Source organism: Roseateles amylovorans (assembly GCF_025398155.2).
GTDB classification, from domain to species: Bacteria; Pseudomonadota; Gammaproteobacteria; order Burkholderiales; family Burkholderiaceae_C; genus Roseateles; species Roseateles amylovorans.
In genome coordinates this window covers 3,849,896-4,080,581 of sequence record NZ_CP104562.2, presented here as the reverse complement: position 1 = coordinate 4,080,581, position 230,686 = coordinate 3,849,896, and the positions used below count along the sequence as shown (strand labels likewise).

Annotated in this window: 184 protein-coding genes, 1 tRNA gene, 1 other RNA gene, 3 pseudogenes and 1 riboswitch (2 of these 190 cut by a window edge); of the genes and pseudogenes, 92 read left to right on the top strand and 97 right to left on the bottom strand. The window is 67.0% G+C overall.

What is annotated here, in order from left to right; genetic code table 11:
* From N4261_RS16885 to N4261_RS16875, 3 genes are all read left to right on the top strand, one after another.
* Positions 1-1,106: the 3' portion of a S9 family peptidase gene (locus N4261_RS16885; RefSeq protein WP_261756445.1), read on the top strand. It extends 1,186 nt beyond the left edge of the window; only the last 1,106 of its 2,292 coding nucleotides appear in the window; the start codon falls outside the window, past its left edge; it ends in the stop codon at positions 1,104-1,106.
* A 290-nt stretch (positions 1,107-1,396) separates the two neighbouring features.
* Positions 1,397-2,299, top strand: coding sequence for a PEP-CTERM sorting domain-containing protein (locus N4261_RS16880; protein WP_261756444.1), 903 nt, complete (start codon positions 1,397-1,399; stop codon positions 2,297-2,299).
* 786 nt (positions 2,300-3,085) lie between these two features.
* Positions 3,086-4,345, top strand: a complete 1,260-nt coding sequence (locus N4261_RS16875) for a glycosyltransferase (RefSeq protein WP_261756443.1) — start codon at positions 3,086-3,088, stop codon at positions 4,343-4,345.
* An 81-nt stretch (positions 4,346-4,426) separates the two neighbouring features.
* On the opposite strand, the gene N4261_RS16870 is transcribed toward N4261_RS16875, so the two are convergent.
* The 4 genes from N4261_RS16870 to N4261_RS16855 all read right to left on the bottom strand — a co-directional run bounded on the left by N4261_RS16870 (position 4,427) and on the right by N4261_RS16855 (position 8,298).
* Positions 4,427-4,900 (bottom strand): DUF6714 family protein, encoded by a 474-nt coding sequence (locus tag N4261_RS16870; RefSeq protein ID WP_261756442.1) that lies wholly within the window; start codon positions 4,898-4,900, stop codon positions 4,427-4,429.
* 131 nt (positions 4,901-5,031) lie between these two features.
* Positions 5,032-6,207, bottom strand: coding sequence for a glycerophosphodiester phosphodiesterase (locus tag N4261_RS16865; protein WP_261756441.1), 1,176 nt, complete (start codon positions 6,205-6,207; stop codon positions 5,032-5,034).
* Positions 6,208-6,294: 87 nt separating this feature from the next.
* Positions 6,295-7,986, bottom strand: a complete 1,692-nt coding sequence (locus N4261_RS16860; protein WP_261756440.1) for an SH3 domain-containing protein — start codon at positions 7,984-7,986, stop codon at positions 6,295-6,297.
* Positions 7,987-8,148: 162 nt separating this feature from the next.
* Positions 8,149-8,298 (bottom strand): hypothetical protein, encoded by a 150-nt coding sequence (locus N4261_RS16855; protein ID WP_261756439.1) that lies wholly within the window; start codon positions 8,296-8,298, stop codon positions 8,149-8,151.
* Between the two features lie 187 nt (positions 8,299-8,485).
* On the opposite strand from N4261_RS16855, the gene N4261_RS16850 reads away from it, so the two are divergent.
* A complete protein-coding gene (locus N4261_RS16850; protein WP_261756438.1) occupies positions 8,486-8,881 on the top strand; it encodes a DUF3224 domain-containing protein in 396 nt (131 codons plus the stop codon).
* A 113-nt stretch (positions 8,882-8,994) separates the two neighbouring features.
* Here N4261_RS16850 and N4261_RS16845 read toward each other — a convergent pair whose 3' ends face one another.
* The 7 genes from N4261_RS16845 to acnA all read right to left on the bottom strand — a co-directional run bounded on the left by N4261_RS16845 (position 8,995) and on the right by acnA (position 15,822).
* Entirely contained in the window at positions 8,995-9,393 is a 399-nt protein-coding gene (locus tag N4261_RS16845; protein WP_261756437.1) for a YfeK family protein, read from the bottom strand.
* A 72-nt stretch (positions 9,394-9,465) separates the two neighbouring features.
* Positions 9,466-10,188, bottom strand: a complete 723-nt coding sequence (arsH, locus tag N4261_RS16840; RefSeq protein WP_435531942.1) for an arsenical resistance protein ArsH — start codon at positions 10,186-10,188, stop codon at positions 9,466-9,468.
* A complete protein-coding gene (arsB, locus tag N4261_RS16835; protein ID WP_435531941.1) occupies positions 10,181-11,278 on the bottom strand; it encodes an ACR3 family arsenite efflux transporter in 1,098 nt (365 codons plus the stop codon). Before arsB ends, arsH begins: the two co-directional genes overlap by 8 nt.
* 3 nt (positions 11,279-11,281) lie before the next feature.
* A complete protein-coding gene (locus N4261_RS16830) occupies positions 11,282-11,770 on the bottom strand; it encodes an arsenate reductase ArsC (protein ID WP_261756435.1) in 489 nt (162 codons plus the stop codon).
* Between the two features lie 17 nt (positions 11,771-11,787).
* Complete coding sequence (locus tag N4261_RS16825) at positions 11,788-12,111, bottom strand: ArsR/SmtB family transcription factor (protein ID WP_261756434.1); 324 nt, start codon at positions 12,109-12,111, stop codon at positions 11,788-11,790.
* A gap of 229 nt (positions 12,112-12,340) precedes the next feature.
* Positions 12,341-12,763, bottom strand: coding sequence for a YciI family protein (locus N4261_RS16820; RefSeq protein WP_261756433.1), 423 nt, complete (start codon positions 12,761-12,763; stop codon positions 12,341-12,343).
* Between the two features lie 305 nt (positions 12,764-13,068).
* Entirely contained in the window at positions 13,069-15,822 is a 2,754-nt protein-coding gene (gene acnA, locus N4261_RS16815; RefSeq protein WP_261756432.1) for an aconitate hydratase AcnA, read from the bottom strand.
* A gap of 677 nt (positions 15,823-16,499) precedes the next feature.
* Here acnA and N4261_RS16810 point away from each other — a divergent pair.
* Positions 16,500-17,879, top strand: coding sequence for a class I SAM-dependent methyltransferase (locus N4261_RS16810; protein ID WP_261756431.1), 1,380 nt, complete (start codon positions 16,500-16,502; stop codon positions 17,877-17,879).
* Between the two features lie 191 nt (positions 17,880-18,070).
* On the opposite strand, the gene N4261_RS16805 is transcribed toward N4261_RS16810, so the two are convergent.
* Together N4261_RS16805 and N4261_RS16800 are read right to left on the bottom strand one after the other, a co-directional pair.
* Positions 18,071-19,627 (bottom strand): hypothetical protein, encoded by a 1,557-nt coding sequence (locus tag N4261_RS16805; RefSeq protein WP_261756430.1) that lies wholly within the window; start codon positions 19,625-19,627, stop codon positions 18,071-18,073.
* Positions 19,624-21,369, bottom strand: a complete 1,746-nt coding sequence (locus N4261_RS16800; protein ID WP_261756429.1) for a hypothetical protein — start codon at positions 21,367-21,369, stop codon at positions 19,624-19,626. The genes N4261_RS16805 and N4261_RS16800 overlap by 4 nt, the downstream gene beginning before the upstream one ends.
* Positions 21,370-21,502: 133 nt before the next feature.
* On the opposite strand from N4261_RS16800, the gene N4261_RS16795 reads away from it, so the two are divergent.
* Together N4261_RS16795 and N4261_RS16790 are read left to right on the top strand one after the other, a co-directional pair.
* A complete protein-coding gene (locus N4261_RS16795; RefSeq protein WP_261756428.1) occupies positions 21,503-22,381 on the top strand; it encodes a flagellin N-terminal helical domain-containing protein in 879 nt (292 codons plus the stop codon).
* 205 nt (positions 22,382-22,586) lie between these two features.
* Positions 22,587-23,639 (top strand): flagellar hook-length control protein FliK, encoded by a 1,053-nt coding sequence (locus N4261_RS16790; RefSeq protein WP_261756427.1) that lies wholly within the window; start codon positions 22,587-22,589, stop codon positions 23,637-23,639.
* Positions 23,640-23,762: 123 nt separating this feature from the next.
* On the opposite strand, the gene N4261_RS16785 is transcribed toward N4261_RS16790, so the two are convergent.
* From N4261_RS16785 to N4261_RS16745, 9 genes are all read right to left on the bottom strand, one after another.
* On the bottom strand, positions 23,763-25,577 hold the full coding sequence (locus N4261_RS16785) for a hypothetical protein (protein ID WP_261756426.1): 1,815 nt from the start codon (positions 25,575-25,577) through the stop codon (positions 23,763-23,765).
* A 136-nt stretch (positions 25,578-25,713) separates the two neighbouring features.
* Positions 25,714-26,487 (bottom strand): ABC transporter ATP-binding protein, encoded by a 774-nt coding sequence (locus tag N4261_RS16780; protein WP_261756425.1) that lies wholly within the window; start codon positions 26,485-26,487, stop codon positions 25,714-25,716.
* A complete protein-coding gene (locus tag N4261_RS16775) occupies positions 26,487-27,608 on the bottom strand; it encodes a succinylglutamate desuccinylase/aspartoacylase family protein (RefSeq protein WP_261756424.1) in 1,122 nt (373 codons plus the stop codon). Before N4261_RS16775 ends, N4261_RS16780 begins: the two co-directional genes overlap by 1 nt.
* A gap of 98 nt (positions 27,609-27,706) precedes the next feature.
* Complete coding sequence (locus N4261_RS16770) at positions 27,707-28,393, bottom strand: ABC transporter permease (protein ID WP_261756423.1); 687 nt, start codon at positions 28,391-28,393, stop codon at positions 27,707-27,709.
* A 136-nt stretch (positions 28,394-28,529) separates the two neighbouring features.
* Positions 28,530-29,219, bottom strand: coding sequence for an ABC transporter permease (locus N4261_RS16765; protein ID WP_261756422.1), 690 nt, complete (start codon positions 29,217-29,219; stop codon positions 28,530-28,532).
* A 233-nt stretch (positions 29,220-29,452) separates the two neighbouring features.
* Positions 29,453-30,247, bottom strand: a complete 795-nt coding sequence (locus N4261_RS16760; RefSeq protein WP_261756421.1) for an ABC transporter substrate-binding protein — start codon at positions 30,245-30,247, stop codon at positions 29,453-29,455.
* A gap of 103 nt (positions 30,248-30,350) precedes the next feature.
* On the bottom strand, positions 30,351-31,325 hold the full coding sequence (locus N4261_RS16755) for an alpha/beta fold hydrolase (protein ID WP_261756420.1): 975 nt from the start codon (positions 31,323-31,325) through the stop codon (positions 30,351-30,353).
* A 147-nt stretch (positions 31,326-31,472) separates the two neighbouring features.
* On the bottom strand, positions 31,473-32,282 hold the full coding sequence (locus N4261_RS16750; RefSeq protein ID WP_261756419.1) for a sulfurtransferase: 810 nt from the start codon (positions 32,280-32,282) through the stop codon (positions 31,473-31,475).
* A gap of 178 nt (positions 32,283-32,460) precedes the next feature.
* Positions 32,461-33,525: a peptidylprolyl isomerase gene (locus N4261_RS16745; protein WP_261756418.1), complete on the bottom strand. Its 1,065-nt coding sequence runs from the start codon at positions 33,523-33,525 to the stop codon at positions 32,461-32,463.
* A 118-nt stretch (positions 33,526-33,643) separates the two neighbouring features.
* On the opposite strand from N4261_RS16745, the gene dnaE reads away from it, so the two are divergent.
* The 6 genes from dnaE (at position 33,644) to N4261_RS16715 (ending at position 50,916) form a co-directional block, all read left to right on the top strand.
* Positions 33,644-37,138: a DNA polymerase III subunit alpha gene (gene dnaE, locus N4261_RS16740; RefSeq protein ID WP_261756417.1), complete on the top strand. Its 3,495-nt coding sequence runs from the start codon at positions 33,644-33,646 to the stop codon at positions 37,136-37,138.
* A 1,576-nt stretch (positions 37,139-38,714) separates the two neighbouring features.
* Positions 38,715-45,047, top strand: coding sequence for a DUF4347 domain-containing protein (locus N4261_RS16735; protein WP_261756416.1), 6,333 nt, complete (start codon positions 38,715-38,717; stop codon positions 45,045-45,047).
* A 129-nt stretch (positions 45,048-45,176) separates the two neighbouring features.
* A complete protein-coding gene (locus tag N4261_RS16730; protein ID WP_261756415.1) occupies positions 45,177-46,694 on the top strand; it encodes a TolC family protein in 1,518 nt (505 codons plus the stop codon).
* Entirely contained in the window at positions 46,691-47,446 is a 756-nt protein-coding gene (locus N4261_RS16725; protein WP_261756414.1) for an efflux RND transporter periplasmic adaptor subunit, read from the top strand. The genes N4261_RS16730 and N4261_RS16725 overlap by 4 nt, the downstream gene beginning before the upstream one ends.
* Before the next feature lie 15 nt (positions 47,447-47,461).
* Entirely contained in the window at positions 47,462-48,796 is a 1,335-nt protein-coding gene (locus N4261_RS16720; protein ID WP_261756413.1) for an efflux RND transporter periplasmic adaptor subunit, read from the top strand.
* Positions 48,796-50,916 (top strand): biotin/lipoyl-binding protein, encoded by a 2,121-nt coding sequence (locus N4261_RS16715; RefSeq protein WP_261756412.1) that lies wholly within the window; start codon positions 48,796-48,798, stop codon positions 50,914-50,916. Before N4261_RS16720 ends, N4261_RS16715 begins: the two co-directional genes overlap by 1 nt.
* Before the next feature lie 135 nt (positions 50,917-51,051).
* Here the strand turns inward: N4261_RS16715 and N4261_RS16710 are convergent, their stop codons facing one another.
* Complete coding sequence (locus tag N4261_RS16710; RefSeq protein WP_261756411.1) at positions 51,052-51,525, bottom strand: hypothetical protein; 474 nt, start codon at positions 51,523-51,525, stop codon at positions 51,052-51,054.
* A 156-nt stretch (positions 51,526-51,681) separates the two neighbouring features.
* On the opposite strand from N4261_RS16710, the gene N4261_RS16705 reads away from it, so the two are divergent.
* Positions 51,682-52,977 carry a patatin-like phospholipase family protein gene (locus N4261_RS16705; protein WP_261756410.1) on the top strand — a complete coding sequence of 432 codons (1,296 nt, stop codon included), beginning with the start codon at positions 51,682-51,684 and terminating at the stop codon, positions 52,975-52,977.
* A gap of 194 nt (positions 52,978-53,171) precedes the next feature.
* On the opposite strand, the gene N4261_RS16700 is transcribed toward N4261_RS16705, so the two are convergent.
* The 6 genes from N4261_RS16700 to glf all read right to left on the bottom strand — a co-directional run bounded on the left by N4261_RS16700 (position 53,172) and on the right by glf (position 60,959).
* Positions 53,172-54,656, bottom strand: a complete 1,485-nt coding sequence (locus N4261_RS16700) for an ATP-binding protein (RefSeq protein WP_261756409.1) — start codon at positions 54,654-54,656, stop codon at positions 53,172-53,174.
* The gene (locus N4261_RS26155; RefSeq protein ID WP_354005372.1) at positions 54,653-55,768 is read right to left on the bottom strand and encodes a response regulator; all 1,116 of its coding nucleotides are present in this window, start codon (positions 55,766-55,768) and stop codon (positions 54,653-54,655) included. Before N4261_RS26155 ends, N4261_RS16700 begins: the two co-directional genes overlap by 4 nt.
* A complete protein-coding gene (locus N4261_RS16690) occupies positions 55,765-56,703 on the bottom strand; it encodes a dioxygenase family protein (protein ID WP_261756408.1) in 939 nt (312 codons plus the stop codon). Before N4261_RS16690 ends, N4261_RS26155 begins: the two co-directional genes overlap by 4 nt.
* 186 nt (positions 56,704-56,889) lie before the next feature.
* Positions 56,890-58,692 carry a lipid A export permease/ATP-binding protein MsbA gene (gene msbA / locus N4261_RS16685; RefSeq protein WP_261756407.1) on the bottom strand — a complete coding sequence of 601 codons (1,803 nt, stop codon included), beginning with the start codon at positions 58,690-58,692 and terminating at the stop codon, positions 56,890-56,892.
* A gap of 105 nt (positions 58,693-58,797) precedes the next feature.
* Complete coding sequence (locus N4261_RS16680) at positions 58,798-59,718, bottom strand: hypothetical protein (protein WP_261756406.1); 921 nt, start codon at positions 59,716-59,718, stop codon at positions 58,798-58,800.
* 137 nt (positions 59,719-59,855) lie between these two features.
* Positions 59,856-60,959, bottom strand: a complete 1,104-nt coding sequence (glf, locus tag N4261_RS16675) for a UDP-galactopyranose mutase (RefSeq protein WP_261756405.1) — start codon at positions 60,957-60,959, stop codon at positions 59,856-59,858.
* 149 nt (positions 60,960-61,108) lie between these two features.
* Between glf and N4261_RS16670 the strand changes: the two genes are divergently transcribed.
* Entirely contained in the window at positions 61,109-62,242 is a 1,134-nt protein-coding gene (locus tag N4261_RS16670) for a glycosyltransferase (protein ID WP_261756404.1), read from the top strand.
* 114 nt (positions 62,243-62,356) lie between these two features.
* Here the strand turns inward: N4261_RS16670 and N4261_RS16665 are convergent, their stop codons facing one another.
* The 12 genes and pseudogenes from N4261_RS16665 to gyrA all read right to left on the bottom strand — a co-directional run bounded on the left by N4261_RS16665 (position 62,357) and on the right by gyrA (position 77,072).
* Positions 62,357-63,427: a glycosyltransferase family 2 protein gene (locus N4261_RS16665; RefSeq protein ID WP_261756403.1), complete on the bottom strand. Its 1,071-nt coding sequence runs from the start codon at positions 63,425-63,427 to the stop codon at positions 62,357-62,359.
* Positions 63,428-63,503: 76 nt separating this feature from the next.
* Positions 63,504-64,256, bottom strand: a complete 753-nt coding sequence (locus N4261_RS16660) for a glycosyltransferase (protein WP_261756402.1) — start codon at positions 64,254-64,256, stop codon at positions 63,504-63,506.
* Positions 64,257-64,523: 267 nt separating this feature from the next.
* Positions 64,524-65,681 (bottom strand): lipopolysaccharide assembly protein LapB, encoded by a 1,158-nt coding sequence (lapB, locus tag N4261_RS16655; RefSeq protein ID WP_261756401.1) that lies wholly within the window; start codon positions 65,679-65,681, stop codon positions 64,524-64,526.
* On the bottom strand, positions 65,671-65,958 hold the full coding sequence (locus tag N4261_RS16650; RefSeq protein ID WP_261756400.1) for a LapA family protein: 288 nt from the start codon (positions 65,956-65,958) through the stop codon (positions 65,671-65,673). Before N4261_RS16650 ends, lapB begins: the two co-directional genes overlap by 11 nt.
* A 37-nt stretch (positions 65,959-65,995) precedes the next feature.
* On the bottom strand, positions 65,996-66,304 hold the full coding sequence (locus N4261_RS16645; protein WP_261756399.1) for an integration host factor subunit beta: 309 nt from the start codon (positions 66,302-66,304) through the stop codon (positions 65,996-65,998).
* A 203-nt stretch (positions 66,305-66,507) separates the two neighbouring features.
* Positions 66,508-68,259: pseudogene (rpsA, locus tag N4261_RS16640) on the bottom strand (30S ribosomal protein S1); the annotation flags it as partial.
* Between the two features lie 138 nt (positions 68,260-68,397).
* The gene (locus tag N4261_RS16635) at positions 68,398-70,425 is read right to left on the bottom strand and encodes a bifunctional 3-phosphoshikimate 1-carboxyvinyltransferase/cytidylate kinase (protein ID WP_261756398.1); all 2,028 of its coding nucleotides are present in this window, start codon (positions 70,423-70,425) and stop codon (positions 68,398-68,400) included.
* Between the two features lie 29 nt (positions 70,426-70,454).
* Positions 70,455-71,351: a prephenate dehydrogenase gene (locus tag N4261_RS16630; protein WP_261756397.1), complete on the bottom strand. Its 897-nt coding sequence runs from the start codon at positions 71,349-71,351 to the stop codon at positions 70,455-70,457.
* 13 nt (positions 71,352-71,364) lie between these two features.
* Positions 71,365-72,486 carry a prephenate dehydratase gene (gene pheA / locus N4261_RS16625; RefSeq protein WP_261756396.1) on the bottom strand — a complete coding sequence of 374 codons (1,122 nt, stop codon included), beginning with the start codon at positions 72,484-72,486 and terminating at the stop codon, positions 71,365-71,367.
* Positions 72,479-73,600: a 3-phosphoserine/phosphohydroxythreonine transaminase gene (gene serC / locus N4261_RS16620; RefSeq protein ID WP_261756395.1), complete on the bottom strand. Its 1,122-nt coding sequence runs from the start codon at positions 73,598-73,600 to the stop codon at positions 72,479-72,481. Before serC ends, pheA begins: the two co-directional genes overlap by 8 nt.
* A gap of 146 nt (positions 73,601-73,746) precedes the next feature.
* The gene (locus N4261_RS16615; protein WP_261756394.1) at positions 73,747-74,364 is read right to left on the bottom strand and encodes a DUF2059 domain-containing protein; all 618 of its coding nucleotides are present in this window, start codon (positions 74,362-74,364) and stop codon (positions 73,747-73,749) included.
* Between the two features lie 2 nt (positions 74,365-74,366).
* Positions 74,367-77,072, bottom strand: coding sequence for a DNA gyrase subunit A (gene gyrA / locus N4261_RS16610; protein WP_261756393.1), 2,706 nt, complete (start codon positions 77,070-77,072; stop codon positions 74,367-74,369).
* Between the two features lie 273 nt (positions 77,073-77,345).
* On the opposite strand from gyrA, the gene ompA reads away from it, so the two are divergent.
* The 4 genes from ompA (at position 77,346) to ssrA (ending at position 80,207) form a co-directional block, all read left to right on the top strand.
* Complete coding sequence (ompA, locus tag N4261_RS16605) at positions 77,346-78,002, top strand: outer membrane protein OmpA (protein WP_290428826.1); 657 nt, start codon at positions 77,346-77,348, stop codon at positions 78,000-78,002.
* Positions 78,003-78,249: 247 nt separating this feature from the next.
* Positions 78,250-78,951: a bifunctional 2-polyprenyl-6-hydroxyphenol methylase/3-demethylubiquinol 3-O-methyltransferase UbiG gene (gene ubiG / locus N4261_RS16600; RefSeq protein WP_261756392.1), complete on the top strand. Its 702-nt coding sequence runs from the start codon at positions 78,250-78,252 to the stop codon at positions 78,949-78,951.
* A 41-nt stretch (positions 78,952-78,992) separates the two neighbouring features.
* Entirely contained in the window at positions 78,993-79,655 is a 663-nt protein-coding gene (gph, locus tag N4261_RS16595; protein WP_261760738.1) for a phosphoglycolate phosphatase, read from the top strand.
* A 192-nt stretch (positions 79,656-79,847) separates the two neighbouring features.
* Positions 79,848-80,207: a transfer-messenger RNA gene (gene ssrA, locus N4261_RS16590) on the top strand.
* Positions 80,208-80,375: 168 nt separating this feature from the next.
* Here ssrA and N4261_RS16585 read toward each other — a convergent pair.
* The 4 genes from N4261_RS16585 to N4261_RS16570 form a co-directional block, all read right to left on the bottom strand.
* Complete coding sequence (locus N4261_RS16585; RefSeq protein WP_261756391.1) at positions 80,376-81,239, bottom strand: nucleotidyl transferase AbiEii/AbiGii toxin family protein; 864 nt, start codon at positions 81,237-81,239, stop codon at positions 80,376-80,378.
* Positions 81,236-81,841, bottom strand: a complete 606-nt coding sequence (locus tag N4261_RS16580; protein ID WP_261756390.1) for a type IV toxin-antitoxin system AbiEi family antitoxin domain-containing protein — start codon at positions 81,839-81,841, stop codon at positions 81,236-81,238. Before N4261_RS16580 ends, N4261_RS16585 begins: the two co-directional genes overlap by 4 nt.
* A 359-nt stretch (positions 81,842-82,200) precedes the next feature.
* On the bottom strand, positions 82,201-82,590 hold the full coding sequence (locus tag N4261_RS16575) for a GFA family protein (RefSeq protein WP_261756389.1): 390 nt from the start codon (positions 82,588-82,590) through the stop codon (positions 82,201-82,203).
* Between the two features lie 447 nt (positions 82,591-83,037).
* Positions 83,038-85,509, bottom strand: coding sequence for a TonB-dependent receptor plug domain-containing protein (locus N4261_RS16570; protein ID WP_261756388.1), 2,472 nt, complete (start codon positions 85,507-85,509; stop codon positions 83,038-83,040).
* Positions 85,510-85,781: 272 nt separating this feature from the next.
* Between N4261_RS16570 and N4261_RS16565 the strand changes: the two genes are divergently transcribed.
* Positions 85,782-87,236 carry an APC family permease gene (locus N4261_RS16565; RefSeq protein WP_261756387.1) on the top strand — a complete coding sequence of 485 codons (1,455 nt, stop codon included), beginning with the start codon at positions 85,782-85,784 and terminating at the stop codon, positions 87,234-87,236.
* A gap of 59 nt (positions 87,237-87,295) precedes the next feature.
* Here the strand turns inward: N4261_RS16565 and N4261_RS16560 are convergent, their stop codons facing one another.
* Both N4261_RS16560 and N4261_RS16555 read right to left on the bottom strand, forming a co-directional pair.
* Complete coding sequence (locus tag N4261_RS16560) at positions 87,296-88,789, bottom strand: methyl-accepting chemotaxis protein (RefSeq protein ID WP_261756386.1); 1,494 nt, start codon at positions 88,787-88,789, stop codon at positions 87,296-87,298.
* Between the two features lie 189 nt (positions 88,790-88,978).
* Positions 88,979-90,589, bottom strand: a complete 1,611-nt coding sequence (locus N4261_RS16555; protein ID WP_261756385.1) for a sensor histidine kinase — start codon at positions 90,587-90,589, stop codon at positions 88,979-88,981.
* A 359-nt stretch (positions 90,590-90,948) separates the two neighbouring features.
* Here N4261_RS16555 and N4261_RS16550 point away from each other — a divergent pair, with 359 nt between their 5' ends.
* The 3 genes from N4261_RS16550 (at position 90,949) to N4261_RS16535 (ending at position 95,583) form a co-directional block, all read left to right on the top strand.
* A complete protein-coding gene (locus N4261_RS16550; protein ID WP_261756384.1) occupies positions 90,949-92,691 on the top strand; it encodes an Hsp70 family protein in 1,743 nt (580 codons plus the stop codon).
* Positions 92,691-94,577, top strand: coding sequence for a hypothetical protein (locus N4261_RS16545; protein ID WP_261756383.1), 1,887 nt, complete (start codon positions 92,691-92,693; stop codon positions 94,575-94,577). The genes N4261_RS16550 and N4261_RS16545 overlap by 1 nt, the downstream gene beginning before the upstream one ends.
* A gap of 295 nt (positions 94,578-94,872) precedes the next feature.
* Positions 94,873-95,583 (top strand): glutathione S-transferase N-terminal domain-containing protein, encoded by a 711-nt coding sequence (locus N4261_RS16535; RefSeq protein WP_261756382.1) that lies wholly within the window; start codon positions 94,873-94,875, stop codon positions 95,581-95,583.
* A 425-nt stretch (positions 95,584-96,008) separates the two neighbouring features.
* Here N4261_RS16535 and N4261_RS16530 read toward each other — a convergent pair whose 3' ends face one another.
* The 4 genes from N4261_RS16530 to N4261_RS16515 all read right to left on the bottom strand — a co-directional run bounded on the left by N4261_RS16530 (position 96,009) and on the right by N4261_RS16515 (position 100,387).
* Positions 96,009-96,239, bottom strand: a complete 231-nt coding sequence (locus N4261_RS16530) for a SlyX family protein (protein WP_261756381.1) — start codon at positions 96,237-96,239, stop codon at positions 96,009-96,011.
* The gene (locus N4261_RS16525) at positions 96,236-98,116 is read right to left on the bottom strand and encodes a DUF885 domain-containing protein (protein WP_261756380.1); all 1,881 of its coding nucleotides are present in this window, start codon (positions 98,114-98,116) and stop codon (positions 96,236-96,238) included. The genes N4261_RS16530 and N4261_RS16525 overlap by 4 nt, the downstream gene beginning before the upstream one ends.
* Positions 98,117-98,241: 125 nt before the next feature.
* Entirely contained in the window at positions 98,242-100,107 is a 1,866-nt protein-coding gene (feoB, locus tag N4261_RS16520; RefSeq protein ID WP_261756379.1) for a ferrous iron transporter B, read from the bottom strand.
* On the bottom strand, positions 100,100-100,387 hold the full coding sequence (locus N4261_RS16515) for a FeoA family protein (protein ID WP_261756378.1): 288 nt from the start codon (positions 100,385-100,387) through the stop codon (positions 100,100-100,102). The genes feoB and N4261_RS16515 overlap by 8 nt, the downstream gene beginning before the upstream one ends.
* Positions 100,388-100,864: 477 nt before the next feature.
* Between N4261_RS16515 and N4261_RS16510 the strand changes: the two genes are divergently transcribed.
* From N4261_RS16510 to lpxD, 12 genes are all read left to right on the top strand, one after another.
* A complete protein-coding gene (locus tag N4261_RS16510; protein WP_261756377.1) occupies positions 100,865-101,845 on the top strand; it encodes a BMP family lipoprotein in 981 nt (326 codons plus the stop codon).
* A gap of 34 nt (positions 101,846-101,879) precedes the next feature.
* The gene (locus N4261_RS16505; RefSeq protein WP_261756376.1) at positions 101,880-103,478 is read left to right on the top strand and encodes an ABC transporter ATP-binding protein; all 1,599 of its coding nucleotides are present in this window, start codon (positions 101,880-101,882) and stop codon (positions 103,476-103,478) included.
* Positions 103,475-104,608: an ABC transporter permease gene (locus N4261_RS16500; RefSeq protein ID WP_261756375.1), complete on the top strand. Its 1,134-nt coding sequence runs from the start codon at positions 103,475-103,477 to the stop codon at positions 104,606-104,608. Before N4261_RS16505 ends, N4261_RS16500 begins: the two co-directional genes overlap by 4 nt.
* Positions 104,601-105,566, top strand: a complete 966-nt coding sequence (locus tag N4261_RS16495; RefSeq protein WP_261756374.1) for an ABC transporter permease — start codon at positions 104,601-104,603, stop codon at positions 105,564-105,566. The genes N4261_RS16500 and N4261_RS16495 overlap by 8 nt, the downstream gene beginning before the upstream one ends.
* A 357-nt stretch (positions 105,567-105,923) precedes the next feature.
* The gene (locus tag N4261_RS16490) at positions 105,924-106,358 is read left to right on the top strand and encodes a cytidine deaminase (RefSeq protein ID WP_261756373.1); all 435 of its coding nucleotides are present in this window, start codon (positions 105,924-105,926) and stop codon (positions 106,356-106,358) included.
* 69 nt (positions 106,359-106,427) lie between these two features.
* A complete protein-coding gene (locus N4261_RS16485) occupies positions 106,428-107,285 on the top strand; it encodes a purine-nucleoside phosphorylase (protein ID WP_261756372.1) in 858 nt (285 codons plus the stop codon).
* Positions 107,286-107,434: 149 nt separating this feature from the next.
* Positions 107,435-108,211 carry a deoxyribose-phosphate aldolase gene (gene deoC, locus N4261_RS16480; RefSeq protein ID WP_261756371.1) on the top strand — a complete coding sequence of 259 codons (777 nt, stop codon included), beginning with the start codon at positions 107,435-107,437 and terminating at the stop codon, positions 108,209-108,211.
* 103 nt (positions 108,212-108,314) lie between these two features.
* The gene (gene deoA, locus N4261_RS16475; RefSeq protein ID WP_261756370.1) at positions 108,315-109,637 is read left to right on the top strand and encodes a thymidine phosphorylase; all 1,323 of its coding nucleotides are present in this window, start codon (positions 108,315-108,317) and stop codon (positions 109,635-109,637) included.
* Positions 109,638-109,819: 182 nt separating this feature from the next.
* On the top strand, positions 109,820-110,584 hold the full coding sequence (gene trmB, locus N4261_RS16470) for a tRNA (guanosine(46)-N7)-methyltransferase TrmB (RefSeq protein WP_261756369.1): 765 nt from the start codon (positions 109,820-109,822) through the stop codon (positions 110,582-110,584).
* Between the two features lie 146 nt (positions 110,585-110,730).
* Positions 110,731-111,960 carry a bifunctional phosphopantothenoylcysteine decarboxylase/phosphopantothenate--cysteine ligase CoaBC gene (gene coaBC / locus N4261_RS16465; protein ID WP_261756368.1) on the top strand — a complete coding sequence of 410 codons (1,230 nt, stop codon included), beginning with the start codon at positions 110,731-110,733 and terminating at the stop codon, positions 111,958-111,960.
* A gap of 109 nt (positions 111,961-112,069) precedes the next feature.
* Entirely contained in the window at positions 112,070-112,519 is a 450-nt protein-coding gene (gene dut, locus N4261_RS16460; RefSeq protein WP_261756367.1) for a dUTP diphosphatase, read from the top strand.
* 323 nt (positions 112,520-112,842) lie between these two features.
* Complete coding sequence (gene lpxD, locus N4261_RS16455; protein WP_261756366.1) at positions 112,843-114,057, top strand: UDP-3-O-(3-hydroxymyristoyl)glucosamine N-acyltransferase; 1,215 nt, start codon at positions 112,843-112,845, stop codon at positions 114,055-114,057.
* A 154-nt stretch (positions 114,058-114,211) separates the two neighbouring features.
* On the opposite strand, the gene N4261_RS16450 is transcribed toward lpxD, so the two are convergent.
* Positions 114,212-114,733: an FKBP-type peptidyl-prolyl cis-trans isomerase gene (locus N4261_RS16450; RefSeq protein WP_261760737.1), complete on the bottom strand. Its 522-nt coding sequence runs from the start codon at positions 114,731-114,733 to the stop codon at positions 114,212-114,214.
* 61 nt (positions 114,734-114,794) lie between these two features.
* Here N4261_RS16450 and N4261_RS16445 point away from each other — a divergent pair, with 61 nt between their 5' ends.
* The 3 genes from N4261_RS16445 (at position 114,795) to N4261_RS16435 (ending at position 117,154) form a co-directional block, all read left to right on the top strand.
* Positions 114,795-115,973: a JmjC domain-containing protein gene (locus tag N4261_RS16445; protein ID WP_261756365.1), complete on the top strand. Its 1,179-nt coding sequence runs from the start codon at positions 114,795-114,797 to the stop codon at positions 115,971-115,973.
* 271 nt (positions 115,974-116,244) lie between these two features.
* Positions 116,245-116,790: a hypothetical protein gene (locus N4261_RS16440; protein WP_261756364.1), complete on the top strand. Its 546-nt coding sequence runs from the start codon at positions 116,245-116,247 to the stop codon at positions 116,788-116,790.
* A gap of 157 nt (positions 116,791-116,947) precedes the next feature.
* Positions 116,948-117,154 carry a hypothetical protein gene (locus N4261_RS16435; RefSeq protein WP_261756363.1) on the top strand — a complete coding sequence of 69 codons (207 nt, stop codon included), beginning with the start codon at positions 116,948-116,950 and terminating at the stop codon, positions 117,152-117,154.
* 383 nt (positions 117,155-117,537) lie between these two features.
* Here N4261_RS16435 and bamC read toward each other — a convergent pair whose 3' ends face one another.
* The 7 genes from bamC to N4261_RS16400 all read right to left on the bottom strand — a co-directional run bounded on the left by bamC (position 117,538) and on the right by N4261_RS16400 (position 124,319).
* Positions 117,538-118,695, bottom strand: coding sequence for an NlpB/DapX family lipoprotein (bamC, locus tag N4261_RS16430; protein WP_261756362.1), 1,158 nt, complete (start codon positions 118,693-118,695; stop codon positions 117,538-117,540).
* 115 nt (positions 118,696-118,810) lie between these two features.
* The gene (dapA, locus tag N4261_RS16425; RefSeq protein WP_261756361.1) at positions 118,811-119,692 is read right to left on the bottom strand and encodes a 4-hydroxy-tetrahydrodipicolinate synthase; all 882 of its coding nucleotides are present in this window, start codon (positions 119,690-119,692) and stop codon (positions 118,811-118,813) included.
* Positions 119,693-119,755: 63 nt separating this feature from the next.
* On the bottom strand, positions 119,756-120,349 hold the full coding sequence (locus N4261_RS16420; RefSeq protein WP_261760736.1) for a class I SAM-dependent methyltransferase: 594 nt from the start codon (positions 120,347-120,349) through the stop codon (positions 119,756-119,758).
* A 128-nt stretch (positions 120,350-120,477) separates the two neighbouring features.
* Positions 120,478-121,281, bottom strand: a complete 804-nt coding sequence (locus tag N4261_RS16415; protein WP_261756360.1) for an SDR family oxidoreductase — start codon at positions 121,279-121,281, stop codon at positions 120,478-120,480.
* A gap of 64 nt (positions 121,282-121,345) precedes the next feature.
* The gene (locus tag N4261_RS16410; protein WP_261756359.1) at positions 121,346-121,483 is read right to left on the bottom strand and encodes a hypothetical protein; all 138 of its coding nucleotides are present in this window, start codon (positions 121,481-121,483) and stop codon (positions 121,346-121,348) included.
* Positions 121,484-121,514: 31 nt separating this feature from the next.
* Positions 121,515-122,753 carry an MFS transporter gene (locus N4261_RS16405; protein WP_261756358.1) on the bottom strand — a complete coding sequence of 413 codons (1,239 nt, stop codon included), beginning with the start codon at positions 122,751-122,753 and terminating at the stop codon, positions 121,515-121,517.
* A gap of 21 nt (positions 122,754-122,774) precedes the next feature.
* Entirely contained in the window at positions 122,775-124,319 is a 1,545-nt protein-coding gene (locus N4261_RS16400; protein WP_261756356.1) for an amidohydrolase family protein, read from the bottom strand.
* 355 nt (positions 124,320-124,674) lie between these two features.
* Between N4261_RS16400 and N4261_RS16395 the strand changes: the two genes are divergently transcribed.
* From N4261_RS16395 to N4261_RS16375, 5 genes are all read left to right on the top strand, one after another.
* Positions 124,675-126,663, top strand: coding sequence for a DNA topoisomerase IV subunit B (locus N4261_RS16395; protein ID WP_261756355.1), 1,989 nt, complete (start codon positions 124,675-124,677; stop codon positions 126,661-126,663).
* A gap of 15 nt (positions 126,664-126,678) precedes the next feature.
* Complete coding sequence (locus N4261_RS16390; RefSeq protein ID WP_261756354.1) at positions 126,679-127,227, top strand: GNAT family N-acetyltransferase; 549 nt, start codon at positions 126,679-126,681, stop codon at positions 127,225-127,227.
* Complete coding sequence (locus N4261_RS16385; protein ID WP_261756353.1) at positions 127,224-127,982, top strand: lytic transglycosylase domain-containing protein; 759 nt, start codon at positions 127,224-127,226, stop codon at positions 127,980-127,982. Before N4261_RS16390 ends, N4261_RS16385 begins: the two co-directional genes overlap by 4 nt.
* Before the next feature lie 178 nt (positions 127,983-128,160).
* Positions 128,161-130,509: a DNA topoisomerase IV subunit A gene (parC, locus tag N4261_RS16380; RefSeq protein ID WP_261756352.1), complete on the top strand. Its 2,349-nt coding sequence runs from the start codon at positions 128,161-128,163 to the stop codon at positions 130,507-130,509.
* 383 nt (positions 130,510-130,892) lie between these two features.
* Positions 130,893-131,396, top strand: a complete 504-nt coding sequence (locus tag N4261_RS16375; protein ID WP_261756351.1) for an FxDxF family PEP-CTERM protein — start codon at positions 130,893-130,895, stop codon at positions 131,394-131,396.
* A gap of 227 nt (positions 131,397-131,623) precedes the next feature.
* On the opposite strand, the gene N4261_RS16370 is transcribed toward N4261_RS16375, so the two are convergent.
* From N4261_RS16370 to N4261_RS16350, 5 genes are all read right to left on the bottom strand, one after another.
* Complete coding sequence (locus N4261_RS16370) at positions 131,624-132,253, bottom strand: hypothetical protein (protein ID WP_261756350.1); 630 nt, start codon at positions 132,251-132,253, stop codon at positions 131,624-131,626.
* Between the two features lie 5 nt (positions 132,254-132,258).
* A complete protein-coding gene (locus tag N4261_RS16365) occupies positions 132,259-133,593 on the bottom strand; it encodes a hemolysin family protein (protein WP_261756349.1) in 1,335 nt (444 codons plus the stop codon).
* Between the two features lie 284 nt (positions 133,594-133,877).
* Positions 133,878-134,303: a hypothetical protein gene (locus N4261_RS16360; protein WP_261756348.1), complete on the bottom strand. Its 426-nt coding sequence runs from the start codon at positions 134,301-134,303 to the stop codon at positions 133,878-133,880.
* A gap of 142 nt (positions 134,304-134,445) precedes the next feature.
* Positions 134,446-135,486, bottom strand: coding sequence for a quinone-dependent dihydroorotate dehydrogenase (locus N4261_RS16355; RefSeq protein ID WP_261756347.1), 1,041 nt, complete (start codon positions 135,484-135,486; stop codon positions 134,446-134,448).
* 201 nt (positions 135,487-135,687) lie between these two features.
* Positions 135,688-136,677 carry a LysR family transcriptional regulator gene (locus tag N4261_RS16350; protein ID WP_261756346.1) on the bottom strand — a complete coding sequence of 330 codons (990 nt, stop codon included), beginning with the start codon at positions 136,675-136,677 and terminating at the stop codon, positions 135,688-135,690.
* A gap of 415 nt (positions 136,678-137,092) precedes the next feature.
* Between N4261_RS16350 and N4261_RS16345 the strand changes: the two genes are divergently transcribed.
* Both N4261_RS16345 and N4261_RS16340 read left to right on the top strand, forming a co-directional pair.
* Entirely contained in the window at positions 137,093-137,944 is an 852-nt protein-coding gene (locus N4261_RS16345) for a DMT family transporter (protein WP_261756345.1), read from the top strand.
* 120 nt (positions 137,945-138,064) lie between these two features.
* Positions 138,065-139,198: a 3-deoxy-7-phosphoheptulonate synthase gene (locus N4261_RS16340; protein ID WP_261756344.1), complete on the top strand. Its 1,134-nt coding sequence runs from the start codon at positions 138,065-138,067 to the stop codon at positions 139,196-139,198.
* 30 nt (positions 139,199-139,228) lie between these two features.
* Here the strand turns inward: N4261_RS16340 and N4261_RS16335 are convergent, their stop codons facing one another.
* Both N4261_RS16335 and N4261_RS16330 read right to left on the bottom strand, forming a co-directional pair.
* Entirely contained in the window at positions 139,229-139,768 is a 540-nt protein-coding gene (locus N4261_RS16335) for a hypothetical protein (protein WP_261756343.1), read from the bottom strand.
* Positions 139,768-141,039, bottom strand: coding sequence for an AAA family ATPase (locus N4261_RS16330; protein WP_261756342.1), 1,272 nt, complete (start codon positions 141,037-141,039; stop codon positions 139,768-139,770). The genes N4261_RS16335 and N4261_RS16330 overlap by 1 nt, the downstream gene beginning before the upstream one ends.
* Positions 141,040-141,090: 51 nt before the next feature.
* Between N4261_RS16330 and N4261_RS16325 the strand changes: the two genes are divergently transcribed.
* The 5 genes from N4261_RS16325 (at position 141,091) to rpiA (ending at position 145,352) form a co-directional block, all read left to right on the top strand.
* The gene (locus tag N4261_RS16325; RefSeq protein WP_261756341.1) at positions 141,091-141,510 is read left to right on the top strand and encodes a DUF6644 family protein; all 420 of its coding nucleotides are present in this window, start codon (positions 141,091-141,093) and stop codon (positions 141,508-141,510) included.
* A 123-nt stretch (positions 141,511-141,633) separates the two neighbouring features.
* Positions 141,634-142,107 carry a DUF6152 family protein gene (locus tag N4261_RS16320; protein ID WP_261756340.1) on the top strand — a complete coding sequence of 158 codons (474 nt, stop codon included), beginning with the start codon at positions 141,634-141,636 and terminating at the stop codon, positions 142,105-142,107.
* 146 nt (positions 142,108-142,253) lie between these two features.
* Positions 142,254-142,799 carry a DUF2141 domain-containing protein gene (locus N4261_RS16315; RefSeq protein WP_261756339.1) on the top strand — a complete coding sequence of 182 codons (546 nt, stop codon included), beginning with the start codon at positions 142,254-142,256 and terminating at the stop codon, positions 142,797-142,799.
* Positions 142,800-142,933: 134 nt separating this feature from the next.
* Positions 142,934-144,583, top strand: a complete 1,650-nt coding sequence (locus N4261_RS16310; protein WP_261756338.1) for a carotenoid oxygenase family protein — start codon at positions 142,934-142,936, stop codon at positions 144,581-144,583.
* A 109-nt stretch (positions 144,584-144,692) separates the two neighbouring features.
* The gene (gene rpiA / locus N4261_RS16305) at positions 144,693-145,352 is read left to right on the top strand and encodes a ribose-5-phosphate isomerase RpiA (protein WP_261760735.1); all 660 of its coding nucleotides are present in this window, start codon (positions 144,693-144,695) and stop codon (positions 145,350-145,352) included.
* A gap of 11 nt (positions 145,353-145,363) precedes the next feature.
* Here the strand turns inward: rpiA and N4261_RS16300 are convergent, their stop codons facing one another.
* Entirely contained in the window at positions 145,364-147,868 is a 2,505-nt protein-coding gene (locus N4261_RS16300) for a penicillin-binding protein 1A (protein WP_261756337.1), read from the bottom strand.
* A 256-nt stretch (positions 147,869-148,124) separates the two neighbouring features.
* Here N4261_RS16300 and N4261_RS16295 point away from each other — a divergent pair, with 256 nt between their 5' ends.
* Positions 148,125-149,084: a tripartite tricarboxylate transporter substrate binding protein gene (locus N4261_RS16295; protein ID WP_261756336.1), complete on the top strand. Its 960-nt coding sequence runs from the start codon at positions 148,125-148,127 to the stop codon at positions 149,082-149,084.
* A 22-nt stretch (positions 149,085-149,106) separates the two neighbouring features.
* Here N4261_RS16295 and N4261_RS16290 read toward each other — a convergent pair whose 3' ends face one another.
* Positions 149,107-150,012, bottom strand: a complete 906-nt coding sequence (locus tag N4261_RS16290; RefSeq protein WP_261756335.1) for a CPBP family intramembrane glutamic endopeptidase — start codon at positions 150,010-150,012, stop codon at positions 149,107-149,109.
* A gap of 224 nt (positions 150,013-150,236) precedes the next feature.
* Positions 150,237-150,418, top strand: a riboswitch (yybP-ykoY riboswitch).
* A gap of 7 nt (positions 150,419-150,425) precedes the next feature.
* Here N4261_RS16290 and N4261_RS16285 point away from each other — a divergent pair.
* The 4 genes from N4261_RS16285 (at position 150,426) to N4261_RS16270 (ending at position 155,245) form a co-directional block, all read left to right on the top strand.
* Positions 150,426-150,998 (top strand): manganese efflux pump MntP, encoded by a 573-nt coding sequence (locus N4261_RS16285; protein ID WP_261756334.1) that lies wholly within the window; start codon positions 150,426-150,428, stop codon positions 150,996-150,998.
* A 13-nt stretch (positions 150,999-151,011) separates the two neighbouring features.
* A complete protein-coding gene (locus N4261_RS16280; protein WP_261756332.1) occupies positions 151,012-152,643 on the top strand; it encodes a phosphoethanolamine transferase in 1,632 nt (543 codons plus the stop codon).
* Between the two features lie 40 nt (positions 152,644-152,683).
* On the top strand, positions 152,684-154,141 hold the full coding sequence (gene sbcB, locus N4261_RS16275) for an exodeoxyribonuclease I (RefSeq protein ID WP_261756331.1): 1,458 nt from the start codon (positions 152,684-152,686) through the stop codon (positions 154,139-154,141).
* A gap of 165 nt (positions 154,142-154,306) precedes the next feature.
* The gene (locus N4261_RS16270; protein ID WP_261756330.1) at positions 154,307-155,245 is read left to right on the top strand and encodes a GGDEF domain-containing protein; all 939 of its coding nucleotides are present in this window, start codon (positions 154,307-154,309) and stop codon (positions 155,243-155,245) included.
* 72 nt (positions 155,246-155,317) lie between these two features.
* Here N4261_RS16270 and sodC read toward each other — a convergent pair whose 3' ends face one another.
* From sodC to N4261_RS16250, 4 genes are all read right to left on the bottom strand, one after another.
* Complete coding sequence (sodC, locus tag N4261_RS16265) at positions 155,318-155,860, bottom strand: superoxide dismutase [Cu-Zn] SodC (protein WP_290428825.1); 543 nt, start codon at positions 155,858-155,860, stop codon at positions 155,318-155,320.
* Between the two features lie 348 nt (positions 155,861-156,208).
* Positions 156,209-156,299, bottom strand: a tRNA-Ser gene (locus tag N4261_RS16260).
* 69 nt (positions 156,300-156,368) lie between these two features.
* Entirely contained in the window at positions 156,369-157,295 is a 927-nt protein-coding gene (locus tag N4261_RS16255; protein ID WP_261756329.1) for an SPFH domain-containing protein, read from the bottom strand.
* A gap of 289 nt (positions 157,296-157,584) precedes the next feature.
* Positions 157,585-158,016, bottom strand: a complete 432-nt coding sequence (locus tag N4261_RS16250; protein ID WP_261756328.1) for an NfeD family protein — start codon at positions 158,014-158,016, stop codon at positions 157,585-157,587.
* 274 nt (positions 158,017-158,290) lie between these two features.
* On the opposite strand from N4261_RS16250, the gene N4261_RS16245 reads away from it, so the two are divergent.
* Complete coding sequence (locus tag N4261_RS16245) at positions 158,291-160,561, top strand: arginine/lysine/ornithine decarboxylase (RefSeq protein ID WP_261756327.1); 2,271 nt, start codon at positions 158,291-158,293, stop codon at positions 160,559-160,561.
* Between the two features lie 268 nt (positions 160,562-160,829).
* Here N4261_RS16245 and fabI read toward each other — a convergent pair whose 3' ends face one another.
* Positions 160,830-161,612 carry an enoyl-ACP reductase FabI gene (gene fabI / locus N4261_RS16240; RefSeq protein ID WP_261756326.1) on the bottom strand — a complete coding sequence of 261 codons (783 nt, stop codon included), beginning with the start codon at positions 161,610-161,612 and terminating at the stop codon, positions 160,830-160,832.
* A gap of 277 nt (positions 161,613-161,889) precedes the next feature.
* On the opposite strand from fabI, the pseudogene rimP reads away from it, so the two are divergent.
* The 10 genes and pseudogenes from rimP to N4261_RS16190 all read left to right on the top strand — a co-directional run.
* Positions 161,890-162,399: pseudogene (gene rimP, locus N4261_RS16235) on the top strand (ribosome maturation factor RimP); the annotation flags it as partial.
* 152 nt (positions 162,400-162,551) lie between these two features.
* On the top strand, positions 162,552-164,030 hold the full coding sequence (gene nusA, locus N4261_RS16230) for a transcription termination factor NusA (RefSeq protein ID WP_261756325.1): 1,479 nt from the start codon (positions 162,552-162,554) through the stop codon (positions 164,028-164,030).
* A gap of 53 nt (positions 164,031-164,083) precedes the next feature.
* Positions 164,084-167,044 (top strand): translation initiation factor IF-2, encoded by a 2,961-nt coding sequence (gene infB, locus N4261_RS16225; RefSeq protein WP_261756324.1) that lies wholly within the window; start codon positions 164,084-164,086, stop codon positions 167,042-167,044.
* A gap of 75 nt (positions 167,045-167,119) precedes the next feature.
* Positions 167,120-167,500: a 30S ribosome-binding factor RbfA gene (rbfA, locus tag N4261_RS16220; RefSeq protein ID WP_261756323.1), complete on the top strand. Its 381-nt coding sequence runs from the start codon at positions 167,120-167,122 to the stop codon at positions 167,498-167,500.
* A gap of 53 nt (positions 167,501-167,553) precedes the next feature.
* Entirely contained in the window at positions 167,554-168,513 is a 960-nt protein-coding gene (gene truB / locus N4261_RS16215) for a tRNA pseudouridine(55) synthase TruB (RefSeq protein ID WP_261756322.1), read from the top strand.
* A gap of 95 nt (positions 168,514-168,608) precedes the next feature.
* Positions 168,609-170,432, top strand: coding sequence for a translational GTPase TypA (gene typA / locus N4261_RS16210; RefSeq protein ID WP_261756321.1), 1,824 nt, complete (start codon positions 168,609-168,611; stop codon positions 170,430-170,432).
* 224 nt (positions 170,433-170,656) lie between these two features.
* Entirely contained in the window at positions 170,657-171,553 is an 897-nt protein-coding gene (locus N4261_RS16205; RefSeq protein ID WP_261756320.1) for a DMT family transporter, read from the top strand.
* Positions 171,554-171,557: 4 nt separating this feature from the next.
* On the top strand, positions 171,558-172,667 hold the full coding sequence (locus N4261_RS16200) for an enoyl-CoA hydratase/isomerase family protein (RefSeq protein WP_261756319.1): 1,110 nt from the start codon (positions 171,558-171,560) through the stop codon (positions 172,665-172,667).
* 184 nt (positions 172,668-172,851) lie between these two features.
* Positions 172,852-173,508 carry a DNA-3-methyladenine glycosylase gene (locus N4261_RS16195; protein WP_261756318.1) on the top strand — a complete coding sequence of 219 codons (657 nt, stop codon included), beginning with the start codon at positions 172,852-172,854 and terminating at the stop codon, positions 173,506-173,508.
* Complete coding sequence (locus N4261_RS16190) at positions 173,505-174,467, top strand: DUF72 domain-containing protein (RefSeq protein WP_261756317.1); 963 nt, start codon at positions 173,505-173,507, stop codon at positions 174,465-174,467. The genes N4261_RS16195 and N4261_RS16190 overlap by 4 nt, the downstream gene beginning before the upstream one ends.
* Positions 174,468-175,022: 555 nt before the next feature.
* Here N4261_RS16190 and N4261_RS16185 read toward each other — a convergent pair.
* Genes N4261_RS16185 through N4261_RS16175 form a run of 3 tightly spaced genes read right to left on the bottom strand, consistent with a single transcriptional unit; the run spans position 175,023 to position 178,827 of the window.
* A complete protein-coding gene (locus N4261_RS16185; RefSeq protein ID WP_261756316.1) occupies positions 175,023-177,335 on the bottom strand; it encodes a xanthine dehydrogenase family protein molybdopterin-binding subunit in 2,313 nt (770 codons plus the stop codon).
* Entirely contained in the window at positions 177,332-178,318 is a 987-nt protein-coding gene (locus tag N4261_RS16180) for an FAD binding domain-containing protein (RefSeq protein WP_261756315.1), read from the bottom strand. The genes N4261_RS16185 and N4261_RS16180 overlap by 4 nt, the downstream gene beginning before the upstream one ends.
* Complete coding sequence (locus N4261_RS16175; protein ID WP_261756314.1) at positions 178,315-178,827, bottom strand: 2Fe-2S iron-sulfur cluster-binding protein; 513 nt, start codon at positions 178,825-178,827, stop codon at positions 178,315-178,317. The genes N4261_RS16180 and N4261_RS16175 overlap by 4 nt, the downstream gene beginning before the upstream one ends.
* 372 nt (positions 178,828-179,199) lie before the next feature.
* Between N4261_RS16175 and N4261_RS16170 the strand changes: the two genes are divergently transcribed.
* From N4261_RS16170 to N4261_RS16160, 3 genes are all read left to right on the top strand, one after another.
* A complete protein-coding gene (locus N4261_RS16170) occupies positions 179,200-180,423 on the top strand; it encodes an MFS transporter (RefSeq protein ID WP_261756313.1) in 1,224 nt (407 codons plus the stop codon).
* A gap of 234 nt (positions 180,424-180,657) precedes the next feature.
* Complete coding sequence (locus N4261_RS16165) at positions 180,658-181,056, top strand: response regulator (RefSeq protein ID WP_261756312.1); 399 nt, start codon at positions 180,658-180,660, stop codon at positions 181,054-181,056.
* A gap of 110 nt (positions 181,057-181,166) precedes the next feature.
* Complete coding sequence (locus tag N4261_RS16160) at positions 181,167-181,403, top strand: hypothetical protein (RefSeq protein WP_261756310.1); 237 nt, start codon at positions 181,167-181,169, stop codon at positions 181,401-181,403.
* Positions 181,404-181,456: 53 nt separating this feature from the next.
* On the opposite strand, the gene N4261_RS16155 is transcribed toward N4261_RS16160, so the two are convergent.
* The 3 genes from N4261_RS16155 to N4261_RS16145 all read right to left on the bottom strand — a co-directional run bounded on the left by N4261_RS16155 (position 181,457) and on the right by N4261_RS16145 (position 183,646).
* Entirely contained in the window at positions 181,457-182,638 is a 1,182-nt protein-coding gene (locus N4261_RS16155) for a zinc-dependent alcohol dehydrogenase (protein WP_261756309.1), read from the bottom strand.
* Between the two features lie 360 nt (positions 182,639-182,998).
* Positions 182,999-183,349 (bottom strand): YkgJ family cysteine cluster protein, encoded by a 351-nt coding sequence (locus N4261_RS16150; RefSeq protein WP_261756308.1) that lies wholly within the window; start codon positions 183,347-183,349, stop codon positions 182,999-183,001.
* A 153-nt stretch (positions 183,350-183,502) separates the two neighbouring features.
* Positions 183,503-183,646: a hypothetical protein gene (locus tag N4261_RS16145; protein WP_261756307.1), complete on the bottom strand. Its 144-nt coding sequence runs from the start codon at positions 183,644-183,646 to the stop codon at positions 183,503-183,505.
* A gap of 396 nt (positions 183,647-184,042) precedes the next feature.
* Between N4261_RS16145 and yccS the strand changes: the two genes are divergently transcribed.
* The 3 genes from yccS (at position 184,043) to N4261_RS16130 (ending at position 187,481) form a co-directional block, all read left to right on the top strand.
* Complete coding sequence (gene yccS, locus N4261_RS16140) at positions 184,043-186,265, top strand: YccS family putative transporter (protein WP_435531937.1); 2,223 nt, start codon at positions 184,043-184,045, stop codon at positions 186,263-186,265.
* Between the two features lie 133 nt (positions 186,266-186,398).
* Entirely contained in the window at positions 186,399-186,776 is a 378-nt protein-coding gene (locus N4261_RS16135) for a hypothetical protein (RefSeq protein WP_261756305.1), read from the top strand.
* A 96-nt stretch (positions 186,777-186,872) separates the two neighbouring features.
* Entirely contained in the window at positions 186,873-187,481 is a 609-nt protein-coding gene (locus N4261_RS16130) for a DUF4263 domain-containing protein (RefSeq protein WP_261756304.1), read from the top strand.
* On the opposite strand, the pseudogene N4261_RS16125 reads toward N4261_RS16130, so the two are convergent.
* A pseudogene (locus N4261_RS16125) lies at positions 187,481-188,054 on the bottom strand (IS3 family transposase); the annotation flags it as partial. The gene N4261_RS16130 and the pseudogene N4261_RS16125 overlap by 1 nt on opposite strands.
* Before the next feature lie 476 nt (positions 188,055-188,530).
* Here N4261_RS16125 and N4261_RS16120 point away from each other — a divergent pair.
* From N4261_RS16120 to N4261_RS16110, 3 genes are all read left to right on the top strand, one after another.
* Positions 188,531-190,114, top strand: coding sequence for a hypothetical protein (locus tag N4261_RS16120; RefSeq protein WP_261756303.1), 1,584 nt, complete (start codon positions 188,531-188,533; stop codon positions 190,112-190,114).
* 483 nt (positions 190,115-190,597) lie between these two features.
* Positions 190,598-191,590, top strand: a complete 993-nt coding sequence (gene dusA / locus N4261_RS16115) for a tRNA dihydrouridine(20/20a) synthase DusA (RefSeq protein ID WP_435531936.1) — start codon at positions 190,598-190,600, stop codon at positions 191,588-191,590.
* Between the two features lie 116 nt (positions 191,591-191,706).
* Positions 191,707-192,288, top strand: a complete 582-nt coding sequence (locus N4261_RS16110; protein WP_261756301.1) for a methylated-DNA--[protein]-cysteine S-methyltransferase — start codon at positions 191,707-191,709, stop codon at positions 192,286-192,288.
* A 30-nt stretch (positions 192,289-192,318) separates the two neighbouring features.
* On the opposite strand, the gene N4261_RS16105 is transcribed toward N4261_RS16110, so the two are convergent.
* The 6 genes from N4261_RS16105 to N4261_RS16080 all read right to left on the bottom strand — a co-directional run bounded on the left by N4261_RS16105 (position 192,319) and on the right by N4261_RS16080 (position 199,441).
* Complete coding sequence (locus N4261_RS16105) at positions 192,319-194,346, bottom strand: phospholipase D-like domain-containing protein (protein ID WP_261756300.1); 2,028 nt, start codon at positions 194,344-194,346, stop codon at positions 192,319-192,321.
* 132 nt (positions 194,347-194,478) lie between these two features.
* Positions 194,479-195,519, bottom strand: a complete 1,041-nt coding sequence (locus N4261_RS16100) for a recombination-associated protein RdgC (RefSeq protein ID WP_261756299.1) — start codon at positions 195,517-195,519, stop codon at positions 194,479-194,481.
* Between the two features lie 172 nt (positions 195,520-195,691).
* Complete coding sequence (locus N4261_RS16095; protein ID WP_261756298.1) at positions 195,692-196,399, bottom strand: DsbA family oxidoreductase; 708 nt, start codon at positions 196,397-196,399, stop codon at positions 195,692-195,694.
* A 22-nt stretch (positions 196,400-196,421) separates the two neighbouring features.
* The gene (locus N4261_RS16090) at positions 196,422-197,405 is read right to left on the bottom strand and encodes a succinylglutamate desuccinylase/aspartoacylase family protein (RefSeq protein ID WP_261756297.1); all 984 of its coding nucleotides are present in this window, start codon (positions 197,403-197,405) and stop codon (positions 196,422-196,424) included.
* 19 nt (positions 197,406-197,424) lie between these two features.
* Positions 197,425-198,399 carry a PIG-L deacetylase family protein gene (locus N4261_RS16085; protein WP_261756296.1) on the bottom strand — a complete coding sequence of 325 codons (975 nt, stop codon included), beginning with the start codon at positions 198,397-198,399 and terminating at the stop codon, positions 197,425-197,427.
* 121 nt (positions 198,400-198,520) lie between these two features.
* Positions 198,521-199,441, bottom strand: coding sequence for a DMT family transporter (locus N4261_RS16080; protein ID WP_261756295.1), 921 nt, complete (start codon positions 199,439-199,441; stop codon positions 198,521-198,523).
* Between the two features lie 205 nt (positions 199,442-199,646).
* On the opposite strand from N4261_RS16080, the gene N4261_RS16075 reads away from it, so the two are divergent.
* The gene (locus N4261_RS16075; protein WP_261756294.1) at positions 199,647-200,078 is read left to right on the top strand and encodes a DUF3052 domain-containing protein; all 432 of its coding nucleotides are present in this window, start codon (positions 199,647-199,649) and stop codon (positions 200,076-200,078) included.
* 34 nt (positions 200,079-200,112) lie between these two features.
* Here the strand turns inward: N4261_RS16075 and aptA are convergent, their stop codons facing one another.
* Positions 200,113-201,429 (bottom strand): omega-aminotransferase AptA, encoded by a 1,317-nt coding sequence (aptA, locus tag N4261_RS16070; protein WP_261756293.1) that lies wholly within the window; start codon positions 201,427-201,429, stop codon positions 200,113-200,115.
* A 206-nt stretch (positions 201,430-201,635) separates the two neighbouring features.
* On the opposite strand from aptA, the gene N4261_RS16065 reads away from it, so the two are divergent.
* Positions 201,636-202,112, top strand: a complete 477-nt coding sequence (locus N4261_RS16065) for an Lrp/AsnC family transcriptional regulator (protein WP_261756292.1) — start codon at positions 201,636-201,638, stop codon at positions 202,110-202,112.
* 171 nt (positions 202,113-202,283) lie between these two features.
* Here the strand turns inward: N4261_RS16065 and N4261_RS16060 are convergent, their stop codons facing one another.
* Together N4261_RS16060 and N4261_RS16055 are read right to left on the bottom strand one after the other, a co-directional pair.
* Positions 202,284-203,189: a DMT family transporter gene (locus tag N4261_RS16060; RefSeq protein ID WP_261756291.1), complete on the bottom strand. Its 906-nt coding sequence runs from the start codon at positions 203,187-203,189 to the stop codon at positions 202,284-202,286.
* A 129-nt stretch (positions 203,190-203,318) separates the two neighbouring features.
* Positions 203,319-204,113, bottom strand: coding sequence for a ferritin-like domain-containing protein (locus N4261_RS16055; protein WP_261756290.1), 795 nt, complete (start codon positions 204,111-204,113; stop codon positions 203,319-203,321).
* A 78-nt stretch (positions 204,114-204,191) separates the two neighbouring features.
* On the opposite strand from N4261_RS16055, the gene N4261_RS16050 reads away from it, so the two are divergent.
* Together N4261_RS16050 and hslO are read left to right on the top strand one after the other, a co-directional pair.
* Complete coding sequence (locus N4261_RS16050) at positions 204,192-204,716, top strand: gamma carbonic anhydrase family protein (protein ID WP_261756289.1); 525 nt, start codon at positions 204,192-204,194, stop codon at positions 204,714-204,716.
* Positions 204,717-204,844: 128 nt separating this feature from the next.
* Entirely contained in the window at positions 204,845-205,801 is a 957-nt protein-coding gene (gene hslO, locus N4261_RS16045; RefSeq protein WP_261756288.1) for an Hsp33 family molecular chaperone HslO, read from the top strand.
* A 144-nt stretch (positions 205,802-205,945) separates the two neighbouring features.
* On the opposite strand, the gene N4261_RS16040 is transcribed toward hslO, so the two are convergent.
* On the bottom strand, positions 205,946-208,063 hold the full coding sequence (locus N4261_RS16040) for an ATP-dependent helicase (protein ID WP_261756287.1): 2,118 nt from the start codon (positions 208,061-208,063) through the stop codon (positions 205,946-205,948).
* 276 nt (positions 208,064-208,339) lie between these two features.
* Here N4261_RS16040 and N4261_RS16035 point away from each other — a divergent pair, with 276 nt between their 5' ends.
* A complete protein-coding gene (locus N4261_RS16035) occupies positions 208,340-209,158 on the top strand; it encodes a TspO-related membrane protein (RefSeq protein ID WP_261756286.1) in 819 nt (272 codons plus the stop codon).
* A 191-nt stretch (positions 209,159-209,349) separates the two neighbouring features.
* Here N4261_RS16035 and N4261_RS16030 read toward each other — a convergent pair whose 3' ends face one another.
* From N4261_RS16030 to N4261_RS16000, 7 genes are all read right to left on the bottom strand, one after another.
* Positions 209,350-210,420, bottom strand: coding sequence for an ABC transporter ATP-binding protein (locus N4261_RS16030; RefSeq protein ID WP_261756285.1), 1,071 nt, complete (start codon positions 210,418-210,420; stop codon positions 209,350-209,352).
* Positions 210,421-210,431: 11 nt separating this feature from the next.
* On the bottom strand, positions 210,432-211,202 hold the full coding sequence (locus N4261_RS16025; RefSeq protein ID WP_435532070.1) for a carbohydrate ABC transporter permease: 771 nt from the start codon (positions 211,200-211,202) through the stop codon (positions 210,432-210,434).
* 152 nt (positions 211,203-211,354) lie between these two features.
* Positions 211,355-212,233, bottom strand: a complete 879-nt coding sequence (locus tag N4261_RS16020; protein WP_261756283.1) for a carbohydrate ABC transporter permease — start codon at positions 212,231-212,233, stop codon at positions 211,355-211,357.
* 238 nt (positions 212,234-212,471) lie between these two features.
* The gene (locus N4261_RS16015; protein ID WP_435532069.1) at positions 212,472-213,680 is read right to left on the bottom strand and encodes an ABC transporter substrate-binding protein; all 1,209 of its coding nucleotides are present in this window, start codon (positions 213,678-213,680) and stop codon (positions 212,472-212,474) included.
* A 128-nt stretch (positions 213,681-213,808) separates the two neighbouring features.
* Positions 213,809-214,996, bottom strand: coding sequence for a maltoporin (locus tag N4261_RS16010; protein ID WP_261756281.1), 1,188 nt, complete (start codon positions 214,994-214,996; stop codon positions 213,809-213,811).
* Between the two features lie 577 nt (positions 214,997-215,573).
* Entirely contained in the window at positions 215,574-217,118 is a 1,545-nt protein-coding gene (locus tag N4261_RS16005; RefSeq protein WP_261756280.1) for a sensor histidine kinase, read from the bottom strand.
* 3 nt (positions 217,119-217,121) lie between these two features.
* A complete protein-coding gene (locus N4261_RS16000; protein ID WP_261756279.1) occupies positions 217,122-217,796 on the bottom strand; it encodes a response regulator transcription factor in 675 nt (224 codons plus the stop codon).
* A 432-nt stretch (positions 217,797-218,228) separates the two neighbouring features.
* On the opposite strand from N4261_RS16000, the gene N4261_RS15995 reads away from it, so the two are divergent.
* The 12 genes from N4261_RS15995 to N4261_RS15940 all read left to right on the top strand — a co-directional run.
* Complete coding sequence (locus N4261_RS15995; RefSeq protein ID WP_261756278.1) at positions 218,229-218,432, top strand: hypothetical protein; 204 nt, start codon at positions 218,229-218,231, stop codon at positions 218,430-218,432.
* 137 nt (positions 218,433-218,569) lie between these two features.
* Entirely contained in the window at positions 218,570-219,874 is a 1,305-nt protein-coding gene (locus N4261_RS15990) for an acyl-CoA dehydrogenase family protein (protein ID WP_261756277.1), read from the top strand.
* Between the two features lie 65 nt (positions 219,875-219,939).
* A complete protein-coding gene (locus N4261_RS15985; RefSeq protein ID WP_261756276.1) occupies positions 219,940-220,983 on the top strand; it encodes a MetQ/NlpA family ABC transporter substrate-binding protein in 1,044 nt (347 codons plus the stop codon).
* A 21-nt stretch (positions 220,984-221,004) separates the two neighbouring features.
* Entirely contained in the window at positions 221,005-222,564 is a 1,560-nt protein-coding gene (locus N4261_RS15980) for an LLM class flavin-dependent oxidoreductase (protein ID WP_261756275.1), read from the top strand.
* Positions 222,561-223,682, top strand: coding sequence for an aliphatic sulfonate ABC transporter substrate-binding protein (locus N4261_RS15975; protein ID WP_261756274.1), 1,122 nt, complete (start codon positions 222,561-222,563; stop codon positions 223,680-223,682). The genes N4261_RS15980 and N4261_RS15975 overlap by 4 nt, the downstream gene beginning before the upstream one ends.
* A 325-nt stretch (positions 223,683-224,007) precedes the next feature.
* Positions 224,008-224,814, top strand: coding sequence for an ABC transporter permease (locus N4261_RS15970; protein WP_261760733.1), 807 nt, complete (start codon positions 224,008-224,010; stop codon positions 224,812-224,814).
* 125 nt (positions 224,815-224,939) lie between these two features.
* Entirely contained in the window at positions 224,940-225,716 is a 777-nt protein-coding gene (locus tag N4261_RS15965) for an ABC transporter ATP-binding protein (RefSeq protein WP_354005371.1), read from the top strand.
* Between the two features lie 174 nt (positions 225,717-225,890).
* Positions 225,891-226,442, top strand: coding sequence for an NADPH-dependent FMN reductase (gene ssuE, locus N4261_RS15960; protein ID WP_261756273.1), 552 nt, complete (start codon positions 225,891-225,893; stop codon positions 226,440-226,442).
* Between the two features lie 329 nt (positions 226,443-226,771).
* A complete protein-coding gene (locus tag N4261_RS15955) occupies positions 226,772-227,704 on the top strand; it encodes a sulfonate ABC transporter substrate-binding protein (protein ID WP_261760731.1) in 933 nt (310 codons plus the stop codon).
* Positions 227,705-227,788: 84 nt separating this feature from the next.
* Positions 227,789-228,970: an FMNH2-dependent alkanesulfonate monooxygenase gene (gene ssuD / locus N4261_RS15950; protein WP_261756272.1), complete on the top strand. Its 1,182-nt coding sequence runs from the start codon at positions 227,789-227,791 to the stop codon at positions 228,968-228,970.
* A 3-nt stretch (positions 228,971-228,973) separates the two neighbouring features.
* On the top strand, positions 228,974-229,798 hold the full coding sequence (gene ssuC, locus N4261_RS15945; protein WP_261756271.1) for an aliphatic sulfonate ABC transporter permease SsuC: 825 nt from the start codon (positions 228,974-228,976) through the stop codon (positions 229,796-229,798).
* Positions 229,795-230,686 carry the 5' portion of an ATP-binding cassette domain-containing protein gene (locus N4261_RS15940; protein ID WP_435531935.1) on the top strand. 5 nt of this gene lie beyond the right edge of the window, so the window shows 892 of its 897 coding nt (coding positions 1-892); it begins with the start codon at positions 229,795-229,797; its stop codon lies beyond the right edge, outside the window. Before ssuC ends, N4261_RS15940 begins: the two co-directional genes overlap by 4 nt.

Here is a 230,686-nt window from a genome sequence, read left to right as displayed (position 1 = left end):
ATTTGGTGCTGCAGCTGCGGGAGCAGGGGGCGGTGAAGCTGCGGGTGTTTGATCCGGAACGGTGGCCCCGCGCATCGGTGCCGAAAGGGGGCGCATCGAGCGGGATCCAGGGCCGCGACATCGGGTTCAGCGAGCCGCTCTACAGCGCCGTCATCGGCGACAACCGCGAGTACGACACCGACACGCTGCGGCTGAACTATCAATCGTTCACCACGCCCACCTCGGTGCTGGACGCCCGCCTGAACGACGGCCGCACCACGGTGCGCAAGCGGCAGCCGGTGACGGGGTATGACGCGACGCGGTATGAATCGCGTCGACTCTGGGCCACCGCCAAGGACGGCACGCGGGTCCCGATCTCGGTCGTCTATGCGAAGGCACTGCGGGGCGAGGGCCCACGGCCGTTGCTGCTCAGGGGCTACGGCAGCTATGGCGCGTCGCTCGATCCGCGCTTCAATGCCGACGACCTGTCGCTGCTCGACCGCGGCGTGATCGTCGCCATCGCCCATGTGCGCGGCGGCGGCGAACTGGGCCGGCGCTGGTACCTGGACGGCAAGCTCGACAAGAAGATGAACACCTTCACCGACTTCATTGCGGTGGCCGATGCGCTGGTCGAGCAGCGGTGGACCTCGCCCCAGCAACTGATCATCAATGGCCGCAGTGCCGGCGGGCTGCTGATGGGCGCGGTGGTCAACCTTCGACCGACCTTGTTCAAGGCGGTGGTGGCGGAGGTGCCGTTTGTCGATGCCATCAATTCGATGGCGGACGAGACGCTGCCGCTGACCACCGAGGAATACATCGAATGGGGCAATCCCAAGATCCGCGACCAGTACGCCTGGATGCGGGCCTACAGCCCCTACGACAACCTCAAGCCGGGGGCCTATCCCGCCATCCTCACCCGCACCGGCTTGAACGACAGCCAGGTGCCGTACTGGGAGCCGGCCAAGTACGTGGCCCGCTTGCGCACCCTGAAGACCGATTCGAATCCGCTGCTGTTCGACATCAACCTCACCGCCGGCCACGGGGGCGCCTCCGGCCGGTTCGATGCGCTGAAGGAAAAGGCCAAGGTCTATGCCTTCATGCTGAACCAGTGGGGCATCGCCGAGTGAGGCGACGCTGAACGGGAGCGAACCACGCGGAGCGGCTGCGAACGGTGGCCAGCGGCGGGGAGGGGGCCATCCCCCAGATGATTGACCCGGCACCGCGACTGCGACCGCAGGCCCCGGAGCCGGACGCCGCTGGGTAAGACCTGTCACCACTTGTTAGCGTTCTGTGGCGAGACCCCGTGAACGCGGGGGCCGATCCTGGGCCGGCTGAATTAACGTTCGCCCCGGGTTTCCAAGAACCCAGAAACAAAGTTGAAAAACACGCCTTCGGGAGGGAATGTATGAAGCAGGCCATGATCGCCGTGAGTTTGGCCGCCGTGTTCGGCGGGGCCCAAGCGCAGACAACGGTCGACCAGACCCTAAGCATCGTCTCGGAGAACGGCGTCAACCGGACCACCAGCTCCGGCGCCCACGGGCAGTTGGCCGACCAGGCCAGCACCTCCGGGACCGACTTCCTGGGCAATCCGTTCCAGACCAGCGCCTCGGTGACCTCGTCGTCCAGCGCTGGCGCGCTCACCGCCTCGACTTATGCAACCTTTGGTGGCGCGGGCAGCGTGCAGACGTCCAGCGCGGTCACTCAGTACGACAACCTCACGCTGCACACCTCGACCGCCTTTGAGCCGCTGACGGTGCGCTACAGCTTTGCGGTGACCGGTGCCAATCATCTGGCGCTGGACACGCTGAGCAACGAAGCTGGCGTGGCCGGCTTCAGCACCTGGTCGGTGGTGCAGCAGTTCGGCAGCTCGATCTCGGTGGTCGGCGCGACGACGCAGATGGCCTATGACGGCAGCACCAGCACCTACCTGCTGTTCGATACGCCGTCGGCCTCGCTGTCGCGCATCTACACCGTCGAAACGCAACTGCTTTCCGGCGAAGCGACCTTCTTCTCGATGAGCCTCTACAGCGCCGCGGCGCTCAACACCTACTACCTGGACAGCACCAGCGGTCAGGGGGGCTCGGTGCTGAACCAGTCGCTGTACTGGGGGGGCATTTCGTCGGTGACCCGGGCGGACGGCACCGCGGTGAACTTCACCCTCAGCTCCGACTCCGGCGTGGATTACACGCGCTCGTTCATCCCGGTGGTGCCGGCCGTGCCGGAGCCGTCCAGCATCCTGCTGATGCTGGCGGGCGTGGCGGCATTGGGCGCCGTGGCGCGTCGCCGGGTGTCGGAGCGCGGGACGACCGAGACAGTCTGAGCCAGCGGGCGATGTCCCGCCAGGCAATCGCCACGACGATTGCCGGACACATCGACAGGCAGCCGGCCTGTCAACTGATCAGTCAGCGAGCCGCACGAACGGCCAGGATGGCACCTCGGGAGAGGCGCTCTCCGACTTGCGAAGCGCATCACGCCAGATCGTCGGGCGGGCCTGACTGAAAAGCCGGACGCAGGCGTCTCGGCAGCCACAGTGGCGCGCTTTCGATATGCAAGTCCTTGGGGTGCCGCGTCGAAAGCCCGTGACGCCGGGCGGCGGCCACCCTCGGCGTACCTCCCCACATCCCGGACATTCGCTGAATCGCCCGCATTGAGCCGTGAGTGAACTGCTGCGCTGCACCGGGCGTCGGACCTCGCAGGGCTTGCGGGCGTCGTGCCGGCTCGGTGCGAAGGTCCTGCCGCGTCTCGATTTTTTCGGTCGGGGAGCCATGTCGGTTTCGTGAAACCCGGGTTTCCCGGAAGCGCCGCCGCGTCCCCGTGATCGGGGATTGCGAGGCGACTCGTTCTCAAGCATGGTGCAGCCTGCACCAATGTGGGGTTGCCTTGGGCGCGGTCAGCGAACCGGACTTTGACGGTCGTTGAAGCGCTTTCTCAGAGGTAGATCCTGGATCGCTGGCGGTTTCCCGCGCGATCGGCAATTCCAAGATGGTGCGCTGCAGCACCCGGCACGGTGCGGGTTTGCCGTATCGGTTGTGTGCGGTGACGGTGCACGCCAGAGGCGTGTGGGGTCGTCGGCAGCATGCGCATGAAGAACAAGGAGAGAGAGCTCGTGAAGATCGCCTATCTGATGAATCACTATCCGAAGGTGAGCCACACCTTCATCCGCCGGGAGATCCTGGCGCTGGAGAAGCAGGGGGTGGATGTGCTTCGGCTCTCGGTCCGGGGATGGGACGACGATGCGCCCGATCCGCAAGACCAGGCGGAAAAGTCCCGAACGCACTACCTGCTGCGCGGTGGCATGGGCCCCTTGCTGAGCGCGATGCTCAGCCAGGCGGTGGCATCTCCGGGACGGTTCCTGAGCGCGCTGAAGGTGGTGATGCAGATCGGCCGGCGCGCCGACCGTCCGCTGCCTTTGCACTTCATCTACCTGGCCGAAGCCTGCCTGGCGCTGCGCACGCTGCGCGAGCAGGGCATCGACCATGTCCATGCGCATTTCGGCACCAATGCGACCGAGGTGGCGCTGCTGATCGAGGTCCTGGGCGGCCCGGGCTACAGCTTCACCTGCCACGGGTCGGAGGAGTTCGACAAGCCTGAGCTGCTGCATCTGGGCGAGAAGATTCGCCGGGCGCGTTTTGTGGTGGCGATTTCCTCGTTCTGCCGCAGCCAGGTGTATCGCTGGGTGGACCATGCCCAGTGGCCCAAGGTGAAGGTGGTGCATTGCGGCGTGGAGCCGGGCTTCTATGCGCTCAAGACCGAGCCGCCGCGGGGCAACCGGCTGGTGGCAGTGGGTCGTCTGTGCGAGCAGAAGGGCCACTTGATGCTGCTGGAAGCGGCGGCGATCGTGGCGGCCAAGGGCATCGACTTCGAGCTGGTGCTGGCGGGTGATGGCGAACTGCGGGCGCATGTGGAGGCCCGGATTGCGGCGCTCCAACTGGGCGGCCGGGTGCGCATCACCGGATGGATCACCAGCGATCAGGTCCGTGAGGAGATCCTGGCGTCCCGCGCGATGGTGGTATCCAGCTTTGCGGAAGGGCTGCCGGTGGTGGTGATGGAATCGATGGCGCTGGGGCGCCCGGTGGTCAGCACCGCGATCGCCGGCATTCCGGAACTGGTGGTGGATGGCGACAACGGCTGGCTGGTCCCGGCGGGTGATCCCGAAGTGCTGGCTCGCGCGATGGTCGATTGCCTGACTTGCGACGATGCTGAACTGCAACGCCGCGGTGCGGCTGCGCGCGAGCGGGTGCTGGCGCGGCACGACATCGATGTGGCGGCCTCGCGGTTGGTGACGTTCTTCCAGAACCGGGCGTCGTATGCGCCGAGCGCGCAGCCGTCGGTGGAGTCGGCGCGGCCTGTGAAGGCGGCGCATTGATCATTGTGGTTTGACCCAGCGGTCGCTGCTTGCAGCGAGCCGCTGATGTGGCTTTGCATGCGCCTGAAAATTCCGCTTCTATCAAACGGTCGGCCATTCTCGAATGGCATCCGCTAGCGAGTCTTCCCAACATTCGTCTTGAGCCTGCTGCGAGTGTTCTGCGGCGACATGACGAAGGTATCTGGCGATCACGCTCCTCTGTTCGCGGCCGAGCAGCGAGAAGTGCGCGGAAGAAGGACCGTCGGAGACGTAGCCGATGAGGCGGCTCAGAATTGGTTCGCCCAGACGGTCTCGGCTTCCGTTCTCCGCGAGTTCTATCAGTCTGGGCAGCAAATAGGCGACCGCCTTGGGCGAGAGATGGTAGAGCGGGCTCCAAGCCACATGGCCGAGGTCATCTGCCTCAATCGCTTCACGCGTCTTGTCACCCAGCATGTCCTCGTAGTCCAGACGCTCTGGCTCATAGAGGTCGTCGACGATGTACCGATGGGGCTTTTCGAAACCCGCAAAGGCTTGATAGATCTCGGCGATCAACGGCGTGGGTACTTGTTCGGGCATTCCATCATGTTGGGACTCAGATTCGCCGCCGGTACCACTCAACCTCAGTTGCCGAGGCCCCCGAATGCCGGGCTTGATCCCAGATCGCGGCGGCGCCGAGCCTTCCCAGACTCAGCGCCCCCGCGCAGCCTTCAAGGCTTCTTCACATACGCATCGATCGCCTTGCGCGCCAGGAACGACTGGTCGCTGAACAGGCCGTCCATGCCCAGGTTCAAGAACGCGCGGATCTGTCCGGCCAAGTCACCGATCGCGGCGGGATCACTGCCCACATCGAACTCATTGGGCAGGAACACGTTCTCGGCCCGGAAGGTCCATCCGTGCACGATCAGGCCGGCCGCATGCGCATCGCTGACCAGGGTCGTCGGCGTGCCCAGCTTGCCGCCCACCAGCGGGATCATCAGGTTGGTGTTGGCGCCGATGCCTTGGGCATAGCTGGAGATCTCGGCGAGGCCGGCGGGCTTGGCCAGGTCGGCGTAGGTGCGGGTGTCGCCGCTGAGGGTGAAGTCGTAGGGCTGGCCCGAGCCGTTGAGCAGTTGCACCAGCGGCACGCGGGTCATGCGGTTGAGCTTGCGCAGGTTGCCCACTTCGAACGATTGGATGAACACCGGCGCGTCCGCGCCGCGGTAGCCGTACTTGTTGAGCAGGCGCACCAGCGGCTCTTCCAGCGACTTGCCGATGCCGGCGAAATAGCTCGGATGCTTGGTCTCCGGATAAACACCCACCGGCTTGAACTTGCGCGACGGGCCGTGGCCATGGCGCATGTCGCGGTCGCCACGCGCGTCCTCGCGGCGGCGGTCATTGGCCTGCTGCACCAGTTGAAGCACCTCTTCGAAGGTCGGCACTTCGAACATGTCGTTGAACCGGGTGTTGGCGGGACGGACCTGCGGAATGCGCTCGCGGGCGCGCAGGGTCTTCAGCTCGGCCAGGGTGAAGTCCTCGGTGAACCAGCCGGTGATCGCCACGCCGTCGATCATCTTGGTGGTCTTGCGGGCCGCGAACTCCGGGCGCTCGGCCACGTCGGTGGTGGCTTCGCGCACCGAGCCGTCCGCATTCAGGATGGCGATCGCATTTTCATGGCGGGCCACCAGCACGCCGTCCTTGGTGATGACCAGATCCGGCTCGACGAAGTCCGCACCTTGCTCGATCGCCATCCAGTAGGCGGCCAGCGTGTGCTCCGGCAGATAGCCGCTCGCGCCGCGATGGGCGATCAAGGTCGGCTCGCGCGACGGCGTGGGGCGGGCATCGGCGGTCGGCGCCAGCGCAGCCGTGGTGACGACGGCGAGCAGCACGGAATGAAGCAGCTTCAAGGCGGTCTCCTGATGATCGTTGTGAGACCTGCAGGGTAGGGCCGAGATGATGAAGGTTTCGTGATGGACCTTGTGGTCGCCGCGGGATTAGCAGCCACACCCATAGGAGAAGCTGTCACTGCTCAGCACCTTCCAGGCGCCACCGAGGTTGACCAGCAGCAGGCGATACCAGGGATCGTCCGTCTGGGTGGTGCCGCCCAGGTGACCCGGGCCGGGTCCGGCGCCCTCCAGCACCATCAGGTCGGGAACACCGTCCTCGTCCAGGTCAAAGCCCATCTGGGTGAAGCGCGAGAACCCGGTGGCGGCGCGGTCCAGCTTCACCACCTGCTCGCTGCGTGTCGCCTTGCTGCGCGGGGGCGCCTGCAGCGCCTTATAGGCGAAGAGACGGGGCGGACCGGCCGCGCGCTTGACCGGCTGGGGCAGCTCGTTGCCGGGCTGGTCGAAGTAACGCCAGATCGGTCCGTCCACATCACCGAAGCCGAAGCCCGGGGTCCAGCCTTCGCACTCCGGACCGTCCACATCCCGCCAGAGCACTTCGGTGGCGCTGGTATTCGTGGCTTCGCTCTTCAGTGTCCCGTCCCGATACAGCTGCACGTAGAGCACCGGTCGGGTGAGGCTGACGGTGCGGCTGAACATGTCATAGAGCCCGGCACCGGTGGTGGTGGATCCATCGGGCCGCTGCGGCTTTCTCGGGGCCACCACGGTGCGATAGATGCCGCCGAATCGTCCTGCCAGCGCTTCAGGGCCTTCGCCCGGCGGGCCCACTTCCGCTTCGGTGCGGAAAAGGGAGGGCCGCACGGTGGGCATCTCCAGCGCCAGCATCAGGCGCATCACCCGCTCCCCACCACCATCACTGGAGATGCTGTCGTGCAAGGGCCCGGACAGGCCGAGGTTCACGCCGATCTGATGAGCCGCGCTAGAGGCACGGTATTCGCGCCGCCAGAGCTCCTTGTCCTTGCCGCTCCTGGCCTTGGCGCGCTGCGCGGTGCCGAGGATGGCGGGATCGTGCGCTGCGGCCAGGGCCTTGAGGGCGGACCAGTCGGGCAGGGGCTTCGGCGGCGGGGCTTTCAGGCCCAGCGCCAGATGCGCTTTCATGCGCTCCAGTTCCTCGTCACGGGGCCAGGGGCCGTACTTGGCGCTCTCGGGCAGCTTCGCGACCAGCGATTGCGCATAGGCCTCCAGCTTCCACCAACCGGGCGAACGCCAGAAGGTGCGCGCGGGGTCACCGTCAATCGCGGCGGCCTGCGCGGCGGGCAGGGCTTCCACCGCCAGGTACTGGCAGGCCGTGAAGCCGCTGGCGCCTTCCGGCTTGCCGGCGCGGTCCAGCGGTTGCACCTCGCAGAAGCCGATGCCGACGTCGGCCCGCACCAACTGCACCGCCCGGTTGATCGACAGTCGCGACACGATCTCGGCGTCACGCGCGGCGGCGGCACGCAGATTCACCGCGGTGCCGGTGATCCATCGGCGGTCCGGCGGCACGCCGTCCTGACCGGCGCGCGGTCGAGAGATGGGCTCGGCGCTCAGGTACTGGCAGGCCACGTAGCCGTACTGCCCGTCGCCCTCGATCAGGCAGAAGCCGTCGAAGGCCTCGGGACTTTTGAGAATCACCTCGGAGCCGCGCTGCAGCATGCCCGACACGCGTTGATCCATTCCGGGGCCGGCACGCACGCGAAGGTCGTCGGCCTTGATCCAGCGGGGCGGCTGGTCGACCGCCCAGGCGCATGAGGCGCCTGCAAGGGCACAAATGGCCGCGGTCTTGGCCAGCCAGGATGACGTCATGGAATCTCCTCCGGAGCGAGGCTCGTGAGCGGCCTCGGCAGCAAAGGATTATGGGGCGAGGGGGCATCGAAGGCCGTCGATGGCGGTCAATCGCAGGTCAGAGTGGCGACGCAACGTGCGCGATTGCCGGGGATTGCGGGGGCTCGCCGCCATTCCCCCGCCTCACCAGGTCGACGATGTCTTCTCGGCGTGTCCCCTGTCGGCGGTCTTGCCGCCGGAGATGTGAAAACCCGCATTTGCAGGGCAGGGGTGCGAATGGCAAAGTGGGTTGTCGATCTCCTCGATCCAATGCGCGTCCACCCATTGCGTCATCGAGGGTCTGCGCCAGGCGATTCTGGCCATCGCCGCGAGGTCGCAAGTCCTTCGCCCAATGGCGCACCCACACCAACACCTGATGCCCATGCGCTTTGCATTGCTCCTGCTCGCCGCCCTGATCGCCACCCCGTCGGCCCAGTCGCAGACGGCGCCGACCACTCGACCAACGAACGAGGCCAGATCCATGACCCAGGTTGCCAAAGGCGATTTCGTCGTCAAGCTCCTTCCCCTGTCGTTTGAAGGCCAGCCGGACGGCTCCAAGCTCGGTCGCATGTCCATCGACAAGACGATCACCGGCGACCTGGTGGCCACCACCCAAGGGCAGATGCTCAGCGCCACCACTGACGTCAAAGGCTCGGCGGGCTATGTGGCCATCGAGCGGGTGCAGGGCACGCTCAATGGCAAGAAGGGCAGCTTTGTGCTGCAGCACACCGGCACCATGAACAAGGGGGCGCCTAGTCTGTCGGTCACCGTGGTGCCGGACTCCGGCACCGATGAGCTGGTGGGACTGAGCGGCACCTTCCACATCATCCTGGACAAGGGCCGGCACAGCTACGAGTTCTCCTACTCGCTGCCTTGATCTGAAACAGCACCCGCCTCGTCATCGGTATGCGATCGCGCTGACATCGCGATGGGCCGAACGGCGCTCGGCACGACGGCTCAAACGCCAAGTAGCGAGTCAGCGGTGCGAGGTCAGGGTGCGGGCTTCTTCCCCGCGCCCCGAATCGCCGTCAGCTGTTTCCCCAGCCACTCCCGGCTCTCCACCGCCGCCGTCTGGCTGCACCGCACCTGATACGCCTTGCCGGACATGCTGCTCTTGGTGGCCGCCAGTTCGATGAACTGCTCGGTGCTCTGGACGGTGGTCTTGTCTTCCAGATAGTCGAGCTTGCGCAGCAGATGGGTGCGCGCTTCCTCGCCGCTGTACCAACTGCCGTTGCGGCTGAACTGGCAGCCGGACTTCTGCAGTTGAATCAGCAGGGTGTCGATCTCGGCGCGTACCGGCGCCGCCGTGGGCGCGGCCACCGCAAGGAGCGGGGAGAGCGCCAGCGACAGGGCCAGCGTGGCGGTCAGGGCAGGGTGGAGCAGCTTCATGGGCGCCAAGCTTAGCCTGGGTTGGCGCACCGCCACCCCATCGCTCAGATCGATCAGATCGCTCAGGTCCGATCAGATCGCGCTCTGCTTCACCCGCTGAGCCGTGGCCTCAGCCGACTCCTTGCGCTCGCTGTAGCGATCCAGCAGACAAGGCCCGAGGTCACGGGTCAGCAGCGTGAACTTGAAGAGTTCTTCCATGACGTCCACCACCCGGTCGTAATACGACGATGGCTTCATCCGACCTTCCTCGGTGAACTCCGCATACGCCTGCGCGACCGAGGACTGGTTGGGGATGGTCAGCATCCGCATCCATCGGCCCAGCACGCGCATCTGATTGACCGCATTGAAGCTTTGCGAGCCGCCGGACACCTGCATCACCGCCAGCGTCTTGCCCTGCGTCGGCCGGATCGCGCCGGTGCTCAGCGGGATCCAGTCGATCTGCGACTTCATCACGCCGGTCATCGCGCCGTGGCGCTCCGGTGAGCACCACACCATGCCCTCGGACCAGGCCGCCAGTTGACGCAGCTCCTGCACCTTGGGATGGGTGTCCGGTGCGTCGTCGGGCAGCGGCAGGCCCGACGGATCGAACAGGCGTACCTCGCCGCCCATCGCCGTCAGCAGACGGGCGGCCTCGAAGCTCAGCAACCGGCTGTAGGAGCGGCTGCGCAGCGAGCCGTAGAGCAGCAGAAAGCGCGGCGGATGCCGGGACGGTGACGCGGCGGTCAGACGCGCCGGATCCGGCACCTCGAACAGCGCGCGATCCAGCGCGGGGAAACTCAGCTCCAGCTCAGCCACGTGAGGCTCCTTGTTCATACCAGGCCTGCGACCGGTTGACGATGGCCACCACCGCAAGCATCACCGGCACCTCGATCAACACGCCGACGACCGTGGCCAAGGCCGCACCGGAGTGGAAACCGAACAGGCTGATCGCCGTGGCCACCGCCAGCTCGAAGAAGTTGCTCGCACCGATCAGCGCGGACGGACCCGCGACGCAGTGGCGCACGCCCAGCCGTCGATTGAGCCAGTACGCCAGCCCCGCATTCAACACCACCTGGATCAGGATGGGCACCGCCAGCAGCGCGATCACCAGCGGCTGGTCGATGATCCGATCGCCCTGGAAGGCGAACAGCAGCACCAGGGTGAGCAGCAGCGCCGCGATGGAGAACGGCCCCAGCCGCGCGACCACCGCTTGAAAGTGAGCCGTGCCCCGCTTGAGCAACTGCCGACGCCACAGCTGGGACAGCACCACCGGCACGAGGATGTAGAGCCCCACCGAGGTCATCAGCGTGTCCCAGGGCACGGTGATCGAGGACAGCCCCAGCAGCAGCGCCACCAACGGAGCGAAGGCGACGATCATGATCGCGTCGTTGAGCGCGACTTGGGACAGCGTGAAATACGGGTCGCCCTTGCAGAGCTGGCTCCACACAAACACCATCGCGGTGCAGGGCGCGGCGGCCAGCAGGATGAGCCCGGCGACATAGCTGTCGAGTTGGTCCGCCGGCAGCCAATCCGCAAACGCATGGCGGATGAACAGCCAGCCCAGCAACGCCATCGAGAACGGCTTGACCGCCCAGTTGATGAACAGGGTCACGCCGATGCCGCGGGCATGGGCGGCGACCTGTCCCAGCGCGCCGAAGTCGATCTTCAGCAGCATCGGAATGATCATCACCCAGATCAGCAACCCGACCGGCAGGTTCACTTGCGCCACCTCCCAGGCAGCGACCGTGCGCGCCAGGCCCGGAACGAACTGGCCCAAGGCCACGCCCGCGACGATGCACAGGCCCACCCACAGGGTGAGATAGTGCTCGAAGAAACTGATGGCCGGCCGGCCGCTGGGCGTGCCTGTGGCCGGTGCCGGTGCTGGTGCTGAAGGCATGGAGGTCATCGCTCAGGACCTCGAGATCTCGTCGAGCGCCTGTTGCAGCTCGGCGTCGGTCATTGCATCCAGCGGCAGTTGCGCCAGTTGCAGCATGCGGTAGCCGATGGCCTGGCGCGTGAGCGCAAAGGCCTGCGCGCGCTCCGCCTCCGGTGCGGTGGACGGATCGGCAAAGCCCCAGTGCACCCGCACCGGGCTGCCCGGCCAGTAGGGGCAGGGCTCTGCCGCCGCGCTGTCGCACACGGTGATGACGATGCGCATCACCGGCGCGGATTCACCGACAAACTCGTCCCAGCTTTTGCTGCGACAGCCGGAGGCGTCGATGCCGGCGCTCTCCAACGCCTGGAGCGCATGCGGATTGATTCGACCGCTGGGTGTGCTGCCGGCGCTGTGGGCGCGCCAGTCTCGGCCCAGGCGATGCGCCCAGTGGTTCAGCAGCGCTTCGGCCAGCACGCTGCGGGCCGAGTTGTGGGTGCACAGGATGAGGATGTGGATGGACATTGGCGATGGCCTGAGGGTCAGCAGCAGGTGGGGGTGGAGGAGGGCACCGCGCAGGACGCGCCTTCGCAGCAGTTGTCGGTGAGGTAGCCGAGCAGCGCATTCATCTGCGGATAGGCCGCTCGGTAGATCAGGTGGCGACTGGCACGTTCCTGGGTCACAAGGCCCGAAGCGACCAGTTCCTTGAGATGGAAGGACAAGGTGGCGGCCGGAACCGCCAGGCCCTCCTGGATGGCGCCGGGCGTCAGCCCGGTCTCGCCCACCACCACCAGCGCGCGAAACACCCGCAGCCGCAGCGGCTGCGCCAAGGCGCCCAGGGCTTTGACAACGTCTGATTCTTCCATATTTCGACTTTAGTCGAAATGTAGATCGGTGGCAATTCTGGCCATCGCGTGGGAACCCCCACGCAGCGGCCAGCCTCCGCGCAGACTGGGGGAGGATCCGCCCGCAGCGCATGTCCCGCGCAAAGGGACGCACAAATCGCCGCTCATGTTGCCGCGTCTCGGCGCGGCCCTGCGGATCGGGACCGGGATCGGATCGTTTCGGCACTGCCTCGCTTGGCAGCGCCGCGCGTCAACGCCGCTTGATGGCGTCCTGTTGCTCCTGCCACTGCGCCTGCACTTCAGGGGTCAGCGCGTCTCCGAAGTCCGAAGGCTCGAAGATCTGGCGGATCTCGATCTCGGAATCCACCGGCATCGGGTTCGGACAGCGCTTGACCCACTCGATCGCCTCCTGCTGCGAGGCGCACTGCCAGATCCAGAAGCCGGCCACCAGCTCCTTGGTCTCGGCGAACGGGCCATCGATCACCCGGCGTGACGGGCCAGAGAACTGCACCCGAGCGCCTTTGCGGCTGGGATGCAGACCGTCACCGGCCAGCATCACGCCGGCCTTCACCAACTCGTCGTTGAATCGCCCCATCTCGGCCAACATCTCGGTGGTGGGCATGTCGCCGGCTTCGCTGGGGGTGGTCGCCTTGACCAGAATCATGAATCGCATGGCTGTCTCCTGAGCGCCTGTCCAAAAGAAACGAGGGTGGACGTTTCCGTTCCACCCTCATGACGTGCAACAGGCGCTGATTTCGACAGCCGTGATCGAGACGCCATCCCGCAAGCTATGCCGCTAGCCATCCCGTCCGCCAAATCGATCGCCGATTCGATCGCCGCCACCGTCGCCTTGCGGCGACCGGTGCGGTGTCGGCTGATCCATGCGTCACCCAGGCGCCAACGAGGCGGCGCCTGGATCGGTCTCTCGTTCGCTCGTTCGGTGCGGCACTCGATCAGGCACTGGAATCAGGCGCGCAATCAGGCAGCGGCCAGCAGTTGCCGCAGCACGTAAGGCAGGATGCCGCCGTGGCGGTAATACTCCACCTCGATCGGGGTGTCGATGCGCAGGATCAGCCGCACGCGGCGTTCCGCGCCGTTCACCGGCTTGATGATCAAGGTCGCCTCGGACTGCGGCAGGATCTCGTCGCCCAGTTCGATGTCGATGATCTCGTGGCCGGTCAGGCCCAGGCTCTCCCAGGAATCGCCGGGGCGGAACTGCAGCGGCAGCACGCCCATGCCGACCAGGTTGGAGCGGTGGATGCGCTCGAAGCTCTTGGCCACCACCGCCTTGATGCCCAGCAACTGGGTGCCCTTGGCCGCCCAGTCGCGGCTGGAGCCGGTGCCGTATTCCTCGCCCGCGAAGATCACCGTCGGCACGCCGGCGGCCTGGTAGCGCATCGCCGCGTCGTAGATGAACATCTTCTCGTTGCCCGGCTGGAAGAGCGTCAGGCCGCCTTCCTCGCGGGATCCGTCGGCCTTGGTCGGGATCATCAGATTCTTGATCCGGACATTGGCGAAGGTGCCGCGCATCATGACTTCATGGTTGCCGCGGCGCGAGCCGTAGCTGTTGAAGTCGGCCTTGGTGACGCCCTGCGCCTTCAGGTAGCTGCCCGCGGGCGAGACTTCCTTGATCGAGCCGGCCGGGGAGATGTGGTCGGTGGTGATCGAGTCGCCGAACAGCGCCATCACTCGCGCATTGCGCACCCCCACCTCCAGGGCCGGCGGCGTCTGGGTGAAGCTGCCAAAGAACGGCGGCTGCGCGATGTAGGTGCTCTTGGGCCAGCCGTAGACCTGGCCGGTGCCGCCCTTGATCTTCTCCCAGAGCTGGCCGGGTTCGGCCTTCACCTTGGCATAGTTGGCGCGGTAGGCGTCCGGATTGAGCGCCAGCTTGAGCAGGGTGTAGATCTCGTCGCTGGTCGGCCAGATGTCGCCCAGATACACCGGCTTGCCGCCGGTGCCCAGGCCGACGGGCTCGGTCATCAGGTCGCGGGTCACATTGCCGGCAATGGCATAGGCCACCACCAGCGGCGGGCTGGCCAGGAAATTGGCCTTGATGTTGGGATGGATGCGGGCCTCGAAGTTGCGGTTGCCCGACAGCACCGCCGAGCAGATCAGGTCGTTGCTGGTGATCGCCTCGTTGATCTCGGGCGTCAGGTCGCCGGCATTGCCGATGCAGGTGGTGCAGCCGTAGGCCGCCACCGAGAAGCCCAGCTTCTCCAGGTAGGGCAGCAGGCCGGCCTTCTCCAGATACTCGGTGACGATGCGCGAGCCCGGGGCCAGCGAGGTCTTGATGTGCGGCTGCACCGTCAGCCCGGCATAGACCGCCTTCTTGGCCAGCAGGCCGGCAGCCAGCATCACGCTCGGGTTGGAGGTGTTGGTGCAGGAGGTGATGGCGGCGATCAGCACATCGCCATTGCCGATGTCGATGCCTTCCTGGGCGCCGCCCAGCGGATAGCGCTGATCCAGCTTGTCGGCCGGCTGATTGAAGCCGTTCTCGGTCACCGGCTTGCTGAACAGGCTGGCGAAAGTCTTGGCCAGGTCGGTGATGACGATCCGGTCCTGCGGGCGCTTGGGGCCGGCCAGCGACGGCACCACGGTGCCCAGGTCGAGCTTCACCACCTGGCTGTAGTCGATGTCGCCGGCGCGGGGCACGCCGAACAGGCCCTGGGCACGGAAGTAGGCCTCGAAGGTCTCGATCTCTTCCTGGGTGCGGCCGGTGCCCTTGAAATAGTCGATGGTGCGCTCGTCCACCGGGAAGAAGCCCATGGTCGCGCCGTACTCGGGCGCCATATTGCCGATGGTGGCGCGGTCGGGCACCGACAGCGAGGCCGTGCCTTCGCCGAAGAACTCGACGAACTTGCCCACCACCTTGGCCTTGCGCAGGATCTCGGTGACGGTCAGCACCAGGTCGGTGGCGGTGACGCCTTCGCGCAGTCGGCCGCTGAGCTCGAAGCCCACCACGTCCGGGGTCAGGAAATACACCGGCTGGCCCAGCATGCCGGCCTCGGCCTCGATGCCGCCCACGCCCCAGCCCACCACGCCGATGCCGTTGATCATCGTGGTGTGGCTGTCGGTGCCGACCAGGGTGTCGGGGTAGTAGACCGGCGCCTCGCCACCGCCCTTGCCGCCGTGACCGTTGCGGCCGCTGCCCTTGTGCACGCCGCGCGCCAGGAACTCCAGGTTGACCTGGTGGACGATGCCGAAGCCCGGCGGGACCACGCCGAAGGTGTCGAAGGCCTGCATGCCCCACTTCATGAATTCATAGCGCTCGCGATTGCGCTCGAACTCCAGCTTCATGTTGAGGTCCAGCGAGGTCTTGTCGCCGAAGTAGTCGATCATGATCGAGTGATCGACCACCAGATCCACCGGCACCAGCGGCTCGATGGTCTTCGGATTTTTGCCCTGTGCGGCCGCCACATTGCGCATCGCCGCCAGGTCGGCCAGCAGCGGCACGCCGGTGAAGTCCTGCAGCACGACGCGGGCCACCACGAACGGGATTTCCTCGTTGCGTGGCGCATTGGGCAGCCAGTGAGCCAACTGCCTGACGTGCTCGGCGGTCACCCGCTGGCCGTCACAGTTGCGCAGCACCGATTCCAGCACCAGCCGGATCGACACCGGCAGCTTCGACACGGCGGGAAACTGCTCGGCCAGCCGGGGCAGTGAATAGAACTGGCCGGTCTGGCCGGAGGCGGTCTTGAAGCTGGAAACGGTGTTGGCAAACGCGTGGGGCATGGCTCACTCCTTGGCTTTGTTTGTTCGCAGGCTTGCTGGGGGTGTGGTCGAGCGGATCGCGCTGATTGTGGCCCGACTGCACGGCGCTGTGATGACTCCCTTGGGCGATGGACGTGCCCGGGGGGTCTCAGGCACCGCTGGTCGCCCCGCAGGCTGCCGGAGGGCGCGCCATCCCGCTGTCCCGGTCTAAAAGGGGGCGCTGCCGGAGGGGCCAGGGCGCTGCCGTCGTGTGCGGCCTTGGCCAGCCTTGCCGATTTGAGCAGGCACATGAATTGCTCCGGGGCCGCCGGCCTATAGCCCGGCGCTACGAGGCCATGTCGCGGGCCTCGCAGCCTGCGCCTTGCGCCTTGCACTGCCGACGCCGATCGTGATGTCGAACGCAGTTCGCCCAGTCGTCCCTTGCCGGTCGGTGCCTGCTCGGACCTGCTCTGACCTGCTCTGACCTGCTCGGACAGGGCCCCCCAGCGCCGCAGGCGCTTGCCCGCGATCGATTGAACGCGGTCCGCCCTGCGGCAGCGCGTGCGCCCCAGCCACCGGTGAAGCGGAACCGCTCGGATCCGCTTGGGGACAGACGGTCTTCGTACGCTGGAGGATCGCCCGGATGGGCGGCATCGTCGGTGTGGTCCGTGTGGTCCCGACCCTCTCAGCCTGTTGTCCCGTGGTGCAAGAGGAATGGAATGGATCAGGAACTGCTGTCCGAAGCCGAAAGCGTGATCGAAACCGCGCCCGATGCCGCGCCCGAGGCCGAGCGCCCAGAGAGCGGCGTCCCGGGCCCGCTTGCCGGGGCTTCGGGGCCGTTGCCCCCGGCCGGGGTCACCCTGCTGCAACGGATGTTCCAGGCCTATCCCGGCAGCTTGATGCTGCGCCAGGGCAACTGGCACATCCGGCTGGGCGGCCAGGCGGCGCATCTGCCGCCGGCCTTCACCCTGGTGCTGAACAATCCCACCGCGCTGCGTCGGCTGCTGATGGGTCGCGACCCGCTGCGCTTTGCCGAGGCCTATTTCAGCGGCGAGCTGGATGTGGAGGGTAATTTCTTTGCGGCGCTGCAGCTCAAGGACCATCTGTCGGGGCTGACGCTGTCCTGGGGCGACCGGCTGCGCCTGGCGCTGCGGCTGCTGGCCCCGCCCCCTGGCGCCAGCGCCGCTGGCTTGCGTGCCGCGGGGGTGCAGCGGCACAGCCGGGACGAAAACAAGGCCGCGATCGCCTTCCATTACAACCTCTCCAACGAGTTCTACGCGCTGTGGCTGGACCCGGCCATGGTCTATTCCTGCGCCTACTACGAGACCGAGGACACGCCGCTGGAGCGGGCGCAATGGGCCAAGCTGGACCATATCTGCCGCAAATTGCGGCTGCAGCCCGGTGAGACGCTGCTGGACATCGGCTGCGGCTGGGGCGCCCTGGTGATCCATGCGGCCCGGCATTACGGCGTCCATGCGACCGGCATCACGCTGTCGGAGCGTCAATCGACCCTGGCGCAGGCGCGCATCGCCGCCGCCGGGCTGGAGGGGCAGGTGTCGGTGCGGCTGTGCGATTACCGTGACCTGACCGGCCAGTTCGACAAGATCGCCAGCGTGGGCATGTTCGAGCATGTCGGCTTGCGCAACCTGCCCACCTACTTCGGCTGCGTGAACCGGCTGCTCAAGCCCGGCGGCCTGTTCATGAACCACGGCATCACCCATGAGGAGGAGGGCTGGGGCCAGGCCTTGTCCTCCCGCTTCATCAACCGCTATGTGTTCCCCGACGGCGAACTCGACCGGGTCAGCCACGTGATGCAGGTGATGGAGCAGCAGCAGTTCGAACTGCATGATGTGGAGGGCCTGCGCATGCACTATGCGAAGACCCTGCGGGCTTGGGTGCAGCGGCTGGAGCAGGGCCATGAGGCGGCGCTTCATCATGTGGATGAAGCCCGTTACCGCGTCTGGCGGCTGTACATGGCGGCCTGCGCATTGGAGTTCGAATCCGGCGAGCTGGGGCTCTACCAGATCCTGGCCAGCAAGCGCGACGGCGGACCGGCGCCCGTGCCGCTGACCCGGCGCCACCTCTACGAGCCGCACTGAGCCCCGGGCCGCCGCGCCGACTCATGGGCCGCGCGGCGTCACGGGGGGATCGGCCCGCGGCGGCTTGTGGGGCCGACAGCCTGCAGCCTATCCCTCTGGGTATCGCTGTGCCTGTCGTTCTACCTATCGCTCTGCCTATCGTTCTACCTATCGCTTCGCGTGGTCGCTCTGCCTATGGCTCTGCCCCTCGCTCAGCGTCTCCCGCCGCGTCCCCCGTGCCTCCTCGGTTCGGACTGCTCCAACGGTGACTGGGGGGCGTCAGCTTCGGCATCGGGCGTTCCGCTGGTGCCCGTGTCGCGCCTCGCAGCGCCCCTCCCAGTGCTGCTCGTCCGTCCGATCTCAGCGCCGTTCGGCGAGGGCGATCCCGTCACCCAGCGGCGCAGTCGTTGCATCGCGCCGGCGACCTGGGCATCGATGGCGGGCGCATGCGCCCGCACGGTCAAGGCAGCGTAGGTGGTGACGGTGGCCATCGCTGCGCCATACATGCCCATGCGGAAGCAGTCCATGCCGGTCATCGTGTCATCGGTGAGCTGATCCCGGGGGCTGTGGTCGGAATGGGTGGCATTGGCCGCGCCGACCGGCCAGGGCTGGTCGGCCAGCACCATCGATTCGGTGTAATGGCAGGCCAGCAGCACCAACGCGTGGGCCAGTGTGGAGGCGCGCGGCAGATCCTGCAGGGTTTGACGCAGCATCTGCATGGTGGCCTGTGTCCAGGACGGCTCCGGCTCCGGCGGCGGCGGCCGGTTGGCCAGATCGGCCAACGCGCCCACGCGGCGGGCGAAATCCGGCTGCGAGAGCAGCAGCAGCGCGTAATCATTCGGCGTGAGCCGCAGCAGGCGGATCTCGTGCTCAACCGTGCCGCTGACGATGGTGTCGATCTGCGTCTGGGCCAGGAAGTCCAGCGACCAGCGCCACACGTTGGACAAGCTGCCGAACGGAGGATCGGCGCCCATGCCCAGGACGGCGGCCATCGTGGGCACGGCCACGCCACGTAACAGCGTGTGCAGTGCGCACTGAATCCCGCTGCGCAGGTTGCGGTCGCCCACCGGGTCCAGCGCCAGCCGCCTCGCCACCTGTTGGGCCAGCGGATTGGTCAGCGGACCGTGGGCGCTGCACAGGCGACCGCGCTGCACCCGCTCTGCCACCGATTCGCCCACGGCGGAAGCGGCAGCACGCATCGGTGCGAGCCGAGCGTAATTGACCGCCATCGGCGCGGCGGGAGTGACCTGTCCGCCCACGTGAAGGGGGCGGCGACTCATCGCCATCCCGATCTGCAGCGCGGCAAACCCGAGCAACGGTAACAGGCTCCCGACCATGGCGCGGGCGTAGCGGGCCTGGGCACCCAGCACCATCTCATCGCGGTGCAGGCTTCGTAGCAGAACTTGCACGGCGAGGTCTGAATCCTCCAGACCGGCCGCCACCATCAGCACGACAGCCCGGTTCACGCAAGGCACCACCTCTTGATCGTAGTCGGCGTGATCGAGGCCCTCTCGCGTGGCCACCCCACGGAAGACCTCCTGCAATGGGGCGCCCATCCGATCGGCCGCCGCCTGCTGCGCCGGCGTCCAGCGCCGCAGGACCTCGCAGAGCTCATCGGGCGTCTGCGGGTCGTCGATCAACTCGCGCACCGTCGCGGGCAGTTGCGGGTGCGGGCCGGGGCGATGACGGACGTCGTCGGGATCTTCGCTGCCCTCATCGGCCGCGTTCGCCGGCACGGTGGTGCGGTGGCTGAGCGAGGCGGGGATCATGTGTCGTCGCTCCCATTGCCGTGGCGGGCAGCAGTCGCGAGATCATGGGTGAGATCGAAAGCGTCATCACTCCCCGCATCACTTCCCGCCTCACTCCCCGCCTCACTCACTTCATCGCTGACTTCATCGCTGACTTCATCGCTGGCATCGTAGTCCGAAGATCGCGCGGAGCTCGACGGTGAGTGGGCGTCCGACGCGTGGGATGAACTGGACGAGTCGCGACGCCCCGACGTCGACCCTGAAGCAGCGGCCGCCTCGCCGCCCTGCCACCACTGGCGCAATCGACCGATGACGGCCGCGACCTGCGTGTCTAGCACCGGCGCATGCGCCCGCACCGTCAACACGGCATAGGTGGTGAAGGTGGAGAGCATGATCCCCTGCAGGGCAAGGCCGAAGGCCTCCCGGGCGGTGAGCATCTCGGGCACCGTCCCGGAGCCGTCGAGCCGCCAGACCGCCATCTTCCGGCCGATGGGGGCCCGTTGCTGATCATGGAGCAGGGCTTCCGTGGCCAGCGAGGCCAGCACGACCAGGGTGTGAAGCAAGGTCGAAGGGCGAGGCCATCCCAACACGGCACGCAATGCGGGGCCGGCGAGCGGAAGGACGTCCTCGTCCAAGGCCTGGATCGAGGCCAGTTGCGTGACACGTTGTGCGAGGTCCCGTTGGGACAACATCAGGAGTCCGTATTGTTGCGGCGTGGGATGAACACGGCGGGTCAAGGACTCTGCCAGGCCGATCGGCCCGCTGTCGAGGAGGATCCGCGCGGAGGTGTCCAGATAAAGGCGCGCGCCGGCGGAGAGACCGCCGGCCATGGCGACGAGGCCGGGGACCATGAAACCGCGGCTGACCATGTGAATGAACCACTGCACGTTGGCGCGATGGTCTCGGTCGTCGGTCGGGCTGCGAAGCAGTCGATCGTGAAGTCGTTGTGCCAGCGGATGGGTGTAGGCGGCGTGCGGGCCCAGCAAGGCTTGGTCGCGGATGACTTCCCTGACCGACTCCCCCAGGGCGTGCAGACCGGCACGGGCGGGTGCACTGAACATCCCTGCCACGGAGGCGGGCGGCAGATGAGAGTCCCAGTAGGGACTGGGCGTGCGGGCCGTCAGTCCGAGGCCCAGATGACTGAAGATCCCCGTGCACCCACCGAGGAAGCCACCGACGATATTGCCCACCACGCCCGAGGCATCCTCCAGGTACCCGTGATCGCGGCGATGACTGATGGACAGGTTGAAGGCCGCAGTCTCCGAATGGGCGATCCCGGCCGCCACCATCAGCACGGCGGCCCGGTCCAGCGTTGGCACGACCTGTTGGTCGTATTCGGCCTCGGTCATGCCATCGTGGGTGGCCAGGTCAAGAAAGGCGCCACGCAGGTTTCTCGCCATCTGGTCGGCGTGGGCCTGCTGGGCGGGGTGCCACCGCTGCAGGATCTCCCTGAGGGGCGCCGGCGTGTAGGCGTCGTCGATCAACGCCTGCACCGTGGGCGGCAGCACAGCGGGCGCTGGCACATGGGGTGGGCCCGTGTCAAAAGCGGAGGTCGGCTGTGTCGCCGCGTCCTCACGCGCATCGGTGGAGGGGGCGCCGGAGGGCGCGGCGGCGCGATGAGGCAGCATGGGCAGCATGGGCAGGCTCCAGCATGGCAGGCAGGGGCGCGCCCTGACTCGCCACGGCGCGCAAGCCGGCTCAGTCGCTCGCCCCGCTTCTGGGTTTGACAATGCGCGTCCCAAAAGCCGAATGACGGTGCGCAACTCGCCCGGCTGGTGGTGAAGAAATTTGCGGCGGGGTTTAAGTCGCGGCGTCGGACGGTCGTCCTGTGTGAGTGAGGGCGATCCGTAGCCCTTCGATCCCCAAGCGCAAGACCACTCTCTAGGAGCGAACACCATGTTGAGCCTGCACACCAATGCCGCGGCCCTGTCGACCCAGAACTCGCTGAGCTCGACGCAGAAGAGCCTGTCGACCTCGATGACCCGTCTGGGCACCGGCTACCGCGTCAATTCCGCGATGGACGACGCCGCCGGCCTGCAGATCGCCACCCGTCTGGACGCCCAGACCCGCGGCATGGCCGTGGCCCAGCGCAACACCCAGAACGGCATCTCGATGCTGCAGACCGGTGAAGGCGCGCTGACCGAAGTCAGCAACATCCTGCTGCGCATGAAGGACCTGGCCACCGAAGCCTTCTCGGCCTCGTCGACCGCGACCGACAAGACCGCGATGCAGAACGAGTACGACGCACTCGGCACCGAACTGACCAACATCGTCAAGAACACCAGCTTCGGCGGCACGCAGCTGTTCTCTGACGGCACCACCATCGACGGCTCCAACGGCAAGATGAGCGCTGCGATGAGCTTCCAGATCGGCGCCAGCGCCGGCGAAACCATGTCGGTGGACGTCAGCACCCAACTGACCGCGCTGGGCACCGCCCTGGGCGCGATCTCCACCCAGTACGCCGCCGCGCCGGCTGCGGGCACCGAACTGTCGGCCGCCACCAACGCCCTGCTGACCACCATCGGCACGGCGGTGGACCGGGTGGGTGAGCTGCGCGCGTCCTTCGGTGCGGCCGCCAACCGTCTGGATCATGTCTACAACAACCTGCAGAACATGAGCACCAACACCACGGCCGCCAAGGGCCGCATCATGGACACCGATTTCGCCGCCGAGTCCTCCACGATGACCACCAAGCAGATGCTGCTGCAGTCCGGCACCTCGATGCTCAAGCAGAGCAACAGCATGTCCGGCCTGGTGATGTCGCTGCTGGGCTGATTCCCCACGCACGGGCGATCAGGCGCTGCGGCGCCCGACGCCTTGGCGAACCGGCCGGCCCGCGGGTGCATGCCCATCGCGGACTCCAGGTCGGTTCCGATTATCCACAGCCGGGCCTGCGCCCGGCTGTTTGGCGTGTGCGGCGTGACGTGGCCGCACGGCGCCTCTTGCCCGCCCCACGTCGGGCCGGCCTTGGAGGTGAACCATGGCGACAACCGGGTCTGCATCGACATCCACCGGCCCGATCCAGGCGGTCGGCGCCACCGGGCGGGTGCACGCCGTGCTCCGGGATCTGCCGGGCGCCCCCGGCGGCCTGCTGCCCGGCCAGGTGCTGCGGCTGACGCAGGGTCGCGTCGGTGGCGAGGGCGCTGGTGACGGCGCTGGCAAGGGCGGTGGCGCTTGGCAACTCGCATCGCTCGACAGCGACCAGGTGCTGACGCTGCTGCAACCGCCGCTGGAGGATCTGATGCCCGGCGACCAGTTGCTGCTGCGGGTGCGAACGGTGTCGCCGCGGCTGGAACTGGAGGTGCTGGAGCGACGCTCGCCGTCGACCGCCGGCGCAAGCGATCGGCCATCCGACCGCCTGTCCGACGGCGCCGCCGATGCCTCGTCTAAACGCTCGTCCACACGCTCGTTCGAAGGCGCATCGGAGGGTGACGGCGGCTGGGCCCAGTTCGCCGCCTTGCGTGGCGATCTGGCGGCATGGCGCCGGCAGATGTTGTCCGAGCTCACCGCGGCGCGTGCGGGCGATGCCGCCCGGCCGACCCCCCTCACCCTGGCAGCAGATTGGGCGATGGCGCTGAGCCACGGCCGTGCGCCGATGGGCCCGGGCGGTGAACCGTTCTGGCTGTTGCCGCTGGCCTACTGGGTGCGTGACGAGCCGGATGCACGCTCGGCCCCCCACAGAGGCGCTGACCGATCACCCGATCCATCGTCCGAGGACGCCCCCGGTGCCGACCCGGCGCTCAGCCTGTTGCTGAAATGGCGCGGGGCCGCGATCGGTCTGCAACTGCAAGGCCCGCGTGACGCGCTGCGGCTCACGCTGCTGGCGGAGAACGACGTCGTCCTCGCGGCCCTGCGTGCGGAACTGCCGCGACTGGTCGCTGCGCTGGTGCGCGCCGGTTTCCGGCTGTCCCGTCTGGGGTGGCGCCGGCAGGCGTTGTGGGTGCCTGCCGACCCGCCGTCGGCCGAGCCGCCGCTGCCCGTCCACGGACCGCTGCTGCAGGCCGGCGCCACGCTGGTGGTGGCGCTGCAGTAGGCTGGTGCCTACGCGGTCGTAGCGCTCCCAGCGCCTCCGCTTCAGCCTCAGCCTCAGCCTCGCGGCCTGAGCCGCCCACCGACCTGGATGGCGGTGGCTCGGGTCGAGTCGGCGTCGGGTCCGTCACAGGCGGGTCTCGTACAGCGCTGCCTCTGCCAGCAGCACGGTGCGATCACTCGATGCGACGGATTCGCCGGGCGCGTGGCGCGTGGCGATCTGGCTGAGCCTCTTCCAGGGATGCGCGGCGTCTTGCGGCGCACATGGGCTGCGGTCGGCGGTGAGGCGGTCAGCCGGCGCAAGTTGGCGGGGACGTCGCACCTGCATCGCCATGCCCGCCTCGCAGTCCGGCGATGTCGCGGTTGACGTCGCCGCCGCCGCCGCCGCTGCCGCTGCCTCCGGCGTGGCGTAGGTGAAGCGTCGACGGCAACGGCCGACGGCCTGCCACGCGTGTCCGGCCAGCCGTTCGGCCGCAGGATCCAGCCAACGTTCCGCCCAGGCACGAACCGATTGAGAGGTGACGACCGTGATGGCGGCGAGGGCGCTCGCCCAACTGCTCAGCGCCAGGACGGTGAGCGGATCGACCGGCGGGCCGAGTCCCCGGGTGAGTTCATCCTTGTCCAGTCGAGACGACAGATTGCCTCCCACCGGATAGGCGGTCGTGCACAGGGCCAGGAAATGGCTCAACATGAACGGGGCGACGCCCAGCGCGGCGCGCGCGTAGGTGGATGGACGGACCAACCCGGCAGCGATGTCGCGCATCGATTGCACGCATTTCCCCCGCCCGGCGTCGTCCCGATGCAGTTGCGTCGCCCATCGCGGGAACTCGCGGCTGGACAGCGTCATGAAATCGCGGATGGGCGGCGGCGTTTTCAGTCCCAGCGGTCCGCCGAGCACGGCCTGGGCGATGAATGCTTCCCTCATGGCTGCCACGAAGGCGTCCACCAACAGGTAGGCCGTCAGCGGAACCTTGACAGGCAGCGCGCCGATCACGGCGGTGCCCAGGCACACGCGAAGGATCGCGTCCGTCAGCAGCGTGGCCGCCGCATCGCGCAGAGTCTGGCGGCGTTCCGAGCGGCTGGGGCACTGATGCAGATGGGACGCCAGCGCATTGCCGAACGAGGCCCGCGGTCCCAGGAGCGCATTGTTCTCCAGCGACCGGCGACCGATGTCACCGAGGCTGTCGATCCATGCGAACAGCGGAGTCGCCGCCAGCAGGACGGCGCCGGCCACCCACGGCATCCCGGCGTCGGAGCCGCCACCGGGCGGCGCGTACACATCGGGCGGCTCGGCGTTTTCTTTCAGCGTGAGCACGGCTGCGGCGGCAACGAGCAACGGCGCGAGGGCTGCCGGCAGTCCGTAGCAGCGTCCCACCTGGCTCAGCTCTTTCGCTTCTCCGGCCCCCTTGTTCAGGAAGTCGCGGAGCGCGGGCAGGGTGTCCATCCCCAAGGCGACGCTGACCACGGCCGCCTGCCGCAGCGAGGGGAGCAGCCTCGTCTCGAACTCTTGCGCCCACTGCGGGCCCTGTGCGGTGGCCAGGGCGCGAAATTCATGGTCGAACAGCGCCATCAGAGCGTCTGCACGGCGACCATGGTCCTCCGACCAGTTCCGGAGCTTGGCGACCAGGTAGGGCGGGGTGTCCGGATCGCCGAGCAGTTGCCGTGCTTGCACCATGCTGGCCCGGGGTGCGTCATCGCCGGCACGGCGTTGGGCGCGCGAGGTCTCGGGCCGGGCGGCGGTCGCGCTGATCGAAGCGCCGTCGTGACCCGGCTGAGAGGGGCTGTGGCTCTGGCCTTGGGTCTGACTTTCGGTCTGGTTTGTAGTCGGTTGTCCGGTCTGGTGTCCGGTTTGGTGCCCGGTCGGGGGCGTTGGCTCGTCACTCGCGTTCAATGAAGCGAAGCGCGACAGATCGGGGCAACTGGCGGTGAAGCTGCTCCACATGGCGGGATCCTCCTGATCAAGAGGACCGCCGCTGTGGCGGGCGGGACACCGACGTCGAGGCGCCGGCGTCCAGAGGGCGGTCCAGCGCGATCAGTGCGGACGACCCGCGCGGGGTTCTGTGTGCAGTGGCTCCGTCCTACTTCAAGCCGCCACTCAGGAAGGCCTTCAGGCGCTCGCTCTGCGGCTTGGACAGCACCTCGCGCGGATCCCCTTGTTCTTCCACGCGGCCTTGATGCAGGAACATCGTGTGGGACGAGACCTCACGTGCGAAGCCCATTTCATGGGTCACGACGATCATGGTTCGGCCTTCAGCCGCGAGGTCGCGCATCACCTTCAGGACTTCACCGACGAGTTCCGGATCCAGGGCCGACGTCGGTTCATCGAACAGCATGACCTCGGGCTCGACCGCCAGCGCGCGCGCAATCGCCACGCGCTGCTGCTCGCCACCGGACAACTGCGCCGGATAGACATCCTTGCGGTGCGAGACGCCCACTCGGGCCAGCAATGCCTCGGCCTTTTCGATCGCCTGGGCCCGGGGCTGACGCAGCACATGGACCGGCGCTTCGATCACGTTTTCCAGCACGGTGCGGTGAGCCCAGAGGTTGAAGTTCTGGAACACCATCGCCAGGCGCGCCCGCCAGCGTTGCAACTGGGCCGCATCGACCGCCTTGAGGCTGCCGTCGCGGTCGCGGGCCAGGCGCAGGGTTTCGTCTCCGAGCGAGAGCGTGCCTTCATGCGGCTGCTCCAGCAGGTTGAGGCAGCGCAGGAAGGTGCTCTTGCCGGAGCCGCTGGAGCCGATCAGCGTGATCACGTCTCCGGGCTTGGCGGCGAGCGACACGCCCTTGAGCACCTCGCGATCGCCGTAGCGCTTGTGCAGGTTGTCGACAACGAGACTGGCGGCGGACGACATCAACGGGCTCCCAACAACTTGCCGGTGCGCAGGGCTTCGCGCCCGGCGACCTTGGCGACCTTGGCGCCGGCGGTGGCCAGGCGCAGCGTGTCGCGGGCGAAGAGCAGGCCATCGACCGGGCTCTTCAATTCGGTGACCGATCCGCTGATCGGATCGATCACATGGGCAATCACATCGCCCTCGGCCACGACCTCGCCGACCTCGCGCAAGAAGGTGAGCACGCCGCCGACCGGCGTCTTGACCGGCATGCAGCCCGCCAACGGGCGGGCGTCACCCAGCGGCGCCGGCACGACCGGCGCCGGGCCGGCGATCACGCCGCGATGACGGAGGAAATCCACCAGCGCCTGCGCATCCTTGGCGGCCAGCGCGTGATGCACATCCTGCTGGCCGCGCAGCTCCACCGTCACCGACAGGCAGGCCTGGGGAATGGGGAAGCGGTCTCCGAAGTGACGGGCCCATTTCCACCAGACCTGGGAGCAGGCCTCGTCGAACGGGTTGTCGCCGGAGTCGGTCGCCAGCAGCGTCACCGCTGCGCCGAGGTAGGCGGCCAGCGGCTCGCACTGCGGCCAGCAGGGCGTCTCGGTGTAGAGATGCATCAGGGCCTGGGCGTCGCAGTGCAGGTCCAGCACCACATCGGCGTCGCAGGCCAGCAGCATCAGCGTCTTGCGCAGCGCCTGGAGTTCGGTGTCGGCGGGGGCGGACTGGATCTCGGTCTTCAGCGCGGCCCGCAGCACCTGCACATTGCGGGCGGCGTCGCTGCCCAGGCGCGGCTCGGCGGAGCGGGCGGCGGCGTCGATGAATTCGGGATAGTGGCGGTTGAAGTTCTCGCCGGACAGGGCGTCGAAGCGGCCCAGATGCGACTGCAACCACCACTGCGACAGCCCGATCGGATTGGCCATCGGCACCAGGATGATCTCGCCCTGGATCTGGCCGTCGGCCTCCAAGCGGTCGAACTGCTGGCGCAGGTGCCAGGCGGTGAGCATGCCGGGCAGCTCGTCGGCATGCAGGGAGGCCTGGATGTAGACCTTGGGGCCTTGCCCGGCGTGGCCGTAATGCAGCGAGACCAGCTCGCGCTGGGTGCCGGGCGTCGGGCTCGGCAGGGAATGTGTCTGGACGTGCATGGATCAGGAATCCGTGAGGAGTCGGGCGGCGCGCGCTGGTGCAGCGGCGGGCCGCTCGCGGCGGGAGGCGGGCCTCGGGGTGTGCGGTTGGGGCTGGCTCATCGCGGCATCAGCGGCTTGAGCCAACGGGCCTCGGCCTTGTGGAAGAGGCCGACCAGGGTGAGCGTCATCAGGAAGTAGAAGATCGCGGCGGTGATGAAGGCCTCGAACGGAATGTAGTAGGTCGAATTGATGCCTCGGGCCACGCCGGTGAGGTCCATCAACGTCACCACGCTGGCCAGCGAGGTGCCGTGCAGCATGAAGATGGCCTCGTTGCTGTAGGCCGGCAGCGCGCGACGCAGGGCGGCGGGCAGCACGATGCGGCGCAGCATCACCCAGCGGCTCATGCCCAGCGACTTCGCGGCCTCGATCTCGCCATAGGGCAGGGCGCGGATCGAGCCGGCGATGATCTCGGTCGTGTAGGCGCAGGTGTTGAGCACGAAGGTCAGGCAGGCGCAAAACCAGGCCGAGCTGAACAGCGGCCACAGGGCGCTCTGCTGCATCCACTCGAACTGACCCAGCCCGTAATAGATCAGGAACAGCTGCACCAGCATCGGCGTGCCGCGGAACACATAGGTGTAGAGCCAGATCGTGCGGGACAGCCACTTGATCGGCAGCGTGCGCAGCACCGCCAGCGGAATGGCCAGGGCCAGGCCGATCAGCAGCGAGATCAGCAGCAGTTCGAGCGTGGTCTGCGCGCCCTGGAGGTAGCGCGGGAAATTCTCGACGATGGCGTCCAGGTTCATGGGCGGGCGAATCGATTCGGGACGAGGAGGACCGCGCGGGCGGCGGCGCACGCGTGGCGACGCAGGGCCGGCAGTGCAGCCGACAGGGCGGTGACCGGTGCGGCGAATGGGGTTGCGATGGGCATGGTCGACGGCCTCACAGCGACTGTCGGCGCACGCCGACGGACAGGCGACGCTGGAGCTGATCGAACAGCAGCTCGGACACGGTGGTGAAGCCGAGGTAGATCAGCGCGACGGTGAGATAGAAGATGAAGGGTTCGCGGGTGGCGCCGGCGGCTTGGGCGCCGCGGGTCATCAGGTCATGCAGGCCGATCACCGACACGATGGCGGTGCTCTTGATCAGCACCAGCCAGTTGTTGGACAGGCCGGGCAGTGCATGGCGGAACATCTGGGGGAAGGTGATGCGCCAGGCAATCTGGCGGGCGCTCATGCCGTAGGCCAGGCCGGCTTCGCGCTGACCGGGCGGGATGGCGAGGAAGGCGCCGCGAAAGGCTTCGGTCAGATAGGCGCCGAAGATGAAGCCGATGGTGAGCACCCCGGCGAGGAACGGATTGATGTCGATCGGTTCGGCACCGAGCGACTCGGCGATGGCATTCACGGCCACCTGCCCGCCGAAGAAGATCAGCAGCATCAGCACCAGATCGGGCACGCCGCGGATCAGTGTGGTGTAGATCGTGGCGATCCATTTGGCGGGGCGCCAGGACGACAGCTTGGCCATCGCCCCGGCGAGGCCCAGCAGCATGGCCAGCGCCATCGAACTCAGCGCCACCGCCAAGGTCAACAGCGAGCCCTGCAGCAGGCTGGGCAGGAATCCATGAAGGTTCATTGAACGACCTAAAAATGCGCCACCGCAGCGCGCATTGCGAGAGAGAAGTCAAGCGAGACCCTACCAGCCAGCGCAGGCCCTCATCTGAACGGGAAGCACCGCGACCCGCCACCACCCCCCACAAGGAAGGAGAAGCGCGCAGCGCGCCCATCAAGCGGAGACCATGGACCGGCTCTGCCGGTCCATCGGTCTCGCCCCCTTGAGGGGGCCGGCGCAGCCGGTAGGGGGTGGTCTTACTTGACCGAGATGTCGTATTGGAAGTACTTGTCGTTGAGCTTCTTGAAGGTGCCGTTGGCCTTGACCGCGGCAATCGCGTCATTGAACTTCTTGGCCAGGGTCTTGTCGTCCGCCTTGCGCAGGCCGACGCCGACACCGACGCCGAAGTACTTCGGATCGTTGTACTCCGGGCCCACCAGTTCGAAGCCCTTGCCCGCGGGCGTCTTCAGGAAGCCCAGGTCAGCGGCCACCATGTCCGACAGGGTCAGTTCGACCCGGCCCGACTTCAGGTCCAGGAAGGCCTGGTCCTGGGTGGCGTAGCGCACGATCTCGCTTTGCTTGAAGGTTGCATCGACGAACTTCTCGTGGATGGTGGCGCGCTGCACGCCGATCTTCTTGCCCTTCAAGCCGGCGGGGCTGAAGTCGAACTTGGCGCCGGCCTTGGCGGCAAAGCGCGCCGGCACGGTGTAGTAGGGCGACGAGAACGCGATCACCTTCTGGCGCTCATCGGTGATGGACATCGAGGCAATGATCGCGTCGATCTTGCGCGACTGCAGGGCCGGGATCAGGCCGTCGAAGTCTTGCTGGACCAGGGTGCATTCGGCCTTGAGCTCGGCGCACAGGGCGTTGGCCAGGTCGATCTCGAAGCCCTTGAGCTTGCCGTCGGCTCCGACTTCGGAGAAGGGCGGATAGGCGCCTTCGACACCGATGCGGATCTTCTTCCAGTCCGGGGACTGGGCATGCGCGCCGGCGGTGGCCAGCAGGGCGCAGACCGTCAGGGCAGCGCGGGCGATCAGTTGACGTCGTTGCATGAAGATTCCTTGTTCCTTGGGGTTGGCAGGATTCGTTGTGATGTGGATCCGATCGGATCCGACGCTCGATTGTTGCAATGCCGCACGCTTGGCGACCTAAGGGTTATAGAGAGTGCAAGAACGCTTGGACCGCCGCAGCGGTGGACACCGGGTCCTCCTCCTGCGGGACATGGCCCAGCGCCGGAAACAGCTGGACACGGCTGTGGGGCAGCGCCTGATGGAAGGTGTCGGCGGCAGCCGGCGGAATCAGGCGGTCCTGGCCGCCCCACAGGATCAGCGTCGGGGCCTGGATACCAGGCAACTGATCGACGTGCAGACCCGGCACGCGCTGCGACAAGCGTTGCGCCAACGCCTCACGGTTGCCTTCGCGCAGGGTCAATTCGAAATAGCGGTCGACCAGCGCGGCACTGACCTTGGACGGATCGCCATAGACCGCCCGCACCCCGCGGTCCACCAGCGGCCGCGGCAGGAACACGCCCGCCAGCGACTGCACCAGGCGCCAGCCGGGAAACCGGACACCCGCGGGGACGGCGGGGTGGGGAAGGTCCAATCCATCGGCATCCACCAGGATCAGCGCGCGGACCTGATCCGGATACCGTGCGGCGTATTGCCAGGCAAAGCTGCCGCCCATGGAATTCCCGCCGAGCACCACTTGGCGCAGGCCCAGATGGGCCAGCAGCGTGTGCAGGAACTCGAGGTATCGATCGTCGCTGTAGTCGCCGGTGACGGCCGGGCCGGTGAGGCCGAAGCCGGGCAGGTCCAGGGTGATCACGCGACGGCTGGCGCCGAGCGTCTTCACCCAGCCTTCCCAGGTGTGCAGGCTGGCGGCGGTGCCGTGCAGCAGCACCAGCGGCACGGTGTCGGTTTTCGGGCCTTCGTCGCGCAGGTGAACGAGCTGAAGCCGACCGTCGGGCAGCTTCAGCTCGATGAAGTCGGACGGGGGCGGGCCCCATCGGGCGACCAGGCTCTCCAGCGAGCGGTCCGGGGCGCGGAAAGCCATGGCCAGAATCGCCGAGGCCAGGACGGCGAAGCCGAACAGCTTCATCAGCCGCGCACCAAAGGAGGGGCGGTCACTCACGGTTCACAGGCCTGGCCGAGGCCTCGTCGGACAGCGGCGCGATGGGCGCCGGACTTGCGCCAGGCCGCCGGGACACGGCGCCCGGAGCGACCGGTCGCCCTGCGGCGGCGGTCATCGCACCGGGGTGCGGACGCCGTGCGGCGGCGTTCATGCCGCCTTGGGGGCCAGTGCGGCCGCCAGGCCCAGGGCATCGTCAGCGCCTTCGGTGCTTGACGGCGCCAGCGCCGGATCGACCGCGCGACGCTCGTCAAAGACGAAGCAGTCGCCGTGATAGTGCGCGCCGCCGACTTCCTCGAAGTACTTCAGGATGCCGCCTTCCAATTGGTAGACCGGGCCGTCCAGGTCTTGCTGCGCCAGGAACAGCGCCGCCTTTTCACAGCGGATGCCGCCGGTGCAGTAGCTGACGATGGTCTTGCCGGCCAGCTCGGCTCGGTGCGCCCGCACCGCGTCGGGAAACTCGCTGAATTTGGTGATGCGCCAGTCGATCGCGTCATCGAACGCGCCGACATCCACTTCGAACGCATTGCGGGTGTCCAGCGTCACCACCGGGCGGCCGTCGTCGTCATGGCCCTGGTCCAGCCAGCGCTTGAGGGTGGCGGCCGGCAGGGCGGGCGCGCGCGGCGCCTGGTCCGGCCGAATGGTGGGATGGTTCATGCGGATGATCTCCGGCTTGACCTTCACCAGCAGCTTGCGGAAGGGCACCGTGTCGCTCCAGCTTTCCTTGGGCGCGAGCGCAGCAAAGCGCGGATCCTCGCGCAGCGCGTCGACCCAGGCCCGCACATCGGCGGCGGCCCCGGCCAGGAAGAGGTTGATGCCTTCTTCGGCGATCAGCACCGTGCCCTTGAGGCCCAGCGCCTGGGCGCGGGACTGCAGCAGGTCTCGCAACACCTGCGGCGCCTCGATGGCGACGAACAGGTAGCAGGAGATGTTGAGGATGGGCGGCCGGGGCTGGTTCACGACGGGATCACACGAAAGTCGCGCGGCAGGGTGGGCGGACAAGCCGCCGGCGCCCCGCCGCACGCGTCAGAAAACCGAGGATTGTAGGGCGATGGGCGGACGCCGGGCGGCAGGTGACGGGCGGTTTCCGCAGCTGTCGCCGGCGGCCTTCAGGCGCCTGGGGTCAGGTCCGGCGCGCTCATTGGCGCTGGACGGCGGAGGGCGTTCGCTCCAGCTTCACATCGGTCGGCTTGATCCGCATCGGCGCGCTGGCACTGCAGATCTCGGTGTGCTCCGGGCTGTGCACGAACCAGCCGCCGCGGTGGCGACGCGCCTCCAGCAGCTCCTGCCAGGTCGGGGTGTCGGTGCGAAGCACCTGCAGCGACGGGCGCTGGTCCGGCGGCAGCGCCGCGGCCAAGGCCACCCGCTCGATCACCACCCGCTGCTCCGGCTTGTCATAGAACCCCATGCGGGCGCCGCCGCGGGGCAGGGCGGCGAGAAACTCCATGCCTTTGAGCACCCGGCCGACGACGGTGATGTTGAGATCCAGCCCGCGCGGCGCATGGCCGATGACCGCATACAGCTCCGCCCCGGTGCTGGAGTCCACCGCGTTGCCGCGACCGGCGCCGACAGTCGCATAGCAATGCGCCAGCCAGGCGCGGTTGGCCTTGGGCTCGGCGGCGACCGGGAAGCCGTCAACATGGCCGGTGCGCGGCGCCCAGCCGTCGATGTCCGGCAGCACGGTCAGCGGCAGGCCCTTGAGCGGGATCGAGAACTCCGCCGGCACCTGCGTCGTGGCGCCGGCCGGGAAGGGCTTGCCCTGGCCCTTGAGGCCGGTGTCCTCGTCGTCGGCCTTGGGGTCGCCCCATTGGGTCACATAGTTGTCCTGGACCCGGAGGATGGCCAGGCCGTCGTAGTAGCCGCCGCGCGCCAGGGCACGGATGTTGTCCACATGGCGCGGTGCGAAGCGGGGCGCGAGTTCGATGAGCACCTCGCCCTGCGGCAGCGTCATCAGCAGCAGGTTCTCCGGGGCCACATCGCGCCAGGCGCTGGCCGGGGCGGTGGCAATGATGTCGGCGCTGGTGGGCGGCTGACGAGCCGGCGCCGCGCTGGCGGCCTGCTGGGCGGTGGCGGCGCGGGCGGCCTTGGCCGGGGCGGCGGGCTTGGCGGCCGCGGGCGCGGTCGCGGCCGTGGAAGCATCGGCGGCGATCGACAGCAGCGGCGCGCTCAGCGCCAGGACGGCCAGCAGGGGCAAGGTCTTCATCCATCCGCTCCGGGAGTGTTCGATGGGGATGCAGCATAGCGTCCGGTGGACGCCCGCCGAGCGCCATCGACCCCTTCCGAATGGCGGGCGCCCCCGGGCGACTCCCTACAATCCCGGGATGGCTTTCGTTCATCTCCGCATTCACACCGAGTTCTCTGTCGTCGACGGCACCCTGCGCATCGACGACGCCGCCAAGGCCGCCGCTAAGGACGGCCAGGTCGCCCTGGGCCTGACCGATCTGGCCAACATGTTTGGCGGGGTGAAGTTCTACAACGCCTGTCGCAAGAAGGGCGTCAAGCCGATCCTGGGTGCGGAGGTCTGGGTGGAGCCCGACACCAGCGACAAGCCGCCCAGCCGCGTGCTGCTGCTGGTGCAGAGCAGCCAGGGTTATCTCAACCTGAGCGAGCTGCTGTCGCGGGCCTGGATCCAGAACGTGCAGCGCAACCAGGCGCTGCTCAAGCTGGAATGGATGCAGGAGCTCAACGACGGCCTGATCTGTCTGGGCGGCATGCAGTTCGGCCCGATCGGACAGGCCCTGGTGGCCGGCGACCAGGCCCGCGCGCTGGACTGGGCCCGCCGGCTGGGCGCCATCTATCCGAACCGCTTCTACATTGAGCTGCAGCGCGCCGGTCTGCCCGGGCAGGAGGCGCTGGTGCGCCAGCTGGTGCCGCTGGCGGCCAAGGCCGGGTTGCCGGTGGTGGCGACCCATCCGATCCAGTTCCTGAGCGAGGACGATTACGAGGCCCATGAGGCCCGGGTCTGCGTCGCCGACGGTGAAACGCTGGCCAATCCCAAGCGCATCAAGCGTTTCCTGCCCAGCCAGCATTACAAGACGCAGGCGGAGATGGAGCGGCTGTTCGCCGACATTCCGAGCGCGATTGCCAACACCGTCGAGATCGCCCGGCGTTGCAGCCTGACGCTGGTGCTGGGCAAGCCGCAACTGCCCAACTTCCCCACGCCGATCCAGGCCGACGGCACGCCGCTGCCGATGGAGCAGTACTTCCGCCAGCTGTCCTACGAGGGTCTGGAAGACCGCCTGCGGCTGCTGTTCCCTGACCCGGCCAAGCGCGACGCGGTGCGGCCGCGGTATGTCGAGCGGCTGGAGTTCGAGCTCGAGACCATCATCAAGATGGGCTTCCCGGGCTACTTCCTGATCGTGGGTGACTTCATCCGCTGGGCGAAGAACAACGGCTGTCCGGTCGGCCCGGGACGGGGCTCGGGCGCCGGTTCGCTGGTGGCCTATGTGCTGTTGATCACCGACCTGGACCCGCTGCAGTACAACCTGCTGTTCGAGCGCTTCCTGAATCCGGAGCGGGTGTCGATGCCTGACTTCGACATCGACTTCTGCCAGGGCAACCGCGACCGGGTCATCGAGTATGTGAAGGACAAGTACGGCCGCCCGGCCGTCAGCCAGATCGCGACCTTCGGCACCATGGCCGCCAAGGCGGCGCTGCGCGACATCGGCCGGGTGCTGGGCATGGGCTTCGGCCAGGTGGATTCCATCGCCAAGCTGATTCCGGCGCCACCGGGCAAGACGGTGACGCTGGCGCCGGTGCCCGCCGAGCCCGACGGCGGCATCATCTACGCCCGCAAGGAAGCGCCCGAGCTGGAGGAGCGCGAGAAGGCCGACGAGGAAATCGCCGAGCTGCTCAAGCTCGCCACCCGCGTTGAAGGCATGGTGCGCAACATCGGCATGCATGCCGGGGGTGTGCTGATCGCGCCGGGCAAGATCACCGACTTCTGTCCGCAGTACCAGCAGCCGGGTTCGACCTCCGCGGTCAGCCAGTACGACAAGGACGACGTGGAGGCCATCGGCCTGGTGAAGTTCGACTTCCTGGGTCTGGCCACGCTGACCATCCTCGAGCTGGCCAAGGACTTCATCATTGCGCGGCATCCGGCGCAGAAGGACTTCTCCTTCGAAACGATTCCGCTGGCCGATGCCAAGGTCTACAAGCTGTTCTCCGACGGGTTGACCGAGTCGGTGTTCCAGTTTGAATCCACCGGCATGCAGAAGATGCTGAAGGAGGCCAAGCCCTCCCGCCTGGAAGACCTGATCGCGCTGAACGCGTTGTACCGGCCGGGCCCGATGGACCTGATCCCGACCTTCGTCGCGCGCAAGCACGGCAAGGAAGTGGTGGAGTATCCGCATCCGCTGACCGAGCCGGTGCTGTCCGAGACCTACGGGATCATGGTCTACCAGGAACAGGTGATGCAGACCGCCCAGGTGCTGGGCGGCTACAGCCTCGGTGGTGCGGACATGCTGCGCCGCGCCATGGGCAAGAAGAAGCCCGAGGAGATGGCCAAGCACCGGCTGATCTTCCGCGAAGGCGCGGCACAGAAGGGCATCAACGAGGCCAAGGCGGACGAGGTCTTCGACCTGATGGAGAAGTTCGCGGGCTACGGCTTCAACAAGTCGCATGCCGCCGCGTACTCGCTGCTGGCCTATCACACGGCCTGGCTGAAGGTGCATTTCACGGCGGAGTTCTTCGCCGCGAACATGACCATCGAAATGGACGACACCGACAAGCTCAAGGTGTTGCTCAACGATGCCAAGCTGTTCGGCATCACCTTCCAGCCGCCCAATGTGAACCTGGGCGTCTACCGCTTCGAGCCGATCAACAACAAGCTGATCAACTACGGCCTGGGCGCCATCAAGGGCACCGGCCAGGGCGCGATCGAGGCCATCGTGCGGGCCCGCACCGAGGGCGGTCCGTTCAAGAGCTTCTTCGACTTCTGTGCCCGGGTGGACCGCAAGGCGGTCAACAAGCGGGTGGTGGAAGCGCTGATCAAGGCGGGCGGGTTCGACGAACTGGAAGCCGACCGTGCCCGGCTGCTGGCCAGCGTCGCGCTCGGCTACACCTATGCGGACAACCTGGCGCAGAACGTCAACCAGGGCGGCCTGTTCGACTTCGACGACACCCATGGCTCCTCCACGGCGGAGCCCGACCTGGTGCAGGTCGATCCCTGGGGCATCAAGGAGCGGCTGAGCCTGGAGAAGACGGCGATCGGCTTCTACCTGTCCGGGCACCTCTTCGATGAATCCGAACCGGAGCTGCGCAAGATGGTCAAGCGCCGCATCGTCGATCTGCAGGACAGCCGGGAGCCGGTGGTGGTGGCGGGCATCGTCAGCGACCTCCGGGTGATCAACGGGCAGCGCGGCCGCGTGGGCATCTTCAAGCTGGACGACAAGACCGATGCGATCGAGGCGGTCGCCAACGACGAGCTGCTCACCACCCACAAGGAGCTGCTGGTCGAGGACGAGCTGATCATCGCCATCGGCAAGGTGCAGAACGATCGCTTCTCCGGAGGCCTGCGGATGAACATCCAGCAGGTCTTCGGCCTGCCGGCGGCGCGGGCGCGCTTCGGCCGCTTCCTGCGCACCGCACCCAACCTGCCGGCGGCTTCGGTGCTGGAACTGATCAAGAACTGGCCGGCCAAGCGGGTCGAGACCGATCAGGGCGTGGTCAGCCAAGGGCTCGAACTGCGCATCCCGATCAAGCGGGATGGCGCTGTGGCCGAGCTCGGCCTTGGGGGCGCGGGGAAGTTCTGGCCCAGCGACGAGGCTTTGCAGAAGCTCGCGCCGGCTGAGATCGTCTACGACTCAGGCGGTTGAGCGCGTCGGCGTGGGCGTCTGCTTCGGCTTCGGCGTTGCGCGCTCGTATCGGCGTCTCACGCTGGCGCGACGTTCGAGGCACCGAGCAAGGCCAGCCAAGCCCGCGGCCCGCTTCGCTCAGGCGCTCCGCATTCGCTCCGCGGGCCGCGGGCTTGGCTGTCCCGAGACGTTGTTGGTTGTGGACGTTGCACGATGGCCTCGGTCTGCAAACGGCCAAGGCCTGACCCCGATCACCTCGGTGATTCGAGCGTGAGCTGCCGGCCCGCCTGGGAGTGAATGCGAAGCGCCTGAACGGACAGGCGGGCCGGCAGCTCGCGCTCACGCGCTGACCGTCGCACCGGGCGATGGGGTCAGGAGGTGCTGCGCCGCACGCACCGAGCAAGGCCGGCCAAGCCCGCGGCCCGCTTCGCTCAGACGCTCCGCATTCGCTCCGCGGGCCGCGGGCTTGGCCGTCCCGAGACGCTGTTGGCTGTGGACCTTGCACGATGGCCTCGGTCTGCAAAGGGCCAAGGCCTGACCCCGATCACCTCGGTGATTCGAGCGTGAGCTGCCGGCCCGCCTGGGAGTGAATGCGGAGCGCCTGAACGGACAGGCGGGCCGGCAGCTCGCGCTCACGCGCTGACCGTCGCACCGGGCGATGGGGTCAGGAGGTGCTGCGCCGCACGCACCGAGCAAGGCCGGCCAAGCCTGCGGCCCGCTTCGCTCAGACGCTCCGCATTCGCTCTGCGGGCCGCGGGCTTGGCCGTCCCGAGACGCTGTCGGCAGTAGACATTCCACGATGGCCTTGGTCTGCAAATGGCCAAGGCCTGACCCCGATCACCTCGGTGATTCGAGCGTGAGCTGCCGGCCCGCCTGGGAGTGAATGCGGAGCGCCTGAACGGACAGGCGGGCCGGCAGCTCGCGCTCACGCGCTGACCGTCGCACCGGGCGATGGGGTCATGAGGTGCTGCGCCGCACGCACCGAGCAAGGCCGGCCAAGCCCGCAGCCCGCTTCGCTCAGACGCTCCGCATTCGCTCCGCGGGCCGCGGGCTTGGCCGTCCCGAGACGCTGTCGGCTGTGGACCTTGCACGATGGCCTTGGTCTGCAAATGGCCAAGGCCTGACCCCGATCACCTCGGTGATTCGAGCGTGAGCTGCCGGCCCGCCTGGGAGTGAATGCGGAGCGCCTGAACGGACAGGCGGGCCGGCAGCTCGCGCTCACGCGCTGACCGTCGCACCGGGCGATGGGGTCAGGAGGTGCTGCGCTACACGCACCGAGCAAGGCCAGCCCAGCGGGAGACGATGTTGGATGAGTCCGGTCGCGCAAGTGATTCGCCCCCCACGCTGCTCCGACGCCCCCTTGTGTCAAGCATCAGGGTAGACCCTTAGGAGGGCGGTCCATCACCTTCGCTCAAGAGATCCGACAGGACCCGCGCTCATCAAGACGCCCCCCCGTGTGTGGTGCAGAAGTCTCGTTCGGTCTCAGACTTTTGCTGATCTTGGCTCAGGGTGAGCGATCTCGGATGGCTCGGAAACATCGCCCTCAGTATGATTCAGTTGCAAACCAAAAAACGTTAAATATCACGAGGGAGGCGCCATGACGCAACCAAAGGACCTGCACGCAAACGACGCCAGTGCGATGCTTGACCCCCAACGTCCAACACCGCGTGGACGCCGCTTGTCCGGCGCGCCGATGATGATGGCGCTGGAACCCCGGTTGATGTTTGACGCCTCGGTGGCGGCGGTCGGCGTGGTGGTGGATGCCGCCCATGCGACTGCTGCGACCGATGCAACCCATGCCGCTGCGGACCTGGCCCAGGCCGACCGCACCGCCGCCGTCACGGCCGCCGCTGCCGCTGCAGCACCAGCTGAACCTGCTCGCCATGAGGTGGTGTTCATCGACAGCCTGGTCGCCAACGGCCAGGCACTCGCCCAGGCGATGCCGGCGGGCGTGGAGGTGGTGTTCCTGGAGGCCAACAAGGACGGCTTCGTCCAGATGGCGGGCTACCTGTCCGGCCGGCACGACATCGATTCGATTTCCTTGATCTCCCACGGCAGCACCGGCGCGGTCAAGGCCGGCAGTGTCTGGCTGACCAGCGACACCCTGGCCGCCCATGCCGACGCGCTCCGCGCCATTGGCAGCACGCTGTCGCCCGATGGCGATCTCATGCTGTATGGCTGCAAGACAGGCGCCGGCAATGAGGGCCAGGCCTTGCTCGCTCAGGTGGCCGCATTGACCGGCGCCGATGTGGCGGGCTCGTCGGACAACACGGGCGGCACCGCTGCCGGCGGCAACTGGGCGCTGGAGCGCGTGGTGGGCCAGATCGAGACGGCAGCGCTGTCCGGCCCGACGTTCAGCGGCTACAGCGGCCTGCTGGCCGGTCCGACCTCGCAACTCTTCGATACCGTCATCCTGGATGGCTCAGGGTACAGCTACGTGCCAACGGGCCAGTCGAGCACCTTCGAAGGCTGGACCTTCTCGGTGCTAGACCGCACGGGCTCGATCGATCCGGGCGGCCAGATGGCCTACACCAACGATGCGAGCACCACGGGTCTGGCCAACAACAACAACGACAAGGCGTTGGTCTTCCAGGGAAGCTTCGAAGGCACGACCGGTCAAGCCGCCGCGTCGTTGAAGTCGGCCACCACCGACAAGTTCCGTTTCGTATCCATCACGGTGGAGTCCTTCATCAGCAGCGGTAACGACTACGTGCTGGTGGGTTATCTGAATGGCGTGGAAGTCTCAGGCGCCCGGCAGACCTTCACCGGCGGCGACAATCTGAGCGGTGGCACCATCGTCAGCGTGTCGGGCAACGCGTGGAATTACCTGGATGAAATCCGCATCATGCGCGGCAGCGGACAGACCGAAATCTCGCTGTCGGTGGACGATCTCATGATTGCTGCACCGGTCGCTCCCAACGCCGCGCCCATGATCAGCAGCATCAATGGCGACAGCGTGACCTATGTGGAGAAGGGCCCGACGGTCGTCCTCGACGCTGGCGCCAATGCGGTGGTGACCGATACCGACAACACCAACTTCGACGGCGGCCTGCTCAGCGTGAACATCATCACCAACCGTTCGACGACGTATGACGCGCTGGTGGTGGTGAACCAGGGCACGGGTGCCGGTCAGATCGGCGTGAGCGGCAGCAGCGTCACCTTTGGCGGCATGACCTTCGCAACCTTCACCGGCGGCACGGGGAACAACAGCCTGGACTTCTCGCTGAACAGCTTTGCCACGCCGACTGCGGTGCAGGCCTTGATTCGCACCATCGGCTTCAGCAACAGCGATCCGAGCGATCCGGTCACCGCAACGCGCACCATCTCCTGGAGCCTCACCGACGGCAGTGGCGGCACCTCGACCACCTACACCTCGCAGTTGCAGTTCAACGCCGTCAACGACGCGCCCACGCTGACCGGCACCGGCCGTTCGCCCACCTTCACCGAAGGCGGCAGCCGCGCCGACTTGTTCAATTTCAGCGCCGTGAGCACGGTGGAACAATCGCAGCGGTTCACCACGTTCGGTGTGCAGCTTTCCGGGGTGAGCGATGGTTCGAGCGAGTCGCTGTCCATCGACGGCTCGATCATCTCGCTCTACAACGGCAACGTGTTGGGCGCCACCGCCAACAACGGCTTGCAGGTCTCGGTCAGCGTGTCCGGCGGCGTGGCCAACGTGACCGTGTCCTCGGGTGCACTGCTGACCAATGCGGCGACCCTGTCGATCCTGAACGGCATCAGCTACAGCAACAGCAGCGACAACCCGACCGCTGGCCCCCGCGTGGCGTCGATCTCCTACCTGCGAGACAACGGCGGCACGGCCAACGGCGGCGCCGACACCGCCTTCGGACTGCAAAGCACCACCGTGACGGTGGCAGCGGTGAACGACGCGCCGATCCTGACGACCTCGGGCGGCTCGGCGAGCTTTGTCGCCGGGGACAACACCAGCTCGACCCCCGTGCGGATCGACGGTGGGTTGACCGTCTCCGATGTCGACAGCACCACGATAAGTTCCGCCACGGTGAGCATCACCAACGGGTTCAGCGCGGGGCAGGATCAGCTCAACTTCGTCAACGACAACTCGGCGCTCTACGGCAACGTCACCGCCAGCTTCAATGCCGGTACCGGGGTGATGACGCTGAGCTCGTCCGGCGCCACGGCCACGCTGGCCCAATGGCAGGCCGCGCTGCGGCAGGTCTACTACGCCAACTCCGCGGTTTCGCCCAACGCGACGACCCGCACCATCAGCTTCCTGGTCAACGACGGCACCGACAACAGCCTGATTGCCACCCGCAATGTGACGGTCACGCCGGTCGATCAGACGCCGCTCATCGACGCCGGCACCGGCACGGGCAGCTACACCGAGGGCGACCCGCAGGTGGCCGTGGCGCCGGCGCTGTCGGTGTCCGACCTGGACAACGCCACGCTGTCCTCGGCCTCGGTGGCCATCACTGGCAATTTGCGCGCCAGCGAAGACCTGCTGGGCTTCATCAACGACAGCTCGGCGACCTACGGCAACATCGTTGGCGTCTACAACGCCAGCACCGGGGTGCTGACACTGTCGTCGGCCGGCAGTACCGCGACCGTCGCCCACTGGCAGGCCGCGCTGCGATCGGTTTACTACGTCAACACGTCCAACACCCCGGAAGTGTCGGTGCGCACCCTGTCGTTCCAGGTGAATGACGGCCAGAAGACCAGCGCCACCACGACCCGCGACCTGCAGGTGTCCTCGCTCAACAACGTGCCGGGCGTGGTCACCAGCGGCGGCAGTGCCGCCTTCGTCGAAGGCAACAACACCGCCAGCACGCCGGTGGTCATCGATGCGGGTCTGACGCTGAACGATCCGGACAACCCGACGCTGGCCAGCGCCTCGGTGGCGATCACCGGCAACTTCCGCGCGGGTGAGGACCTGCTGAGCTTCATCAACGCCAGTGCCATCCAGTACGGCAACATCATCGCGACCTATGACGCCAGCACCGGCGTGCTCTCGTTGAGCTCCGCCGGCGCCACCGCCACCCTGGCGCAATGGCAGGCGGCGCTGCGTTCGGTCACCTACGGCAACAGCAGCGAATCGCCCGACGGCGCGATCCGCACGGTCAGCATCACTGTCAATGACGGCGTGGCTGACAGCCTCGCCGCCAACCGCGACGTCACCGTCACCGCGGTGAACGACACCCCGGTGCTCGCCGGTGGCGGTGGCACGGTGAATTTCGTCGAGCTCGACAATGCCCCGGCCTTGCCGGTGAACGTCGGCGCCGGCCTGACCGTCAGCGACCTGGACAGCGCCGGACTGGCGAGCGCGGTGGTGGCCATCACCGGTAATTTCCAGAGCGGTCAAGACCTGCTGGGCTTTGCCAACACCGATCCGAGCGTCTTCGGCAACATCGCCGGCAGCTTCGATCCCGGCACCGGCGTGCTCAGCCTGAGCTCCGCCGGCAACACCGCCACCGCCGCACAGTGGCAAGCCGCACTGCAGTCGATCGTCTACCTCAACAGCTCGGAAGCGCCCAACACCGCGACCCGGGTGATCAGTGTGACGGTCAACGACGGCCAGATCGACAGCAACACGGTGACGCGCTCGATCAGCATCACCAGCACCAACGACACGCCGCTGCAAGCCGTGCCGCCCGCGCAGCAGATGTACCGCGATGCCTCGCTGGTGTTCGGCCTGGCCCAGGGCAATCCGATCCTCGTTGCCGACATGGATGCGGGCACCGGCCTGATGCAGGTGACGCTCACCGCCAGCCAGGGCACGCTGAGCCTGTCCGGCACCAGCGGTCTGAGCTTCTCGGTCGGCACCGGCACCGGCGATGCCACCATGACCTTCCAGGGCAACCTGGCCGATGTGAATGCGGCGCTCAATGGTCTGCGCTTTGCCCCGACTGCCGGATTCGTCGGCTCGGCCAGCCTGCAGGTGAGCACCGACGATCTGGGCAACTCCGGGGGGCCGGCCCGCACCGTGACCGATGTGATCGCGGTGACGGTGGACCGGACGAATCCGGTCGTCTCGCTGGTCAGCACCAATCTGCCGGATGGCGGCTACAAGGTCGGCGACACCATCACCACCACCGTCCGCTTCGACCAGGTGGTCACGGTGGACACCACCGGCGGCACGCCGACCCTGCTGCTGGAAACCGGCGCCGTGGACCGTCAGGCGGTCTATGTCTCGGGCTCCGGCACCGACACGCTGACCTTCTCGTATGTGGTGCAGGCCGGTGATGTGAGCGCGCGGCTGGACTATGCCTCGAGCGCCGCCCTGACCCTCAACGGCGGGACCGTGCGCGGTGCCAGCCAATTCGACGCGCTGTTGGGCCTGCCCGCGCCGGGCGGCGCCAATGCCTTGTCCGGCAGCCATGCGCTGCAGGTGGACGGCGTGGTGCCGACCATCAGCCGGGTGGATCTGCCAGCGGCGGGCACCTATGTCGCCGGTCAGACGCTCGACTTCACCGTGCATTTCACCGAGTCGCTGACGGTGGACGCCAGCGCCGGCGCGCCGCGCCTGTCGGTCACGCTGGACGACGGCAGCACCGCCTTCGCCAACTATGTGTCGGGTTCCGGCTCGACCGCGCTGGTGTTCCGTCTCACCGTGGCCAGCGGCCAGCAGGATGCCAACGGCATCGCGCTGGGCGCGTTGCTGGACGCCAACGGCGCCCGACTGCGCGATGCGGTGGGCAACGAGGCGGCGCGCACGCTCAGCGGCGTGCCGGATGCCAGCACGGTGCGCATCGACGCGGTCACGCCGGTCGTCGACCGCGTGGCCCTGGCCGACGGCAGCTTCCCGCTGACCGGCTCGGCGAGCTACCTGGTGACCTTCTCCGAGAACGTCCGTGGTGTCGATGCATCCGACTTCGCGCTCCTCCTCACCGACCAGGCCACCGGCGAGATCCTGTCGGTGGTCCAGGTCGATGGCCGGACCTACCGCGTCGAGGTGGGCGGCCTGGGGGGCGACGGCAGCGTGCAGTTGCAGCTGAAGTCCGCCGGCAACGGCATCACCGACCTGGCCGGCAATGCTTTGTCCGCGGGTGCTGACAGCGCTGCCTTCTCGCTGGTGCCGCCGCCGCCGCCGCTGGTGACGTCGCTGCCGGCATCGCTGGTGCCGCTGGTGCCGCAGACGCCCGTCAGCATCGACCTGCCCTGGTCCGCACCGATCACCTTCAACACCGGCCCCGTGCTCGGTCAGACGGATTTGCCCACGCTCACGCCGGTGCAGCGGGCCAACACCGGCTCGGCGACGGACCTCCCGGTGATGGGGCTGCAGCCGTTGCTCGGTGAACCGCTGACCGGCATCAGCCTCGCGCTGGCGAACGACGCTCCGCCGCCGGTGCAGCGTCCGTACATCGAGCTGGGCAACAGCAGCAGCCGGGGTCTGCAGGCGACGCCGTCGCTCGGCGGCTACGCGGCGGAGGCCGGACGACCGCTCAACATCTCGCTGCCGTTCTCGATGTTCACCCACAGCGACAAGGATGCGCAGGTGACCGTGGATGTGCGGCTGGCCAATGGTCGTCCGCTGCCGGCCTGGCTGCGTTTCGATCCGGTCACCGGCACGCTGGTCGGCAATCCGCCGGCGGGGCTCAATCAACGCATCGTCATCGATGTGATTGCGATGGATGCGAAGGGCAACCGGGCGGTCTCGCGGATCGAGATCAATGTCGGTCCCGCCGCCCGCTCGGGCGCCCAGTGGGAGCCGCAGGAGGGCGAGGCCACGCGGGCCGTGGCGGCAGCTCCGGCGACGCGCGACGATGCCTGGCTGGCCATCGCTGCCGCGCAGGCGCGCTCGGCCGACGCGGACCTCACGACCGCACCGGCCTCGCCGGCGCCGGTCGGTCGGTCCGGCTTGTCGGCCCAGTTCGATCAACACGGCGCAGGCGCCCGTCAGGCAGAGCGCAGCACCTTGCTGCAGCACCTGCAGCGCGCCGTCGCCAAGGTGGTGTGAGGCCCGAGCCGTCGCTGGTCCCGCGCGGGATGGCGTCGTCCGACAGGACCGACACCATCGGCGCGACCGCGGCACGGGTTTTCGATGTGATCCGGTGATCCAAGAAGAGTATTCAGGAGGAGTTTTTCAATGAAGCGTTTCCAACCCCGACACACCCGGCTGATGGCCGCCCTGGCCGCGGTGATGGCCGTTGGTCTGACCGGTTGCGCAGTCAGTCCGCAGGCCTTGACCGCGCAGGAGCGCCAGGAGGTGGTCAAGGCGGACCGCGTGCTGCTCACCCAGCAGCAGGAGCCGGTGCAAGGGCCGGTGTCGCTGGAAGAGGCGATGGCCCGGGCCATCAAGTACAACCTGGACCACCGCATCAAGCTGATGGAAGCGGCGGTGTCGCAGCGCCAGCTCGACCTGAGCCGCACCGACCTGCTGCCCAAGCTGGCCCTGTCGGCCGGCTACAACTGGCGTGACAACGAACTGGCTTCGTCGTCGTTGAGCGTGCTGAGCGGCCGTCAATCGCTGGAGCCGTCCACCTCCACCGACCGCGAGCGCAGCAGCGCCGACCTGACCCTGAGCTGGAATGTGCTGGATTTCGGCGTCAGCTATTTCACCGCGCGCCAACAGGCCGACCGGGTGCTGGTGGCGGAAGAGCGCCGCCGCAAGGTGCTGCATCTGTTGATGCAGCAGACCGCGCTGGCCTATTGGCAAGCGGTGGGCGCGCAGCGTCTGGAAGGCAAGATCGATCCGGTGCTGCAGCTCTCCCGCCAGGCGCTGGAGGATTCGCGCAAGGTCGAGATCGAGAAGCTGCGGTCGCCGCTGGAAGCGCTGAACTATCAGCGCCAACTGCTGGACATCGTGCGCCAGCTCGAAGCGGTGCGCGATGAGTTGTCTCAGGCCAAGCCGCGGCTGGCCTCGATCATGAACCTCGAGCCGGGCCAGAGCTTTACCGTGGCGGTGCCGGGGGCGATGCAGGCCCCGCGCATCAGCCTGCCGGCCGCCGGCATGGAAGAGGCCGCGCTGCTGCGCCGGCCGGAGCTGGTCGAGGCGCAATACAACGAGCGCATCGGCATCCTGGAAACCCGCAAGGCGCTGGCGCGTCTGCTGCCGGGTCTGGAGATCAGCGTCGGCGGTCACTACGACAGCAACAGCTTCCTGGTGAACCGCCAGTGGGGCGATGCGGGTCTGCGGGTGGGCTGGAACCTGATGAATGTGCTGAACGCCAGCAACATCCGTGGCCTGGCCCAGGCCCAGCTCGATGTGGTGCGCCAGCAGCGTCTGGCGCTCAACATGGCCGTGCTGACCCAAGTGCATGTGGCGCGGCTGGACTATCAGGGGCGCCTCAAGCAGTTCGAATTGGTGGAGCAGATGAACACCGTCGAACAGCGCATCCTGACCTACACCCGCAATGCGGCCAATGCCAACAGCCAGGGCAAGCTGGAGGAGATTCGCGCGTCCGCGGCCGCGATGATGTCCGAGCTGCGGCTCTACCAGAGCTACGGCGCGCTGCAGGGCGCCTATGGCCAACTGATCGCCACCATGGGGCTGGATCCGCTGCCGCAATCGGTGCCGGCTCATGACCTGAAGAGCCTGGGCGAGGCGGTGCGCGCCTCCGAGCAGAACTGGACCAAGACGATGAATCCCGAGGGCGGTGCATGACGAGACGGGTGGGGCGACTGCTGCCGGTGATGGGCCTGCTCATCAGCCTGGGCGCGGTCGCGCAGACGACCAACCCGGCCGCCGACAAGGACGGCCGGATCCGCGCCCAACTGGCGGCGCGCAATGCGGTGACGGTGGCGTCGGAGATCCCGGGTCGGGTGGCCTCGCTGCGCCTGCGCGAAGGCGATGCCTTCCGCGCCGGCGAACAGCTGGTGGGGCTGGACTGCTCGCTCTATCAAAGCCAGGTCCGCAAGGCCGAGGCCGCAACCGAAGCGACCAGCGCGGTGGTGCAGTCCAACCAGCGCATGGCGGAGCTCAACTCCATCGGCCGGCTGGAAGTGGAACAGGCCCAGGCGCGTCTGAAGGAAGCCCAGGCGGAACTGTCCGGCGCGAAGCTGCTGGTGAGCCGCTGCGGCATCAACGCGCCCTTCAGCGGACGGGTGGCGCGGCGGCATGTGGCGGCCCATCAGTATGTGAATGCCGGCAATCCCCTGCTGGACATCGTGGAGACCGGTCAGCTGGAAGTGCAACTGATCGTCCCCTCCAAATGGCTGGCCTGGCTCAAGCCGGGCGTGAGCTTCCAGGTGGATGTCGAGGAACTCGGCAAGCGCTATCCGGCCAAGGTGCAACGGCTGGGCGCGCAGATCGATCCGGTGAGCCAGACGGTGGCCGTGTTCGGCGTGATGGACGGCAGCCAGCCGGGCCTGCTGCCGGGCATGAGCGGCTGGGCCGTGTTTGCGCAGCGGCCGTGATCGGCGGGTGGGTCGATGAACGCGGTTGAACGAGCGACCCCGCTGGTCAGCCTGCTGCAATTGCAGCGGCGGGCGCGGGAAGCGGCGACGGTGCAGTCGCTGGGTTTCGTGATCGTCAACGAGACGCTGCAGCTGGCACCGTATCGCCAGGCCGCGCTGTGGACCGCGTCCGGCCTCGGTCAGGTGGCGGCGGTGTCCGGTCCGCCGGAGCCCGATCCGCAAGCGCCGTATGTGCAGTGGCTGACGCTGCTGTGCCGCCATCTGATGCGCGAAGCCGTGCCGGCCGGCGAGGTCGCCGTGGCCGCCTTGCCTGAGTTGGTGCGGGCCGATTGGGACCATTGGCTGCCGGCGCACGCGCTGTGGCTGCCGATGGGCCGCGATGCGCAGCCCGCCGATGCCGGCTTGCTGCTGGCGCGTGATGACCCGTGGACCGCCCATGAAATTGCCTTGCTGCAGGAATTGGTGCATGCCTACGGCCATGCGCTGCAGGGCTTTCATCCGCAGAAGTCCTGGCGCGAGCGGCTGTGGCGGCCCTGGAAGCAAGGCAAGCTGCGGCGCTGGGTGCTGGCCGGTCTGGTGCTCGGCGGCCTGTGCCCCGTGCGGCTGACCGTGCTGGCGCCGGCGGAAGTGGTCCCGCAGGATCCCTTCATGGTTCGCGCGCCGCTGGAGGGGGTGATCGACCGTTTCGATGTGCGTCCCAATCAAGCGGTGCAGCCCGGCACGCCACTGTTCAGCCTGGACACGACCGCGCTGCGGGCTCGCATGGAGGTCGCCCGCAAGGCGGTCGACACCGCGCAGGAGGAATATCGCCAGTCCGCCCAGGCCGCGGTGACCAACGACAAGAACCGGGCCGACGTCGCCTTGCGGCGCGGCAAGGTGCAGGAGAAAGTCGTCGAGCTGGACTACACCGCCGAGCAATTGGCCCGGGTGCAGGTGAAGTCCGATCGCGCCGGCATCGCGGTTTTCGCCGATGCCAACGACTGGCTGGGCAAAGCGGTCAACCTCGGCGAACGGGTGCTGCTGGTGGCCGATCCGGCCAAGGTGGAGCTGGTGGCCTGGGTGCCCGCCGCAGACCTGCTGCCGATGGCGGCCGGCGATGTGCTGACGCTTTATCCGCAAGGCGCGCCGCTGAAGTCGTATGAGGCCAAGGTGCAGAGCGTGGCCTACCGCGCTGAAGTGACGCGCGAGGGCTTTCTGGCCTATCGGGTGAAGGCGGTCTTTGACGCGGGCCAGGCGGCGCCGCGCATCGGGCAGTTGGGCACCGCCCGGCTGCACGGCGGCTGGGCGCCGCTGGTGTATGTGGCGCTGCGGCGGCCGCTGGCTGTCGCACGGCAGTGGCTGGGCTGGTGATGTGGCCCGCGCTGCGACAGGACCTGGCCCTGCATCCCGGCCCGGAGGCGACCGATGGCTCGCCCACCTGGACCCTGCATGATCCGGCCAGCAATCGGTTCTTCTCGCTGAGCTGGCCGGCCTTCGAGCTGCTGTCGCGCTGGTCGCTGGGCTCGATGCAGGGCCTGATCGATGCGGTGCATCGGGAGACCACGCTCGACGTGACCCCGGATGATGTGGAAGGCCTGGTGTCCATGCTGCAGGCCAATCACCTGCTGGTGGCCAGCCGGGTCGCCGACACCGAGCGCCTGGCGCGGCAGGCGCAGGCGATGCGCTTGTCACCGATGCAATGGTTGCTGAAGCACTATCTGTTCTTCCGCGTGCCGGTGTTGCAGCCGATGCGCTGGCTGCAGCGCATGAGCCGCTGGGTGCGCTGGGCGTATCAGCCGTCGTTCTGGGTGCTGACGGCGGGCCTGTCGCTGCTGGGGCTGGTGCTGGCGGCGCGTCGCTGGGATGAGTTCACCCACACGCTGACGACCTATGCGAACTGGCAAGGCCTGTTGGCCATCGGCCTGGCGCTCAGCGGCGCCAAGCTGCTGCATGAGCTGGGGCATGCGTTCACGGCGACCCATTTCGGCTGCCGCGTGCCCACGATGGGCGTGGCCTTTCTGGTGATGTGGCCGGTGCTCTACACCGACACCAACGAGGCCTGGAAGCTCACCTCGCGACGACAGCGGCTGTTGATCGGCGGGGCCGGGATGATGAGCGAGATGGCGCTGGCCTCGGTGGCGCTGCTGGCCTGGAGCCTGCTGCCGGACACGCCGGGCTGGGCGCCGATCCGCTCCGGTGCCTTCCTGCTGGCCACCACCACCTGGCTGCTGACGGTGACGATCAACGCCAGTCCGTTCATGCGCTTTGACGGCTACTTCCTGCTCTCCGATGCGGTCAACATGCCCAACCTGCATGAGCGGGCCTTCGCGATCGGTCGCTGGTGGCTGCGGGAGCGACTGTTCGGCTGGGGCGATCCGGCGCCGGAGCGTGTCGATCCCCGGCGCGAGCGGGCGCTGGTGGCCTTCGCTTTCGCCACCTGGCTGTATCGGCTGGTGCTGTTCTTCGGCATTGCACTGCTGGTCTATCACGCCTTTTTCAAGGCGCTGGGCCTGGTGCTGCTGGCGGTGGAACTGGGCTGGTTCATCGCGCGGCCGATCTGGCGGGAGATGTCGGCCTGGCGCCAGCGCGGTCGCTGGGCCTGGAACCGTGCCACGCGGCGAACCCTGCTGATCCTGGGCGGCGGCGTGCTGGTGCTGGTGTGGCCCTGGGCGGAGTCGATCCGTGCGCCGGCGGTGCTGGCGCCGCTGCAGGTGCAGACCGTCGCGGCCGCATATGCCTCGCAGGTGGTCGGCGAGGTGCCGAGGGAAGGGCAGGCGGTGAAGGCCGGTGAGGTGCTGCTGCGTCTGCGCTCACCCGACCTGGACATGCGGCTGCAGCAGGCCGAGCTGCAGGAGCAGCAACTGCAATGGCAGCTCAGCCAGCAGCCGTTCGACGAGAAGCTGCGAGAAGCCGGACCGGCCCTGCGCAAGCAATGGGAAGCGTCGGTGGCGGCGGTCCAGGGCCTGCGGGAGCAGCGCGATCAACTGGCGGTGCGCGCCCCCTTCAATGGCACGCTGGCCGAAGTGCCGGAGGATCTCCACCGCAATGCCTGGACGGCCCCGGGCGAGCGACTGCTGACGATCGCGGGCGGGCGGGGCAGCCGTGTCGATGCCTATGTGGACGAAGCGGCCCTGGACATGTTGCGTGTCGGCGAGACCGGGCGATTCGTGCCGGCGGCGCTGGAGAAGGCGGGCCGCGCCTGTCGGCTGACGCGCGTGGATCCGGTCCAGGTCGCGACGCTGGATCAACCCGCGGCGGCGGATCTGTACGGCGGCGGTGTGGCCGTTCAACGCCGACCGGAGGACGGCAAGCTCGTGCCGCTTCGCCCGACCTTCCATGTGCGGCTGGAAGGCTGTGAGGACAAGGACAGCAGCGCCGCACCGGTGCGGGAAGTGCCCGGGACGGTGCATCTGCAAGGTGAGCGCATGCCCTGGGTGGGGCGCGCGGTGCGCTGGGCTGCGGCGCTGTGGCAGCGCGAGGCCTCGCTGTAGGACAGCACTGCGCCGCAGCGGCAGCGGCAGTGGCAGTGGCGGTGGCGGTGGCGGTGGCGGTGGCAGCAGCAGCAGCAGCGGCTGGCTCATCGCCGCCTCATTGAAATCGTCGGCGTTGGACGGTCTTGCCCCAGCCTACAACCCGGCCAACCATTGCAGGAACGCGGCCCGCCGTGGCTCCGGCATCGGCTCGATCTGCAAGAGCGCGCGGCGCACCAGCGAGGCGCGTGCAAAGTCGCCGCGTTCGCCGGGCAGGCCTTGGCGAGCGGGCTGATCCGGCGGCAGCGGGCTGCCCCAGACCTTGGCCACATCGCTGCAACGCACCCAGGCCACGCCGTCGAGATGGCGCACCGCCACCGGCACGCCGTGGAAGGCATGCCAGCGTCCGCTTTCCCCGGCCCACAGCCGTTCCCGCCACCACCGCTTGAAGACCGAGGCGGCCTCGATCAGAGGCATCGGCAGGATCACCGCCGCCAGCACGATGCCCATGGCGATGGTGGGGATGCTGAGCAGCCCGGCGCCGTTGAGGAACAGCCACCGGAGCAGCGAGAAGAATGCCAGCACCAGGCTGATGCGAACCAGCAGTTTGACCAGCAGGCGGGGCGACATCGACAGGCTTTCTGAAGGCGGATGGATCCCGGCGATTGTGCCCCCGTCGGCATCCGGACTTTTGCCACATGTCGCCGTTGCCAGCGGCGTGGATCCCCCATTTGACGGGGCAGTTTGCTGGATCGAAACGGCGGCTCGGGCGTAAGCTCGGAGCCCATGGATGCGCAGCCCAAGACCGGCCTGATCCTCACCGGAGGCGGCGCCCGCGCGGCCTACCAGGTGGGCGTGCTGGCGGCGATCGCGCAATTGCGCCGTGATGCCTGCGCCACCGGGGACAACCCGTTCAAGGTGATCTCCGGCACGTCCGCCGGCGCGATCAATGCCGCCACGCTGGCCTGCCAGGCGGACGACTTCTGCTCGGCGGTCGACGGGCTGATGTACATCTGGCAGAACATCCATGTGGACCAGGTCTACACCGCCGATGCCTTCGGCGTGATCCGCACCGGCGCACGTTGGCTGACGATGATGAGCCTGGGCTGGGCGGTGGCCCGCTGGCGTCGCACGCGTCCGCGCAGCCTGCTGGACAACGCGCCGCTGCGTGGCCTGCTGTCCCAATGGATCCAGATGGACCGGCTGGACGACATGCTGGCCCAGGGTCATCTCGATGCCCTGGCGGTGACCGGCTCCAGCTACACCTCGGGCCATCACGTCACCTTCTACCAATCGCATCAGGCCTACGACCCCTGGGTGCGCACCCAGCGACTGGCGGTGCAGACGCCGCGCTTGAGCGTGGAGCACCTGGTCGCGTCGTCGGCGATTCCGTTCATCTTTCCGTCCGAGCCGTTGTCGCTGAACGGCACGGTGGAATGGTTCGGCGACGGCTCGATGCGGCAGACCGCGCCGATCTCTCCGGCCGTTCATCTTGGCGCGGAGAAGGTGCTGATCATCGGCGCCGGTCGCATGCATGAATCGGGCGGGGAGGGCGCCAGCAGCCCGATGCCGCAGGGCCATCCCAGCCTGGCGCAGATTGCGGGCCATGCGCTGTCCAACATCTTCCTGGATGCGCTGGCGGTGGACATCGAGCGGATGCAACGCATCAACAACACCTTGTCGCTGCTCTCGGGCGAAGCGCTGCGCAACACCCCGCTGCGGCCGATCGAGGCCCTGGTCATTGCCCCCAGCCGGCCGCTGGACTCGCTGGCCGCTGAACGCCAGGGCGCGCTGCCGCCGGCGATCCGGGCGCTGCTGCGCAGCGTGGGCGTTTCAGGCGAGGGCGCCAATGCCAGCGGATCGGCCCTGGTCAGCTATCTGCTGTTCGAGCCGGAGTACACCAGCGAGCTGATCACCCTGGGCATGGCCGATACCCTGGCACGCCGCAGCGACATCCAGCGCTTCTTCGGCTGGCCGGCGCAGGCGCCGCAGATCGATCCGGCGATGATGCGCAAGCGCGCCGGCGGCTTTGCGCTGCAGGTGCCGCCCAATCCGCCCGGGCCGCCGCGATTGGTGGCGTGATGAACGCGGAAGGCTTCGCGAGGATGTTCGGGCAGCGTGTGGTCGGACTCGCCACCTCTCTCGCTTGGCGAGCGCCGACGCAACCGCCGCATTAAGCGCCGGTGCCATCGCGTCGGTTGGTTCCGCCGGGTGGGACGCGGCACCGCTGACGCCACGTCGCAGGCCATCGGCGACGGCACGCCGGTGTGCCTGCATCACTCCGACGTCAGCCTCAACTCCGCCACCAACCCGCCCTCGGGCCGGTTGTTCAACACCAGCGATCCACGCTGCCGCAGCGTGAGCTCACGCGCGATGTACAGGCCGAGCCCCGCGCCGCCGGTGTGGCGATTGCGCGAATCCTCCAGCCGGTAGAAGGGCTCGAAGACCGATTCGAGCTTGTCCGGTGGAATGCCCGGTCCGGCATCCATCACCCGCACCCACGGCCCTTGCGCATCCTGTCCCACCTGGATGTCCGCCCGGACGCCGTAGCGCAGCGCGTTGTCGATCAGATTGCCCAGCACCCGGCGCAGCGCCATCGGCTGACCTTTGGCCAGCACCGGATCGTCGCCCGAGAGAAAGCGCACCGGCAGGGCCTGTTCGATTCGATCGTCGGTGAGCGCCATCGCCAGCGCGGCCAGGTCCACGTCCTGCAGCGGCTCGGAGGCGCCGGGGCCGTCGCCGCGGAAGAGCTCCATCACCGCGTCCACCAACGCATTCATCTCGCGGATGTCCTCGACCGAGCGCACCCGCTGCAGCTCGGGGATGTCCAGGGTCTCCAGGCGCATGCGCAGCCGGGTCAGCGGCGTGCGCAGGTCGTGGGAGATGGCCGCGACCATCAGCCCGCGCTCATTGAACTGACGCCGCAACTGGCGGGCCATGGCATTGAAGACCTGCGCCGACTCGCGCACCTCCAGCGTGCCGCGCTGCTCGTTGAGCAGGGGCAGCGGCGCCTGCTGGTTCAGCGAGCGGCCCAGCGCCTGCGAGGCCTGCACCAGCTCGCGCATCGGACGGGCCAGCCAGCGCGAAGCCAGCCACGCCGCCAGCCCGGTGACCAGGAGTCGCACCCCGTAATCGAGCAGCAGCTCCCGAGTGCTCAGGCCACGGAAGGCACCGGGGCGGGCCGACGGACCATTGCGATCGTCCGCGCCGGCGCTGCCGAATTCCGCACCGCCGCCCGGGAGGGGCCGGTCGCGCGGATCGGGTCGAAAGCGGTCGGGATCGGGATCCCGCTCGACGCCGCGACTGGCGCTGCGGTCACGCTCCCCCAGGCCCGGGTCGCCGAAACGTTGCGCCCCTTGCGCCCCTTGCGCCCCTTGCGGCCCTTGCGGCCCTTGCGCCCCTGTCGCGCTTGGCACCTCTTTCACCTCTTGCATCTCTCGCGATGCCGCGCCATCGCCTGCGGCCGCGCGCTCGTCCGCAGACCGGCGTTCCAGGGCGGGTGGAGGGGGAGCGTTGCGGTCATCGGGCGCATTGCGCGGGGACGGCATGAGGCCGGGCATCGGCGGCAGTCCGGGTGCGACGGGCACCCGAGAGATCTCCAGATCCCAGCCCCGCACCCAATGCATGGTGCCGATGGCCGCAGCCTGCGCGACGACCAGTGTCACCCACAGCAGGATGAAGATGCGCCGGGCCAGGGTGTCGCCCAGGGCGCGGTTGAGTCCGGCACGCAGCCGCGTCCAGACCGTGGCGGAAGGGTTCAAGACTGCACCTGGGCGTCGAAGAGATAGCCCTCGCCGCGCATGGTGCGGATCAGTCGGGGTTCCTTGGGCGAGTCGCCCAGTTTCTGGCGAAGCCGGGAGATCGTCAGGTCCACGCTGCGATCATTCACCTCCACGCCGGGCGCACGGGTGAGCTCGATGAGCTGCTCCCGGCTCAGCACCCGGCCGGGGCGCTCGACCAGCGCCGTCAGCATCCGGTATTCAGCGCTGGACAGCGGCACCACCACCTGCTGCGGCGAGACGAGCTGACGCAGCAGCCGGTCGAAGCTCCAGCCCTCGAAGCGGAATTCCCGTCGGGTCTGGGCCTCGCTCTCGCCGCGTTTGGCACGGCGACGGATCGCATGGATGCGGGCGACAAGCTCGCGGGGTTCGAACGGCTTGGCCAGGTAGTCGTCCGCGCCCATCTCCAAACCGAGCACGCGGCTGATCGGATCGCCGTGCGCGGTGAGCATGATCACCGGCACGCTGGGATGGTTCTGCTGGCTCCACTGGCACAGGGTCAGGCCGTTCTCATCGGGCAGCATCAGGTCCAGGACGACCACGTCAAACACCTGCGCGGCCATCATGCGGCGCATCTCGCGCCCGTCGGCGGCGGCGCTCACCGTCACGCCGAACTTCTGCAAATAATCCTGAAGCGACGTGCGGATCTCCGCGTCGTCATCGACCACCAGGCATCGGGTCATCCGTTCCTCCACCACCGGGCCCGGTCGTGTTGCGGTCCCGTCGGCGCACGATACACGAGCCGTGCCGTCACGGGCCTCGCTCGCCGCGCTGAGCGGTGACGGATGCCCCATCAGGGTGTCGATGTTGACCGCCCGCGCGGGGCGGCTCACGGGGCTGCTCGGGCCGCCCATGAGGCCGCCGGTCCAGCCTTCGGGGCCGACCTCCCGACCGCCGACCGGACCGCTGAAGGAACTGCCGCCGGGGCCGCCGACAGGCGATCCGATGCCGATGCCGATGCCGATGCCCACGCCGCCGTTGCCGCTGCCGCTGCCGCCGCCGCTGCCGCCGCCGCTGCCGTTGCCGTTGCCGCGGCTGCCGCTGCCCGGGCGCGCCTGGCGGCTGCGGCCGCCGATGCCATCCTCCGAGGTCACGCCGAGATGCCCACCACCAGCGAGGCGGTATAGCCCGAAGAGACGTTGCCGCTGACGGTCGCCAACTGGGTGCTGTAGCCGTCGCTGAAGATGCCGTCGGTGGCGAAGCTCATCTGGTTGAAGTTGGTCAGGCTGCTGGTGTAGCCGCTGGCCGAGCCGTAGACGGTGGAACAGACGTCGGTGGGAAAGGCCAGCTGCGAGGTCTTGAGTTTGTTGGTGTAGGAGGTGGCGGTGCTGGCGCTGCGATAGATCTCGAAGTGCATGTGGGGCATGCGGCCGGCGTAGCAGCCGGGGAAGAGGGTGGTGAAGGTCACCGTGCCGTCGCTGCCGGTGACCTGCACACCGCGCAGGTAGTTCTCGGCGGTGACGCCGGTGCTGTACATCGAGTAGCGGCCCAGGCGGTCGCAGTGCCACAGGTAGATCGCATAGCCCGACAGGTCGGCGCAGCTGCTGCCGGTGTTGACCAGGTGCAGGGTGAGGGCGAGGGCCACGCCATCGGCGGTGCCGCTGGCCGTGCCGATGCTGCTGCGGATGTCGCTGCGCACGATGCCCGACAGCGCGAGGACATTGGCCACGCCGCTGCTGGTGCTGTTGGAGCCGTCGCCGGGGTAGGGGCCTTGGGTCTCTTCCGGGATGACGCTGCAGGTGGAGACGGTGCCCGTGCCGGTGGTGGTGCCCGTGCCGGTGCCCGAACTGCCCGAGGTGCCGGTGAGGCTGGTGCCGGCGTCGGTGCCACCACCGCCGCAACCCAGCAGGCTCAGGCTGCCCGCGCCGGCCAGACCGGCCAGCAGTCCGAGCGCGCGGCGCCGCTGCCGCAGCTGCTGTTGCGCCAGCACGGTCAGGTCATGGGCCAGGCCCCTGTCGTGGTCGTGGCCGTGCGCGGCGAGCGTGCCGTGTGTGTCGTGCGAGGGATCGTCGTGGCGATGTGGCTGCATGAGGAACTCCAGAAACCCGGTGGGCAACGGGTCTCATTGAAGCGATCCTGCGTGTCGCTGACTTAGCCACTTCATGTCAGGTCTGAAACATGGCGCGCCCGCTGCGCTGGCTGCGCTGGCAGCACTTGTTGCGGCTGCCGCGCCTGCCGACCCGCCGCGCATTCCCGCGCGTCAGGTCGGCGCCCCTCAGTGCTGGGCCTTCACCATGGCGGCATAGCTGCCGTCCCGGGCGATCAGCTCGTCATGGGTGCCGCGCTCAACCACCTGGCCGTCGCTCATGACCTGGATCGCATCCGCGCGTCGGATGGTGGAGAGACGGTGGGCAATGACGATCAGTGTTTTCTGACCCTGCCAATGCTCCAGCGCCTGCTGGACGGCGCGCTCGCTTTCGGTGTCCAGTGCGGAGGTGGCCTCGTCGAAGATCCAGACCGGCGCGTCCTTGTAGAGCGCCCGCGCAATCGCCAGCCGCTGACGCTGGCCGCCGGAGAGCTTGCTGCCGTTGGCACCCACCGAGGTGTCCAGGCCTTCCGGCAGGGCCTGGACGAAGTCCCACAGCGCGGCGGCGCGCAGCACCTGCTCCAGCTTCGCATCGTCGCGCGGCTGGGCATAGGCGATGTTGTCGGCCACCGAGGCATCGAACAGCACGATGTCCTGCGACACGACGGCGAACTGCCGCCGCAGGTTGGCCTTGGTGAGCTCATCGATCGGGACGCCGTCGAACAAGACCTCGCCGCTGTCCGGCCGCTCGAAGCCCATCAGCAGATTGACCACCGAGCTCTTGCCCGCGCCGGAGCTGCCCACCAGCGCGGTGGTGCGGCCGGCGGGGATGTGCATGTCCAGGGTCGACAGCGCATCGCGGTTGGCCCCCGGATAGCGCAGCGTGACCTGGCGCAGGACGATGTCGCCGCGCGCATCGGTGAGCTCGCGGGTGCCGGTGTCGGGCTCGGCGGGCAGGTCGAGCATGCTCATGCAGCCGCGGGCCACCACCAGCGCATTGGTGATGGGCTGCATCACATCGGAGAGATGGCGCAGGCGGGAGCTCATCAGCAACAAAGCGGTGACGAAGCCGGCGAATTCGCCGACGCCCGTGTGATTGACGCGCGACTGGTACAGCGCGAGGCTCACGATCACCGAGATGCCGATGCTGGCCATCAGCTGCGACAGCGGCTGCGCCATGGCGTTGGCCGCTGCGGTCTTCAAGGCGCTGCGCTGGACTTCCCGGGCGCGGTCGGAGAAGCGCTGTTTCTCGTACTCTGCCGCGTCGAAGCTGCGCACCACGCGCCAGGCACGGGTGACGTCCTCGATCACGCCGACCAGCCGCAACTGGGCGTCATAAGCCCAGGTGCCCATGCGGCGCACCCGTCGATTGACCTTGCGCACCACGAAGGCCAGGCCCGGCACGGTGACCATCGACAGCAGCGTCAGCTGCCAGTTCAGATAGAACAAATAGCCCATCAGCGCGATCGCGGGCAGGCCGTCGCGCAGCATCGTGACCAGCGCACCGGCGATCAGTGTCACCACATGCTGCGGATCGTTGACGATCTTGGTGACGGCGGTGGCCGGCTGCAGGCTGGTGTAGACGCGGGCATCGGCGCGCAGCAGCACCTGCAGCAGGGCGGCCCGGATGTCCATCACCGTGCGCGAGATGGTCCAGTTCAACAGGTACTGGCCGAAGAAGCTGAAGACGCCGCGGATGGCGAACAGGCCGATCAGCACGACCGGCACCATCCAGATCGGGAAGCTGTACTGGATGTCCAGGTTCACCGACGGCAAGCCGCTGCTGCTGCCGCCACCGGACTTGGGACTGAAGCCCTCACCCAGGGCGTAGGCCAGGATCTGGGGAATGAGGGGCTCGGTCAGCGCCACCATCAGGTAGGCCAGGAACGTCAGTGCCAGGCCCCATTGATGCGGCTTGAGAAAGGGCCACAGCCGGCGAGCGGTCGGCCCCAGGGGTTCGGGTTCAGCCCTTCGGGGATCGGAAGCGGTCATGAGTGGCAACGGCGTCGGCGCCTTGCGGCGCCGGATCTGGGGAGGACAGCGATTGTGCCGGATCGAGCGAACGGAGCGTGGGTCGTGTGTGCGGGCCCACAGCTGTCAGGACCAATCGTCCAGCCAGCGAGCCACCGAGCGCGCCAGGCGCCGCTTCACGCGCTTCCATTTGTTGGGCGTTTCGCGGGCGATGAACAGGCGATGAAACCAGGCCGTGTCCCGCAGGGCCGGCTGCTGGCGATCGATCAGATCCAGGCTGGCCTGCCGCAGGACCTGCCGCTCCTGCCAGGCGGTACGGCCATTGCGATAGACCTTGCCGCCGCTGGTCACCGGCCGGCGGTGGCTGGCCATCACCGCATCCAGCAAGGCGGTGCGGGTCTGGCCGGCGAGCTGCTGCAGCGTGGGCATCAGGAAGCGGTCCACGCCCCAGGAGGAGATGTTGTCCCGGTAGTAGTCCCGCCCGGCCAGGAAGAGCGCGCCGCGATAGAACGGCATCATCACCTCGACCCAGTCGACCTCGCGGTAGATGCGGTTGGGCTGATGACGCATCCACTGATGCGAGAACGGGCTGTCATGGCTCAGCGAGGGCGAGAACACATCGAGCCGTTCAGCGCGACCCAGATGCAGGGCGGTGTTGAGCTGGCTGACGGAGATGAGGATGTCGTCGTCGATCAGGGCGACGTATTCGGGCGTGGCGGCGCCCTCGGCCTGCTCGAGGATGAGGTGCTCGGCCAGGTGGTGATAGATCTCGCCCTTGCACTCGGTGGCGGCCGCCAGCACGGTGATCGACTGGCCGCGCCACTGGCGCGGGCCAGTGGCCTGTCGACCGGTGTAGTCGAACAGCAGCCAATCAAACTCGGGCGTGGCGTTCAGGTGCACCAGGCCCAGCGGCTGGCTCTGGCCGTCCCAGGACACCAGCACCACCGGGCGGCGCACGGGGGCAGGCGGGTCGGCTTCAGGGAAGTTGGCATGCAGTGCAGGCGATGTCGCCGTCGAGCGGGCACCGTGGGACGCGGGAGCGGTCATGGGGACAGAAGCAACAACAGAAGCAGAAACTGGATCAGCAACAGGCGCAGATACCGGAGCTGGCGCGGGAGTTGACGCCACGGCGGTGGCTTCGGCATCGGCGTGCCGCGTCGCCCCTGCGCGGGGATCCGGGAGCGTCATGCCGCGTGCGCGTCCAGCAGGTCTTGCGCGGTCTTCAGCGCGGCGGCGACGATCTGGTCCATGTTGTAGTAGCGGTACTGCGCCAGCCGACCGACGAAGGTCACGCCCGTGGCGGTCTCCGCCAGCTCGGCATAGCGCTTGTAGAGCGCCTCGTTCTCGGGCCGCGGCACCGGGTAGTAGGGATCGCCCTCGGCCTGCGGGTACTCCCGAACGATCGAGGTGCCGGTGTGGGTCTCGCCGGTCAGGTGCTTGAATTCGGTGATGCGGGTGTAGTCGTGATCGTTCGGATAGTTCACCGTGCCCACCGGCTGGAACTGCGCCGTGTCCGGCAGGTGCTGGTGATCGAAGCGCAGGCTGCGATAGGGCAGCGGGCCGTAGCAGTGATCGAAGTAGGCATCGATCGGGCCGGTGTAGATGAGGTGCGAGCCCTCGAACTGCGGGCGGACCTCAGTGAAGTCGACGCCGGTGCGCACGGTGATGGCCGGATGGTCCAGCAGCCGCTCGAACATGCGGGTGTAGCCGTCGGCGGGCATGAACTGGAAGCTGTCGCCGAAGTAGCGGTCGTCGTCGTTGCTGCGTGTGGGAATGCGGGCGGCCACGCCGGCGGACAGCTGCGACAGATCCAGTCCCCATTGCTTGCGGGTGTAGCCACGAAAGAACTTGTCGCACAGGTCGGGGCCGACGCTGTTGAGCACCACATCCTCGCTGGTGCGCAGCGGATCGCGGGGCTCGCGCACGGTCTCGAGATAGCCCTGGACCTCGTCCTCGGTCAGCGACAGGCCGTAGAGCTGGTTGATCGTGGTGCGATTGATCGGGATCGGCAGCAACTGCTCGCCGACCTGCGCCAGCACCCGGTGCTCATAGAAGCGCCAGGTGGTGAAGCGCGAGAGGAACTCGAACACCTTCTTCGCATTGGTGTGGAAGATGTGCGGACCGTAGGGATGGATCAGCACGCCCTGGGCATCACGCTGGTCGAAGGCGTTGCCGCCGATGTGCGGCCGCTTGTCGATCAGGTGGACCGTCTTGCCGGCGTCCGCCAGCACACGCGCGCAAACGGAGCCGGAAAAGCCGGCGCCGACGATCAGGTAGTCAGTCTTCATAACGGGGGCCGCCAGGGACCTGCTCAAAGGTTGTGCGAATTGTGGCGCCAGTTCGGCGCGCACAGCCATCGAACTACCGACATTTACCGGGGCTTCTCATGCGCGGAGGGGCCCGTTGGCCCCAGGGGGCATGCGAATAAACTGCCGCGATGGTTGAGCCTTCTCCAAACTTGCCGACGCCAGACGGTCGGCGTCGCGTGCTGCATTTTGTGACCGGTGGATTTTCGGGTGCGACGCAAGTGGCGATCGACCTCTGTGTCGCCCAACTCAAGAGCACCCACATCGCGCCTGTGCTGGTGCTGCGCCGCAAGCGCAACACCGACAGCGAGGCCAACCGCGCTCGTCTGCAGGCGCTGCGTGACCTAGGCTTGGCGGTGCATGTGGTGCCGGGCTGGTCGCATCTGGCGACGATCTGGTCGCTGCGCCGCCTGTGCCTGAACCTTCGACCGGACGTGCTGATGGCGCATGGCTTTCCCGAGCATCTGCTGGGTCGCCGCGCCGGCTTGTGGGCCCGGGTGCCGAAGCTGGTGCAGGTGGAGCACAACGCGCGCGAGCGCTACACCCGCGCCAAGCGCGCTGCCGCGCTGAAGCTGAGCCAGCACAGCGCCAAACTGGTGGGCGTGTCGGAAGGGGTGCGGCGCCAGTTGGTCGCCTTGGGCATGCCGGAGGCGCTGACGCTGGCCATTCCGAACGGCATCCGGCTGGAGCGCTTTGCCCAGGCGCCGGCCCATCCGTCTGAACAGCGTGAGCCGGGCATCGTGATGTCCGCCCGGTTTGCGCGGCAGAAGGACCCGCAGACCTTGATCCGCGCGGTCGCGCTGCTGCGCGACCGGGGGCTGCGTCCGACGCTGCATCTGGCCGGCGGCGGCAAGTCCAGCTATCGCGAGGCGGCGGAGCGGTTGGTCGAGTCGCTCAAGTTGGGCGATCAGGTGCGCTTTCTCGGCCATCACGGCGACATCCCCGGCCTGTTGATCAGCCAGCGGATCTTCGTCTTGTCCACCCACTGGGAGGGCATGCCGCTGGCGCTGCTGGAAGCTATGGCGGCGGGCTGCGCTTGTGTGGCGTCGCTGGTGCCGGGCGTCGAAGGCGTGCTGGAGCAGGACCGAACCGGGCTGCTGGTGCCGGAGGCCGACCCTGCGGCGCTGGCGCAGGCGCTGGAGCGGCTGCTGCGCGATCCGACGCTGGCGGCGAGCTTGGGCGCTGCGGCGCGTCAACGCGCGATCGACGAGCACAGCGTCGAATTGATGACGCAGCGCTACGAGGCGATGTTGCTGTCGTTGTAGGTGCTGCCGCGGTGCCCAGGGCCTGCGGTCATTGGTGGGTTCGGGCCTCGGCAAAAGCCCCTCTCGTCACACCTCGGCTCACACCTCGGATCACACCTGGGATCACGGCTCGGATCAAGCCGCGCTGCGTACTTTGGAGACGTCCGCCCGCGCCAGCCAATGGCGCAGGCGCAGGGCCCGGATCCACCAGCCGCGACGCAGATAGCTCAGCTCCAGTTCTCGCAGCGAGATCGGCGAGGCCCGTTCGAATTCGGCCCGGTAGTGGCCGATCAGCCCGGAGCAGCCAGCCGGTTCGGCCCGATGGGCCATGCGGGCGGCGCTGATGAAGTTGCGGGCCGCGAAATGGGCCCAGGCGAACTTGGCTGCGCTGGACAGCGACGCCTTGGCGGCCGCCTCGCGCAATCCCGACAGCGCATGCGCCAGATGCTCCGCCTTCTTCAGGTTGGGCGTGTGCAGGATGGAGCCTTCGCGCTGGCGATAGGCCACCCACACCGACGGCTCGTACCAGTAGTTCTGCGCCAGCAGGGCCAGGAAGGGCGTGGTGCCCATGTCCTCGAAATAGCGACCGACCGGAAATCGCAGTTGGTCGCCCCAGACGCTGCGCTTGGCGATCTTGGACCAGCTGTGCATCTGCCCGGCTTCGAACAGGCCGATGAAGAGCATCGAGCGGTCGTTCAGCAATTCACGTTCAGGTCCGAAGAAGGTGCGCTTGTGCAGCTCGCCGCGCCAACGGTGCTTGCGTTTCATCGGCGTGCGCACCATGCGGAAGTCGCACATCACCAGCGCCGGTGCGTGCCGCTCGGCCAGGGCGCGCAGGCCGGGCAGGGCGCCGGGCATGAGGTAGTCGTCGGAATCGAGGAACCAGACGTAGTCGCCGGTCGCCGCCTGCAGCAAGGTGTTGCGGGCGCCGGAGAGCCCCTGGTTCTGCTCATGGAACAGGCAGCGCACCCGCGGGTCTCGGGCGGCCAGTTGACGCATCAGGGCGGCGGAGCCGTCGGTGGAGCAGTCGTCCACCATCAGCACCTCCACGCCGTGATCGGCCTGCGACAGCACCGACTCGACACACTCGCGCAGATAGTCCTGGACGTTGTAGACGGGAATCAGCACCGACAGCCAGGGCGGCGTGATGCCGTCGGCAGTGGGGGCGAGGCGGTCGGTCGGTGGGGAGGCGGAAGAAGCGCTCATGGCGTGGGGAGGACGTCTGGGGGCGACTGCGGTGGTGGGGGAGTCGAGTGTGGCGGAGCGAGCAGACGCAGGGGCGTCACTCCCGCCAGTGGTCGGCAATCCAGGGTGCGGGCAGCGGCCGACGCCAGTTGCCATTGCTGCGGCCCGCCAGCGCGTCCGGCGGATTCATCACGCCGTGGAAGATCAGGATGCGCGCGCCCACCGGAGTTGTCGGCGGGCGGAAATAGTTCAGCGGCCAGCGCGGAATGCAGTGGTACTTGAAACTGACACACCACCGGTTGTCCCAATACTGCAACTGGCCCTTGCGATGGATCTCGTCCGACAGGTAGGCCTGCTCGTTGCGGAACTTCTGGCGGATGGCATCGAACTCGCGGCGGAACTTCGCCAGCACATCGGCATGCGCACCCAGGGTGAAGCGGTAGACCGACGAGTTGCCGGTGATGCGCCAAGGACGTTTCCAGTCGTGGATGATCAGGAACTCGCCGGGGACCTCGAAGAACGGGGTGATGTCGTCGACGATCACCACATCCAGGTCCAGGAAGAGCGCGGTGCCGGTGAGGCCGTGCAGGTCGGCCTCGAAGGTGGTGAGCTTGGTCCAGCCGCGTTCCGGAATGCCCGGTGGCAGGGCCAGCGCCGGGATCGGCAGGCACTGGACTTCTTCGCGAATGCCGTCGCTGCGGTCGGTCAGACAGACGAAGCGGAAGTCGCCGCGCAGGTGCCGACGAACCATGGCGTACAGCCGATTGACATACTCCGGGCCGTATTTGGTGCCCCACTTCATGCACAGGATGACGCGCTCGGCGTCGCGGGGATCAGGACTCTTCGACATGTGGGGCGGAAATAGCGGCACCCAGCTGAATCAGCCCGGGCATGGCCAGGAAAACCGGTGCGGCACCTGCGGCGGTGGGCGCCGACGATGCTGCGGAATCTGCTGACAATGATCGCATACTTGCTTCAGCGGTCTTCCTCTGAAAGCAGGGGGTTACACCCAGTGGTGCTTGCTGACAGCCGGCCCTTTGATGGGGCCGCGGGTCCCCGTGTCGCAAAGGATCGCACGCACGCAAGCGTCGTTCGATCGAGGTCCGGGTCTGCCCGCTCAGAGTTCCTCGACCCAGCGCGGCGGATAGCTGTCCCAGCTCAGGCAGCCGGGACATTGCCAGAAATAGTGCTGAGACTCGAAGCCGCATGCGGCGCAGCGATAGCGCTGCAGCGGTCGCACAGCCCGTTGCAGGGCGGTGCCGACGAGCTGGGCTTCGTCCTCGTTCAGCGGGACCTGTCGCGCCTGACTCTGCTGCAGCAATTGGGTGGCGGCGGACAGGGCTGGTTCCACCCGCAGGTGGTCGCTCAGCCGGCGGCGCTGGGCGTCGGGCGACGGCTCCAGCAGCGCGATGGCCTGCAGCAGCGCCATGCTGGGATGGCGCCGGTAATGGGATTCGAGCAGGCTCAGCGCGGGGGAGACCGACTGGGTGGCCTGGGCCGCCTGGGCATAGTCGCGCGCCACCAGATTGAAGGCGTCCGGATTGGCCCTCAGCAGGTCGCCGTAGATGGCCATGGCACCGGCCTGATCGCCTTGGCGGGCCAGGGTCTGGCCCATCAGCACATAAGCCCGCGCGGCATGCGGGGCGCGCTGGCGGGCCTGGTCGAGCCAACGGCGCGCTTCGTCGGGGCTTTGCCGGGCTTGGGCTTCCAGGGCCAATTCGCACCAGTAGTTGGCAATGCGTCCGGCAAAAGAGCCGGTGCCGCTGGCTTCCAGCTGTTCGGAGACCTCGGCGGCCTTGGCCCATTCGCGTGAGCGCTCGTAGAGGGAGAGCAGCGCCAGCGCGGCGTCATGGTCGAAGGCCGTGCCCTTGAGCGCTTCATAGGCGGATTCGGCCCGGTCGAACAGGCCTGCCTTGAAGAAGTCCTGGGCCAGGGCGTACTGGGCACGGTCGCGTTCGGCCTTGGGCAGGTCGCCGCGCGAGAGCAGATGCTGATGCACCCGCACCGCCCGCTCGTATTCGCCTCGGCGGCGGAACAGGTTACCCAGCGCGAAATGCAGCTCGGAGGTGTCGGGGTCGGCCTGCACTGCCTCGATGAAGGCGTCGATGGCCTTGTCCTGCTGTTCATTGAGCAGCAGGTTCAAGCCCTTGAAGTAGGCGCGGGGGGCGTCACGCTGTTCGCGCTTCCACTGGCGCGAGTCCAGCTTGGAGGCCAGCCAGCCCAGGCCGAAGACCAGGGGGACGCCGATCAGCAGCCAGCTCAGATCAAATTCCATCGGGCAGCTTGGGGTCGGTAGAGGCGGGAGCCGGCAGATCGTCGGCCGGAGGAAGCTGGCGGGCTGCGGCGCGCTTGTGGCGCCACCAGGCAGGCACCATGGCCAGCACGCCGAAGGCGCAACCGACGGCGAAGGTGAGCAGCACGACGATCACCAGCGGGGCGCGCCAGGCCTGGCCGAAGAACCAGTGGACGACCACGTCCTGACTGTTGTTCAGCGCGAAGGCGAAGAGCGTGAAGAAGAGGAAGGCACGGAAGAGCCAGACCAGGATTCGCATGGCCGCGATTCTAGGCGCGTGCGCGGGTCGGACCGTGTCAGTCGGTGAGGGGATCGGTCACCGGCAATTGCGCGTCGACCGCTTCGCGCAGGGCCTTGCCTGGCTTGAAGTGCGGGACCAGCTTTTCGGGGATCAGGACCTGCTCGCCGCTGCGGGGATTGCGGCCCATGCGGGGCGGGCGGCGATTGATGGAGAAGCTGCCGAAACCACGGATCTCGATGCGGTGGCCACGCGCCAGGGCGTCGGACATCGCGTCCAGGATGGTCTTGACCGCGAATTCGGTGTCTCGTTGGGTGAGCTGGCCGAATCGTTCGGACAAATGGGCCACCAGGTCGGAGCGGGTCATGGTTGTGGGCATCTGAAGAACAACAGGCTCGCACAACGTGGCGAGCCTGTTGAAGAAGTGTCGCGGCGGGATCAGGCTAACTCAGCCTGTCCCGCGTCAGAACAGGGATTCCCAGCAGAGGCGGTCGATGCAGGCATCGATCCGTCCACCGGCGTGAAATCCCCGACGATCGGTTCGGCCGCCGCCAGGACGGCCGTGGCCGATCAGCCGTTGTTCTGGTTGTCCAGCTTGGCGCGCAGCAGGGCGCCCAAGCTGGTCGTGCCGGCGTTTTCACGCTCATTGGACTGGGACAGGCTGCGCATGGCTTGCTGCTCGTCCGCGTTGTCCTTGGCCTTGATCGACAGCTGGATGCTGCGAGCCTTGCGGTCGACGTTGATGATGACGGCCGAGACTTCGTCGCCTTCCTTCAGCACGTTGCGGGCGTCTTCCACGCGGTCGCGGGAGATTTCCGAAGCGCGCAGATAGCCGATGACGTCTTCGCCCAGGTCGATCTCGGCGCCACGGGCGTCGACGGTCTTGACCTTGCCGGTGATCGTCATGCCGCGGTCGTTGACCGACACGAAGGTGGTGAACGGGTCACCGTCCAGCTGCTTGATGCCCAGCGAGATGCGCTCGCGCTCGACGTCCACAGCCAGCACGATGGCGTCGACTTCCTGGCCCTTCTTGTAGTTGCGGACGGCGGTTTCACCCGGCTCGTTCCACGACAGGTCGGACAGGTGCACCAGGCCGTCGATGCCCTGGGCCAGGCCCACGAACACGCCGAAGTCGGTGATCGACTTGATCGGGCCCTTGACGCGGTCGCCGCGCTTGACGTTCTCGGCGAACTCTTCCCACGGGTTGGCGCGGCACTGCTTCATGCCCAGCGAGATGCGACGCTTGTCTTCGTCGATCTCCAGGACCATGACTTCCACTTCGTCGCCCAGCGAGACGACCTTGGACGGGGCCACGTTCTTGTTGGTCCAGTCCATTTCGGAGACGTGCACCAGGCCTTCGATGCCGGGTTCGATCTCGACGAACGCGCCGTAGTCGGCGATGTTCGTGACCTTGCCGAACAGGCGGGTGTTGGCCGGGTAGCGGCGCGACACGCCGAACCACGGGTCATCGCCCAGCTGCTTCAGGCCCAGCGAGACGCGGTTCTTCTCGGCGTCGAACTTCAGGACCTTGGCGGTCAGCTCTTGACCGACCGTCACCACTTCGCTCGGGTGACGGACACGGCGCCAGGCCATGTCGGTGATGTGCAGCAGGCCGTCGATGCCGCCCAGGTCCACGAACGCACCGTATTCGGTGATGTTCTTGACCACGCCGTTGACGATGGCGCCTTCGGTCAGCGTCTCGAGCAGCTTGGCGCGCTCTTCACCCATCGAAGCCTCGACCACCGCGCGACGCGACAGCACAACGTTGTTGCGCTTGCGGTCCAGCTTGATGACCTTGAACTCCATGGTCTTGCCCTCGAACGGGCTCATGTCCTTCACCGGGCGGGTGTCGAGCAGCGAACCGGGCAGGAAGGCGCGGATGCCGTTGACCAGGACGGTCAGGCCGCCCTTGACCTTGCCGGAGACGGTGCCGGTCACGAACTCGCCGGATTCCAGCGCGTTTTCCAGCGACAGCCACGAGGCCAGGCGCTTGGCCTTGTCACGCGACAGGATGGTGTCGCCGTAGCCGTTCTCGATGGCGTCGATGGCCACCGAGATGAAGTCGCCGACCTGGACTTCGACGTCGCCCTGGTCGTTCTTGAATTCTTCAACGGGCACGTAGGCTTCAGACTTCAGGCCGGCGTTGACCACCACGAAGTTGTGCTCGATACGGACCACTTCGGCCGAGATGACTTCGCCGGTGCGCATGTTGGCGCGCAGCAGCGATTCCTCGAACATCGCGGCGAAGGAATCGCCGCCGGTGGCGGTTTGGGTTTGGGACATGGTGAAATTTCCTAGCCTAGGCGTAGAGCGTCGCGCTGCTTCGTGCGAAGCGGCGTGCGGCGTTCAAAGCGTTGGCGGCGTTGTGCAAGCGGACTTGCGGGTTAGGTTGTCGAATACATCGCCCCCAGTGGACTGGCGTCCGGAGGGAGGGGCGAGGCTCCTGAATCTGCGCGGGGCTTAAAACTGAGGCTGGAACGGACGCTTTTGCTGCCACCAGCTCAGCACCAGATCCCTCGATTCCTCGATGGTCTGCGCCGAGTTGTCCAGCTCAATCGCGTCCGCTGCGGCTTGTAGCGGAGATGCGCTGCGACCTTTGTCTCGCGCATCCCGCGCTTCCAAGTCAGCGCGCAAGCCTTCCATATTAGCCGAGAGGCCCTTGGAAATCAATTGACGATAGCGTCGCTCGGCCCGGGTGGCCGCACTGGCGGTGAGGAAGACCTTGAGCGAGGCCTCCGGAAAGATGGCCGTGCCCATGTCGCGCCCATCGGCCACCAGGCCCGGCAGGCGACGGAAATCCAGCTGCAGCTGATGCAGCGCCCGCCGGACCGGCGGGTGCGCACCGACCTGGGAGGCCATCAGACCGGTGGCTTCCAGCCGCAAGTCGGCAGACACCTCCTGGCCAGCCAGGAAGACATGGCCTTGGGTGAAGCGCAGGTCCAGCGTCGGCACCAGGGCGGCGACCGCGTCGCCGTCATCCAGGCTCACGCCCGCGCGGGACGCGGCCAGGCCGGTCACCCGGTACAGGGCGCCGGAGTCCAGCACGTGGTAGCCCAAGGCATGGGCCACGACATCGGTCAGGGTGCCCTTGCCGGAGGCGGTGGGGCCGTCGATGGTGATGACCGGGATGTCGGCAGGGTCGGCGTGGACCACGTCGAACAGGGTCTCGAAGTAGTCGGGGAAGGTCTTGGCGACGCACTGGGGGTCGAGGATGCGCACCGGCACCGCCGTCTGCGCGCGGCCCGGCAGCAGGCCATTGAAGGCGGCCAGCGAGAAGCACATCGCGACGCGATGGTCGTCATAGGTGTGGATCGCGGCCGGTTGCCACTGGCTCAGCGGATGCACCCGCAGCCAGTCCGGGCCTTCCTCGACCTCGGCCCCGAGCTTGCGCAGTTCCGTCGCCATGGCGGCAATGCGGTCGGTTTCCTTGACGCGCCAGGAGGCGATGTTGCGCAGGGTGGTGGGGCCGTCCGCGTACAGCGCCATCACGGCCAGCGTCATGGCCGCGTCCGGGATGTGGTTGCAATCGAGCTCCAGCGCGCGCAGCGGCCAGGCGCCGCGGCGCACTTCCAGCCAGTTGGGACCGATCTCGACCTGTGCGCCCATGGCCTGTGCGGCCTCGACGAAGCGCACATCGCCTTGCACGGAGCTGGAGCCGACGCCCTCGATGCGGACGGGGGCCGTGTCCGCGGCGATCGCGCCCAGGGCAACGAAATAGGAGGCGGAGGAGGCGTCGCCCTCGACATGCACCGCGCCCGGCGAGCGATAACGGCTGCCGGCGGGGATGACGAAGCGTTGCCAGTCGGCGTCGCGCTGTACCTGCACGCCGAAGCGCGCCAGCAGTTCCAGCGTGATGTGAACATAGGGCTTGGAGATCAGCTCGCCGATCACCTCGATGACGACGTCGTGGGCGGCCACCAGCGGCAGCGCCAGCAACAGCGCGGTCAGGAACTGGCTGGAGACATCGCCGCGCACCCGCACCGGTTCATCCAACGTCAACGACGCCGGTCCGTTCAGTCGCAGCGGCGGATAGCCTTCCTGGCCCAGGCAGTCGATCGGGCAGCCCAGGGCACGCAGGGCATCGACCAGATCACCGATCGGACGCTCATGCATGCGGGGCACGCCGGAGAGCTCGAAGTGGCCACCCTGGGTGGCCGTCAGCAGCGCCAGCGCGGCGGTCAGCGGGCGCATGGCCGTGCCGGCGTTGCCGAGGAACAGCTGGGCCGAGTCGGTGCGCAGTCGGCCGCCGATGCCGGTCACGCGCAACACGCCGTCGGGTTGCGGATCCAGTCCGCAGCCGATTTGGCGCAGGGCATCGAGCATGACGCGGGTGTCGTCGGAGTCCAGCAGGTCGTGGACCCGGGTGTCGCCCTCGGACAGGCCCGCCAGCAGCAGCACCCGGTTGGAAATGCTTTTGGAGCCCGGCAGGTGGACGGTGCCTGCGGCCCCGCGGAGAGGGGGCAGGTCCAGGAAGGAGGTCTTGTACATGGCGCGAAGCGGCGCGAAGGCGGCGCCGGTTATTTGTTCTTGGCGCTGGTCGAGCTGCCCGTGGGGGTGCTGAGCGACCACTGCGAGCGGCCTTCCGCGGCTTGCCGGATCAGGGCGTCCAGGGCGGCACCGTCACCGCGCTTGATCAGCGCTTCGAGTTCGTCCAGCGCTTCCTTGAAGCGCTGGGACTGGGCCAGCACTTCGCTCTTGTTGGCCAGCAGCACGTCGCGCCAGACGGCCGGATCGCTCGCAGCGATGCGGGTGAAATCGCGGAAGCCGGGGCCGGCCAGGCTCAGGAAGTCACGGCCCGAGGGCTGACGCGCCACCGCATTGAAGAAGGCGAAGGCCAGCAGATGCGGCAGGTGGCTGACGGCGGCGAAGGCCTCGTCATGGTGATGAGGCGCCATCTTCAGCACCTGGCAGCCCAGCGCCGACCAGACATCGGTGGCCTTTTGCACCATCTCCGCGCGGGTCTGCTCCAGCGGGGTCAGGATGACCTGACGGCCCTGGTAGAGCGCGGCGTCCGCATGCTGGACACCGGCGCTTTCCTTGCCGGCGATCGGGTGGGCCGGCACGAAGCTGCCGAACTGCTTGCCGAGCGCACGCCGGGCCGCGTCGACCACGTCGCTCTTGGTCGATCCGACGTCCATCAGCAGCACGTCGTTGCGCACCAGGTGGCGGATGGCTTTGAAGGTCGATTCGGTCGCGGCCACCGGCACCGCCACCAGCACGATGTCCGAGCCGGACACGGCCAGCAGCGCGGATTCGGCAGCGATGTCGATGACGCCCATGCGTCGGGCGGTTTCGGTGGTGGAGGGCGATTTGCTGTAGCCCACCACACGGCGGACCAGGCCCGCCTTCTTCATGGCCAGCGCGAACGAGCCGCCCATCAGGCCGCAACCGATCACACCGAGTTGATTGAACATCGTAGACACCCTCTCAGGCCTTCAGGGGGTAGGCACCGATGACCTTGTAGAACGCGCAAAGTTCGCGCAGTTCCGCCAATGCCGCAGCGACGTGGGGTTGAGACGGATGACCGTCCAGATCGATGTAGAAGTAATACTCCCATTGGCCGGTTCGCGCCGGGCGCGATTCGAGCCGGGTCATCGAGACCCCGTGATTTTTAAGCGGAACCAGCAGATCATGCATCGCACCGGGCCGGTTGGGCACCGAGACGATGAGGCTGGTGCAGTCCCGGCCGGTGGCCGGCGGCGCCGCCATGGTCTGCGGCAGGCAGATGACGGCAAAGCGGGTGCGGTTGTAGGCCTCGTCCTGCACCGCATGCGCGACGATGTGCAGACCGAACAGCGGGGCGGCGCGCTCGCTCGCGATCGCGGCCCAGGCCGGATTGGTGGCGGCCAGGCGGGCGCCTTCGGCATTGCTGGACACGGCGCGGCGCTCCGCATGGGGCAGGTGCTTGGCCAGCCAGTTCTGGCATTGCGCCAGCGCCTGCGGGTGGGCCAGTACCGCCTCGATGCCTTCGAGCGTGTTGTCCTTGCGCAGCAGGTTGTGGCGGATCAGCAGGCTGACCTCGCCGACCACATGGGTGGGCGTGTGCAGGAACAGGTCGAGCGAGCGGGTGACCACGCCCTCGGTCATGTTCTCCACGCCCACGACGCCGTACTGGGCGCTGCCGGAGGCGGTGGCGTGGAAGACCTCATCGAAGCTGTTGCAGTAGATGAGGTCGGCGGCACCGCCGAAGTATTCGATCGCCGCCTGTTCGCAGAAGGTGCCGAACGGGCCGAGCACCGCCACCCGCTGGGGCGATTCCAGTGCCAGGCAGGCGGACATGATTTCACGCCAGATCGCGGCCACATGCTCGCCCTTGAGCGGGCCGGGGTTGGCGGCACGGATCTTGGCGATCACCTGGGCCACGCGGTCCGGGCGGAAGAACGGGGTGCCGTCGCGGCGCTTGATCTCGCCGACCTGTTCGGCGACATGGGCGCGCCGGTTCAGCAGGTCCAGCAGTTGGGCGTCCAGCGCATCGATCTGGCCGCGCAGGGCCAGCAATTCCGGATCGGCGACCGGGCTGGGAGGGTTCGGATCGGCCGGGTCAGCCATGTCGTTTCTCGAAATCGTTGAGGTAGCTCACGAGGGCTTGCACGCCCTCCAGCGGCATCGCGTTGTAGATCGACGCCCGCATGCCGCCCACCGACTTGTGGCCTTTGAGTTGCAGCAGTCCGTGATCGCGGGCGCCAGCCAGGAACGGTTCGTTCAGGCGCTCGTCACGAAGGAAGAAGGGGATGTTCATCCGTGAACGGCTGCGGGCCGCCACACGGTTCTCATACAGCGAGGAGGCGTCCAGCGCCTGGTAGAGCAGGGCGGCCTTGTCGATGTTGCGTTGCTCGATGGCGGCCACGCCGGTCTTGCCGGCGTAGCTGAAACCCTTGAGCCACTGGAACACGAGGCCGGCGACGTAGATCGCGAAGGTCGGCGGCGTGTTGAACATCGATTCGGCCTGCGCCACCAATTGGTAGTTGAAGGCGCTGGGGCAGATGGGCAGGGCGCGATCGAGCAGGTCGTCCCGCACGATGACCAGGGTCAGGCCGGCGGGGCCGATGTTCTTCTGGGCGCCAGCGAAGGCCAGGCCGACCTTCGACCAGTCGACCGACCGCGAGGCCACATGCGAGGAGCAGTCGATCACCAGCGGGGCATCGCTGCCCAGGGCCTTCAGGTCGGGCAGTTGATGAAGCTCCAGGCCGTCGATCGTCTCATTGCTGCAGACATGCACATAGGCGGCGTCGCGGCTGAGCTGCCAGTCGGTGGCGGGGATGAGGTCGAGGTAGCGGCCGTCGGCATTGGCGCAGTCGGCGGCGATGCGGACCTCGGCATAGCGACGGGCTTCGGCCGCACTCTTGTGGGACCAGGTGCCGCTGAGCACCACGTCGACGATGCCGCCCCGCGAGAGGTTCATCGGGACGATCGCGTTCTCGCCCAGGCCGCCGCCCTGCATGAACAGGATGCGGAAGTGGTCCGGCACCTGAAGCAGCTCGCGCAGGTCGCGCTCGGCCGCTTCATAGATCGAGGTGAATTCGCGACCGCGGTGGCTCATCTCCATCACGCTCATGCCGCTGCCGTGCCAGTCCAGCATCTCTTCGGACACGCGACTCAAGACCTCGTGAGGTATGGCGGCGGGACCCGGGGAGAAGTTGAATGGGCGGCTGGCTTGCGTCATGGATGGGAGATGGCGGTGCAGTCGTTCAGGAAAGACAAGGGGCGGGCGGCGTCGGGAAGCCTGGGCTTCGCGGCATCGCCCGCCGGTATCCGGCGTCGTGAGGAGGTCCGCCGAGCGGGCTTCCCACGACGCCAGTGTGCGCCGATTTACTTCTTCGGCGCGGGGGCAGCGGCCTTGGGGGCTGAGGACTTGGCGCCCGGAGCCGGCGCGGCCGGGCCGGCTTCCAGACCGAGTTGCTTGGCCACGGTCTGCTGCAGGGCGTTGAAACGCTCATCCAGCTGCTTGCCGTTGTCGTCGATCAGCTTCTTGGTGAAGGCCTGCTGCAGCTCGGGCGCGGTGTCCGCGAACTTCTTGCTCACCGGCGATTCCAGCCAGGCCACGAGTTGCTTGAGCTCGTCTTCGGTGAAGCGCTCGTCCAGCATCACGCCCATGGTCGACGGGGCCAGCTTCTGGCCCTTTTCCACCAGCCCCGGACCGTTGTCTTCCATGAACTTGCGCAGGTTGGCGTCGATGGCCTTGGCCGTCGCCTCGCGCTTGTCTTCGGGGACGCCGCGCAGTGCCGGCACGATCTTCTGCGCCAGCTCGTTGATCGGGCGGCTCAGCACGCCGATGGTGAGCTGTTCGATGGCGGGCTGCTGCAGCTTCAGGATGCGGGTGATCAGCTCCTTCTTGGCGGGCGACGAGTCGGCCTTCTGAGCCCAGGCGAGCGGGGAGATCAGCAGGGCGGCGGCGATGGCGCCGGCTTGTACAGACTTCAGCAACAAGGTCATTCCTTTGCGTCAGGTTCGGAGCTGTCGCCCGCGGCGCGGGTGTTGTCGGTGCTCGAGGGGGTGGAGGAGGGATCGGTGCCGTCGGCGGCTTCGGCGTCCGGGTCGTCAACAGCGGTTTCGTTCGCATCGTTTTCAACGATGCGTTGCAGACCCGAGAGTTTCGCGCCGGAATCCAGGGCGATCAGGGTCACGCCTTGGGTGGCGCGGCCCAGCTCGCGGATCTCGGACACGCGGGTACGGACCAGCACGCCGGTGTCGGTGATCAGCATGATCTCGTCTTCCGGACGCACCAGCGTGGCGGCGACCACCCGGCCGTTGCGCTCGCTCTGCTGGATGGCAATCATGCCCTTGGTGCCGCGACCATGGCGGGTGTATTCGACGATGCTGGTGCGCTTGCCGTAACCGTTCTCGGTGGCGGTCAGCACGCTCTGGCTCTCATCCTCTGCCACCAGCATCGCGATCAGGCGCTGATCGGGCTCCAGCATCATGCCTCGCACGCCTCGGGCTTGGCGGCCCATCGGGCGGACATCGTCCTCGTCGAAGCGCACGGCCTTGCCGCCGTCGGAGAACAGCATCACGTCATGCTGGCCGTCGGTCAGGGCGGCGCCGATCAGGTAATCCCCATCGTCCAGGTCGACCGAGATGATGCCAGCCTTGCGTGGGTTGCTGAAGTCCTTCAGCGAGGTCTTCTTGACCGTGCCCAGCGCCGTCGCCATGAAGATGAAGTGATCTTCCGGGAAGGTGCGGAACTCGCCGGTCAGCGGCAGCACGACATTGATCTTCTCTTCGGGCTGCAGCGGGAACATGTTGACGATCGGCTTGCCGCGCGCATTGCGCGAGCCTTGCGGCACTTCCCAGACCTTCAGCCAGTACACCCGGCCGCGGTTGCTGAAGCACAGCATCCAGTCGTGGGTGTTGGCGATGAAGAGCTGGTCGATCCAGTCGTCTTCCTTGGTGGCGGTGGCCTGCTTGCCGCGACCGCCACGGCGCTGTGCGCGGTACTCGCTGAGCGCTTGGCTCTTGATGTAGCCGGTGTGCGAGAGCGTGACCACCATGTCGGTGGGGGTGATCAGGTCCTCGGTGCCGAGCTCCTGGGCGTTGTGCTCGATCACGCTGCGGCGCGCGCCCAGCTTGGTCTGGCCGAATTCCTGGCGCAGGTTGGCCAGCTCGTCGCCGATGATGGTGGTCACACGGGCGGGCTTGGCCAGGATGTCGAGCAGGTCGGCGATCTGGGCCATCACGTCGCGGTATTCGCCGACGATCTTGTCCTGCTCCAGGCCGGTCAGGCGCTGCAGGCGCATCTGCAGGATTTCATTGGCCTGGTCGTCCGAGAGACGATAGAGGCCATCCTCCTGCATGCCGTAGGCGGCGGGCAGTCCTTCCGGACGGTAGGCATTGCGGCCACCGGCGGTCTCGGTCTCGGCGCGGGAGAGCATCTCGCGCACCAGCGACGAATCCCAGGAGCGGGCCATCAGCTCGGCCTTGGCCACCGGCGGGGTGGGCGAGCGCTTGATGATCTCGATGAAATCGTCGATGTTGGCCAGCGCGACGGCCAGGCCTTCCAGCACATGGCCGCGTTCGCGGGCCTTGCGCAGTTCGAAGATGGTGCGACGGGTGACGACTTCGCGGCGGTGCTCCAGGAAGACCGTGATCAGGTCCTTCAGGTTGCACAGCTTGGGTTGGCCGTCGATCAGCGCCACCATGTTGATGCCGAAGCTGTCCTGCAGTTGGGTCTGCTTGTACAGGTTGTTCAGCACCACCTCAGGCACTTCGCCGCGCTTGAGCTCGATGACGATGCGCATGCCGGAACGATCGGACTCGTCCTGGATGTGGCTGATGCCTTCGATCTTCTTTTCCTGCACCAGCTCGGCGATCCGCTCCAGCAGGGTCTTCTTGTTCACCTGGTAGGGGATCTCGTCGACGATGATCGACTGACGCTGGCCGCGATCGATGTCCTCGAAATGGACCTTCGCCCGCATCACCACCTTGCCGCGACCGGTGCGATAGCCCTCGCGCACGCCGTTCAGGCCGTAGATGATGCCGGCGGTGGGGAAGTCCGGCGCCGGGATGATTTCCATCAGCTCTTCGATCGAGCAGTCCGGATTCTTCAGCGAATGCAAGCAGGCATCCACCACCTCATTGAGGTTGTGCGGCGGAATATTCGTCGCCATCCCCACTGCAATACCGGCAGAGCCATTCACCAGCAAACTCGGCAGCCGGGTCGGCAATACCAGCGGCTCTTTCATCGAGCCGTCGTAGTTGGGGCCGAAGTCGACGGTTTCCTTGTCGATATCAGCCAGCATTTCATGGGCGATTTTCGACAGGCGGATTTCGGTGTATCGCATCGCGGCGGCGTTGTCGCCGTCGATCGAACCGAAATTCCCCTGGCCATCCACCAGCATGTGGCGCAGGGAGAAGTCCTGCGCCATGCGGACGATGGTGTCATACACCGCGCTGTCACCGTGCGGGTGGTATTTACCGATCACGTCGCCGACGATACGCGCCGACTTCTTGTAGGGGCGGTTCCAGTCGTTGTTCAGCTCGTGCATCGCGAACATCACTCGGCGATGCACCGGCTTGAGGCCGTCACGAGCATCGGGGAGGGCGCGACCGACGATCACGCTCATCGCGTAATCGAGATACGAGCGGCGCATCTCCTCCTCGAGGCTGATCGGCAGGGTTTCCTTGGCGAACTGGGTCATGCGCGTGAAGGCCGCGCGTATGCGAACGCCGGCCTCTGAAGAGAGCAGAAGGGATGCATTCTAAATGCGCCCGCTTGTAGTGCTTGCGCAACAGCTTCATGAACAGGGACGGTGCATGCCGCGAGAATGCAGGCGTCCTGTTGCCCTATGGCACAATCGGTCAGTCCCTAGGAGAAACCCTTGGTACCTATGGTATGCGGGTTGCTCTTGAGGTTTTAGTTCCGACATTGGACGTTTCGCAGGGCAACTGCGGCTTTCCTTGAGAGGAGAATCATGAAGAAATTGAACCGCGTGGCGTCGCTCTTCGCTGTCGCCGCTTTGGCCACCTCGGGCGCAATGGCCCAAACCGTGGACAACTGGCGCGCAACGGATGGCACCGTTTGGAAGAACGGCACCAACGAGCTGTGCTGGCGCGATGCGTTTTGGACGCCTGCCACTGCCGCCAAGGATTGCGACGGCGCGCTGAAGCCCGTCGCCAAGGCTGAAGTTCCGGTCGCCCCGGCAGCCCCCGCCCCTTCCGCTACGCCGGCTCCGGCTCCTGCGCCTGTCGTGGTGCCGCCGAAGCCCACCAGCGAAAAGGTCACCTACGCTGCTGATGCATTCTTCGACTTCGACAAGGCTGTCCTGAAGCCCGAAGCGAAGACCAAGCTGGATGACCTGGTCAGCAAGACCTCGGGCATCAACCTGGAAGTCATCATCGCCGTCGGTCACACCGACAGCGTGGGTACGGATGCCTACAACCAGAAGCTGTCGGTGCGTCGCGCCGAAGCGGTGAAGGCCTATCTGGTGACCAAGGGTCTGGAAAAGAACCGTGTGTACACCGAAGGCAAGGGCGAGAAGCAGCCTGTGGCTGACAACGAGTCCGCCGAAGGTCGCGCCAAGAACCGTCGCGTGGAAATCGAAGTGGTCGGTACCCGCGCCACGAAGTAATCGATGTTTCGCGACAGCGGCTTGACCGCTGTCACGTGAATCGGTCACACGACCCAAACCCCGCAGGCTGCGAAGTCTGCGGGGTTTTTTCATGGGCGGCGCCGATCGGTCGTTCAGGTGGCAAACCTTGCCGACGACCAGGAAACTTGGAAGAGGGTGGGCGTGGCGGAGGCTTGCCGATTCGCGGCATGCTGTCGCTGGCGGATATCGAGGATTGACAGCGGCGGCTCGGCTACCATTGCACCCCATGGCAAATGTCGATGCAAACGAACTCGCGAAGTTCAGCGAGCTGGCCCACCGTTGGTGGGACACCGAAAGTGAATTCAAGCCGCTGCACCAGATCAACCCATTGCGACTGAACTGGATCGATGGCTTGTCCCCGATTCAGGGCAAACAGGTCCTGGATGTGGGCTGCGGCGGCGGCATCCTCGCGGATGCGATGGCCCGCAAGGGAGCGACGGTGCTGGGCATCGACCTGGCCACCAAATCCCTGCGGGTCGCCGAGCTGCACGCCATGGAGGCGGGCACAGAGAACGTGAGCTACCAGGAGATTGCTGTGGAGGCGCTGGCGGCGCAGCGCCCGGCGGCCTTCGATGTGGTGACCTGCATGGAGATGCTGGAGCACGTGCCGGATCCGGCTTCCGTGGTGCGTGCGCTCGGCCAACTGGTGAAGCCGGGTGGCTGGGTCTTCATGTCCACGCTGAATCGCAACTTCAAGTCGTTCATGCTGGCCATCGTGGGTGCCGAGTATGTGCTGCGCATGCTGCCCAAGGGCACGCATGAGTACGCCCGCTTCATCCGGCCTTCGGAACTGGCGCAGATGTGCCGCGACGCCGGCCTGGAGCCGCAGACGTCCAAGGGGTTGACCTACAACCCGCTGACCCAGCGCTACAAGCTGGGCTCGGACACCGACGTGAACTATCTGCTCGCTTGCCGTCGGCCGTTATGAGTGCGGCGGGGTTGAAGACGGCGGCCGACCTGCCGTTGCGAATGGCTGTCCGGGGGGTGTTGTTCGATCTGGACGGCACCTTGGTCGACAGCGCGCCCGATCTGGCCGGTGCGACCAATGACATGCTGCTGGCCCGTGGTCTGGCCGAAGTGCCTTACGAGCGCCTGCGCCCGATGGTGGGGTCAGGCGCGCGCGGCATGATGGGTGTGGCTTTTCAGGTCACGCCGCAGGATGCGCGCTTTCCAGCACTGCGGGACGAGTTTTTCGACCGCTATGAAGCGCGACTGCTGCGCGAGACCCGGCCGTTCGACGGCGTGACGACGATGCTCACCCGCCTGGCCGCTGCCGGACTGAGCTGGGGCATCGTCACCAACAAGTCCGAGCGCTTCGCTCTACCGTTGACGCATGGACTGGGATGGTCGACCGAAGCCGCCGCGATCGTGGGCGGTGATTCGACGCCTCATTCAAAGCCGCATCCCGCGCCGCTGCTCGAAGCTGCCCGCCGCGCCGGTTTGGCGCCTGAGCATTGCGTGTATGTGGGCGACGATGCGCGCGACATCGTTGCCGGGCGCGCCGCCGGCATGCCCACGGTGGCCGTGCGTTGGGGTTACCTGGGCGATGGCTTGCCGATTGACCAGTGGGGCGCGGACGTGGTGCTGGACTCCCCATCGCAACTGGTCGACTGGCTGCTGGGCGAGCGTTGACCGCGTTGTCGAGCGACTGACTTCGCGTCGCTGGAATGCGCTGCCCACGCGATGTTCAGGGCCGTTGGCGCGGTGGCGATGAGGCACGTTGCAGGCGCTGTTGATGGTGCCCGATGACGGCGGCATGAGAAATAAAGCGGCGAGGGCCTCTTGAGATCCTGGCCGCAGGCATAATGTGAAGCTTCTCTCTCTGGGGCCGACCTGGTTTCGACGTGGGTACGGAGTTGGAGTAGGGCATGCCGAGCACCAGTTCGCTCGTAAATCCACTGGAACAAACCAACTGCGAACGATCAAAAGTTCCAACTCGCCGCTTAAACACCGGTGAGCCTCGCAACAGTCGGCCCATGGGCTGGGGTGGCAACACCTGCGAGGTTATTTACATGGGCTGGTCTTGAGTCGTGTCACATGGCTTGAGACGAGATCTAGTGACTGGCGTCTTCGGTAGCGTGCTCCTGCGCGACCGGGACGTGAGAACCAAATCAGAGAGCTAAGCATGTAGAACTGCCCGATGAAGGCTTACGGACGCGGGTTCAATTCCCGCCGGCTCCACCAATATCCAAACCCCAACCGCTTTCGGTTGGGGTTTTTTCATGTCTGGTGGCGACAGCCCCGGTTTGCGCTGAGGAACTCAGTGCGCTCGGTCGCCGACGCCGCTGACCGTGGCGATGGACGTGACGCTACTGACTGAAGAGGCGGAGCTACTGAATGAAGCGTCGGAGTTCAACTCGCGGCTCGGTTCAAGGCGGGTGCGAGAGCCGATCGCAAACGGTCCACCACCCCAGGCAGCGGCTCTGCGGCAAGCTCGTTCTTCTTGATGAACGCCAACCACAGCGACTGCCGCGAGGCATCGTTTGCAAAGTCGTCCGTCAGCCCCATCGGAACCGCATCGGGCACGGACATGCCGCGCCGCTCGAAAGTGGCTTTGATCGCTTGGGTCAGCAGATCGGCGTCCAGCGTTTCTCGTTCCAACAGCACCGACAGATCGAAGTAGTCTTTCAGGCGGCTGTTGGTCATGCCCAGCAGGGCGATGGCGTGGAGTTTCTCCGCGATGACCGTGTACGTCGGATAGGCCCGCAGCCGTGGCGCGGGAAGATCGTCCAGCAGGACCGGATAGACCGACTCCACCGGCCCAGGTGTGACGGCATCGCCGAAGCCGACATCGATCTGCGTCTTGCAGCGAGCCTTGGCCAGTTCGCCAGCGATGCTGACGCGGACGCCCCCGTAGCCGGCCTCCTTGCGGATCTCCTCGACGGTGACAGAGGCTGGGTCAAATGCGATGCCGTCGTGCCCAGCGACGGCGGCGATGTCGCGGAAGGTGTCGGCCATCGATGGCAAATCGCTCGCGCCGAAGCCGAGCAGATCGGCGTCGCGCGTGGCCCGGTGCGGCATGTCGTACCAGAGCGTGAACAGCAGTGCGCCCTTGAGCAGAAAGCGGTTCGCGTGCTGCGATTGGGTCATGCGGTAGAGCATCCGCTCCAGCGCGAATCTCACCAGCACCTGATTGAAATCGACGCCCTGAGCTTTGGCAATGTTGAGCAGGCGCGCACGGATGGACGCGGCGACATTTGGATTGGCGAGATTCATCCAAGGCTCTCCAAGTAGGGCCGCATCACGTTGGCCACGCGGCAGACCTGGGCGAAGCGCCAGATGTCATCGACCGAGGCCTTGTTGCGGCTCCGGGCCTCCTTCAGGGCTTCCAGCGCGACGTCCAGGCCGATCTTGTGGCGGTGCTTGAAACAGTCCGCCACGGTCTTGGCCACCCCGTAGACCCTGAACTTGACGCCATCGCCCTCCACCTCCTCGGCGCCCGCCGTGTAGGCGTCGCCCGTGAACTGCACCATCTTGATGGGCGGATAGTCGAGCCGGGGGACATGGCTGCCGCGCGGCATCGCAATCCAGATCTGGCGCGGCAGTTGCGTGGTCATCTCGTGAAACTGCAACGCGGTGAGCAGGCAGAACACGGCTTGCGGCGCCTTGGTGGCAACGGTCGCAAGACTCTCGTGCTCGGATCCCTGGAAGGCGGGCAGGCGATACAGGCCGCGCCCCACCCGTTCCAGCAGCCCGGCGGCGGTCAGGCGGGTCAAAACAATCCGTGGTGCACCGATGGCGTCCAGATCGCTGGCGCGCAGCAGACCCTTCTGGCCGGCCAGGCCGAGGACGCGCTGGGTATGGGTGTCCGGGAGCATGGCCGGAGTTTGTTCCGTTTTTTCGTCCAAAACAATAGGTTGACGAAATATAGGAACAGGAACGGTGACGGCTGCCAGACTCGCCGCCCGCCAACAGCAAGACATCGACCGAGCCATTGCGCGGTTGGAAGACGACAAACGCCGCAAGGCGTCCCTTCAGGAATGCGCGTGACCACGGCATTGAACCAAGATTTCAAGGAAACCTTGGCCACTCGTGTGCAGAGCGATCGGCCTTTGCACAGGCGCTTCTGGACGAGGCGATCAACCGCTTCGTCAATGGTGAGCCGGACTCCGCCAAGCTGATCCTGAAATGGCTCAGAACCAGCTCAGAACCAGCTCAGAACCAGCTCAGAACCAACTCAGAACCAATAGTCCGCCACACACTTCCCATCCCTGGGCAGGTCATCGAAAGTGACCAAGCCATCGAAGTGATCGATGGGGATCTGCGCGACGGCGTCAGGTTCCGCCAGACGCAAGTTGACAGCGATCCGGCGACGGCCGTCCTCCTCGGTCGTCAGGCTGCGCCAGAACGCGAGGCAGCCGCAGGTCGGACAGAAATGAAACTTCAGCCCGCGGCCCCGCGCATAGCTGGCCGTGGTGCCTCGAACGCGAATGCCTTGATCCTCGTAGTCATACGCCCACAGCACCCCGTAACGGCGGCAGGCGGTGCAATTGCAGGCGGTGGCGCCATCGGGCACGCCATCGAATTCCCATGCGACGGCGCCGCAGAGACAAGATCCCTGGATCATCTTCCCATCCTTGTTGTGTCGATGCTTGAAGAGCGCCCGCAGGCCCGCCAACGTCGCGCGTTTTGATCGACGCGCCTTCCGTCGCGCGTCGAGGGATGGATCGCTCAGCGGTCGGACGGGCGCTGCGCGGTGCTGGCACCGCCGCGCAGGCGGATAAGCATCCGCGATTTGCTTCGTTCCGTCTACGCACGGGTCCCCATACGCTCGATCCTGGAACTGTCTCCTCGCTCTCACCGAGCGCTCTGCACCCCCTGGCGCGTTTCGACGTCGCCATCGGGGTGTTTTTTTTCGCTCCAGGATGTCGTCGTGAAGCGTATTTCTTTTGCAGCCCTCGTCTCGGCCGTGGCGCTGAGTGGTTGGCCTCGGATGCCAGGGCGGTGATCGGGCCGTCGTCGCCTACGGCCCATTCTTGAAGCCTGTGGAAGAGGCCCGGCAGCTCGCGCCGCCTCAGAAGGTGAACCGGGCCTTGGCGTAGTAAAACGCGCCGTTGAAACCCACCGGCGAGAGCACGTCGTAAGGGAAGTTGCCGTAGTAGGCGATGTCCGCGATCGACCGGGTCGGATAGCGGTCGGTGGCATTGACAGCGCCGACGCTCAGGCTCAGGGCGCGGGTCGCCTGCCATTGCGCCTCGACATCCAGTTGCCAGACCGGCGCGTAGGTCTGCGTCGGCACGAAGCCGTCGCCGAAGTCGAACACGCGGGTGGTGCTGCCGTGACGCGTGACGCGGCTCAGCAGCGTCCAGGCGCCGCCTTGCCACTGCGCCGTCAGAATGTGGCGTTGGCGCGGCGAGGCGTCGGTCAGCGTGTTCAGCTCCTCCAGGCCGACGTTGGCATCCGCATGCGGCCGGACCTTGGTGCGATTGAACGAGGCGGCCCACGACAGGCGCCATTGACCGCCCGGGCCGGCGCCGGTCCATTGGGTCACCAGATCGGCACCGCGGGTGCGGGTGTCCAGCGCGTTGGTGAAGAAGTTGACGCCGTCGATGCCGGGGACGCCGAACAGGGACTCCAGCGTGGCCGCCAGCCCGTCACCGCTGATGCGCTGGGACAGCGTGATGCGGTTCTTGACGCGGATGGTGTAGGCGTCCAGCGTTGCGGACCAGTGACGGTCGGGCTGCCAGGTCAGTCCGATGCTGGCGTTGCGAGAGGTCTCGGCCTTGAGGTCCTGTGCGCCCAGGTAGCGGGCGATCGGGCTGTCGACCGGCAGCGTGCGGACCTGGCTCAGTTCGCCGCCGTCACCGCGGTCGGTCACGGTGAAGCTGAAGCCGCGCTGCGCCAGAGACGGTGCGCGGAAGTTGCTCGACACCGCACCGCGCAGGGCGAATCCCTGGGCCAGCGCCAGCCGGGTGGAAAGCTTGGCCGTGGTGGCGTTGCCGAAGTCGCTGTAGTGATCGTGGCGCAGCGCGGCCTCGGCCTGCCAGTCGCGGGTGAGGTCGGCGCTGAGGTCCAGGTAGGCACCGATGACGCGCCGTGAGCGTCGTGTGGCATCGTCCGGCTGCAGGCCCGGGCCGGCCTGCGCGCCGGTCGGTCCATCGAAGGGGCCGACCGCATACGACGCCGCATCGCCGGCGCCGGTGATGAAGCGGTCTTCACGGCCTTCCACACCCCATGCGAGCGTGGCGGGACGAGACAGCCCAGGCACGGCCACCGACCGGGTGAGGTCCAGGTTCAGCGCGGTGAGCCGGCTGCCGAAGTCGCCCAGGTGGAAGCGGGTGGGGCTGGTATCGCCGAGCGAGGTGTTCAGCGATTGGCGAACACCGTAGTCGAAGTCGTTCTGCCCGTGGTTGAGCGAGAGGTCGTAATCCCAATCCGCCCAGGCGCCGCGCAGACCGACGGCGATCTGCAGATCCCGGTTGTCCCCCGTGGTCTGAGGCCGGTAGCCGTTGGGATAGATGTCCTTCAGATTCGCCCACGCGTCCGGATAACGGTAGTAGGCCGCACCGGTCGAACGGCGCTGCTGCCAGGTGCCGAAGGCGTAGGCCTGCTGGTCGGTCGACAGCTCCAACACACCATTGAAGAAGGCCTGCCATTGCCGTGTGGCCGGCTCGCCGGCCGCATAGTTGCGTTGACCGACGGTGGCCAGGTTGTCCGGCGTGCTGTCCTCCCAGGGGGGCAGTTCATCGAAGCCGCTGCGGTTGGTGGCATTGCGATGCAACCCCTCCAGGCCGGCGCGCAGAAAGCCGCGCTCGCCCAAAGCCCAGCCGTGGGACACGCTGGCGGATTGCGTCTGGCCGTCGTTGATGGTGCGGCCGGTCGGCTTGAAGTCGGTGTGGAACAGACCCGCCTCGGTGTTGAGTTCGCCGCCGCTGCGCCGGTCGTCCAGGATGATGTTGACCACGCCGGCGATGGCGTCGGACCCGTACTGCGCGCCGGCGCCATCCCGGACCACTTCGATGCGTTGCACCGCCGACAGCGGGATGGTGTTGAAGTCCACCGGGTTGGTGCCCTTGCCGGTCTTGGATTCCAGGTTGACCAGCGCCGAGGTGTGGCGGCGCTTGCCGTTCACCAGCACCAGCACCTGATCCGGCGAGAGCCCACGCAACTGCGCGGCACGCACATGGTCGGCACCGCCGGAGTTGGACTGGCGCGGGAAGTTGAACGACGGCAGCAGCGCCTGGAGCGCGGCGGCCAGCGTGCCGTCCGGTCCGGCGGCACGCAGCACGTCCTCGCGGCTGAGCACATCCACCGGGATCAGGCTGTCGGCGAGGGTCCGGTCGCGGGCCCGTGTGCCGGTGACCAGCACCGGGTCCAGATTGCGGGCGGACGCACCGCCGTTCGCGGAGGCCTCGCGGCCGGCGGACGTGGGCCCGGACGACGTCTGCGGCGCTTCCTGCGCCAGGACGGAGGCGCTGCCCAGCAGCAGGATCAGCGAGGCGAGGGCGGTCGGGCGGCGGGTGAGCAGGGGCATGGTCAGCGACATCGGCAGGGACTTGGGCGGGTGCATGAGCGAACGAGATGGCGTGGCGATCGGGCGAGCGATCGTCCGCGGGGCGTGAGCCTAACGAGGCGGATCTCGAAAACCCCGGTTTTGCCTCAGATCTCTTCTGCATAAGCTCATGCCGTCGCGGCGCCACGACGAGGGTCTTGCCGCGCGCGTTCCAGCCAGTAGGATCGCGCGTCGCGGGCGGTCGACCGCTGGCTTCCTCCGCGACCGTCGTGCCCACGTCGGCGCCTCTTCCTTTCTCTCCCCGCATGACCGCTTCCGCGCACGACTCCTCCGCCTCGACGTCGCCATCGGCTCTCTCATCCACGTCCACATCCACCCTGGCGCCGGCAGCGACCGCTGCTGAACCCACCGCGTCGCAGCCTCAACGCATCCTGGATGTCCGGCATGCGGTGGCGCTGTGTGTGGGCATGGTGGTGGGCGCCGGCATCTTCAAGACCTCGCCGATGGTGGCGCAGGCCCTGTCCACGCCGGAGCAGCTCTATCTCGCCTGGGCGCTCGGCGGTGTGCTGTCGGTGATCGGCGGCCTGTGTTTTGCCGAACTGGCGGCCGCCTTCCCCGATGCCGGCGGCGACTATCACTTCCTGCGCCGCGCCTACGGCCATCGCCTGGGCTTCCTGTTTGCGTGGTCGCGCTTCGCGGTGATTCACACCGGATCGATGGCGCTGCTGGGCTTCGTCTTCGGGGATTACCTGGCTCAGGTGGTGGACCTGTCCCCCTGGCTTGGACCGTATGCCAGTGCCTGGATGGCTGGTGGATTGATCGTGCTGCTCACCGGGCTGAACCTGATGGGTGTGCAGGTTGGCCTGGGCACCCAGCTCGGACTGACCAGCCTGGTGCTGGGCGGCCTGCTGCTGCTGGGCCTGGGGGCCGGGTCGCAGCAATGGCTGGGCCATCCGCCGGCCTTGCCGCAGACCGGGGCGGCGGTGCCGGACTGGGGCATGGCGATGGTGTTCGTCTTCCTGGCCTATGGCGGCTGGAGTGATGCGGCCACCTTGTCGGCAGAGATGAAGGATGAGCGACGCGGCATCGTGCGGGCGCTGATGCTCGGGCTGGGCCTGGTGATGGGGCTGTATCTGCTCGCCAACTGGGCCTATGTGCGGGTGCTCGGACTCTCCGGGCTGGCCGCCAGCCAGGCGCCGGCGGCGGACCTGATGCGCGTGGCCTTCGGTCGCGGGGCGGAACTGGTGATGGTGGGCGTGGTGACGCTGACGGCGCTGTCGGTGATGAATGCGATCCTGATCGCCGGGCCGCGCACCACCTATGCCGCTGCACGGGACCTGGCCGCCGAATGGCGACTGGCGCGCTGGAATGCGCAGCGCGGCACGCCCAGCGTGGCGGTGGTCGCCACCAGCGTCGTGGCGCTGGTGCTGGTCGCCTTCGGCGCAGTGACGCGGGGCGGGTTCTCGACCATGGTCGACTACCTGTCGCCGGTCTACTGGTTCTTCCTCACCCTCAGCGGGCTGGCGGTGATCGTACTGCGGCGCCGGGAGCCTGAGCGTCCTCGTCCGTTTCGGGTGCCGCTGTATCCGTGGCTGCCGCTGCTGTTCAGCGGCTGCAGCGCCTATGTGCTGTGGTCCAGCCTGGTCTATGTGAAGGCGGGCGCGGTGGTGGGCGTGGTGGTGCTGGCGGTGGGGGCCGCGATGCTGTGGGGCCATGGGCGGGTCCGGGCGCGTCGCCCGGACACGCCCTCCGGCGCATGAGTACAGGCGGCGATTGGCGCACCCAGTGACTCGCAGACGACGTGCTCCCCTTCGCCCACTCAGTGGCGAAACGCGGGGGCGACACCGGCTGCCGCGAACCGGTGTTCGGCGACCACCAGACGGCGCAAGCGCTGAGCGGTCTTCGACAACTCGGCCGCGGTGCTGAGGTTCTGCGCCGACGCCTGCTCCGATTCGCGCGACGACTGCGACGCGCCGCTCAAGGCGATCTCCAGTTGCCCGAGCGCACTGGCCTGCTGTTGGGTGCCCAGCCGGATCTCCTGTGCCGCGCCCGCCGCCGCAGACACCTGGGTCGAGACCTCGCCCAGCTGTCGGCTCACCGTCTCAAACAGCGTCGCGGAGCGTTCGACCGCCTTGGCGCCGGTCTCGGTGGCCATCACCGTGGCATTGGAGCTGTTCCATACGCCTTCGAGCTGGCTGCGGATGTCTCTGGTGGCGTCGCGCATCCGGTCGGCCAGGGCCCGCACCTCTTCGGCAACCACGGTGAAGCGCAGGCCCGCCTCGCCGGCTTGCGAGGCCTCGATCAGGGCATTCAGCGCCAGGATGTTGGTGCGTTCCGCCAACTCCTCCACCATGCCGACGATGCTGCCGATGCCCTGCGCCCGCTTGCCGAGCTCCACGATCTGCTCCACCACGCGCCGGATCTGCTCCCGCATGGCCTGGGCCGCGAGGCGACTCTCGGTGGCACTGCGCGCGGCCTCCTGGGCGGTGCGATCGGTGGCTGCGGCGGCCTCGGCCACATCGCCGGCATTGCGGCCGATCTGATGGGCGGTGGCGAGCAGTTGATGGGTGGCCACCGCCACCTCGGTCATCGATGAGGCGGTTTCCTTCGAGGCCGTGTTCTGCTGATGCGAGGCGGTCTGCAACTCATTCGATCGCAGCTCCATTTCATGCGCCGCGAGGCCGACCGTTCGTGACAGGTGGCGCTGCAGCAGCATCCAAGCGGCCACGACGATGAGCAGCCCCAGGCTGGTGCCGATGAGGGACGCCGCCTTCACCACGCCGGCGGTGCGCTGCAGCTCGATGGCGCTGGCCTCCAGCGCGGCGGACTCATCGGCCTCGATGGTGCCGATGGCCTCGCGCAAGGCTTCCATCCGTCGACGGCCCTCGCCGGTGGCGACGGCGTGCAGCACGCCCTCCAGCGAGATCTTGCGCCGCAGTTCGATCCGCTGCGCATGCAGGTTCAGCAGGTCGCGCGCACTGGTCTCGATCTGATTCAAGGCGTCGGCATGGGTGGTCGCCAAGGGCAGGGCGCGCAGTCGGATCATCCACCGGCCGACGTCCACCGAACCGTCCTGAAACGGTTCCAGATAACGCTCATCGCCTGTGAGCAGAAAACCGCGTTGGCCGGTCTCGGCATCTTTCAGGGCGCTCATCAGGCTGGTCACGGCGCGCAGGGATTCGTGGCTGCGGCTCACCCGCTCGCTGGTCTCGACCATCAGGAAGGTCCCGCGCAGCGCCACGGTGCCGACGATCAGCAGCACCAGGAATGACAGGCCGAAGCCCATGCCCATCTTCTTCCCGAAGGTCCACATCGAGCGCTCCCTGTGTCGTTGGTCGCCGCATGCGGCATGCCGTCTTATAAACGCTTCCCGAGTTCAGCGGCCCAGTCTCGTGAAGCCTGTTCGGTGACGTCGTCCGCTCAAGTCGTCCTCACAACCCCTGCACCGGGCGCCCGATGAAGGCGTCAACCTGGTGCGCCTGGCGCTTTCACCCGGACTTGATCAGGCCACCCGCAAGTCCACCCAGGCGGGGATGGTCAAGGTGAAGCGGCTGCCCTGGCCGCGGCCGTCGCTGGCGACCGCGATGTCCGCGCCATGCAGCGCGGCCAGCCGCCGGCTGAGCGCCAGCCCGATGCCCAGGCCGCTGGAGCGCATGTTGGAATCCTCCTGCACCTGCTCGAACATGCCGAAGATGGCGGCCGCCTGTTCGGCGGTCAGGCCCACGCCGTTGTCCTGGACCTCCACGCAGACGTTGGACGACTGGCGACGCACGGTCACCTCCACCCGCCCGCCGTCATCGGTGTACTTGGCCGCATTGGTCAGCAGGTTGCTGACGATCTGCACCAGCCGGGTGGCGTCCCCCTTCACGAAGACCGGCGGCGTGGGCGTGTTCACCCGCACCTCATGCCGCTTCGCGCCGATGAGCGGTGCCGCGATCTCCAGGGCGTTTTCCACCACCGCGGCCATGTCCACCTGAGCCATGCGCAGGTCCAGCTTGCCCAGGCTGATGCTGGACAGGTCGGTCAAGCCGTCGATCTGGGTGGCCATCGCGGTGACCTGTCGGTCCATCATGCCCAGCACGTTGCTGGATTCGGTCTCGCCGAGGGCGGCCGTGCGCAGCAGGCGAACCCCGTTCTTGATGACGGACAGCGGCCCGCGCAGTTCATGCGCCAAGGTGGCGATGAACCGGTTCTTGCGCTCGCTCTCGATGCTGAGCCGCGCATTCAGATGCTGGCTGCGATGGCCGGCGTCGCGGCTCAGGGTCACGTCCTCGACGATGCCGGCCCGGCCCACCGCCTGGCCGTCCTCATCATGCAGGGTGCGCCAGAGCGCGCGCAGATGCTGCAGTTGGCCTTGGTCACCGCGGATCGAGAAATCCAGCTCCGGCTCCTGATGCGCGTTGTTCTCGGCCCGCCAGGCCTGCAAGACCCGATCACGGTGGCCAGGGATGACAGCGTCCATCCAGTCATTGCCGTGATGTTCACCGAACAGCTGTTGCCACCGTTCGTTGGTGTAGGTGAGTCGGCCCGCATTGTCGGCCGCGAAGAAGGGGAACAGACCTGCTTCGCTGAGGGAGCGCAAACTCCGTTCTGCGATGCGTTCCGCGAGGCGTTCGCCGGCGGTGCCGCCACGCCGCTCCAGCAGGCCGGCCGCGACGGTGCCCAGCGCCTGCAGCGCCTGACGCTGGCGCGGCTCCAGCAGCCGCGGCCGGGCATCCATCACGCACAAGGTGCCGACCTGCTCGCCATCGGCCAGGATGAGCGGCACGGCGGCCACAAACTGCGGTGCGTCGCCGTCCAACTGCTCCTTCAGGTCGGACAGGCCCGGCGCCGACGCCAGCTCCTTGACCTCGAAGAACTCCGCCTGCCCGATGGCATGCGCACCCAGTACGGCCACGCTGCTGCCATCCACCGGCTCTGCGCCGACCCAGGCCTTGAACCGGACATAAGCCCCACTGGACAGCCCGACCAGCGCGGTCGGCGTGTCGCAGACCAGTGCGGCGGAACGAGCCAAGGCGTCAAACGCCTCATCGGGCTCGGTGTCGATCGAGGGTTGACCTCGCCACGCAGCGCGACGCGCTCGCGGGCTGAGGGATTCTTGTGCGGAACTCATGATGGCTGGGGTGTGGCGCACAGGCTCCAAGGGTTGCCGGGATCGGTTGATTTGACCGGCTCGCCACACCGCGCTGCGTAGGACAAGGTCGCATCGCGCTGCCGGACAGTCCAGATAGCGCACCGTCAGCTCCCCAGGCGCCCTCCGAAGCGTTCACTCATCCATCGCTTGTTTCCGGATCGCGACAGCCGACCCTGCGCTTCATTCCGAACTGCGAACTCTGTCACGCGCCGCAGTGACTCTCCCCGCCACCCACCCGTGAGGGCGATAGGGTGTCGGTCGCCTGATCCGATAGCGTGTCGTCGCCATGCCGATGCCGCGTGGTCCCACGCCCAGCTCTGCCCAGCTTCCTCATTCCCATGTCTGATTCCCCATTTATTCCCGACATCGTCGGCATCGATCTTGGCACCACCAATTCCCTGGTGGCCTGCTGGCAGGAGGGCGCGCCGCGGCTGATTCCCAATGCGCTGGGCGCAACCCTGACCCCCTCGGTGGTCAGTGTGGACGACGACGGCAGCTACCTGGTCGGCGCCGCCGCCAAGGACCGGCTGCAATCGCATCCCGAGCACACCGTCGCCAGCTTCAAGCGCGGCATGGGCACGGCCAGCACCTTTCGACTGGGCGGCCGCAGCTTTCGCGCCGAGGAGCTGTCCGCGCTGGTGCTGAAGTCGCTGCGCGCGGATGTGCGTGCCGCCTTTGGCCGGGACGTCGACCGGGCAGTGATCACCGTGCCGGCCTATTTCTCGGATGCACAGCGCAGCGCCACCCGCAATGCGGGTCTGATTGCCGGCTTCACCGAGGTGAGCCTGCTCAATGAGCCCACCGCCGCGGCGCTGGCCTACGGTCTCAATGAACGCGACGACAGCCAGTTCCTGGTCTTCGATTTTGGCGGCGGCACCTTTGATGTCTCCATCCTGGAGCTGTTTGCGGGGGTCATGGAGGTGCGTGCCACGGCGGGCGACAACCAGCTCGGCGGTGACGATGTGGACGCCTGCCTGGAGCGCTGGGTGATGGAGAGCGCCCGGCTGCCGGCCTCGCTGCAGCGGGACGAACGCTTCCTGTCCAAGCTGAGGGCGCGGTGCGAGGCGGCCAAGCGGGCGCTGTCGGCCGGCGGCAGCACCGTCATTGCCTTCCAGCACGAGGGTCATGCGGTGGACCTGCGGCTGTCGGTCGAGCAGTTGGAACAGATCATCCAGCCGGTGCTGGAACGGTTGCGGCATCCGGTGGAGACGGCCATCCGCGATGCCCGGATCGGGGTCAAGGACCTGTCCGCGGTGGTCCTGGCCGGTGGCAGCTCGCGGCTGATGCCGGTGCGGCAGTTGGTGACCCGGCTGTTCGGTCAGTTTCCCAGCGCCAGCCTGAATCCGGACGAGGTCGTCGCCCTGGGCGCTGCGGTCCAGGCCGGGCTCAAGGTCAATGCCGCGGAACTGAGCGAGCGGGTGATGACCGACGTGTGCCCGTACACGCTGGGCATCGAGTCCTCGCAGCAACTCTCGGCCGATCGGTTGAGCCACGGGTTCATGGCGCCCATCCTGCCGCGCAACACCGTGATTCCGGCCAGCCGGGTGCAATCCTTCTCGCCGCTTCATCCCGAGCAACGCCTCATCCATGTGCGGGTCTACCAGGGCGAAGCCCGCATGGTGCGCGACAACATCGCGCTGGGCGATTTCAAGGTCGAACTGCCACGGCCGGTGGCCGGTCGATCGCCCCATATCGATGTGCGCTTCACCTACGACGTCGACGGCCTGCTTGAAGTGGAAGCGACGCCGAAGCTGGGCGAGGACGCCTGCGGTGAACCGCAGCGGCTGGTGATCCAGAACTCGGAGGAGCGGCTCTCACCCGAGCAGGTGCGGGAGCGTCTTCTGGCCCTGGCCGAACTGAAGATGCATCCGCGTGAGCGCATGGAAGTGCGCGCCTTGCTGGCCCGCGCCGAACGTCTGTTCACCCAGCTGAGCCTGGATGAGCGTGATCGGCTGGGTCATGCCATCACCCGCTTCGAACTGGAGCTGGAAAGCCAGGACCACAGCCGCATCGACGCCGCCAGCGAGCATCTGCGCCGGGTCATTCGTGACTGCGAGGCCGACTCGCCCCTGGGGATCTGATGCCGGTCCTGCTCCCGCTTTATTTTTTCGCCCTCGGCCTCGACGAACACGCCACCGAGGCGGACATCAAGACCGCTTACGCCACCCGGCTCAAGCGCATCGACCGCGCCAAGGACCCCGAAGGCTTCCAGTCCCTGCGTCAGAACTATGAAGCGGCCCTGGCGCATGTGCGCGAGGGGCGTGGCTTCGTCCATCTGGATGAGGCCGATCTGACAGGACGCCCGACGTGGGCCACGCAGGAGGCGCCAGAGCCTTCGTTGGACGCGCCTGCGGGGGAATCGCAAGACCCATCCCGCAACGGGGCGCACGACGAGCCGCGCGGCGAACCTCAGTCTCCATCGCAGCGGGACTCTGAGCCTGCATCTCACGGTGACTCACGCGCGGATGTCGCTGCGGAGCCCTCGGGGCGCCCCGCTGCCGGCCCCTCGGAAGAGCCGCCGCAGCAGCCGACCCCGGCCCCGGCCTCGGTCCCGGCTCCGGCGCCTCGTCGGGCGCCCCCTATCGAGCCGCCGGTGGATCCGGCCACCGCCGCCGCACAAGCCTTCGACGCACTGGCTCAGGCGCTGGCGCGGCTGAACCTGCAGGATCTGCACACCGCGATCCGACGCCTGAGCGAGACGCTGGCCCAGCCGTCGCTGGCCAGCCTGGCCGCAGGCGAGGCCTTCCAGCAACGCGTCGTCCGGGCGCTGCTGGACCGTGAGCTGGGCCGCTACTCGGCGCTGCTGTTCTTCGCGGCGGTGGAGACCTTTCGCTGGGATCAGAAGCCGGTCGTGGCATGGGACCTGACCGACATCCAATCGTCAAGGTTGCGGCGATGGATCGATGCGGCGGTCGCGTTGGGCCCGGGCGAGCGCAGCAGTTGGCTGTGGCTGTCCGAGGAGCCGCGCTCCGCCTTGCTCAACTACCTCGGCGCCGGGCCAAACTTCGATTGGACCAGTCCGCTCGAAGAGATCTGCTGCGAACGCGGCGAGCGCGACCATTGGCGCGCGCTGTGGCGGTTCCAGGCGGAATCGATCCCGGCGCTGGGGGACCCGCCGGCGCCGTCACCGGTCGGCTGGCGGGCGTGGCTGCGCTGGCTGGCGAGTCGCGACGCGTGGCTGATTGGGCTGCCGCTGATCGTCTTCGCCCTCGTGATCGTGCCGCTGGGCCGTTGGGGCCAGCATCGGCAACTCAACCAGCAAGAGATCTCGTGCCACACCAAACTGGGCGAGGCCCAGTCGGCCGGTTGGCAAGGCTTGAGTCCCTGGGACATCGAGGCGCTGCAGACCTGCTCGCGTGACCACCCGCCACCGCGCTGCGACGACCGGGAAAGTCTGCGCCGGCTGGTGACGATCGCGCAGGTGCTCAAGCAATCCTCCCATGGGGCTGAGCTCGAGGAGACCTACTTCCTGTCGGGCAGCAGCGGCCTGCAGCTGGATCCAGGCGATGGCACGCTGGTGAACGCCGGGGCGGACCGCTGCGGCGACACCTTCGGCAGTCTGATCGAGTCGGGCGGCTGGCTGCGCCTGGGGCATGTGCCGACCGCCCAGGCCATCACCCGTCAGGCGGCCCACTGCGTCATGGCTGCCCACGCCTTGCCGCCGGAGAAGGCGCGTCTTCAACGCAACGCGTGGGTGCGGGACACCTGGGCGCTCAAGCTGCTCAGCCGCACCGACGCGTGGCGGGAAGCGCAGCATCCCGGCGGACTGGACGGTGCGCCGCCGCCGGAAGTGAAGGTGTCCTCGCTGGTGTCGACCGATCCGCTGTTGCTTCAGCCCGGTCCGCTGCCCAATGAGAAGGCCTGGCCCGCTTGCAGCAATGCGATCCCGCGCGCCGTGCCCCAGGCCGCGGCCAGTGCGGCGCCGAGCCCGACGGGAGATCGACGCCCGATGCTCCAAGTACGCTGAGCCCGGCGGCGAAGGTCAAGGAGACTCCCGCTTCATCGGCCTGGTGCCGCAGCACCTGATCGTCGGACGGGCCCACCGGGCGCTGGTGTCCGCAGACATCCAGGGCCATTGGATGCCGCGCTGGAACCGGTTCGCCTCAGCCTTGCGATGAGGCCGCCGTGGGTGGGCACATTGTCCTTGACCTGTCTTGAGCAAGGTCTCTTCAGCGCGGACGAGAATCGCCGCTCGCTTTCGTCGAGAGGGAGGGCCCACCAGGCCCTCGTTCCTCCATCAAGACCTGTCACCGGAACGCCACATGACGGACCTGTCCCGCTTCCCCATCACCCAGAAATGGCCCGCCCAACACCCCGAGCGCCTGCAGCTCTACTCGCTGCCCACCCCCAATGGCGTCAAGGTGTCGATCCTGCTGGAAGAACTGGGCCTGCCCTATGAGCCGCACCTGGTCAGCTTCCAGACCAACGACCAGTTCTCGCCCGAGTTCCTCTCGCTGAATCCGAACAACAAGATCCCCGCGATCCTCGATCCCAACGGACCGGGCGGCGAGCCGCTCGCCTTGTTCGAGTCCGGCGCCATCCTGATCTATCTGGCCGAAAAGGCCGGCCGCTTCCTGCCGACCGATCCCGCACGTCGCTACGAGACGCTGCAGTGGGTGATGTTCCAGATGGGCGGCGTCGGACCGATGTTCGGCCAGCTCGGGTTCTTCCACAAGTTCGCCGGCAAGGAGTTCGAAGACAAGCGTCCGCGTGACCGCTACGTGGCTGAATCAAAACGCCTGCTCGGCGTGCTCGAGCAACGCCTCGCCGGCCGGGACTGGATCATGGGCGACGAATACACCATCGCCGACATCGCCATCTGGCCCTGGGTGAATACCTTCGTCAGCTTCTACGAAGCCGGTGATCTGGTCGGGTTCTCGGACTTCAAGAACGTTCAGCGTGCGTTGGCGGCGTTCCTGGCTCGAGACACCGTGCAGCGAGGGCTCAACAGCCCGGCGCGGCCGGTGGTCTGAAGCTTCTTCTTGGGGTAGGGCCCTTCGCCCCACCCAGCGCAGAGAGGGGCAGCCGGGGTCCGTTTTCTCCATGTCCTCCTTCAGCGGACTTCGTCCGCTGAATTCCCCCTTGACTTCCGAAAACGGACCCCGGCTGCCCCTCTCTCGAATCACCGAGCGTCCACACCCCACACCCCACACCCACACACCGCTGCACACCCCGCCGCGCACACCCCGCCGGGTACCCACACATTTGCAGATCGACCCGAGTCGCTCGAACCGCAATCGCCATCGTCAATCTGATGGCAGCGGATTGACGTCCTCGTCTAACGGCACTCGTCCAACGGCTGACGGCCAACAGTCAACGGTGGACCTGACGTGATGGCGTCGGAGCGAGAGCCGGGGGCCGGCGTAGGCGTGGGCTCGGAGGGGGCGGCGGGCCCTGCTCAGTAGTGCGGCGGCAGTTCGTCGCGGAGGCTGCCCTGGCCGTCGCCGCGGCCTTCGGGGACCTGGCGGCGAAGCTGGGTGATCTCGCGGACCAGGGCGTCGATCTGTTCCTGTTGTCGGGCCACCTGGGCGTTGAGGTGGTCCATCAGGTCCTCGGCGAAGCTGGCCTTGATTTCGAGCTCGGTGATGCGGGCCTCGAGCTGGGTGACGTCCGGGGCGCCTTGGCTCATCGCTTTGCCTTTTCGGACATGAGTTCGGCGATGACCGGCACGGGCGCGCTGCCATAGCTGAGGAATTCCTCGTGGAAGTCCTTGAGCTTGAAGCGGTCACCCAGGGCCTGCTGGCGTTGTTCTCGCAGTTCCATGATGTCCGAGTAGCCGCTGAAGTAGCTGGTCAGCTGGACCGACGTGAGCTGGACGCGGCGCCATTTCTCGCGCGCCTCGCGTTCGGTCTGGAAGGCCTGGCGCCTCAGCAGGTCCAGGGCCTGGTCTTCGGTCATGCCCAGCACATGCACGCTGTAGTCGAGCAGGGTGTTGGTGACGCTGCGCAGGTTCCACTTGCTGTACATCAGCCACATCTCGGGCGCGTTGTCGCCGTAGCCGGACTCCAGCATCATGCGTTCGCCGTAGACCGCCCAGCCCTCGACCATCGCGCCATTGCCGAACAGCGCCTTGACCAGCGAGGGCGACTTGTTGGCATGGACCAGCTGGGTGTAGTGGCCCGGCACTGCTTCGTGGATGTTGAGGATCTGCAGGATCCAGTGGTTGTATTCGCGCAGGGTGCTTTCGGCCTGGGCGTCGGTCAGGCCGTCCAGCGGGGTGACGTTGTAGTAGGTGCGGTCCTGCGGGCGATAGGGGCCCGGAGCCTCGATGCCGGCACCGGCCACGCCGCGCTGGTAGACCGGCGTTTCACGCACGATGAGCGGACGGCTGGCGTCCATGGTCAGCAGGTCATGCTGCGCAATGAAGCGCTCGAGCTGCGGAATCTGGGCGCGGATCTCGGTCACGAAATCCTCGCGTTTGACGTGGCGTGCCGAGAGCTTGTCGATGACCGCGCCGATCTTGGCAAAGCGGTCCGCCGGCTTGGGCGCGTCGCCCTGGGTCTGCGTCCACAGCTGGTCGGCAATCTGATCCATGCGGGCCAGCAGCGCTTCGCGCGCAGCCAGCGCCTTCTGGTACATCTGCGCCGCGCTGTGAGCCGACTGGATGTCGAAGCCGAACTTCTTTTCGTAAAGCGCCTGGCCGAGCCGGAAGCTGCGGGCCTGACCCTCGCGCTGCAGCGTCTCCAGGCGTGCCGTCAGGGCGGTGCGGTAATCGTTGACCGCCGCGCGGGCAGCCTCGATGCGCTGGGCCAATTGACGGCGATCGTTGGCGGTCAGTGCCGCAGCCTTGGGGTCGGTGGCTGCTTTGGCGATCTCATCGATCACGCTGATCACGCCGGGGGCCTGGTCGATGGCGAGCTGGGTGTGTTCCAGCGTCGGCTGCTTGAGACTGGCAGCGCCGGCGCGGTAGTAGGCCGGCACCAGCGCCAGGCGTGCGGACAGGGACCGCAGCCGCTGGGGCAGGGGGGCGTACTCGGTCGACAGGATCAGGTCCAGCTGGCTGGCGACGTTGACGTTGGCGGGGTTCCATTCGAACTCCCGCAGCTCGGTCAGGGCGAAGCGGTCGGCGCGCAGGCGGTTCAGCAACTGGCCGAGGTCGGTGCGGGAGGCCGGGCTCAACGTGCTGCCGTCGACCGCCTCGAATCGCTGCAGCCATTGCTGCGAGAACGCCAGGGCGCGGGCGCGGGTGGTGTCGTCAGGAATGTTCAGCTTGCCGGCGAATTCATAGCGACCAGCGCCCACGGCCGATTCCGGATCCAGGCGCCAGAGGGCTTCGATGTAGTCGTGCGCCAGGCGCTGAAAGCGCGCATCGGCGGGCGCGAGCCCGGACGCCTTTCGGGCGGCCTTGGCCGTGGCCTTTGCCGCGCTCTGTTCCGGGGCGGTGGCGCCGGTCGGCGTGCCGGAGGCGGCCTGCGCCAGGGGCGCGGCAGACGCGATCAATCCGGCGATGGCCAGTGACAGGGCGCCCAGCGCGGGCCGGAAAGAGGGGGAGGTGATGTGCTTCATGGGGCGCCAGCATAGCCGGCGCCCCGGCGCTGCCAAGCCGGGGAATCCGCCTTGGTGCGCACTTCGGTGAATCAGTGCGGCCGCGTCAGTGCGTGCGCTTCAGCGCGGCCATGTCAGCGCCGTCGTCAGCGCAGCAACCAGGTGCTGATGTGGAAGGTCAGGTACGAGGCGACATAGGCCAGCACGAACAGGTAGCCCAGCATCAGCGCGGGAATCTTGATGCCGCCGGTTTCCCGCTTCACCGCGGCGATGGTCGACAGGCATTGCGGCGCGAACACGAACCAGGCCAGCAGCGAGAACGCCGTAGGCAGGCCCCAGGTGGAGGCGATCAGCGGGGTCAGGGCCTGTGCGGTGTCCTCGCCGGTGGCGGCCAGCGAATAGACCGTGCCCAGCGCGCTGACGGCGATCTCGCGGGCGGCCATGCCCGGGACCAGCGACAGGCTGATCTGCCAATTGAAGCCGATGGGCTCGAAGATCACCGCCAGGCCGCGGCCCAGGTAGCCGGCAATGCTGTATTCGATCGCCGGGCCGGTGGCGCCCTCCGGCGGACCCGGGAAGGTGGACAGCAGCCACAGCAGCAGAGTCAGCGTCAGGATGATGCCGCCCACGCGCTTGATGAAGATCTCGGCGCGCTGCAGCAGTCCGATCAGCACATTGCGCGGATGCGGCCAGTGGTAGCTCGGCAGCTCCATCATCAGCGGGCGCACCTGGCGGCCGCTGTTGGTGAAACGCTTGAGCACCCACGCCACCGCCATGGCCGCCACGATGCCGGCCAGGTACAGCACGAACAGCACCAGCCCCTGCAGCTCGAAGCCGCCCCAGACCTCGCGGTTCGGAATGAAGGCGCCGATCAGCAGCGCATAGACCGGCAGCCGGGCCGAGCAGGTCATCAGCGGCGCGATCAGGATGGTCACCAGCCGGTCGCGCGGATTGGCGATTGAGCGGGTGGCCATGATGCCGGGAATCGCGCAGGCGAAGCTCGACAGCAGCGGGATGAAGCTGCGGCCCGACAGACCCACCGAGCCCATCAGCCGGTCCAGCAGGAAGGCGGCGCGGGGCAGGTAGCCCGACTCTTCCAGCAGCAGGATGAAGAAGAACAGGATCAGGATCTGCGGCAGGAAGACCAGCACGCCGCCCACGCCAGCGATCAGGCCATCCACCACCAGGCTACGCAGATGGCCTTCCGGCAGCAGGGCGCCCGCTTGCTCACCCAGCCAGCCGGTGCCGGCTTCGATCCAGCCCATCGGCGCTTCCGCCCAAGCGAACACCGCCTGGAACAGCAGGAACAGCAGCACCGCCAGCAGGATCGGGCCCACCACCGGATGCAGCAGCACACGATCGACCTTGTCGCTGGGCAGCGCGCCTTGCAGCGCGTCCAAGCCCAGAGCCTTGAGGATGTGCTGGATGCGTTGCTGGTCTTCGCCTTCCGGTTGGGTGATCCCCGCCGACTGCCAGCGGTCGGGGTTGTCCAGCAGGGAGCGCAGTTCGTCCAGGCCCTCGCCGTCGGTGGCCACGGTGCTCACCACCGGCACGCCGAGCAGCTCGCTCAGGCGCTGGGTGTCGATCTGGATGCCGCGTCGTGCGGCGAGGTCCACCATGTTCAAGGCGACGACGCACGGCACGCCCTGACGCTGCACCGCAAGGAACAGTCGGAGGTTGCGCCGCAGGTTGGTCGCGTCCAGGACGCACACCACCAGGTCCGGCCGCTTCTCGCCCTGGGCGCGGCCGGCCAGGACGTCGACCGTCACCCGCTCGTCCGGCGAGCGTGGATACAAGGAATAGGTGCCGGGCAGGTCCAGCACCCGCAGCAGCTTGCCGGCTGCGGTCTTGAGCCGGCCTTCCTTGCGTTCGACGGTGACGCCCGCGTAATTCGCCACCTTCTGGCGGCTTCCGGTCAGTCGATTGAAGAGCGCGGTCTTGCCGCAGTTCGGATTGCCCACCAACGCCAGCAGCGGACCCGCCGGATGCACATGGATGACGGCCTCACGCATGAGCGGCTCCGGCATCGGTGCCGTTCAACGGCTGCAGTTGCACGCACTCGGCCTCGGCGCGTCGCAGCGCGAAAGTGGACTGGCCGATGCGCACCACCATCGGATCCTGGCCGGGCAGGGCCCGTGCCAGTACCGCCACGTGCTCGCCAGCGACGAAGCCGAGCTCCTCCAGCCATTGCTTCCATTCCGGGGCATGCGCCGGCGCCTGCAGCGTGTGAACGCGGTGCGCCTGGCCGATTTCAGCCTGGGCAAGAGTGGGGACGGGCAGAACAGCGCTCATGGGAAGACGTGCGTGGCAAGCCTGGAACAGGGAAGCCGAGAATTCTAAATGAAACTAATTCTCAACTCACAGGAACTGCGGTTGACCCGCTTCGGTTCAGCAATGGGCGATCTGCGCGCGATGGTCCATCGCGATCGGACGGGTGTGCGAGCGGATGGAATCGGGATGCGGCGGTCAGGTTCTAGAGGCTGGACCCCAGCGGGAATGCGTCCGCAAACGTTTAGCGTTTTCCTTAGAGTGAACTACACTCGCGCCTTCTTAGAATGCCCCGCTGGGTGTGCGTCCAGCCCCATGTCGAGTTGAATCCCCGGCTGCTCTGGCAGGTGAAGGTGGGTGACATGGCGCGAATCGTGCATGCTGGTGGGCGGTTCGTCGCGAAGGTCGCGGCGGATGCGCTGACTGACGTTTTTGCATCGAACTGACACGGCCTTTCGGGGCCTACTTTTCACCGAGTTTGGGACTGCAATGAAGCCTTCCATGTCGCTTTCCTCGTTCAAGCTGGCCGCCTTGGCGTTCGCGCTGGTGTCTGGCGCGGCGGCCGCGCAGACCACCCCGGCGGTGATCTTCGACATGGGCGGCAAGTTCGACAAATCCTTCAACGAGGCCGCCTATCGCGGCGTCGAGCAGTGGAAGAAGGACACCGGCGGCAAGTACCTCGAGTTCGAGATCAGCAACGAGACCCAGCGGGTGCAGGCGATCCGCCGCATGGCTGAGCGCGGTGCCAGCCCGATCATCTCGGTGGGCTTCGCGCAGGCTTCGGCGCTGAACCAGGTGGCCAAGGACTTCCCCAAGACCAAGTTCGTCATCATTGACGAGAAGGTCAATCAGCCGAATGTGCAGTCGGTGCTGTTCAAGGAGCAGGAAGGCAGCTTCCTGGTGGGCGCCCTGGCGGCGATGACCAGCAAGACCGGCAAGGTCGGCTTCGTGGGCGGCATGGACATCCCGCTGATCCGCAAGTTCGAATGCGGCTATGAGCAAGGCGCCAAGGCCGCCAATGCCAAGGTCGAGGTCTTCAAGAACATGACCGGCACCACCGCGTCGGCCTGGAATGACCCCACCCGCGGCGGCGAGCTCGCCAAGGCCCAGTTCGCCAAGGGTGTGGATGTGGTCTTCGCGGCGGCGGGCGGCACCGGCGTGGGGGTCTATCAGGCCGCCAAGGATGCCGGCAAGCTGGCCATCGGCGTGGACAGCAACCAGAACCATCTGCAGCCCGGCACCATGCTGAGCTCCATGGTCAAGCGGGTGGACGTGGCGGTCTACAACGTGCTGAAGGAATGGAAGCCCGGCATCAGCGTGCTGGGCCTGAAGGAAGGCGGCGTCGAGTACGCGGTCGACCAGAACAATGCCAAGCTGATCACCCCGGCGCTCAAGACCAAGCTGGAGGCCTACAAGGCCGACATCATCGCCGGCAAGATCAAGGTTGCCGACTACATGGCGGACAACGCCTGCAAGAACTGATCCGGCATTCGCCGCTTCGCACGCTTCCCCCACCATGACTGAGCCTTCACGCGGATCGCGCGGCGGACCCGCGCCTGCGGTGCGTCTGTGCGACATCTCCAAGCGCTTCGGCGCGGTGCAAGCCAACCGTGCGGTGAGCCTGTCGGTCGCGCCCGGCACGGTGCACGGCCTGGTCGGCGAGAACGGTGCCGGCAAGAGCACGCTGATGGCGATCCTCTACGGCTACTACCATGCCGACGAGGGCCATATCGAGATCAACGGCCAGCGCGTGCACATCGGCAACTCGCAGCAGGCGATCGAGCTGGGCATCGGCATGGTGCACCAGCACTTCATGCTGGTGGAGACGCTGTCGGCGCTGGACAACGTGATGCTCGGCGCCGAGCCCGCCTTCTTTCTCTCGCGCGCCAAGCGCCAGGTCCGCGAGCAGCTCGAAGCGCTGATGCGCGACACCGGATTGACCGTGCGGCTGGATGCGATCGTCGCGGACCTGCCGGTCGGCGAACTGCAGCGGCTGGAGATTCTCAAGGCGCTCTACCGCGGCGCGAAGATCCTGATCCTGGACGAGCCCACCGCCGTCCTGACGCCGCAAGAGACCGACCAGCTGTTCGAGGTGCTGCGTCGCCTGCGCGAGCGGGGCACCACCATCCTGCTGATCACCCACAAATTGCGCGAAGTGATGGCGCTGTGTGATGCCGTCACCGTGATGCGCGCGGGGGCGGTCATCAAGACCTGCGCCATCGGCGAGACCAGTCCCGAGGACCTGGCCGAGTGCATGGTCGGCCGCAAGGTCAACCTGGGCCGGGCCGGCGGCGCGGCGCTGCCGCAGTCCGACGAACCGGTGCTCAAGGCCGAGGGCCTGAGCGTGGCCAGCGGTGCCGGCGTGCATCTGCTGACCCATGCCAGCCTGTCGCTGCGGCCGGGTGAGATCGTCGGTGTGGCGGGGGTGTCCGGCAATGGGCAGAGTGAGCTCCTCGAAGTCCTGGCCGGCATGCGTGCGCCAGATGCGGGCTCGCTGCAGGTGGCGGGCCGCCATTTCCATGGTGCGCGCTGGCTGGATCCGCGCACGGCACGCGCGCTGAAGCTCGCGCATGTGCCGGAAGACCGCCACGCCCTGGGCATGGTGCTGAGCTTTCCCGCCTGGGAGACCGCGGCGCTGGGCTATCACGAGCAGGATCAGTACGCTGCGGGTCCCCTGGGCCTGGGCATGAACCAACGCCATCTGCGCGCGACGACCGCCGCGATGATGGAGGAATTCGATGTCCGCCCGCGCAATCCGGAGCTGGGCTCGTCGAAGTTCTCGGGCGGCAATCAGCAAAAGCTGATCCTGGCGCGCGAGATCGGTCAGCAGCCGGCCGTGTTGCTGGTGGGCCAGCCGACGCGCGGCGTGGACATCGGCGCCATCGAATTCATCCACAACCAGTTGCGCCGCCTGCGCGATGCCGGCTGCGCCATCTTGCTGGTCTCCAGCGAGCTGGACGAAATCCTGGCGCTGGCCGATCGCGTGATCGTCATGAACGCCGGACGCATTACCGGGGAGCTCGCCATCGACGAGTGCTCCGAAAAGAACCTGGGCCTGCTGATGTCGGCCTCTCCCTCGAACGAGAAGACCGCAGAGACTGTCACCGCCCCATGAGTAGCCAAGCCTTGCAAATGCCGCGCTGGATGGATCTGGTGCTGCTGCCGCTGTGGAACCTGCTGATCGCGCTGCTGGTCGCGGGCGGGGTGGTCCTGCTCATCGGCGCCAGCCCCGGGCAGGCGCTGACGGTGCTGCTGGACGGCGCGCTCGGCAGCGCACGTGGCCTGGGCTACACGCTCTATTACACGACGACCTTCATCTTCACCGGCCTGGCCGTGGCCGTCGCCTTTCATGGCGGCCTGTTCAACATCGGTGGGGAAGGGCAGGCGACGCTGGGCGGCATCGGCGTGGCCTTGCTCTCGCTCTGGCTCGCGCCCAAGCTGCCGAGCGTGGTGATGATTCCGTTGGCCATCGTCGCGGCGGCGTGCTTCGGCATGCTGTGGGCGGCGGTGCCCGGCTACCTGCAAGCCTGGCGGGGCAGCCATGTGGTGATCACCACCATCATGTTCAATTTCCTCGCGGCGAGCCTGAACGGCTATCTGCTGGTGAACTGGCTGCGTCCGAACGGCTCGATGTCGGTGGAGAGCGATGCCTTCGCGGATTCCGCCCGCATGCCCGCAGTGCATGAGCTGCTGGCGCGGTTCGGGGTGGAGTGGCCGTCCTCGCCGCTGAACCTGTCGATCGTGCTGGCGCTGCTGGCCTGTGTCTTTGTCTGGTGGTTCCTGTGGAAGAGCCGCGCGGGTTATGTGCTGCGTGCGGTCGGCTCGAATCCGAGCGCCGCGCATTACGCCGGCATCCGTCCGCGCTGGCAGGTGCTGGCGGCGATGGGGCTGTCCGGGGCGCTCGCCGGCCTGGTCGGCGTCAACGAGATTGCCGGTGTGCAGGGCAAGCTGACGCTGGACTTCGTCGCCGGCGCCGGTTTCACCGGCATTGCGGTGGCGCTGATGGGGCGCAACCATCCGGTCGGCATCGTGCTGGCCTCCTTGCTGTTCGGCACGCTCTACCAGGGCGGGGTGGAGGTCTCGTTCGAGGTGCCTGGCTTCAGCCGCGAGATGGTGGTGACGGTGCAGGGCCTGATCGTGCTGTTTGCGGGGGCGATGGCGATGGTGAGTGCACCGATGTTCGCGAAGCTCTATGCGGCACTGACCCGCAAGTCACGCGCTGCACAGGGGAAGAGTCATGGATGAGGTGTTGATCGGCTCGGTGCTGGCGTCGACGCTGCGGGTCACGACGCCGCTGCTGTTTGCCGCGCTGGCGGGCCTGTTGTCGGAGCGCTCCGGCGTGGTGGACATCGGCCTGGAAGGCAAGATGCTGGCGGCCGCGTTCGCGGCGGCGGCGGTGGCCAGCGTGTCCCATTCCACCGGCTTCGGATTGCTGGCGGCCATCGGCGTGGCCATTGGCATGTCGATGGTGCACGGCTTTGCCTGCGTCACCCACCGCGGCGACCAGGTGGTGTCAGGTGTGGCGCTCAACATGGTGGCGGCCGGCTTGACCGTGGTGCTGGGCATTGCCTGGTTTGCACAGGGCGGCCAGACGCCGCCGATCGATTCCGCACAACGCCTGACCGGCCTGCTGCCGCAGTGGTCGGAGCCGGTGCCGGGCAGTTGGTTCGGCTCGGTGGTGGGCCACGGGCTGCTGAGCCACAACGTGCTGGTCTACCTGGCCTTTGCGCTGGTGGCGGTGGTCTGGTTCTTCCTGGAGCGCACCCGTCCGGGCCTGCGGCTGCGCGCGGTGGGTGAGAACCCTGCGATGGTCGATGCGGCGGGCGTGTCGGTGCCGCGACTGCGCTACACCGCGCTGGTGCTCAACGGCGTGCTGTGCGGTCTGGGTGGCGCTTACCTGACCCTTGCGCAGAACGCCTCGTTCTCGCCCAACATGACGGCGGGCCGGGGCTTCATTGCCTTGGCCGCCATGATCTTTGGCAAGTGGAAGCCGGTGCCGACGCTGTTTGCCTGCTTGCTGTTTGGTTTCCTGGATGCGGTTGCGATCCGTCTGCAAGGGGTCTCGCTGCCGGGCATCGGTGAAGTGCCGGTGCAATTGATCCAGGCCTTGCCCTATATCTTGACGGTGGTGTTGCTGGCGGGTTTCATTGGCCAGGCGATTGCGCCCAAAGCGCTCAGCAAGCCGTATGTGAAGGAACGCTGATCCAACTTGCAGCGGGGTGCCAGCCCTTTATCCGCCACCGGCATTCACTGTTCTACCGTCCCTGCTCAACGCAGTCAGAGGAGAAGGAAGGGGAGACGTCCGTGGGGGAGAGGGAGACCGGCCCCCTGGGAGTGAATGCGGAGCGCCTGAACGGACAGGGGGCCGGCCTCCCTCTCCCGAGGTGGGGTGCAAGCGGATTGAGCATGGAAGTGCGGGGACCGCAAGGCCTGCAAGAAGCGCAAGACCCTCAAGGGCGGCACGGCGTGACAGACCTGCGAGATGCATTCGACGCCGCAACCCGTCCATCGAGAACCCAGAACATCGGATCGGCCGGCATGCCGATCGGGGAGTTGAAGAATGAGCATCGACATCAAGGGCCTGGCGCCCGAGCTTGTGCAGCGACTGCTGAAGGCGGCCATGGATGCGCGGCAGCACTCGTATGCGCCGTATTCGAAGTATCTGGTGGGCGCGGCCGTGCTGGATGAGCAGGGTCGCATCCATGCCGGATGCAACATCGAGAATGCGGCCTACCCGCAGGGTTGGTGCGCCGAGACCACCGCGCTGGGTCACATGATCATGGCGGGCGGGCGAGTGGCCCGTGCGGTGATGGTGACGGGCGCGGGTTCTGAAATCATCACGCCCTGCGGCGGCTGCCGCCAGAAGCTGCGCGAATTCGCGCAGCCGCAGGACCTCATCGTGATCGCCGGTGATGCCACCGGTGTGCGGGCCCACTGGACGCTGGAGCAATTGCTGCCGGCCAGTTTCGGTCCCGATCACCTGAAGAATGCTTGACCAGGCGCCCGCGCCTTGGTCGACCCGATCAATCAGTGCGGCCACTCGGGCCGCATCAAGGAGAACCACATGTCCATGCCCCTGAGCGGCGCGGCCCTGGATGCCGCCATCACCCAAAGCATCGCCACCCTGAAAGCCACCTTCGGTGATCAGGCCCCTGAAGTCGCCGTGGTGCTGGGATCGGGCTGGGCCGGTGCGGTCGATCAGCTGCAGGATCAGCAGCATCTGGCGTATGCCGCGCTGCCGGCTTTCCCGCAGCCGAAGGTCGAGGGCCATGTGGCCGAGGTGACCGTGGGCCGTGTGGGTCAGCAACGCGTGGCGATGCTGCGTGGTCGTGCCCACACCTATGAGACCGGTGACTGCACCGGCATGGCCGGCGCGATCCGCAGCCTGAAGGCCTGGGGCGTGAAGCTGCTGCTGCTGACCAACGCATCGGGCAGCCTGCGATCGCATCAGCCTCCGGGCAGTCTGATGATGATCTCGGATCACATCAATGCACCGCAGCGTTCACCGTTGACCGGTCTGCCGGGCAGCGATCGCTTCACCGACATGAGCACCGCCTATGACCGTGAGCTGCGTCAGCAGGCGCTCAAGGTCGCGCAGATCCACAACCTGGCGTTGAACGAGGGCGTGTATGTGTGGGCGGTCGGTCCGCAGTTCGAGACGCCGGCCGAGATCCGCATGTTCTCGGCCTGGGGGGCGGACGCGGTGGGCATGAGCACCGTGCCGGAGACGATCCTGGCGCGTCATGCGGGCTTGCGGGTCGGCGGTCTGGCGCTGATCACCAACATGGCCGCGGGCATGTCCGACGAGGCGCTGACCCATGCGTTGACGCTGCAGCAGGCCAAGGTGTCGGGCGATCGTGCGGCGGCGTTCCTGGGCCATCTGTTGGCCTCGCTGGCAACGCTGGAATCGCTCAAGGCCTGATCGCGCGAGCGCAAGATCGAGGACCGGCCGGCATGCCGGCGGCGTCCGCGATCCGTGCCTTCGCTGGGGTGGTTCGGCCGCAGCCAAGCTGGCCGTGAGTTGATCGTTCCGTCCGGATCGATCTGGCTCGAATGAGGGAGTAGTCAAGCATGAAGACCGACATGAGTCTCGAAGCCGCTGCGCGACTGGCGCTGCAATGTCTGGACCTGACCAGCCTGAACGACGCCGACACCGACGATGACATCGCCGCGCTGTGCCGCCGTGCGATCGGCTCGCCTTCCCGGGGACCGGTGGCCGCGGTGTGCGTCTGGCCGCGTTTCGTGGCGCAGGCGCGTGCCGCATTGCCGGCGCAGATCCGCGTGGCGGCGGTGGCCAATTTTCCCGACGGTGCGCTGGATCTGCCGCGCACCCTCACCGACATCCAGACCATCGCCCAGGCCGGTGCGCAGGAGGTGGATGTGGTGCTGCCTTACCGCGCGCTGATCGCCGGTCAGGCCAGCGATGTGGCGGAGTTTCTCTCCGAGGTGCGCCACGCCACGCGGCCGTTGACGCTGAAGGTGATCATCGAGTCGGGCGAGCTGACCACCTCGGCGCTGATTGCCGAGGCCACGCGGTTGTCGCTGATGGCGGGAGCGGATTTCGTCAAGACCAGCACCGGCAAGAGTGCGGTGTCTGCCACGCCTGCTGCTGCAAAGACGATGCTGCAGGAGATCGCCGCCAGTGGTCTGGGTGCGGCGGGGTTCAAGGCGTCGGGCGGGATCCGCTCGGTCGTGGAGGCGCGAGGCTATCTGATGCTCGCGGCGGAGCTGCTGGGCGAATCGGCCCTGAATCCGCAGCGTATTCGCTTCGGTGCCAGCGGATTGTTGAACGACATCGAGGCCGTGCTGGCCGGCGAGAGCAGCGCGGCGGTGAGCGGCGCGTACTGAAGCCCCCGCGGCTTCGCGCACATCGCGTCACGCTCATGGCGCGAAGCCGCGCCTCACGCGCTCGTCAACCTGTTTGGACGCGCGAACGGAACCCACGAAAGCATTGATGCTGGCTCAAGAAATCATTCGCGCCAAGCGCGAGGGCATGGCCTTGGACGAGGCGCAGATCCAGCACTTCGTGCGTGGGTTGGTCGACGGCAGTTGGAGCGAGGGCCAGGTGGCTGCGCTGGGCATGGCGATCTTCCTGCGCGGCATGGGCCGGGCCGAAGCGGTCGCCCTGACGCGGGCGATGATGCACAGCGGCCGGGTGCTCGCGTGGCCCGACATGCCGGGCCCGGTGCTGGACAAGCACTCCAGCGGCGGCGTGGGTGACAAGATCAGCCTGATGCTGGCGCCGCTGGTCGCGGCCTGCGGCGGCTATGTGCCGATGATTGCCGGCCGTGGGCTGGGTCATACCGGCGGCACGGTGGACAAGCTCGAAGCGATCCCGGGGTATCAAACCGCGCCGGCGCCAGCGGATTTCGATCGCATCGTGCGCACGCTGGGCTGCGCGGTGATTGGCCAGACGGGCGATCTCGCGCCCGCCGACAAGCGTTTCTACGCCACCCGCGATGTGACCGCCACCGTGGAGAGCGTGCCGCTGATCACCGCCAGCATCCTGTCGAAGAAACTGGCCGCCGGCTTGCAGGGCTTGGCCATGGACATCAAGTGCGGCAATGGCGCCTTCGCCGCCACGCCGGCCTTCGGGCAAGAGCTGGCACAGAGCATCGTCGATGTGGCGGCAGGCGCCGGCCTGAAGACCCGCGCGCTGATCACCGACATGAATCAGGTGCTCGGCTGGGAGGTGGGCAATGCGCTGGAAGTGCGCGGCGCCATCGACTATCTGCGCGGCGACCTCCCGCGCGAGCCCCGCACCCATGAACTGACACTGGCGCTCGGCGCCGAGATGCTGGTGCTGGGCGGCTTGGCCGCGGACACCCCCGCCGCACGCCGTCGTCTGCAGGCGGCGCTGGACAGCGGCGCGGCCGCCGAGCGGTTCGCCGCGATGGTGGCGGCGCTGGGCGGCCCGGCGGATCTGCTGGACCATCCGCAGGCCCATCTGCCCACCGCGCCCGTGGTGCGCCCGGTGCCGGCGCCGCGTGCGGGTCGGCTCACCGGCATGCGAACCCGCGACATCGGACTCGTGATCGTCGAGTTGGGTGGCGGTCGTCGGCAGCCCGGCGACGCCATCGACATGCGCGTCGGCCTGGATCGGATGCGCCAGCTCGGCGATGTGCTGTCCGAGGGCGATCCCGTCGCGATGGTGCATGCCGCCGACGACGCAGCCGCCGATCGGGCGATTGCCCAGGTGCTGGCGTCGATCACACTGGACGATGCCTCGGCTCCCTGGACCGCGTCGCCCCTGGTCATGGCCGAGCTGGGCTGACGTTCGCGAGCTTGAGCCGCCCCGGTTGGGGCCCGGCCCGCGCGCGCCCCCCCGGTCCCCATACCCACCGATGCCGTGGATGCCACGGACGCCGCCACGGACGCCACGCGGCGTCTCGGCGCCGCAGGCGAGGTCGGCCCGGTACACTCTCGCCCCTTGTTTTGTTTGCTGAATCGCCCGCCATGTCCCATCCGAACGATCCCGGTGTCGACGATCCTTCCGAGTCGCCCGCTGCCGGCACCGATGAGGGCGCCGAACGCCATCCCAAGTACGGCGCGCGCATTCGCAGCTTCGTCGTGCGGCCTGGCCGCATGGGCACGGGCCAGGTCCGGGCCTTGGCCGAGCTGGGGCCCGCCTTCATCCTGCCGTTCAAGCCGGCGCCGATGGATTACGCCGCGGTGTTCGGCCGTCAGGCACCGGTGGTGCTGGAGATCGGTTTCGGCATGGGCGCGGCCACCGCACAGATCGCTCAGACCTTGCCGGACCATGATTTCATCGGCTGCGAGGTGCATGAGCCCGGTGTCGGCGCGCTGCTCAAACTGATCGGCGAGCGGGAGATCCCGAATATCCGCATCTTCCAGCATGACGCGGTCGAGGTGCTGGACAGCATGATCCCGCCGGGCAGCCTGGCCGGCGTGCACATCTATTTCCCCGATCCGTGGCACAAGAAGCGCCACCACAAGCGCCGCTTGGTGCAGCCGCCGTTCATCGCCAAGCTGGTGAAGCATCTGGCGCCTGGCGGTTATCTGCATCTGGCGACCGATTGGGAACCGTATGCGCAGCAGATGCTGGAGGTGCTCAGCGCCGATCCGGACCTGGAGAACACCGCCACCCGGCCCGACGGTTATGCCGACAAACCGGATTACCGTCCGCAGACCAAGTTCGAGCATCGAGGCCTGAAGCTGGGCCACGGTGTCTGGGACCTGGTGTTCCGCCGGCGCGGCTGAGGTCGTTCTCCGCGCGTCCGATCCGGGTCGGGCGCCGCACTTCGACGGCTTGTCGCCCGCCAGTCGCAGGGCGCTGGCCTGCCGCTGGTCGATTCGCTCCCCAGCTTGGGGCGGCAGGGGTGGCGACGCTGATAGAGTTGCGCGCTATGTCCGAATCCAACTCCCTGGCCGGCAAGCACATTCTGCTGGGCCTTTCCGGTGGCATCGCCTGCTACAAGATCGCCGAGTTCACGCGGCTGCTGGTCAAGGCCGGCGCCTCGGTGCAGGTGATCATGACCGAGGCGGCCGAATCGTTCATCACGCCGGTGACGATGCAGGCGCTGTCCAATCGCCCGGTCTACACCAGTCAATGGGATGCGCGGCCGGACAACAACATGGCGCACATCAACCTCAGCCGCGAGGCGGATGCGATGGTGGTGGCGCCGGCCAGTGCCGATTTCATCGCCAAGCTCGTGCAGGGGCGGGCAGACGATCTGCTGTCGCTGACCGCGCTGGCCCGTCCGGCGCAGCGCTGCGGCCTGTTGCTGGCGCCGGCCATGAACCGCGAGATGTGGGCCCATCCGGCCACGCAGCGCAACCTGGCCCAGGTCGCGGCCGACGGTGCCGTGGTGCTGGGCGTGGGCTCCGGCGATCAAGCGTGCGGCGAGGTCGGTGACGGACGGATGCTGGAGCCGGCGCAGTTGCTGGAGCTCGTGGTGGCGCATTTCCAGCCCAAGGTGCTGGCGGGCAAGAAGCTGCTGATCACCGCCGGCCCGACCTACGAGGCCATCGATCCGGTGCGTGGCATCACCAACCGCTCCAGCGGCAAGATGGGCTTTGCCATTGCCCGCGCCGCCGCCGAGGCCGGTGCGGAGGTGACACTGGTCGCCGGACCGGTCCATCTGCCGACGCCGATCGGCGTGCGCCGCATCGATGTGCACAGCGCGCGGGAAATGCTGGACGCGGTGATGCCGCTGGCCGCTGCCCATCAGGTGTTCGTGGCCACCGCCGCGGTGGCCGACTGGCGCCCGGCCCAGACGCAGGCCCACAAGATCAAGAAGAATGCCGCCCCCGGTCAGGCCCAGCCGCCCCAGTTGGAGCTGGCCGAGAACCCCGACATCCTCGCCACGGTGGCGGCACTTCCCCATCCGCCGATGTGCGTGGGTTTTGCGGCCGAGAGCCAGGACCTCATCCAGCATGCACGTGAGAAGCGCCAGCGCAAGAATGTGCCGCTGATCGTGGCCAACCTCGGTCCGGCCACCTTCGGGCAGGACGACAATGCGATCACGCTGGTCGATGCCCGCGGCGAGCGCGAGCTTTCCCGGGCCGACAAACTCACCCTGGCGCGGGAACTTGTCCGCGAGATCGCGCAGCGGCTGACGCTCTACACGGCCTGACGCCCGCACGCCTGGACGCCCGGACGCCTCGACGTCCACGCGGTCTGACGTCCTCGTGGTCTGAAGGCCGGGGGCGACCGCCTTTCAGCTTCACCTCTCTTTTCGCCTCATGACCACCATTGATCTCAAAGTGCTCGACCGCCGCATGGCCGAGCAACTGCCCGCTTACGCCACCGTCGGCAGTGCTGGCCTGGACCTGCGCGCCTGCCTGGACCAGCCGATCACGCTGGCGCCCGGCGACACCACGCTGGTGCCGACCGGCCTGGCGATCCACATCGGCGACCCCGGCCTGGCGGCGCTGATCCTGCCGCGCTCGGGCCTCGGACACAAGCATGGCATCGTGCTGGGCAACCTCGTCGGCCTGATTGACTCCGACTATCAAGGCCAGCTGATGGTCAGCGTCTGGAACCGCGGCAAGGACAGTTTCACCCTTCAGCCGATGGAGCGCATGGCGCAACTGGTCATCGTGCCGGTGGTGCAGCCGACGTTCCGTCTCGTCGATGACTTCGACACCTCGGCGCGAGGCGAGGGCGGTTTCGGCTCCACCGGCAAGGGTTGACCTCGGCGCCGCCCGGCAGGCGCTGTCGTAGCGGTCATCCGATGATGGATCTCGGTAGTCGGCTTGCGAAGCCGCATCGGTATGTGGGATCGAGGCTCAGCGGGCGGCGTCGCAAGATGAAGCCACTGCTCTTCAAGCGCCGCCCCGATGAATTCCCTTCGCCCATCCCCCTGCCATGATCGACCGAACTGGCGTCACGCCAGTACCGCCATCGGCGCCACCACTCACCGCACGCCTGCCACCCAGCTAGCCCCGCCGCGCCGACGGACCGCCGCGTCCGCGTCCCCCCGCGTCTCGGATGCTTGGGCTTGCCGGAGGCTTCGATGAAGCTCTCCACGTTGGTGACCGCCCTGGGCGGCGAACTCTCCGGCGATGACCGCGAGGTGTGCGGCGTCGCGCCGCTTGACCTCGCCGGGCCAGATCAGCTCAGCTTCTTCGCGCACCCGAAATACCGGTCCGCATTCCACCAGACGCGCGCCGCGGCGGTGATCGTGTCGCCAAAGCTGGTGGACCGGTCCCTGGCACTACCGAGTAGCCTGATCATCGTGGCGGACCCGATGCTGTACTGGGCCCGCGTGCTCACGTGGCTTCAGCCGAAGTGCGAGGTCCGCGCCGGCATAGATCCCCGCGCGGTGGTCGGGCGAGACACCCAGATCGCCGCCAGCACGGAGATCCGAGCGCTGGCCTGCATCGGCGATCGCGTACGCATCGGTGAGCGATGCGTGGTGCATGCCGGTGTGGTGATTGGCGACGATGTGTGCATCGGCGACGACGCGGTGCTGCACCCCAAGGTCACGCTGTATGCGGGTTGCCGCATCGGCGATCGCGTCACCCTGCACAGCGGTGCGGTGATCGGCGCCGATGGCTTCGGACTGGCGTGGACCGGTGACCGCTGGCTGAAGGTGCCGCAGACTGGCGGCGTGGTGATCGGGAATGATGTGGAGATCGGCGCCAACACCACGGTCGACCGGGGCGCGCTGTCCGACACCCGAATCGCCAACGGCGTACAGATCGACAACCAGGTGCAGGTGGCGCACAACGTCAGCATCGGGGCTCACACAGCCATTGCCGCCTGCACTGGCATCGCGGGCAGCACCCGCATCGGCGAGCGCTGCCGCATTGGCGGCGCGGCCATTCTGATCGGCCACCTGGAGGTGGCCGCCGATGTCCAGATCGGCGCCGGTACCCTCGTGACCAAGTCGATCCAGCGGGCCGGGGATTACGCGTCCAGTTTCCCGTTCATGACGAAGAAGGACTGGCGTGAAAACGCGGTGCACCTTCGGCACCTGGATCAGATCGTCGGACGTGTGCGTCAGGTCGAATCGCAGCTCAAGCAGATGTCGCGGGCGGCACCGGGGGCCGACGCCGAGGCGGGTGCCGGGGATCGAACGACGGCTGCGGCGCTGCCGCCCTCCGAAGCCCCGGCCATGGACGCCTCTGACTCCGCCTCCAGCGACCCCATCAGATCGCGCGCCGATGTGGAGGCGGATGATCCCCAGGTCGTTCGCCGAGACGCAGCGAGCGGGCAAATCGAGTGATGACCGTTGACGGCAACGACTGCGCACCCGCTGATGGTCCCGCGCACGCTGATCGCCCCGTGCCGCGGCTCACGGCCGCGCCGCCGCAGAGCAGGCGCGCTGAAGGTCGATCAATCAGTGGCGGAGTCAGCGGCGGCGGCCGTGCGGCTGGCGGTCAGTGCAGCGGTTCTTCAGGCGCCGGGCCGTTGAGCACCGACAGACCGGAATCGCCCAGCGTGCCGGCCTCGATCTCTTCTTCGGTGGCCTCGCGCACGTCGCAGACGGTCACATGGATGCGCAGCCCGATGCCGGCCAGCGGGTGGTTGCCATCCAGCACGATGTGCTCGGGATAGGCTTCGGTGACGGTATAGATGCGGTCCTTGGGCATGTCCGGCGTGGCCGCGCCTTCGGGCGGGCCTTCGAACTGCATGCCGACATCGACGTTGTCCGGGAAGATCGATCGGGCCTCGAAGCACACGAGGCCGCTGTCATAGTCGCCGAACGCGTCTTCCGGCTGCAGCGCGACGCTGATTTCATCGCCGATGACGTGACCTTCCAGGGCTTCTTCAACCTTCGCGAACAGGTCTTGGCCACCGAAAAAGAACTCCATCGCCGGGTCCAGGACTTCGACGGATTGGCCTTGTGCGTCCTCGAGTCTCCAGGTGAGGGAGACGACGCAGGGAGCGGTGATTTGCATGGGTGCGATTCTCTCATGCAGCCCCGCGCCAGACAGGCTGCGCCGACGGACAATGCGCGCCATGATTTCCAAGACGCATGCCAGGACGCCGGCCGACGGCCCGTCCATCGACCATCCCACGCCGCTGCTGGGAGGCCTCAGCCCGGCGCAGTTCATGCGCCGTCACTGGCAGAAGCAGCCGCTGCTGGTTCGCCAGGCGCTGCCGGGCGTGCAGGCGCCGATCGACCGCCTCGCCCTGGCGCAATTGGCGGCCAGCGAGGACGTGGAATCGCGCCTGGTCAGCCAGTCGCCGGGCGACCGGTGGTCGCTGCGCCAGGGCCCCATCGCCAAGCTGCCCGCCTGGAGCAAGCCGCAGTGGACCCTGCTGGTGCAGGGCCTGGATCTGCATGTGCCGGCCGCACACGAGTTGCTCAGCCGTTTCCGCTTCGTGCCGGAGGCGCGCCTGGACGACCTGATGCTGTCCTATGCGAGCGATGGCGGCGGCGTCGGTCCCCACTTTGATTCCTATGACGTGTTCCTGATCCAGGTCAGCGGCAAGCGCCATTGGCGCATCGGCCGACAGGGCGTGGCCACCACCGGCACCTTGCGTGACGATGTGCCGCTGAAAGTGCTGGCGGATTTCGAGCCGGAGCAGGACTTTGTGCTCGAGGCCGGTGACATGCTCTATCTGCCCCCGGGCTGGGCCCATGACGGCGTGGCCGTTGGGGGGGATTGCATGACCGCGTCTGTCGGCTTCCGCTCGCCGTGGCGCGGGGAACTGGCCAACGAATTGCTGGTGCGCTTGACCGACGAGGACAGCGAAGACGGCCAGCGCAGCCCGCGCGACCGGATGTATGCCGACCCGAAACAGCTCGCCACCGAGGCGCCGGGCCGCATTCCCGATGAGCTGGTGGCCTTTGCCCGGGAGGCGGTATTGAAGGCGGTAGCCCAGCCTTTGGCGCTGGAGCGTGCGCTGGGTGAGGCACTGACCGAGCCCAAACCGCGGGTGTTCTTCGATGCGGGTGAGGCGCTGCCAGAGGGCGCCGCTGTTCAACTGCATGCGCGCAGTCGCATGATGTATGACGCCGCCCATGTCTTCATCAACGGCGCATCGTTCCGCGCCGGGGGGCGGGACGCGACGCTGATGCGTCGGTTGGCCGACCGGCATGCCCTGACATCGGCCGAAGTGGCTCGACTGAGCGAAGGCGCACGCGACCTGCTGGATCAGTGGGCGGAAGACGGATGGGTGGTGCCGGCCTGAGCTTGGCCCGGCCCAGTTCAGCATTCGTCGGTCGCCGGTCGCCGGTCGCCGGTCGCCGGTCGCGGTTCGCCGCCTGCTTTTCGCTGTTCGCGTTGCTTCAGGGATCGCTGGCAGTGACCACCGAGCTTGTCCGATTCTGTGTGTTCCGGGCCTGTGATTTCCGAAGATCGCCTCGAAAGCTACCATCACCGCTGCAGCGAAGCACCGCCGACTCGCAGTCAACCCCTGGTCAACCCCAGTGGACCCGTCGTCAATCCGCCATCAAAGGTTCATGAACGCAATGGACAGCGCCAGCCCACCGACCGCCATGCCCGTGCCCACGGACGCTCTGAAGGAGGGCGTCTATGAGTCGCGCGACGAGATCCGGAAAATCCTTCGGCAATCCCTGCAACTGACTGCCGAGCAGGGCGGGCGGGAGCTTTTCTGGCTGGATAGCGATTTCAGCGAGTGGCCCTTGTCGGACGAGGCGCTGCTGGAGGCGCTGCATCGCTGGGCGTTGCCGCACCGCCGGCTGCACCTGCTGGCGATGGACTACGAAGCGCTGCGCCGTGCCCATCCTCGTTTTGTCGAGTGGCGCCGACTGCATGATCATGTCATCATTGCCAAATCGTTCGACCCGGCGGACCTCGACCGCAGCCAGCCCTCGCCCAGTGGTGTCTTGCTGGCACCCGGATTGCTGGTGTTCAAGCAATGGTCGCCTGTCCGGGCCTCTTTGACGCTTCGTCAAGCCCGCGAAGAAGCCACTGTCCGTGAGTGGTTTGACGCTATTGAGCAACGATCTACCGATTCGTTCGGTAGCAGCACCTTGGGGTTGTAAGCAGATTACAAACTGGTGGCTATAATTGCTGGCTAGGCGAGGGAAGCGCTCGAGGTTTTCCACGTCTTGGTCTGCTGAAGCTCGTACCGGGACTCTTGTACGACTTCATTAATTACCGGTAATTGATTGTTCGTCTAAAAGTTACTTGAGGACAAGTATGAAAAAGTCGATCCTGTTGGCCTCCCTGCTGGCCGCTGTTGCACTGACCGCTTGCGGCAAGAAGGAAGAAGCCCCGGCTCCGGTGGCGACTCCCGCTCCGGAAGCTTCGGCTCCTGTCGTGGACGCCGCTTCGGCTCCCGTGATGGACGCCGCTTCGGCGCCCGCCATGGACGCTTCGGCTCCCGCTTCGGCAGCCAGCAACTAAGACGATTTTCTCGTCCTGAAAAAGCCGCCCGGGTGCAAGCCCGGGCGGCTTTTTCTTTGCCCGGATCCTTACTGGATCTTTCCGGATCTTTGCCGAAGTGTTTCCCGCATCCTCACCTTGAGACCTCACCTTGATGGGAGGTTGATGTGCTCTGTACGTCAGTACGGTGCGATGCATCAGATTTCTTCTGTCGCTCCATTCGAAGCGACCAGGGTTTGCGTCGCTCAGCCAGGGTTATCTGAAGCGATAACTGGTATTTGATTGGATACTCGCGCCCAAATAGAAAACGCCACCCCAGGGTGGCGTTTGTTCGAGTCAAGCCGTTTGCGCAAACCGGTTGACTCGAACGAGTCAACCCGCGGGCGCCTGGCGCCCGCGCAGGATCAGCGCAGGTCTTCCATCAACAGCTGCAGGATGCGCTTGGCGATCTCGTTGGTCTGTTGCTGACCCTTGTCGTCCAGCACGCTGACGGTCGAGCGCTCGCCTTCGGTCTTGACCGACACGCGGTAGCGCACCGCGCTGGTGGTTTTGTCCGCGCCGAACAGACGGGCCCAGAAGCCCGGCTCTTCCTTGCCGGCCTGGTTGGGGTCGGCATAACGCAGGAAGAACAGACCTTGCTTGCGGTCGCGGTCTTCGATGGTGAAGCCGTGACGGTCCAGCGATTGGCCGACACGGCGCCAGGCGCGGTCGAAGCCTTCGTTGAGCTGCAGCGCATCCGGCACGTCGGCCAGCGCGCGCGGCGCAGGACGGCCGGTGCCTTCGGCGAAGACCGGCGCGGTGGGCTTGCTGTTGGCCACGGCCTGGGCCGCTTCTTCCTTGCCGCCGAGCTTGAGCAGCAGGCGCGACAGCATTTCGGCTTCCATCTCCGGATCGGAGGGGCGCGGCTGCCAGGCGGTGTCGTCCTTCTGGCTGTTGGTGTAGACCTCGATCATCCCGCGGTGGGTGATGTAGATGTCGGTGCCGCCGTCCGGGCTGCGCTCCAGCCGGGTGCGGTACTTGTCGCGCTCGCCGGTGGAGTAGATCGAATCCAGCATGCTGCCGATGGCCTTGCGGATGAAGTCCTGCGGCAGCTTGGCGCGGTTTTCCGCCCAGTTGGTTTCCATGACGCCGATGGACGCGTCCTCGGTCTCAACCTGCAGGCCGCGTTCCTGCCAGAAGGTCTTCAGCACCGGCCAGAGCTGCTCAGGGGGCAGGGAAGTGTGCAGCCAGCGGGTGTTGCCCAGGCGCTGGAATTGCACGTCGCCCACCTTGGCCAGGGCCACGGTGCTGCCGGCGGTCACGGCATTGGGGCGCCCAGCGGCCGGCTGCGCGGCCAGTTGTGCGGCGCTGACGGTGCCGGTCGGGCGGTTTTCGCGCGGCAGCTGGGTCAGGTCGGGCGGCACGTCCAGGCCGGTGGTCTGACGGGCCTGGGTGCGGTAGTCGACCTTGTCGCCGGAGGTCATGCTGTCGAGCGTGCTGCACGCCGAGAGCGAGGCCAGTGCCATCAGGCAGGCCACGCGCACCGGGGTGGAAGCGCAGGAGGCGGAAAGGGAACGAGTCACGCTAGACATCTCCGAAGTTGTTCGCCGCGGACCAGCCGCATCAGGAAACAGGGTGAGGGTGAGAAAGGCAGCCCGCATTAGAGCAGGCGGCCGAGGCCGCCGCGAGCATCGCGCATCACAACAGGCCGGCCTCGCGCATGGCGGCTTGCACCAGCGCCTGGCCGCCTTCGGTCAGCGGGGTGAGTGGCAGGCGCAGATGATTGCCGCAACGCCCCAACTGGTTCAAGGCCCACTTGGTGGGTGCCGGGCTGGGTTCGCAGAACAGTTGCTTGTGCAGGCCCAGCAGCTTGAAATGCAGCGCGGTGGCCTCGCGCACACGGCCCTCGATCGCGGCGATGCACATCTCATGCATCTCGCGCGGGGCGACGTTGGCGGTGACGCTCACATGGCCGCGGCCACCCATCAGCATCAGGGCGATGGCGGTGCCGTCGTCACCGGAGAAGATGCCGAAGTGCTGGGGCGCATGCTTGATCAGCCAGGCGGCGCGCTCGATGTTGCCGGTCGCCTCCTTGATGCCGAAGACGCCCGGCAGGGCGGCGCAGCGGATGGCGGTTTCCGGGGCCATGTCGGCCACCGTCCGTCCGGGCACGTTGTAGAGCATCATCGGGATGTCCACCGCCTCGGCGATCGCCTTGAAGTGGCGATAGATGCCTTCCTGCGAGGGCTTGTTGTAGTAGGGGACGACCGACAGCGTGGCATCCGCGCCCACCTGCTTGGCGAAGCGGCTCAGCTCGATCGCCTCGGCAGTGGCGTTCGCGCCGGTGCCGGCCAGGACCGGCTTGCGGCCCTTGACATGCTCGACCGCGACGCGGATGACCTCGCGGTTCTCCTCCATCGTCACCGTCGGGGATTCGCCGGTGGTGCCGACCACACCGATCACGTCGGTGCCTTGGTCGATGTGCCAGTCGATCAGGGAGCGCAGCCCATCGAAGTCGATGCGGCCGTCTTCATGCATCGGCGTGACCAGCGCCACGATGCTGCCAACAATTGCGTTCATTGAGGATTCCTCGAGATCAGCGGATTCTACTGAAGCGCCGACCCACGCCGGTGCAGTCCCGGTTCAGTCCAGCCGGTATCGCGGGAAGACCCCAGGCCTGGGTGTCTGCTCGCGCACCGCAGCAACGCGCTGGACATACCGTCCGTTGACGCCGCCGGGCGACGGCGGTGCCGACCCGTCCGCTCCCCGCGCACCAGAGGCAGCAAGGCCCGCGCCGCCGGTGAAACCGTCTTCGAACGCCACGATGCGCAGCCCGCCGAAGGCTGTCAGCAACTCGCCCGGACGCAGCAGGAATTCCGGGCGCGAGGGGCGGCCGATGTGCTGCTGTCCGTCGGTAAATGTTTCGTAAATCAGCCAGCCACCCGGCGCGACTGCGTCCGCGATGTTCGGGAACAGCGGTCGCCACAAGTAATTCGTCACCACGACCAGGTCGAACACCCGGTCGCCGAGCGGCCAGGGGCCGGCCTCGATGTCGGCCTCGATCAGCTCGCTGGCCGGGAGCCGGGCCCGCAGCCCGGTGAGGGCGGCGGCGTCCCGGTCCACGCCGGTCACGCGCAGGCCGGCCTCGGCCAGGGGAATCAGGTGGCGGCCCGATCCGCACGCCAGGTCCAGTGCGGTGGCGTCAGGCTGGTCGCGCCAGGCCGGCAGCCATCGCATCACCCAATCGCTGGGCTGGCCCAGGGGGACGTGCGGGGGCAGCGATGCGGCCGTGTTGATGCCGGGTTCCGTGCCGGGTTCGGTGCCGATGCTCTTGCCAGTGCCAGCGGACGATGGGGATCGATCGCTCATTGCGGTCGTTGCTCCTGCTTCAAGGCCCTCATGGCCATTCGGTCGACCATCGCCGGCACCAGCAGCTTCAGCCACCGGCCCAGTTTGCCGCGGGTGGTCATGACGATGTCGCGTTCGCGGGCCAGCGTGCCGTCCAGGATCAGGCGGGCGCAGGTCTGCACGGTCATCGCGCCGCGTTCATCCAGGCTGCTCAGGCCCGAAGGCTGACCTTGCGCATTGAAGCCGCGGTAACGGATCTGGGTGTCGACCACGCCGGGGTAGGCGATGGTCACGCTGACGCCATGGGAGCTCACCTCGGTGCGCAGGGCTTCGAAGAAGCCGGTCATGGCGAACTTGGTGGCGCTGTAGGCGGTGCGGCCCGGAATGCCCAGCAGTCCCGCCAGGCTGGACACCGCCACGATGCGGCCCCGGCTGGCCTTGATCGCGGGCAGCGCGGCCTGGGTGCACCAGGCCGCGCCCCACAAGTTGATCTGCATCAGGCGCTGATACCAGGCCAGGTCCTTCACCTGATCGAACAGCGCATGGGCCGACATGCCGGCGTTGTTCACCAGCACATCGATGGCGCCGAACGCGCCGAGTGCGGCGTGGATCAGCGCCTGGCAGTCTTCCTCGCGTTCGACATCGCAGCGCCGCACCAGCGTCGCCGCGCCCAGGGCCTGACATTGCCGGGCCACCTCGTCGAGCTTGTCCTCGCTGCGGGCGGCCAGCACCAGCGACAGCGTCGCGCCGTCGCGCTGCGCCCATTGGCGGGCGAGTTCTGCGCCGATGCCGTCGGAGGCGCCGGTGATGATGACGACCATGTTGTCTCCTCCCTCTTCGGGGTTGTTCAGGTCAGGTCAAGTCGGGTCAGGGCAGGTCACGACATCAGAAGCAGGCCCACAGCTGGTCTGCCAGGTGTTGCATCAACGACGGCTGGGCGTAGGCCAGGAAGACGAGTGCGAGCACCACCAGCGCCAACAACGTCGCCAGCGGGCGGATCCAGGCAGTGCCGCGGCGTTTCATGAGGCGTGTGCCCGGTGCGGTGCGTGGCGACTCAAGCGGCGGACGGAACGCCCTGGCGCGCAATCGCATGTTCACGCACCGGCAGATTGGCCAGCATCGCCATCACACCCAGGGCAATCGCCAGCCACCAGACCACGTCGTAGGAGCCCGTCGCGTCATAGAGCTTGCCACCGAGCCACACACCCAGGAAGCTGCCGATCTGATGGCTGAAGAACACGAAGCCGCCCAGCATCGACATGTGCTGCACACCGAAGATCTGGGCCACGATCGCATTGGTGGGCGGCACGGTAGAGAGCCACAGCACGCCCATGGTCGCGGCGAAGACATAGACGCTGGTTGGCGTCAGCGGCACGTTCAGGAAGATGGCGATCGCCACCGAGCGCAGGCCGTAGATGGTCGACAGCACATAACGCTTGGGCACCCGCTGACCCAGCGTGCCCGCCGCATAGGTGCCAAACACGTTGAACAACCCGATCAGCGCCAGCGCGATGGTGGCGACCTGCGGTGACAGCCCGTGGTCCTTCAGATAGCTCGGCATGTGCACGCCGATGAACACCACCTGGAAGCCGCAGACGAAGTAACCCAGCATCAGCAACTGGAAGCTGCGGTAGCCGAAGGCCTCGCGCAGGGCCTGGCCGATGCTTTGGTGGTGTCCGGCGCGGGCCTGGCCCAACTGCGGCTCGCGCAGGCCGAAGGCCAGCGGAATGATCAGGCAGGCGGCGATGGACAGCACGAACAGCGCGTTCTGCCAGCCGGTGTAGCCGATCAGCCAGTTCTCCACCGGCACCATCAGGAACTGTCCGAACGATCCCGCAGCGGCCGCCACGCCCATGGCCCAGGATCGACGCTCCGGCGCGATGTTGCGGGCGATCACGCCATACACCACCGCATAGGTCGTGCCGGACTGCGCCAACCCGATCAACAGCCCCGCGCTGCCAAGGAAGCCGGCGGCCGAGGTGGAGACGGCCATCAACGCCAGCCCGACCGCATACAGCACCGCGCCCACCACCAGCACCCGCATCGCGCCGAAGCGGTCCGCCAACATGCCGGCGAACGGGCCGGCCACGCCCCAGGCCAGGTTCTGAACCGCCAGCGCGAGGGAGAAGGCTTCCCGCGTCCAGCCGCGCTCCACGGTCACCGGGGTGAGCCACAGACCGAAGCCATGCCGGATGCCCATCGACAAGGTCACGATGGCGGCACCGCACAGCAGCACCTGCTGAAGGCTCAGCGTGCGCGGCGAGGCGGTCGAATGGGGTGGGGCGGCACTCATGGGGTCAATGTAGCGGCTTGTCTACTTGTTGGTCGTCGCCTTCTTGACGGTGGCCTTGGATGTCGCCGGCTTTTTGCTGCTGCCTGCGGGTTTTCCCGATGACTTGGCGGATGACTTGGCGGAAGCCTTGCGGGATTTGCCCGAGGCCTTCTGGCCACCGGATCCGAGGGCGTTGTCCTCGGTGCCTGCGGTGGCGGCCACTTCCTCCAACTGCGTCAGCACGCGGCCTTGCTTGATGCGAAGCAGCGGTTTCTCGAGGGCGCCCAGGTCGTCCAGCGGATTGCCGGCCAGCACCAGGAAGCTGGCCTCGCAGCCGGTCTGGAAGCAGCCCAGCTTGCGCTGCGGGAACAGGGCGCGCGGCGTGTCCTGGGTGGCCAGGCGCAGCAGCGTGGGCTTGTCCAGCACGCCGAGCTGGGCCAGGTGCTTGACCTCCTCCAGCGCATTGCCGGTGAACAGGTCAGAGCCGACCAGCAGCCGGGCGCCCGCTTCGCGCAGCCGATCCAGGTTGCGCTTTTGCACATCCTCGATCCGGGCCAGCAAGTCCGGCGCGGGCTGGAACAGCCGGGTGGCGACGGTGGCGGTGACGATGCCGATCTTCTTCTCGGCGGCCATCACCGCCGCCTCCGGCGAAATGAGATGGCTCTCCGGGGCCTCGCCGTGCTGCGGGAAATAACCCGGCAGCTCGGCGATGAAGTCCACGCCGGCCCGCACCGCGGCCTCGAAATCCAGCGCGCTTTCCACATGGGCCACCACCCGCAGGCCGTCGGCGTGGGCGCGGCGTACCACCTCGGCCACCACCTCGGGCGTCACGCCCAGGCGGCCGCGCTGGTCTGCCTGACCGCGCAGCTCGGGCCGGTCGTGATAGCTCATGATGACCTTCACCAGGTCAGTGCGGCGGTCGCGGATCAGCGGCCATTTCTGTTCGACCTGTTCCGGCGTATCCATGATCAGCACCGCCTTGTCGACGATGTCCTCCAACGCCATGGGCGGCTGGCCGGACTGCAGCATGGCCAGCGGCTGACCGTCGGACGAGGTGATGCAGGCGGTCGCGAACAGCACATCCGGCGTGTCGGGCTGGGCGATGCGGTCACGGATCGGACCGATGGCCGCCGGATCGGCGCAGAGCATGGCGGCATAGAACACGCCGTCGCGCAGGTAGTCCTGGGCGAACTTGTCCAGGCCCCAGGCGCTTTGCAGGTTGTGGTTGTGGGCTTCGGCCAGCGGCGGCACCAGGGTCTGGCCGCGCAGCTCCATCAGCCGGTTGATCTTGCGGGGACGCTGGGCCGTGAACACGCCGTTGTCGATGTAGAGCGTGCCGCGTTGGAGCTTTTCGCCGTCGAACCACTGCGCATGGCGCAGCTCGATGGCCATTTCCGGGCTGGCCTTGAAGCTGGCGGCCTGCGCCGGGCCGCCGAGCTGGCTGCCCAGGGCGGCGGCGAGGGCGACGGCCAGCGACGCCTTGAGCGGTCGACGCGCAGTCTGGACGGCATCGGCCACCGCACCGAAGCGGTCGAGCGTACCGACGCGGCCGACCGCACTTGCGAGGAATCGAGAGAAGTTCAGCATCAAACCAGATCCGGCGGACAAGCGGTCGATGCTACGACAGGCCCGCCCCGTGACGACCGAACGCCCGGTAACCGGACGTGCCCCCGGGGCGCGTGCGTGCGCCCTACGGACGTTTGGCGGGGGGTGTTTTCCCGAAGTCCCTCTGTGGAGGGGCATGGCAGGGGGCGGCAGGCACCCGCCTGAACTCTCTCCTGACCGGGTTCGTGGCCATTGTCTTGACCGGCTGCGCCACTGCCCAAGCCCTGCTGCGGCGCGGATGGGCGCCGGGCGAGGGTGCAGGAAGTCGCAGGTGGCGGGCGGCCGCGCCGGCAAGATAGACGGGCAGGGCGGAGCGGGCTGCATAGAATCGCGCCCCATGGCAACCAAAGCAGACACTTCTCCCGGCAGTTACAGCGAAGGCTCGATCCGCGTCCTCAAGGGGCTGGAGCCTGTCAAGCAGCGCCCGGGCATGTACACCCGTACCGACAACCCCCTGCACGTCATCCAGGAGGTGATCGACAACGCTGCGGACGAGGCCCTGGCCGGTCACGGCAAGCGCATCGCGCTGACCCAGCACACCGACGGCTCGGTCACCATCGAGGACGATGGCCGCGGCATTCCCTTCGGCCTGCATCCCGAAGAGGGCGTGCCGGTGGTGGAGATCGTCTACACCCGGCTGCATGCCGGCGGCAAGTTCGATAAGGGCGCCGGTGGCGCCTACAGCTTCTCCGGCGGCCTGCACGGCGTGGGCGTGTCGGTGACCAATGCGCTGGCCAAGCGGCTGGAGGTGACCGTCTACCGCGAAGGCCAGGTCGCGACGCTCGCGTTCTCCGGCGGCGACGTGGTGGAACCGGTCGCCGTTCGCAAGGCCGATCTGAAGGCGGGCGACCGCAAGCAGGGCACCACGGTGCGGGTCTGGCCGGACGCCAAGTATTTCGAAAGCGCCGAGCTGCCCAAGGGCGAGCTGGTCCATCTGCTGCGCTCCAAGGCGGTGTTGATGCCCGGCGTCACGGTCACGCTGACCCAGGAAAAGACCGGCGATGTCCAGACCTGGACCTACAAGGGCGGCCTGCGCGACTACCTGATGCAGTCGCTGCCGGCGGATCCGCTGATCCCGCTGTTCGAGGGCGAGCAGTACGCCACCGCCTCCGAGAGCGAGAACTTCGCCGAGGGCGAGGGCGCCAGCTGGTGCGTGGCCTTCACCGAAGAGGGTCAGACCATGCGCGAAAGCTATGTGAACCTGATCCCGACGGTGGCCGGCGGCACCCATGAATCCGGCCTGAAGGATGGCCTGTTCGGCGCGGTCAAGGGCTTCATCGAGATGCATGCGCTGGCGCCCAAGGGCGTCAAGCTGATGGCCGAGGACGTGTTCTCGCGCGCCAGCTTCGTGCTGTCGGCCAAGGTGCTGGATCCGCAGTTCCAGGGCCAGACCAAGGAGCGGCTGAATTCGCGCGATGCGCTGCGGCTGGTGTCGGCCTTCGTCAAACCGGCGCTGGAGCTGTGGCTCAACCAGCATGTGGAGCACGGCAAGAAGCTGGCCGACCTGGTCATCAAGCAGGCCCAGACCCGCCAGCGCGCCGCGCAGAAGGTGGAAAAGCGCAAGAGCTCCGGCGTGGCGGTCCTGCCCGGCAAGCTGACCGATTGCGAAAGCACCGACCTGCTGCACAACGAGCTGTTCCTGGTCGAGGGCGATTCCGCTGGCGGCTCCGCCAAGCTGGGCCGCGACAAGGAAACCCAGGCCATCCTGCCGCTGCGCGGCAAGGTGCTCAATGCCTGGGAAGTCGAGCGCGATCGGCTCTTTGCCAACAACGAAATCCACGACATCTCGGTGGCCATCGGTGTGGATCCGCATGGCAAGAACGACGACCCGGATCTCTCCGGTCTGCGCTACGGCAAGATCTGCATCCTCTCCGATGCGGACGTCGACGGCGCCCACATCCAGGTGCTGCTACTGACGCTGTTCTTCCGCCATTTCCCCAAGCTGATCGCCACCGGGCATGTGTATGTGGCTCGTCCGCCGCTGTTCCGGGTGGACGCGCCGGCGCGCGGCAAGAAGCCGGCGGCCAAGCTGTATGCGCTGGACGAAGGCGAGCAGACCGCCATCCTGGACAAGCTGCGCAAGGAAGGCGCCCGCGAGGGCAGCTGGAGCATCAGCCGGTTCAAGGGCCTGGGCGAAATGAACGCCGAGCAGCTCTGGGACACCACGCTCAACCCGGAAACCCGCCGGCTGCTGCAGGTGCAGTATGGCGATCTGGACATCACCGACACCGAGGGCGCCATCAACAAGCTGATGGGCAAGGGTGAAGCGGCGGCGCGGCGCGAGCTGATGGAGCTGCACGGCGATGCCATCGAAGTGGATGTCTGAGGTCAAGGCCTGTCGATGACGACCTTGCCCCGCGTCACGCTGCGCCCGACCATGTTGTCCGATCTGGACTTCGTGGTCGGCGTGGAGCAGGACGCGGCCAACCGTCCGTTCATCACGCCCTGGGCGCTGATGCAGCATGAGGGGGCTATCCGCTTTCCGGATGCCCGGCACTTCATCGTGGAGCTGGCCGCCGAGCGCGCCGGGTTCGTGATCCTGCAGGGCTGCCGCAATCCGAATCGGTCGCTGGAGCTCAAGCGCATCGTGCTCGGTCCCAAGGGGCTGGGCGTCGGTCGGGCCTGTGTGCGCCAGCTCAAGAAGATGGCCTTCCTCCAGTTCGGCGCTCACCGCTTCTGGCTCGATGTGAAGGGCCGCAACATCCGGGCCCATGCGCTCTATCGCAGTGAAGGCTATGTCGAGGAAGGCCGGTTGCGCGAATGCGTGCGCATCGAGGACGAACTCGGTGCCACCGGGCAGCCGGTCCAGGCTTATGACGATCTGATCGTGATGTCCCTGCTGCGCGCCGAGTACGACGCGCGCGTCGAGCAAGGTCTGGAGGCCGCATGACCCGTCGTCATCTGAAGCGTCGTCTCGCCAGCCGCATGGCCCGCCAACTGATGCAGGGCCTGCGTCGCCACCTGGTGCGCACCGGGGTGGTGGGCTTGCTGGTCTCCGGCGGCGGTGCGGCCCACGCCGAACTGTGGGGTTATGTGGACGCTTCCGGCGTGGCGCACTTTGCGAGCGCGCCGCTGGACACCCGCTACCAGCCGGTGCTGGCGGCCAGCAGCGGCATCCAGCGGGTGCCCGGCAAGATCGACCACGGCCAGCGCCTGCTGACCTGGCTGGACATTGCCCCGGAGGTCAAGGCGGTGCAGCCCTACCTGCGGGAGGCGTCGGCGCAGACCGGCGTGGACATCGAATTACTGAAGGCGGTGATCGCGGTCGAATCCAGTTTCAGGGCGGATGCGGTCTCGCCACGCGGCGCCATGGGTCTGATGCAGATCACCGGCGTGACCGCACAACGCTACGGCACCGCCGATGAACTGCGGCGGCCGACGGCGCTGCTGGAGGCCCGCACCAACATCCTCATCGGCGCGCGCATGCTGGCCGACCTGACCCGGCGCTTCGGCCGCATCGATGCCGCGCTGGCGGCCTGGAATGCGGGCGAGGGCGCGGTGCGGCGGGCCGGCGGCGTGGTGCCCGACATCGACGAAACCCAGGCCCATGTGCATCTCGTGCTCGAGCTGTACTGGGCCTTGCTGCAGCGCAGCCTGGGCAGCCAGGCGCGACAACTGACCATGCACCGTCCCGAACAACCTTGACCGCGGTGCCCGGGCCCCTGGGGCCCGGCCCGCGATGACCGGTGGCGCCGGGCGCTCCGATCGACTGGACGACCGAATGATCGGCCGACCTGACGACGGGACGCCCGGCCCGTTCCCACCGCTCCCAGCATTGCCCGATTGATCGAATTGACCTTACCGGCCCCGCCGGTCCCCCCAGATGAACCAAGAGCAAGAGACCTTCGATTTCGACAACTCCCCCGGCGGTCCGGCGGGTCCGAGCCATCCGTCGGGCGATTCACTGACGCTGGCCCAGTACGCCCAGCAGGCCTATCTGGAATATGCGCTGTCGGTGGTGAAGGGCCGCGCCTTGCCGGCCTATTGCGACGGCCAGAAGCCGGTGCAGCGCCGCATCCTGTTCACCATGGAGCGCCTGGGCCTGGGCTTCACCGGCACCAACGGCGCCAAGGCGGTCAAGAGCGCCCGGGTGGTCGGTGAGGTGCTCGGTAAATACCATCCGCACGGCGACCAGGCGGCCTATGACGCGCTGGTGCGCATGGCGCAGGACTTCAGCCAGCGTTATCCGCTGGTCGATGGCCAGGGCAACTTCGGCAGCCGAGACGGCGACGGCGCGGCCGCGATGCGCTACACGGAAGCACGCTTATCCGCCTACTCGCGTCTGCTGCTCGACGAGCTGGACCAGGGCACGGTCGACTTCCAGCCGAACTACGACGGCTCCTATGACGAGCCGCGTGAGCTGCCCGCCCGGCTGCCATTCGTGCTGCTGAACGGGGCCTCCGGCATTGCGGTCGGCATGGCCACCGAGGTGCCCAGCCACAACCTGCGGGAAGTGGCCGAAGCGGCGGTGCTGCTGCTCAAGAACGAGAAGGCCAGCGACGACGAGCTCTATGCCAAGCTGCCCGGCCCGGACTATCCCGGCGGCGGCCAGCTGATCAGCTCGGCCGACGAGATCCGTGCCGCCTACAACAGCGGCCGCGGCAGCCTGAAGCTGCGGGCGCGCTGGAAGATCGAAGACCTCGCCCGCGGCCAGTGGCAACTGGTGGTCACCGAGCTGCCGCAGGGCGTCAGCACCCAGAAGGTGCTGGAAGAGATCGAGGAGCTGACCAACCCCAAGGTCAAGACCGGCAAGAAGACGCTCACCCCGGAACAACTGCAGCTCAAGGCGGCGGTACTGGCCGTGCTCGACAAGGCCCGCGATGAATCCAACAAGGATGCTCCGGTGCGCCTGGTCTTCGAGCCCAAGAGCCGCACCGTGGGCCAGCAGGAGCTGATCACCACCTTGCTGGCGCAGACCAGCCTGGAGACGTCGGCCTCGCTCAACATGACGATGGTCGGCGCCGACGGTCGTCCGGTGCAGAAGAACCTGCGCACCATCCTGACCGAGTGGAACGGCTTCCGCTTGAACACGGTCACGCGGCGCACGCAGTTCAAGCTGGACAAGGTCCGGGACCGCATCCACATCCTGGAAGGTCGTCACCAGATCCTGCTGCACATCGACGAGGTCATCGCCATCATCCGCAATTCGGATGAGCCCAAGCCGGCGCTGATCGAGCGCTTCGGCCTCAGCGATCGGCAGGCCGAGGACATCCTGGAAATCCGCCTGCGCCAACTGGCCCGGCTGGAGTTCATCAAGATCGAGCAGGAGCTCAAGAGCCTGCGCGAGGAAGCCGGCAAGCTCGAGGAGATCCTCTCCAATCCGAGCTCGCTGCGCCGCACGGTCATCAAGGAAATCGAGGCCGATGCCAAGCAATATGGCGACGAGCGCCGCACGCTGATCCAGGAGGACAAGCGCGCAGTGGCGGAGGTGCGCATCGTCGACGAGCCGGTGACGGTGGTCGTCAGCCTGAAGGGCTGGGTGCGGGCGCTCAAGGGCCACGAGGTGGATCCGGCGGCGCTGGCCTTCAAGTCGGGCGACTCGCTGTATGGCGTCTTCCCCTGCCGCAGCGTGGATCCGCTGATCGTGCTGGGCAGCAACGGCCGGGTGTACTCGGTGCCGGTGTCGGTCCTGCCGGGCGGCCGCGGCGACGGTCAGCCCATCACGACGCTGATCGAGCTGGAATCCGGCAGCCAGATCGCCCACTACTACGCCGCGGCCGCGACCCAGCGCCTGGTGCTGGCGGGCACCGGCGGCTTCGGCCTGGTGGCGGAGGTGGGTGACCTGGTCGGTCGCCAGAAGGCGGGCAAGAGCTTCCTGAGCCTGGAGGGCCAGGAACTGCCGCTGCCGCCGACGGTCGTGCCCAGCGGCACTGCGGTGCAGATCGCCTGCCTGACGCTGACCGGCCGACTGCTGACCTTCCCGATCGACGAGCTCAAGCACCAGCCCAAGGGCGGTCGCGGCCTGACGCTGATCGACCTGGATCCGAAGGATGCGCTGGTCAGCGTCGCCGCCTTCGCCCAGCAGTTGATGGTGATGGGCGTGGGCCTGCGCGGTGGCAAGCCGAAGGAAGAGCTGTTCAAGGGCGCGGCACTGGCGGCCCATGCCGGCAAGCGCGCCAAGAAGGGCAAGCCGGTGGAAGGGCTCAAGCCGCAGCGGGTGGTGGCGGGCTGAGGGCCCGGCAGGCGGATCGGTGGATTGATCCGCTGCCCGTGGGCAGACCCTGCTGCGCTCATGCGTGGCACTTCTCACCTCCAAGGGCCGGGCGGCAACGCATCGGCCCTTTGTGTTGGGCCGTTTGTCGGCCGGGACGGGGCAGGTCGGGCGTGCCAATTGGTGTTCCCGCCACACTGGGGTGCCGTGGCCGGGTTACAGGTTTGACCGGACCGGATTGGAGGCCTTTCAGAAGGCGCCAAGGGCCGGGTCTCGGCTGACTGGCAGAGCCCGCATTACCGTTGTGACGCACCGCAACATATTCCCCCGGTTTGGGGGATCCGGGCGGTCCTATGCTGCGATGCACACTCGCCCACGACATCAACCACAGCTCGGGATAGCTCATGAAATTCAAACCTGCCGTCTTGGCGCTGGCCGCCACTTTGCTGAGCGGCGCCGCCATGGCGACCACGGTGGAGCCGACCTTTGTTTCGGCCGCCGGTGGCTCCTTCACCGACGCCGTGATCGGCACTTTCACACTGGACCAGGCGTCCAATGTGAGCGGTTCGGTGATCGCCGCGACCTCGGTGTCCTGGAACGGCCTGGAACTGCCCCTGCAGTCGGTGAGCTTCAGCTTCGCCGGCATCAGCGGCAAGACGGACCTCGACGCCAGCGCCAACGGTTTCAGCTATGCCAACCTGGCCGCCGGCACCTACCAACTGCTGGCCAGCGGCACGCTGAGCGGCCTGGGCGCCCTGAACGGTGCCGCCATCGTCGGCGCCCAGTTCTCGACCACCCTGGTCGCCACCCCGGCGCCGGAACCCGCGACCTACGCCCTGATGCTGGCTGGCATCGGCGCCCTGGGTTTCCTGGCGCGTCGCCGCAACGGCAACAGCCGCAACCAGTGATCGCTGGTTGATCGTGTGATCGCCTGATCGGCGGCACGGTCTGAACGAGCCGGCGAACGCCAGCATCGGGCGGATCAGGCCGAGATCGACGCAACGACAGCAGCCTCGGCGCACGCCGAGGCTGTTTTGCATTCCGGGGCATTGATCGGCTAGTGTGGGTCGTCGCCTTCAGCGCCGCGTTCAACGCCGCCTCCAGCGCAGCCCTTAGCGCCGGCCGCAGCGCGGCGTCAGAGGTCGCCGGTGGCGCCGTCCCGCAGCGGTTGTGCCGTGGTTGCCGAACCGTTTTTGCAGTCCCGGATCACCAGTTGCACCAGCAGGTCAGCCTGCGTCGCATGGGTCCAGGACGCGCTCTTCAGCAGCACCCCCAGGCGTGCAGCGCCAGGGTCGGCGCTGGCCAGCAGATGGACCTCGAAGCTGCGGTCCGTCTCGTTGAAGAACACGCCCGCATCCATCGCCCGCCGCAGGGCATAGGTGTGCGAGGTGCGCGGCGCGCTGCGTGTCTTGGACTTGCTCTCGCGGGCCACCACCAGACGACAGTCCGGCTCCAGCACGAAGCGCGCGCGCTCCGAGCGATGCGCCTGGGTGCTGATTTCGTTGAGGGCGCGCAGGCGCTGGGCATTGCTCATGTCGAACGGGCTGAGCTGCGCCAGGTCCTCGGCGGGATAGCCCTCCGAGCATCCGGTCAGCCCCATCGCCAGCACCGAGGTGAGAGCGATGGCCGCGATGGTGGCGAGCGCCCGCGCGGGCCGGCCGGCAGGCTGCGCCGCGCGGCCCGCGGCCGTCCGGCGGGCCGCGTCGGCACAGGCGGAAGCGGAGGCGGGCTGCGGCGCAGCCGAGAAGGGGTCTGTGCGGGTCATGCCGCTCAGTCCGTGGCGGCGGCCATCGATTCCGGCAGCAGCGTGGCCAGCACCTTGTCAATGGTCTTGCCGTCCATGTCGACGATCTCGAAGCGCCAGCGGTCCCAGACCACGGTGTCGGCCACGCGGGGCAGCTTGCCGGTCAGCAGCATCATCATGCCGCTGAGGGTGTGATAGCGGCCGCGGTGTTCCTCCGGCACGGTGTCCAGCGCCAGGCGATCCTTCAACTCCGGCACCGGGATGTGGCCATCCAGCAGCCAGGAGCCATCCTCGCGTTGGACCGCCCACGCCTGCGCCGGATCGCGCGGCTGGAATTCGCCGGTGATCGCCTCGATCAGGTCATGCAGGGTGACCAGGCCTTGCACCTCGCCGTACTCGTCGATCACGAACGCCATGTGCACATTGCTGCGGCGGAAGTTCTCCAGCAGCTCCATGCCGGTGAGCGTCTCGGGAATGTAGAGCGGCGGCTCGAAGCCGGTGCCGGCGGCGGTGCTCAGGTCCTTGTCGACATCCGGCAGGAAGGATTCATTGCGCAACTGCCGAGTCAGCACCTGGCGGGCGCTGATCACGCCCACGATGTGATCCAGCCCACCCCGGGCGACCGGAAACCGCTCATGGTCGCAGTCGTTCAGGATGACGAGGTTCTCCTCGACCGACTTGTCGACATCCAGGAAGACGATGTCCCCGCGCGGCACCATCAGCGAGCCGATCTGCCGGTCGTCCAGCCGGAACACATTGCGCACCATGGTGTGCTCATGCGATTCGATCACGCCCGCGCTGGTGCCTTCGGCCAGCAGGGCGTGGATCTCCTCCTCGGTCACCGCGGACGCGCCATGGGTGCTCACGCCCAGCAGGCGCAACAGGCCATTGGTCGAGCCGGCCAACAGGGCCACAAAGGGCTTGGTGGCAATGGCCAGCGCGGCAATCGGCTTGGCCACCAGGCGCGCGACGACCTCCGGATTCGACTGGCCCACCCGCTTGGGCACCAGTTCACCCAGCACGATCGAGAAGTAGGTGATCAGCAGCACCACCAGACCGGTGGCCATGATGCTGGCGTATTGCATCGGCACGCCCACGGTGCCGAGCCAGGTCGCCAGCGGCCCGGCCAGTGCGGCCTCGCCCACGATGCCGTTCAGCACGCCGATCGAGGTGATGCCGATCTGGATGGTGGAGAGAAAGCGCGTCGGGTCCTCGCCCAGCTTCACCGCCGCAGCGGCGGCGGAATCGCCCTCATCGATGTAGCGCTGCAGTCTCGCCTTGCGGGCGGTGACCAGGCTGATCTCCGACATCGCGAAGAGGCCGTTGAGCAGGATGAGGGCGAACAATATGGCAATTTCCATTTCAGTCTCGGAAGCAAACAGTGCCGCCAGCCATCGGCTGGAAGGCACGACAACGAGGCCGTGGCGGCCTCGTCAAGGTCCGGTCCGCCGCGGCTGGTATCAGCGACGCGACGGTCCGGCAAAGGAAGAAACAGCGAGGGAGCGGCGGTCCGCCCGCTTCACCACCTCGGCGGCGGCCAATCCAGTGGGATCGGCACGGCGGCCGGCGCCGCTGGCAAAAGCCGTGAAGGGCCGTGAAGGGCGGTGAAGGGCGCTGAAAGGGCGGTGGAAAGAGGCGGTGGCCGCTAGCGGCGCAGGCCGCGTGGCGGTCGCAGCAGGCGGCCCGGTGGCGCGTCGGGCACGCGCAGGAGGGCGACCTCGGAGGGCGCCGCTTGGGGAGGGGTGAAGGCGATCAGCGGCGCTGCGGTCAGGCAGTGATCGGACATGTCGTCGGAGGTGTCGCCCAACTCGCCGACCAGCAGACCGCTGTCGTCGAGGCTGCGGTCGAGGCTGCCGTCGACAGCGGGGGAGGTTGACAGATCGATGGGCTTTCCGGGGCTGGGCAGCGCATTGGAGGCACTGCGCATCAGCGGTGTCGCGCTCGGTTGGCCTTCGATCCGAAAGGCGGCGGGGTCAGGTGTGGCCCCTGAATAGGTCGACACGCCGGCGGCGGCCAGACCATAGGCCGGCAGCAGCAAGGCAATGACGAAGAGGCGGAACCAGCGGATCACGAGCGGCATTGTATCGATGGCGGCGCGATGGCGTCGCTCGCACCGCCATCGGGAGGCTCGGGGATCAATGTCGTGCTTGCAAGTCGCGCGTCGGCGTGGTGCTTCAGCGTCGTGCGTCAGCGCCGTTTGTCAGGGTTGCGTTTCAGAGTCGTGCCATGGCACGGGCGCACTCGGGGACCAGCGCCGGGCCCTTGTAGATCAGGCCGGTGTAGATCTGCACCAGGTCCGCGCCGGCTTGCAGCTTGGCGCGCGCGTCTTCACCCGACATCACACCACCCACGCCGATGATCGGATAACCCCCGCCGAGCGCCGAGCGCAGCAGGCGGATCACCCGGTTGCTGGCCTCGAACACCGGGGCACCGGAGAGGCCACCGGTCTCGTGCGCATGCGGCAGGCCCTGAACGGCGTCCCGGGCGATGGTGGTGTTGGTGGCGATGACGCCGTCAATGCCATGCCGACGCAGGCTGCCGGCGATGACAGCGACCTGGTCCTCGTCCAGATCCGGGGCGATCTTCACGAACAGCGGCACCTGGCGGCCGCTGGCGTCCTGCAGGGCCAGCCGCCGGGCCTGCAACGGTCCCAGCAGCGCGTCCAGCGCTTCGTCGCTCTGCAGCTGACGCAGGTTCTTGGTGTTGGGGCTGGAGATGTTGACGGTGATGTAGTCGGCATGCGGGAACACGCCGTCCAGGCCGATCAGGTAGTCATCCACCGCGCGTTCGATCGGCGTGGCGGCGTTCTTGCCGATGTTCAGGCCCAGCAGGCCGCCGTGGTGGCGGAAGCTGTGGGAGCGCTTCACATTGGCGATGAAGCTGTCCAGGCCTTCGTTGTTGAAGCCGAGCCGGTTGATCAGGGCCTGCTTCTGCGGCAGGCGGAACATGCGTGGCTTGTCGTTGCCGGGCTGGGCCTTGGGCGTGACCGTGCCCACCTCGATGAAGCCAAAGCCCATCGCGCCCAGGCCGTCAATGCAGCGACCGTTCTTGTCCAGACCGGCGGCCAGGCCGATCCGGTTGGGAAAGCGCAGGCCGGCGATCGTCACCGGATCCTGGATGCGCGTCTGCGCCCAGGTGCATTGCGCAGGCGTGTTCTGCAACCGGGCGATGGTGCCCAAGGTCAGTTCATGGGCATGTTCGGGATCCATGCCGAACAGGAAGGGGCGGGCGAAGGCGTAGGGAATCAGAGACATGATGGGGCGCGATTGTCGCATCGCGCTTCAGGGGCGCCTGCCGCCCTCGTGCGAAGGGTGATGGGGGAGTCGCCCTAGTTCTTACGGCTCATCGACAGGCGGGCGGGCGACCGGCAGCGAGCAAAGCGCGCCCTGAGGCGGGCGCAGGCCGGGTCATTTGAGGGCCACGAGAAGGGGCGCGACAGCGACGGACAGCGAGGATCAGGCGCTCGTATCAGGCGCTCGTGTCGGTCGGGCGCTCACGTCGGTCAGATCCCGCTCCCAGGGCGGCACGTCGCCCAGTTGTTCCACCATGAAGTCGATCAGGGCCCGGACCTTGGGGCTGGGAAAGCGGCTGGGCAGGTACACCGCATACAGGACATTCGCTTCTGCCGGCCCGCCCAGCGGCGTCCAATCCGGCAGCACCGCCTGCAGCCGGCCGGCGCGCAGGTCGGGACCGATCGCATAGGTCGGCAGGATGGCGAGCCCCATGCCGGCCAGTGCCGCCACCCGCAGCGATTCACTGCTGTTGGCGGTCAGGCCGCTTTCGACGCGCAAGGTGCCGCTGATCTCCACCTCCGCCTCACCCTGCTCGGCATGGGCGAAGCGCCAGCGGTCCGGCGCATGCAGATAGCCGAAGCGCAGGCAGCGATGACCGGCCAGCGCCGCCACCGTGGTGGGCGTGCCGTGTGCGGCCAGGTAGTCGGGCGAGGCGCACAGCACGAAGCGGATGTCCGCCAGCCGCCGCGCCACCAGCCCCGGGCTGGGGCGGCTGGTGAGCCGCAGCACGACATCGAAGCCTTCCTCGGCCAGGTCCACATAGCGGTCGTTGAGACCCAGCACCACCTGGAGTTCGGGATGGCGAGCGCAGAACGCCACCATCATCGCGGTGAACTGCAGGTTGCCGAAGGCGGTGGAGGTGCTCAGCCGCAGGACGCCCCGCGGCGCTTCGCGCTTGCCGGCCACTTCGGCGTCCAGCGCCTGTGCATCCTCCAGCAGGCGCACCGCGCGCTCGTACACGCTGCGGCCCTCCGCGGTGGGGCTCACGCTGCGGGTGGTGCGGTGCAGCAGCCGGGTGCCGAGCTGCTGCTCCAGCCGCGCCACTTGCTTGCTGACGGCGGACTTGGTCGCGCCCAGCAACTTGGCCGCGCCGGAGAAGCCGCGGGCGTCGACCACCCGAGCGAAGGCCTGCAAATCTTCCAGTCGTCCCATGAGCGTTGGATTGTTGTGTTTGTGGAAACACTAAAACGAAATTTTGATGGATTGTGTCCTCGGTAGGCAGTTCTTAGAGTTCGTTTCTCCGTCGAGCACTGCGGAATACCCCCGGCAGCCCCTGCCGCGAATCTCCGCCATCACGCTCAGCCCTACGACCCTTCTGCAGGAGAACGCCATGGCGTCCACCGTGCTCCCATCCGCCCCCTCGTCGTCCCGGACCCAGGCGCCTAGCCCTGTGAGGTCGATGCCACGTGGCGGCTCGCCCGCAACCGCATCCGCAACTACAACTGCATCCGAGTCGCGACCGGGGTCGGGATCGGACTTCGCCGCAGTCGTCGGCGAGCCCTCCGGATCGGGATCCGTCCCAGGTGCCCCTTCCGGCCTGGCGACGCTGGTCTCGCTGAGCCTGCCGATGTTGTTCATCCTGCTGTGGAGCAGCGGCTACGTGGCCGGCAAGCTGGCGCTGCCGCATGCCGGCCCGTTCAGCCTGCTGGCGCTGCGTTTCGGCGTGGCGGCGCTGGTGCTGCTGGCGGTCGCGGTGCTGACCCGCGCGCCCTGGCCGCGCACTGCCCGGGCTTGGGTACATCTGGCGGTGGTGGGGTTGCTGATGCAGGTGCTGCATTTCAGCGGCGTCTACAGCGCGATCCAGTGGGGCCTGCCCACCGGCATCGCGGCCCTGCTGATCGGCATGATGCCGCTGGCCACGGCGCTCGGGGCCCATCTGTGGCTGGCGGAGCGATTGACGCCGCTGCAGGGGTGGGGGTTGCTGGGCGGGGCGGCCGGGGTGGCCCTGGTGATCGCCGGGCGCCCGATGGGCGGCGCGGACTGGCAGGCCTATGGCGCTGGCTTGATCGGCCTGGCCGGGCTGGTGACCGGTACGCTCTATCAAAAGCGGTTCTGCGCCGGGATGGACCTGCGCAGCGGCAGCGGCATCCAGATGGCGGTGTCGGCGCTGGCGGTGCTGGGGTTGGCCTTGTGGCGCGAGCCCGCACTGCCGGACTGGAGCCTGGAGCTGGTCGGCGCCACCTTGTGGCTGGCCTTGGTGAACTCGATCGGCGCCTTCAGCCTGATGTTCGTGATGATCCGGCGCGGGCAGGCGGGGGCGGTGGCGCGCCTGTTCTATCTGATCCCCGGCGTCTCGGCGCTGATGGGTTATGCGGTGCTGGGGGAGCGGCTGTCGGGCCAGGCGCTGCTGGGCTTTGCGGTCTCGGCCGGTGCGGTGGCGCTGGTGGCGATGCGGGATCGACAGACGACAGCCCGGTGAAGACAGGTCCCCGGAAGAGGGGGGCGCTGGGTTGTGCGCGTGGTCATCCCGTGCGAAGGGTTCGGTGCGGGTCGATAATCGACGGCTCATTTCCGGCTCCTGCCAGAGCCCGCCGCCGCCATGAAGACACTTGACCACCCGCAGCAGGACCGCGAAGTCGGCTCTGCCGACAGCACCCGCGATGACACCCGCACCGACGACACCCGGATCGACGCGGTCCGGCCGCTGATCTCGCCGGCCCTGCTGCTGGACCAGCTCCCGCTGCCCGAGTCCTCGCTGCGCGTGGTGGAAGCCGCCCGCCAGCAGATCAGTGCGGTGCTGCACGGTCAGGATGACCGGCTGCTGTGCGTGGTCGGTCCGTGCTCCATCCATGACCACGGCCAGGCGATGGACTATGCGCGCTTGCTCAAGGACCTGCGGGACGAGCTCAAGCAGGATCTGCTGATCGTGATGCGGGTGTATTTCGAGAAGCCGCGCACCACGGTGGGCTGGAAGGGCTACATCAACGATCCGCATCTGGACGGCAGCTTCCACATGAACGAAGGTCTGCGTCTGGCGCGTCAGCTGCTGCTGGACGTCACCGCGCTGGGGTTGCCAGCCGGGACCGAGTTCCTGGACCTGCTGTCGCCGCAATACATCTCCGACCTCATCGCCTGGGGCGCGATCGGTGCGCGCACCACCGAAAGCCAGAGCCATCGGCAGCTGGCCTCGGGGCTGTCCTGCCCGGTGGGCTTCAAGAACGGCACCGACGGTTCGGTCAAGATTGCGGCGGATGCGGTGCTGGCGGCACGCGCCAGCCATGCCTTCATGGGCATGACCAAGATGGGCATGGCGGCCATCTTCGAAACCCGCGGCAATGACGACTGCCACCTGATCCTGCGCGGCGGCAAGGCACCGAACTATGACGCGGCCTCGGTGCAGGCGGCGGCCGAGGCGCTGAAGTCGGCGGGCCTGCGCCAGCAGCTGATGATCGACTTCTCGCATGCGAACTCCTCCAAGAAGTTCGAGCGCCAGATCGATGTGGGCCATGACGTCGGCGCCCAGATCGCCGGCGGCGACGCCCGCATCACCGGCGTGATGATCGAGTCCCACCTGCAGCCGGGCCGACAGGACCTGCTGACCGGCCAGACCAAGGCCGACCTGCTGCCCGGTGTGTCCATCACCGACGCCTGCCTGGGCTGGAGCCAGACCGAGCCGCTGCTGCGCGAACTTGCGGCGGCGGTGCGTCAGCGGCGGGAGCGGGCGGCGGGTTGATCGTCCTGAGCCAAGGCGGCGCAAGGCGGCCTATGAAGCGGCGCCCGTCGGCTCGCTCGCGGTGAGCCATTCAATCAACTGTGGAAGCATTGCGTCGCGAGTGGCCGCATGGTCGAGCGCGGCGCGTGGCAACTGGGCGCCCATCAGACCGGGTGCATGAGCCGGGCCATCGAAGCGACGGGCAAATCGCTCTTTGTATTGCGCCGTGGTCCAGCCATGGCGAATGGGTTCGTCGATCAGGCCCAGCACCCAGGCTTCCAGGCATGGCGTGCACGAGAAGATGCGAATCGCATGGCGGCGGGCCAGCACGCGGGTCGCAGGGGTCCAGTCCGTATCGGTGTCCAGCAGGACAGCGGTACGGTCGAAGGCGGCCTGGCGTTTGAGGGCGATGGCATGTTTGACCACATGGCCAGCACCATGCCCCCGCGCATTGCGGATGGTGAGTTGGCAGCCTTGCCTGTCCGAGGTGTAGATCGAGCGCAGGTGCGACAGAAGCTCCACCTCCGCTTGGCCTTCGCCAACCAGCAGCGCGGTGCGGCGTGAATGGCGCGTCGGGTTGCGTCGCATCATCAGAATCTCGGAATGCCGCCGAGCGCACCGGCCATGTACTTCGCCCGCAGGTTGTCGTCACTGCGCAAGCCCTTGATTTCGTCAGCGCGGTAGCCCTGGCTGTGACCGTCGGTCTTCTCGACGAGCAAGACCTGACTCTTGTGCAGCAGATCCAGGATCTCCGAGGTATGGCAGGTGAAGATCAGTTGGGCCTGATGCGGATTGGTGGCCGGATTGGCGAACAGGTCGAGGATGGGCTCGATCATCAGCGGATGGAGATCGCTGTCGAGCTCGTCCAACACCGCCAAGCCGCCATCGCGAAGCACTGGCAGCAAGCGAGACAGCAGGACGAACGCGCTTTGCGTGCCGCTGGACTCCTGCTCCATGCGCAAGGCGAATTCGCCAAGGGCACTGTGGTGTTTCACCTTCGCATGCCACGATCGATCCACAGAGCCGTCTGCTCGCTGCGCGTCCAGCCGCTCGATGTCCACTTCCGAGACCCCCAGATCCCAGGAGGCCAGAAACCCCACCATGCGTTGCCGGGCGCCATCATCCTGCGCGAAGAATTCGGCGGATTGCGCCAGGTGCTGAGCGCCGAAGTGGCTGCGACCGTCCAGATTGATGTTGGTGACCACCCCGAAGGAGCGCAGCCACTGTGCCAAAGGGACGCCGTATTGGGCGGCTGTCGAGATCAACGAGGCGTTGAATCGGACTTTGCGGGCTTCCGCCGGGCTGAAATCAAAGCCCTGTTGCTTGATGTCGTAGCCTGATTCGTCCGCATTGAGGGTGCGGACGAAGACATAGTTGAATCGCTCACGCTTGCGGAACAACGCCTCCCGGAAGACGCGTTGGGCGCGGATCTCCAGTTCATAGCGCCACAGGCAGCCATCGGTGTCCTCGACCTCCAACGCTATCCGGGCGGGCTCTGCCGTCGCCAGGGCATGCGTGCTCATGGGGATGGGCTGATCGGCCGGGAGATGGAAAGAGTGCGCCACGAACCAGGCCACAAAGGCCAGGGGCTTCAGCGCGCCCGTCTTTCCCGCGCCGTTGGCCCCCATCACCGCCAGGACGGTGGTCAAGCGCGCGTTGCCCCGTGAGGTCACCTGCCATCCATGCGAGGCCGCTTTCTGACTCAGTTCGAAGGAGACCACGGTCTGGTCTCTGAAGCTCTGAAAATTGGAAAAAGCGTAATGGCGAAGCATCGGGACGCGATCCGTGATGGCGGAAAAATTTCTGGATAAAGAGAACATTAAACAAAAATCCGTTGAAAGTCGATTCTGGTTGGCTCTCAAGTGCGGATTAGCTTCCGTTCGGTTCACGCCGCGTGATCTACTTCCTGCACGATGCTTGCCCAACTCGTCTCGCACCCCTGGGCCTATCCCGCCTACGAAGTCGTTCACCTGATCGGCCTGGGCGCGCTGTTCGGCGGCTTGCTGGTGTTTGAGCTGCGCACCCTGGGCGTGCGCCCCGAGGTGGATCCTGGCGCGCTGGCCCGGCTCGCCATTCCCACCGCACTGGCCGGATTCGCGCTGTGCCTGATCTCCGGGGCCGCGATGTTCGCGACCCAGCCGCAGGAGCTCTGGATCAACGGCGCGCTGCGGGTGAAGATGGCACTGATCCTCCTGGCGGGCCTCAATGCCGCCTGGTTTCACCGGCGGGGCGGCGTCCGGGCGCAGGATCGGCTGGGACGCGCGCAATGCCTGCTGTCGCTGGTGCTTTGGATCGCCGTCATCATCTGCGGGCGCTGGATCGCCTATGTTTGAAGGCGGCTGCGCGAAGCCAGTCCCGCCGCCAGTGCCTGCGGCTCCGCAGCGGGATGCGGATTTGCCGGCACGGCACGGCGCGGGCTGGCGATCCGGTCCGGTCCATCACTCTGGGAGACTCTGATGCAACGTCGTTCGCTGTTGACCGTCCTCTCATCGGCCCCGCTGTGGAGCCTGCCCGTGCGGGCCCACCACGGCTGGAGCGGGTTCGATCAGGACCGACCGCTCTACCTCGCCGGGCGCGCCACCCAGGTGGCCTGGCGCAATCCGCATGTCGAGCTGATGCTGGATCTGCCGGAGCGGCTCAGCCTGCCCGCCGACCTGAAGCAGCGCACGCTGCCGCGCCAAAGCGCCGCCGTCGACTCCGCCGCCTTGCTCGCGAAGGTGCAAGTGCCCACGCGCCGGGACCGGCGTTGGGAGGTCGAGCTGGCGCCGCTGACGCGCATGCAGGCCTGGGCCGTGGACGAGATCAAGCCCGGCACCGAGGTCGCGGTGATCGGGTTCACCGCGCCGGCCGAGCAGGGCGAGGCCGTCCTGCGGGCGGAATATCTGTTCATCGGCGACAAGGTCTACGGTTTGCGGTCTTCCCCGGTCTGAGCGGTCAGGCGGCGCGAACACCCGGGTGCCGTTGGCGCCGTGCAGGCGACCACTCGCGCCGCGGGCGCTCGGTTCGTCTCAGGTCGCTCGTCGAGGCAGGGGCCGGTTCCTAGAGTGGCGACATCGACCACCCACTGGAGCCCGCCATGAACCGTCGCCTCGATGCCACCTCTGTCACGCCGGCCGACGACCGTCGGACCGCCTCGTCCGCCGCACATTCCGCCAAGCCGGAAATTGCCCGCTCCCTTCGGCGAGCGCTGAAGTCCCTCTGCGCGCTGGCCGTGCTGGGCGCTGCATGGGCCAGCCAGGCTCACGCAGCCGACCTGGAACTGGCGGTGAGCGGCTTTGCCGGCGCCGAGGAGCAGCGTGGTCAGCTGATGGTGGCGGTCTTCGCCGACAGCAGTGATTGGCTGAAGAAGCCGGTCGCGGTGCGTCGCGTCGCCGTGGCCGAAGCCGTGGACGGCCGCCTGGTGTTGCGATTCGGCGATCTGCCGGCCGGTCCGGTCGCGATCAGCGTGTTCCAGGACCTCAATGGGAACGGCAAGTTGGACACCAACCCGGTGGGCATGCCGCTGGAACCGTTCGCCTTCTCTCGTCAGGCCCAAGGCAACTTCGGACCGCCTCGCTTCGAGCAGGCCGCGCTGGAGGCGGGCACCACCCGTCACGCCATTCAACTGCCGGCGATGCCCTGAAAGGCCCCGGTTCGCCGTGCCTGCGCCATCCCGATGGACCAGGCACGGAGGTCGGCTGGATGTCGGCCCGATATCGCCCCAATATCGGCCCGATATCGCCGCCAGTTGCGTTGCACCTCCACAGGAGCGCAGTCATGAAGCCCGAGACGATTGTCGAAATGAACGACCCATTGAACGACCTATTGAACGCCCCATTGAACGCCACGATGAATCCTGCCGGACGGCCCGCCGACCAGGCCGCGTCGCCTGCCAGTCCGCAGCGGCGGGCGCTGCTGCGCAGAGCGACGCACTCGACGTTGGCACTCAGCGGCTGGTCACTGGCGCAGCAGGCGCTGGCCGACACGGCCCATCTCGTGAACGGCGCGGCGGCGCTGTCGGCGGCGGACTTTGAACGCGCACTGGCCGCAGCGCCGGAGTTGCTGCCGCTGCGCGGCTGGGACGGCCAGGATCGCGCCACCGCCGAGCTGCGCATCGAGGGTCGCTGGCCGCGCGAGTTGCAGGGCACGCTCTACCGCAATGGCCCGGGCCTGATGAGCCGCAGCGGCGAGCGCTACCGGCATTGGTTCGATGGCGACGGCCTGGTGCATGCCTGGCGCTTTGAGGCGGGGCGGGCGAGCCATCAGGCGCGTTTCGTGCGCACCGCCAAGTTCCGGGCCGAGCAGGAGGCGGGACGCTTCCTGCTGCCGACGCTGGGTACCGCGATTCCGCCGCAGCGCCCGGTCGTGGGCGCGGACAGCCTCAATGTGGCCAACACCAGCGTGCTGCGCCTGGGTGGACGTCTGCATGCGCTGTGGGAAGGCGGCAGCGCCTATGAGCTGGACGCCGACACCCTGGACACCGTCGGTCCGCGCGCCTGGGACCCGGCCTTGCGCGGCATGCCGTTCTCGGCCCACCCCAAGGTGGAAGCCGACGGCACTGTCTGGAACTTCGGCAGCACCGCGCGGCATCTGACCGTCTATCGATTCCATCCGGATGGCGTCCTCGCGGCCCATCAGACGCTGGCCTTGCCGATGTCGGCGATGGTGCATGACTTCGCGGTCTCGCAGCGCTTTCTGGTGTTCCTGCTGGCGCCGCTGACGATGGACCTGGCGCAGTTGCGCGCCGGCGCCAGCATGACGGCGGCGATGCGTTGGCAGCCGGAGCAAGGCACTCGGGTGCTGATCCTGGACAAGGCGACCTTGACGCCGCGCTGGGCGGAATTGCCAGCGAGCATGGTCTTTCACTTCGGCAATGCCTGGGATGAGGGCGATGACCTCGTGCTGGACTATGTCGAGGCACCGCCGCTGCCGGAATTCAACCAACGCATCGCCGCCTTGATGGCGGGGCGGCAGATGGACTCGGCGCCGTCCCAGCCGCGGGTGCTGCGGCTGTCGCTGAGCGGCGGGGCACCGCGATTGGAGCGCCGCGATGAAGCGGTGGAGTTCCCGGTGGTCGATCCTCGGGTGGTCGGCCAACGCCATCGCTTCGTCTACTACCCGACCCGTTTCGCGCAGCCCCACCGGTGGGGCTTCGATGGGGTGATGCGGCTCGACCTCGAGACCGGCGCCCGGCAGCGCTTCCAGTTCGATGAGGAGGTGCTGCTGGAGGAGCAACTGCTGGTGCCTCGTCCGGGCAGCAGCCGCGAAGGGCAGGGCTGGCTGCTGGGACTGGGCTACGACGTGCGTCGCCAGCGCAGCTTCGCCACGGTGTTCGATGCCGAGCGCCTGGGCGATGGCCCGCTGGCCCGCGCGTGGCTGCCGTACTGGGTGCCGCTGGGTTTTCATGGGCGCTTCTATGCGGCTTGATGGTGGCCTGTTGGGGGTGTGAGGGCGGAGATAATCCGGCCTTCCTTTCCCCCAGCTTCCAGCTTCCAGCTCCGAGTTCGATCCCATGACCGCTTCCCAACCCGCTCCGATGACCCAAGACGAATTGAAGACCCTGGTCGGCCAAGCCGCCTTGAAGTACGTCACGCCGGACACGGTGGTGGGCGTGGGCACGGGCTCGACGGTGGACAAGTTCATCGACGCGCTGGCCGCCAGCGGCATCCGCATCGCCGGCGCGGTGTCCAGCTCGGTCCGCAGCACCGAGCGGATGAAGGCCCTGGGCATTGCGGTGCTGGAGGCTTCCGAAGTCGAGGCGCTGCAGGTCTACATCGACGGCGCCGATGAAATCGATCATCACGGCCACATGGTCAAGGGCGGCGGTGCCGCATTGACGCGCGAGAAGATCGTGGCGGACCTTGCCAAGACCTTTGTCTGCATCGCCGATGAGAGCAAGCTGGTCGACGCGCTGGGCCGCTTCCCGCTGCCGGTGGAAGTGATCCCGATGGCCGCCGCGCAGATCACGCGCCGGTTCGCGGCGATGGGCGGTACTGCGCGCCTGCGCGAGGGCTGCGTGACCGACAACAGCTGCCAGATCCTGGATGTGACGGGTCTGCGCATCACCGATCCCGCCGCCTTCGAGGCCGATGTGAATCAATGGCCCGGCGTGGTCACGGTGGGCGTGTTCGCCCGCAACAAGGCGTCGGTGTGCCTGCTGGGCACGGCGCAGGGCGTGAAGACGCTGACCTTCTGAGCTCGCGCCGTTCAGCCGCCTTTCTCGCCCGCAAACCACGACGGGCTCGCCCCTGAATTCGTTGCCGGCACCGCCGTGGCGGGGCCGGGGGCGGTGGCGGGCGCCGCGCCCTGCGGCAGGGTCGGCACGATGCCAGGGACTGCCGCAGACGCCGCGTCGGAGGCGCCGCCCGGTGGCGGCACCGGGCCGATGGTCTTCAGGCCGGCATCACCGGCGAATTCGGTGAACACCCAGTCCGGGCCGTTCGGGCCCTCGGCCTGGGTCACGCCTTCGGACGGCGGACCGATCTCCGACGGCGAGAAGCCTTTCAGCGCCACCTGCATGTAGTCGATCCACGCCGGCAGCGCGATGCCGCCACCGGTTTCGCGGTCGCCCAGGCTGCGCGGCTGGTCATAGCCGATCCACACCACCGTCGCCACATGGCGCTGGAAGCCGGCGAACCAGGCATCCACCGCATCATTGGTGGTGCCGGTCTTGCCATAGAGGTCGTAACGCTTGAGCGCCTGGCTGGCGCGGTAGGCGGTGCCTCGGGTGGCCACTTCGCGCAGCAGCGAGCTGGTGATGAAGGCATTGCGCTCGCTGATCACCCGGCGATCGATGGTGGTGGATTCGGGTTCCGCGCGGAACAGCTCCTGGCCCTGGGCATCGACGATCTTGGTGATCAACAGCGGCTTGAGCAGATAACCGCCGTTGGCGAACACCGAATAGGCGCTGGCCATCTGCATCGGCGTGACCGCGCCCGAACCCAGCGCCAGCGTCAGGTTGGACGGCTGCTTGTCCACATCCAGGCCGAATCGACCGGCCCAGGTGCGTCCGCGTTCCGGCGTCAGCTGCTCCAGCAAGCGGATGGTCACCATGTTCTTGGACTTGGCCAGCGCCTGGCGCAGGGTCATCGGGCCGTCGAACTGGCCGTCCGAGTTGCGCGGGGCCCAGTCGCCGGCGAAGAAGGGCGCATCGTCCACCAGGGTGGCCGGGCTGGCGCCGATCTCCAGGGCGCCGGAGTACAGGAAGGGCTTGAAGCTGGAGCCCGGCTGACGCCAGGCCTGGGTCGCATGGTTGAACTGGTTGCGGGCGAAGTCGAAACCGCCGACCAGCGCCAGCACCTTGCCGCTTTCCGGTTCGACTGACACCAGCGCGCCTTCGGCCTCCGGCGACTGGGTCACCGCCCAGGCGCCCTTGGGGAATTCCTTGGTCGATGCGCCTTGCAGCACCCGCAGGATGCTGCCGCGCTGGATGCGCAACTGCGGTTTGGCTTTCTCCGACAGTGCCGCCAGCACGCTGCGCACACCTTCGCCGCGCAGGTCGATGTCCTCGCCGTCGGACAGCGTGGCCTTGATGCGGTTGCCGGTGACCTCGGTCACCACGGCGGCGCGCAGATCGTCGTTGTCCGGATGCTCCTGCAGCGCCTGGGTGATGGCGTTGTCGATGTCGGTGTCGTCCATGTCGGCGGGCAGGTCCACCGTGCCTTCCGGGCCGCGCCAGGGCTTGCGGCGCTCGTAATCCATCAAGGTGCGGCGCAGCGCCTTGTAGGCGGCGACCTGGTTGTCCATGCGAATGGTGGTGTAGACCCGAATGCCGCGGTTGTAGGCGTCCTCGCCGTACTGCGCATGGACCACCTGACGCACCATCTCGGCCGCATACTGGCCATAGGGCAGCCGCTGGTCCTGGATGCCGCGCAGCTTCAGCGGTTCGTCATAGGCCAGCTTGGCCTGGTCGGCGGTGATCATGCCGACGTCCTGCATCCGCGACAGCACCACCGCCTGGCGCTTCTTGGCGGCCTTCAGGTTGCTGATCGGATTGGCACGGTACGGGTTCTGCGGCAGGCCGGCGATCATGGCCGTTTCCGCAATCGACAGATCCTTCAGCGACTTGCCGAAGTAGGTTTGCGCCGCCGCCTCGAAGCCGTAAGCACGCTGACCCAGGTAGATCTGGTTCATGTAGATCTCCAGGATCTTGTCCTTGGAGAGCTGGCTCTCGATCTTCAGAGCCAGCAGCACCTCGACGAACTTGCGGGTGTAGAGCTTTTTCTTGGTGAGGTAGAGGTCCCGCGCCAGCTGCTGGGTGATGGTGGAGGCGCCTTGCTTGCGGCCCGAGGTGAGGTTGGCCAGTGCCGCGCGGAACATGCCGGGCACCGAGATGCCCTGATGCTCATAGAAATTGGCATCCTCAACCGCCAGCAGTGCCTGCTGCATCTGACGGGGAATCTTGTCGATCGGAAGGTAACTGCGGCGTTCGGCGCCGAACTCCGCCAGCAACTCGCCATCGGCGGCATAGACACGCAGCGGCTGCTTGGGCTGGTAATCGGTCACGCGGTCCAGGTCGGGCAGGCCGGGCCAGACCACGGCAGCCGCGCCCCCCAGGATCAACACCACCGCCAGCAGGCCGGCACCGGACCACAAGGCGACCCGCTTCCAGGTGGGCCATTGGGCCAGTCTCGCCCGAAATCCGGCGGTGCGTGCCCACAAGGAGCGGCAGAACGCGGTCAGCGGGCGGACGATTTGAGCAAGCAGCGCCATGGGTTCGCACGAGTAAAGGTCGGGCGATTATCCTCATCCCCCGCGCGCCGTCTCGTCAGACAACGCCGCAGCGACACACCCCATACAAATCCCATACAAATGCAGTTCCCTCGTCACGCGTTGGCAGCCATTTCCCCGGGCAGGCGCACCAGCCGCTCCGGCCGCAGGCAGCCGTCCGGTCGCCTCGCGATGTCCACCCCGCCCGTGCAGCGCGCCACGTGCGGAGCCATCCCCTCCCTGCAAAAGGACCCCCGCCATGCAGCGCCGTAACCTGCTGACCGCGGCGCTGACCGCCGGCGTGACCCTGCCGTCCTGGGCCCAGGACCGCTTTCCCAGCCGGCCGATCACGCTGATCTGCCCGTGGCCGGCAGGCGGCTCCAGCGACGCGGTGATGCGCGCCTTCGGCGACAGCCTGGCCCGGCAGCTCGGCGTGCCGGTGGTGGTGGAGAACCGGCCCGGCGCCGGCGGCACGCTGGGGGCGAGTCTGATGCTGACGGCCAAGCCGGACGGCTACACCCTCACGCAACTGCCGCTGGGGGTCTATCGACTGCCGCACATGCAGAAAATGCCGTTCGACCCGGTGCGTGACCTGCAGCATGTGATCGGGCTGACGGGCTACACCTTCGGCATCGTCTGCACGATGGATGCGCCGTTCCGCAACCTCAAGGAGATGGTGACCTGGGCCCGTGCCCGGCCGGGACAGTTGATCTACGGTCACACCGGCACCGGGACCACGCCGCATCTGGCCTTCGAGGAATTTGCGCACAAGGCGGGGTTCACCACGCAGGATGTGCCGTACAAGGGCACGGCCGAGATCATGCAGGCGATCCTGGGCGGTCACGTGCCGGTGATGAGCGGCACGCCGGAGTTCGTGCCGCATGTGAAGGCCGGCAAACTGCGCTTTCTGGCGACGCTGGGACGGGAGCGCAATCGCGCCTTCCCGGACGTTCCCACGGTGAAGGAGTCCGGCTGGGATACGGTCAGCGATTCGCCGTTCGGCATCGGCGCGCCTCGCGGCACCGATCCGGCGGTCGTCCGCACGCTGCATGACGCCTTCAAGCGCACGCTGGAGGATCCGCATCTGCTGGAGACGCTGGATCGCTACTACCAGCCCGTGCTCTATATGAGCACCGAGGACTATGGCCGCTATGCGCAGCGCACCTTCGAGGCCGAGCGCCTGACCATCGAGCGGATGGGGCTGGCGAGGAAGGGCTGATCGGCCCGTCGGCGTCTGCGCGTCAGCCCAGCTTCACATTCAAGGTGCAGAACACCAGCGCATTGAGCCCGAAATGCAGCAGGATGGCCACCTCGATCCGGCCGCTGAGCGCGTAGCTCAGGCCATAGCCCAGCCCGGCCAATGCGGCGAGCGCGACATAGACGGGGCCGCCGGCCAGATGGGCCAGTCCGAAGAGCAGGGCGGTCAGCAGCACCGGGATCCAACCGCGCCAGTGGCGCAGGTCGTCGCTCACCCAGCGCGCCAGCAGTTGCTGGATCACGCCGCGGAAGGCGACTTCCTCGGCCACGCAGGTCAGGAAGAGGTTGGACAGCAGGAAGAGGGCGGCGTTGGGTGGCCAGCGCAGCGTGGGCTCGCCCAGGCCGCTGCCCACCGCCAGCCACCAGGGCACGGCCAGCGTGGCGACCACCGTGATCGGCAATGCCCATCCGCCGAAGGCGCTGTGCCCGCTGACCGGTCGGCCCGGCTGGTCAGCCCACCGAGTCACGCCCCCGTTGCGGCGTTGGCGCTGCTGGGTGATCAGCACCGCCAGCATCAGCAGTCCGGCGACGCCCTTGTCGAAATTCAGGTACTTCACTGTGGGCGGCAGCGCATCGGCGCTGGCCACCAGGTAGCTCGGATTGGCAAACCCCGGCAGCTTGTGCAGGGAGAGCGCCAGGCCCAGCACCAGCATCAGGACCATCAAGGTGGCTTCGCGGCGGGGCTGTCGATGCGCCGACATCGCCAGCCAGGCCAAGGCCAGCATCGCCAGCACCGGCACCAGCGCGGCGATGCTCAGTTGGCCCTGGATCAAGCCGGCGGTGACCGCCATGATCAGCACCGTCATCCAAGGCCAGGGAGCGGTCACAGGGAGCAGCGTCAGCAGGATCGCCAGACACAGCAACAGATGGCTGAGCGGCATGACGGACATCACGGGCAACACAGGCGTCACGGGATCGGATCCTCGATGTAGGGTGGGACAACTGAAGCGGTGAATGGCAAAGGATGCCGCTGGCGCGTCGGCGACCGCCGGTGGGCAAAAGCCGGTGGGCAAGCGCCACAGCCGGCAGGGGCGCCGCAGTATCTCCGACGCCGGGCCGCGGGACCGCTGCCACGACGGGGAATCGCCTTGGGCGCGACGACCTGATAGGATCGCGGCCTCTCTTTGGGGAGTAGCCTGCTTCCGTTGCATGGAAGCGCCTGCGTCAACACACTCGAACCCTCTCCGGGCTCGTGGCGCCGGCAGCCAGTTCTGGTTGGCGAGACCAACGATGTGCCAGCACGACATTCGGTCGGGCAGTGGTGGCGCGTCGTTGCGACTCTGCCCGACCTTGGATGTCCCCCATGAACTTCCTCTCTACCGCCGCGCTCGCCCTGGCGATGTCCACCGACGCCTTTGCTGCGGCCGTCGGCAAAGGCACGGCGCTGCAGAAGCCGCGTTGGGCCGAAGCCTTGCGCACCGGCGCGATCTTCGGCGTGATCGAAGCGCTCACACCGTTGGCCGGATGGGCCCTGGGTCTGGCGGCGGTCAACACGGTGAAAGCCTGGGACCACTGGATCGCCTTCGTGCTCCTGGGAGGACTGGGGATTCACATGGTGCTCGCCGGGCTCAAGCAGGAGCTGCCCGAGGCGGCTGAAGACAAACCCAACCGTCACAGTTTCATGCGTCTGGCGCTCACCGGCTTCGCCACCAGCATCGATGCGATGGCGGTGGGCGTGGGGCTGGCCTTTGTCGATGTGGACATCCTGCCCGTGGCCGCGGCCATCGGCTTGGCCACCTTCGTGATGGTGACGCTGGGCGTCATGCTGGGCCGGGTGCTGGGGACGGTGGTCGGCAAGCGGGCCGAGATCCTGGGCGGCGTGGTGCTGTTTGCGATCGGCGCCACCATCCTTTATGAGCACCTGACGGCGCTGTGAGTCGGTCCACATGATGAGCTTGCAGATCCTTGGCCGCCTGGGGCGGTCGCCATGGGCCGCCGGGTTGGCCGTGTGCGGCGTGGTGCTGGCGGCGATCTTCGCGGGGCATGAGCCATTGCGGGCGGCGCAGATCGCGCTGCTGGCCTTGCCGTTTTTCGTCTGGCTGCGCTGGCCGTTGTCGAGCCGAGGCTGGCGGGCGGCGCGGTGGATCACGGTCAGTGCGGTGGTGGCACTGTTTGTGATCGATGGACTGGTGCGCGCCTATCTGCGCTCCCGCTACCAGGCCTTGCCCGACAGCTCGCTGGTGCTGGCCGCCGTGGCCAACACCACCACCCGGGAAGCCCTGGAATACCTGAAGTCCCAGGGGGTGGCGATCGGGATCGCCATGGCCGGGCTGTTGGCGGCCTTGTCGCTGACGACCGCCTGGGTGGCGGTCTGCAATCGGCACACGGTGGCGGTGGGCCGGATGGGCCGTCGCGTGTTGATCCTGCTGCTGATCGCCGGCAGCGTCGGCTACATCAGCAAGCCCTGGCGCCGGCATCATCCGGCCCTGTTCTGGCCGACCTGGGCCGCGTCGGTCGATGACCTGCGCGACAGCTGGTCTGATCAGGCCCGCCAGCGGGCGCAGTTGATGTCCAACGCGCGCGCGGCGAATCCTTCGCTGACGGCCGCCGGCCCCTCCACCGTGGTGCTGGTGCTGACCGACAGCGTGAACCGGGACAACATGAGCCTCTACGGTTATGGTCGGGACACCACCCCGCAGCTGACGGCGCTCAGCCGGGAGGAGGCGGGGCGATGGCTGACGCTGCGCCATGCCTGGTCGGTGGAGCCGGGCACGGTGGCGTCCCTGAGCGGCATCTTCAGCTTCGGCGCCCGGGACCAGGATGATCCGGTCGGCCACAGTCAGCACATCCTGGCGCTGGCGCGGGCCGCCGGTTACCGCGTCTGGTGGATGAGCAACCATGACGACGTCGCCATCGACCAGCAGCATGCGCAACTGGCGGACACGGTGGAGATGATCAACCGGGAGCCGGGCCGGTCCACCTCCAGTCTGGATGGCGAATTGCTGGACTGCCTCGAGGAAGCGCTGGTCGATGCCGCGCCACGCAAGCTGATCGTGGTGCATCTGCTGGGGGCCCATCCGCATTACCGGCTGCGCGCACCGTCGGCGATGCGGCCCTTCGATGAGGGCGGCGATGCGGTCGAGGCCCAGATGGAGAAGGCAGGGCGGCCCGTCTGGCTGCGAGAGCTGCGACAGACCTATGACGCCGCACTGCGCTACCACGACGGCGTGGTGGCGGAAACCGCCCGGCTCACCCGCCGCCATGCACCCGCGGGCGGGCAGGCGGCCTGGATGTTCCTGTCGGACCACGGCCAGGAGGTGGGACATGACATCGTCCATGCGGGTCACAGTCCGGGCACGGCCGCCGGCTACCGGGTGCCGATGCTGCTGTGGCGCAGCACCCAGCCGTGGCCGTCGGACCTTGGACAGCGCCCCTTCCGGGCCGACTGGGCAGCCTGGACGCTGGCGGATCTGCTGAACCTGCAGTGGCAGACCATGACCGCGGAGCGCAATGTGCTTCATCCGGACTATCGCTGGGAAGCGCCCGCGCTGCCGGTGGCGTCGGTGCGCTTTGATCGATAGCGGCGCGACGCCGATCCGCGGTGAGGTATCGTGCCGCCCCATGCATGAGATGACTTTCTACTGGCACGACTACGAGACTTTCGGACGCGTGCCGCGCCGAGATCGCCCGGCCCAGTTCGCCGGCCTGCGGACCGATGCGGACCTCAACGAGATCGGCGAGCCGCTGATGGTGTATTGCCGGCCGCCGCTGGATGCGCTGCCCGATCCCGAGTCCTGCCTGCTGACCGGCATCCTGCCCCAGACCTGCGCCGAGCAGGGCTTGCCCGAGCACCAGTTCGCAGCGGCCATCCTGGATGAGCTGTCGCGTCCGGGCACGGTGGGGCTGGGTTACAACACCATCCGCTTCGACGACGAAGTCACGCGCTTCCTCTTCTGGCGCAACCTCATCGATCCGTATGCCCGCGAGTGGCAGAACGACTGCGGCCGTTGGGACCTGCTGGACGTGGTTCGCTGCGCCTATGCGCTTCGGCCGGATGGCATCGAATGGCCCAAGCATGAGGATGGTCGCCCCTCTTTCAAGCTGGAGCACCTGACCGCTGCCAACGGTCTGGCCCATGAAGCAGCGCATGACGCCCTGTCAGACGTGCGCGCCACCATCGCGCTGGCCCGGCTGATCAAGCAGAAGCAGCCCAAGCTGTGGGAGTTCTGCCTCAAGCTGCGGCGCAAGGATGCAGTGTGGGCTGAGATCGGCACGAATCGGCCGTTCTTGCACATCTCCGGCATGTACGGCACCGAGCGTGGCTGCATCGCGCTGGTGTGGCCGCTGGCGGCCCATCCCACCAACAAGAACGAGTTGATTGTCTGGGACCTGGGCACCGATCCCGCAGAACTGCTGACGCTGGAGGCGGACGCCATCCGTCAGCGCCTGTACACCAAGCAGGACGACCTGCCGGAGGGCGTGACCCGGCTGCCGATCAAAACCATCCACGTCAACAAGTCGCCGATCGTGATTTCGGCGCTGAAGATCCTGTCGCCGGAGATGGCCGAGCGGTGGGGCCTGGATCTGGCGCAGGGGCTGGCCCATGCCGAGACGCTGGCCCAGCGGGGCGCGGAGCTGTCGGGCCGCTGGAAGCAGGTGTTCCAGCGACCGGCGGGCGAGGGTGGGGCGGATGTCGACGAAGACCTTTACGGCGGGTTCCTGTCCAGCGACGATCGTCGCGCGCTCGAGCGCCTGCGAGGGCTGTCGCCCGAAGCCCTGGCCGACCGGGTGGCGCAAGGCAAGGTGGCCTTCGAGGATGGGCGTCTGGAGGAACTGCTGTTCCGCTACCGCGCCCGCAACTGGCCTGAGCACCTGAGTCCGGACGAGCGCGCTCGTTGGGAGCAGCACTGCGCCGTGCGCCTGCATCAGGGCGACGGTGGCGTGCAGACGCTGGAGCAGTTCTTCGAGCGCATCGACACCCTGGCCGAAGCCGCCCAGGAGGCCGACGACGAGCGGGCGCAGGAGATCCTGTCCGCGCTGTACGACTGGGCCGAGCAGATCGCACCGCCGCCGCCCTGAGGTGCTGCGCGACGGCGATCGCGCGAACAACACCCTGAACCGGGTCTGCTCCGGGGTTTCCAGCTCGGCCCAAAACGGGTACACCTTCGGTAGCGACCGCCGAACCTGGGTGCGGCGCTGCCTGGGGGGCGCGCCGATGCCCCGTGGATGTAACGAGGAGACGAGATGCAGATCCAACCCGATGCCGCCGGCACCCACCACGAGAACACCGGCGCCCGGATGCGTGCGCTGCTGGTGCGCGCGCCGCTGGCGGTGGCCTTCACCGCGGCAAGCCGTTTCGAGGTGGCGAGCGAGCAGTTCAATCACCTGTTCGGGCACGGCGATGACACCGATCTCAGCGGCTCCGATGTCCGCGACGTGATCGTCTCCGACGCCGGCCACCAGGCGCTGCAGGCCCGCTTGGGTGCGGCCTTCAGTGCGGGACGGCCGCTGGATGAGGAGATCGAATTCGTGCGTCGGGACGGCGCGCGTTTCTGGGGTCGTCTGCAAGCGACGCCGGTGCTCTGGGAGCAGCCCTCGGGCGAGGCGATGTGGGTGGTGGAAGACATCACCGCCGCCCGCACCCAACGCCTGCAGCCGACCTGGTCGGCCAAGCATGACGAGGTGACCGAGCTGAACAACCGGCGCGAGATCGAACGGCGCCTGGCCGACCATGTCGGCAGCCGCCGGCATGAGCCGGTGTCAGTGCTGTTTGTCGACATCGACCGCTTCAGCGAAGTGGTGCAGGGCATGGGCGCCGAGGTGGCGGACCATTTCCTGTATGGACTGGGTCAGATGCTGGTGACCAAGGTGCGGGCGTCCGACATCGTGGCACGGTTGGAAAACGACCAGTTCGCCGTCCTGCTGCCGGATTGCGATCTGCACTATGCGCAGATCGTGGCCGAGAAGATGCGCGCCGCGATTGCCGCCTATCGGCTGCGGTGGGGGCTGCACCGGACCCGCGTCAAGGCCAGCCTGGGCGTGGTGCAGTTGCAGCCGTCGCTGGACACCGTGGATGCGGTCCTGGGCGCCGCGGCGCTGGCCTGCACCGAGGCCAAGGCGGCCGGCGGCGACAGCGTGCGGGTGTTTGTCTCCAACGGCACCTACGAGGAACTCGCCGGCTGACCCACGGCGCCGGGCGCGCCAAGCCTCGGCGCGCCCTCCTTGACCAGCTGCCCGATGGGCAGGCGTCGGGCTTTACTGAATCACGCCGCAGGCGATGCGCGCACCGCCACCACCCAACGGCGCGGGATGATCGGCGTGGTTGTCGCCCCCGGCATGCACCATGAGGGCGTGATTTTTGACATCCGCAACCTTCAGGCGCGGGGCGAGCACGGGCTGCATGGCCTGACCTTGTCCATCCACATACAGCGGGGGCAGATCGCCCAGGTGGCCGTCGCCCCAGGGCTCGCCGTGCTTGCCCGTCTTCTTCGGATCCAGATGGCCGCCGGCCGCTTCTGCGGGCGAGGGCTTGCCGTCTTTGTCGGCGGCCGCGCAGGAGGCATTGGCATGCACGTGGAAGCCATGCAGCCCAGGCGGCAGGCCGGTGAGCTTGGGTGTCAGCACCAGGCCGTACTTGGTGTCCTCCAGGGTCACTGTGCCGATCGGGCCGGCTTCGCCCTGAGGCGTCGCGACCTTGAGCGTGACCGAGGTTTCCGCAGCGAGCGCGGCGGTGGCGGGCAGCAGGGCAACCAGGGCGGCGGCCAACAGCGGACGGGTGAATCGGATCGTTCGGATCATGCGGAGTCTCCTGAGGCGAGGGTTTGGATGAGTGCGGCGGATTCGACCGTGGAATGGCGGCCTGATGGTCATTGACCGTCACCGTCATCGTCGGATCGAGGCGAGTCCTTGCGGATGGGGTGGCAATCGACGTTCCGCCGGCCGGCTTCGGCGGCAGCGGTGAGTGCGAGCGCGTGGCGGAAATGCACGAGGTGGGTGGTGCCCCAAACCGTCTTTGACTTTGCAGTGACCGTGGCCGACGTCCGTGGAGATGCCGTGGCTTGACGCAGCTGTTTGAAGTGGCCGATTGACCGGGCCTTGGAATGCAAAAAGGGCCCTGATTGCTCAGGGCCCTTTTCACTTTTCTTCTGGCGGAGAGAGAGGGATTCGAACCCTCGGTGGGCTATTAACCCACACACGCTTTCCAGGCGTGCGACTTAAACCGCTCATCCATCTCTCCGAAGCCCGCCATCATAGCGCAGATTTTTGATGTCAAAAACAAGTCGCCGATGACGGATGAAAATCAGCCTCACTTGACCGGCTGAATCACCTTGTCGTTCTTGATCAGCGCCATCGCGGTGCCGATCAGGCCGGACACCTCGCTCATGTTGCCGGGCACGATCATGGTGTTGTTCTTTTGCGCCAGTTGGGCAAAGGCGTCCACCGCCTTCTCGGCCACCTTCAACTGCACGGCGTCGCCGCCGCCCGGTTGCTGGATTGCCGCAGCGATCTTGCGGATCGCGTCCGCGCTGGCATCCGCGACTGCAGTGATGGCGGCCGCTTCACCCTGCGCCTTGTTGATCTCGGCCTGCTTCTCACCCTCGGAGCGGGCGATCGCGGCTTCGCGTTCGCCGGTGGCGATGTTGATCTGCTCCTGGCGGCGACCTTCGGAGGCGGCAATCAGAGCACGCTTCTCGCGCTCGGCGGTGATCTGGGCCTGCATGGAGCGCAGGATCTCGGCCGGGGGCGTCAGATCCTTGATCTCGTAACGCAGGACCTTCACGCCCCAGTTCAGCGCCGCTTCGTCCAGGGCCTGGACCACGGCGCTGTTGATGACGTCCCGCTCCTCGAAGGTGCGGTCCAGTTCCATGCGGCCAATGACCGAGCGCAGCGTCGTCTGTGCCAACTGGGTGATGGCAACGATGTAATTGCTGGAGCCGTAGCTCGCGCGCATGGCGTCGGTGACCTGGAAGTACAGGATGCCGTCGACCGTCAGCTGGGTGTTGTCGCGCGTGATGCACACCTGGCTCGGCACATCCAACGGGATTTCCTTCAGCGAGTGCTTGTAGGCCAGGCGGTCGACAAAAGGCACCAGGATGTTCAGGCCGGGGGTCAGAGTGGCGTGGTACTTGCCCAGACGCTCGACCACCCAGGCGTTCTGCTGCGGGACGACCTTGACCGACTGGATGATGAAGACAACGGCGACGACCAGCAGGACCAGAGCGATGATTTCCATGTGCAAGTTCCCTCTTGTGTGTTGTGGGGTGAAAGGCGCACGCCGTGGCGTGCCGCCGGTGAGTGGTGTGTGGCGATGCCGCCCGGGGCGGTCTGCGCGGCATCGTGGGTCGCAAGGAGGGCGATGCCCTCAAGTGACCTTGTCTCAGACCTTGTCTCAGACCTTGTGTGAGTCAGTGCTTCAGGCGTCCGCCCGGTGCGCGGCTGGCCCCTCGGCCCAGGCCTCCGGTGCAGGCGTCGGAGGGCTGGACCTCCGTGGCAGCGAGGCCCGGTTCATGCTCAGACCGCGTTCAAGCCGATTCCAGCAGCAGGCAACTGCCCTCGACCGCACGGATCACGTGTCGGCCGCCATGCGGCGCGCCGTTGCCAATGAAGCGCGCCTGCCAAGCCGCGCCGCGGTAGTGGACCTCGGCGGTGCCATCGCCGCGCCAATGGCGGACTTCCAGGCTCTGGCCGATGTCGAGGTTCACATTGGGATTCTGATTCGCGGGCAGGCGAGGGTGCCGCAACTGGCGACGGTGCCAAACCGCGACGGCTGCGCCGCCGACCACCGCGGCCAGCACCATCTGGACGCTGAAACCGAAGCCCAGGTGCGCCGCCAGTGCCGCCGACGCCGCGCCCAGCGCCAGCATCAGCAAATAGAACGTCGCGCCGCTGGCGAGCTCCATCGCGACCAGTCCACCGCAGATCACCCACCACCAGGTGGCCAGGCTCCAGTCCATTTCATCCTCCAGTTCGTGTGCCTCATCGGCATTTGTCCGTGTCGGCTCAGTGTAAGGCGCAGGGCGGTTGGCGGGCCGTTGTCGGGCCTCCTCCCTTGGGGTGATGGAGCGACGGAAACCCAGCGGTTCCGGGCTCGGAGCGGAGGGGCGTCCTGTTTGCGCGACGTTTGTGCGGCGTGTTGCGAGATATGACCCCATGGACACTTGCATGACGCGGCCTTGGCCCTACACTTCGCGCCTTTCGTAACCGACCCCGCCCCGACCCGGAGGCCCCATGACGCCGCGCTTTCGCTTTCCCATCGTCATCATCGACGAGGACTATCGCTCCGAGAACACCTCGGGTTTGGGTATTCGCGCCTTGGCCGACGCCATCCAGAAGGAAGGCTTCGAAGTGCTGGGTGTCACCAGTTACGGCGATCTGAGTCAGTTCGCGCAGCAGCAAAGCCGCGCCAGCGCCTTCATCCTGTCGATCGACGACGAGGAGTTCTCCACCACCGACGGCATCGAGCTGGATCCGGCGGTGCTGAACCTGCGCAAGTTCATCCAGGAGATCCGCTTCAAGAATGCGGACATCCCGATCTATGTGTACGGCGAGACCCGTACCTCGCAGCATCTGCCCAATGATGTGCTGCGCGAGCTGCATGGCTTCATCCACATGTTCGAGGACACGCCCGAATTCGTGGCGCGTCACATCATCCGCGAGGCGAAGAGCTACCTCGATGGTCTGGCGCCCCCGTTCTTCAAGGCGCTGATGGACTATGCGCAGGATGGTTCGTACTCCTGGCACTGCCCGGGTCACTCCGGCGGTGTGGCCTTCCTGAAGAGCCCGGTGGGGCAGATGTTCCACCAGTTCTTTGGTGAGAACATGTTGCGGGCGGACGTCTGCAATGCGGTGGAAGAGCTGGGCCAACTGCTGGACCACACCGGTCCGGTGGCCGAGAGCGAGAAGAACGCGGCCCGCATCTTCAATGCCGACCATTGCTTCTTCGTCACCAACGGCACCTCCACCTCCAACAAGATGGTCTGGCACCACACGGTGGCGCCCGGCGACGTGGTGGTGGTGGACCGCAACTGCCACAAGAGCATCCTGCACAGCATCATCATGACCGGCGCCGTGCCGGTCTTCATGACGCCGACGCGCAACCACTACGGCATCATCGGCCCGATTCCGGAGAGCGAGTTCTCCGCCGAGACCATCCGCAAGAAGGTCGCGAAGAATCCGCTGCTCAAGGGTGTCAACCCGAAGACGGTCAAGCCGCGCATCATGACGCTGACCCAGAGCACCTACGACGGCGTGCTCTACAACACCGAGACGATCAAGGGCAAGCTGGACGGCTGGATCGACACGCTGCACTTCGATGAAGCGTGGCTGCCGCATGCCGCGTTCCACAGTTTCTACGGCTCGTATCACGCGATGGGCAAGCATCGCCCGCGGCCGAAGACGGCGATGGTGTACGCGACGCAGTCGACCCACAAGCTGCTGGCGGGTATCTCCCAGGCCTCGCAGGTGCTGGTGCAGGACTCTCAGAACGTGAAGCTGGACAAGCATCTGTTCAATGAGGCGTACCTGATGCACACCTCGACCAGCCCGCAGTATTCGATCATCGCCAGCTGCGACGTCGCCGCCGCGATGATGGAGCCTCCCGGTGGCACGGCGCTGGTGGAGGAGTCGATCTCCGAAGCACTGGACTTCCGGCGCGCCATGCGCAAGGTCGAGAAGGACTACGGCAAGGACTGGTGGTTCAAGGTCTGGGGCCCGGACAAGCTGGCGTCGGACGGCATCGGCAAGCCGGCGGACTGGATGCTCAAGGCCAACGAGAAGTGGCACGGCTTCGGTCCGATCGAGTCCGGCTTCAACATGCTGGACCCGATCAAGTCGACCATCATCACCCCGGGCCTGGACATGAGCGGCAAGTTCGCCAAGTCCGGCATTCCGGCCAGCATCGTCACCAAGTTCCTGGCCGAGCACGGCGTGGTGGTGGAGAAGACGGGTCTTTACTCGTTCTTCATCATGTTCACCATCGGCATCACCAAGGGTCGTTGGAACACGCTGTTGACCGCGCTGCAGCAGTTCAAGGACGACTACGACCGCAATGCCCCGATCTGGCGCATCCTCCCGGACTTCGTGGCCGCCTTCCCACGTTACGAGCGCATGGGCCTTCGGGACTTGTGCCAGAGCGTGCATGAGGCCTACGCGTCCGGCGACATCGCTCGTCTGACGACGGAGGTGTATTTGTCCGACCTTGAGCCGGCCATGAAGCCCAGCGATGCTTACGCGCACATTGCGCAACGCCGCACCGAGCGGGTGGCGATCGATCAGTTGGAGGGCCGTGTGACCACCGCCTTGCTGACGCCGTACCCGCCCGGCATCCCGCTGGTCATCCCGGGCGAGCGCTTCAACAAGCGCATCGTGGATTACCTGAAGTTCACCCGTGACTTCAATGCCAAGTTCCCGGGCTTCGCGACCGATGTCCATGGACTGGTGGCGGAGAAGGGCGAGGATGGGCAGACGTACTACTACGTCGACTGCGTGCTGGACCACTGAATCGGACGACAGTGCGCTGGCGCTTCGGTCGCCGGGTCGTGCGTCGATCGGGCAACCGAGCCGATTGCTGATGCGGCACCTGAGCAACCAACGGGCCGAAGGCGGTGTCGAATGCCGATCCCGCCATCGAAGCCGCCGCCGATCAGGCGGTTGAGTCGGAAAAAAATGGGAGCCCGATGGGCTCCCATTTTTCATGGTGGATCGTGTCGGGCAGTCCGCAGGTGTTTCGCGGCGGCACGGCGTGCCGCGAGTTGCCCGGGGAGCCGCCTTACTCGGTCGCTGCCAGGGCGCCGTGGCTGAAGCCGCCGTCCACGTAGATGATTTCCGAGCTGATGCCGCCGGACAGGTCGGACATCAGGAAGGCGGCGGTGTTGCCGACGTCCTCGATCGTCACATTGCGCTTGATGGCGGCACTGTTGGCAAATTGACCCAGCAGCTTGCCGAAGTCCTTGATGCCGGCGGCCGCCAGGGTCTTGATCGGACCGGCGGAAATGCCGTTGACCCGCACGCCCTTGGTGCCCAGGTTGTAGGCCAGGTAGCGGACGCTGGCTTCCAGCGAGGCCTTGGCCAGACCCATGGTGTTGTAGTTCGGCACAAATCGTTCGGCGCCGAGGTAGGACAGCGTCAGCAGGGCTGCGCCCGGGCGCAGCCGGGATTGCGCGGCCTTGGCCATGGCGGGGAAGCTGTAGGCGGAGATGTCGTGGGCGATGCGATAGTTCTCTCGGGTCATGCCCTCGAGGAAGTCACCTGCAATGGCCTCGCGCGGGGCGAAGCCGATGGAATGGACAAAGCCATCGAACTCGGGCCAGTGCTCGCCGAGGTCGGCAAACAGGCGATCGATCTGGGCGTCATCGCCGACGTCGCAGTCAAATACCAGCTTGGAGTCGAATTCGGCGGCGAATTCGGTGATCCGGTCCTTGAAGCGCTCGCCCACATAGCTGAAGGCCAGTTCGGCACCTTCGCGGTGGCAGGCCCGGGCGATGCCGTAGGCGATGGAACGGTTGGACAGTACGCCCGTGATCAGCAGTCGCTTGCCGGCGAGAAAACCCATGTCTGCTCCTGGTATTCGTAGATTCAAGGAAGACGGGGATTCTCGCACGCGTACTTGCGCCGCACACCGATGCCTTGTCCGCATGGTGTTTGCATAGTACACTTCCGGCTTCGCTGAGAAAGTGAACGGTGGGCGGATTCATCCAGCCCATTTTTTTTGCTTGTCTTCGCCGCAAGTGACTTGAAGTGTGTCGGATGTCACTGGATTCGGGTGAAACCTCAGTGAATTTGAATGATCCGCGCACAAACATACAGGATAGATCCCGTCGTCGATGAATTTGAGTTGGCAAGCCGTCGTTGAGAAGACCGTGACCGGGCTGGGTTACGACCTGGTGGGCTGCGAACGCAGCGCCGGCGGTTTGCTGCGCGTTTATATCGACAAGCTGCTCGTCAATGGCCAGGAGCCCGAGCAGCCGGTGAATGTTGAAGACTGCGAACGCGTGACGCGCCAGCTTCAATACGTCCTGGAAGTCGAGAACTGCGACTACGAACGCCTCGAGGTTTCCACGCCCGGTATGGACCGCCCGCTGAACAAGTCAGCGGACTATGCGCGTTTTCTCGGTCAGGAAGTGGAAATCACCCTTCGCGAAGCATTTCAGGGTCGCAAGAAATATCGTGGCGTCCTGGAAGCCGGCGATGGCGTGGCCCCCGAGGCGCTGGTGGACAGCGTGTCCTGGCGCCTGATCTTCACCGACGGCAAGGTCGAACAGGCCCTGGATTTCACGCTGGACGAGCTGCGCTCGGCCAAGCTGGTCCCGGCCATCTCTTTCAAGGGCCGCACGCCGAAGGCGGGCGGACAGACCGGTGCGGGCAAGAGCCCGGCCGATGCAAAAAACACGGGCTTGGCGCCCCAGGCTTCGAAGGCCCCTAAGGCGTCGAAGAAAAAGAGCAACGCCAAGTCCCGGCAGACAGATGACAAGGTTGACGGAGGTCTCGATCAATGAACCGCGAACTGTTGATGTTGGTGGATGCCATCTCGCGCGAAAAGAGCGTGGAGCGCGATGTGGTGTTTGGTGCCGTGGAAGCGGCGCTGGCTTCGGCCACCAAGAAGTTGTATGGCGGCGAGGTCGACATCCGTGTGGCCATTGACCGCGACACCGGTGAATACGAGACCTTCCGCCGCTGGCATGTCGTGCCCAACGAGGCCGGCCTGCAGAATGCCGACGCCGAGATCCTGCTGTTTGAAGCACAGGAGCAGATTGCCGACATCGAGGTGGATGACCACATCGAAGAGGGCGTGGAGTCCGTGCCGATCGGCCGGATCGGCGCCCAGGCCGCCAAGCAGGTGATCCTGCAGAAGATCCGTGATGCCGAGCGTGAGCAACTGCTCAACGACTTCATGTCGCGCGGCGAGCGGATCTTTGTCGGCACCGTCAAGCGCCTGGACAAGGGCGACATCATTGCTGAGTCGGGCCGTGTCGAAGGCCGCCTCAAGCGCAATGAAATGATCCCGAAGGAAAACCTGCGCACCGGTGACCGCGTGCGTGCGGTGATCTTGGGCGTGGATCCGACCCAGCGTGGACCGCAGATCATGCTGTCGCGTTCCTCGGGCGAGTTCATGAAGGAACTGTTCGCCCAGGAAGTGCCCGAGATCGAGCAGGGGCTGCTGGAGATCAAGAGCTGCGCTCGTGATGCGGGCAGCCGCGCCAAGATTGCTGTGGTTTCGCACGACAAGCGCGTTGACCCGATCGGCACCTGCGTCGGCGTGCGCGGCTCCCGTGTGAACGGCGTGACCAACGAGCTGGCCGGCGAGCGCGTCGACATCGTGCTGTGGTCCGAAGATCCGGCGCAGTTCGTCATCGGCGCCCTGGCGCCGGCCAATGTGCAGTCGATCGTGGTGGACGAAGAGCGTCACGCCATGGACGTGGTGGTCGACGAGGAAAACCTCGCCATCGCCATCGGCCGCGGTGGTCAGAACGTGCGTCTGGCTTCCGAGCTGACCGGCTGGAAGATCAACATCATGACCGCCGAGGAATCCGCCGCCAAACAGGCTGAGGAATCGGATTCGGTCCGCAAGCTGTTCGTCGAGAAGCTGGACGTCGACGAGGAAGTCGCCGACATCCTGATCGCCGAAGGCTTTGCGAGCCTGGAAGAAGTCGCCTACGTCCCGATGCAGGAGATGCTCGAGATCGAAGCCTTCGACGAAGAAACCGTCAACGAGCTGCGCACCCGAGCCAAGGATGCGCTGCTGACGATGGAGATCGCTCGCGAGGAGAAGGTCGAGGAAGTCTCTCAGGACCTGCGCGATCTGGAGGGCATCACGCCCGAGCTGCTGGCCAAGCTGGCCGCCGGCGACATCCATACCCGCGACGACCTGGCCGACCTGGCCGTGGACGAGCTGGTCGATATTTCCGCCCTGGACGAGGCAGAGGCACGCGCTTTGATCATGAAGGCGCGCGAGCACTGGTTCAACGCATAACCCGCTGCGCACACCAGTCCGCTCCGCCCACACAAGATTAAAGGATTCCCACAATGGCCGTGACCACTGTCGCCCAGCTCGCCGCCGAGCTGAACAGGCCTGCGAGTACGCTGCTCGAGCAGCTTCAAGCCGCGGGCGTGAACAAGGCGTCCGCCGATGATTCGCTCAACGAGAGCGACAAGGAACGCCTGCTGGAACACCTGCGCCATGCGCATGGAACGACTGGCGGCGCCGAACGCAAGAAGATCACCCTGACTCGCAAGTCCACCAGCGAGATCAAGCAGGCCGATGCCTCCGGCAAGGCCCGCACGATCCAGGTCGAAGTGCGCAAGAAGCGGGTGTTCGTCAAGCGTGATGACAACCTCGACGAGGCCGCAGCTGCGGCGGCTGAAGAAGCCGATCTGAAGCGTCGCGAGGAAGAAGCCCAGGCGCAAGCCGAGGCCCTGCGTCAGCAGGAAGAAGAACTCGCCCGCAAGATGCGCGAACGCGAAGACGCCGAGCGCGCCGCCCGCGAAGCCGAAGAGAAGCGTCGCGAGGAGGAGCGTCTGGCCCGTGAGGCCGAAGCCCAGGCAGCGGCCGAAGCCGCCGCCAAGGCTGCAGCCGAAGCTGAAGCCCGCAAGGCTGCCGAAGCCAAGTCCAAGGCGCAGAACACCCCGAAAGAACCCGAAAAGGCCGCTGAAAAAGTGTCTGAAAAAGTGGCTGAGAAGCCCGTCGAGGCCCCTGTGGCCGCTACGCCCGCACCCGCTCCGGTCGAACCGGCCAAGCCGGTGCTGCGCGTGATCAAGGCCGCCGATGTCGGCGCCGATGAAAAGGCCCGCCAGGCCGAGCTGGAGCGCCGCCGCAAGGCCGCCGAAGCCGAGGCCGCAGCGATCCGCGCGATGATGAATGCACCCAAGAAGGTGCTCGTCGCGAAGAAGGAAGAGCCCAAGCCGGAAGCGGTTGCGGCCGCCGGGATCAAGGGCACGATCCACAAGAAGCCGGCGACCGGCGCGCCCGGTGCCACCACCGCCGCAGCCGGCGCGGGTGCCAAGCCAGGCGACAAGAAGTCGGTGAAATCCGAGAAGCTGTCGTCCAGCTGGGCCGATGACGCCAAGAAGCGTGGCGCCGTGAAGGGTCGCACCGATGCGCCCGCCGGCGCTCGCCCGCCCGGCACGGGTTGGCGCGCTCCGGGTCGCGGCCCGGCAGGTCGTCGCGGCGATCGCGGCAACGACCGCGGCGCTTCGGCGTCCAACTTCGTGGCGCCCACCGAGCCGGTGATCCAGGAAGTCCACATTCCCGAAACCATCTCGGTGGCCGATCTGGCGCACAAGATGTCGGTGAAGGCTTCCGAAGTCATCAAGCAACTGATGAAGCTGGGTCAGATGGTCACCATCAACCAGCAGCTGGATCAGGAAACGGCCATGATCGTGGTCGAGGAAATGGGCCACAAGGCGCTCGCCGCCAAGCTGGACGATCCCGACGCGTTCCTGGAAGAAGAGGGCGTGACCGAGTCCGAGCACGAACTGCTGCCTCGGGCGCCGGTGGTCACCGTCATGGGTCACGTCGACCACGGCAAGACCTCGCTGCTGGACAGCGTCCGCCGTGCCCGAGTGGCCGCGGGCGAAGCCGGCGGCATCACGCAGCACATTGGCGCCTATCACGTCGATACGCCGCGCGGCATGATCACCTTCCTCGACACCCCGGGTCACGAGGCCTTCACGGCCATGCGTGCCCGTGGTGCCAAGGCGACCGACATCGTCATCCTGGTGGTGGCCGCGGACGACGGCGTGATGCCGCAGACCAAGGAAGCCATCCACCACGCGAAGGCCGCTGGCGTGCCGATCGTGGTGGCGATGAACAAGATCGACAAGCCGGATGCGAATCCGGAGCGCGTCAAGAGCGAGCTGGTGGCCGAGCAGGTCGTCCCCGAAGAGTTCGGCGGCGATTCCCCGTTCGTGGCGGTGTCCGCCAAGACCGGTCAGGGCATCGACGACCTGCTTGAGCAGGTGCTGCTGCAGGCTGAAGTGCTGGAACTGAAGGCAGCGAAGGATTCGCTGGCCAAGGGTCTGGTCATCGAAGCGAAGCTGGACAAGGGCCGCGGCCCGGTCGCGACGGTGCTGGTGCAGACCGGTACGCTCAAGCGCGGTGACGTGGTGCTGGCTGGCTCGACCTACGGTCGCGTTCGCGCCATGCTGGACGAGGACGGCAAGCCTGCCACCGAGGCCGGCCCGTCGATCCCTGTCGAGATCCAGGGTCTGACCGAAGTGCCGCAGGCTGGTGACGAATTCATGGTGCTGAGCGATGAACGCCGCGCCCGTGAAATCGCGACCTTCCGCGCTGGCAAGTACCGTGATGTCAAGCTGGCCCGCCAGCAGGCTGCCAAGCTGGAGAACATGTTCTCCGACATGTCGGCCGGCGACGTCCAGACGCTGCCGCTCATCATCAAGGCCGACGTGCAAGGCTCGCAGGAAGCCCTGGCGGCGTCGCTGCTCAAGCTGTCGACCGATGAAGTCAAGGTGCAGATCGTGCACGCGGCGGTCGGCGGTATCAGCGAATCCGACATCAACCTGGCGATCGCCTCCAAGGCGGTGGTCATCGGCTTCAACGTGCGTGCCGATGCCGGCGCGCGCAAGGTGGCCGAGCACAATGATGTCGACCTGCGGTACTACAACATCATTTACGACGCTGTCGATGATGTGAAGGCCGCGATGGCTGGCATGCTGGCGCCTGAGCAGCGTGAAGAGATCATCGGCATGGCCGAGATCCGCACGGTGTTCGTCGCGTCGAAGATCGGCACGGTCGCGGGTTGCATGATCACCAGCGGTCACGTCACTCGCAACGCACGCTTCCGCCTGCTGCGCGAAAACGTCGTGGTCTACACCGGCGAGATCGAGTCGCTGAAGCGCTTGAAGGACGATGTCAAGGAAGTCCGCGAGGGCTTCGAGTGCGGTATCAAGCTGAAGAACTACAACGACATCAAGGAAGGCGACCAACTGGAAGTCTTCGAAATCAAGGAGGTCGCGCGCACGCTGTAATCCAGCGAGCCGCTGCCCGATGCCCGGCGGGTCGCCCCGCCGGGCTTTGTTGTTTGAGAGATTGAGGAAACTGCCATGCGTCACAAGCGATCCATCCCCAACCGCGGCCTGCGCGTGGCGGACCAGATCCAGCGCGACCTGGCCGAGCTGATCCGTGAGTTGAAAGACCCGCGGGTGGGCATGGTGACGATCAACGCGGTCGAGGTGACGCCCGATTACGCGCATGCGAAGGTCTATTTCTCGCTGCTGGTCGGCGATACCGAGGCCACCGGCGAGGCGCTGAATGAGGCGGCCGGCTTTTTGCGCAACGGCTTGTTCAAGCGTTTGCAGATCCACACCGTGCCCAGCCTGCATTTCCATTTCGACCGTACGACCGAACGCGCTGCCGAGATGAGCGCGCTGATCTCCCGGGCCAACGCCACGCGCGCCCAGGACGACGAAACCACCGAGGACTGAGTTCCCGTTCGAGGATTGAAGCGAGCGGCCCGAAACGGCCGCCGCGATTTGTGATGAGCGCAGTAGCCCCCCGCCCCAAGATCGTGAAGCGCGCCGTGCATGGCGTGTTGATGCTGGACAAGCCGCTTGGCCTGACCAGCAACGACGCATTGCAAAAGGCCAAGCGCCTGTTCCGCGCCGAAAAGGCCGGCCACACCGGCACGCTGGATCCGTTGGCCACGGGCCTGTTGCCCCTGACCTTCGGTGCAGCGACCAAGTTCAGCCAGGTCAGCCTGGAGGCCGACAAGGGCTACCGCGCCACGCTGCGGCTGGGCATCACCACGACCACCGGCGACGGCGAAGGCGAGATCCTGGAGCGCCGCGACGAGATCGCCCGCTCGATCGACCTTTCCGCGATCCAGTCGGCCTGCGTGCCGTTCCGCGGCCTGATCTCTCAGTTGCCGCCGATGTACTCGGCACTCAAGCACCAGGGTCGGGCGCTGTATGAGCTGGCCCGCGAAGGCGTGACCGTGGAACGTCAGCCGCGCCAGGTCACGATTCATGCGCTCGACATCGTCGACTGGCAGGCTGACGAGCTGCTGCTGATCCTCGATGTGCGTTGCTCCAAAGGCACCTACATCCGGACCCTGGCCGAGGACATCGGCAGCCAGCTCGGCTGCGGGGCACATCTGGCGGGCCTGCGGCGGACGTCCAGCGGACCGGTCCGGGTGGAGCAGGCGGTGACGCTGGAACAGCTCGAAGCGCTGGACGAACCCGCCCGGCTGGCGTTGCTGAAGGCGCCGGACAGCCTGCTGGGCGAATGGCCCGAGGTCGAGCTGAGCAATGACGAGGCGGGCCGTTTCCTGTCCGGCATGCGCCGGCGGGTGGCGTTGGCCGACATGCCGCAAGTGCGGGTGTACGGCCAGACGCCCCATGCCTTCCTGGGCAGCGGGCATGTCGCCGGCGGCGAACTGATCGCCGACCGCCTGCTCAGCCCGACCGAAATCGCCTCGATGCTGGTGCAGGCCGCCTGAACCGGCGCCTGACCGACCGAATCCACCGAGTTCCTCAAGTTCCCCGACTTCCTCCGATTCCAGAGAAAGCCCTCTCCGAAAGCGAAAGCCTCACCATGAGCAAGCAAATCCGCAACATCGCCATCATCGCCCACGTCGACCATGGCAAAACCACCATGGTGGACCAGCTCCTTCGCCAGAGCGGCACCTTCGCCGACCACGAAAAGGTCGTGGACACGGTGATGGACAACAACGCCATCGAACGTGAACGTGGCATCACCATCCTGGCCAAGAACTGCGCGGTGAGCTGGCAAGGCACCCACATCAACATCGTCGACACCCCGGGACACGCGGACTTCGGCGGTGAAGTGGAACGTGCGCTGTCGATGGTTGACGGCGTGGTGCTGCTGATCGACGCCCAGGAAGGCCCGATGCCGCAGACCCGTTTCGTGACGAAGAAGGCGCTGGCCCTGGGCTTGAAGCCGATCGTCGTGGTGAACAAGGTCGACAAGCCGGGCGCGAAGCCGGATGCGGTCATCAATGCGGCGTTCGACCTGTTCGACAAGCTGGGCGCCACCGACGAGCAACTGGACTTCCCCGTCGTCTACGCTTCCGGCATCAACGGCTGGTCGTCGCTGGAAGAGGGCGCGCCGGGCGAGAAGTGGGGCGAGGACATGTCCGCCCTGTTCAACACCGTGCTCAAGCATGTGCCGCCGCAACAGGGTGACCCTGCGGCGCCGCTGCAGCTGCAGATCTCGGCGCTGGACTTCTCGACCTTCGTCGGTCGCATCGGCGTGGGCCGCATCAGCCAAGGCACGATCAAGCCGTCGATGGATGTGGTCGTGATGGAAGGTCCGGACGGCAAGACCGTCAAGGGCCGCATCAACCAGGTGCTGACCTTCCAGGGTCTGGACCGTGTGCAAGTGACCGAAGCCGGCCCCGGCGACATCGTGCTGATCAACGGCATCGAAGACATCGGCATTGGCGTCACGGTGACCAGCCCGTCCAACCCGGCCCCGCTGCCGATGTTGAAGGTGGATGAGCCGACCCTGACGATGAACTTCTGCGTCAACACCAGCCCGCTGGCCGGTCGTGAAGGCAAGTTCGTCACCAGCCGTCAGATCTGGGACCGCCTGCAGAAGGAACTGCAGCACAACGTCGCGCTGCGGGTGAAGGAAACCGATGAAGACGGCATCTTCGAAGTCTCCGGTCGCGGCGAACTGCACCTGACCATCCTGCTGGAAAACATGCGCCGTGAAGGCTATGAGCTGGCCGTGTCCAAGCCGCGCGTGGTGTTCCAGGAGATCAACGGCGAGAAGTGCGAGCCGATCGAGCTGGTGACCGCCGACGTCGAGGAAACCCATCAGGGCGGCGTGATGCAGGCCCTGGGCGAGCGCAAGGGCGAACTGGTCAACATGGAGCCGGACGGCCGTGGCCGTGTGCGCCTGGAATACCGCATTCCGGCGCGTGGCCTGATTGGTTTCAGCAACGAATTCCTGAACCTGACGCGGGGTTCCGGCCTGATCAGCAACATCTTCGACGGCTACGAGCCGCACAAGGGTGACATCGCCGGTCGCAAGAACGGCGTGTTGATCTCGATGGACGCCGGTGAAATCTTCACCTACGCGCTGGGCAAGCTGGACGACCGCGGCCGCATGTTCGTGAAGCCGAACGATCCGGTCTATGAAGGCATGATCGTGGGCATCCATAGCCGCGACAACGATCTGGTCGTGAACGCGACCCGGACCAAGCAGCTGACCAACTTCCGCGTCAGCGGCAAGGAAGATGCGATCAAGGTCACGCCGCCGATCGAACTGACGCTGGAATACGGCGTGGAGTTCATCGAGGACGACGAACTGGTCGAGATCACCCCGAAGTCGGTGCGTCTGCGCAAGCGCTTCCTGTCGGAAAACGAACGCAAGCGCGCCCAGCGTAGCTGAGCGGGCGTCGGCGCCGCCTGACGCTGCGCCGTGCCTTCGTGGTGCCTGCACCGCCCCTTGCGAGGGGCGCCTGAGGCCCCGCATGAACCGCACCCCGTTCCGACGGGGTGTTTTTCTTTGGGCCGTCAGGATGTGACCTCAGGTCCTGCAGAGCAGGCGGATCCCAGGCACTATCGCGGGCTCGCCGGCGTTGACCGGGCACCTTGGTTGTTGACCCTGTACCCATGTCCCATCGTTCTGCCGTTTTGTTGATGCTGCTGGTCACACTGATGTGGAGCACCGCCGGCGTGGTGTCTCGGCATCTGGAGGCGGCACGCAGCTTTGAGGTGACGTTCTGGCGCAGTGCCTTCAATGCGTTGGCGTTGACCGTGTTGCTGCCCATGCTGCGCGGCGGCGACTACTGGCGGCGGACCTTGCCGCGACTGCGACATTCGCCTGCGGTGCTGGGGTCGGGCGTGTGCTGGGCGGTGATGTTCACTGCCTTCATGTTGGCCATCACCATGACCGGTGTGGCCAACGTGTTGGTGACCATGGCGCTGGGCCCACTGCTCACCGCGTTGTTCGCACGAGTCTTCCTGCGGCAGACGCTGCCGCGGCAGACCTGGCTGGCGATCTGGGTGGCGAGCGCGGGCATTGCCTGGATGTTCGGCCACGAGATGAGTTCGGGCTCGGGCGCCTGGCTGGGCATGGGCGTGGCGCTGGCGGTGCCGATCGCGGCGGCCAGCAATTGGACGCTGCTGCAGGCCCGCGCCGGCGATGGCGAAGTCGACCTGCTGCCCGCCGTCTGGCTCGGTGCGTTGCTCTCGGCGCTGGTGACGCTGCCCATGGCCTGGCCGTTTTCCGCCTCGATGCGAGATTTGGTCCTGCTGGCGGGCCTGGGTGTGTTCCAGTTGGCCTTGCCGTGTCTGTTGGTGGTGCGGCTGGCGCAGGTGCTGTCGGCAGCGGAGCTCGCGCTGCTGGGTTTGATGGAAGTGCTGCTGGGCGTGCTGTGGGCCTGGCTGCTGGCGGGCGAGTCGCCATCTTCCGCCGCCTTGCTGGGCGGTGTTATGGTGCTGGCCGCATTGATTGGCAATGAACTGTTGGGTGCCGTGGGGCGCCCGGGTCGAAACGTGGAGAGATGAAGCTGTGATTCCGTCGCTGCAATCCGAAGGTCAGATCCTTGCCGAGGTGAACGGCTGCCTCGGTCTGATCACGCTCAACCGTGCGCAGGCGCTCAATGCGCTGTCGCTGGCGATGATTCGCGACATGACTGCGCTGCTGAGCGCCTGGGCGGCCGATCCCGCCATCCAGGCGGTGGTGGTGCTGGGCGCCGGCCGCGAAGGCAAGGCCCCGTCGTTCTGCGCGGGCGGTGACATCCGCTTCTTCCATCAGGCCGCCATGGCCGGCGAGACGGCGGCGCTGGATGCCTTCTTCACTGAGGAATATGCGCTCAACCATCTGATCCATCACTTCCCCAAGCCCTACATCGCCTTGATGGACGGCCTGGTGATGGGCGGCGGCATGGGCATCAGCCAGGGGGCGAAGCTGCGCGTGCTGACCGAGCACTCCAAGCTCGCCATGCCCGAAACGAACATCGGCCTGTTTCCCGACGTCGGTGGCGGCTATTTCCTGTCGCGCTGCCCCGGCCACAGCGGCGAATGGCTGGCATTGACCGGCCAGGTGATCGGCGCGGGCGACGCGATCGAACTCGGTTTGGGTGATGTCTTCGTCAAGAGCGGCGAGCTGCCCGCCATCATCGAGGGCCTGCGCACCGGCACCCAGGACAGTGCCGAGCATGTGGTGGCGACGGTCATGGAGCGGGTCGACCTCGCACCGGCCGCCCAGCATTGGGAAGCGCGCAGCCTGATCAATCGCCACTTCGCTGCCGGATCGGTGCCCGAGTTGCTGGCGTCTCTGGCAGCCGATGCGGATCCGTGGGCGCAATCCACGTTGGAGACGCTCCAGAAGCGGTCGCCGTTGATGATGTCGGTGACGCTCGAGCAGATCCGCCGCGCCCGCAGCATGAGCCTGTCGGACGACCTGCGCATGGAGCGGGACATGGTGCATCACTGCTTCCATCTGCGTCCGGGCGCGGCGAGCGAGACGGTGGAGGGCATCCGCGCCCTGGCCGTGGACAAGGACCATGCGCCGAAGTGGCATCCCGCGCAGGTGGACGCTGTCAGCCGCGCCGATGTACTGGCCTTCTTCCAGAGCCCATGGACCGCCGCGACGCATCCGCTGAAGTCGCTGAACTGAGCGGAGCGCCGTTGGGGCATTGATTCGTGAGTCAGCGCAGCGGATCCGAGACGCTGCGGTGACAGGGGATGTCGATCGCTGAGATCGCTGAGATCGCTGATTCTCCTGGTCCGTCAGCGTTCAGCGCCGTGGTGTCAGGCGAGTGGTTTGCCGTTCTCGGATGAACCTGCTTCAGCACAGCCTCATGACAGCACGCGGAACCTTGACGCATCCCGGCACCCAGCGCCCGCTGGTCGCCGATCGTGTCGATGCCGCGAACCCTGCACCGGCGCATCTCACACCGGACTTTGATGCCTCACCGGTCCTGCTCGCCCGTGCGCTCATTGGCGTGGAGCTGTTGGTGGAGGGTGTGGGCGGGCGGATCGTCGAGACCGAGGCCTATGACGCCGACGACCCGGCATCCCACAGCCACGGTGGGGAGCGGCCGCGCAATGCGTCGATGTTCGGTCCGCCCGGCATCGCCTATGTCTACCGCTCCTATGGCTTGCACTGGTGCTTGAACGTGGTGTGCCGCGAGCGTGGGCATGGGGCGGCGGTGCTGATCCGCGCCCTGGAGCCGACAACCGGCATCGAGCACATGCGCGCGCGGCGCCGTGTGCAGGACATCCGCCTGCTGTGCGCGGGACCGGGGCGGGTGGCGCAAGCGCTGGGCATCACCCGCGCGCACGACGGCCTGCCCATGGACGAGCCTCCGTTCGAATGGCGCCAATGGGCCCCCACCACGGGGACCACGGGGCATGAGGTGGTCTGCGGACCGCGGATCGGCATCTCGAAGGCGATGGACCTGCCGTGGCGCTTCGGCTTGGCAGGCTCGCGGTTCCTGAGTCGTCGCTTCGCATGAGCACGTCGACCTCCAGCGCGGTCTCGACACAGCGCCGACGCCGTGGGCATCGGCCCGCGCCTGGTGCGAATGACGCTTCCAACGCCGCATCGCCCGCGTCCGAAGGGGCCTCCGATACCTCCCACAAATCCACCGCCAAGTCCACCGGCGAATCCACCGCCAAATCCACCGCCCGATCCAACCACGGCGCCATGCCGCATCTCGTGGGAGCCAGCCGCACCCACATTGGCACGGCGGGCTGGAGCATTCCTCGCGCTTCGGCCGATGCGTTCCCTGCGGAGGGCAGCCACTTGGCGCGCTTCGCCCAGGTTCTCCACTGTGCCGAGATCAACACGTCGTTCTATCGCCGCCATCGGCCCGACACCTATGTGCGCTGGGCCGAGGAAACGCCGCCCCACTTCCGATTCGCCGTGAAGCTGCCAAGGGCGATCACCCACGAGGGCGCGTTGCGACGTGCTCGGCAGCCGCTGGCGCAATTCCTCGATGAAGTGTCCGGACTGGGGTCCAAGCTGGCGGTGTTGCTGGTGCAACTGCCGCCGTCGATGGCCTTTGAGTCGCGGCCGGTGCGCACATTCTTCGATCTGCTGCGCCAGCGTTTCGACGGCGCGGTCGTCTGCGAGCCGCGACACGCCAGCTGGTTCCAGCCCAAGGCCGATGCCTTGCTGGTGGCGATGCGCGTCGGCCGTGTGGCTGCGGATCCGGCGCGGGAGCCTGCGGCGGCGCTGCCCGGGGGCTGGTTGGGGCCCCATGGTGATGGGGCGGGCGCCGTCATCTACCACCGATGGCATGGGTCGCCCCGGGTCTACTGGTCCCGCTACGACGCCGCGTGGCTCAACGAGCGTGCCCTCGCGTGGCAACAGTGGCCTGACACCGCGGACCGCTGGGCCATCTTCGACAACACGGCCTCCGGCGAGGCTGTGCCCAATGCGCTTGAATTTCGCACGATGGTCTCCGCCTGACGAGGGCGTTTCGAGACCAGGTCGAAGACCGGGTGCGAGCAACAAACACGCGACATTTGCGACTGCCTACATCGGCCGAGGCCCATGTGGCGTGTGGAACGTGCCACGTGGCAATGGCAATGGCAATGCAATGGCAATGGCAATGGCAATGGCAGTGGCAGTGGCAGTGGCAGTGGCAGTGGCAGTGGCAGTGCCCGTGGCAGTGGCAGTGGCAACTACCGTGTGGCATGCGGTTCGTGCGAGTACACGGTGGATGGATAGGAGGCCGGAAGCGGCCATGGCCCCGAGGAGGAATGCGGAGCGCCTGACGAGGAGGGGCCATGGCTGCTTCTGGCCGGGCTCGGTCGGAGCAGGTGGGCGGTCAGGCGATGGGCGCGGGCTGGCGGCGAGGCGAGTAGCCGTCCGCGTCGAACGCTGTGCGACTGCCCCAACGCGAAGACCATAGGCCAATTTCCAAGCGTGTGCCACCACGGTCTTGGCAGAGCGGGCAGCCCGCACCAGCACCAGCACCAGCACAAGCACAAGCACAAGCACAAGCCTTGCCCACGCTCACTGTCACATCAATTGATCCAGCCGAATCGGCAGATCCCTGACCCGTTTCCCGCAGGCGTTGAAGACCGCGTTGGCCACTGCGGCACCGACCCCGGTGATGCCGATTTCTCCGACCCCATGGGCCCCCATGGGAGCGTGGGGATCGGCGATGTCGGTCCAGATCACGTCGATGTCCGGCACATCCATCTGGACCGGGACGTGATAGTCCGAGAGATTCGGATTCATGATCCGTCCATTGCGCTCATCGAACTCGGTTTCTTCGGTCAATGCCAGGCCCAGGCCCATCACGATGCCGCCGCGGAACTGGCTGGCCGCCAGCTTCGCGTTGATGATGCGGCCGCAGTCGAACGAGCCGAGGAATCGGCTGACGCGCGGCTCTCCGGTCACCGCATTGACCCGCACCTCGCAGAACATCGCGCCGAACGAATGCATCGACCAGTGCTGCGTTTCCAGCGGTGGCGGGGCGCTGGCTTCGGCCACCACCTCATCGCGTCCTGCGCGTGCCAGCAGCGTGGCATAGGTTTCGGAGCGCGAAGGCTCATCGCGCTTGAACAGCGCGCCATCGCGGGCTTCCACGTCCTCGGGCTTGAGGCCGGCGAGCGGCGATTGCTTATCGACCGTCTCCAGCAGTTCGGCCTTGAGGGCCTCACAGGCCATCATCACCGACTTGCCGATCGAGGCGGTCTGCTGCGAGCCGCCCGCCAGTACCAGGCCCGGGAAGGATGAATCCCCATAGCGGAAGCGGATGAGCGACATCGGCAGACCCAGCCGTTGCGCGGTGATCTGGGTGTGCGCCGTCGCGGTGCCCATGCCCATCTCGTGCGCGGCGATGTCCACCGTCACATAGCCGGACGAGGACAGCGAGATGCGTGCCGCGCCGCCGGGCATGCGGTAGTAGGGATAGGTGGCCGTGGCGCAGCCCATGCCGACCAGCCATTCGCCCTCACGACGCGAGCCCGGGGTGGCCACCCGTCGATGCCAGCCGAAGCGCTCGGCGCCATCCCGGTAGGCCTGGACCAGATGGCGGGAGGAGAACGGTGTGCCGGTGGTGGGATCCTTGTCCGGTTCATTGCGCAGTCGGAGTTCGATCGGGTCCATGCCCATCGAGGCCGCCAGCTCGTCGATGGCGGATTCCAGCCCGAAGGTGCCCACCGATTCGCCGGGCGCGCGCATGAAGGTGTTGGCCAACATGTCGACCTCGGCCACCTCCACCGCGAGCTTGAAACTGCCGGCCGCGTACACGCAACGCGCCGGCAGGATGAAGGGCTCCGGCATGTTGTTGTGGGCCGTCATCGCCACGGTGCCGGTGTGGATCAGTGCGTCGAAGCGCCCATCCGCTTGCGCGCCGAGGGCGACCCGTTGCTCGGTGTTGGTCCGGCCGCCGACCACCCGATAGACGCCTTCTCGGGACAGCATGATCCGCACCGGACATTTCGCCAGCCGCGCCGCAGCGGCGGCCAGGATCTGGTGCCGCCAGAGCGTCTTGCTGCCGAAGCCACCGCCGACAAACGGCGAGGTCACATGCACCTGCTTCTCGTCCACGCCGAAGATCTGCGCCAGCGACCAGGCGGTGTGCGCCACGCCTTGCGTCGCATCGTGGACGAAGAGCTCGTCACCGTCCCAGACCACGGTCGCCGCATGCAGCTCGATCGGGTTGTGGTTGTGACGCGGCGTGGTGTAGGTGGCGTCGACACGGTGCGGCGCCGCCTTCAAGGCGGCTTCCGCGTCGCCGATCGCCACTTCCAGGGTCTCTCCCTGGAACACGCCCGGCTTGGTGCCATTCGCCTTGGCCTGCGCAAACGAGGTGGTGGCCGGCTCCACTGCGTAGTCGGCGCTGATCAGCGACGCGGCATGGTCCGCCTGCTCCTGGGTCTGCGCCAGCACCAGGGCGATCGGCTGACCGTTCCAGTGGACGCGGTCGTCCTGCATGATGGGCAGGTCGTCGCCACCGGCCGCCTTGCTCTTGGTCAGGAACAGCGGCGCCGGCTGCATCTTCGGGGCGTTGTGATGCGTCATCACCAGCGACACGCCCGGCGCTGCTTCAGCGGCGGCGGTGTCGATCGCCGTGATCCGGCCTTTGGCGATGGTGCTGAAGACCAGGGCGGCGTAGCGCATGCCCTCGATCGGGAACTCCGCTGCGAAACGCGCCTGGCCTTGCACCTTCAGTGCGCCGTCCACCCGCGAGATGGGGGCGCCGATCAGTCCGTCGCGCTGCGCGATCAGCGGATCCGGCTGGCCGCCGGGCATCCACGCGTCGGGTGCGACTTCGATGGCTTTCTTCATCACCGCCTGGGCGGCATCCTTGAGCAGGCTCATGGGGTCATCTCCGTCAGTTCGAGCAGCACGGCATGCAGCGTGCGGCGGGCCAGTTCCACTTTGAAGCCGTTGTGGCTGAGCGGTCGGGCATCGGCGAATTCGGCGTCGGCGGCGGCCAGGAAAGCCGCCGACGTGGCCGGTTGGCCCTTCAGCATCGCCTCGGCTTTGAAACCGCGCCACGGCTTGTGGGCCACGCCGCCGAAGGCCAGCCGCACCTCCTTGACCGTGTCGCCGTCCAGTTCCAGGGCCGCGGCCACCGAGACCAGCGCGAAGGCATAGCTCGCGCGGTCCCGCACTTTGCGGTAGGTGGCGCGCCGGCCGAAGGGCAGGGGCGGCAGTTCGATCGCGGTGATCAGCTCGCCGGGACGCAGCACGGTGTCGAGGTCGGGACGGTCTTCGGGCAGCCGGTGCAGATCGGTCAGCGGCAGCGATCGGTCGCCGTCGGCATGGTTGAGATGGACCACCGCGCCCAGCGCCGCCAACGCGACGCACATGTCTGACGGATGCGTCGCCACGCAGTCCGAAGAGGCGCCGAGGATGGCGTGCATGCGATTGAAGCCCTCGATGGCATCGCAGCCCTGGCCCGGGCTGCGCTTGTTGCAGCGGGCGCCTTCGTCGTCATAGAAATAGGCGCAGCGGGTGCGCTGCATCAGGTTGCCGCCGACGGTGGCCATGTTGCGCACCTGGGCGGACGCGCCGGCCATGATGGCGCGGCTCAGCATCGGGAAGCGGTCTCGCACGGCGGGATGCGCGGCCAGCGCCGTGTTGCGTACGGCGGCGCCGATGAGCAGGCTGCCGTCGTCCCGCGGCTCGATCTCGGTGGACAGCGCGGTCACATCAACCAACCGGTCCGGCTGCTCCAAGGTCTCGCGCAGCAGATCGACCAGGTTGGTGCCGCCGCCGAGGTAGCGGGTCCCCGGCTCGCGGCCCCATCGGACGGCGTCCGCCGTGTCGCCCACGCGCAGGTAGGTGAAGGGCTTCATGGGGCCACCTCGCCGCAATGGGTGGCAATGGCTTCCACGATGCCGTTGTAGGCGCCGCATCGGCAAAGATTGCCGCTCATCCGCTCCCGCAGTTCCTCGCGGGTGAGTCGGATGGTTCGGGTGTTGAGGTCCTGGGTGACGTGGCTGGGCACGCCGCGCTGCCATTCCTCGGCCATGCCCACGGCCGAGCAGATCTGGCCGGGCGTGCAGTAGCCGCATTGAAAGCCGTCGTGGTCGATGAACGCTTGCTGCAGCGGATGCAGCCCGTCCTGCGAGGCCAGACCCTCGATGGTGGTGATGGACCGGCCCTGGTACTGCACCGCCAGGGCCAGGCAGGACAGCACACGTTCGCCGTCCGCCAGCACGGTGCAGGCTCCGCAGGCGCCCTGGTTGCAGCCCTTCTTGGCGCCGGCCAGTTGCAGATGTTCACGCAGGAAGTCCAGCAGCGAGACCCGTGGGTCCTCGGGCAGTGGGACCGGTGAGCCGTTGATGGTGATGGTCAAGGACACGAGGCGTTCCTCCTGGGGGGCGTTGCGCGCCGTGTCCGCGCGAAACGATCGCGCGACCTCGGCAGCGGCAACAGGGATGACGGACACGCATCGACGGGGGTCTCACGGTGACCCTGGACGATGCGCCGAGTGATCCAGCCGGCGTTGCGGTCGCGAGCCGCCGGCGCTGTGGCGTCCGGCGGGGCTCGCGCCTCGGCCAGATCATGCTGCGGTGATTCGGCAAGTCGGATGCCCGTGTCCCTCGTCCTGTGCGCGTCGCCGTGCGGCTGTCGGCGCCTGTGATCGGCGACGGCGCCCACCGGTGAAGCCTGGGCGGGAGAATGGCGCTCTCGTTCGCCGTCATGCGTGCCTGGCCTCAGGCGCGACTGCCCCATGTCGTCTTCGCCCCTCACGTCCGAGCCCGCGCCCAGGCCCGCTTCCACCTTCTCGCTCCGGCGCATTGCCGTTCCCGCGTTCGGGCCGTCCCTGCTGTTCGGCCTGGGGGAGGGCGCCATCCTGCCCATCGTGCCCTTGATGGCGCGCGATCTCGGGGCGTCGGTGTCGATGGCGGCCTTCGTGGTGACGCTGATCAGCCTGGGATCGCTGCTCAACAACATTCCGGCTTCGGTGATCACCATGCGCTGGGGCGAGCGCTGGGCGATCGTCGCGGCCGGGCTGTGGAGCGCGCTGGGGATGGCGCTTTGCGTGCTGACCCATGGGCTGGTGCCGTTCGCTGCCGGCTGCTTCATGGTGGGCATGTCGCAGGCGGTCTACAACCTGGCGCGGCAGAGCTATCTGACCGAGGCGGTGCCCGCGGCCTACCGGGCACGGGCCTTGTCGACGCTGGGCGGCGTGATGCGCATCGGGATGTTCATCGGCCCGTTCCTGGCGGCGGCGGCGGTGCATGCCTTCGGCATCACGGCCGCGTTCGGCGTGGGCATCGTCGGTGTGCTGTCGGCGGCTGCGGTGGGCGCTCGGCTACCGGATCTGGAGAGCTCTCATCCTGCTGGACATGCCGCGCCGGCACCGGTCACGCTGGGTCGCATCCTGGCGGACCACCAGCGGGTGTTTCTGACCATCGGCCTGGGCGTGCTGCTGGTGAGCGCGGTGCGGGCATCTCGTCAGGCGGTGATTCCGCTGTGGGCGGAGCATCTGGCGCTGGCACCGGCGGTGGCCTCCCTGATCTACGGCCTGGCTGGCGGGGTGGAGATGCTGCTGTTCTATCCCGCGGGCCGGGTGATGGACCTGAAGGGACGCCGCTGGGTGGCGGTGCCGTCGATGGTGATCATCGGCGCGGCGATGCTGCTGATGCCCTTCACCACCGGCTTCGTCACCCTGCTGATCGCCGCCACCGCGATCGGCTTTGGCAACGGCATCGGATCGGGACTGATCATGACGCTGGGTGCGGACCATGCGCCGCGCCATGGGCGGGCCTACTTCCTGGGCGTGTGGCGCTTCCTGTCGGATGTCGGCGCCTCTTGCGGCCCGGCGCTGCTGTCGGTGCTGGTCGCGGGCGTCTCGCTGGCGGGCGGGATCGCGGTGACCGGCGGCATGGCCTTGCTGGCGGCGGTGTTGTTGGGGCGCTGGATTCCCCGGCGCGGCGGTGACGATCGTTAGCCTCGGCGACTGTGGACGGCAAGCCGTCGGGAGGGCGTGTCCACAAGGTGGCCCTATCGGCTCGCCTTACAGGGGCGCCATGCTGGGTCGCCAGGCGAGGTCACGTCGAGAGGTCAGACGCGAGGTCGCAAGGAGATGTAACCCGTCGAAATGGCAGGAACAGGGGTTGCCGAGACCCAGGCATGGGGCCTTGCGTCCCGTCACAACAGGCGCCTTTACCCGAAGGCCTGCGACATGCCTACAACTTCGTTCCCCAGTGTTCTTCTCGTTGACGATGCGCCCGACACCCTGGCGTCGCTGAGCGCTGCGCTCGTGGCTGACGGGTTTCATGTCAGAACTGCCAGCTCCGGTCGCCAGGCCTTGGAGCTCATGCGGCAGGAGCGGCCGACGGTCCTGGTGGCCGATCTGGAAATGCCCGACATGGACGGTTATGAGCTGGCGCGCCGGGCACGCGAGCTGTGTCCCGACGAGGTGCTGCTGGTGGCGCTGTCGGGCACGCTGCCTTGCGGCAAGAGCGCGCTGACCAACTGCTTCGGCTTTGACCATCTGTTCGGCAAGCCGGTACAACTGGGCATCCTTGAAGATGTGCTGCGTCTGGATCCGGCGGCTACGCAGGTCGATCCCACCCATTGATTGACTGGCGCTGACGTCACGCCAATCTGCCGCCGGACGGGCATGGCCAGGCAGCGTCCATTTCGGTCGCGGTGGGCGATGACCGTCCCCTCAAGTGACTTGATCCGAGCATGGACGCCTTCCTGGACGCGATTCAATGGCCCGCCATGGGCATCACGCTGCTGGCCGCCTGGCTGGTGGGCGCGCGCCAGTCGGCACGGCGCAGCTGGGGCTTCTGGATGTTCGTTGTCAGCAACCTGCTCTGGTGTGCCTGGGGCTGGCACACCCAGGCGTATGCGCTGATTACCCTGCAGATCGGACTGTTCGCACTGAATCTGCGCGGTGTGATGAAGAACAAGGACGACTGAACGCCGTCCTTGTCAGCGCCGATGGCGACGGCGCCGTCATCGCCGTCGCTCGATCAGGCCGTCGCGTCGAATGGCGAGAGCACCACCTTGCGGCATTCCTCCTCCTTCTTGTTGAACAGCTCATATCCGCGAGCCGCCTCGGTCAAGGGCAGGCGATGGGAAATGATGACGTCGGGATTCAATTCCCCCAGCGCGATGCGCTCGAGCAGCTCGGGCATGAAGCGCTGCGCATGGGTCTGGCCGCTCTTGAAGGACAGGCCTTTCTCGAACGCATCGCCGAACAGGAAACCGTGGATGAAGCCCGCATAGACGCCTGGCACGCTCACGATGCCACCACGACGGGTCGCGGCGATGGCCCACCGCAGCGACGTGCCGCTGGAGCCTTCCAGACGCAGGGTGGACATCACCGTTTCCAGCGTGCTTCCCTTGGCCTCGAAGCCGACCGCGTCGATGGATGCATCCACGCCGCGGTGGTCGGTCTGCTCGATGATCAACTGAGCAGGGTCGTCGACCTCATCGAAATTGATCGGCAGGACGCCGTACGTCTGCTGCGCGAATGCCAGTCGGTAGGCATGATGGTCAATCATGAAGATTTTCTCGGCGCCCAGCATCCGCGCACTGGCCGCCGCCATCAGGCCAACCGGACCGGCGCCGAAGATGGCCACGGATGAGCCGCGTCCGATTTCCGCATTCAATGCTGCCTGATACCCGGTGGGCAGGATGTCGGAGAGGAACAGCACCTGCTCGTCGCTCAGGTGGGTGTGGGGAATCACCAGCGGTCCGACATTGCCCTTGGGCACGCGCACATACTGCGCCTGGCCGCCTGCATAGCCGCCATACAGATGGCTGTAGCCGAACAGTCCGGCCCCTGGTCGCAGATCCTTTTTGTTGAGGATCGCACCGCGGCCGGTGTTGGTGGTCTCGCAGGCTGCGAACAGCTGGCGGCCGCAGAAGAAGCAGTCACCGCAGGAGATGGTGAACGGCACCACCACGCGGTCGCCGCGCCGGACGGCGGTGACGCCTCGCCCCACGTCTTCGACGACGCCCATGAACTCATGGCCGAGGATGTCGCCATCCTTCATGTCAGGAATCTTGCCGCGGTAGATGTGCAGATCCGAGCCGCAAATGGCGGTGGCGGTCACGCGCAGCAGGATGTCGTCGTCCGCCGCCAGGATGGGGTCAGGAACGGTTTCAACGCGAACATCTTTCGCGCCGTGGTAGGTGAGTGCGAGCATGGAGGTGGCCTTTCAGTCGCCAAGTGGGTGTGGAGGGATGCCCGGTGCACGAGGCAAGCCGAACGCCCGGTCAGCGTCGTGACGGTGGCGGGATGCGACCCGTTGTCACTCGGAGGCGAGGGCAGCGACTCGCATATCGGCGGGCAAGTGCCGCCATGTCCACCGCAGTACCTCTGCCGTACCCACTGCCGTCGCCACGGCCTTCTTCATTGGCAAGTTCTCGCACGCAGGGGCAGGGCTCGGCAACTGAGACCGGATCTGCGGTGACGTCGTGGCGCCGATGACGACGGTGGTCCCGATCGCACCGATGGCGCCGATCGAACCGAAGGCCCCGATGGCGCTCGTGGCGGACGGGGAGGATTAGTCGAGCTGCCAGCGACGTCGCGCCTTGAGGCACTGCTCGTCGCCGGGCTGGACCTCGCGGCAGGTGGTCGAGCGCTGGGCGTAAATGCCGCACCCGACCTGCTGGCCGACGACGCCCTGAAGCGCCACGCATCGCACCGGTTGGGTCTGGGTCCCCGACATGCACCGCAGGTGGGGGCTGACCGGCTGCGTCAGGGTCACCGGGACGGTGCCCATCGGGGCATCGTCCGCCTCACCCCAGTAGAACGACACGCGAAAGCTGGCACAGCAGGCGCCGCAGGATTGGCAATCCAGGAGGGCAGGTGGGGCGTCGACGGAAGCGGCTGGGGCAGAAAGCGGCGGCGGCATGGGGGCGGACGATACGGAGCGCTCGTTGGGGCCGAGCCACTCGGTCGCATGAAGCGACAAGCTCGTCCAGGAGGCCGATGATGACCTCATTTTCGCGTGCCTGTCCGCAGGCTGCGATCAGGCCAGCCCGCTGCCGGGCCACGTCGGCGCCGATCAGACGCCCGCGCTGCCTTCGGCCATCACCAAGCGGAGCGCGGCCGAGGCCGACAGGCTCCCTGGGACGATGCGGCGCAGCGAGCCCGCGCGCAGATGGCGCAGCGCGACACACAGGCGGGAGAACAGGGACAGGACAAACATGATGGCTCCTTCGACGGCGTGATCGCCGGACATGCCTGGATGGCACGGTTCAAAGCGTGCGCTCCGGTGCGAGGTGAAGCGTTGCCATCGATCAAGGCCGCTGTCGGGTGGTGTCGGCCCGGCGCCCGATGCTGAGATGCATCAAGGAAGGGTAGGGGCAGGTGTTGCGAAGTTCCAGTGCCGGTCGTGCGTCGTCGCTTCCAACGGCGACGCGTGGCATGGCCGATGTCGGATTGGATGCCTGTGGGTGTCACCGGTTTTGCGCGGCGGCCCGGCGGATGGGATCGCCCCCAGGGATGCTCCAGCATGCCGGCCCTCGGTGGTTCGACCGCCGGCCTTCAAATCGGCTTGATACTTGCTTCCTCTGTGCCGATAGAGGCCCATGGAGGTTGGACGGTGTTGAGTGCGGGTGAAGTTCGGGGATGGTGGCAGTTCGGCTACCAGCTGTGGCAGCGCGAGGCGGTGTCGGGCAGCCTGCGGGCGCTGCTGGCGCTGGCCTGCGTGATGGGCGGCGGCTGGTGGACCGGGCAGATGTCGGCGGTGTTGCCGGCGCTGCTGGGGGTGATTGCCAGCGCGCTGGCGGAAACCGATGACAGCTGGCGGGGGCGCCTGCGGGTGCAGGTCATCACCCTGGTGTGCTTTGCCGTGATGGCGCTGGCGGTGCAGGCGAGCCTGGGGCATCCTTTGCTGCTGGGTGTGCTGCTGGCGGTGGCGGCCATCGTGCTGACCCTGCTCGGTGCATTGGGCGAGCGCTACCGCACGATGGCGTTCGCCACCTTGGTGCTGGCCATCTATGCCTCGCTGTCGTCCCAGCCGCATGCGATCCAGGCGGTGTCGCTGCTGTGGCTGGGGGCCGCCTGGTACGGACTGATCTCGGTGCTCTGGGCGGCGGCGCTGCCCACCCCGCCGGTCCGTCAGCATCTGGCCAACCTCTACGAGAGTCTGGGCGAATACCTGCGCTTGAAGTCGGGCTTGCTCGAGCCGGTCCGCGGCGCGGATCTGGAGGGGCGTCGCGTGGCGCTGGCGCTTCAGAATGGTCGGGTGGTGGAGGCGTTGAACCGCTGCAAGGAGGCGCTGTTCAGCCGCACCGGACTCGGCCCGCCGCCGGCATGGCTGCTGGAAGCGATGCAGGCCTACCTGGTGGCGCAGGATGTCCATGAGCGAACCAGTTCCTCCCACGAGCACTATGAGGTGCTCGCCCAGCATTTCTTCCACAGCGATGTGCTGTACCGCTGCCAGCGCCTGCTGGCTCTGTTGGGCCGGGACTGCCGCAGCGTCGCCCGGCGCATCCGTCGGCAGTCGCCCTGGAAGCGCCACGGCACCACGGCGCATGCGATCGAGGACTTGCAAGCGGCCTTGCGCCACATCGAGCTGCACGTCGACACCCCGGATGAGGGACGAACCCGCGGCCTGGCCGCCCTGCATGGCCTGGCAGCCAATCTGGGCGCGCTGGACCGGGCCTTGTCGTCCGCGCTGCAGCCGCCCGACCCGCCCGCGGACACCAGCCTGCTGGACCGTGATCCGCGCAGTCTGGCCGAGGCCTGGCAACGTCTGAAGGCCCAAATGAACTGGCGTGCGCCGCTGCTGCGCCATGCGTTGCGGCTGGCGGTGGCGCTGACCGTCGGCTACGGCGTGATGCTGAGCACCGGCGACAGCCACGGGTTCTGGATCCTGCTGACCATCGTCTTTGTCTGCCAACCGCAATATGGCGCCACCTTGACCCGATTGGCGCAACGGGTGGGTGGCACGGTGCTGGGACTGGTGGTGGGATGGGCGCTGTTGCGCCTGTTTCCCGACCTGCTGCTGCAGGCGGGGTTCACTGTGGCGGCTGGGGTGCTGTTCTTTGCGACCCGCCACACCCGCTACACCCTGGCGACGGCCGCCATCACCTCGCTGGTCCTGCTGTCCTTCAACCAGGCGGGCGACGGATTCGGTCTGATCCTGCCCCGACTGCTGGACACGGTGGCCGGCAGCGTGATTGCCGGCCTGGCGGTGTGGCTGGTGTTGCCGAGCTGGCAGGTGCATCAGTTGCACCGGCTGGCCGCGCAGGCGGCAGGCAGCCAAGCGAACTATCTGCGGGAGATCATCGCCCAATATCAGACCGGCAAGCGGGACCACCTGCCTTACCGGCTCGCTCGACGCAATGCGCATAACGCGGACGCGGCGCTGTCTCGCGCGCTGGCCGCGATGCAGCTGGAGCCCGAGCACGCGCGGCGGCTGGCGCCGCAAGGGATGCGGTTTCTGGTGCTGTCGCACACCTTGCTGAACTATCTGTCGGCGCTGGGGGCCCATCGCAACCAGCGGCTCACGCTGCCGGAGGAGGGCGCGGCGGCGAGGGGTGTGAACGCGCTGCTGAGCACCTTGGACGCTGTCGCGGCGGCGCTGGAAGCGCAGCCGCCTCGCGTCGTGGAAGAGACGGCGCTGGCGCCGGGGTTGGTGGAGACGCTGACACAGCCCGGGCCCGAGGGCTTGCGACTGGTGCAGGCGCAATTGGCGCTGTGCTTGCGCTTGCTGCCCGCGTTGCAGGCGCAGGCGGTGGCGCTGGTGGCGCCGCAAGAGGCGGTGTTGGGCGAAGTGGGGGCGACGGGCTTGCCGAAGACGCGCAAGGAGCCGGCGTGAGCGCTGCTTGTGCGGGTTCTGACGTCTATGTGAACGTCTCCGCTGGACGGTCGCCGGGTAGATCCGGCCGTGTCAGCATCGCCAGATCCGGTGGCCGGACGCCCCCTACAATCAGCCTCAAGGAGAACCTTTGATGGCGACCGATGCTTCCGCTCATGAGGTGGGTGACGCCCACGATGGCACTGCTGCTCAAAACGTTGAGTGGAGCGGCTTGGCGCAGCGCGTGTTCGATGAGTTGCCCCCCGAGCAGAAGCGGTCGGTACAGCTTGGCGCGTTGAAGATTTCGCGCGCGAAGTCCGTTCAGGACGAGCCCAAGCTCAAACCGCTCATCGGCACGGACAAATTCGTGTTGTCCGTCGGAAAAGACACTCTTCGTATGGTGACCCAGCGGACTCAAGGTGGCTGGAAGGTGGTCGATATTTCTAGGCCTGCGGGCGGGTTTTCTTTTGCGCCGTTGCCGTCGTCTCCTGGCAAGGGGAAACGAGCGACAGGTAGGCTGGCCAGGCGCTGAGCGTGCCAGCGTTGGAAATTAACTGCGCCGCTCCCGGTTGCGACGACGCTCTGCGGGCCGAAGCAAGCGCTTCAGCCATTCAAGTTCCAGCGAAAGGTGGCCCGGCAGGAAGCAGAGGAGTTGGCTTTTTGGCTCGACCACGAGAACCTCAAGAAGCCTCTGAAGGAACGCGACCAGGTGCTGCGGTTTTTTCAGCAGCGAGCCCAGTTGTGCGCATTAACCGGAATGATCTGGGGCAACCTGCTCAATCCCGACCGGTTTTCATTTGAGCTGAACCTCGGCGGAGCTTACCGCCCCGACTTTGTCGTGGGCTGTTCCCAAAGCCGCAACGTTCTGCTGGTGGAGTTCGAGGATGGTGAGGCTAAGAGTCTCTTCGAGCGGGCCAACGATCGGGACCCCAATGAGGTCCGACCCAGGCTGGGTAAACGGCTGCTGGGTGGCCTGGCACAGATCGCCGATTGGGTCTACTTCTTGGAAACTGCGAGCGCAGCCCACAAGAAGACCTGGTTCTCCTTCGAGCCCCGCAATCTGCTGTCCCTGCTGGTCGTGGGCCGCGACCACTACTTCGACAAGCACGGGACCAACGACCGGTCGCGTTATGAGTGGCTCCAAGACAAGTTCAGCCTAGGGCAGATTCCCATCGTCATACGGACGTTTGACGGCCTCAACGACGATTTGAAAACCCGGCTGGCCACTTATCGCTGAGGCAGAGAAGGCACGCTGTCGGTGGTCACCACGAACTTCTTCTTGCCCTTGGCCCGTATGCCGTGCCGTTGCATCAGCAGTCGCACACGCTCCTTGCCCACCCGCACCCCGCGAGCCAGCAGTTTCTTGTGCATCCGCGGCCATCCGTCCTCGCCTCGAAGTTGTTCGTGGATGGCTTTGATGTGCGCCAGCAGAGCCTCGTCGTTGTGCATGCGGCCTGGCCCCTTGGCTTCGCACCGCTGCGAGGCTTCCCAGCCGAAGTACCCGCTGGCGCTGACCTCCAAAACCTCGCACATCATCGTGATCGGCCACCGCTGATTCATCGACTGGATCCAGGCGTACCTTGCAACACGTCCTGCGCAAAGTACGGTGCAGTTTTTTTTGCGATGTCGCGCTCTATCTTCAGACGCGCCACCTCAGCCCGCAGACGGGCATTCTCGGCCTGCTCTGGCGTGACCATCGGCGCAGGCTTGCCCTCGGCGGTTAGGCCCAACTGACCTCGGGCATTCCCTACGTCTTGGCGACCACCGACGCTGCTCGCCCGGCCTTGACAGCCTCCTGCTTGAACTCCAGGGCGTATTTCCCACGACTGCGTTGCTCGTTCCTTTCTCACTCCTTCCCTGCATTCTCCGGGCTTGAGCGATGAACTCCGAATCTCGAGGGCAACCTCACAGTTCCGGAATTGCCCTGGGCTGTACGCCAAAGTTCTCCCTTCACGCACGCACGTCCAGACGAGCTCAGCTCATCCATTTCGGAAAGCTTCTCCAGGAATCTCAGCATCCGACCGATGTCAACGAAATTCATAGGCTTTTACCCTGGGCGGAAGTATCAACCGAAGGGCCATTATGAAGTCGCTTGGAGATGCCGTCATCCCGTCGAATCACTCACCTGCGGCGTCGCCCGAGGAGCGAGCGCGAGAGGAAGCGGTCGCACGACCAAGCGTGTTCAGTTCTGCTATCCATCATTCGCCGCGGATGATGGCACAGAGTCGCTCAATCGAAACTGTCTCCGGCGCTTCGGACCCGTGCCGAAGCGATGGCGTGCAGAATATGAAGAAGCATCACGAACGTGCCCAATCCGGCCCAAGAGTTCAGCAATTGGTTGCAATCCAAAAAATAGTCAACGGAAGCCTACAAGTTAAGCAACTCAAAGTCCTGCAAGAAACTGCGAACGAGTATTTTGAAAAGAAATTGCCGCCTCCCATTCGGAAGAAAGAAAATAAAAATACCTTGCCTGATAAGATAAAAAAAGGTATCGAAAACCTGTCTGGCTACACGATGGATAACGTGAGGGTACATTACAAATCTGGTGAACCTGCACAGCTAAAAGCCCATGCGTTTGCTCAAGAAAACAATGTCAATCTGAGCTCGAGGCAAGAAAAGCGCCTACAACGTGAAGCTTGGCAGGTCGTGCAACAGAGGAAAAGCAAAGCAAAGCCCACCATCCAACTAGAAGGCCGAGTTTGTGTAAATAATAGCGTTGCGTTGGAAAAAGAAGCTGCTGAGGTGGGTGCGCCGCCGGTTCAGAACGGGCAATGCCCACTTCTCGATGGCATCGAGGCATCAAATATATCAGGGCCCAGTTCAACCATGCCAACGACGGGTACTTCTTCACTCGCTCAACAAAAAGTTATCCAGCGCCAGGTCATAGCAACAAAGCAAAACAATGTGGGAGCTTTCACATTCGACCTAAAAAACTACATCCTGACAAAGGATGGCATCTATTCAGGTGTAGAAGTCGAAATATTCTTCAAGCTGAAAGCGAATGCCGTGAATGAAAAGCGCTTATACCTTTCGCAAATTATCCGAATTCATGACATCACCTCTGAAGATCCATTTAACTGGGCTAACAGTAAAAAATTGCAAGAAGCAGCGGAAGCGGCCCGGGACCTTGTTCGCACCACGGGTAAATATGGTGAGGCGCCAGGATTCTTTGTCGATGGAATTTATGCCACTACTGGTGTTGACGAAAGAATTGCATGCATGAATACTCCACGATCATCTCGCTTTGATAAACCTCGTTCAGTTGCTTATAACATGACTGGCGAAGAGTCTCATGGCCATGATGGCAGAAAGGATGATGAAAACAATACTCCGGCTACATTGAAGGACACTCCCGGTGCTGGCAAGCCCATGAAAATGACATTTGAAACAGCAGCGCTTGGTGATACTAATGGGCCCTACGGGAGTTTGCCATGGGAGGTTGTTTTGGGTAGGAAGGGCGTGGAACCCACCGTCATTGTCGGTGATGCGACCGATAAAATCTCTAAGAACTTCACCGAGGCACAGTATCTCTTCAACGAGTTTTTTCGTAATAAAGGCGCTGCCACCTCCCCGGAGCGTTTTAATGCACTAATCGATATTTCCCAATCCGGATTTTCGGGGTTTCGCGAGGTGTTGATAACGCTATCGAAGCTCACCTCACAAGTTGAAACTCTCCTTGCGATGCCTAAGTCGGCAGCCACCGCCGCCATGATCATCGAATTGAAACACACAATTCACTATCGCTTCGAAGCAATTGAGGAAGCCTTTAATGATGCGCCTGCCGAGTATAAGAATTCAGATCTGGCAACCCGTGTTAAGAACGATGTGGCAGAATTCAAGATTAATGCAATCAACCGTATCGGTGAGTAAGAACCCAACAAGTTACTTCCCAGAACCCCGTTGGTACAGCACGTGAAGGTTTTAAACACGCCCACGACTTCGAATTGAACCTGCTGCGGCAATGTCGGATAGCGCTTGATCAGATACCCAATGGTTGGTCGAGACGACGTGCCGGCGAGTCCCGCCTCAAGATAGACCTCATCCGCCCGAGCCCAAGCCTCAGCCAGCGCTTTCGTCGCGAGAGTCCTAGCTGGTTTCGGCCCCCCCGGCGCACCTGAACACGCCACTCTCCGTTCAGCGGGATAATCACCGCCAAGGCTCCAGCGGGCCTTCCCTGCTCCCTGTCTTGCTCCGGTCCCTCCAGGCCGAGCACTCTTTGCACTGCGGTCCCAGTTCCAAGCGACATCCCAGGGAAATTCTGTGCAGTTTCGCACCTCGTTGCATGCGTCAAAGATGTCTGATTCCCCTGATAAATCAATCGCCAGGAGCCCCTGGCGCCTGTCCGTCGCCCCCATGCTCGACTGGACCGATCGCCACTGCCGCTACTTCCACCGGCTGCTGACCCGCCACACGCTGCTCTACACCGAGATGGTCACCACCGGTGCCATCCTGCATGGCGACCAGCCCCGGCATCTGGACTTCAACGAGCAGGAGCATCCCGTCGCGCTGCAGCTCGGCGGCTCGGAACCGGCCGATCTCGCCGCCTGCGCCAAACTGGCCGAACAGTGGGGCTATGACGAGGTCAACCTCAATTGCGGCTGCCCCAGCGAGCGCGTGCAGCGCGGCGCCTTCGGCGCCTGCCTGATGGCGGAGCCCCAATTGGTCGCCGATGGCGTCAAGGCGATGAAGGACGCTGTCAATCGCATCCCTATCACGGTGAAACACCGCATCGGCATCGACAAGATCGAAAGCTATGACTTCGTGCGCGACTTCGTCGGCACGGTCGCCGAGGCCGGCTGCGAGGTCTTCATCGTCCACGCACGCAATGCCTGGCTGCAAGGCCTGTCGCCGAAGGAAAACCGGGACATCCCACCGCTGCGCTACGAACTCGTGCACCAGCTCAAGCGCGAGTTTCCGCATCTGACCATCGCCATCAACGGCGGCATCAAGACCGACGACGAGATTGCCGAGCAGCTCCGCCATGTCGACGGCGTCATGGTCGGACGGCAGGCCTATCACGAGCCCTGGCAGATGATCGGCTGGGACCAGCGCTTCTTCGGCGAAGCGAACCCGCCCGCCGCCAGCCGCGAGGCGGTCGAGGCGCTGTGGCTGGACTACCTCGATCGCCAGGTCGCCGCCGGCCGTCCCTGGTCGCAGGCCATGCGCCATGCCTTGGGACTGTGGAACGGCCTGCCGGGTGCGCGTCGCTGGCGTCAGGTGTGGTCCGATCACAAGCTCAAGGCCCTGTCGCCCCGTGAAGTCGCCGCGATGGCTACCCAGGCGCGCCTGACGGCCGCGGAGATCGCCAGCCAGCATCCCGCCTTCCAGGCGCCGGTGTCGGTTTGACGCCCCGGTGACGCCCCCGCTGACGCCGGACTGGAACTTCAAGTGCAGCACGCCCTGACCTCGGCCGCTGCACCCGCCGCATCCTTGGCCGCTTCCGCGCGAGTGAGCCTGACGCCGTGAGTGGCCTCGTTTGCTTTCATTGCTACCTTACGGTGCTGGGCACCTGTGGCATCGCCTGGCACGAGGACGCGATCGTCGGGTCCCAGTTGCCCGAGGACAGCGCCGGCGCCACCCGTGACCGCATGCGGGTACGTTTTCCGACCGCACGCGAAGTCGTGGTGTTCGATCAGTTGCCCGCCTTCGTGCAAAGCGCTTGCGAGGGCGTGTGGGCGCTGTTGGCCGGCGAGCCGCGGGACTTGCAGGAGATCGTGCTGGACGACAGCGCCATCCCGACCTTCGAGCGGCAGGTGCTGGCCTTCACCCGACGCATTCCGGTGGGACAGACGCTCACCTACGGCGAGGTCGCCGTCCGGCTGGGACAGCCCGGCGCGGCCCGAGCGGTCGGGCGCGCCGAGGGGCGCAATCCGTTCGCGCCGATCGTCCCCTGTCACCGGGTGATGGGCAGCCCCTCGGCCGGCAAAAGCGCGAACCTCACCGGGTTCTCCGCTGCGGGCGGGGTGGCCACCAAGCTCAAGTTGCTGGCCATCGAGGCCCGTGCCACCGGGCAGCAGGTCGGCGAGCAGCAGGACCTGTTCTAAGCGCTCCGCCTCGCCGATCGGAGGCAGCCATCACCCCTTCACGGTGTGTTTGTCCCACAGCGGCTGCCAGTAGTTGTCCACCAACCGGCGCACCGCGTTGGCATCATCCAGCCAGGTGCCAAACTGCAGGTTGTAGTTCGGATAGGCGTTGTCGGAGCCGATGTAGGCCAGGCTGTTGTCGACGATCACCGCCTTGGCGTGGTTGCCGTCGTTGGTGATGCCAGGCGACACGCGTCGGTAGTCGACGGAACGTTCCACCAGCCCCGGGATGTCCGCGATCGGCGCAATCGTCCCGGTGGCGGCCAACATCCGCAGCGAAGCCGCCAGGCGGGCCTTGTAGGTGATCGGCGTGCCGCTGTCCGACCAGCCGCTGTCGCCGTAAGACATGATCAGCTGAATCTGCGCCGCCCCCTTCGCTTGAAGCATGCGAGAGCAACCGACCGCCGTGCCGTTGAGCAGATCCCACGGCCACACCCAACCATCCCAATCGGTGCCGCACATCGTGTTGAAGACCTTCACCAAGGCGCGAAATGCGGCGGAGCCTGCGGCATAGGCATCCACCAGGCTTTGCTGTGAAAGACGCAAGACCTGCGTCGCCGAGGCGGACGCCACCACCCGCGCCGTCCTGCTCGCCCAATGCGCTGGATTGACGGACTGGGCCGCCAGCATGGCGGCGAAATCCGGTTGCGTGACTTCGTCGAGCCGGTGCGCCAGATAGGCCGCCAGGCCCAGGCCTGCATTGCCCTGCCTGGATTGCCCGATGGCCTCCACCATGGCAATCAGCAAGTCCCGCATCGCATCCACATACTGGGAGGGCAGGCCGGTGTTGTCGGGCCATTGGCCAGTCTTGCCCACCGCCAGAATGGAGGCGCCCGATGCGAAGGGGCCGTAGTCCGCCAGATGGCGCATCTGATTGTCGGAATAGGCCTGGAAGCTGTCGTACTGGCCGAACAATGGCGTTTGACGCGTGTCCTTGAACGAGGACAGTCCATTGGCGATCACGGCGGACTTGGCCCAACTGCCAGTATCCCAGGACGGTAAGCCATTGAAGTAGGTCCAGCTCTCGTCGGCGAAGCGATGCGCGGACACGGCCGCATCACCGTCCATCTGCAGGCTCAGATCCAGCACCGTCGTCCGCGGACGCGAGGCGTAGTAGTCGGCCCAGTAATTGATCCCGCCGGTGACCAGCGCCGCCCCGTTCATGGCAAAAATCTTGGAATGGTTCCAGGTCACTGCCGGAAAGTGGGCCTGCGACAGCATCATCTCGAACAGCAACTTGATCGTGCCGCGCAGGCCTGCAACCGCCTGCATCGACGCGCCGTACAAGGACGCATCCGCCTCGCTCACCGCCTTGAAGCCGAAGTCCAAGAGCGCCTCCAGCAGCTTTGAAAAATCACCCGGGTGGAACTCGCTGCGGACGACGTTGGGTTGGTAGGCGGCCATGTAGACCGTGGCCTTCGGGTGGCGGATCAGGCCCGGAGCGAACAGGCTGCGCACCAGCGGATCCGGTGCAAAGGCCGTGGTGTCGGGAAAGCCGGTGACGTAGCGCAGGGTCGGCGTGGCCGCGGCGGGCAGGGCGTTGATGAAATCGGCCAGTTGCCGGAGCGGCGTGGGATTCAGTGCGGGGTCGTCGAACAAACCGGCCGTGCCCTGCTGCAGATTGAAGAGATCAATGAAGCAACGCTTCGATGTCTGCCCGGCGACGATGCCGAGTTGCACCGCATCCTTCAGCGCTTGGGAGAACGGGCTGACCGTCGGGTGGTGCGGGTAGTTGGACCAGGCGCCGAAGGGCGCGCTGGCCCAGAAGTTCGGCGTCAACCGGTTGCCCTGCGTCAGGGCGTAGGACTTGCCGACGGCCTGTCCCTTCGGATCGATGCTGGACAGCATCTTGTACAGATCGCCGCAGTTGCGAACCTGGGGCGGCGGACCGCCCCCGACCCGGTCGATGATCGGCGCAGGTACTGACTGAGCCAGCGCCGCGTTCGGCGCCAGGGCAGCAGCCGCGAGGCCACTCAGCACCTGACGACGGGAAGGCTTGGCAGGTCGGATTGCAGACATGAGATGGTCCTTTGAAGTCAGAGTCACCGTTCCGAAACTGGAACGTGGACTGAGTGGCCTCAGAAGGACTTCAAGCTCCACGCACGGTGGACGTGGATTCGACCGTGGGGTGCGCCGCGCGTTGACTCGAACTCAATCCCAAGGAGCGGATTCAGTCGACGCCATCGCATCGTCGTTGCGGGTGTCGGCGTCGGCGCTGTTGCCGGATGCGGTTACCGATGCAAGCTTGGCGGAGGGGCTCGGCGCATGCTCCGCCGCAATCTTCGCCGACTGTCCGATGAAGTCCAACTCACCGCCCAGGCCTTCGACCAGCTCCGGGATCAGGCCGCTCAGCTCGCCGGTGGCCAGCGCGGCATCGACGTCAAAGGCCTCGTCCTTGGCCGGCTTGTCGCGGCCATCGAACACGATGTCCAGGAACTTGATGCCCTTGATCTGCAGCGTGTCGGTCAGGGTGAAGGACACCCGCTCGCGCCAGGTCATGGCCAGGCGCGTGGGCATCTTGCCGCTGGTCAGATGGGCCTTCACCTCGTCGGTGTCCAGGTTGTGTCGGGCGTAGCGCACCGCGGCCTTCATTTCATCGGCGGCCTTCAGTTCGCAATCCCGGTCGATGACGAAGTCCGCCGGCGGCACGCCATCCATCAGCCAGGCCGCCATGCAGGTCGCCGGCGATTCGGCGCTCTGCAGCAGGTGCAGGTTGATCGAGGAATCGGCCTTCACCAGCAGGCTGATCAGCTCGTCGGCCTTGCCGATGGAGCCCGCATCCACCATCAACAGGCCTTGCTTGGGCGAGATCCAGACGCGCAGGTGCGATTGCAGCGTGAAGGCGCGGGGCAGCAGCTCCTGCGTGGCCTGATCCTTCAGGTCACGCTGCTGCTTTTTGCCCGGGCGGCGGCCGGTCTCGTGCTCGATCCGCTCCATCATTTCTTCGACATGCTCGCGCACCACCGAGCCCGGCAGCACCCGCTTTTCCAGCCGCAGGCTCAGCAGCCAATGGCCGTCGATGTCCTCGAGCAGGCGGGCGCCCGGCTCGCCGCGCGGCGGCACCCAGCCGGCGGACAGCGCCTCGGTGGCGCCGCAGGGCTTGAAACGTTCCTGCTCCAGCGCGTCTTCCAGCGTGTCGGCGTTGGGCTGCCAATCATTGGCGATGCGGTAAATGATCAGGTTCTTGAACATGGGCGGGACTGCAAACGCGAAATTGACGCGACTTGACCTGCGTTAGACAGACAAAGCCGCGAGAAAAACAAACGGGGCCGGCGAAGGACGCGGGCCCCGATGGCACGATGGCTGGATTGTCTCAGGTCTGGCCTCGGCCCGACCCACGGATAGTCCTACTTGTGCCGGCGGATCACTCCGCCTGCCGCGCTTTGCTTTGCTCGGCTGCCACGCGGCGCAGCGCCTGCTCAAAGGCCTCGGGCGGCTGTCCGCCCTGGACCAGGTAGCGCTCGTTGATGATGACCGAAGGCACCGAGCTGATGCCTTGCTGCTGCCAGAAGGCTTCGGCCTGGCGCACCTCCTCGGCATAGCGGTCGCTGTCGAGCACCCGCGCGGCCTCGGCGCTGTCCAGGCCGAGGGCGGTGACCGTCTTCAGCAGCACTTCGCGGTCGCCGGGGTTGCGTCCATCGGTGTGATAGGCGGTGAGCAGCGCCAGCTTCAGGTCGTGCTGGGCCGCGGGCGATTGCAGGCCGGCCCAGTGCAGCAGCCGGTGCGCATCGAAGGTGTTCCAGATGCGGCTGCGCGCGCCTTCGGTGAAAGTGAAGCCCACCGCAGCGCCGCGTTGGCGCAGATGGTCGCGGATCTGGGTGCGCTGCTCGGTGGTGGAACCGTACTTGCGGGTCAGATGTTCCTCGATGTCTTCGCCTTCCGCCGGCATCTGCGGATTGAGTTCGAAGGGCTGGAAGTGCAGGTCGACCTTCAGGTCCGGCAGGCGCGCCAGTGCGGTCTCCAGCGACTTCAAGCCGACCGCGCACCAGGGGCAGGCGACGTCGGAAACGAAGTCGATGCGGATCGCGTCCGCATCGGCGTGGGAAGGAAGGTGGGCGGTCGTGTCGTTCATGGCCGCCACTCTAGCCCGAGGCTCAAGTCAACACGCGGTCGCTGGGTTTTGCCAGGTAGAACCATTCGTGTCCCGGCTCGGCCTTGCTGTTGGGAAAGACGATGCGTCCGGCGAACGGGGCCAGCACCGGCGTGCCGTCCGCCCGGGTGCCGATGCGCTCACCCAGCGCCAGTGCGTCAAAGCTGGCCCATTCGCGCTCGAACCGGTCGTCGACATCGGCGCGATCGATCACCTCATACAGCTGCAGCAGCTCCACCGGGCGGTTCGGGTCGGCCTGTTGAACCTGGTCCGGCGCCACCATGCCCAGCTGGGCCAGGGTGCGCAGGATGGCCTGGAAGGCCACCTCCGGCCCTTGCGGATCCGCATGCTGGCCGCATTCCAGCGTGATGCCGTAGCCACCCTGGCTGCGCATGTATTCGGTGGTGCCCACGCCGTAGTGCGGATCCTGCTGCAGGGCCATGCGGCGCGAGCCATCGCCGATGTTCGCCGCGCGGCGCTTCAGTCCCAGGGCATAGGTCGAGAGCCAGCCTTCGACGATGCGACCGGTGCCCACCGCCAGCGCCAGCGCGCTTTCGGCGGCCTGGTGGCGGAAGGGCTCGAGATCGCCGTCGTTGTCCCGCGGGCCGAGCATCGCGAAGGCCGGGCCGGGGTTGTTGAAGCTGTGCAGGTCCAGCAGCACATCGCTGTCGGCCAGCCAGGGGCAGAGCCGGTTGGCGATGCGGTCCTCGAAATCCTGCGGGATCGGATTCACCCGCAGATTGCGATTGAGGTTGCGTTCCCCCTCGCGACGCTGCAGCCGATGCGCCAACGGATTGACGATGGGAATCATCGTCAGCGTGCCCTGCAGCAGGGTGAGGGCGCCGCTGTCGATCAGGGCCATCACCCGCTGGATTGCGCCCACGCCGGCCACTTCGTTGCCATGCACCGCGGCCGTGACCAGCAGGCGGGGACCGGGCTTCAGGCCGGCGAACTGATGGATGCGGAGATGGGTGGGCGCTTGGCTCATGGTGGGGGCGGGAGGTCGGTCAGGAACGATCGGTGGAAAGGAGGGCGGCCACGTCCAGCGGCTGCTCGCAGGACCAGACCGACGCGGTCAGGTCGTGGGCGGCGGCGCCGTCGACCCAGCGCGTCAGCCGGTACAGCGTGGCGAAGCCGAACGGCGGCGGCGTCTCGCCGGGCCCGGCCAGCAACTCGCCGCCACGCCGGACGTTGTCCGCCATCCAGGCGGGCAAGCGCAGATGGTACGGATTGCGCTCGATCTCGCCGACATGGCAGGCCAGCGCCCGCACCAGCCGGGCGGTGTCGCGCAGGCCGGTTTCGATCAGGGTGGTGGGCGCGGGCTGGGTGGCCCAGAACTCGGTGTGGGCGACGACGGTGCTCAGTCGGGCCTCGCGCAGCGCGGCCGTCACCAGCCGATGGACGCCGATGTGCGTGGGAATGCCGTCCTGCGCATGCGGCACCAGCACCAGCGCGGGCCGCTCGGCCGCCAGTAGGGCGGCGGTCTGGCGGACCTGCTCGCGCCACAGCGGCGTGTCCGCATCGGCCGCTTCCGGCTTGATCTGCTCGAAACCGTCATCGGCCAGCAGGCGCACCTCGAAATCCAGCACCGCGCAGGCGGCACGCAATTCGGCCAGGCGTTCGGCGCGGCGGTCCTGCCGGCTGCCCAGGGTGACCGCCACATTGGTGACGCGCCAGCCCGCTTCCCGCCGCAGTCGCAGGGGCAGGGCGCCGACGATGCATTCGTCGTCCGGATGTGGCGCGAACACCAGCGCATGCGGGATGGCGCCGGACGACGAGGTCTTCAGCGTCGCGCGGCCCGACCCGGCGGCGTCCGCCAGATCGCGCGGCGTTTGACGGAGTACGGCGTACCAGTCCGTCAGCCAGGTGTCCCAGTCCGTGACTGCGGCGGCGGGGGCGACGTCGGCCCGGGCGGACGACAAGGCGGAATCGGTGGGTGAGTCAGCGGGGGAGGCGGGGGACTCGGAGGGTGAAAGCGGCATCAGGGCTCGGCGTAGGCGCGTCGGATCCCGAAATGGTATGGCATTGGTAGTAGAAAAACCGGCCCCTTAACCGCTTAACCTTCGTTTTCGATCGCGTGAGCCATGGTTTTTTATGGACCGGTCATAGACCACGGTTGGGCCAGGTGGCCAAGATGACGCCGCCCAGCGCCAGGGCATAGGCCAGCAACTGGATGCCGGTGAGGTGCTCGCCCAGGAACAGCAGACCGACCAGCGCGGTGGCGATCGGCAGGAACACCATGAACACGCCCGCCTTGGCGGCCGGGATCTGGCGCAGCCCCTTCATCCACAGCCAGACCGTGACCATGCTGGCGGCCACGGCGTAGAAGGTCAGCAAGCCCCAGTGCGGCGCGCGGACCACGCTGAAGTCGAAATCCAGCGCCTGCCACAGGCCCAGCGGCGTCACCAAGGCCAGACCCCAGAGGTTGATCAGCGCGCTGATCCGCTTGGGCGACAGGTCTTGCGTGAGCCGTTTGCCGATGACCACATAGCCTGCCTCGCAGAACACGGCGGCCAGCAGCAACAGCGCGCCCCAGCCGCTCTGCTGGCTGGCGTCGTGCCGGCTCAGCGCCACCATCGCGATGCCCGCCACCGCCAGCGCAATGCCGCCCAGCGTGCGTGGGGCGATCCGCTCACGCAGGAAGATCCAGCTCAACAGCGCCACCGCTGCGGGGATGCCCGCCATGATCACGCCGGCCACCACGGCGGAGCTTTGTTTCAGGCCGAACAGCAGGCAGATCGAGAACAGGAAGTTGCCGATGAAGGATTCCAGGAACACCAGCCCCCGGGTGCGGCCGGACATCGTCGCCTCGCCCGGTGTGCGCCGCAGCCAGGGCAGCATCACCACCGCCGCAATGCCGAAGCGCAGCCACGCCAGCAGGAACACCGGAAACACCACCACCAGCAATTTGGACAGCCCGACATAACTGCCGATCAGGCTGGTGCTCGCGGCCAGGCAGACATAAGCCAGCCAGGGCGTGGGGTGAGAGGCGGCCGAGGTCGGCGCGGTGGTGGAGCTGTGCATGGTGCGCGGATGATGCCCGAGCTGGCGCGCGCCACGGCTTTCCGGGACGCGCAAGGGTTAGCGAGATCGCACGGCTGCCTTCGTCGCGCTACAACGCCGACATCGCGCGGGGTCAGCTTCACGAAGGATGGACACATGGCGACGTCGTCGGGCACGCAGACCGGATCCCCCCCCCCTGGCCGCCACGCCGCCGACATCCGACGGCTTGCCCGGGCGGCCCTCGGTCGGCTACTCCGGCACGCCGCTGGCGCGCAAGTTGGGCATCCAATCCGGCCATGTGCTCTGGGTGCTCGAGGCGCCGGCCGGTTACGACGACTGGATCGCGCCGCTGCCGCCGAATGTGGTCCGCGCCAAACAATCGGGTCCGACGGTCGACATCGCCCATCTGTTCCTGATCGAGCGCACTGATCTGGCTCGCCATCTCCACACCTTGCGCACGCGGCTGCGAGACGACGTCTCGCTGTGGATCTCCTGGCCCAAGAAAGCCTCCAAGGTGCCGACGAGCATCACCGAGGACGTCATCCGCACCGAATGCCTGCCGCTGGGCTGGGTGGATGTGAAGGTCTGCGCGGTCAGCGAGGTGTGGTCGGGCCTGAAGCTGGTGGTGCGCAAGGAGCTTCGCGGGGCCGGGCGCTGACGCGCACTGCGGCTCGACGGGCTGAACCGGGCGATCAGGCCAGCCGGCGCAGGGCGGTGCGGATCGCGTCGACCATCCGGTCCAGGTGTTCTCGGCCGGCGATCAGCGGTGGCGACAGCGCGAGGATGTCGCCCGTGGTGCGGATCAGCACGCCCTGTTCCCAGCAGTCGAGGAAGGTGTCGAAGGCCCGCTTGGTCGGTTCGCCGGCGCGCGGCGTGAGTTCCACGCCGCCGACCAGTCCGATGTTGCGCACATCAATGACATGCGGCTCGCCCCGCAGCGAGTGCAGCTGTTCGGCGAAGTAGCCCTGCAGCTCGCCGGCGCGGGTCAGCAGGCCGTCTTCTGCATAGGTGTCGAGCGTCGCCAGCCCGGCCGCGCAGGCAAGCGGATGCCCGGAATAGGTGTAGCCGTGGAAGAACTCGATCAGGTGGTCCGGCCCATTCATGAAGGTGTCGTGGATGGACTGCTTCGCGAGCACCGCGCCCATGGGCACGCAGCCGTTGGTCAGGCCTTTGGCGATCGTCATCAGGTCAGGCGTGACGCCGAAGGTCTGGGCCGCGAACGGGTGGCCGGTGCGGCCGAAGCCGGTGATGACCTCATCGAAGATCAGCAGGATGCCGTGCTTGTCGCAGATCTCGCGCAGGCGCTGCAGATAGCCTTGCGGCGGGATCAGCACGCCGGACGAGCCCGACACCGGTTCGACGATCACCGCCGCAATCGTCGACGCATCGTGCAGCGCGACCATGCGCTCCAGATCGTCCGCCAGCTCTGCGCCGTGCGCCGGCTGCCCGACGCTGAAGGCATTGCGGGCGAGGTCATGGGTATGGCGCAGATGGTCCACCCCCGACAGCAGCGTGCCGAACATCTTGCGATTGGCCACCATGCCACCCACCGACACCCCGCCGAAGTTCACGCCGTGATAGCCGCGCTCGCGACCGATGAGCCGGGTGCGTTGTCCCTCGCCGCGTACGCGGTGATAGGCCAGCGCCATCTTCAGTGCGGTTTCGACCGATTCGGAGCCGGAGTTGGTGAAGAACACCTTGTTCATGCCCGCTGGCGCGATCTCGGCCAGCCGCGAGGCGAGCTCGAAGGCCTTCGGATGGCCCATCTGGAACGGCGGTGCGAAGTCCAGCTCAGCGGCTTGTTCCTGGATCGCCTTGACGATGCGCGGACGGTTATGGCCCGCATTCACGCACCACAGGCCGGCGATGCCGTCGAGCACCTGCCGGCCGTGGTCGTCGGTGAAGAACATGCCGTCGGCACGGGTGAGCAGGCGGGGAGACTTCTTGAACTGGCGGTTCGCGGTGAACGGCATCCAGTAGGCGTCCATGTCGAGGGGCGGGGTGCTCATGGGGAAGGCTCCTTGATGTCGAAGGCGAAGGCGAAGCGCGGCGGGTCGGTCGCCGTGGCACTGAAAGGGCCGTTCGCGGCGACCGGGATTGACCATTAGTCTAGGCAAGCGGCCGCGCAATCGGTGAGCGTTGTACAGGCGGGAAAACCCGGAATGGCGCAATCCAATGCCGCTGATGGCGGGATTCTTCGCACAGAATGCCGCGCATGAACCCAGAAGTGAAATTGGATGCGATTGACCGGCAGATCCTGGAGGCCCTGCAGCAGGATGCGAGGCTGTCCAACCAGGACCTGGCGCAACGGGTGCACCTGTCACCGTCGGCGTGTCTTCGCCGGGTCAAGCGGCTGGAGGACGACGGCGTGATCGATCGGGTGGTGGCCTTGCTCAATCCGAAGGCCATCGGCAAACCGGGCACGAGCTACACCATCATCAATGTCGAGCGCATGACGCCTGCGGCGCTGGCGGAGTTCGAGCAGGCGGTGAAGGACGCGCCGGATATCCTGGACTGCTTCTATGTGGCCGGCAGCAACGACTACCTGCTGCGCTTCGCCTACAAGGACGCCGAGGACCTGGAGCGGCTGCACACCCAGGTGTTGATGCAACTGCCCGGCGTGGCGCGCGCCAATTCCATGCTGGTGCTGCGCACGGTGAAGCGGTCGACGGCGTTTCCGCTGGACGCGTGAGCGGCACGGAGCGGCGCTCGCCTCTTCGCGGGCGTCACGGTCATCGCGATGGGGGCGAGAGCGATTCCAGCGCACGCCGATCCCGGAGCACCAAGAGCTGTAGCTGTAGCTGTAGCTGAGGCTGAGGCTGAGTCTGATGCCGGTCTGATCAGCGCCAGGCCCGGCCAGACCTCAAGCCGTCCGCGCCCGCAGCACGCGCAGCATCGGCAGCAACTGGATCAGCAGCATCGCGCCCAGAATCAGCGCGCAGCCCAGCAGGCCGGCGGCGTTCAAGCGGTCGCCCATCAGCACATAGCCGAAGATCGCGGCGAACAAGGTCTCGGACGACAGGATGATGGCCGCGTCCGCCGCATGCGCATAACGCTGCGCCACCACCTGACCGGTGAAGGCCACGCCGACCGACAGCACGCCGGTGTAGAGCAGGGGCCCGGTGGCGGCCTGAATGCCTTCCCAGCTCCACGGCTCCAAACACAGCGCCCACGCCAGCGCGACCACGCCACAGAACAGGAACTGCCCGCCCGCCACCAGGAACGGGGAGTTCATTCGGTCCGCGACCTGACCCACCAGCAGCACATGCACCGCCCACGGCAGGGCCGAGGCAATCACCCAGGCGTCGCCCAGGCTGATGTTCAATTCATGCGCGCCCGACAGCAGGAAGGCGCCCACCAGACAGGCCACCGCGCCCGGCCAGACCGACCAGTGCGGCCAGTGGCGAAGCAGCGCCCAGCCCAGCAGCGGCACCAGCGGCACATACAGCGCGGTCAGGAAACCGGCATTGGTGACCGTGGTGAACTTGATGCCGATCTGCTGCAGCGCCGCGCCCAAGGTCAGCAGCAGACCCAGGCCCATGATCTTGAAGGCATCGCTGCGCGTCAGCGGTCGGGCGGTCGGGGAGAGGCGGGCGGTCCGCCGCTCCCGCAGGATCAGCGGCAGCACCACCAGCGCGCCGATCAGGAAACGCACGCCGGTGAACATCATCGGGCCGATGGAATCCATGCCGTGCGCCTGCGCGACGAAGGCAGAACCCCAGATCATCGCGATGAGCGTCAGCAGCAGGTTGGCTTGGATACGGGTCATGAACAGCTTTCGGATCGGACTCGCTGCGCGGATCGCGTCAGCGGCCTGCAGGCAGGGAGGCGCCAGGCGTCAGTTGAATTTGGGGACAGCCGAACGGTCGAGCCCCCGGCGAGGCGGTCACCTTGCGGATCATTCGTTGAGGTAGGCCAGCTCCTCGGGACTGAAGCCGGCCTCGGTGCGCGCGTCCAGGTTGAAGGGCGGTCGCAGGCGAGGGGCCTGGAACTGCTCGACCAGGCTCGGATACAGCGTCACCGGATCCAGCCCGCGTTCGCGGCACAGGTGGCGGTACCAGTGGTTGCCGATGCGCACATGGCCGACCTCGTCGCGCAGGATGATGTCCAGAATCTCCACCGCCCGGGCGTCGCCCGCCTTGGCGAACTTGGCCTGCAGCGGCGGTGTCGCATCCAGTCCGCGGGCTTCCAGGGTGCGCGGCACCAGCGCCATGCGGGCCAGCACATCGCCCTCGGTGCGGCGCGCCATCGACCACAGGCCGTCATGGGCATCGAAGTCGCCGTAGGCCCGTCCCAGCGTGCCGAGATGCTCGGCCAGCAGACTGAAATGGAAGGCTTCTTCGGCCGCCACCTTCAGCCAGTCGAGATAGAACGCCCGCGGCATGTCCGGGAAGCGCCAGACGGCATCCAGCGCCAGGTTGATCGCATTGAACTCGATGTGCGCAATCGCATGCAGCAGCGCCGCCCGGCCCTCGACGGTGAAGGGCGAGCGCGAACCCACCTGCAGCGCCGACAGCAGCCGCGGGCGCTCGGGGCGACCGGGCAGATCGGCATCGGTGGTGAGGCGCACGGCGGTGTCCAGCGGCACGGTGTCGGGGTCGCGCAGGGCCTCCTGCAACGCACGGGCCGCGAGCGCCTTGGCCGGCGGGTCCGGGATGAGAAGGACCTCCAGCGCACGGGTTCTGAGTTCCATTCGTAGAATTATCCCTTTTGCGCCGGCGCCACCCGGCCGCAACCGGCCCAGGCCGGCGAACCCCGGGAGAGCAAACGAATGGCTGTCTATCGATTGGGCGACCACACGCCCGAACTGGCCGCAGGCGTGTGGGTCGCGGAAAGCGCCCAGGTCATCGGCCGTGTGACGCTGCAGGCGAAGGTGAGCATCTGGTTCAACGCGGTGCTGCGCGGCGACAGCGACCACCTCACCATCGGCGAGGGCAGCAACATCCAGGACGGCAGCGTCCTGCATGCGGATGCCGGCATGCCGCTGACCCTGGGCGCCAATGTCACCGTCGGTCATCAGGTCATGCTGCACGGCTGCACCGTGGGCGAGAACTCGCTGATCGGCATCGGCGCGGTGGTGCTCAATGGCGCCCGGATCGGCCGCAACTGCCTGGTCGGCGCCGGCTCGCTGGTGACCGAAGGCAAGGTCTTCCCGGACGGCAGCCTGATCATGGGCTCGCCCGCCAAGGTGGTGCGCGAGCTCACGCCCGAGCAGATCCAGGGCCTGGCGCACAGCGCCGCCCATTACGTGCGCAACGGCCAGCGCTATGCCCAGGAGCTGGTCCGAATCGATTGACCGAGTGAGGGCCGGGCGGGCCCCTCGGTGCCGGCGGCCGCATGTGCTTGCCTCCGGCCATTCCGTCCCGATCTAAGGCTCCTTGAGCGATGCCTGAGAGATTCACTGACTTTGAAAGACCGATTCCCATGAGCGAACTGCACAAGTTCCTGTTTGAAGGCCTGCCGGTGCGCGGCATGCTGGTGCGCCTGGACGAGAGCTGGCAAGAGCTGCTGCGCCGGCGCAAGGAACCCCTGCCGGTGCCGGTGCGCGACCTGCTGGGCCAGATGACGGCCGCCGGTGCGCTGATGCAGGCCAACATCAAGTTCAACGGCGCCCTGGTGTTCCAGGTGATGGGCGACGGCCCGCTGAAGCTGGCCGTGGTGGAGGTGCAGCCCGACCTGACCTTCCGCTCCACCGCCAAGACCCGCGGCGAGGTCGCGGACGACGCCACCCTGCAGCAGATGCTCAACGCGCATGGCCAGGGCCGCTGCGCCATCACGCTGGACCCCAAGGACAAGATGCCGGGCCAGCAGCCCTATCAAGGCATCGTGCCCCTGAGCGGCCCCAACGGCGAGCCGCTGGAAAAGCTGTCGGACGTGCTGAAGCACTACATGCGCCAGTCCGAGCAGCTCGACAGCACGCTGGTGCTGGCCGCCAACGACAAGATCGCCGCCGGCCTGCTCATCCAGCGCCTGCCGATCGAAGGCGAGGGCAACCTGGAGGCGGGCGCGAGCTCCGGCATCGCCCGCGAGGAGCTGGAAGACGCCTACAACCGCATCAGCATGCTCGCCGCCACGCTCACGCCTGAAGAGCTGCTGACCTTGGACAGCAACACCATCCTGCGCCGGCTGTTCTGGGAGGAGACGGTGCGCCGCTTCGATCCCCAGACGCCGCGCTTCGCCTGCACCTGCTCTCGCGACCGGGTCGGCCGCATGCTGCTGGGTCTGGGGCGCCAGGAGGTCGATGAGATCCTGGCCGAACTGGGCGGCGTCGAGATCGGCTGCGACTTCTGCGGCAACCACTACATGTTCGATGCGGTGGATGTCGGCGAGCTCTTCACCGATCCGCAGTATCAGGCGCCGGGCAGCGCCAGCGTGCAGTAAGCGCCAGGCAGGCCCGCCGGGAGGGCGGGGCCTGTCGTGTGGCTTCAGTCGGGCCCAGGCCGGTCGGCCCGGGTTCGCGAGGTCCGTTCGGCGGGGCCGCTCAGGTCCGCATGCCTCAGGTCCTCTCAGCGCGGACCGGCCCCCTCAGCTCCAGGATTTCCGCAGCTTCGCCGCCACGTCCATCGCCGGCTTCACCAGCGCCGGCAGCGGGGCCTGGACCTCGTTGGCCGGGCCCACCTTCTCGAAGTGGCGTGCCACCTTGCCGGGCAGGAAGCGTGACACGCTGGCGTAGAGATGCCGATCGCCGTGGCGCGCCTGCTGCGTCACATAGAAACGCTGCGGCACCATCACCGCCAGATGCTGCTTGGCGCGGGTCATCGCCACATACAGCAGCCGTCGCTCTTCCTCGATCTGAGCCTGTGCGCCGGTGCTCAAGTCCGAGGGCAGGCAGCCGTCCACGCAGTTCAGCAGATACACCGCCTCCCATTCCTGGCCCTTGGCGGAGTGGATGGTGGAGAGGATCAGGTAGTCCTCGTCCTTGAGGGGCACGCCGGATTCGTCGCTGCTGGCTTCGGGCGGATCGAGCGTGAGCTCGGTGAGAAAGCGCTCCCGGCTGCCGTAGCCCTGGGCGATCCGCACGATCTGCTCCAGGTCCGCCAGACGGATCGCCGCATCCTCCTGCAGCCGCTCCAGGTGCGGCGCGTACCACTGCACCACGGCTTCCAGCTCGGCCGGCCAGTCCGATCCGTCCATCAGCTGGATCATCAAGGCGCTCAGCCGTGTCCAGTCCGCCTTCGCCGCACCCGGCGGCTGGAAGGACTGCAGCACGGTGCGCACCTCTGGCGCGTCCTGCATCTCATCGAGCAGCCGGCGCGCGCTGGCGGGGCCGAAACCGGGCAGCAACTGCGACACCCGGAAGCCGGCCAGCCGATGGCGCGGGTTGTCGGCCCAGCGCAGCACGCTCATCACGTCCTTCACATGGCTGCTCTCCAGGAATTTGAGGCCACCGAATTTCACGAACGGGATGTTGCGGCGGGTGAGTTCCAGCTCCAGCGGCGCACTGTGGCTGGCGGTGCGGAACAGCACCGCCTGACGGGTGAGTTTCAGGCCTTCCTCGCGGCGCTGCAGGATGCGGTCGGCGACCCACTGAGCCTGGCGCGCCTCGTCTTCCACCGTCACCAGTTGGGGCTGCTCGTTCGAGACCTTGTCCGACCACAGCTGCTTGTCGTGCCGCTCGCGAGACTGGGCGATCACCGCATTGGAGGCCTCCAGGATCGGCTGGGTCGACCGATAGTTGCGCGCGAGCGTGATCACCCGCGCCGGCGGCTGGAAGCGCTGCGGAAAATCCAGGATGTTGCGCACCTCGGCCGCGCGGAAGGAATAGATCGCCTGCGCATCGTCGCCGACCACGGTCAGCCGGTCACCGGTGGGCTTGAGCCGATGCAGGATGGTGGCCTGCAGCCGGTTGGTGTCCTGGTATTCGTCGACCAGCACATGGTCGAAGCGCTCGCCGAGCGCCTGCGCAATCTCCTCGTCGCTCATCATCTCGGCCCAGTAGAGCAGCAGGTCGTCATAGTCCAGCAGGTGCTGTTGCTGCTTGGCCTCCACATAGGCGCCGAACAGCTGCTTGAGCGCGTCATGCGCGGCGAAGCACCAAGGAAAGTGGTCCTGCAGCACCTGGTCCAGGCGCGCCTCGCTGTTGACGGTGCGCGAGTAGATGTTCAGGCAGGTGGATTTCAGCGGAAAGCGGTCGGTTGTCTCCGCCAGGCCCAGGGCCTGGCGCTGCAGTCCCATCAGGTCCTCGGCATCGGCCCGGTCCAGGATGGTGAACTGTGTCTCCAACCCGATGCGTGGCGCGTATTCGCGCAGCAGTCGGGCGCCCACGCTGTGGAAGGTGCCTGCCCAGGGAAAGCGCGGCGGTGCCTGGGTGCTGCGCAGCCCCAGCGCCCGGTGCAGCATCCGGCCGGCGCGGCGTTCCATTTCGCCGGCTGCACGCCGTGAGAAGGTGAGCAGCAGCAGGCGTTGCGGGTCCGCCCCGCTCTGGAGCAAGCGCGCCACCCGCGCCGCCAGCGTCTTGGTCTTGCCGGAGCCGGCGCCCGCAATCACCAGCAGCGGGCCGTGGCCGTCCTCCGGCGCGACCAGGCCGTGTTCGACCGCGGCCCGCTGTTGCGGGTTCAGGTCCGCGAAAGCGGCGTCAGGTCCCGTCGGCGGCACCGGGTCAGGGCGGTCGGCGAGGGCGTTCGGGGCATCGATCGGCGTCATGGCGGATCGGATCATAGGCTGTACAAACGAACAGTGTCAGTTGGCAATCGCCCGGGGGTGGTCTTCCTGCACCTTCGGTCGACCGTCAAGTCAGACCGCTATCTCACAGCGGCACCCCACAGCTGCACCCCGCAGCGGCATCTCACAGCGGCAGATCACGCCCGAGCCTGTGCATCGCCCCCTGGGGGCATGTGGATTGCCGACTTGCACTCAAAATCACGATGTACGGCGATCGTTCGCCGACCACCCGTTCCAAAACTCGAAAAGAGAGCCCCCATGCCACAAGCACTGCTGATGTTGAGCGCGCTGGCGATGCCGCTGATTGCGTGGCTGTCCCAGCGAGGCGTGTTCGGTCCGGACAACGGCACCATCTCCAACCAATACCCCACGCTGCTGGTGGCGCAGGGGTATGCGTTCTCGATCTGGGGCGTGATCTTCCTGCTGGACCTGATCTTCGCGCTCTGGATGCTGCGGGGCCAACGCAGCACGGAAGGCAGCACCGCTGCGCCGCGACCCACTTCGCACCGCTGCGTGGTGCTCGTCACCGTCGGTTTTGCGCTGACCGCCAGCTGGATGATCGTGTTCTCCCAGCGCTGGTTCTGGGTGGCGCTGGCGGTCATGTGGCTGGCGCTGATCAGCATGGTCTGGGCGCTGATGCTGGTGGCCCATGCGCGACCGCGCGGCGCTGCCGCCTGGATGACGCTGCTGCCACTGGGGCTGCATGCGGGCTGGCTGTCGCTGGCGGCCTTCCTCAATACCGCGCAGGTGATCGTGGCGGAGCAACTGCTGCCCACCGTCGATCAACTGCCGTGGAGCCTGGTGCTGTGGGCACTGGCGGCCCTGCTGGTGCTGGTGGCCAATGCGCGGCTGCATCAGCCGATGGTGCCCATCGCGGGCGTCGCTTATGTGGTGGCGGCGGTGTGGGGCCTGGTGGGCGTGTATGTGAAGCAGTCCCACAGCGAGCTGCCGGGCGCGCACACCTCCGCCTGGGTGGCGGCGGCACTCGTGGTGGTGGTGATCGCTCAGACGCTGTGGCTGCGGCTGCGCGGCACCCAGCCGACCGATGCGCAGCGGATGTCGTATCGGCCGCATTGAGGCTCGGGGCGTTCGAGGCCAACGCCAACGCCGACGTCGAAGCGGAGCAAAGGCAGAAGCAGCGGTAACAGTGGAGAAAGCTGAAGCCCATGCCGAAGCAGAGCTCACCAAAGAAAAACGGCGCCGAGGCGCCGTTTTTCATGGTCGATGCGCGACCGGTCGGTGATCGACAGGCCGCACGCTGCGGCGCGTCAGGCGATGCGCTGCTCGTTGCTCGCATCGAACAGATGCGCCACTTCCGGCTGCCACTGCAGGCGCACGGCGTCGCCCACCTGCAGATGCGGATTGCCCGCCACCCGCGAGGTGATCTGGCCCAGCGGCGTGTCCACCAGCAGATAGGTCTCGGGGCCGGTCGGCTCGATCATCAACAGCTTGCCGGGCACGCCGTCGTCGGCCAGGCGGATGTGCTCCGGACGCAGCCCGTACAGGCAGCCGCCGTTGCCGCGGATCGACGCATTGATCGAGGCCGACTGCTGCGCGCTCAGCGGCAGCGCCAGGCCTTGGGCCGACAGGCCGTCGTCGCGACGCTCGGCGCTGACGAAGTTCATCGTCGGCGAGCCGATGAACTCGGCCACGAAGCGGTTGGCGGGGCGGGTGTAGATCTCTTCAGGCGTGCCGAACTGCTGCACCAGACCGTCGCGCATCACGGCGATGCGGTCACCCAGCGTCATCGCCTCGACCTGGTCGTGGGTCACATAGACGGTGGTGGTCTTGGTGCGCTGATGCAGCAGCTTGATCTCGGCACGCATCTCGATGCGCAGCTTGGCATCCAGGTTGGACAGCGGTTCATCGAACAGGAACAGCTTCGGATCGCGCGCGAGCGCACGGCCCATGGCCACGCGCTGACGCTGGCCGCCGGACAGCTGACCGGGCTTGCGGTCGAGCAGGTGGTCGATCTGCAGCATCTTGGCCACGCGCTGCACCGTGGCCTCGCGTTCCGCCTTCGGCACCTTGCGCATTTCCAGGCCGAAGGAAATGTTCTGCGCCACATTCATGTTCGGGTAGAGCGCATAGCTCTGGAACACCATGGCGATGTCGCGGTCCTTGCTCGGCAGGTAGGTGATGTCGCGGTCGGCGATGTGGATCGAGCCGGAGGTCGGATGCTCCAGGCCGGCGATCATCGCCAGCAGCGTGGACTTGCCGCAGCCCGACGGGCCGACCAGGATCAGGAACTCGCCGGCATCGATGGAGAGGTCGATGCCCTTGAGGATGTCGGCCGCGCCGTAGCTCTTGCGGACCTGGGAGATGGTGAGTGCGCCCATGAGGGAAATCCTTAACCTTTGACAGCGCCGGCGGTGAGGCCGCGCACGAAATACTTGCCAGCGACGATGTAGACGAACAGCGTCGGCAACGCGGCGATCAGCGCGGCGGCCATGTCCACGTTGTATTCCTTGACCGAACTCGAGGTGTTGGCCAGGTTGTTCAGGCCGACGGTGATCGGCTTGCTGTCCGCGCCCGAGAAGACCACGCCGTAGAGGAAGTCGTTCCAGATCGAGGTGAACTGCCAGATCAGCGTCACCACCAGGATCGGCGTGGACAGCGGCACCACGATGCGCAGGAAGATCTGCCAGAACGATGCGCCGTCCAGCTTCGCCGCCTTGATCAGCTCATCCGGCAAGCCGGCGTAGTAGTTGCGGAAGAACAGCGTGGTGGACGGCATGCCGGCCAGCACATGCACCAGGATCAGGCCCCACACCGAGCTGGCAATGCCCAGTTGGCCCAGCACCTGGCTCATCGGCAGCAGCACCACCTGCATCGGCATGAACACGCCGAACAGCAGCAGCGCGAACAGCAACTCGCTGCCGCGGAAGCGCCACTTCGTCAGCACATAGCCGTTCAGCGCGCCCAGCGCGGTGGAGATCAGCACAGCCGGCACCACCATGAACACTGAGTTCATGAAGAAGGGCTTCAGGCCGCCGCAGTCGGTGCCGGTGCAGGCGGTGGTCCAGGCCTTGGACCAGGCGTCCAGGCTCGGGCTCAGGGGCAGCGACAGCAGGGTGCCGTTGCGCACTTCCTCCATGCTCTTGAGCGAGGTGCTGACCATCACATACAGCGGGGTCAGGAAGAACAGGGCAAACAGCAGCAGCGCCAGCAGCAGCACCACGCGCTGCCAGTGCAGCCCGCTGGGGCGGGCGGCGGCGGTCAGGGTCGGGGAGGGTTTCATGTCTCGGCTCAACAATCGGCTCGACGCCGCGTTCATGACTTCGAGCGCAGCTCGGAATAGAGGTAGGGCACGACGATGGCCGCGATGGTCGCCAGCATGATGGTCGCGCTGGCCGCACCCAGGCCGATCTGGCCGCGGGAGAACGCCATCGTGTACATGAAGGTCGCGGGCAGGTCGGTGGCATAGCCGGGGCCGCCGGCGGTCAGCGCCATCACCAGGTCGAAGCTCTTGATGGCCAGGTGGGCCACCACCATGAGGGTCGAGAAAAACACCGGACGCAGGGTCGGCACGATGATGCGCCAGTAGATGCGCGGCAGGCTGGCGCCGTCGACCTGGGCGGCCTTGATGATCGAGTCGTCGATGCCCCGCAGGCCCGCCAGGAACAGCGCCATCACGAAGCCCGAAGACTGCCAGATGCCGGCCAGCACGACGCAGTAGATCGCCATGTCCGGATCCACCAGCCAGCCGAAGCTGAAGTTCTCGAAACCCCATTGGTGCATCAGATGCTCGATGCCCAGGCCGGGGTTGAGGATCCACTTCCAGGCGGTGCCGGTCACGATGAACGACAGCGCCATCGGATAGAGATAGATCGTGCGCAGCACGCCTTCGCCACGGATCTTCTGATCCAGCAGGATGGCCAGCAGCAGTCCCAGCGCCATCGCGCCGCCGATGAACAGGCCGCCGAAGATGCCGAGGTTGGTCAGCGCCACCCACCAGCGTTCGTTCTCGAACAGGGTGCGGTATTGCGCCAGACCGACGAATTCATAGTTGGGCAGCAGCCGCGAGGCGGACAGCGACAAATAGCCGTTCCAGGCCATCAGCCCATAGATGAAGAGGAAGGAGACGAGGAAGGTCGGCGCCACCACCAGCTTGGGTAGCCAGGGACTGCGCGGGGCTCTTGAAGCGGACATGCTGGACGGAGGCGGTACTGCTTGGGCGAGGCCGGGGAGGCCACGGGGGGCCGTGGAGGCCGGGAAGCCGGCGACGGACGCCGGGAAAGGGGCCGGTGGGGCTCACCCTCGGCATGACGACGGGTGACGGGCCGGCAGACGCGCCGCCAGGGGCGAATTCGCCGTCAAGCCACCGCCATCGGCCTGGGGTGGGCCACACCTGGGGCGGCGTGCGACGCGCCACCGCCCCGGTCGGGTCTTACTTCGTCTTGGCGGCAGAGGCGAGCTTGGTCTGAGCTTCCTTGGCCGTCATCTTGTCGCTGTTCCAGAACTGGCTGACGACGTCCTTCATCGCGCCTTCGGCAGCGGCCGGAACGGCCATGCCATGGGCGATGGAGGGCACCAGCGTGCCGGACTTGGCATCGGCGGCGAAGTCGGCGGCGGACTGCTTGGCGCACTCGTCGAACTTGTCCATCTTCATGCCGGTACGCACCGGGATGGAGCCCTTGTTCAGATTGAACAGCTCCTGGAACTCCGGCGACATGATGGCGGTGGCCAGGTCCTGCTGGGCCTTCTCATTGGCGGCGTTCTTCAGCTTGAACAGCGCGAACGAGTCGATGTTGAAGGTGAACGACTTCTGCGTGCCGGGGGCGGCGGTGCAGATGAAGTCCTTGCCCGGCGTCTTGCCCGCGGCGATGAACTCGCCCTTGGCCCAGTCGCCCATCAGCTGCATGCCGGCCTCGCCCTTGATCACCATGGCGGTGGCCAGGTTCCAGTCACGGCCCGGGGCGTTCTTGTCGGTGTAGTCCTTGATGCGCTTGAAGGTGGTCAGCACCTTCTCCATCTGCGGACCGCTCAGCGTGGCCGGATCCAGCTGCACGAGGGCCTTCTTGTAGAAGTCCACGCCGCCGATGCCCAGCGCCACCGATTCGAACACGGTGAAGTCCTGCCAGTTCTGGCCGCCATGGGCGACCGGAATGATGCCGGCCTTCTTCAGCGCTTCCGCGGTGACGAAGAACTCGTCCCAGGTGGTGGGCAGCTTGGCATTGGCCTTCTTCAGCGCTTCCGGATTGGCCCACAGCCAGTTGACGCGGTGCACATTGACCGGGGCCGCGATGTAGTGGCCCTGGTACTTCATGATGCTGGCGACCACCGGCGGGATCACTTCATCCCACTTGCCGGCCTTGGCCACGGCGTCGATGTTGGTCAGCACGCCTTCCTGCGCCCATTCCTGCAGCGAGGGGCCCTTGATCTGCGCGGCCGCGGGCGCATTGCCCGAGACGACGCGCGACTTCAGCACCGTCATCGCGGAATCGCCGCCGCCGCCGGCCACGGCGAAGTCCTTCCAGGTGTGGCCCTGCTTCTGCAGCGTGGCCTTCAGGGCGGTGGCCGCCTTGGCCTCGCCGCCGCTGGTCCACCAGTGCAGTACTTCCACTTCACCAGCGTGCGCGGCAGCCGCGCCGGCCATCAGCGCCACCAGGGCGCTGGCACGGGCGAGTTGCTTGAGTCGAATCATTTGCTTTGTCTCCATGAGGGGGAGGTTGGGTCTTCAGCCAGGGATGACAGCGATTGGAATGGATTCAGAAAGACCTTGGCTCAGAACCACACTTCCACCTGGGCGCCGAAGCTGGTGCCGGAGGTTTCACCGTTGAAGTTGGGTTCGCCAGTGACGTTGCCGGCGGCACGGTTCCACTTGGCGTGGGTCACGTACAGGCGGAACTCGGGACGGTCCATCAGTTGCGGGCCGGTCGACAGCGTCGGCGCGAAGGTCACCTTGGTCAGGCGGGCGCGTTCGCCGCCGTCAGGCTTGTATTGCGACACGCCGGCTTCGGTGAGCAGCTTGAAGTTGCGGGTCACCGCATACGAGACGCGGCCGCCCACCGAGGTGGAGGTCGTCGCCTTGCCGGCGTTGTCCTTCTCGTTGGCCCACAGCACCATGCCCATGCCGCCCCAGGCGCCTTCCTGGAAGTTCACCGATTCAACGATGCGGAACTTCTTGGCGGCGGAGGTGTCGGTCTGGTTGCCGAAGTTGGAGTTCAGACCCGCGGAACCCTGGGCGTACTGCACCCAGATCACGTTGTTGAGCGAGGTGCCGAACAGCTTGTTCTGGTTGTGGCGCAGCGCCAGGCCCCAGCCGTTCGTGCCTTCGGCGAACTGCGACTTGGTGACCGTGCCGAAGACATTCAGCGTGCCGTCCGGGTTGGTCGGGATGTCCACATACTCGACGTTGCCGCGATGGCCAGGACGCTGGTTGTTGTCCTTGTCGTTGGTGTAGTAGGCCACGCCCAGCTTGCCGGGACCGGCCGCGATGCCCTTGATGCCGGCGCCCACGCCGGTCATCTCGGTGAAGTAGGTGTCGACGATGTGCACATCACCGCGACGGCCACGTTCCTTGCCGGCCCACACGGTCGCCTCGGGGGCGATGTCGAAGCCCTTGGCTTCCGCATACATCTGCGCCAGGCGCATGTGATTGCTGTCGTCGGCGTCGGAATGCGGGTTGTAGTAGTCCGTCATCAGCACGACCTTGTAGTCGATGCCGTCCTTCTTGAAGCCTTGGGCGAGCTGGAACTCACCGTAGATGTCGCACTCGTTGCCGAGGCGGTACTTCATGCCGCTGGTGCCGCCGTTCAGGGCGTAGCAGGCGCGGCTGGCGCCGTTGCTGGTGGTGCCGCCGGGGCCGGCGCGGAAGTAGCCGGTGAAGTCAACGGCGTGCGAAGCGCCAGCAGCCAGCAGCAGGCCGAGGGCCAACGGAATGCGCTTCAGCGCAGGAGTGATGCGGGTCATTGGATTGTCTCCGTATGGGTCGCGAAACAACGCTCCGGGCGTGCGTTGTTAAGCAGACGTTTATCTTTCTTGCATGCGGGCTGAACTTTAATTTTGCTTTAATGAAACTATATTGGTGCTTACCATGATGATTTGCGTGCGAACCACAGGACGTTTGACCCGTCTTGGGGCGACAGGCACGTGAATGGGGGGTAACCCCGTGGAGCGATTGCCACAAAAGGGCGATTAACGAATCAAGTGTTAATGCGGATGGGCAATCGAACGCCGCTCGGACGGCGTTGGCTCGGTCCGGGTTTCAGCGCATTTCGCTCCGGTCCTACTGGCGCGCAGCACGGTCACGTCGTCAGGACGCCGTCACACCCCAGACCACGCCGTGACGGGGCGGTGATGGCGCGGTGATGGCGCGGTGATCGCGCTGAGCTTGCGCTGAGATGGCGCTGAGATGGCGCGGAGGTTGCGCTTCGGGCGCACCTGGATCTCGCCTGGACCGTGCCTGGACCGCGCGGTTGTGCCGTGATCGCGCTGCCACGACGCCGCAGGGATCGAGACTGATCGGCCGGCGTGCGCCGACCCCCGCTCAGACCGCTGCCGCGAGCGGAAGGCGCATCCGCACCTGCAGGCCATGCGGCGAGACGTTGGTCATCGAGACCTGGCCACCATGCCGCTCCACGATCTCCTTGACGATCGCCAGCCCCAGGCCACAGCCGTTGCCTTCATGGGTGCCGCGGAAGAAGCGCTCGAAGACCTTGTCCTGCATCGCGGGCGGCACGCCGGGGCCGTTGTCGGTCACCAGCAGTTCGGCGCATTCATGGCTGACCTGCGCGGCCATGCTGCCTGATCCCGGGGCATTGTGGGCCGCATGTCCGTGCCCATGCCCATGGCCATGGACGGGACTGGCGGCGCTGCTGGCCGTGCTGCCGTTGGCGCTGCCTTGGGCCCGTCGCACCTGCACGGTGACGGTGGCGCCGCGGCCGGCATATCGCATGGCGTTGTCCACGAGATTCACCAGCGCTTCCCGCAGCAGCAGGTTGATGCCCATGACCTCGATGTCGGCCAGCGGCTCGTCCTCATCGAAGCCCAGGTCCACCTGCTGGAGCAGCGAGCGGGGCACCAGCTCGGCGGTGACTTCGCGGGCCAGGCGCGTCAGGTCCAACCGGGTGAGGGGCTGGCGGGTGACCGATTCCGGCTCGGTGCGGGCCAGTGCCAGCAACTGATTCACCAGGTGGGCGCTGCGGGTCGCGCTCTCATGCACCCGCGCCAGCCGCGCGGTCAGCGGGCCGGGCGGTGCTTCGGCCAGGGCCAGCTCGCTCTGGCTCTTCAGGCCCGCCAGCGGCGTGCGGAGTTGATGCGCGGCGTCGCTGATGAAGCGGCGCTGGCTCTGCACGTTGTGGCTGACAGCCTCCAGCAGGTCGTTGATCGCCTGCGCCAGCGTGCGCAGCTCCTGCGGCGCGGCATCCAGCTCGATCGGCCGCAAATCGTTGGGACGGCGGCCCTCCACCAGCCGGCGCAGTCGCGAGATCGGCGCCAGACCGGCGCCCACGCCCGCCCACACGATCATGCTCATCAGCACGATCAACAGGGACAGCGGCAGCATGGTGTCGATCAACAGCCGCCGCGCCAGCAGCTCGCGGTTGGCGCTGGAACGCGCCACCTGCACCAGCATGGTCTGCTGATCGCGCGGGTTCTCGCCGAACTGCAGGTAGAGCGCTGCCACCCGCACCGGCGCGCCTTGGCGCAGTTCCGGGCGTTCGGGGGTGTCGATTTCGCCGTCGTAGAACTGGGCCTCGCCCATCGGCGGGCTGGCCGGCATCGACGGCGGACTGGGCAGGTTGCGGTTGCCCAGGATGAACTTGCCCGGGGGAGAGCTGACGGTATAGAGCAGCTTGTCGTTGGGATCGGCCTCCAGCACGTCCTGAGCCGCGCGGGGGAAGTCGATCAGCAGCCCGTTGCCCATCGGCTTGACCTGGCGCGACAGCGATCGCACCGCCTGGGCCAGCGTGGCGTCGACCGCCTCATTGGCATAGCGGCCGGCCAGCCGGTAGCTGAACAGGGCGCCGGCCAGCCACAGCACCAACTGGGGCAGCAGCAGCCACAGCAGGAGCTGTCGCTTCAGGGAGTACATGCGTCAGGTGCGCTCCAGCTCCAGCAGATAGCCCAGACCGCGCACCGTGCGGATGGCCACCTGGGCGCCTTCGAGCTTGCGGCGCAGGCGATGGATATAGACCTCCACCGCATTGTTGGCCGCCACGCCTTCGCCGCGATCGCCGGACCAGACCTGGTTGATCTGCTCCTTGGTGATGACACGGCCCTGATGGGTGAGCAGCAGGTCCAGCAGATCGAATTCCCGCGGGCTGAGTTCCAGCGTCTCGCCGTGCACCTGCGCGCTGCGGGTCTCGCGCTGCATGCTCAACTGGCCCAGCTCGTTGCTGGCCTTCAGGGCGCGACTGCGGCGCATCAGCGCGCGCAGCCGGGCTTCCAGTTCGGGGAAATCGAAGGGCTTGGTGAGGTAGTCGTCGGCACCGGCATTCAGGCCGGCGACGCGGTCTTCCAGGCTGTCCATCGCCGTCAGGATCAGCACCGGCAGCGAGGCGTCATGCTGGCGCAGCTGGCGCAGCACTTCCAGCCCGTCAACCATCGGCAGGCCGATGTCCAGCACCACCATGTCGAAGGCCTGCTTGGCCAGCAGGTATTGCGCCACCGCGCCATTGGGCGCGTGCTCGACATCGAAACCCAGCGCCCGCATCTGTTCGCACAGGGCGTCCGCCAGGATGGCATCGTCTTCGGCCAGCAAGAGGTTCATGGTGATGGCTTCCACAGCCAGGCAGGTTGCACAGCCTCGCCGGTGATCACCGGACGAGCGCCGGCATGTTAGCGCGCGCCGACCCCGATGACGCAGGAGCTGCCCCACGCGCGCCACCGTGGTGCCACCGGCCCTGTCGCACGGGAGACAGCGGCACCTCGTCCGTCCGAAGGGCCGATGGGCAGGGGCATCGCGCCGATGGGGCCGGCGTGCGGGGCGATCGGCGCACAAGGGGCCCGATGGCCGGCAGTTCTTCACGACGTGTCCGGCCCGCCTGAGGTCTAGGGTATTCACTGAGGGCGGGGTGACGCGGACAATCAGGCATCGCCGCTGCGCGTGATGCACACGCGCTTCGGGATGCCGCCCGCGACACCGCAGACTGCTGACGGCCGCTCGGCCCTCGTCGGTCCTCAACCGCAGGGAATTTGCCCCGTGGATCTGAAACAAGTTCTTTGGCGCGTCGTCTACACGAAGTCCGCCAATCTCAACAGCAGCGCCTTCAGCGCCGGCCCGTGGCATCCGGACAAGGCCCACATCGAGCGCTGCTGCGAAGTGCTGCGGGCTCGGCAGTTCGACGTGGGCATCCAGAGCAATCAGCAAGCCAAGCAGAACGCCTCCAGCTGGGTCAAGCCCTGACGCTGGCGCTGCGCATCAGCGCTGCTTGCGCGCTGCACGCATAAGCACAGACGCATTCCTCGCTTCACGGGGTGGAGGCGGCCGGGAACACTCGGCCGCGTCTTGCCATCCACGCTTGTCCGCAAGCGACCCCGTCCATGAGCAGCCGTCTGTTGAGTCGCCCGGCGTCCTCCGCCGAAGCCTCGTCCGTCCTTTCGACCGTCCCGTCCTCCGCTGTCACCACGGCGAATGGCGCCGTGCCGTCCATCGCCGACACGCCCGCCACGAGTGCGCGTGAGCCGTTGCCGAGCGACGCGCTTGCCGAGCTGGTGGCGCAGCTCGCCGCCACGGCGGTGCGTCGCGACCAGGCGGGCGGGCACGCGGCGCAGGAACGCGAACTCATCCGTGCCAGCGGCCTGCTGGCGCTGACCATTCCCACCGAGCTGGGCGGGCAGGGCGGCGACATCGCGGCGTTCTATGACGCGGTGCGGGCGGTGGCGCGGGTCGACAGCTCGCTGGCGCATGTGCTGGGCTTCCATCACTTGCAGCTCTATGGCGTGGCCCTCTATCGAGGCCCCGCCGCCGTGGCCCACGGTGCCAGCCACCTGCGCGAGACCGCGGAACAGCGCCTGTTCTGGGGCAACGCCCTCAACCCGGCCGACACCCGCTTGCGCGCCACGCTGGTCGACGGCGGCTGGCGCTTGAACGGCGTGAAGAGCTTCTGCTCCGGCGCCTTGGGCTCGGATCGGCTCACCCTATCTGCCGCTACCGAGGACGGTGGCTTCCTGATCGGCATCGTGCCCACGCGGCGCGACGGAGTGCAGGTCGAGAACGACTGGGATGCCTTCGGCCAGCGCCAGACCGACAGCGGCACCGTGCGCTTCGACCAGGTCTGGCTGTCGGATGAAGAACTGCTGCAGTTGCCCGGCGAGACGCCGACGCCACGGGCCACCCTGCGGTCCCAGATCGCGCAGTTGGTGATGACCCATCTCTACCTGGGCATTGCCGAAGGGGCGTTCGAGGCGGCTCGTCACTACACCACGCACGAGAGCCGCGCCTGGTTCGCGTCCGGCGTGGCGCGGGCCGGCGACGATCCGCTGGTGCAGCACCGCTATGGCGATCTCTGGCTGCATGTCCGCGCGGCCCAGGCCGTGACGGCGGACGCCGTGGCGCGACTGCGCCATGCGCTCGACCGCGGCGACGCGCTGACGGCGCCGGAACGCGGCCAGGTGGCGGTCGCCGGTGCGGAGGCCAAGGTGCTGGCGCATCGTGCGGGGCTGCAGGTGTCCAGCCAACTGTTCGAACTCACCGGGGCGCGCAGCACCTCGGCCCGCTTCGGCCTGGACCGCTTCTGGCGCAACGTGCGGGTGCACACCCTGCACGACCCGGTGGACTACAAGCTCCGCGACCTCGGGCGCTATCAGCTCGATGCCCGCGTGCCCGATCCGACGGCTTATTCCTGATGTCCTTGGAGACCTCTCAGCCCCTCGGACCTCAGATCGTTTCGCCCCGATCACGGATCGCCGCCATGACCGCCTCTCCCGATACGCCGCCGAACACGCCGACACCGCCGACACCGACGGCACCGCTGATCCGGCTCGAATCGCTGTCCCGCTCCTTTCGCCTGCCCGATGGGCGCCAGTTCGACGCCGTGCGCGACATCAGCCTCGATGTCCAGGCGGGCGAGATCCTCGGCCTGATCGGCAAGAGCGGCGCCGGCAAGTCCACCTTGCTGCGACTGATCAACCTGCTGGAGCGGCCGGATCGCGGCCGCGTGCTCGTCGCGGGGCAGGCGCTGACCTCGCTCTCCGCCGGTGAGTTGCGCCGCGCGCGGCAGGGCATCGGCATGATCTTCCAGCAGTTCAACCTGCTGAAGAACGACCTCGAGGTGCTGCGGCTGGGCATCAAGCCCTTGCTGGAGAAAAAGGGCTACCGGGTGAAGCTGGTCGAGTTCAACGACTATGTGCAGCCCAACATTGCGCTGGCGCAGGGCGCGCTGGATGCCAACTTCTTCCAGCACATCACCTACCTCAACCGCTTCCGCGAGGATCGCAAGCTGGATCTGGTCGATGTGGTGCAGGGCCCGATGGCGCCGTTCGGCATCTATTCGAAGAAGCGCAAGAGCCTGGCCGAGGTGCAGCCCGGCGACCGCATCACCCTGGCCAACGATCCGGCCAATCTCGCGCACGGCCTGGCGCTGCTGGCCGAGCAGAAGCTGCTCACGCTCAAGCCAGGCGCCGATCCGATCCGGGTCACCGAGAAGGACGTCGCCAGCAATCCGCTGCGGCTCAAGCTGCAGCCCATCGAAGCCGCGCAGATCCCGCGCACGCTGGACGATGCGGAATACGCCATCGTCAACGGCAACTTCGCCATCTCCAGCGGCCTCAAGCTGACCGACGCCCTGGTGCTGGAGAAGACGCCGGACCACTACATGCTGGTGGTGGCGGTGAAGGGCCAGGACAAGGACCAACGCTGGACCCGCGACTTGGCCGATGCCTTCCGCGCGAAGGAGTTCAAGGCAGTGCTGGACCAGCGCTTCCCGGGCTATGCGCGTCCGGCCTTCCTGCAATGACCGATGCCGCCGGAGATCACGATGAGCGCCACGACTGCTGAGACCGGCGAGGGCGGCACGCCCTCCACCCCAGTGAAGCCCATTCGCTTCAATGCGTTTGCGATGAACACTGTGGGCCACCAATCGCCGGGTCTGTGGACCCATCCCCGGGACGAATCCCATCGCTACACCGAGCCCGAGTATTGGCAAGACCTGGCACGGCTGCTGGAACGCGGCCGATTCGACAGCATCTTCCTGGCCGATGTGCTGGGCGTGTACGACGTCCACGCCGGTTCGCCCGATGCCGCTTTGCGCCATGCGGTGCAGGTGCCGCTGAACGATCCGCTGGCGCTCGTTCCGCTGATGGCCGCAGTGACCACGCAGCTTGGTTTCGGCGTGACCTGCGCCTTGACCTACGAGCCGCCCTACAGCTTTGCCCGTCGGATGTCGACGCTGGACCATCTGACGCGAGGGCGCGTCGGCTGGAACATCGTCACCGGCTATCTGGACAGCGCGGCCCGCAACCTGGGACAGTCTTCGCAACTGGCCCATGACGATCGCTATGACCTGGCCGACGACTACCTGGACGTGGTCTACAAGCTCTGGGAACTGAGCTGGGAGGACGACGCGGTACGCCGCGACAAAGCGGGTCGGGTCTATGCGGATCCCGCCAAGGTTCATGCCATCCGCCATCGTGGTCCGCACTACCAGGTGCCCGGCGTCCACCTGTGCGAGCCGTCGCCGCAGCGCACGCCGGTGCTGTTCCAGGCCGGCACCTCCGGCCGCGGCCGGGCATTTGCCGGCAAGCATGCCGAGTGCGTGTTCGTGAGCGGCCCCACCATCGCGGTGGTGAAGGGCTATGTGGACGGCCTGCGTGCCAGCGCCGTGGCGGCCGGCCGGCAAGGACGGGACCTGCTGATCTACGGACAGGCCCTGATCATCACCGCCCCGACCGCGGCCCAGGCCCAGGCCAAGCTGGCGGACCTGCGGGCCCACATCGACATCGAGGCGGCGCTGGCCTTGCTCTCCGGCTGGACCGGTGTCGATTTCAGCCGCTACCCGCGCGACGCGACCATCGACTACCTCGACACCCAGGCCGGCCGCACCGCGCTGGCCTCCTTCAGCAGCGCTGATCCCACCCGGCGATGGACCGTCGGCGAAGCGGCCGAATTCATCGGCCTGGGCGGACGCGGACCGGTGCTGGTCGGTGACCCGTCGCAGGTGGCGGACCAACTCATCGCCTGGCAGGAGGCCACCGGACTGGATGGCTTCAACCTCACCTACGCGCTGGCCCATGAAACCTTCCGCGATGTGGTGGAGCTGGTGGTGCCGGAGTTGCAGCGGCGCGGGCGGTATCCGGCGGAGCACGTCCTCCATGCCGACAGTGCCGACGCCGCAACGCCGGCCGCCAAGCCCCTGAAGCCGGTCACGTTGCGCCACAAGCTCTTCGGCCACGGTCCCCGCTTGCCCGCCTCCCATGCGGGGCGGCGGATTCGGCTGGATGCGCTGCCTGAGCCGGTGCCGCAGTCGGGCGCGTCGCCGGAACCACAAGAAACACGACCACAACCACAACCCCGATCGTTGACGGAGCCTGTTGCATGAATGTCCCGAACAAGCGCGGCCTGGGCCGCCATTCCACCGACGCCACCGAGGCGCGCCCTGATGCCATGGGTGAGCACGATGCCGCAGCGGCCGGCATTTCCTCCACGGCGACCGCGTCGGGCCGTTCGCTGGGCCGACTCAATCGTCGCGACACGCTGGCTCTCGCGCTGGGCGGCGGCCTGGCCGCCAGTCTCAGCAACCGGGCCTTCGCGGCGGAAGCCCCGAAGGAGGTGCGGCTGGACTATGCCTACTACTCGCCCACCAGCCTGGTGCTGCGTCGATTTGGCTGGCTGGAGGAGGACTTCCGCAAGGACGGCATCGCCGTCAAATGGGTGCTGAGTGCCGGCAGCAATCGTGCGCTGGAGTACCTCAATGCGGACAGCCTGGACATCGGCTCCACCGCCGGATTGGCAGCGCTGCTGGCGCGAGCCAATGGCAATCCGATCCGCGCGCCGTACATCTACTCGCGACCGGAATGGACCGCGCTGGTGGTGCGGCCGGATGCCAACATCCGCTCGCTGGCGGACTTGAAGGGGAAGAAGGTGGCGGCGACCAAGGGCACCGATCCCTACCTGTTCCTGCTGCGCGCGCTGCACACGGTGGGGCTGAAGCGGACCGACATCGAACACGTCAGCCTGCAGCATGCCGACGGACGGGCCGCCCTGGAGCAGGGCCGCGTGGACGCCTGGGCCGGACTCGACCCGCACATGGCCGCGAGCGAGTTGGGCGCTGGATCGAAGCTGCTCTATCGCAATGTCGGCTTCAACACCTACGGCTTTCTGAACGTGCGAGAGGACTTCCTGGCCAAGTATCCGCGCGAGGTGCAACGCGTGATCCTGGCTTACGAGCGGGCACGGCAGTGGACCCAGGCCAATCCGTCGGAAGCCGCGCGCATCCTGTCAGAAGAAGCGAAGGTCAGCTTGCCGGTGGCGCTGCTGCAATTGAAGCTGCGCACCGACTTCTCAAATCCTCAGCCGTCGGGCGAGCATGTGAAGGCGCTGCAGGCCGCCGCGCCGATCCTGGTGGCTGAACAGTTGGTCAAGCCCGGCACCGACTTGAACCGCACCGTGGCGGAGCTGGTGGACACCCGGTTCGCCGCGTCGCTGCTCAAGGCCTGAGGCGACGATGGCGGGCGACCATGAGCTGATCGCGAGCGCGCTGTCGCCGGCCGGGGCGGGGACGTCGGTGCGCACGGGCACGGACGGGCCGTCGACCCGATGGACGCGGTGGACACGGTGGACGTCGGCATCGACGACATCGACCCTATCGACCCTATCGACCACATCGACGTGTTCCGCCACATCGAGCACATCGACCACAACGACGACGTCGTTCCCGTCGACGACATCGGCTTCGGCATGGCCGTCGGCGTCGATTCCCAACGCCGCGGCTTCAGGCGGCGTCCCGTCCGAGGCAACCAGGTCGGCGTCACCGTCGGGAGACATCGGTGGTGCGTCGGCTGGTGCGGCCTGGCGCTCACCGCGCCAATGGCCCGCCTGGCTGCTCGGGTTGCTACTGCCGGCGGGGTTGCTGGTGTGGGCGGAACTGGCTGTGCGCCTGGGATGGATCGCGCCGCATCTGCTGCCGGCGCCCAGCGAGGTGGCGGTGACGCTGAGCCAGCTGGCGACACAGGGCGGGCTGGGGCAACACATCCTGGCCAGCACGCTGCGGGTGCTTGCGGGCTTTGCCATCGGGGCCGGGGCCGCAGTGCTGGCGGGGGCCTTGGTCGGGTTGTCGCCGCTGGCGGCCGCCTTGCTCACGCCCAGCTTCCAGGCCTTGAGGGCGATTCCCTCGCTGGCCTGGGTGCCGTTGCTGTTGCTGTGGCTGGGCATCGATGAGGCGTCCAAGGTGGTGCTGATCGCCATCGGCGCCTTCTTCCCCGTCTACATGGGCGTGGCCTCGGGCTTTCGGGATGTGGATCGCAAGCTGGTCGAGGTGGCTCGGCTGCGGGGACTGGGCCGCTTCGCGCTTGCACGACGGGTCTTGCTGCCAGCCGCCTTGCCGGCGCTGTTGACCGGCTTGCGCAACGGGCTCAGCCTGGCCTGGATGTTCATGGTCGCGGCCGAGCTGATCGCCGCCAGCCGAGGTCTCGGCTATCTGCTGACCGATGGCCGCGAGACCAGCCGCGCCGACATCGTGCTGGCCGCCATCGTGCTGCTGGCGGTGCTGGGCAAGCTCAGCGACAGCATCATGGCCGCGATCGAGCGCCGTGCACTGGGCTGGCGGGACAGCTTTGGAGGATCGACATGACTCTGTTGCATCTGCGTGTTCGTCGCAAACAGTTCGGGCCGCGTGCTGGAGCGAGGGGCGCCGTCACGGCACCCGATCGCCGCTTGGCAGCGGTCGCGGAGCCGTCGCTCGCAGGAGGAGAGTCATTGGACTCGGAGCGTGCTGCGAGTCTCTCCCCGGACTCAACGTCAGGCGATCTGCCGGAACCTGTCGCGGGTGCGACGTTGCTGCACGGCGCCGACGTGCCGGTGCTGTCCGACATCGAATTCAGCCTCGCCGCCGGCGAAGTACTGGGGCTGGTCGGCGCGAGCGGTTGCGGCAAGAGCACCTTGCTGCGCATCCTTGCGGGGTTGGATCCAGACTATGACGGTCAGGTGCAGCTCGACGGTCGTGCATTGCACGGCCCCAGCCGCGACATCGGCGTGGTCTTCCAGGAGCCGCGCCTGTTCCCGTGGCTGACGGTGGCGGAGAACATCGGTTTCGATCTCGGGCAGGGGCATGACGCCGCCTGGGTCGCCCATCTGATCGACGAAGTCGGCCTGTGCGGCCTGGGTGAAGCGCTGCCCAAGCAGCTCTCCGGCGGACAGGCGCAGCGGGTGGCGATCGCCCGGGCGCTCTACACCCGGCCGCGGGTGCTGCTGCTGGATGAGCCGTTCTCGGCGCTGGACGCCTTCACCCGCATGCGCTTGCAGGACCTGGTGCTGTCGCTGGCGCGCGCGCACGGCAGCAGCCTGGTGATCGTCACCCATGACGTGGAGGAAGCCATCCTGCTGAGCGACCGGGTGCTGGTGCTCGGCGCAGCGCCGGGACGGGTGGTGCGGCGACTGGAGATTCCACTGCAGCATCCGCGCAGCCGGGGCAGTGCGGCGGTGGCCGATCTGCGTGGCGAGTTGTTGCGCACCTTGGAGCGATTGCAAGCGTAGAACGGGTGTTCCTGCCTCTGGGTGCCCGACGTCATGAGGCGCCGTGGGCGCGGCTGCTTTGCCGCTCTGGTGCGCCATAGCCGCAAACCGGCTAAGCAATCACGAAGTTCTTCGTTCTGTGGATGAGGGCCGATTCGTAGAGTGAAGCGATTGCAGCCTCACTCCCCCACGCCCATGTCCGTGCTCCTCATTGCCGCCAGTCCCAGTGTCCGATCGCGCTCCGGCGCGCTGCTTGCGGGGGCTGCCGAGCGGCTTCAACACCTGGGGCTGGCGCCCCGTACCCTGAAGCTGCGCGACCTGCCAGCCCAGCCGCTGCTGCATGCCGAGTTCGACCATCCCGAAATCCTGGCCAGCCTCGAAGCGGTTGCGCAGGCGAAGGTCGTCGTGCTGGCTACGCCGATCTACAAGGCGGCCTACAGCGGTCTGCTGAAGGTCTTCCTGGACCTGTTGCCGCAGGACGGGCTCATGGGCAAGTCGGTGTGGACCCTGGCCACCGGCGGCAGTCTGGCCCATCTGCTGGCGCTGGACTACGGCCTGCTGCCGGTGCTGTCGGCACTGGGGGCGCGCGCGCATGTGGACGGCGTCTATGCGACCGATGCGCACATTCCCCGCGAGCCGGACGGCGACTACCGCATTGACGACGAGATCACGCGACGCCTGGCCATTGGCGCGTCCCAGGTCTTTGAACGGGTCCCGCATCCGGCATTGGAAGCCTCGCAAGCCTGACGGGCTGTGAGCGGCTGCAGGCGTCGCGCGGTCGCAGTCGTCGCGGACCCCGCCTCCGATCGGCACGAGGTGTCAGATCGCGAAGGGCGGCCCGGGTCGGATGTGGCCTTCGCGCCGGCCGTCGGCATGGCCTGCTCGCTCGTACCGCGTCGAACGCCTTCATCGTCGTTGTCTTCCTCACCGACCGTCCTGACCTTCCTGACCTTCCTCTTTTTCCTGTGCCTGTCGGCCCCACCTCGAACCACCAAGGACTCCCCGTGACCCAGATCCCATCGCTCACTCGTCGTCTCGCGCTGGCCGCTTCGGTGCTTGCACTGTCCGTCGGGATGATGCCGTCACACGCGCAGTCGCCATCGCCCGCCGCGCCGGCGCCGACGACTGCGAAGTCCGAGCTGCGCATCGGCTTCCAGAAGTACGGCACGCTGACCTTGCTCAAGGCCAAAGGGGATCTGGAGAAGCGCCTCGCGCCGCTGGGCATCACCGTTCGATGGACCGAGTTTCCGGCCGGACCGCAGTTGCTGGAGGGCTTGAACGTCGGCTCGATCGACTTCGGCACCGTCGGCGAGGCGCCGCCGATCTTTGCGCAGGCCGCCGGTGCGGACCTGGTCTACGTGGCCAACCAGCCTCCGGCGCCGACGGCGGAGGCCCTGATCGTGCCCAAGGATTCGCCGCTGCGCAGCCTGGCCGATCTCAAGGGCAAGAAGGTGGTGCTCAACAAGGGCTCCAACGTGCATTACCTGCTGGTCAAGCTGCTGGAGAAACAGGGCCTGAAGTACAGCGACATCCAGGTGGTCTACCTGCCGCCGGCCGATGCGCGCGCAGCGTTCGAGCGGGGCTCGGTCGACGCCTGGGTGATCTGGGATCCGTTCCTGGCCGCGGCGGAGCGCCAGATCGGCGCGCGCGTCCTGGCCGATGGCAAGGGCGTGGTCGCCAATCACCAGTTCTACCTGGCGGCCCGCGGCTATGCGGACAAGAACCCGCAGGTGGTCCAGGCCATCGTCGATGAACTGGCCAAGCTCGACCGCTGGTCCGAAGGCAATCTGCGCGAGGTTGCCACCTTGCTGTCGCCGCAGATCGGTCTGGATCTGGCGACCACCGAACTGGCCGCCGGGCGATTCGCCTACGGCATCAAGCCGATCACGCCGGCCATCGCTGCCGAGCAGCAAAAGATCGCCGATGTCTTTCATGAACTGAAGCTGATCCCCAAGCCGATCCGCATCAGCGATGCGCTGCCCAAGTCGGTGCGCACCGCGGCGAACTGAGCCGGTCTGCATCGACCCTTTTCCTTGTTTCCTCGTCTGTCCGTTTCCTCGTTCCTCCGTCTCTGAATCTGCGAAAGCCTCCCCATGAAGATCCTCTGGTTCATTCCCACACACGGCGACTCTCGCTACCTGGGCACCGCCAAGGGCGCGCGCGTGGCCGACTTCAACTACTACCGCCAAGTTGCCATCGCGGCCGACAGCCTCGGCTATGAAGGCGTGCTGCTGCCCACCGGCCGCAGCTGCGAGGACAGCTGGGTGGTTGCCGCCAGTCTGATCGAGGCGACGCGCCGGCTGAAGTTCCTGGTCGCGCTGCGTCCGGGGCTGGTGCAACCGGTGCAGTCGGCCCGCATGGCGGCGACGCTGGACCGGCTCTCCGGTGGCCGGCTGCTGGTGAACCTGGTGACCGGTGGCGACCCCGATGAACTCGCCGGCGACGGCCTGTTCCTGCCCCATGCGGAGCGCTATGCGCTGTCGGAGGAGTTCCTGACGATCTGGCGTGACGTGCTGTCCGCGAGCCACGAGGGCGAATCGGTGGACTTCGATGGCGAGCAGCTCCGGGTCAAGGGCGGCAAGCTGTTGTATCCGCCGATCAGCAAGCCGTATCCGCCCGTGTTCTTCGGTGGTTCTTCGGCACCGGCACATGAGCTGGCGGCCTCGCAAGTCGACACCTACCTGACCTGGGGCGAGCCGCGCGAGGCGGTGGCGGAGAAGGTGGCCGACGTTCGCGCGCGGGCCGAGGCCAAGGGGCGCGAGCTGCAGTTCGGCATCCGCCTGCATGTGATCGTTCGTGAGACCGAGGACGAGGCCTGGGCCGCCGCGGCCGAGCTGGTGCAGCATCTGGACGAGGACGTCGTCGCTGCGGCGCAGGCCAAATTCGCAAGCATGGATTCGGTCGGTCAGCGTCGCATGGCGGAGCTGCACAGCGGCCGGTTCAACAAGGCCAACATCCGTGAAGGCTTGGAGATCGCGCCCAATCTGTGGGCGGGCGTCGGCCTGGTGCGAGGTGGGGCGGGCACCGCGCTGGTGGGCAATCCGCAGCAGGTGGCCGACCGGATCAAGGCCTATGCGGATCTGGGCCTGGAGTACTTCGTGCTCAGCGGCTATCCGCATCTGGAAGAAGCCTATCGCTTCGCGGAACTGGTGTTCCCGCTGCTGCCGCTGGACGTGCAGGAAAAGATCAGCGCGCCCAAGCTCACCGGGCCGTTCGGCGAGATCGTCGCCAACAACTATGTGCCGGGCGCCACGCGCCTGGCGTCGGCGAGCTGAGCCATGTCGGAGGTCTCCATCCCTTCGCCGCCGTTGACGGTCCGGCGACCGTTCTCCGCTGTCCAACGGTGGCGCGTCAATGCCTGGCTGCCTTGGCTGCTGCCGGCGTTGATCCTGCTGTTGTGGCAGCTCAGTGCGCAATGGGGCTGGTTGTCCACCCGGGTGCTGCCGGCGCCGTCGGCGGTGGCGCGGGCGGCATTAGACCTGTCGGCCTCCGGCGAGCTGTGGCGTCATCTGGGCGTGAGCACCGGCCGTGCGCTGCTGGGCTTTGCCATCGGCGGCGGACTGGGCCTGCTGCTGGGGTTGCTCACCGGCTCGTTGCGCTGGGCGGAGACGGCGCTGGACACGACCTTGCAGATGCTGCGCAACATCCCGCCGCTGGCGCTGATTCCGCTGGTCATCCTGTGGTTCGGCATTGATGAGACGGCCAAGCTGTTCCTGGTCTCGCTGGGGGTGTTCTTTCCGGTCTATCTCAACACCTTCCACGGCATCCGCAATGTGGACCGCGATCTGATCGAGATGGCGCGCTCCTACGGCCTGTCCGGCTTTGCGCTGTATCGGCGGGTGATCCTGCCGGGGGCCACCGCGTCCATCCTGGTCGGCCTGCGATTCTCCTTGGGGCTGATGTGGGTGCTGCTGATCGTGGCGGAGACCATCTCGGCGCAATCGGGCATCGGCTACATGACGATGAATGCACGCGAGTTTCTGCAGACCGATGTGGTGCTGGTGGGCATCCTGATCTATGCGTTGCTGGGCAAGCTGGCCGACCTGCTGGCGCAAGGCCTTGAACGCGCGTGGCTGCGCTGGCATCCGGGGTACCAGACATGATGAGCGTCACCGAGATCGATGTGTTGAGTGAATGGCCCGAGGCGGTTGAGGCGCCACGGGTCCGGAGTGACCGCCCGAGTCAGGCCCGCACCGATGTGGCCCCTACGGTCACGGCGCGTGCAGCGCCCACCGGCGGTGAGCGCATTCAGCTTCGAGGCCTGGGCAAATCCTTCGGGGACCGACAGGTGCTGAAGGGGCTGGACCTGGACATCGCGCCGGGGGAGTTCGTGTCCATCGTGGGCCGCAGCGGCTGCGGCAAGAGCACGTTGCTGAGACTGCTGGCGGGGCTGGATCAGCCCAGCGGGGGGACGCTCAGCGCCGGGGCGGCGTCGAGCACGCGGTTCATGTTCCAGGACGCGCGCCTGCTGCCGTGGGCGAGGGTGGTGGACAACGTCGCGCTGGGGCTGCGTGGTCCGGATGCCAAAGACCGCGCGCTGATGGCGCTGGCGCAGGTGGGACTGGCGGACCGCGCGCGTGAATGGCCGGCGCGGCTATCCGGCGGTCAGCGTCAACGGGTGGCCTTGGCCCGCGCGCTGGTGCATACGCCGCGCCTGCTGCTGCTGGATGAACCGCTGGGGGCGCTGGATGCGCTGACCCGCATCGAGATGCAGCGGCTGATCGAGACGCTTTGGTTGAGGCACGGATTCACGGCGTTGCTGGTGACGCACGATGTGTCCGAGGCGGTGGCGCTGGCGGACCGGGCGCTGCTGATCGAAGAGGGGCAACTGGCGCTGGATCTTCGGATTGGCTTGCCGCGCCCGCGGCCGCGGGATGCGGCCTTTGCGGCGCTGGAGCAGCGGTTGCTGGACCGGGTGCTGCGGGTGCCCGGGGAGGAGCCGCCGGTGGCGATGCCGGTGGGGATTGCGGCGCCGATGTTGCGGTGGGCGG

Coding starts and splice junctions, on each gene's coding strand:
- N4261_RS16515 (WP_261756378.1), bottom strand. CDS start 100,387: ATGAGCGCTGTTCTGCCCGTCCCCACTCTTGCCCAGGCTGAAATCGGC.
- N4261_RS16635 (WP_261756398.1), bottom strand. CDS start 70,425: ATGTACAAGACCTCCTTCCTGGACCTGCCCCCTCTCCGCGGGGCCGCA.
- N4261_RS16555 (WP_261756385.1), bottom strand. CDS start 90,589: ATGAGTTCCGCACAAGAATCCCTCAGCCCGCGAGCGCGTCGCGCTGCG.
- N4261_RS16435 (WP_261756363.1), top strand. CDS start 116,948: ATGAAAAAGTCGATCCTGTTGGCCTCCCTGCTGGCCGCTGTTGCACTG.
- N4261_RS16825 (WP_261756434.1), bottom strand. CDS start 12,111: ATGGAAGAATCAGACGTTGTCAAAGCCCTGGGCGCCTTGGCGCAGCCG.
- N4261_RS16650 (WP_261756400.1), bottom strand. CDS start 65,958: ATGCGAATCCTGGTCTGGCTCTTCCGTGCCTTCCTCTTCTTCACGCTC.
- N4261_RS16000 (WP_261756279.1), bottom strand. CDS start 217,796: ATGAACCTCTTGCTGGCCGAAGACGATGCCATCCTGGCGGACGCCCTG.
- N4261_RS16190 (WP_261756317.1), top strand. CDS start 173,505: ATGAGCACGTCGACCTCCAGCGCGGTCTCGACACAGCGCCGACGCCGT.
- N4261_RS15955 (WP_261760731.1), top strand. CDS start 226,772: ATGCCGTCACACGCGCAGTCGCCATCGCCCGCCGCGCCGGCGCCGACG.
- N4261_RS16760 (WP_261756421.1), bottom strand. CDS start 30,247: ATGCAACGACGTCAACTGATCGCCCGCGCTGCCCTGACGGTCTGCGCC.
- N4261_RS16570 (WP_261756388.1), bottom strand. CDS start 85,509: ATGTCGCTGACCATGCCCCTGCTCACCCGCCGCCCGACCGCCCTCGCC.
- N4261_RS16320 (WP_261756340.1), top strand. CDS start 141,634: ATGCAACGTCGTTCGCTGTTGACCGTCCTCTCATCGGCCCCGCTGTGG.
- lapB (WP_261756401.1), bottom strand. CDS start 65,681: ATGGAATTTGATCTGAGCTGGCTGCTGATCGGCGTCCCCCTGGTCTTC.
- N4261_RS16565 (WP_261756387.1), top strand. CDS start 85,782: ATGACCGCTTCCGCGCACGACTCCTCCGCCTCGACGTCGCCATCGGCT.
- N4261_RS16450 (WP_261760737.1), bottom strand. CDS start 114,733: ATGCAAATCACCGCTCCCTGCGTCGTCTCCCTCACCTGGAGACTCGAG.
- N4261_RS16690 (WP_261756408.1), bottom strand. CDS start 56,703: ATGCAGCCACATCGCCACGACGATCCCTCGCACGACACACACGGCACG.
- N4261_RS16300 (WP_261756337.1), bottom strand. CDS start 147,868: ATGGCGCTGCTTGCTCAAATCGTCCGCCCGCTGACCGCGTTCTGCCGC.
- N4261_RS16715 (WP_261756412.1), top strand. CDS start 48,796: ATGTGGCCCGCGCTGCGACAGGACCTGGCCCTGCATCCCGGCCCGGAG.
- N4261_RS16020 (WP_261756283.1), bottom strand. CDS start 212,233: ATGTCCGCTTCAAGAGCCCCGCGCAGTCCCTGGCTACCCAAGCTGGTG.
- N4261_RS16680 (WP_261756406.1), bottom strand. CDS start 59,718: ATGACCGCTCCCGCGTCCCACGGTGCCCGCTCGACGGCGACATCGCCT.
- ubiG (WP_261756392.1), top strand. CDS start 78,250: ATGGCAAATGTCGATGCAAACGAACTCGCGAAGTTCAGCGAGCTGGCC.
- ssuE (WP_261756273.1), top strand. CDS start 225,891: ATGTCCGTGCTCCTCATTGCCGCCAGTCCCAGTGTCCGATCGCGCTCC.
- N4261_RS16195 (WP_261756318.1), top strand. CDS start 172,852: ATGACAGCACGCGGAACCTTGACGCATCCCGGCACCCAGCGCCCGCTG.
- N4261_RS15980 (WP_261756275.1), top strand. CDS start 221,005: ATGAGCGCCACGACTGCTGAGACCGGCGAGGGCGGCACGCCCTCCACC.
- N4261_RS16160 (WP_261756310.1), top strand. CDS start 181,167: ATGGACGCCTTCCTGGACGCGATTCAATGGCCCGCCATGGGCATCACG.
- N4261_RS15975 (WP_261756274.1), top strand. CDS start 222,561: ATGAATGTCCCGAACAAGCGCGGCCTGGGCCGCCATTCCACCGACGCC.
- dut (WP_261756367.1), top strand. CDS start 112,070: ATGACCACCATTGATCTCAAAGTGCTCGACCGCCGCATGGCCGAGCAA.
- N4261_RS16135 (WP_261756305.1), top strand. CDS start 186,399: ATGGCGACCGATGCTTCCGCTCATGAGGTGGGTGACGCCCACGATGGC.
- ompA (WP_290428826.1), top strand. CDS start 77,346: ATGAAGAAATTGAACCGCGTGGCGTCGCTCTTCGCTGTCGCCGCTTTG.
- N4261_RS16150 (WP_261756308.1), bottom strand. CDS start 183,349: ATGCCGCCGCCGCTTTCTGCCCCAGCCGCTTCCGTCGACGCCCCACCT.
- N4261_RS16670 (WP_261756404.1), top strand. CDS start 61,109: ATGGTTGAGCCTTCTCCAAACTTGCCGACGCCAGACGGTCGGCGTCGC.
- nusA (WP_261756325.1), top strand. CDS start 162,552: ATGAACCGCGAACTGTTGATGTTGGTGGATGCCATCTCGCGCGAAAAG.
- dusA (WP_435531936.1), top strand. CDS start 190,598: ATGCTCGACTGGACCGATCGCCACTGCCGCTACTTCCACCGGCTGCTG.
- aptA (WP_261756293.1), bottom strand. CDS start 201,429: ATGAGCACCCCGCCCCTCGACATGGACGCCTACTGGATGCCGTTCACC.
- N4261_RS16845 (WP_261756437.1), bottom strand. CDS start 9,393: ATGAAGCTGCTCCACCCTGCCCTGACCGCCACGCTGGCCCTGTCGCTG.
- N4261_RS16010 (WP_261756281.1), bottom strand. CDS start 214,996: ATGACCCGCATCACTCCTGCGCTGAAGCGCATTCCGTTGGCCCTCGGC.
- N4261_RS16510 (WP_261756377.1), top strand. CDS start 100,865: ATGTCGCTTTCCTCGTTCAAGCTGGCCGCCTTGGCGTTCGCGCTGGTG.
- glf (WP_261756405.1), bottom strand. CDS start 60,959: ATGAAGACTGACTACCTGATCGTCGGCGCCGGCTTTTCCGGCTCCGTT.
- N4261_RS16415 (WP_261756360.1), bottom strand. CDS start 121,281: ATGGTCGTCATCATCACCGGCGCCTCCGACGGCATCGGCGCAGAACTC.
- N4261_RS16100 (WP_261756299.1), bottom strand. CDS start 195,519: ATGTTCAAGAACCTGATCATTTACCGCATCGCCAATGATTGGCAGCCC.
- N4261_RS16535 (WP_261756382.1), top strand. CDS start 94,873: ATGACGGACCTGTCCCGCTTCCCCATCACCCAGAAATGGCCCGCCCAA.
- N4261_RS16810 (WP_261756431.1), top strand. CDS start 16,500: ATGGATCAGGAACTGCTGTCCGAAGCCGAAAGCGTGATCGAAACCGCG.
- N4261_RS16180 (WP_261756315.1), bottom strand. CDS start 178,318: ATGAAGCCCTTCACCTACCTGCGCGTGGGCGACACGGCGGACGCCGTC.
- N4261_RS16795 (WP_261756428.1), top strand. CDS start 21,503: ATGTTGAGCCTGCACACCAATGCCGCGGCCCTGTCGACCCAGAACTCG.
- N4261_RS16145 (WP_261756307.1), bottom strand. CDS start 183,646: ATGTTTGTCCTGTCCCTGTTCTCCCGCCTGTGTGTCGCGCTGCGCCAT.
- N4261_RS16560 (WP_261756386.1), bottom strand. CDS start 88,789: ATGTGGACCTTCGGGAAGAAGATGGGCATGGGCTTCGGCCTGTCATTC.
- N4261_RS16820 (WP_261756433.1), bottom strand. CDS start 12,763: ATGCGATTCATGATTCTGGTCAAGGCGACCACCCCCAGCGAAGCCGGC.
- dapA (WP_261756361.1), bottom strand. CDS start 119,692: ATGAACGCAATTGTTGGCAGCATCGTGGCGCTGGTCACGCCGATGCAT.
- N4261_RS16405 (WP_261756358.1), bottom strand. CDS start 122,753: ATGAGTGCCGCCCCACCCCATTCGACCGCCTCGCCGCGCACGCTGAGC.
- N4261_RS15990 (WP_261756277.1), top strand. CDS start 218,570: ATGAGCAGCCGTCTGTTGAGTCGCCCGGCGTCCTCCGCCGAAGCCTCG.
- N4261_RS16500 (WP_261756375.1), top strand. CDS start 103,475: ATGAGTAGCCAAGCCTTGCAAATGCCGCGCTGGATGGATCTGGTGCTG.
- N4261_RS16250 (WP_261756328.1), bottom strand. CDS start 158,016: ATGGACTGGAGCCTGGCCACCTGGTGGTGGGTGATCTGCGGTGGACTG.
- N4261_RS16335 (WP_261756343.1), bottom strand. CDS start 139,768: ATGATGCGACGCAACCCGACGCGCCATTCACGCCGCACCGCGCTGCTG.
- N4261_RS16165 (WP_261756312.1), top strand. CDS start 180,658: ATGCCTACAACTTCGTTCCCCAGTGTTCTTCTCGTTGACGATGCGCCC.
- N4261_RS16090 (WP_261756297.1), bottom strand. CDS start 197,405: ATGAGCCAAGCGCCCACCCATCTCCGCATCCATCAGTTCGCCGGCCTG.
- N4261_RS16065 (WP_261756292.1), top strand. CDS start 201,636: ATGAACCCAGAAGTGAAATTGGATGCGATTGACCGGCAGATCCTGGAG.
- feoB (WP_261756379.1), bottom strand. CDS start 100,107: ATGCGTGAGGCCGTCATCCATGTGCATCCGGCGGGTCCGCTGCTGGCG.
- pheA (WP_261756396.1), bottom strand. CDS start 72,486: ATGGCTGACCCGGCCGATCCGAACCCTCCCAGCCCGGTCGCCGATCCG.
- dnaE (WP_261756417.1), top strand. CDS start 33,644: ATGGCTTTCGTTCATCTCCGCATTCACACCGAGTTCTCTGTCGTCGAC.
- N4261_RS16060 (WP_261756291.1), bottom strand. CDS start 203,189: ATGACCCGTATCCAAGCCAACCTGCTGCTGACGCTCATCGCGATGATC.
- N4261_RS16340 (WP_261756344.1), top strand. CDS start 138,065: ATGAAGACACTTGACCACCCGCAGCAGGACCGCGAAGTCGGCTCTGCC.
- N4261_RS16780 (WP_261756425.1), bottom strand. CDS start 26,487: ATGTCGTCCGCCGCCAGTCTCGTTGTCGACAACCTGCACAAGCGCTAC.
- N4261_RS16050 (WP_261756289.1), top strand. CDS start 204,192: ATGGCTGTCTATCGATTGGGCGACCACACGCCCGAACTGGCCGCAGGC.
- N4261_RS16410 (WP_261756359.1), bottom strand. CDS start 121,483: ATGAAACGCCGCGGCACTGCCTGGATCCGCCCGCTGGCGACGTTGTTG.
- N4261_RS16775 (WP_261756424.1), bottom strand. CDS start 27,608: ATGCACGTCCAGACACATTCCCTGCCGAGCCCGACGCCCGGCACCCAG.
- N4261_RS16860 (WP_261756440.1), bottom strand. CDS start 7,986: ATGACGTCATCCTGGCTGGCCAAGACCGCGGCCATTTGTGCCCTTGCA.
- N4261_RS16850 (WP_261756438.1), top strand. CDS start 8,486: ATGACCCAGGTTGCCAAAGGCGATTTCGTCGTCAAGCTCCTTCCCCTG.
- N4261_RS16255 (WP_261756329.1), bottom strand. CDS start 157,295: ATGGAAATCATCGCTCTGGTCCTGCTGGTCGTCGCCGTTGTCTTCATC.
- N4261_RS16440 (WP_261756364.1), top strand. CDS start 116,245: ATGAACGCAATGGACAGCGCCAGCCCACCGACCGCCATGCCCGTGCCC.
- N4261_RS16105 (WP_261756300.1), bottom strand. CDS start 194,346: ATGTCTGCAATCCGACCTGCCAAGCCTTCCCGTCGTCAGGTGCTGAGT.
- N4261_RS16080 (WP_261756295.1), bottom strand. CDS start 199,441: ATGCACAGCTCCACCACCGCGCCGACCTCGGCCGCCTCTCACCCCACG.
- N4261_RS16660 (WP_261756402.1), bottom strand. CDS start 64,256: ATGTCGAAGAGTCCTGATCCCCGCGACGCCGAGCGCGTCATCCTGTGC.
- fabI (WP_261756326.1), bottom strand. CDS start 161,612: ATGGGTTTTCTCGCCGGCAAGCGACTGCTGATCACGGGCGTACTGTCC.
- N4261_RS16505 (WP_261756376.1), top strand. CDS start 101,880: ATGACTGAGCCTTCACGCGGATCGCGCGGCGGACCCGCGCCTGCGGTG.
- N4261_RS16270 (WP_261756330.1), top strand. CDS start 154,307: ATGCAGATCCAACCCGATGCCGCCGGCACCCACCACGAGAACACCGGC.
- N4261_RS16030 (WP_261756285.1), bottom strand. CDS start 210,420: ATGGGCGCACTCACCATCTCCCAGGTCCGCAAGAGCTACGGCGCGGCC.
- parC (WP_261756352.1), top strand. CDS start 128,161: ATGAACCAAGAGCAAGAGACCTTCGATTTCGACAACTCCCCCGGCGGT.
- N4261_RS16790 (WP_261756427.1), top strand. CDS start 22,587: ATGGCGACAACCGGGTCTGCATCGACATCCACCGGCCCGATCCAGGCG.
- N4261_RS16355 (WP_261756347.1), bottom strand. CDS start 135,486: ATGTCTCTGATTCCCTACGCCTTCGCCCGCCCCTTCCTGTTCGGCATG.
- N4261_RS16385 (WP_261756353.1), top strand. CDS start 127,224: ATGACCCGTCGTCATCTGAAGCGTCGTCTCGCCAGCCGCATGGCCCGC.
- N4261_RS16245 (WP_261756327.1), top strand. CDS start 158,291: ATGACGCCGCGCTTTCGCTTTCCCATCGTCATCATCGACGAGGACTAT.
- N4261_RS16720 (WP_261756413.1), top strand. CDS start 47,462: ATGAACGCGGTTGAACGAGCGACCCCGCTGGTCAGCCTGCTGCAATTG.
- rbfA (WP_261756323.1), top strand. CDS start 167,120: ATGCGTCACAAGCGATCCATCCCCAACCGCGGCCTGCGCGTGGCGGAC.
- N4261_RS16315 (WP_261756339.1), top strand. CDS start 142,254: ATGAACCGTCGCCTCGATGCCACCTCTGTCACGCCGGCCGACGACCGT.
- gyrA (WP_261756393.1), bottom strand. CDS start 77,072: ATGACCCAGTTCGCCAAGGAAACCCTGCCGATCAGCCTCGAGGAGGAG.
- N4261_RS16015 (WP_435532069.1), bottom strand. CDS start 213,680: ATGGCCGGCGCGGCTGCCGCGCACGCTGGTGAAGTGGAAGTACTGCAC.
- N4261_RS16370 (WP_261756350.1), bottom strand. CDS start 132,253: ATGACCCGCACAGACCCCTTCTCGGCTGCGCCGCAGCCCGCCTCCGCT.
- N4261_RS16310 (WP_261756338.1), top strand. CDS start 142,934: ATGAAGCCCGAGACGATTGTCGAAATGAACGACCCATTGAACGACCTA.
- N4261_RS16120 (WP_261756303.1), top strand. CDS start 188,531: ATGAAGAAGCATCACGAACGTGCCCAATCCGGCCCAAGAGTTCAGCAA.
- lpxD (WP_261756366.1), top strand. CDS start 112,843: ATGAAGCTCTCCACGTTGGTGACCGCCCTGGGCGGCGAACTCTCCGGC.
- N4261_RS16550 (WP_261756384.1), top strand. CDS start 90,949: ATGTCTGATTCCCCATTTATTCCCGACATCGTCGGCATCGATCTTGGC.
- N4261_RS16285 (WP_261756334.1), top strand. CDS start 150,426: ATGAACTTCCTCTCTACCGCCGCGCTCGCCCTGGCGATGTCCACCGAC.
- N4261_RS16035 (WP_261756286.1), top strand. CDS start 208,340: ATGCCACAAGCACTGCTGATGTTGAGCGCGCTGGCGATGCCGCTGATT.
- N4261_RS16295 (WP_261756336.1), top strand. CDS start 148,125: ATGCAGCGCCGTAACCTGCTGACCGCGGCGCTGACCGCCGGCGTGACC.
- N4261_RS16055 (WP_261756290.1), bottom strand. CDS start 204,113: ATGGAACTCAGAACCCGTGCGCTGGAGGTCCTTCTCATCCCGGACCCG.
- sodC (WP_290428825.1), bottom strand. CDS start 155,860: ATGATCCGAACGATCCGATTCACCCGTCCGCTGTTGGCCGCCGCCCTG.
- N4261_RS16400 (WP_261756356.1), bottom strand. CDS start 124,319: ATGCTGAACTTCTCTCGATTCCTCGCAAGTGCGGTCGGCCGCGTCGGT.
- N4261_RS16085 (WP_261756296.1), bottom strand. CDS start 198,399: ATGCCGCTTTCACCCTCCGAGTCCCCCGCCTCCCCCGCTGACTCACCC.
- N4261_RS16745 (WP_261756418.1), bottom strand. CDS start 33,525: ATGAAGACCTTGCCCCTGCTGGCCGTCCTGGCGCTGAGCGCGCCGCTG.
- ssuD (WP_261756272.1), top strand. CDS start 227,789: ATGAAGATCCTCTGGTTCATTCCCACACACGGCGACTCTCGCTACCTG.
- N4261_RS16485 (WP_261756372.1), top strand. CDS start 106,428: ATGTCCATGCCCCTGAGCGGCGCGGCCCTGGATGCCGCCATCACCCAA.
- N4261_RS16495 (WP_261756374.1), top strand. CDS start 104,601: ATGGATGAGGTGTTGATCGGCTCGGTGCTGGCGTCGACGCTGCGGGTC.
- N4261_RS16770 (WP_261756423.1), bottom strand. CDS start 28,393: ATGAACCTGGACGCCATCGTCGAGAATTTCCCGCGCTACCTCCAGGGC.
- trmB (WP_261756369.1), top strand. CDS start 109,820: ATGTCCCATCCGAACGATCCCGGTGTCGACGATCCTTCCGAGTCGCCC.
- N4261_RS16155 (WP_261756309.1), bottom strand. CDS start 182,638: ATGCTCGCACTCACCTACCACGGCGCGAAAGATGTTCGCGTTGAAACC.
- N4261_RS16580 (WP_261756390.1), bottom strand. CDS start 81,841: ATGCTCCCGGACACCCATACCCAGCGCGTCCTCGGCCTGGCCGGCCAG.
- N4261_RS16390 (WP_261756354.1), top strand. CDS start 126,679: ATGACGACCTTGCCCCGCGTCACGCTGCGCCCGACCATGTTGTCCGAT.
- N4261_RS16765 (WP_261756422.1), bottom strand. CDS start 29,219: ATGAACCTTCATGGATTCCTGCCCAGCCTGCTGCAGGGCTCGCTGTTG.
- N4261_RS16025 (WP_435532070.1), bottom strand. CDS start 211,202: ATGGTCAGCACCTCGCTCAAGAGCATGGAGGAAGTGCGCAACGGCACC.
- N4261_RS16855 (WP_261756439.1), bottom strand. CDS start 8,298: ATGACGCAATGGGTGGACGCGCATTGGATCGAGGAGATCGACAACCCA.
- N4261_RS16710 (WP_261756411.1), bottom strand. CDS start 51,525: ATGTCGCCCCGCCTGCTGGTCAAACTGCTGGTTCGCATCAGCCTGGTG.
- N4261_RS16805 (WP_261756430.1), bottom strand. CDS start 19,627: ATGATCCCCGCCTCGCTCAGCCACCGCACCACCGTGCCGGCGAACGCG.
- N4261_RS16735 (WP_261756416.1), top strand. CDS start 38,715: ATGACGCAACCAAAGGACCTGCACGCAAACGACGCCAGTGCGATGCTT.
- N4261_RS16725 (WP_261756414.1), top strand. CDS start 46,691: ATGACGAGACGGGTGGGGCGACTGCTGCCGGTGATGGGCCTGCTCATC.
- N4261_RS16545 (WP_261756383.1), top strand. CDS start 92,691: ATGCCGGTCCTGCTCCCGCTTTATTTTTTCGCCCTCGGCCTCGACGAA.
- N4261_RS16205 (WP_261756320.1), top strand. CDS start 170,657: ATGTCCCATCGTTCTGCCGTTTTGTTGATGCTGCTGGTCACACTGATG.
- msbA (WP_261756407.1), bottom strand. CDS start 58,692: ATGACCGCTTCCGATCCCCGAAGGGCTGAACCCGAACCCCTGGGGCCG.
- N4261_RS16705 (WP_261756410.1), top strand. CDS start 51,682: ATGGATGCGCAGCCCAAGACCGGCCTGATCCTCACCGGAGGCGGCGCC.
- acnA (WP_261756432.1), bottom strand. CDS start 15,822: ATGCCCCACGCGTTTGCCAACACCGTTTCCAGCTTCAAGACCGCCTCC.
- N4261_RS16490 (WP_261756373.1), top strand. CDS start 105,924: ATGAGCATCGACATCAAGGGCCTGGCGCCCGAGCTTGTGCAGCGACTG.
- N4261_RS16420 (WP_261760736.1), bottom strand. CDS start 120,349: ATGCGATGGCTGCCGGCCTGGCGCGACCAGCCTGACGCCACCGCACTG.
- serC (WP_261756395.1), bottom strand. CDS start 73,600: ATGACGCAAGCCAGCCGCCCATTCAACTTCTCCCCGGGTCCCGCCGCC.
- N4261_RS16095 (WP_261756298.1), bottom strand. CDS start 196,399: ATGAACGACACGACCGCCCACCTTCCTTCCCACGCCGATGCGGACGCG.
- hslO (WP_261756288.1), top strand. CDS start 204,845: ATGAGCGAACTGCACAAGTTCCTGTTTGAAGGCCTGCCGGTGCGCGGC.
- N4261_RS16445 (WP_261756365.1), top strand. CDS start 114,795: ATGATTTCCAAGACGCATGCCAGGACGCCGGCCGACGGCCCGTCCATC.
- gph (WP_261760738.1), top strand. CDS start 78,993: ATGGCTGTCCGGGGGGTGTTGTTCGATCTGGACGGCACCTTGGTCGAC.
- N4261_RS16575 (WP_261756389.1), bottom strand. CDS start 82,590: ATGATCCAGGGATCTTGTCTCTGCGGCGCCGTCGCATGGGAATTCGAT.
- N4261_RS16730 (WP_261756415.1), top strand. CDS start 45,177: ATGAAGCGTTTCCAACCCCGACACACCCGGCTGATGGCCGCCCTGGCC.
- N4261_RS16880 (WP_261756444.1), top strand. CDS start 1,397: ATGATCGCCGTGAGTTTGGCCGCCGTGTTCGGCGGGGCCCAAGCGCAG.
- N4261_RS16525 (WP_261756380.1), bottom strand. CDS start 98,116: ATGAAGCACATCACCTCCCCCTCTTTCCGGCCCGCGCTGGGCGCCCTG.
- N4261_RS16395 (WP_261756355.1), top strand. CDS start 124,675: ATGGCAACCAAAGCAGACACTTCTCCCGGCAGTTACAGCGAAGGCTCG.
- N4261_RS16645 (WP_261756399.1), bottom strand. CDS start 66,304: ATGACCCGCTCCGACCTGGTGGCCCATTTGTCCGAACGATTCGGCCAG.
- N4261_RS16365 (WP_261756349.1), bottom strand. CDS start 133,593: ATGGAAATTGCCATATTGTTCGCCCTCATCCTGCTCAACGGCCTCTTC.
- N4261_RS16830 (WP_261756435.1), bottom strand. CDS start 11,770: ATGTCCATCCACATCCTCATCCTGTGCACCCACAACTCGGCCCGCAGC.
- N4261_RS16350 (WP_261756346.1), bottom strand. CDS start 136,677: ATGGGACGACTGGAAGATTTGCAGGCCTTCGCTCGGGTGGTCGACGCC.
- coaBC (WP_261756368.1), top strand. CDS start 110,731: ATGTCCGAATCCAACTCCCTGGCCGGCAAGCACATTCTGCTGGGCCTT.
- N4261_RS16585 (WP_261756391.1), bottom strand. CDS start 81,239: ATGAATCTCGCCAATCCAAATGTCGCCGCGTCCATCCGTGCGCGCCTG.
- N4261_RS16665 (WP_261756403.1), bottom strand. CDS start 63,427: ATGAGCGCTTCTTCCGCCTCCCCACCGACCGACCGCCTCGCCCCCACT.
- N4261_RS16040 (WP_261756287.1), bottom strand. CDS start 208,063: ATGACGCCGATCGATGCCCCGAACGCCCTCGCCGACCGCCCTGACCCG.
- sbcB (WP_261756331.1), top strand. CDS start 152,684: ATGCATGAGATGACTTTCTACTGGCACGACTACGAGACTTTCGGACGC.
- N4261_RS16345 (WP_261756345.1), top strand. CDS start 137,093: ATGTTGTTCATCCTGCTGTGGAGCAGCGGCTACGTGGCCGGCAAGCTG.
- N4261_RS15985 (WP_261756276.1), top strand. CDS start 219,940: ATGACCGCCTCTCCCGATACGCCGCCGAACACGCCGACACCGCCGACA.
- N4261_RS16630 (WP_261756397.1), bottom strand. CDS start 71,351: ATGTTCAATCAACTCGGTGTGATCGGTTGCGGCCTGATGGGCGGCTCG.
- rpiA (WP_261760735.1), top strand. CDS start 144,693: ATGACCCAAGACGAATTGAAGACCCTGGTCGGCCAAGCCGCCTTGAAG.
- N4261_RS16870 (WP_261756442.1), bottom strand. CDS start 4,900: ATGCCCGAACAAGTACCCACGCCGTTGATCGCCGAGATCTATCAAGCC.
- N4261_RS16170 (WP_261756313.1), top strand. CDS start 179,200: ATGTCGTCTTCGCCCCTCACGTCCGAGCCCGCGCCCAGGCCCGCTTCC.
- truB (WP_261756322.1), top strand. CDS start 167,554: ATGAGCGCAGTAGCCCCCCGCCCCAAGATCGTGAAGCGCGCCGTGCAT.
- N4261_RS16005 (WP_261756280.1), bottom strand. CDS start 217,118: ATGTACTCCCTGAAGCGACAGCTCCTGCTGTGGCTGCTGCTGCCCCAG.
- N4261_RS16325 (WP_261756341.1), top strand. CDS start 141,091: ATGCTTGCCCAACTCGTCTCGCACCCCTGGGCCTATCCCGCCTACGAA.
- N4261_RS16185 (WP_261756316.1), bottom strand. CDS start 177,335: ATGAGCCTGCTCAAGGATGCCGCCCAGGCGGTGATGAAGAAAGCCATC.
- typA (WP_261756321.1), top strand. CDS start 168,609: ATGAGCAAGCAAATCCGCAACATCGCCATCATCGCCCACGTCGACCAT.
- N4261_RS16280 (WP_261756332.1), top strand. CDS start 151,012: ATGAGCTTGCAGATCCTTGGCCGCCTGGGGCGGTCGCCATGGGCCGCC.
- arsB (WP_435531941.1), bottom strand. CDS start 11,278: ATGACCTCCATGCCTTCAGCACCAGCACCGGCACCGGCCACAGGCACG.
- N4261_RS16290 (WP_261756335.1), bottom strand. CDS start 150,012: ATGTCCGTCATGCCGCTCAGCCATCTGTTGCTGTGTCTGGCGATCCTG.
- N4261_RS16375 (WP_261756351.1), top strand. CDS start 130,893: ATGAAATTCAAACCTGCCGTCTTGGCGCTGGCCGCCACTTTGCTGAGC.
- ssuC (WP_261756271.1), top strand. CDS start 228,974: ATGTCGGAGGTCTCCATCCCTTCGCCGCCGTTGACGGTCCGGCGACCG.
- deoC (WP_261756371.1), top strand. CDS start 107,435: ATGAAGACCGACATGAGTCTCGAAGCCGCTGCGCGACTGGCGCTGCAA.
- N4261_RS16785 (WP_261756426.1), bottom strand. CDS start 25,577: ATGTGGAGCAGCTTCACCGCCAGTTGCCCCGATCTGTCGCGCTTCGCT.
- infB (WP_261756324.1), top strand. CDS start 164,084: ATGGCCGTGACCACTGTCGCCCAGCTCGCCGCCGAGCTGAACAGGCCT.
- N4261_RS16530 (WP_261756381.1), bottom strand. CDS start 96,239: ATGAGCCAAGGCGCCCCGGACGTCACCCAGCTCGAGGCCCGCATCACC.